This window comes from Brucella pseudogrignonensis (assembly GCF_032190615.1).
In the GTDB taxonomy this organism is placed as follows: Bacteria; Pseudomonadota; Alphaproteobacteria; order Rhizobiales; family Rhizobiaceae; genus Brucella; species Brucella pseudogrignonensis_B.
The window spans coordinates 1071372-1302057 of the sequence record NZ_JAVLAT010000002.1 but is presented as its reverse complement, the minus strand read 5'-3'; the positions used below and the strand labels follow the sequence as shown (position 1 = coordinate 1302057).

Sequence of the window (230686 nt, the reverse complement as noted above, 5' to 3'; positions counted from 1 at the left end):
CCAAGCGGCTTTGAGCATGAGTGGCAAACTGTCAGCAAGTTCCTTGAACAGCAGCAAAATGGTGTTGAGCCTGATTATGGTCAGTCATGCGCTGCATATCTTAGGAAGCTGATTGATGAGCTGTCAGCCTAAGCAACAACGCACATGGCTTCGTCTCTATAAGACTGCCCGATGGCAGCGAATGCGCGAGCGACAACTGACCGAGCAACCGCTTTGCATGTTTTGCTTGCAGGTTGGCGACGTAGAACCTGCGACCGTGTGTGATCATGTCATCGCTCATAAGGGCGACGAGTTCCTTTTCTGGGATGCAGGCAACCTCCAGTCACTTTGCAAGACGTGCCATGACCGAACCAAGCAGCGTTTGGAGCGAGGTCAGGACATCGTGACCTTTGGGGCCGACGGGTGGCCGGTTTGACCCCCGGGGCATCAAAAAAGTCGACGAAGGTCGAAAGCGCCGGAACGGCGAGGGACTGTCGAACGCGATCCCGCAAGTTTTCAAAGTTTTTTTACAGGTGAATAATGGGCGCAAGAGGGCCAAGGCCTGAAACGCCTGAAATTCAGGCGCTGAAGGGCAATCCGGGCAAGCGAAAGAAGCGTGCCCCGTCGATACGTCCGAACGGCGATGTTTATAATCCAAACTATTTAGATGACGATGCCCGCGAGTGCTTCGAGATGATCGTATCGGCTATGCCGCCAAGCACTTACGCGGCGACAGACGCGGGCGGTATTGCCGTTTACGCAGCCGCATGGGCTGACCACAAACGCGCGACAGAAGCGTTAAAGACATTGCCGGCATTGGTGCCGGGGTCGACTGGAAATCTGTCAGTAAATCCATGGTTCAAGATCAAGAATGAAACCGCACGCATTATGATGGCAATGGGCGACCGTTTAGGGCTGGACCCAAAATCGCGTGCTGGTCTTGTTGCCCCAGAGGAGAAGCCAAAATCGAAGTTCGCAGGCCTGATTGGGCAAAGCGCGGTGAAGGCGTAACCCAACTGGGGCTGAACCGTGCAGAACGTGTAATCCAGTTCATTGAGCTGCTGCGCGTACCGAGCGGTGAAGGACAAGGTGGTCAACTACTGCTTAGACCTTGGCAAAAGCAGTTCATATCCGACTTGTATGCGCCGCATGATGCGAAAGGCCTTCGAAGAGTGAGGCGGGCTTTGCTGTCAGTTGCGCGTAAAAACGGCAAGACGGCGATTATTGCTGCCATTGCACTGGCCCATCTTATCGGGCCCGAGGCGATACAGAACGGCGAAATCTATTCGGCTGCTAATGATCGAGAGCAGGCGGCACAGGTTTTCAAATTCATTCGCCAGTTGGTGGACGCCGACGAAGAATTAAGCCAAGCGCTTGACGTGATACCGTCGACGAAAACTGTCGTGTGTAAGAGCAACGGCTCCTTTTACAGGGCGTTGAGCGCTGAAGCAGGCACAAAGCATGGCTTGAACCCGTCAGTTTGGATTTACGATGAACTGGCTCAGTCTAAAAACCAAGAACTCTATGAGGTAATGAACACCTCGCAGGGCGCACGGCAAGAGCCGCTTGGAATTGTTATTTCTACTCAGTCGCCCGATCCTGAGCACCCGCTCTCAAAGTTGATTGATGATGGCTTGGTAGCCGACGATCAGACGGTACTGGTTCACCTGTATTGCGCGGATGATGACGCCGATATCATGGACGTCGATGCGTGGGCCGCGGCAAATCCAGCATTAGGAGACTTTCGATCTATTGAAGATCTTAAGGCGCTTGCTGTGCAGGCGTCTCGCATGAAGACAATGGAATCGAGTTTTCGGAACCTGTATCTCAACCAGCGTGTAGATCAGACGTCCCCGCTCATTCCTCGTTCCGAATGGAAGGCATGCCAGACAGGCGGAACACTTATAGCTGGAGAACGAGCCTTTTTTGCCCTCGATCTTTCGGGCGTGCATGATCTGACCTCTCTTGTCGGTGTGAGCGCCGACGCGAGTGAGGATAGGTTAAAGGCGTGGAACTGGAAGCCTCAGGAGTTTCTGATTGACCACGCAAAGCGTGATCGTGCACCTTACGATGTTTGGGCAGCGGAAGGATGGCTAGATACGCCTCCTGGCCGCGCTATCGATTATGCGTATGTTGCTCAGCGAATCGCTGAAATTCGCGAAGAGTATGATGTCGTCGGGCTGGCTTACGATCGCTGGCGCATTGAACAGCTACTGGTCGAATTTCAGCGCATTGGTGTCGATGTCTATATCGACGGCAAGGACAAGCCATTTGATGGCGCGTTGCGCCTTGTTCCGTGGGGGCAGGGATATCGCGATATGTCGCCAGCGGTTGAAGCACTTGAAGCTTCAGTCATTCATCGCCGATTAAAGCACGATGGCAATCCCGTGCTGACTTTCTGCTTTGCGAACGCGATCGTGGCAACTGACGCATCCGGTAATCGCAAACTTGATAAGAGCAAAACTAGATTTCGTATCGACGGCGCCGTCGCATCAGCGATGGCAATCGGCCTGAAGGCTCGCGAAGTTACGCCAGACGAGCCAGAAAACCTCGATGACTTTATCAATAACATGGTCGTCATCGCCTAACTCACGACGGAGCGAATATGGGCTTCATTGATAGATGGGTCGGAAAGCCCATCAAGCTCACCGACGGCGAGTTCTGGCGCGGCTTCTTCAGCCTTGGAACGACGTCAGGTGAAACAGTCACTTATGAGAAGGCTCTTGAGCTTGATGCTGTTTGGGCCTGCGTAAATCTCGTAGCTAACTCTGTGAAAACGCTGCCATGCAACGTTTTTAAAGACGACGGCGTCACAATCGATCGTGAAAACGTCCTTTATGAACTGCTTCACGATATGCCCAATCTTGACGACACTGCGTCTGATTTTTGGGCCATGGTTGCGATGTGTCTTTGTCTTGACGGCAATTTTTTTGCCGAAAAGAAGATGAACGGCGGTCGCCTTACTGCTTTGAATCCACTTCATCCGCTCGCCGTGAAGGTTTGCCGCGACGATCGGAACAATCGCTATTACGAAGTGACTGAAACGTCTAAGGGCAAGTCAGGCACGACCAGACGTATCAGCGAAGACAAGATGTTTCACGTTCGCGGGATGGTAATTCCCGGCTGTGATCGTGGTCTTTCGCCAATTGGCGTTGTCAGGAATACTGTCGGCAATGCGCTTGCGGGTGAAAAGACGGCTGGCAAGATGTTTGCCAACGGCATGCAGGTTGCGGGCGTTCTTTCATCTGACCAGATCCTAAAATCAGAGCAGCGTAAACAGCTCGGTGAAGTGCTTGGCCAGTTCGCCGGGTCTGAGAAGGCCGGCAAGATTGCTGTTCTTGAAGCTGGGCTTAAATACCAGCAGCTCACGATCAATCCTCAAGACGCACAGATGCTGGAAACGCGCCAATTTAGCGTTGAGCAGATCTGCCGTATCTTTGGTGTTCCGCCTGTCATGATCGGTCATGCCTCAAACGGTACGACGACGTGGGGAAGCGGGATCGAACAACTGATCCTGCAGTTCACCAAGACCTGCTTAACTCCGTTGCTGCGCAGCATTGAATCGGCAGTCTATCGCGATTTGTTGGACGCAAAGACGCGCAAAACGACTGTTGTAAAGTTCAACATGGAAGGCCTGTTGAGAGGCGATAGCCAGGCGCGCGCTGACTTCCTGCAGAAGATGGTCAACACCGGCATTTATACGCCAGATGAGGCCCGCAGTTACGAAAACAAGGCCTCCAAACCGGGCGGCGATCAGCTCATCGTCAACGGAACAATGCAACCTTTGCACGGCATCGGCGACAACGGCGGACCATCGCTTGACGACACGCCCGAAACGCGCGCTGCTTAAGGGATTTCAATGAAATATCAGAATATCCTCTCGGCATTCGCTGCCGAGCCTTGGGCAATTGCGCCTGAAAAACTCGAAGCGATGACCGCCTTCCTGCTGTTTAAGGCAGAAGGCGGCAGCTTTTCGCCTGATGAGGTCGCGGTCCGCATCAGCAACAAGCGTGCGAATGAACTCGCAAAAACGGAGGGCGCAACTGCTGTCATCCCTGTTTATGGCGTACTTGCGCAGCGCATGGACCTCATGTCTGAGATCAGCGGCGGTGTTTCATACCAGTCGCTGAAGCGAAGCATCCACGAGGCGCTAGCCAATGATGACGTGAAGGCCGTTGTTCTGGACATTGATAGTCCGGGTGGGGCTGTTCCGGGCACTGATGAGCTTGCTTCTGAAATCCGCGCCCTTCGTGGCGGTGACAAGCCAATTATTGCACAGGTCAACAGTTTGGCGGCAAGTGCAGCGTACTGGATTGCATCTGCGGCCGACGAGATTGTTGTCACGCCATCCGGCCGGGCTGGTTCTATTGGCGTTTACACATCACACGATGATGTTTCTGCGTATCTCGAAAAGAATGGCGTGAAGCGCACGTATATTTCAGCGGGCAAATACAAGGTCGAAGGCAACGAAGTTGAGCCTTTGGGTGAAGATGCCCGACAATTTATTCAGGATCGTGTTGATTATTCTTATCGCCGTTTTGTTGAGGCAGTGGCGGAAGGCCGCGGCGTCACGAAATCCAAAGTAGAGGACGGGTTTGGTCAAGGTCGCGTGTTCTTCGCGCAGGAACTGATTGATCGTGGAATGGCTGATCGGATTGCCACGCTGGATGAAACGCTGGCGCGTTACGGTTCCGATTCAACACCTCAGCCAATTCGTCGCATCAAGGCTGCAAACACCGCGCGTGCTCAGGATGCTGACACGCTTATCGCGAAGATCCGCGCTGGTGACGAAGTTTCAAAACGTGAATTCGAGAACGGCCTCAAGGGTCTTGTTGGCTGTTCGAATTCAGAGGCAGAGCGGGCCGCTCGGCTCTACCTCAAGTCTGATCAGGGGGAACCTGATGTCGATGCGGATGCTGCTGTTTCGGCGGCGCTAGATCAGCTCATCGCTGAAACAAAATCGTTCAAAATTTAACATCAGGAGGGCTTTATGCCTGAATTGAATATTGCTGAAAAGATTGGCGAACTTGGCCAGTCGATTGCCGCCATCAAAGAACAGGTTGGCAATCTGGGTTCCGAATACACTGCAAAGCTAGAACAGGCTGGGACTGTCTCGGCCGAACTAAAAGACAAAACCGATAAGGCGCTGTCGCAGCTTGGTGATGTAGCAACTCGGCTGGGTGGTTTGGAAAAGCGCGCAGCTCGCGAAAGAGAAGTCGAAACTGCTGGCTTTAAGGGCCTTGGCGACTATCTGGTCGAATCCGAAAAGTTCCTCGCCATGGACAAGGGCGGTCGTGGTTCCGTTCGCGTAAAGGCCGAGCGCGCAGATATCACTTCTGCCAACACAACTGTCGGTGCCGGTCGCTCGGATACAACGTCGCTTGTGTCGGGTCATCGCGTGCCAGGCATTATTGCTCCGCCTAACCGCACCTTTACAATCCGTGATCTGCTTGCACAGGGTGAAACCTCGAGCAACAGCATCGAATATGTGAAGGAAACTGGCTTCACGAACAACGCCGCTCCGGTTGCCGAAGCGCCGACTACGCCGAAGCCGAAGTCGGACATTACGTTCGATCTTGAAACGACGCCTGTTCGCACGATCGCTCATATCTTCAAGGCGTCTCGCCAGATCATGGACGACGCGCCAGCACTGGCTTCGTACATCAATGCGCGCGGCACGTACGGGCTTAAGTTCGTTGAAGAAAACCAGCTGCTCAACGGTGACGGCACCGGTCAGAACCTGAACGGCCTTCTGCCGCAGGCTACTGCCTTTGCTCCAGCGTTTACGCCAGCATCCGCAAACGGTATCGATCGTCTGCGCCTCGCTGTACTGCAGGTCATTCTTGCCGAATACCCAGCAACTGGCTTCGTCCTCAATCCAACTGATTGGGCCAAGCTGGAACTGACGAAGGACGGCGAAGGTCGTTACATCATCGGTAACGCTCAGGGCTCGACCGCTCCGACCCTCTGGAATCTTCCAGTTGTTCAGACACAGGCCATGGCAGTCAATGAGTTCCTAACCGGTGCGTTCAATCTTGCCGCTCAGATCTTTGACCGTCAGGATGTTGAAGTTCTGCTTTCGAGCGAGAACGAAGACGACTTCGTCAAGAACATGCTGACGATCCGCGTGGAAGAGCGTCTTGCTCTCGCCGTGTACCGTCCAGAAGCATTCGTTAAGGGTGACGTCGAGGAATAATAGTGGCTGGGAGGCTTCGGCCTCCCTCCCTTTTGGGAGGGTCTAATGGCGCTATTAGAGCTTGAAACAGTCAAACGTCACTTACGCGTCTTTCATGATGACGAAGACAGCCAGATTGAAATCTACGCGGCTGCTGCGGAATCTATCGTTACAGAATATCTCGACCGAGAAGTAGTTGGGACTGGCGAAACACCAGCCTTGCCTGATGGCATTGCTGTTGGTCCCGCTATTGTCGCTGCGATTTTGTTGGTTACAGCTGATCTGTACGAGAACAGAGAGCCTGACATGAGTGCGCAGGGAGAGGTTGTATTGCCTCGACACGTGCGCGCTCTATTGGCTTCTTGGCGCGTTTGGCGTTCAATCCCTGATGAGGATTAAAGAATGCAACCAAAGAATTACAAAACCGACGGCGGTGATACGCTCGTCATCGGCGGCACACTGAAGGTTGAAGCCGGTGCAACGGTTGAAGGTCTTGAAGGTGGTGGCGTAGGATCAACCGCATGGGCCGACATTACCGGCAAACCGGCCACCTTTGCGCCGACGATTGGTGCAACGGCAGCTACTGCCGCTGCTGGCAACCACAACCACGCAGTGACAGCCGACGCTGGAAATGGACTTGCGGCAGCTGCGAATATTCAGGCAGCTTTCGTTGCCCTGTCGGCACGCATTAAGGCGCTCGAAGACGCTGCTGGCTAATGCCCCACGTCCGTTTCACCGTAGACTTCGACTGGAAGCCACTCCCGCAAGTCACGATTGCTTATAAGGCTGGCTGGTCTGGCCTTGTGACTTCGCCTTGCGCAACTGCTGCAATCGAACGAAACAAGGCTGTTCGCCTGAAAACTCCGAGAAAAGGTGAGAAGGATGGCGACACGTAAAGGCGCAGGCGCGCTCAACAACATCGTCGTCTTTCAGCAGCGTGAAGCGGTGAGGGACGAGGGCGGTGGCACTAGCCAAGATTGGGTCGACAAGTTCGAAACCGCCGCTCGTTTGCAGCCCCGCCTCGGTTCCGAAACGGACATCGCCGCTCGTACGCAAGGTATCCAGCCTTATACGCTTGTTGTTCGCAGTGAACCGCGAACACGAGGCGTCACGCCGTCATGGCGGGCTAGAAACAAGCGAACTGGCGTTCTTTACGAGATCCAGTCTTGTGCAAACCCCGACGAGGTCAATCAGTACATCGAAATGCGCGCTGTCGTGCAGGGAGGTGGTTGATGGCTATCGGTGCTCGAATTCTGGGGCTTGCTAAACTCGAACAGAAGTTCAAACGCTTGCCGAAAGTCGCTCGCGACATGGTTCGTAGTGCGATGGAGCAGGGCGCTGACGATATCGTCGATATGATGAAACGTCGGGTTGCTGAAGACGACGGCGCCCTACGGGAAAGCATCGGCTGGACGTGGGGTAAAGCTCCAAAGGGCAGCATGGTTATCGCGACAGTCGAAGCCAGCCTTGCAGCTGATTGGACGATCACGATCTATGCAGGCAATAAGGAAGCTTATTACGCGCGATGGGTTGAATTCGGTACGGTAGGCTTTGCCAACAAAGGCATGTTCCCCGGCACGAAGAATCCCGGTCAGGGAAAACAACCATTCTTCTACGTGACGTGGCGGGCCAAGGATAAAGAAACAAAACGCCGTATTCGTCGAGCCATCACCAAAGCAGCGAAAACAGTAGCCGCAGGAGGCTGATGGATGGACCCCGTATGGGAACTTCAAACCGCGATCTATGCGCGGTTATCGCAGAATGCTGCGCTGACAACGCTAATCGGCGCTGACAAAGTCTATGACAATCCTCCCGCCGATCCTAATGGCAATATACCGGCCGCGACCTATCCATATGTTTCATTCGGCAGCTCTTCGTCTTCTGATGACAGTGCCGATTGTATTGATGCGGTTGACGTTACTTTCCAGATTAATTGCTGGTCGTCTCTGCCAAGTCAGAAACAGGTTAGGCAAATCGCCGACGCTGTCACCAAAGCGCTTAAACGATGGGAACCGCCGCTCGCGGTGAACGCTCTCGTCACCTTCGATTACTGGCGGACTGACTACATCCGCGCTCCCGGCATCAACCAGGCTTCTATCCAGTACACGGCCGTCATCGAGACGCCGTAGCCGCACCGCCGGATTTCACCACACCAAAACACGAGGATCAATATGGCCCAAGCTACAACAATCAAATCGGGTAAAATCCGCGTATTGCTCGGCAATGACGCCACCCCGACAGTTTATGAAAATCCCTGCGGATTTACACAGCGCTCAATCACAATCACTAAGGGCCTCGAAGAGGTAAATATTCCGGATTGTAACAATCCAGACCTTGTTGATTGGGTTGGGCGCGATGCAACCAGCCTGTCGATGAGCGTGAGTGGCGAAGGCGTACTGGCTGCCGAAAGCGTAGATGCATGGCTAGAAGCAGTGGACAGCATTGATTCAGTGCCGGTGAAGATCGAGTGGGAATTCCCACTGAAGACGATCACCTGGACTGGCTTCATGCATGTTGAAAGCATGGAAGTTGGCGCAACTAACGGACAGCGCGCGACGAACAACGTCAGTCTTCAGTCCGATGGCGTTATGGTTCGTACGTCTACCCCGGCTGGTGGCTAATGCGGGACGCATCGATTGAGCTAACTTGGGCGGATGATGATTACAAATTCCGCCTTGGATGGAGCGAACTTGAAGCACTTCAAGAGGCCTGCGACGCGGGCCCCTGGGTTATTCTTGAACGTTTGATTTCGAAGCAGTGTTTCGTCGGTGATATCGCAAATGTCATTCGGCAAGGCCTTATTGGTGGCGATATGAAGCCGACTGATGCAACAAAGCTCGTGCAGCGTTATGTCGAAAAGCGGCCTCCCGCTGAAAACCTTTTGTTTGCTATCGCGATATTACAGGCCGGTATTCAAGGCGTACCGGAGGAGCCTGTGGGGGAGCAAACAGCGGCAAGTCAGAACCAATCGACAGCCTCCCCAATGGAAAGATCAGATTTGCCGCCATCTACGGAAACGGTGCAGTTCTAGGATTTACGCCGCAAGAAGTGAGACAAATGTCCATGTGGCAATACATGGCTGCGCTTGATGGTTACATCAAAGCGAATACGCCAGATGAGCCGGGCAAACTGTCAGAGACCGAAAAAGACGATCTTTGGGATTGGATTAAGGCTGGGTGATGCTGGCCTTACCAATACTTTACGCCAATGTTCTTTTCATGCCATGGCCGACCGACTGTATAGTTTAGACACCGCTCAACTTCGCCTCGAGCTTTCACAAAGCTATCAGCGTGACCGTCAGGCCTGCCGTTCTTCCATGAATTCAGCGCTTTTACCCAAACATCGCAATCTGCTTCGTAATCCCGGAGGGCTTGCTCAGCGTTCGCTGAACGCGCCGCAGCAACATACTGCGCCGAACGGTAATCATTCCAAAAATAGTACCCGACGAACGCGATAACCGCGATGCAGGCCGCGCCGACCAATACTTTCATCTACATCCCCAAGCTCGCGTAACTGCGAGTTTTTTTCTTATCAGGACATCGTTGAGTATGGCAAGAACCGACCTCGAGAGTCTGGTTGTTCAGCTTTCTGCTGACTTCAAGTCATTTGAAAAAAGCCTGGCCCGCGCCAACGATGTTTCTAATCGCCAATTTAATGCGATTGAACGACGCGCCCGCCAGATGAACAAGAATCTGGATAGTATTTTCACACGCTCGTTTAGCGGCCTTACGGCACCGCTCGCCGGAATAGGCGCCGCGCTCGGTGTCGATCAGCTTCGCAAGATGACTGATACGTGGACGGATATGACGTCCCGCGTCAATCTCGCCGCAGGGTCGATCGATAAAGGTACTGAGGTCATGGGCCGTCTCGGCGATATGGCTCGCCGTACGTATTCGGATCTAACCCAAACAGCCGAAAGCTATCTATCAAACGCTACCGCTGTCCGCGAGCTTGGATATAACACCGATGAATCTCTGAACTACACCGAGGCTTTAAATAACGCTCTCGTTGTGTCAGGCGCCAAGGGCGATCGAGCTGCACGAGTTATTGATGCGCTCGCCAAAGCTATGGCTACGGGCAAGTTGCAGGGCGACAACCTCAACACAGTGATTGAATCAGGCGGCCGCGTTGCTGAAGCATTGGCAGCTGGTCTTGATACAACTGTCGGCGGGCTGCGCAAGCTTGGCTCGCAGGGCAAGATCACTGGCAACGACATTGTTCGTGGCCTATCGAGCCAGATGGAAACGCTTCGCCAAGAAGCAGCCGACATGCCTGCCACGATCGGCGATGGCTTTACACTTCTGAATAATGCGCTGCTTCAGTACGTCGGCAATGCAGACAGCGCTGCTGGTGTGTCTGCGAAGATTTCCGAAGCACTGGTCATGATTGCCGACAACTTCGACAAGGTCGCAGATAGCGCTTTGCAGGTTGCTGCGGTGATTGCGGGCGCTTTGGTTGGTCGATCGCTCCTCGGCATGATCCGTACGCTCGGAACGGCTGGCGTGGCTCTTGGCCAATTCAGGCAAGCTCTGGCTGCTGCAAGCACAATGGGCGGTTTGGCTACAGCCTTCGGTGGCCTTGGAGCAGCTGCTGGGCCTGTAGGCATGGTCATTGGTGGCGCAGTTGTTTCATCGCTCATTCTTTACAATTCAACCGTCGGTGAATCGAGCCAAGGGGCAACCCTCTTTGCCGAGCGCCTCAAGAATGTTGAGGAGGCTGCGAAGTCATCAGGCAACGCTGTTGAACAGGCCGGCCGACAAAATGACGCCTACACCCAGAACTCGCTAAGCAAAGAAGTTGAGGCTTCGGTCGTCGCACTTGATGACGCTCGCGAGGCGGCAGTAAACATGCTGGCCTCTTTTGCTCAAGTGTCATCTATGAGCCTCATAACTCCGCAGCAATATGATGAGCTTGCTCGTCTGCGTGATGGGGTCAATGAAGGCACGGTATCTGCAGAAGACGCTAGGCTCAGGACTCATTCCTTTCCAAGCCAGAATATAACGGCTGCTGCGAGATCTATTGCTGCTTGGAACACAATCGGGCAGCGATCATAACGGGTAGCAATTCTTCGCCAGTCTTTCAGTCTGCCAAACATGATTTCGATACGATTGCGCCGTTTATATCGGCGTTTGTCATACTTGATAGCCTTCTTGCGGTTTTTGCGCCCCGGTATGCACGGCTTTATCTCTTTGTCTTTTAACCGTTTTCTGAACCAGTCAGCATCATAGCCTCTGTCTGCAAGAAGCCAGTCAACCTTCGGCAGTTTATCGATTAGAACTGCTGCTCCTTTATAGTCGCTGATTTGCCCTGCCGTGACATGGAAACAAATGGGACGCCCCTGCGTATCGGTGACGGCATGCAACTTGGTATTTATGCCACCCTTCGTCCGACCGATCAGGCGTCCAGCGCCCCCTTTTTTAACCGTAGGCTTGAAGCCGTACGGTGTGCTTTCAAATAGGTCGCATCCATCATCACAGTCTTGCCGACTGATGATTGTGAAGACAGGCCTTCAAATATCTGCGCAAATATCCCCTTGTGACACCAACGGTTCCAACGATTATAGAGCGTTTTACAAGGCCCGTATTCCCGAGGGGCATCACACCACCGTAACCCATTGCGAAGAATGAAGATAATTCCACTCAAGACACGCCTGTCATCAACGCGTGGACGTCCATGGCTCTTGGGAAAAAACGGGCGAAGGCGTGACATTTGTCCTTCGCTCAGCCAGTAAAGATTACTCATTGATCAGCCTCCTCAAACGAAACTGAATCACCTCTCCTTTCTGAAATCAATGGGTCCTGAGCCTAGAACGGTCAGCCAGCCGATATGCTTTTTCAGTCCGCGGACTAGGGAGTTTCTGGCACTATTTTGGCGCAAATCTATTGACGCCCCTTTCACTTCCACCACAATGACAAATTGTGGGTCACCAACCCGCAAACCAACCAACACGAGGAGACTGTATGTCCAATGACAGACAGCGGGCCAATACGCGCCTTTCAAAACAAGAACTAGCCCGCCGTGTTGCTGCGTATCAGCAGCACGGCACGATAACGAAGGCGGCGCACGCATGCGGCGTCAAGAAGTCTGCATTTCACGACAGCATCAAGCGCGCTGCTGAACTTGGGCTGATGGGCCCGAAGGAAACACTACCCGGCTATGCAATCAAAAGCCTGACCGAGACGCCCAACGGCACATACATGCGCCAGACAAAAGAGGCTGGCCCTGTTTATGAGGCGACTGCCGGTCTGGCGGTAAAAGGCAAGACGACGCTCGTTAACAGCGAAGGGCGCATCGTCACGCAACACATCATGGAACGTGAGGACGCCAACCAACAGCGAGCTGCAATCACAGCCATGGTTGAAGCGCTTAAAGAAGACCTGCCCCGCGTATCTATCATGCCGGCGCCACAGGGCTGTCGCGCGGATTTGCTTAATCAGTTCACGATCACTGACAACCATTTCGGCATGATGTCGTGGCGCGAAGAGACTGGCAGCGATTACGATCTGCGGATTGCCGAGCAGCTATTGCTCGATTGGTTCTCTGCTGCCGTGGCGCAGGCCCCCGACGCTCACACGGCCATTCTGGCGCAGCTCGGCGACCTGATGCACCACGATGCGCTTGAAAGCGTCACGCCTGCCCACAAGCATGTTCTGGACGCGGATAGCAGACTGCAGAAAGTTATTCGCATTGTGATCCGTACGATCCGCCGCATCATAGATATGCTGTTGCAGAAGCATGAGCGGGTTCATGTCGTGATGGCTTCGGGGAATCACGACCCGGCCTCATCCGCATGGCTGCGTGAAATGCTCGCCGTCATGTACGAAAACGAGCCGCGCATCACCGTCGATAATTCACCGTCACTCTATTACGCGTTCGAGTGGGGCAGCACGATGCTTGCCTATCACCACGGTCATAAACGCGGTGTCGCAAATATTGAGGGCACGATTGCTGGCATGTTCCGTGGAATGTTTGGCCGCTCGCTACAAGCCTATGTCCATATCGGACACAGACACAGCGACGATGCCAGAAAAGGCACGCTAATGTATGTCGAGCAGCATGAAACGCTTGCGGCACCAGATGCTTATGCAGCTGGCGGCGGTTGGCTGTCAGGTCGATCAGCAAAGCGCATTACGTACAGCAAGCAATTCGGTGAAGTCGGTCGCGATATTCTTAGGCCTGAAATGGTCGCTGGGAAGTATGCGGCGGCTAATGATAATGCGGAAAGTCAAAGGGTTGCAGCTTAACCGTCATCCCTTTTGGGACGCTAGATAGTCTGCAACGGCCGCTCGAATTTCAGTCTCAAGTTGATTGGTTTGTGCCAAAATTTCTTTGATGGCCAGATCTACATTATCGATGAATGGGGAATTCATGCGACCGCCGCCCAACGGCGGTGCTATCGGACCATACTCCACGACCACCTTCTCTCCGGAGAACTGCACAGTGATGGATGCTGAGTTCCCAACGTACTTGGCATCTAATATTTGCATATAGGCCTCCCTGTTTGTTTCTCAGTGTAGGCCGGCGAACAGCATTCACACAAGATCATCTGCCGCCCACCAAGCGGCGTTTCACCACAACATGAGGAGAGAATATGCTTGAAGAAGCAGAAGACAAAGCCGCACGCGCCGCGGTTGAAGGTCGGCAGTTAAGAAAAGGGGTTATAAGGTGCCTGCCAAAACCTTATAACGATAATGTGCCTATTACCTCGCAACCGGCGCGAAAAGGCGACTGGCTGCAAACCTTCACAGGGCACCAGTTCTGGCCGATGGACCCGCGCGCCGATGAAATCTTTATTGAGGACATTGCTCATTCGCTATCAATGCAGTGCCGCTTTGCTGGCCACTGCAAGCGGTTCTATAGCGTTGCTGAGCATAGCATTCTGCTTTCCCGCCAAATGCCAGAGAAGTTCAAATTGTGGGCATTACTGCACGATGCAAGTGAAGCCTATCTTGTCGACGTTCCTCGACCTGTTAAGCCATTTTTGCCCGGTTACAAGCAGGCCGAGAACGCTGTTATGGCGGCAATTTGCGAGAGGTTTGGCCTCGTTCATGAGATGCCTACTGAAGTGAAAGCTGCCGACCGAGCGATTATTGGCGATGAGCGTTCTAATATGGCGCCTTGCGTTGCTGAATGGTATTCGACTGGACCTGGCATTGGAGCGCGATTGCAATATTGGTCACCAGAGAAAGCGGAGTCCACTTTTCTACATGAGTTTAGGAAATTAGTAGCCGGGAGCCCAGCAGGAGAAGCACATGAGCAACATTGAAACAGCGATCGCCGTGGCATCTGCGGCTCACATGGGCCAAGTTGATAAAAACGGCGAGCCTTACATTTTTCATCCGATCCGCGTGATGCTGGCTCAGACCACGGCGGAAACGCAGATTGTCGGCATTATGCACGACATGATTGAAGACACCGATACGTCGCTGAACGACGTTTACTCATTTGGTTTCGACGACGACATCGTGCTGGCCTTGAACGCAATTACACGTCGCGATGACGAGGATTACTTCGTCTATGTGAAGCGTGCTTGTTCAAACCCTATCGCACGGCCGGTAAAAATTGCGGATCTACGAGACAATCTTCGCGCATCAAACGACGATGCCGACAGGCGCGCTCGATATACAAAAGCGCTCGAAATGCTCGGGGAGGCCCCATGAACCAATTCCACGTTGGCCAGAAAGTGGTCTGTATCGATTCAGTCGTTGGCTTCGAGCAATATCTTGAGGTGAAGGAAGGCGAGATTTACGAGATCGAGTGGATCGGACCTTTCGAGCATTATATTCACGGCTCGTACATCGGCGTTCGTCTCAAAGGCGTTGATCGTGGGACATGCCCGCAGTTTGGTTATGAAAACCCGCCTTTTGCAGCAAGGCGCTTCCGGCCGCTCGTGGAAGATAAGCTGTGAGCGCTGCGCGGCTTGCTGGCTGGCGGGCCTTTGACTGAGAAGTTCGAAGAGCCAAAGCGTAAGGTGAGGGAGGATGTATGAGTATGACTCTTGATCATCTTGACGCAAAGCTTGTTGCAGTCACGCCCATCAAATCAGACGGTGGCTCAACCAGTTATTACGAGCTGCCCGCAGGGGCTAGCGAGCTGAACGATCTTATTGAGCACAAAAGCATGTCCTTTGCGCTCGGCAATATCTTTAAGGCTTGCTATCGGTTCGGTGAGAAGGACGCGGCCAGTCGCCTTTACGATCTGAATAAGATCATTTTCTTTGCTGAGAGACTGAAGGCACAGGAACAACGCGCCGTCTAAAAAGACAACCGTCCTACAGAAAAGATAAACAATCAAAGCATATATAAAGAGGGCTTCGAATTTCTCCGAAGACCTTATGATATGGCACTAAGGCTGGTGGATTTTTATTTGCGGTAAGCTAAACCACCCCAAATTCGACCTTCGTCGCGATGACGACCACCGTGCACGGCTCCAATGTAAGCGGCCACCGCAGCAACAAGGGCAGACGCCGCGAGCAGGAAGGCGGTAAGAATGCCAGTTATTCTAGCTTTTTCTGCTGCGTCAGCTGCCTTTGCTTTCACTTCTTCGGCAGTTTTTTCAGCCTGTGCCTGTATATCAGCAAGTGTCTTTTTAGCTTCATCAACCTTCGTTTGAGCTTCAGTACGCAGAGCCTGAACGCGTTCAACTGTCTGGTTTACACGAGTTTGAGCATCGGTTTGGCTAAGGCCGGTCCGAGCCGCGATCTGATTAGTGAGCCACGAACGATCAGCGTCTGAGATTTCACCACTAGTAAGCAGGTTTCCCAAAATTCCGCTAACTTGACGTTGGAAATCCGCGATGTTTTGAGCTTCCTGTCCAGCAATAGAGTTGCCTTGACTATCCGTGCGTAACAGAGTGTCCGTGAGATAGTCCAATGGATTGGTTTTCAACCCTTGCGGCAGCATCTGTTCGACTGACGGAGCAGCCGCTTGTCCTGCACCTTGAGCCAGTCCCGACACTGCTTGCCCGGCGCCTGAAATGACACCTCCAGCCAATTGACCAGCTCCCTGAGCTGTGCCGCCGACAACGGTTCCAGCGGTTTGAACCGCTGTTTCAGCCGCGCTTCCAACTGCTTTCGCTCCACCTGAAATAACGCTTACAAGCAAAATAGCGGATACGATTGTACCAAGTCCCCAAACGACGAGGCCATTCAGACCGTCTCGAACGGTTGCTTCATCACGGGTTGCTGTTCCTGATGGTCGACGCATTCTGCCGGTGATATACCCGCCGAGCATATAAGAAGCGACCATTGATATGATAATAAATAGGGCGGTAATGACGAGCCAAACTGCACTAATGTCTCCTCCATCATCAACTGAGAACGAACTTAGACCAAGTCCACCAGCAAATGTTGTGAGGACAACCATCACACCTGACGCGACCGTGGCGCCGGCAAAAATAGCAGCCCAATCGACATAGCTGCGATCAGTAGCGTTTTCTACAACTGTTGGATCCACCATCAACGTAATCCCAGAAAAGAGAGAATGAACAACACGATAACGACTAGGCCCACTAAATAGATGATAGAGTTCATGTTGGCTATCTCCTTCAAATAGTAAAAATGACGACACAGTCGGCTAATAAGCTGTCCGCCTTATGCTCTCTTCCGGAAAACTCGTGAGCCAGTAAAAGGTTTCAGTGAAAGCCAAATTTATTTATTTTATCGATACTTAAAATGGTCTGGATACGACGATTTAGGTACTTGTTTCTCCCATTTTGATTCTTGGAATCAGCTGGGAAAAGATCAGCCGATTGATCTCCACGAACCAAACCAGGGTCTGACCACGATTTTCTTTCCATCCATTTTAAGACGCCACAAATAGATAACCCCGCCAAAGCGGGGCTCTTAATTATTGATCCGTTATTTCCTCGGAGGGCCGACCCGTTCGAGCAGCTTGTAAACGATCTCTGCGCATTCGACTGTTGACTGATCTTCAGCGCACTTCACATCGATCTTATATCCCTTGTCCTCAACACGAATATGAGCCGACTTATCAGGGGCAGGGCGAGGGCCGCCACGTGGCGGCGGAGGAGGTGGTGTTCCCGGCGCGCCAGCTTCAGGAGGTGTGGGCGGCTTAGGTGGCTCCTGTGCAAGGGCCGAGCCGGAGATCAGTGCGAATGCAGCGGAAGCAATAAGAACGTTTTTCATTGCATTACTCCTAAGGGTGTGTGCGCTGTAAAAACATTCTATTGATTATAAGGTTCCAGTTTGTACTGATGAATTTGTTCCACAACTTTTGATTGTTGGTCAGATACGAAGCGTAAAAAAAATGCCTCACGATTTTTACGTGAGGCACTATTCGACTTAACTGTATGGCGAGTTGCAGATTGCACGGCGTCCCGCACTTGGAACGTAAGTATTGTCAGAAGCGCGGTAGGTGCGATAACGCGAAGAGCACCACTGATAATGACGATTGCTATAGCCACGAGCCGCAGGGCGTTGATTGTTTAACGCACCACCAACTACTGCACCCGCGCCGAACGCTGCTAAAGGATACCACCAGCCATCGGAGTGTCGCTTATAACCTCTGCGATGTTCACGATAGCCACGATGTCCATTATGCCAACCGTCCCGATGAGAACGTTTCCAGTTTCCACGTCTGTCGTCTCTGTATCGTCTATGCTGAACTTGCTGGATTTGAGATTCACTCAAACTCAAATCAGAGGTCTGTCTGACCGGGGAGGCAACTGCTGGCGTAAATGAAGTCGCAGCGACAGCAAAACTTAAAGCGAGTATCCAAGATTTTTTGAACATCAGTTTTCCTTACATTGGCTCTGAGACTAACTTAAAAGGCCTTGTAAGGTTCCAATGCGTCTCAAATTGGCTTCAGTTATCTGGGTTCGCGATAAACAACAAATTCGCTTTGACCCTTCATGGTGCAATCTTCACAGCGCAGCTTCCATTGATGATTTTTCAACGGGTCGCGCGCAGCAATTTTGCGTCCGAGTGATCTTTTATTAATGTCGCTAACATGATCGCACCTCGTACATAGTCCGCAAAGCATAGCCCACGGCTCCAAATCGGCTAGACATGTGAAAGCAGTGATCTTTTCATAGGTAGGGGGTCTTGCCATACGTTTTACCGAACGACGGTTCTTTCCCAAACGGCATCACCGAAAGGTTTGCCGCCATGCCGACTCATGAAAACGCTCATGCGCCTTTCGGATGGAAAACTGAATACGCAAAAGTCGATTCCAGATTTACGTGCCATGCGATGAGGGAGGCGAGCACCTAGGCGGCCGGCATCTCGATGAACTTCACGTCGAGCGCATTTTAGTGCGTACGCTTCAGGAAGGGCGACCTGGAATGTTTTCATCACGCAGCCCTCTTAAAAGAGTTGGTACGCTGATTGTGGGTGAGTGCAATCTGAGACAGCTCAATTTCACGCGCAAGGAAGTCTCGGTCTTTCAAAAGCGCTTCGATGGAAGCTCGCACATCGCCTTTGTGATAAGCCAAAACCAGGTCAATTTCGGCGTCGTAGTTGTTTAAAACTGCATTCATGGCGTTCTCCATAGTTTGATTACCGCCCGCCAATGTTCTTATTATGTTCTATATTTTGTGAGATGTCAATAATCCTGGTTAGATTGCAGCCGCGTGTGCCATGCGGTATCATGTGACGCGATTATCAGGAGATCATTTTGGCTAAAATTAAGAAGCGTTCGTGGGAAAACGCGAGCGGAAAACACGAAGCTTGGCAGTTGGATTTCACTGACAGGCATGGGAAGCGTCATCGAGAACAGTATGCAAAGAAACGCGAAGCCGAATCTCGTCTTTCTGACCTTATGACTGAGACAGGTGCTGCGACATACAAAGAAGCAGCTCAAAAGACGACCGTAGCTGACGTATGCGTTGATTATTATGAAGAGATGGAGAAGCGCAACAAACGTGGTGAAAGCGTTGTTCAGTCGTATCTCCGCACCACAAAACAGCACATTGATAATTGGATTGATCCAAAAGAGGAAAGCGCTGTTGGCTTCACCAAAGGAATCGGAACCAAAACACTGTCGGAGCTGACGACGGCGGACGTGATAAAGCTTAGGAATGAAATGCGCGATGCTTCAGCCGGCGTTGTCACGACACGGCGTGTCCTCGGAACGCTGAGTCGTATTCTGAAACATGGCGTTGAAACGGATAAGGTGGGCGTCAATGTCGCCAAAGGTGTTCGAGTTATTGGCAAGCGCGATGAGGCCGGAGATAAGGTAACGCCACCTTCAAAGGCAGCTCTCACTAAGATCCTTAAGAAAGCTGATGACAAATTAGCGCTGCGAATCAGGTTCGCTGCTTCATCAGGCCTGCGAGCTTCTGAGCAATGGGCGCTACGTTGGATGCATCTCGATCTGAAAAAAGGCTTCGTCTTAGTCGAAACGCGCGTGGATGCGTACGGTGAATTCGACACGACGAAATCATCTGCTGGTCGTCGCACCGTCCCCATCGGGAAGGCGATGCTTGAGCAGTTAAAATTTTGGAAAGGGGCAACGAAACACAGCGCGCCTGACGACTTCGTTTTCACTGACAGCAAGGGCGGCTTTGTACGCCACACCAACTTTATGAAGCGCGATTGGAAGCCGACGATCGAGCTGGCAAAGGTTGAAGATATCGGTTGGCACGCTCTTCGTCACTTCGCCATATCGACTTGGATTGAGGCTGGCCTTTCGCCAAAAGCGGTTCAGACCCTAGCAGGGCATGCGAGCTATGCCATTACGATGAATCGATATGGCCATCTGTTCCCTTCGGACGATCATAAAGCTGCGTTCGATAGGATTGCGGAAACACTCGCATGATGGTAGATTGGCACATGAATGACACATGGCTGCTATAAGATATTGAAAAACATACATTTATACACTGACTTTTAATCAGTAGGTCCAGGGTTCGAATCCCTGCGCGCTCACCAAATTCAATCACTTAGCACATATTTCAAAACACCCATTTTACACCTTTGCTGTGATTTTACATTTTGGTGTAGGGGGGGATACCTTTGTCACACCAACCACAGATGTCGTAAATCGTCCAAGCGATTGTTTGATAAAGATAAATCTCGGTTTAAGAGCGCTTTCTTCTGTGAGCGGCAAAGCAAAAAGCACATTGAAGCTCAGATAAATCACGCAGTAAGTTTCCGTCGCACTCAAGAATAAGGCAAGCTAGGTAAAAGTAGCGCTCGTCACAGTAGAGCAAATGACGCGTATTATAACGCGTGCGAGAATTCAGGAACATCAAACGACGATGACGAATATATATCACCCTTGCCGTTTCATTTGGGTCACTCGTAAAGTGCTGCTGCTAATTTTTTGATGGCTTCGGCCGTGCGTGGTCCAAATCCCAGCATATACGGGCTTTCCAGCACAACAAGTGACTGACTGCGCGCAGCGGGTGTCTCTTGCAAGGCTTTATGTGAGAAAACATCTTTGAGTGTCGGCCCGCCAGCACCATCTGATAGCATGAGAACCACATCTGGCTCAGCCTTAACAAGCCACTCTTCGGATACAGGCTTATAACCGGAATAAATCGATAGAGGATTGATCCCGCCAGCATAGCGAATGAAAGCATCCGCTGCGGTGTCGTTACCTGCGCCGCTCAGCCGTGCAAGACCGTGGAAAAACACAACCTTCTTTTGCTTGCCCGCCGAAACCTTTGTGGCATAGGCGGTAGCTGCATCAAAGTCATCGATGACATTCTTTGTGAGAACTTCACCTTGTTTCTCAACTCCAAGCCGCTTTGCAATTAGTCCAATTTTTTTAATCAGTCCTTCACGGCTGTTATCAACGGGTACATAGAAAACCTCGACGGCGGATTGGTTGAGTAAGTCTGTGTTTTCGGGTGGACCAATATCTTCGGAAGCAATGATGAGATCGGTATTAAGCGCCAGAATGCCTTCGGGTGACAGGCTGCGACGATAGCCGACATTAGCTTTATTGGCCGTTTCAGCGGGATATTTGCTGCTGCGATCAACTGCGATAACCTTATCGCCAGCACCAAGCGCGAATATGATTTCTGTCACGTCGGGGCCGAGGGAGACAATGCGCTGCGCCTCTGATTTCGTTGCAAAAGCTCCCTGCAGAAAGCCGAAGAATAAAAGCGTAAAAAAGACGGCGATTTTAGCGCTACGCGTAATGCCAGTTTGGAAGGTGTTTGGAAGTTGCAACTTGGCTGTCCTCGAATAAGGAAATTTCAGCCAGATACTTATTTAATATGACTAAATTTATCAAGTTAATTTACCTGTTTGAAACGGCATCAAAATTGCTGGTTCTAAACAGCTTAGTTGGCTTTAATCTTCGATTTCCGAGGACTATATTTTTTAACAAGTTGAATGTTTTGTTTCGTCGGGCGGCGTTCGGAAGCATCGACCAGGGCCGAAAGTGCACGCGCATAATCCAGAACCAGTCCAGGGGTCCAAGCCATGGATTCTGCACGTTTGCGCATCAATCCAGCTGCCCACAATTCTGGAAAGGCGAGGGCCTTTAGCGCTTTGAAGACGGGCCATTGATGGTCTCTATAAACACCTTCAACCGCAGCATCCAGCGCATCGGCCACAGCACTGGAACAGTTTCTATTGGTTAGATTGTATGTATCATTTGCGCGGTAGTGCTTCCAAAAGGTTCGCAAACGTCTGGAATCAATATTCTTGATGACAACCTGAACGGTTGAAGGGCACCAATCATTGGATTCAAATTCATAGCTCGGAAGGAAGCGTCCCGGGACATTATTGTCTGCTGTGGCTCTTAATGTTCGGCTAAACTCATCAGGATTGCGATCAATTTCAGAGGCTGGATAATGGCTAATATAAAGATCAGGCTCCATTTCCAATGCCGCGTGCCCAGTTGATATCGCGCCTTTGCTATCCACCGCTGCAATGTATCGATTGATTGCGCGCTGGCGTAGAGTTGTCATCGCAGTGCCGGTTGGCGTCCAAACATGAACGGTCAAATGCTTACGATTTTTCGAGACTCGCTTTCGATAAAGTTCTGCCGCGCGATGACTAAATGGATTTCTGCTCAGAATATTTGTCAGCGAGGCACCATTTTCGAGGCGTTTTATTCGAAATGCGATGTTTAATAGGCCGATGCCGGTTAAAACCAGAACTGCCCCGACATTGGTTCCAACTGTTCCCTCGTACCATGTTGGCCACGGTTGCAGTGTGAAGATGGCGATTAAAACTTCGACCGCGCCGCCGACGAGTCCAATCTTCCAGCGCGGATATCGCACAACCCAAGCGCTGCCTATGCGGACCACGCCATCCACGAAAAAGCAAAGTCCAAATAACACTGCGAGCGCGAAGTTGCTTGCTGGCGTAGAGCTTAAGATTAATATGCTTACACCGAGAAGTGCTACGCCTTGCACGATACGCATTCTACGCGCTGTGCCATAACTCGCAACGGCTGCAACAAGGCATAGGGCAGCCTCTGGCAATAGAAAATAACCGAAAAGACGGGCTGATATTACTGTCTTTCCATCCAGCGCGTCGATTATTATAAGCGAACCGCCGATGATCCAGATAATGGATATAGCGAGTAGGGTTCTCCAATGCCGCTGGATAATCTCCCGACCAAGCAGAAGAAATAATATGCGTATCACTCCAGCCCCCCGAAAAAACAGTCTACAAGACTTTATTAGACGGATTGCATATTCAGTTTCAATGCAAATAAAGTTATATAAGCCTTATAATTAATTAAAACCTTTTCTTAGTTTTTCGGCTTATTTTTTGAAAAATCCCAAAAATAAACCCCGCAACGCGCGGGGTATTTATAGTCCACTTTGTGGCTTTAAGTGATTGCCCTTCCAAGCCATATAAGTATGCAAGCTCCTATGAAACCTGACACCAGATATCCAAGCCAACCGCCAAATGAAACACCGACAAATCCAAATATAAAGCTCGCGATTGCGGCACCGATAATTCCAAGAACGATGTTCATGAATATGCCAGTATCACTATTCATGAAGTTCGAAGCTATCCAGCCTGCTAGCCCTCCAATGATGATTGCGGCGATCCAACCCACACCTGCATCACTCATTTCGTAAACTCCCTTGAGCATGAGTATATAGACAACGATATGGTTCAACGGCTCATTTTGGCAAGGGTAGGCAGCATGTTATATTTCTTGAATTTGCTTGCATGTATTAAAAAAAATAATATGAAATAAATCGCTTTATAATCTTCCCTTGAGTTGCGTTAATTTTGAAAACTCTTGTAAAAATTAATATAGGAATAATGATAATGCGCTTCTCTTGATGGATTTGATTTATTTATCAAGTGAAGCGCATTTACATATATATGGTCTATTTATTTTATCGCTTGATCGCGAATTTCTAACGTTCGGCGTCGCAGCATTTCGCGCATTGATGTGGTACGAAGGCTAGCTTGCTCATCGAGGATGTCGCTTTTCTGCCAAATTCCATATTTCTCTCGAAAGTAATCGATTACCTTCAAATCGGCGTCGACGCGGTCATGTCCTTCTTGAACGAGATTGAGGAGGGCATTAACTTTGCTCCCCCCGCCTTCAGATAGCTTTTTACGGCGGCCTGTGTTCCAAATAGGGATACCTACACGTTCGAGGTGGCCTGAGATCCAAGGGTCGTCAACTGTCCACATCACGTCTGGAATATCGTAGAATAGTTCATCGAACCATTCAGGACGCACCAAGACGCCGGCAAATCCCGAAATCTGATCAATATATCCGCTACTGGACAGGTTGGGTTTCACTGTGAATAAGCTCAATATGCGCTTCGCACGATACAGAAAATCTTTTTTCTTCCAACGGCTGCGTGGAAGCCTGTCTTTCGGCCGGGCGCTATCGGCGATGTCAGGGAAAGTTTCTCCTACTTCGACAATGCATGTATTCGGCTTTTGCTGGGATTCTGTTTTAAAACGCTTATGCCATCCACGATCATAAATTTTATCATCATCACAGAAAAGCAGATCGACCGTATGCCCTTTTAGGTCGCGAGCGGCAGGTAGAATTTTCGTTGCCGGTCCATAATCTTTGTCGCACCGGTGGATTTCGATCCCCGCTGGTACCGATGGTAATTGTCCGTCCCACTCAGGAAAGCGACGGTATTGATGCGGGATATAAATCCTGATTTCTGCCGCTTTTAGATTTTGTTGCAGAAGTGACTGGAGTGTGGGCCCCAGCAGTCCAAAGCGGGATGGTATAGTAGACAACGTGATTATGGTTGGTCTGTTCAATTTTTCCTCGGTGAAGTCAATCGCCAATGTTCCTGTTAATATTCACGTTTAAATGTGCAACTTTGGCTGGGCAAGGGCGCGTTCGTCAAAAACTAGCACTGACACTCAAGTTGCGTCGGCCAAACGGCCCAGTTGGTGCGAGGCTTTCCGCTGTTGCGCTGGTTTAAATCGGCCGATCATTTCAATGTTTTTCATTTGTTTATTCGCGGATACAGCAATGTATGGGCAGAACTTGGTGTTTCAAGTACCCCATTTGGTGTGCTGGAAACTGCACGCGACCGCCAAAACTGAAACGATAAAGACACCGACTTGTCTCCGTGCCTTTATATATTCTAGCTCGCTGGACGTGGTGGCAAGCCAGCGTGTGAGCGCATTTTCTCATAGAGAGCAGCTGCAATTGGCTCATAGTTTTCATCGAAGTGATGACCGCCAGCGAGCTTCATCAGATCAGCGCCTTTGAGTTCTGGCGCGGTACAAGCAGTATCGTCTTCTTCCTCGCCGTAAACACAGACCACGCGATCAAGCGGGATGGTTGAGATGGCTGGCACGACATCTTTGTCCCCATCCATTCCAAGCCAGCCTTCAATGGAAACCTGAAAAGTCGTCGTTGTTTCTACGCCCAAGAGGCCAATCATCTTCGTGCGATCTTGCATGGCCGGGTCCAGATATTTCCACGCGAAGGGAAAGGTATCTGCGCCAAACGAATAGCCCAAAACCGTGACTGGAAGTTTGTTTGTCGGATCAGCTTTCTGGATCATGGCTGTTGTATCACGCGCAATTTCTTCAGGCGTCCGCTCTGACCAGAAATAGCGGAGTGAGTCGACGCCGATAACGTGAACGCCATTTGCTTGCAGCCATTCGCCAATGGATTTGTCGAGATCGCGCCAGCCGCCGTCGCCTGAGTAAAACACCGCAACCATTTCAGCCTTTCCACCTTTGGCTGGAAGGTCAACGATAGGCAGTGCTTCGTTTTTGGCGTCCTGATCCGCCATGGCAACCACATTGTCGACCGCTATCTTCATACGAGAGGCGAAATCCGGTCCGGATTGCAAGACGGCTACTTTTTTCTGTCGTGCTTCCAATGGATTGTTGACTTGCGAGCCTGCCGGGCCAATCACAAGCGTTGGTGCAGGCATTTTCGCATCATATTCATAAGTGAAACCACCGCCCGGGGCTTTGACGGCGTCCGCTTCCTCCGTGCAAGAGGGCAGCCGGGTTTTTGCCGGCGTTGGGTCGAGAGCGATTGCACCGGCAATCGTGGCATCCGGAGAGTCGGAGGCAGCAGCATAAGCAATTGTGGCGCCCTGTCCAATGCCGGTAACAACCGGATGGAAGTAGACATCCAGATCCAGTCCGCGCAGCGCTTCCTTAGCAATGGCTTCAAAGTCAGAGTCGAGATAATTGCACTCACCGTCTTCCTTATCGAGTGCTGCCCGCCACGGGCCGAGTTCGACCGGAAGCACGATGATGTTTCGGGCAAGCATCGCATCCATATAGCTGCGCTCATTATCGCCGATGCCGTTTTCGTCGCTCAGCAATATGGAGAGCCCGACCGGATCTCCTTTCGGCATATAGACCGGAATGTTTGAAAGTCGCTCTGCACTGGCATGGATGACGGGCTCGTCAGCATTGAAGAACTGTGCCCAATGACGAGCGATCTTGCCCGAATGCATTGCAGCATAAGCACCTGCTGCACCAAGCAGCGCCAGTCCGAAGACTGTCAAAAGAATGCGTCGCTTCTTCATTTGCGGATAAACTCCAGAGGGCTGCCATTAATCAGGGTTGTTGCATCGATAAGCGCACGCGGTGTTTCGAGACCACCAGGACAGACCATATAATGCGGTGTCCAGACGGGATCGAATTTTTCCTTGAAGGCTTTCAGGCCATCAAAGTGATAAAGATCAGCGCCGCGCCTGTAGATGAATGAGCCGAAGCGATTCCAACGTGACGCCAGTCTGCTTCGGTTTAGGCCAGAGAGCGGTGCGGCGCCCAGATTAAACCATTTGTAGCCCTGATCTTTGCTATACATGAGCAGTTTGGCAAAAAGTGCGTCCATCAGCAACTTATGCACGTTCGGCATGTAACGCATGAGATCGACGGTGATTTCGTATTTGTCGGCTCCCCGCCAAAGATTGGCAAAGGCGACAATCTCACCGTCTTTTTTGAGAACGGCAGCATCGAAGCGCTTCATATAATCATCGTCGAAATAGCCAAGCGAAAAGCCTTTTTCGCTGCCAGACTTATGGTCCAGCCATGCGTCAGAGATTTCGCGCAGGCGTGGCACGAGTGGCGGCACGTCTTTCACGTCAATGACTTCAAAACTTAGTCCGTCTTTATCAACTTTACGATCCGCATAACGGAAGGGTTGCCTGCGCGGACCTTCCAAAGAAAAGTCTGCAAGGTTTACGCGCGCAACTTCGCCCAGCTTGAGGGCAACAAGCCCCATATCAAGAAATAGCGGCAGGCTTTGTGGACCAACTCCGTAGAATACTGTTCGAAGCGCCATTTTGTCAGCAAGAGTGTGGAATGCCCATGCGAGGTCTTTGCCGCTTTGCGCCGCGCCGATCGGCTCACCCAACGCAATTAAACTACCGCCTGATTGGGCATACATGATGAAGGCGCTGTCGTCGGGTGCCAGCAAGAATTGCTTGTCACCCAGCATAGCGAGTGCCGCATCGGTATGCGGACATTCCGCGACGAGTGTTGGAACTGCATCGGGGATTGAATAGTCGCGTTTGCGTTTACGCTGGCTATGACGGTTGATGATTGAATGCAGACCAAATGCTGCGACAACTGCAAAGACCAGAACTGTTGCGCGCAGGAAGCGCGGCGCATTATCGTTCCACGCGAAATCCCACCATAAATTGTTGGAGTATTCGACATGGCGATAGACGAAGAAACCGAGCCATGTCGAGACAATCACCGTCGTGCCGACTGAAGCAATCCAGCTCCAGCTCAATTCAAAGGGGCCAGAAATAGGACGCCTATAAAAAGAGTCCCGAAACCCCCAAAGAGCCAGCGCAAAGACGCAGAGAATGCTTGCTTCTTCCCAGTCCAGGCCCTTCGAAATCGAGAAAACAGCACCAAACAGAAGAAGAACGATAGCCGCAATCCATGCGCGCTCAAGGCGTTTGAACAAGCCACGTGCGACAATGAGCAGAGCAACGCCAACAAGACTTGCGGCAAGATGCGATGTCTCTACAAAAAACTCTGGAACAAGGCCCGAAAGGATTTTAACACGATAGCGCATATCGGGTGTTGCGCCCGACACCAGCAGGATAATGCCGCCAAGGAAGATAATGCTGGCGGAAAGCCCTGGTATCAGCGGCTCGACAAGGCGTTTTGCAAATTTCGCTTGTCGCCCAAGCATTTGCCTGCGGCGCATCGCTTCCCAGATGAGCAGGCCAATCGTCGAAACTACGAGCGGCATCACTGTATAAATGACGCGGTAGGCCAGCAGACCGGCAATCGCCTGCGGATTATCGCCAATCCCCAGACCCGCGATGATGGTCGCTTCAAAGGCACCAAGACCGCCCGGCGCATGACTTGCGATACCAAGAACAATCGCAATTACGTAAACGAGTGAGAAAACTGCGAAGCTTGGAACAGCATCCTGAGGCATCAGAACGTAAAGCGTTGCTGCCGCAGCACCAACATCGACGAGGCCAGCGAAAATTTGGGTGATAGCGCCCTTTGAGTTTGGCAATCGCAGATTTATTGAGCCGATGCGCAGCGTACGTTGTCCATGGGAAAGCCAGTAGATGAGCCAGGCGATCCCACCCAGAATAATAATACCCGCGAAGATATCAATTCGGGGATCAATAGTCGAAATCCACGGTACATCCTGCGGATCGATCAGAAGGGCGGCCCCTACCATGATGATGAGCGCAAACCAGATTGCAAACCATGAGGTGCCAACGATCTTGCCAATGTCGGCGAGACTGATACCTTCCGCTGCATAAATACGGTAGCGAAGTGCCCCGCCTGTCAGCAGCGAAAAGCCAATGGCGTTTGAGATCGCATACCCGGCGGCACCCGCAACCGCAGCGATACGGCGGGGAATCTGATTGGGTGCGATGGTGTCGACTGCAACGACGTCGTAAAGTGCAACTGCTGCATAGCTGAGCATCGTAAACAGGACCGCAAGGCCGATGATGGTCCATGGCATTTCATGGAATGCATCAAGCGTCTCTTTGCGCGAGGTGTTTTGAAGTAGATTACCGAGAACATAAATCGCCAGCAGCGCGATTGCGATGCCCGCGATTGGAAACAAAAAGTGCTGGTACCGTTTCAGCCAGCCGAAAGATGACCTCTTTGGGGGCTGAGCTGAAGAAGGTTCTTTATCGTCAATTAAGCTCATCGGAGCGCTGTCCAGTCTGGAGCAATCTAAAATCTGGCAAATGATCCCGCTTTGGGGCGAACTTGTGTTCGAATGATATGCGGTATTAAAAATATTTAAATTAATGTCGCAGCAGCGTTATAAGGCCAGTAAACTGCGGTCACCGCAAGTGCTCTGGACAAAACAAATATTTTTCAGGTTTGTTCAAAAACAAATGAATAGAGTAATTTATCTGTATCAGATAAGAACCGATTTATGTGAAGAATGAGGTTTTAGTGCTTAGTGTTTCTTATTTAACAGCAGCCGGGGCAGGGGCATTGTCATTTCTTTCGCCCTGTGTATTGCCGTTGGTCCCGCCATATCTTTGTTACATGGCAGGTGTAAGCGTTGAAGATTTTCGCGCGGAAAAAGAAGCGCGAGTCGCTGCGGCACCAAACCATCGCCGCTCACTTGCTTTTGCAGCTATTTGCTTTGTTCTTGGCTTTACCACTGTTTTTGTAGCCCTTGGTGCCGGTGCATCATCGATTGGCGCATTCCTGCGTATGTGGCAGCAGGAAATCGCAATGGTTGCAGGCATTGTCATTATACTGATGGGCCTCAACTTCCTCGGCGTTCTTCGCTTTTCATTTCTTTCGCGCGAAGCGCGTTTTCAGGCGCGTAGTGCACCTGCAACGCCATTGGGCGCTTATGTCATGGGGCTGGCTTTTGCCTTGGGCTGGACACCGTGCATCGGTCCGGTGCTGGGGCCAATTCTCACTTTAGCAGGCGGTAGCAGCACTGTCGGTGAAGGCGCTGCACTGCTGGCAGTCTATTCGCTTGGCCTTGGTATTCCGTTTTTGATTGCTGCACTTTTCTCTGGTGCATTCATGCGATTTTTGTCGCGCTTCCGTGTGCATCTCGGCAAGGTTGAGAAGGTGATGGGTGTGCTTCTAATCCTTGCCGGTATTTTGTTTCTGACGGGCGGGATGCAGTCTTTCTCATTCTGGCTTCTTGAAACGTTCCCGGCATTGGGCAGACTTGGATAACGAGCCGTAAGCTTCCATATACGCTTTGATGCTATTGAGCAGAGAAGCCTTCAATCATTCTGGACGATAAAATGACCGACCGTACCTGCCTTTCCATCGTGCTTGCCGCTGGCGAAGGCACACGTATGAAATCGAACCTGCCAAAAGTTCTGCATCAGGTGGCTGGCCTGCCGCTGGTCTCTCACGTGGTCAAAGCTGTGCAAGGTACCGGCAAAAGCGACGTAGCGCTGGTCGTTGGACGTGGTGCTGATGAAGTACGCGGCGCTGTTGAAAAAGTTGCTGATGCTGTTTCTGCTTTCGAGCAGAAAGAGCGGCTTGGTACTGCGCACGCAGTTTTGGCCGCACGCGAAGCGATTGAACGCGGATATGATGATCTGCTGATCGTATTTGGCGATACGCCGCTGATCGAAGCGCATTCATTGCAGGCCGCACGCAATAAGCTTGCGGGAGGCGCAGATGTTGTCGTTATCGGTTTCCGTCCTGAAAGCCCGCACGGTTATGGTCGTTTGATTGAAGAGGGCGGCAAACTTGTCGCCATTATCGAAGAAAAAGAAGCAACCGACGAGCAGAAGGAAATCGGCTTCTGCAATGGCGGCTTGATGGCAGTTCGGGGTGCGCACGCACTTTCATTGCTCGATGCGGTTGATAACAAAAACGCCAAGGGTGAATATTATCTCACTGACATCGTCGCTCTCGCCCATGGCAAGGGCCTGAATGTTGTAGCGATTGAAGTGCCGGTCGATAATGTGATTGGCATCAACAATCGCGCAGAGCTTTCTGTTGCGGAAAACATCTGGCAGAATCGTAAGCGTCAGGAAATGATGCTGGCCGGTGTGACGTTGATCGCTCCTGAAACCGTGTTCTTCTCGCACGATACGCTGGTCGAAGCTGATGTAATTATTGAGCCGAATGTATTCTTCGGACCAAACGTGCATGTCGCATCGGGCGCGTTGATCCATGCTTTTTCGCATATTGAAGGCGCAAAGATTGGTGTCAACGCAGAGATTGGACCGTTTGCGCGCTTGCGTCCCGGTGCAAATCTTGGCGAAAAATCAAAAGTTGGCAATTTCTGCGAAGTGAAAAATGCAGAAGTCGGCAAGGGCGCAAAGATCAACCATCTCACCTATATCGGCGATGCGGTGGTTGGAGCATCCAGCAATATCGGCGCAGGTACGATCACCTGCAATTACGACGGCTATAACAAGTATAAAACCGTGATCGGCGAAAACGCATTTGTTGGATCCAACAGCTCGCTTGTTGCGCCGGTATCAATTGGCAACAATGCCTATATTGCGTCTGGTAGCACGATCACGGATGATGTGCCTGCCGACGCTTTGGCTTTTGGTCGCGCACGACAGGAAACGAAAGAAGGTCGTGGAAAGCTGCTGCGTGAGAAGTACGCTGCCATCAAAGCGGCTAAAACGGCAAAGAAATAAAAGACCATTGGATGACAATAGCGGCAATCCTCCGGGTTGCCGTTCTGCTTTATAAGTTTTAAATCGCAGCTATATGCGTGAATCTTGGATTTGGAGCACTCTATGTGTGGAATTATCGGCATCATCGGCAATGACGAAGTTGCACCGCGTCTGGTTGATGCGCTGAAGCGGCTTGAATATCGCGGCTATGATTCCGCTGGTATTGCTACGCTGCTGGGTGGAAAGCTTGACCGCCGTCGCGCGGAAGGCAAGCTGGTCAATCTGGAAAAGCGTCTGGCAGGCGAGCCACTTCCGGGCGTGATTGGCATTGGCCATACCCGCTGGGCCACACATGGCAAGCCTGTTGAGCGCAATGCGCATCCGCATATCACGCCACGGTTGGCTGTGGTCCATAACGGCATTATCGAAAATTTTGCCGAACTGCGGGCTATGCTTTCAGCTGAAGGCTACAAGTTTGAGACCGAAACCGATACCGAAGCTGTTGCACATCTCGTGACCCGCGAACTGAATAAGGGCAAATCGCCAGTTGAAGCCGTACGCGATTGTCTGCCATTGTTGCAGGGTGCTTTTGCTCTCGCTTTCCTATTTGAAGGCGATGAAGAAACGCTGATTGGTGCCCGTCAGGGACCACCACTGGCCGTTGGCTATGGTGACGGCGAAATGTTCCTCGGCTCTGACGCTATTGCGCTCTCGCCGTTCACCGATACGATTGCTTATCTTGAAGATGGCGACTGGGCCGTGCTGACCCGCAAGGGCGTGACCGTCTATGACGAGAACAATGTAGAGGTTGAGCGCGCAATTCAGAAGTCGCAGTCAGCCAATATGTTGGTCTCGAAGGGCAATCACCGTCACTTCATGCAGAAAGAGATGTTTGAGCAGCCGGAAGTGATTTCGCACACGCTTGCCAATTATCTCGACTTCACCACCGGTAAGGTGCGTCCGGAAGCAGTCAGCATAGATTTCAGCAAGATTGATCGCTTGACGATTTCTGCCTGCGGCACAGCTTTTTATGCAGCTTCTGTTGGCAAATACTGGTTTGAGCAGATCGCACGTCTGCCAGTCGATAGCGATATTGCTTCGGAATTCCGCTATCGCGAAATGCCGCTTTCAAAAGATTCGCTCGCGATGTTTGTTTCTCAGTCTGGTGAAACGGCTGATACACTTGCATCGCTGCGTTACTGTAAGTCACAGGGTCTGAAGATCGCTTCTGTGGTGAATGTCACAGGCTCGACTATTGCCCGTGAATCGGATGCCGTGTTCCCGACGCTTGCCGGTCCTGAAATCGGTGTTGCATCGACCAAGGCTTTCACTTGCCAGCTTTCAACAATGGCGTCGCTTGTCATTGCTGCTGCAAAAGCCCGCGGTACCATTGATGATAAGCGTGAGCAGGAGTTGGTGCGGCAGCTCTCGGAAGCGCCGCGTTTCATCAATCAGGTTCTGAAGCTTGAAGACCAGATTGCAGCAGTTTGCCACGAGCTGGCCAAGGTCAATCATGTGCTTTATCTCGGTCGCGGAACATCCTTCCCGCTGGCTATGGAAGGCGCGCTGAAGCTCAAGGAAATTTCTTATATCCATGCTGAAGGCTATGCGGCTGGCGAATTGAAGCACGGCCCGATTGCGCTGATCGATGAAACCATGCCGGTTATTGTCATTGCGCCGTCGGATCGTCTTTATGAGAAGACCGTTTCCAATATGCAGGAAGTGGCTGCACGCGGCGGTCGTATCATTCTTATCACCGATAAGAAGGGCGCTGCTTCCGCGAGTATTGATACGATGGCGACCATTGTTTTGCCTGACGTGCCGGAGTTCATTACACCGCTGGTTTATGCTCTGCCAATTCAGATGCTCGCCTATCACACAGCATTGCTAATGGGGACTGATGTCGATCAGCCACGCAATCTGGCGAAGTCGGTGACGGTAGAATAAAAACAGAAATGGCCGCAGCGATGCGGCCATTTTGTTATCCAGCGCGTAGCAACCGGATCGCCTCATCGCGTCCAAAGAGATAGAGCAGTACACGCAAAGCCTGACCGCGTTCACTTTCAAGATCGGGATCGCTCGCCAGAATGTAACGCGCATCTTTGCGGGCGATCTCCAGCAGGTCACCGTGTGCTTCAATCGAAGCAAGGCGGAAACCCGGCGTGCCTGATTGACGGGTGCCGAGCAATTCGCCTTCGCCGCGCAGTTTCAGGTCTTCTTCAGCAATGCGGAAACCATCTTCCGTTTCGCGCATTACTTTGAGCCGCGCCTGTCCAATTTCACCAAGCGGACCTTTATAAAGCAGAAGACAGGTGGACGGTTTGTCGCCACGACCAACGCGTCCGCGCAGCTGGTGCAATTGAGATAGGCCGAAACGTTCCGCATGTTCGATGACGATGATCGTTGCATCCGGCACATCGACGCCAACTTCAATGACGGTCGTTGCAACAAGAAGCCGCGTTTGTCCTTGCTTGAAAGCGCGCATGGCGTCGTCTTTTTCTCCACCACTCATGCGGCCATGAATGAGGCCGATCTTGTTACCAAACACCGGCTTCAGCGATTCAAAACGTTCTTCGGCAGAAGTCAGTTCAACAAGTTCGGATTCTTCCACCAATGGACAAATCCAGTAGATTTTCTGCCCTTCTTGAATCGCTTTCCGAATGCGCTCAACGAGTTCGTTCATTCGCTCCATTGGTAGAATCGCCGTGGTGATTGGCTGTCGTCCAGCTGGCTTTTCGGTAAGCTTGGATACATCCATATCGCCAAAGGCAGTCAGCACGAGTGTGCGCGGGATCGGCGTTGCCGTCATAACCAGCATATCAGGTGCGGTGCCTTTGGCTGTCAGCATCAAACGCTGATGCACACCAAAGCGATGCTGCTCATCTATAATAACAAAGACGAGATCGTGATATTCGACTTTTTCCTGAAAAAGCGCATGTGTGCCGATGATAATATCGACTTCGCCACTTTTCAGGCCTTCAAGTGTCGCAATGCGGTCTTTGCCCTTATCGCGGCCAGTGAGCAGAGCCACTTTCAAGCCTACTTTTTCAGCCAGCGGAGCAATCGTCGCAAAATGTTGTCGCGCCAGCACTTCTGTGGGCGCCATCAATGCAGACTGCCCACCGGATTCAGCTGCATGTGCCATTGATAAAAGGCCAACGATTGTCTTGCCCGAACCCACATCCCCTTGCAGCAGTCGTAGCATGCGTTCTGGTGATTTCAGATCAGTGATGATCTCACGAACTGCCTGATCCTGACCTTTGGTAAGCTTATAGGGCAGATGGCGCATGATTTCAGTCACAATGCGGCCAGTGCCGTCAAGCGGACGCCCTGAAAGTCGGCGCGTTTTGGCTCGCACCAGTGCCAAAGCAAGTTGTCCGGCCAAAAATTCGTCATAGGCCAACCTGCGCCGTGTGATGCCTTCAAGCGCTATATCGCTCGGGTCTTCCGGCAGATGCATCGTATTGAGTGCATCTTTGAAAGCGGTAAAGCGCTCCCGCGAAATCAGCGGCCCATCGATCCATTCGGGCAGAACAGGCACGCGGGTGAGTGCTTCTTTCATCGCGCGACCAAGCGTTTTCGATGAAAGTCCGGCAGTTAGCGGGTAAACCGGCTCAACCATCGGCAGATTGGCCGCATCCTCTAAGCTGGCGATATAATCGGGATGCACCATTGAAGCGCGTCCGTTAAACCATTCAACCTTGCCTGAAACGATGACAGTTTCGCCTTCGGGCAACGTTTTTTCAAGCCATGGCAGTTGCGCATGGAAAAAGGTGAGGACGATTTCGCCAGTATCATCATGTGCGATCACACGATGCGGGACATTGCCTTTTCCGCGTGGTGGAGGCTGGTGCTGATCGATTTTCACTTCCAGCGTAACAATTGCGCCTTCCTGCGCAAAAGCGATGCCGGGGCGATTGCGCCGGTCGATAACGCTGTTCGGCGGCAGAAACAGAAGCTGGCCGACTTTGGGTTCAGCTCCCGGCACGTCTGTGCCCAAAAGTTTGCCAAGCAAAGCTGCCACTTTCGGGCCAATACCAGAAAGCGAGCGGACGGAAGCGAAAAATGGATCAAGCACAGACGGACGCATAGCAGGAGCATTAACTGCTTTGCTTTTCTGCGCAAGCCTTTGAAATAGTTTTGTACTATTTTTGTTCTTATTGCGGAAACGGGTTCCCACTTTCGTTCGAGATGCTATATACCGGCGACATATTTGTTAATGGAGCGCTCAAACAATGACTGGCAGCACACTTGCGGCAGGAAAACTTGATGTAAGGCGTCGCAAGCTTCTGTTTCGCGCATGGCATCGTGGTATGCGCGAGATGGATTTGATCCTTGGGCAATATGCCGATGAATATCTTCCAACCTTCACCGATGCACAGCTGGATGAGTTTGAGCAGATTCTTGAGGTGCTCGACCGAGATCTTCTGAAGTGGGTGACAGGCGAAAGCGAAACACCAAAGGAATATGATACGCCGCTGTTCCGAGACATCATCGCATTCCGTGACCGCATAGAATTCTGAGAATAAGTCCCATGCCCGTATTCAGCAAATTTGGTCTTAAAACCGGCCCGAGCGTTAAAAATGGCAAGCATATCGTTATCGACGGCGTTGCCGACGGTTTCGAGGCTTTTTGTCTTGCGCGTTTGGTCGAAGAGATCGGAGAACGCGGGCCTGTCTTGTATATTGTGCGCGATGGCCAGCGCATTGCTGATCTGGAACAGGTGCTGAACTTTGTTTCGCCCGATCTTCCTGTGCTGCATCTACCAGCATGGGACTGTCTGCCATATGATCGTGTGTCGCCGGGGGCTGATGCATCGGCGCGCAGGCTCGCAGCACTGGCTGCTTTGGCATCGCTCAAGAAAACGCCGCATCCAGCTGTCATTATCACAACTGCCAACGCTATTCTGCAAAAGCTGCCACCACAGGCGGCAATCGCCGAACAGGTGATTTCCGCCCGCCCTGGTAATCAGCTCAATATGAATGATCTGAGCGCACGGTTGGAGCGCAATGGTTTTGAACGTGTTTCGACTGTGCGTGACATTGGCGAATATGCAGTTCGCGGTGGCATTCTCGATCTTTATGCGCCGGGTTCAGAAGAGCCGCTGCGGCTGGATTTCTTTGGCGACACACTCGAAACAATTCGCGCGTTCGACCCCGCATCGCAGCGCACCACAGGTTCACGTAAGGAATTCGTGCTTCAGCCTATGAGCGAAATTTCGCTCTCGCCGGATATGATCAGCCGTTTCCGCAAGAATTACGTTGCGATGTTCGGCGCGCCGCAGCGCGATGATGCGCTTTATCAGGCGATTAGCGAAGGCCGCCGCTTTGCAGGCATGGAACATTGGTTGCCACTGTTCTATGACAATCTCGAAACCATTTTCGATCATGCGGGCGACATGCCGGTGGTGTTCGATCATCTGGTGCACGAAGCGCTGACTGAACGTCATACGATGGTCGTCGATCATTTTGAGTCGCGTCTGCGACAGTCCGAAGGCAAAGAGCCGGGCAGCGATGCCGTCCCGTATAAGCCGGTTAAGCCGGAAGCGCTTTATCTGACGCCCCGCGAAGTTGAAGCAATTGCAGAAACGAATGGTTTGCGGATTGATCTGACACCGTTCGGCACGCCGGAAGTCTCAGGCTGCACGGTTGTTCATGCTGATGTGCACAAGGGGCGCAGCTTCGCGGAAGAGCGCGCTGCGACCGATGTGAACCTGTTTGAAGCGGCGGTTAAATACATCGCTGATCTGCGCGTGGCTGGCAAAAAAGTGTTGATTGCCGCATGGTCGGAAGGTTCGCTGGATCGTCTTTTGCAGGTGCTGGACGAGCATGGTCTTGAAAAGATCGAGACGGTGGATCGACTTTCAACGGTCAAAGCACTGTCGCGTGACAAGATCACGGCCGCGGTTCTGGCTGTTGAAAGCGGCTTTGATGCAGGCGATCTCGTTGTCGTTGCCGAACAGGATATTCTGGGCGATCGCCTTGTACGCCGTTCCAAACGCCGCAAGCGCGATCAGGATTTCATCTCGGAAGCGGCTTCGCTTTCGGCTGGCGATATCGTGGTTCACGTCGATCACGGTATTGGTCGCTTCATCGGTCTTAAGACAATTACGGCTGCCGGTGCGCCACATGATTGTCTTGAAATTCATTATGCGGGCGATGATCGGCTGTTCCTGCCAGTTGAAAATATCGAGCTGCTCTCTCGCTTCGGATCGGAAGGATCGGAAGCAGTTCTTGATAAGCTTGGCGGCGGCGCATGGCAGATGCGCAAAGCCAAGCTTAAGAAGCGCCTGCTAGAGATTGCCGGTCATCTGATCCAGATTGCAGCCGAACGACAGATGCGTGGCGCGCCGGTTATGCAGCCACCGGAAGGGCTGTATGCGGAGTTTGCTGCGCGTTTCCCTTATGACGAAACCGAAGATCAGCTGCGCGCCATCGATGCCATCACCGACGATCTGGGTGCAGGCAAGCCAATGGATCGTCTCATTTGCGGTGACGTTGGCTTCGGCAAGACGGAAGTTGCATTGCGTGCTGCTTTCGTTGCGGCCTTGAGCGGCTTTCAAGTGGCAGTCGTCGTGCCGACCACGCTTCTGTCGCGCCAGCATTTCAAGACTTTCTCGACGCGTTTCCATGGTCTGCCGGTCAATGTCGCACATGCATCGCGTCTTGTTGGCACCAAAGAGCTGGCTGCTACGAAGAAGGGCCTTGAAGATGGGACAGTTGATATTGTGGTTGGCACCCATGCACTGTTGGGCAACTCCATCAAGATCAGAAACCTCGGTTTGCTTATTATTGACGAAGAGCAGCATTTTGGTGTGAAGCACAAAGAACGGCTCAAGGAACTGAAGTCGGACATTCATGTCCTGACACTTTCGGCTACGCCTATACCGCGCACATTGCAGCTGGCTTTGACAGGCGTGCGCGAGCTTTCACTGATTACCACGCCGCCTGTTGATCGTATGGCTGTGCGAACCTTTGTGTCGCCGTTTGATCCGCTGGTGATCCGCGAAACTTTGCTTCGCGAGCGCTATCGTGGCGGTCAAAGCTTCTATGTCTGCCCGCGCATTGCCGATCTCACAGAGATCGAAGAGTTCCTGAAGGACCATGTGCCAGAACTGAAAGTGGCCGTGGCGCATGGCCAGATGGCGCCGGGTATGCTCGACGACATCATGAATGCCTTCTATGACGGGCAATATGATGTGCTGCTGTCGACGACCATCGTGGAATCGGGCCTTGATATTCCGACGGCCAATACGATGATCGTGCATCGCGCCGATATGTTCGGTTTGGCGCAACTTTACCAGTTGCGGGGACGTGTTGGCCGCTCCAAGCAGCGCGCCTTTGCGCTGTTTACCTTACCTGCTGGTCGCACACTGACAACGACTGCCGAGCGCCGCCTCAAGGTTCTGCAGTCGCTCGATACACTTGGCGCGGGCTTCCAGCTCGCAAGCCATGACATGGATATTCGAGGGGCAGGCAATCTGCTTGGTGAAGAACAATCCGGTCATATCAAGGAAGTGGGCTTCGAGCTTTATCAGCAAATGCTGGAAGAAGCTGTTGCCACGCTTAAGGGTACGATCGAAGTTGAAGACAGCCAGTGGTCACCACAGATTGCGATCGGTACGGCTGTGATGATTCCAGAAGCCTATGTGCCGGATCTGCAATTACGTCTTGGGCTTTATCGTCGCCTGGCCGATCTCGCTGAGCCGCAGGAAATTGATGCATTTGGTGCAGAGTTGATCGACCGTTTCGGCCCGATGCCGGAAGAAGTGCAGCATCTGCTGAAAATCGTATATATCAAAGCACTCTGTCGCCGCGCCAACGTCGAGAAGCTCGATGCAGGTCCAAAGGGTGTAGTGATCCAGTTCCGCAATGCGACGTTTAACAATCCGGTCGGGCTGGTGAAGATGATCGGTGAACACGGTTCTATGGCCAAAATCCGGCCCGATCAGAGCATTGTTTTCATTCGGGATTGGTCCACGCCTGAAAAGCGACTGAATGGCTCGGCAGTTATTATGACTCAACTTGCGAAGATTGCGGCGGGTTAACCCGCCGTTGATCCGTTTTACCGATCTTCTGAAATACCCGGTTCAAATCCTTCTGCGGTCTGCTGAATGGCATCGGCAAGGGCTGAAGCTGACTGTGCACCCATGACGGCATATTTCTGATCGATGATGAAACATGGGACGCCGCGCACACCAATGCGATTGGCGGTGTCGATTTCTTCGCGGATAGCATCCTTGTCGGCGTCGCTTTGCAAAAGTCTTGCGACGATGGGCGCTTCCATGCCGACACTTGCAGCAGCATCAACAAGCACATCGTGATCGCCAATATCCTGCCCTTGCTCAAAATAGAGCGAGAACAGTCTGCCGACCAGCTTGTCTTGCAATCCCGGACCAGCCTGTGCAGCCCAATGGATTATGCGATGCGCATCGAGAGTATTGGGCGCACGGGTGATTGCGTCAAAATCAAAAACGATGTCGTTTTCTTCACCAAGCTCCACAAGCTGTTTGTGAATGTCGTCAATCTTAGAACCCGTACCGAATTTTTCGCGCATATAGGCTTGGCGATCCTTGCCTTGTGCAGGAATTGCCGGATCGAGCTGGTAAGGACGCCAGCGCACTTCAGCATCAACCTCAGGCGCTAATTCAAGTGCCTGTTCAAGCCTTTTTTTTCCCACGAAACACCAGGGGCAAACGACATCAGACACAACGTCGATGGTGATTTTTCTTCCGGTCATGAGGTGCTCCGTTCGACAAGCAGGAGAACCCTCCTCCCGCTTGCATAGCTTTTACTTTGGAAATGTAGGTTGAATTAGAAAGAGTTCAACCTGTGTTAGGGGGTGACTTTCCACCATGTTGGTAACTGATAACCGTAAAGCGAAGCCTTGCCCGGATGACCGATCTGGTCCCAACGCGCAACCCACTGATAAGGTAGATAATACAGGGGGATGTAGTAATTGCCTGATATGAGAATGCGGTCGAGTGCGCGCACGGCACTAACGAAATCCTCACGCTCACGCGCTGCGAGCATCGCTTCGATCATGGCATCCACCGCTGGATCTGCGACGCCCGGGTAGTTGAAGCTCCCCTGTGCATCACGCGATGCAGAACCCCAGCGCTGCCATTGCTCATTGCCGGGGGATAGAGATCCAGTCAAAGCTCCAAGGATCATGTCATAATCGAAGGTTTGCAGCCGCTGCTGGTATTGTGCATCGTCGGCGCTTCTGATTGCCACATCAATGCCAAGACGTGCAAGATTGCGCTTATAGGCCAGCGCTACTTTTTCCTCATCTGGCGAACGCGTCATGATTTCAAACTGCAAAGGCTTGCCGGACGGGTCGATTGCTTTGCCGTGTTCAAAAGAAAAGCCAGCTTCAGTTAAAAGTTCATAAGCCTGTTTGGCCGGTCCGCGATCATGGCCTGTGCCATCAGTGGTAGACGGATGCCAAGTGCCTTCCATGACATCGTTGCGCACCGCTTTGGGAAAAGGAGCAAGCAATTCACGTTCACGCGCATCAGCGGGCTTGCCAATGGATGACAGTTCCGAGCCTTCCCAGAAGCTCTGCAATCGCTTGTATTGATCGGCAAAGAGATTTCGGTTAGCCCATTCGAAATCAAACAGAAGGCCGAGTGCTTGCCTGACACGTGGATCTTCAAACACCGGGCGTCGCGTGTTGAAGACAAATCCCAGCATGTTGGCTGGTGTGCCTTTTTCAAAATTTTCCTTAACGACTTTGCCCTGTTCCACGGCGGGGAAATTATAAGATTTTTCCCAGCGGGTTGGGTTTGCGTCAATGAAAACGTCAAGAAGCCCCTTCTTGAAAGACTCAAACAACGCGGTCTCATTGCGATAATACTCGATGCTGAATATATCGAAATTATCGAAGCCGCGACGGACGGCCAGGTCTTTGCCCCAATAATCGGGATTATGTTTGTAAATGATCCGCTGGCCGGGTTGGACGCTCGACACAATATAAGGCCCACTGCCAACAGGTGGTTTAAGCGTGGAATTACCAAAGGTAGCCGGATCAATGGCGTGCTTTGGCAGAACGGGCATCGTTCCGGCAATCAGCATTGGAAATTCACGATCAGATTGCTCATTAAAATTAAATCGCACCGAGCGTTCGCCGGTCTTTTCGATCTTGTCGATGCGGCTCATGCGATTGTTGAAGGGCGGGCGGCCCTTTTCAGTGAGAATCTCATAGGTGAAGAGCACGTCATCCACAGTGACAGGCTCGCCATCAGACCATTTGGCTTTTGGATTAAGGGTGAATTCGACCCATTTGCGTTCAGGGTCAACGGCGACTTTCTCTGCTAACAATCCATAAAGCGTGAAAGGTTCATCGCGGGAGCGCTGCATCAGCGTTTCGTAGACAAGATTGCCAAAGTCTTGATCACCAAACAACCCGCGTGCTGTTGTGCGCATGCTTTTCAGCACAAATGGATTGAGGCTATCGAAAGTGCCAACAACGCCCATTCTGAGCGTTCCACCTTTCGGCGCATCGGGGTTGGCGTATGGGAAATGCGTAAAGTCAGCGGGCAGGGCCACATCACCGTGCATTGAAAGTGCGTAATCTGGCGTGGCAGCGGTTTCTGCATACGTGGGAGCCGTCGCTGTAAAAATGCCGATCAGGCTCGCCAAAGCTGTGGTGCGGAAAAGAGCAAACAATTCAGTCAACTTTCTCGCGTCCTCGTTCAACTTAATTGGTTCATTGTAAATAAGTGTGAGAACTTACATTTGATTCGTATGGCGAAATTAGCATGAACCTTGAACTTGTGCGGATTAAGAGCGTGTCTGGCGCGTGACAGTGCAGATTAAAACAAAAAATATGTCGTATTTTGCTCTTTGATTGCATACGACCATCTGGATTCATGTGAGAAGTCGTTGTAACACGGCCATCGGATTGGGATGATAAATTCCAGAGGTCACGCTGTTGCCGCATTTTCAAATCAGTGACGGTCTATCGCTGACTCAAACCAGAGACCGGAAGATCAAAGCCTTGGAAGGAAACTGTTGATCATGACCAGCACGAAGACAATCGCTGCCGCATCCGCATTTGCTGGCGCGTTCGCCCTGCTTGCTTCTGCGACGATGCCTGCAGCCGCACAGCAGCAGCCGCCACAGGGCTGGTTCAAAGTTTGCTCGAAGCAGGAAGACAATGACATCTGCAACACGCAGAACATTATCACTGCTGACTCCGGCCAGTTGCTGACCGCTGTCAACCTCATCGAGATCAAGGGTAAGATCAACCGTAAGATTTTTCAGGTTACTGTGCCAATCGGCCGACTGATTCCTGCTGGCGTTGGTCTGCAGATCGACAACAACAAGCCCACCAAGCTCGAATATGGCATCTGCTTCCCAGATCGCTGCATTGCCGAAGCTCCGCTTTCGGATGAACTGATCAACGCGCTCAAGAAGGGCAGCAAGGTCACGCTGACATCTGTCAACTATCAGAATAAGCAGAACCCAATTCCAGTGGCTCTGACAGGCTTCTCAGCGGCTCTTACCGGCCCAGGCCTTAAGCAGTCTGAACTTGAAGAACGCCAGAAGGAACTTCAGGACGCTGTTGCAAAGCGCCAGAAGGAATTCGAAGAAAAGATGAAGGCTGAACAGGCCAAGGCAAAAGGCGCAGCAAATTAAGCAGCGCTATCTGCGAGAACTAAAAAGGGCGCTTTGAGCGCCCTTTTTGTTGCCGGTTTTTCATGTGTCTCAGTTTGCGTGCAGCTTCACACGATAGGAGCCGTTTTCGAGTCTTTCGAACATTTCGCTAATTTGCGAGTGCCGCAGAGGTTCATCACTGAAGTCCGGAACAAGATTTTGCTCAGAAACATAGGCTGTATATTCGGCCTCAGAATTTTCAGCCAGCAAGTGATAGAAAGGCTGGTCGCGGTGCGGACGCGTTTCCTCCGGAATGGATTCGTACCATTCCTCCGTGTTCGCAAATTCCGGGTCCACATCGAAAATAATGCCGCGGAAGGGAAACAGACGATGTTTGACAACCTGCCCGATCTGAAACTTAGCGTGTTTAATCTGTGCCATACTCATAAGACATATGTAGTTCACCGCTGGCGAAAATAAAGCTGCGGGAGATTTCAGGATCGAATTTTAACGTGATCCGCTAATTTTTTGCCTGGCTTCCGCGATCCGATAGTTTCGGAAATTTTGGTAGAAATTTAGAAAATCCACTGCCGGGTCGTAGGCCTTCGCGCATGAAGAACGCACGCAGGGGTGCAAATGAACGCAGCATCTCCAAGCCTACACCGCGCACAATTTGAGCGGGTAGCATGGCAGATAACAGCGAACGATTCAGTGCGTCCACTGAACCAGTGCGTGCCAGAATATCAGGGCGACGGCCGCGATCATAAGTGCGGATTACGCGATCTGAACCGGGATCAGAAGGGTCACTTGCAATGGCCTTAACGAGCATCTCGACATCGCGCGTTCCAAGATTAAGTCCTTGCGCGCCGATAGGTGGAAAGACATGGGCCGCTTCACCGATCAGAATGGTACGCTTTGCCGCAAATGATAAAGGCACCATACCGGATAGTGACCACGCTTGAGGCTGAATATCAATTGTGATCTTGCCAAGCATGAATTGCATCATGTCTTCAATACGTTGAGCAAGGGTGCTCTCATCCAGCGCGAGCAGTGCTTCTGCCCGCTCAGGGTTGACGACCCAGACGAGGCTAGAGCGTTTCTCCTTGAGCGGAACCTGCGTGAATGGACCCTCTTCAGTATGAAACTCGGTCGAGATATTTTCGTGTTCGATTTCATGTGCAAAAGAAAGCACGACCGCTGTCTGCGGGTAGCTCCAGCGGCGAGTACGGATAGCTGCAGCTTCGCGTGCCGCAGAATTTCGCCCGTCAGCGGCGACGACTAATCGCGTATGCAGTGTATTTCCACCTGCAAGCGTGATGGTGATATGATCGTCGTTGTTGCGATATTCAATCGCCGTGTTCGTTATCCGCGTGATATTCGCATTTCTCGCAACAGCGTCAGAGAGCTTCTGGTTCAAGGCAGCGTTGGGAATGTTATAGCCGAAGGCAACTTCATCAATTTCGCCCGCGCGAAATGTGACCGTAGGGCTGCGAATAAGCCGCTTTGTGGCATCGACGATACGCATCGATGCGAGCGGAGCAGCGACCGGAGCGATATCTTCCCACACGCCGATCTCTTCAAGAAAGCGGATAGCCGGCATCATGAGTGCCGTTGTACGGCGGTCATTTATGTCTGTTTCAGGGCCAAGCAATGCCGTGCGATAGCCTTTGGCGCTCAGTGCAAGTGCCGCCATCATTCCGGCAGGGCCGCCACCGGTGACCGTGATTTCAGTGAGGGGCTTATCGACAATTAGATCATTCATAATGCTCTATCCCTGACCGAAAAGCTTCGGTCCAAAGCGATTCTTATCGCGTCGTATTTATCTTCATTTAATCCCAAGTGAGCGTCGAACGCCATCGCCGCGACCACTAAAACCCAATCTTTGGTGGAATGAGGGCGGTTTTGTCTCATGACTTACTTGCGCTTTTGGCCTTATTCGGGGAAAGCTTTTTTAACGGAGTATGGCTTTCGATTGCTTTGTGCTTGAAAGTCTTATGTGCCCCCTCATGTTGTTTTAGCGCGTGGGATGGCGATCAAGAGAAATGGCGAACAGCGTGAAAAGCAAATTGACCGGAAAATTAAAAGCCAAGAAAGTGACGGCGCCGCAGGCTAAGGCATTTTCCGTGCATCTGCTGACTGCATCAGGATCATTTCTGGCCTTTTTGTCTATCGTCGCTGCGAGCGATGGTCGTTACACTGCCATGTGGTGGTGGTTGGGATTGGCGCTGTTCGTGGATGGCATTGATGGGCCGATCGCCCGTAAGCTTGAAGTCAAGTATGTGCTGCCGAACTGGTCAGGCGAACTGCTTGATAACATCATCGATTATGTCACTTACGTCCTAATACCTGCCTTTGCACTTTATCAAAGCGGGTTCATGGGGACCAACCTGTCATTCATATCCGGCGCGATCATCGTTATCACCAGCGCAATTTATTATGCTGATACGGGCATGAAGACGAAGGAAAACTTCTTCAAGGGGTTTCCTGTTGTATGGAATATGGTGGTGTTTACGCTTTTCATCGTCCGTCCGGGCGAATGGGAGGCTTTTGCTATCGTTGTTCTGTCGGCAATTCTTTCGTTCTTGCCAATCAGTTTCTTGCACCCGGTGCGCGTGGTACGTCTGCGCCCGCTTAATCTGACGATCTTTTTAGTGTGGTGTGCCTTTGGTGCTTTAGGCCTCTATTACACGCTTGATGCACCGCTTTGGGTGCGCGTCGGCATCACAGTGACGGGACTTTACATCTACTTCATCGGAGCAATCATGCAGTTCTTCCCTAATCTGGGTCGTACTGCTGCTGTTATTGCGGCTGAACAAGCTGCTGAAGCGAAGAAGAGAGGCTAGATCATGATCAATGCTATTCGGGTTCATCAAACCGGCGGGCCAGAAGTTCTGCAATACGAACAGATTGAGATTGGTGAACCGGGCGCTGGCGAAGTTAAGGTACGCCATGAGGCGGTTGGGCTTAATTTCATTGATGTATATTTCCGCACAGGACTTTATAAGGCGGCTCAGATGCCGTTCACGCCCGGCAACGAAGGCGCAGGCACTGTTGTTGCCGTCGGCTCCGGCGTTGAAAATCTGAAATTGGGTGATCGCGTTGCCTATGCGGCCACGCCGGGCTCTTATGCAGATGAGCGCATTCTTTCTGCTGACAGGCTCGTCAAAGTGCCGGATGGCATTGACTTAAAAACTGCTGCCGCAATGATGCTGAAAGGCATGACGGCGCAGTATCTTCTGCGCCAGACTTTCGTTGTGAAGCCGGGGAATACAATTCTCTTCCATGCCGCAGCGGGTGGCGTGGGGCTGATTGCGGGGCAATGGGCAAAGCATCTAGGTGCGACAGTTATTGGGACTGCCGGTTCCGAGGAGAAAGTCACGCTGGCTAAAGCGCATGGCTATGACCATGTGATTAATTACCGTACGGAAAACTTTGTTGAGCGCGTTCGAGAACTGACCGGCGGCGAGGGCGTGGATGTCGTCTATGACTCAGTTGGCCGCGATACCTATATGGGATCGCTTGATGTGCTGAAACCGCTTGGCATGTTTGCCTGTTTCGGTCAGTCATCCGGGGTCATTCCTGCTTTTGATCTTAACCTATTGGCGCAAAAAGGTTCACTCTTCGCGACTCGTCCGACGCTGTTCAATTATGTGGCAAAGCGCGCTGATCTTGAAAAGGCAGCCAAGGATTTGTTTGACGTGGTTGCCAGTGGTGCCGTCAAGATCGAAATCAACCAGTCTTATGCGCTGAAAGATGTGCGTAAGGCCCATGAAGACCTCGAAGCTCGTAAGACAACGGGTGCGAGTATATTGCTTCCATAGTCATTGTAAGTTCAGAAACCTAACGGCGGTGTGCATATGTCCTCCGCCGTTTTCTTTTTAGCTTTTCAAGTGTGATCTTGCTGGATAAGGTTATCCAAAAATAAGCTCGGGGAACAATGTCAACGCCTTCAACCGACCGACCTCTTTTGGATGTCCGCCGGCTAACCAAAGTATTTGGTCAGCTTCGGGCCTGCGACGCCGTCGATCTCGTTATCGCGGAAGGCGAAATTCACGCGCTTTTGGGTGAAAATGGTGCAGGCAAATCGACCTTTGTAAAAATGCTGTTTGGTGCGCTACAGCCACTTGAAGGCGAAATCGTCTGGAAGGGTGAGCGCGTTACGATTACTGAACCCGCAATGGCAAGGAAACTTGGCATTGGTATGGTTTTCCAGCACTTTTCACTATTTGACTCGCTGACGGCTGCTGAGAATATTGCGCTTTCTTTGGACGGCTCTTTGTCGCTTTCTGAAGTGGCAAAACGAGCGCGCGATGTGGGGCAAGCTTATGGTCTTCCCATTGATCCGCAAGCCCATGTCGGCGATCTTTCTGTCGGTGAACGTCAACGCATTGAGATTGTCCGCTGTTTGTTGCAGGAGCCGGACCTCATTATCCTTGATGAACCCACATCGGTTCTGACACCACAGGAAGCTGATCGCCTGTTTGAAACGCTAGAGCGTCTGAAGGCGGAAGGCAAGTCGATCCTTTATATCAGTCATCGCCTCGAAGAGGTGAAGCGGCTTTGTGATCGCGCCACAGTGCTGCGTCATGGCAAAGTCGTTGCGCATTGTGATCCGCGACGGGAAACAGCGGCGTCACTGGCCCGCATGATGGTTGGCAATGACATTAAAGTCGTGGCGCGCAGTCCGATTGAAGCTGTTGAACAACAAGCATCACCGCTTTTTGAGATAAGAAATCTGTCGCAAGCGCCGCGCGGCCCGTTCTCAACTGCACTCAACGACATTTCGCTTGGCATCAAAGCTGGAGAAGTCGTCGGTGTTGCAGGCGTTGCCGGTAATGGTCAAGGCGAGTTCTTTGAAGCTATTTCCGGCGAGGTTTTGCAATCATCTGCATCTGCTGTGCGCATTCGTGGTACTGATGCAGGCAAGCTCGGCATCAGCGAACGCCGAATGATGGGCGCTGCCTTTGTGCCGGAAGAACGTTTGGGACATGGTGCTGTTCCGGCTCTCTCATTGACCGATAATCTTTTCCTTTCGCGTTATAAAACTGATGCCAAAGCCTTCATGCGCGGAGGCAAGCTGAAGCTCATTGCTGAAAGCGCGCTGCGCTCCGCTGCACAGCGCATCGTCAAGACGATGGATGTGCGCAAGAGTGCGGAAAACCCGCCTGCTTCTGCCTTGTCTGGTGGCAACTTGCAGAAGTTCATTATCGGACGCGAGCTGGATCGCTCTCCAACGGTGATGATTGTGAACCAGCCGACATGGGGTGTGGATGCGGGTGCTGCGGCGCATATTCGCCAAGCGCTCGTTGATCTTGCACGCTCTGGTTCAGCGGTTCTTGTCATTAGTCAGGATTTAGATGAACTGCTTGAAATCAGTGACCGTATTGCAGTCATGAACCATGGTGCGCTTTCCGATCCAATGCCTATCGCAGACGTAACGCTGGAAAAGATTGGACTGCTGATGGGCGGCGTTTCCGGCTCGGATCAGGTGGGGGCAGCGTGATGCGTATTGAACTGGTAAAGCGCCCGCAGCCATCGAAGATTTTTAGTGCTATCTCACCGTTACTGGCCTTAGCGCTGACCTTAGTTTTTGGTGGTGTTGCCTTCGCGTTGATGGGCAAATATCCGTTTCATGCACTTTATGTGTTTTTCGTCGAACCGTTATTCGACGTTTGGTCGTGGCATGAGTTGCTGGTGAAGGCGACACCGCTCATTCTGATTGCTGTTGGGCTTTGCGTCTGTTTCCAGTCTAACAACTGGAATATTGGAGCCGAAGGCCAGTTCATCATTGGTGCAGTCACGGGCTCAATTTTGCCAGTGATGTTTCCTGATTTGCAGATGTGGATCGTTCTGCCTTTAATGATGTTAATGGGCATGGCTGGTGGCGCCGCATATGCGTCGATCCCGGCTTTGCTGAAAGTCCGCTTTAATACCAATGAAATCCTGACCAGTCTGATGCTCGTGTATGTGGCGCAGCTTTTTCTCGACTGGTTGGTGCGCGGACCTTGGCGCAACCCGGAAGGCTATAACTTCCCGGAAACACGTCAGTTTAATGCAAGCGCCGTACTGCCAGAAATCTGGAGCGCATCGGGCCGAGCACATTGGGGCTTCATCTTTGCCATCGTTGCCGCAATCGTCGTTTGGTTTTTGCTTGCTAAAACGCTGAAAGGCTTTGAAATCAAAGTCATCGGCCAAAGCCCTCGGGCAGGACGTTTTGCTGGCTTTAGTCGTGGCAAGCTTGTGTTTTTCGTTTTCGCAGTTTCAGGCGCGTTAGCTGGTCTCGCGGGTATTGCTGAAACATCGGGCGCTATTGGCCAACTTCGCCCTGTGATCTCACCGGGATATGGATTTACGGCCATTATTGTTGCCTTCCTCGGCAGGCTCAATCCGATTGGCGCGATTGCAGCAGGCTTCGTGCTGGCACTTTCGTATCTGGGTGGCGAAGCTGCACAGGTTTCCATCGGTATATCTGAAAAGTCTGCGCGGGTGTTTCAGGGCATGATCCTGTTCTTCGTGCTCGCTTGCGACACACTCATTCACTATCGCATCCGCTTTGTGGCGGGTCGCTCAGCAGGAAAGGCCTGATCAATGGATTTGACACAGGCAATCCTTCTCACCATCGCGACAGCTGCAACACCTTTGCTGATTGCAGCGATTGGTGAGCTCGTTGTTGAACGCTCCGGTGTCCTAAACCTTGGTGTTGAGGGCATGATGCTGATGGGAGCAGTGTCTGGCTTTGCTGCGGCTCAGTTTACTGGTTCGGCGTGGCTCGGCATGATTGCCGCTATTTTTGTCGGAATGGCATTTTCCGGCATATTCGCATTTCTCACGCTCACGCTTGTTACCAATCAGGTTGCAACGGGTCTGGCACTCACCATTCTTGGTATAGGTGCATCAGCCATGCTTGGCGAAAGCTTCGTCGGCATGCCCGGTGTTCGGCTTGAAGCAATCAGTATTCCGTATCTTACCGATATTCCCTATTTCGGACGTTTCCTGTTCGGTCAGGATCCTATTTTTTATATATCCATATTGCTGGTGATTGGCGTGACATGGTTCCTGTTCCGCACGCGGGCCGGCCTGCAATTGCGCGCTATCGGTGACAATCACGGCTCAGCCCATGCGCTTGGGGTGCATGTGGTGCGTACGCGCTATCTCGCAGTGCTGTTTGGCGGCGCTTGTGCTGGTCTAGCGGGCGCGCAGCTTTCACTGGTTTATGTGCCGCAATGGGTTGAAAACATGTCCGCAGGGCGTGGCTGGATTGCACTTGCGCTTGTGGTTTTCGCTTCATGGCGTCCTTGGCGCGTGTTGATTGGTGCGTATTTGTTTGGTGCCGTGACCATTGGTCAGCTTCACGCGCAAGCGCTTGGTTTTGGTCTGCCGTCGCAGTTCCTGTCGGCGTTGCCCTATATCGCGACCATTGTGGTTTTGGTCATCATCTCGCGCAACAGACGTTTGACGATGATGAACACACCCGCATCGCTTGGCAGACCTTTTGTGCCGGATAGATAAATATGAGTTCTGAATGGCAGTCCGGCTCCCACGGTCTGCTATTTTCTTTTGAGGGTGATAACAAGGAGTGCAGGGAACATGAAAAAGACGCTGTTGGCGATTGCCACCGCAGCCAGCTTTATGCTTGGCGGAGCGGCACATGCAGAAGACAAGCTGAAGGTTGGCTTTATCTATATCGGACCTCCGGGCGACTTCGGCTGGACTTATCAGCATGACGTTGCGCGTAAGGAAATGATCGAAGCTCTCGGCGATAAGGTCGAAACGACGTTCCTCGAAAACGTGCCGGAAGGTGCTGATGCCGAGCGTTCGATCGAGCGTCTTGCGCGTGCAGGCAACAAGCTGATCTTCACGACGTCTTTCGGTTACATGGATCCAACCATTAAGGTTGCGGCCAAATATCCAGACGTAAAGTTTGAACACGCCACCGGTTACAAAACCGCTGACAATGTTTCAGCTTACAATGCGCGTTTTTATGAAGGCCGTTATATTCAGGGCCAGATCGCAGCGAAGCTGTCGGAAAAGGGCGTTGCAGGTTATATTGCCTCTGTGCCTGTTCCAGAAGTCGTGCAGGGCATCAATTCCTTTGTCCTCGGCGCACAGTCGGTTAATCCTGATTTCAAGGTCAAGGTTATCTGGGTAAACTCTTGGTTTGATCCGGGTAAAGAAGCTGATGCTGCCAAGGCTCTCGTTGATCAGGGCGTTGACATTCTGACTCAGCACACTGACTCGACTGCTCCTATCCAGGTTGCACATGAGCGTGGTATCAAAGCATTTGGTCAGGCTTCGGACATGATCAAGTTTGGTCCAGAAACCCAGCTCACAGCAATCGTTGATGATTGGGGTCCATACTACATCGACCGCGCGAAAGCTGTGCTTGATGGTAAATGGGAAAGCCAGAACATCTGGTGGGGCATGAAGGAAGGCCTCGTTAAGATGGCGCCTTACACCAACATGCCAGACGACGTGAAGAAAATGGCTGAGGAAACAGAAGCCAAGATCAAGTCTGGTGAATTCAAGCCATTCACTGGCCCTATCAAGAAGCAGGACGGCTCTGTCTGGCTTAAAGAAGGCGAGCAGGCTGACGATAAGACGTTGCTTGGCCTGAACTTCTACGTCGAAGGCGTAGACGATAAGCTGCCGCAGTAAGCTGTAATCAAAGCATAAAAAAAGGGCGCTTCGGGCGCCCTTTTCTTTGCCATTTTATTCGGCTTATTCTGCTGCGTCAGCAGGTGCTGCATTGAGCAAGCCGTAGCGTTCTTCGCCAATCTTGCCGAGCAGTTCCAGCTGCGTTTCAAGGAAGTCGATGTGACCTTCTTCATCGGCAAGAAGCTGATCAAAAAGCTGCTTGGAAACATAATCGCCCAGTTCGTCACAGATTTCGCGTGACTTCTTATAGGAAGCGCGCGCGTCATACTCACCAGCAAGGTCAGCTTCGAGAACTTCCTTTACATTCTGGCCCATACGCAACGGAGCAACTGTCTGAAGGTTTGGGTGGCCTTCAAGGAAAATGATGCGGTCAATAATCTTGTCCGCATGCTGCATTTCTTCGATAGATTCTTCGCGTTCTTTCTTAGCAAGACGCGTGAAACCCCAATCGTTAAGCAGACGATAGTGCAACCAATACTGGTTTACAGCGCCCAGTTCGAGAAACAATGCCTCGTTAAGCCGCTCGATGACCTTTGGTTCGCCTTTCATTCCAAGAACTCCCGAATTTGTCTCGTAGAGAACGTACACGATCCATAAACTGGATCACGTTTTCGTCCATTTGGTTGTGACGAAGATGATATTCTTCGGTCACCCTTATGATCGTTTCTACGACATTTGGGAAGCAGCCACAGCAACGACCACTCTTGGATATGGCATTGAAGACGGTGCCAGGCACAATTAAACGCCAGCAATCCTCATCAAGAAGTTGTGTGACAACGGCTTCAATATCTTTTTGCGTAATAACATTGCAGCTGCAGACTAGCATTCAAAAGTAACTCCAGCATCTGCCATGCTCTGTGATTGTAAAAAATTCACAAGACGGAGTGAGGTTCTCTGTTCGTTGTTGTGATCAACATTGAAATCTGCGGAATTCTGGCGCAAATTTACTTCACCATTGGCTATATGCCATTCTGAACCGAACAAAGGTTCCTCCAATCGCAGGGGTTAAAGGCCCGAACATCAAAGGTAGTCTTAGGTAAGTCTTCAAAAACCCACCAGTTTCAGTCAGGTTATGGCTGGAAATGAGCCATTCTGTCAAATTTTATGTTTTTGAAACGTTCTAAAAATCAATAACTTAGAATTATTCTAAATATGAGTTAACCGCCCATCTTTAAACACGAATTAGACTTTTATAGAAAGAAAAACAGGGCAATTTTAGCCCTGTTTTAAATTTATGCGCTATTTCGCCGCATCGTGTGGAAAACTGCCTTCTAAGGCTGTCTAAATGCCTTCAACAGCTTCGAATCCCTCGAACTGAGGTGGGCCAGCATAAAGCGGTTTTGTGTTACCGGCATTGCGGTGCGCGTTGCGGAACTGTTCAGATTTCGTCCAAAATACGAAATCCTCGCGCGTTTTCCAAACGGTGTGCGAGGAATAAAGCGTATAGCCTTCTTCTTCATTTGTTGCGCCGCGCAAAAGATGAAAGCTTTCGAATCCCGGCAACTCTGACAATTGCGAGTCACGGCTGCGCCAAACGGTTTCAAATTCGACTTCATTGCCGATGATTACCTTGAAGCGGTTCATTGCGATGAACATTGCTGATCCTTTCTTGCTAAGAGGGATTGGCTACAAACTGGTCGCAGTACAATTGCACGTTATTGTGCTCCGTCCTTATAAAGTTCCGGCGAATGCAGTGGTAGGGACTGCACTCGCCGCGTCGTATCTCGGGATATGAAAACCACCACAGCGGTCAGATATGAGTGGACTTCGTAGACACGACGATTGACGTTCGGGAGGCTTAGCCTCCCGATTTTTTTTAGAACTGGAGCTGTGTTGCGACGAGGAATGTACGACCACGCCCACTGCCATAAATACTCAATGCTGGAGTGTAAGCTTTATCGGCCACATTCAAAACCTGAACTGATACGTCCAACGTATCGGTAAACTTATATTTCGCAAACAGATCAACGAGCGTGTAAGCTTCGCTTTCTCCGCCACCAAGCATTTTGCCGCTGGATACATATTGAACGCGAGTTCCTGCTTCCAGTTTACGATCAAAGAACCGTGCACCGCCTGTAGCGGTTACAATATCCTCAGGAAGGAATTGGTTGCCACCGAGATAATTCTGTTCCGGCAATTCTGATTTGGTATGCGTGTAAGCAATACCCGCAAAGGCAAATCCAGCATCGTAACGGGCGTCGAGTTCAAAACCTTTTACCGTCGATGTGCCCGCAACGTTGGCAAACATACTATAATCAGCTGCCAGTGTTATGTAGTCTTCTACGCGCAACGTGTAATGATTTGCTTTGATGCGTAGGCCGTCTTCAGCTGTGAAAATACCGTCTTGAGCGACGTTAACACCAAATTCCCATCCGTGCTGCTTTTCTGGACGTAGATTTGGATTGCCCTTCATCGAGCCAACGCCAGCATGTGCAACGCCGCCCAAGAATGTCTCTTGTAGAGTTGGGGTGCGCATTGAATGGGAATAGGTCACGTATGGCTGAAGCCAGTCGGTAACATTATAAGCAACTGTTACTTTCGGACTGAGCTCGCCATCGCTGTTGGAAATACCATCATCTTCACTCTTTAGCTTGAAGTGATCATAACGTAGCCCGGTGATGACCTGAAGCGCGTTATAAGTCCAAGTGGCTTCGGTGAAAACCGCAACCTTATCTGAGTTTGCATCAGCAGGGTTCACACCAACGCTGTTACCAGCCGCGTTGTCGTGGTTAAGCTCAAGGCCATTTTTCCAGCTAACTGCAACATCGCCAAATGAAAATTGCGATGTATTTGAAGCAGTCATCCCTGTCGTTTTGACTGCGACCTGACGACCCGTGAAGCTACCAGTACCTTCGCCCCAGTTCTGGAGAGTTGTGTTGTGATAAAGATTTACATTTAGGTTTAAGAGGTCATTATCACTAGGATTATAATTATACTGAGCGAAGAAAGTCCTGTTCTGGACAAACATGTCATAGATGGTTGCTCTACCACCGAAGCCAGCCTGAGATGTACCGTAGTGGTTGTTGTAAAGAATGCCACCCAGTGTCAGCTTTTGATCTTCGCCGAAGCCAAACTCGGCTTTGAAGAGTCCGGAGGTCAGTTCCTGGCCAGATTTATCGACGGTATCACCATTGCCATTCTTATAATCCTTAGAATCGCGGCGACTAATCGCTGCCGCAAGGCCAACCGAATTTACTCGTGCAGCCCCAGCAAGCATTTCGGAAAAACCGGTACCATTGCTGCCCCAAGAGGCGCGACCTAATACGCCTTTGTCTTTTCCGTCGAGAATAATATCGTCTACACCGAGCGTGCGGAAATTAACGCTACCTGCTAGTGCGCCGCCCTGTTCAGTCGTAATTGCGCCGCGTTGAATGTCAATATCTGCCAACAAATTTGAATCAATATATGAATAGCCGGCAGAGCTATGATCTGAGTTGCGATAATTCTGCGGAACACCATCAATCAACATATTGACGCGTCCCGAGCCTTCAAAGCCGCGGATATTTACAGCAACGCCCGGGTTGGAGGCGTTGATCGATGTAAATACACCAGGTGTGGTTCCGCGCAGAACGTCATCAATTTTTGTGCTGCCAAAACGTTCAATGGTGTCACGATTGATGGTTTCTTTATTTGCCGAGGCAGCAGAATTTTGTGCGCCCGTAGCTTTTTGAATGGTAATTGTTTTCAGCTTAACGCTGTCGGCATCCGTCGTTGCAGACTGCTGCTGCGCGTATGCACCTGACGTCATAGCTGCAATAACAACAGCAATAGCTGTGCTTGCCAAAAATGACCGCTTTTGTTCCCCGTTTATTGCCCGCATTGCCCGAATTCTCCTGAAGGCCACAGAAAATTCTCGCAGCCGATTAGGCGCGAGAAAACGAATTATCTCGATAGGTTACTTTCTTCCCATCGCGAGGGAAGTTGTGGCGCTGGCTGGAAGGAGAACCTTCGGGCTTGCTCTGGAAAAAAGAGAATTAAACTTGACTCGATTAATCCAGTAAGGCAGTGATTATTAAACATGACTTACGATGTCAACTAATGTTTTGTTGGCGCCAAGTCAGTGAACAAAAACGGCTCCATAACTGGTGCAGAGGCAGCAAAATGAACAGGCGAATCCATATCGACATGCAGGTGCGGTTGCCGCGTGAGCGCGTCTCCAGCCGCATGCCCGAACTCCAGTCGCGTCTTGATACGACAGGACAGGTTAAATCGCACATTTCTGAACAGTCTTATGAACCGCAGCTTAAAACTTATGGCAGCCGTGAGTTGTTCAACGGCTCACGTGAAGTGGCGATAGAGCATGGCGGCTCTCTCTATCGTTTAAAAATCACCCGTCAAGGCAAGCTCATCCTTAACAAGTAGGCAACAAAAGATGACGACCCAGACCAAGCCCTCCCCGGAGCAAATTCTCAAGGCACGGGCAGATAACCCGAAAATGCGCGAACGCGATTTTGCTCAAAGCCTCGGGATATCGGAAGCCGATTTTATTGCGGCATATACAGGTGCAGATGCTGAAAGTTCAATTTCTGCCCGCCGCATCCGTGCCGATGTGGAAACTCTGCTTAAACACGCGCCTTTGCTTGGCGAAGTCATGGCGCTAACGCGCAATGAAAGCGCTGTGCATGAAAAGATTGGCCCATTCGAGAAAACGATATGGGGTCCACATGCATCGCTGACACTCGGCAAAGAAATTGATCTTCGCATTTTCCCAAAGCATTGGGTGCATGGTTTTGCTGTAGCAAAGCCGGATGGCGAACATATTCGTCGTAGCCTTCAGTTTTTTGATGCTTCGGGCGAAGCGGTTCATAAGATACATCTGCGCCCTACATCTAATCTGGAAGCCTATGAGCAGCTTGTCGCTGAGTTGCTTCTTGATGATCAGACACCTGCGATTGAAACAAAACCAATTGCTGCCAAAGCTGAGAAAGCGGATGTTTCAACTGTTGATGGCGATGCGTTTCGTGAACGCTGGGGTGCGCTGACTGATGTTCACCAGTTTATTGGTCTTTTGAAAGATTTTGGCGTCGACCGACATCAGGCCGTGCATCTTGCCGGTCAGGATTTCGCATGGCGCGTTGATCTCTCAGCAGTTGAAGCCATGATGAACCATGTGGTGCAGGAACAGATTCCGATCATGTGCTTTGTTGGAAGCCGTGGTTGCATTCAGATACACACGGGTAAGATTGCGGAAATTAAGACCATGGGCCCATGGCTCAATGTTCTTGATCCAACTTTCCATCTTCATCTGCGTGCGGATCACATTGCTGATGCATGGGTTGTTCGTAAGCCTACGAAGGATGGTCACGTCACCTCGCTTGAAGCTTACGATGCCAATGGTGAAATGATTATTCAGTTCTTTGGCGAGCGTCACGAAGGCGAGGCTGAACTCGCCGATTGGCGAACGGTCGCAGAAAATCTTCCTCGTTTGCCACAATCGTCGGCTGCTTAATTCCAGCAGGATTTAAGTCGCTTTTTTAGTGCGCGTTCCGGAGATGGTTTCCATTTCCGGAATATGCATGTGAAGGGTACAAGCATGTCAGTGATTGGTTTACGCGTGGCTCGCTATACGGTTTTGGCTGTTCTCGCTACGATCGTTGCTTTTAGCGGGTTTGCAAAAGCGGATACAGTTGAGAAATTTGCGGATACATCACGGATCGTCTCCGTCGGTGGTGCTGTGACTGAAATCGTCTATGCTTTAGGCGCTGGCGATAAGCTTGTCGCCCGTGACCAAACCAGCACCTATCCAGAGCAAGCGCGTAAACTGGTTGATGTTGGCTATATGCGCCGTCTTTCACCGGAAGGTGTTCTTTCGGTCAATCCGACCGGCATTTTGATGTCGGAAGGCAGTGGCCCGCCGGAAACTCTAGAAGTCCTCAAGAAAGCATCTGTTCCTATTGTTATGGTTCCGGAAGCCTTTACGGGCGAGGGGGTTATTGCCAAGATTGATGCTGTCGGTAAAGCGCTTGGTCTTGAAGATAAAGCCAAAGAACTCGCAGCAAATGTCTCGCGCGATCTGGAAGCCGCTGAGAAAATTTCGGCCGATCAGAACCCGCGCAAGCGTGTGCTTTTCATCATGTCTGCACAGGAAGGACGCATTATGGCGTCTGGAACGGGCACTGGTGCCAATGGCATAATTACGCTTGCGGGCGGTGTAAATGCTATTGATTCATATCAAGGTTATAAGCAGTTGACAGACGAGGCCGTTGAAAAGGCGGCGCCTGATCTGATCCTGACGATGAACATCGGTAAAGACAGCGTTCAAAAAGAAGACCTTCTGAAAAATCCTGCTTTGGCCAATTCCCCTGCGGGACGCAGCGGTAACATTGTTCAGATGGATTCACTCTATTTGCTTGGCTTCGGTCCACGCACTGGTGCTGCCAGCCGTGAATTGTCTGAAAAGCTCTATGGCAAGCAGGCTGCAAACTAAGAACTTGTGCCTGCTTCGTTTAAATACGGGCAGGCATATCGCGGAAACGCGTAATAAGGACATATAGAAATGACCAGCCATGACCGCACGGCAAAACCTGGGGGCTTTGTTGTGCGTGATCAAGCCGCCGATAATCATGTCGGTGATCGTTCAGCCCGTGCATGCCTTGCTATCGTTGTTCTTGCGATAGCCCTTTGCGTGACTGCGCTTTTCAGTCTTACTGCTGGTGCTTCAGATGCATCAGTTTTGACTGTTCTGCGCGAATATATTTTCGGCACGCAGGAAAGTGCTGACGCCTTCAGGCGCGATCATCTGATCATCATGGAAATACGTTTGCCGCGCATCATCATAGGCATATTGGTGGGCGCGTCGCTTGCTGTCTCTGGTGCCGTGATGCAGGGATTGTTTCGCAACCCACTCGCTGATCCAGGCCTTGTGGGTGTTTCGGCTGGTGCCAGCTTGGGTGCCGTTTCGATGATCGTTCTTGGCGGAACAGCGCTTGCGCCACTTTACATGCTGCTTGGTCTTTATGCTTTGCCACTGGCTGCGTTTGTGGGCGGTTTGATAACGACTCTTGTTCTCTATCGCGTTGCGACGCGGCGCGGTCGCACGTCTGTCGCTACAATGCTACTGGCCGGTATTGCGCTTGGCGCGCTGACCGGCGCTGCGACTGGTGCTCTTGTCTATATTTCCGATGATCGCCAGTTGCGTGATTTGACCTTCTGGGGGCTTGGCTCGCTTGCGGGTGCTACGTGGGGCAAGATCGGAACAGCTGGCCCGATTATCATGGTTGTCCTGTTTGCTACACCGTTTCTTGCACGTGGTTTAAATGCGCTCGCGCTGGGAGAGGCGGCTGCAGGTCATCTTGGTATTCCCGTTCAGCGCATTAAAAATGTGGCTATAGTGACCGTGGCGGCTGCAACTGGCGCAACGGTCGCAATATCGGGTGGCATCGGCTTCATTGGTATTGTTGTGCCGCACATGCTGCGTTTGAGCATTGGCCCTGATCATCGCTATTTGTTGCCAGCGGCAGCGTTGCTCGGCGCGATTATGCTTTTGCTGGCCGATGCGGTCAGCCGCACCATCGTTGCGCCCGCTGAATTGCCAATCGGCATTATTACAGCCGTGTGTGGTGCTCCCTTCTTCCTCTGGATCTTGCTGCGTCAGCGCGGCGTTCTCGACCTGTGAGGCACGAGATGATTGAAACCAAAAACTTAAGCGTTTCGATTGGCAAAAAGTCGATCATTGAGAATGTCAATTTTGTTGCGCGTCCCGGCAAGGTGACAGCTATCGTTGGTCCGAATGGTTCGGGCAAGACAACATTGCTGCGCGCACTGTCGGGCGATATCGCTTATACTGGATCTGCCTATCTCGATGGCGAGGATTTCAGCAGCATTAAGCCATGGCGCATGGCTGCACGTCGTGCCGTGCTTCCGCAAGCCAGTGCCTTGTCATTTCCGTTTACAGTTCGTGAAATCGTACATATCGGTCTGACAGGCGGATTTAGCGGCGTGACCGGTCCTGAACAGGAAAAACTGCCTGATCGTGCATTGGAAAAGGTCGATCTCGCTGGCTTCAGTGGTCGGCTTTATCAGGAATTATCCGGTGGTGAACAGCAACGCGTTCAGCTGGCCCGCGTTTTGTGTCAGGTGTGGAAGCCTGTGGTGGATGGAAGTCCCCGCTATTTGTTTTTAGATGAACCGATTTCCAGCCTCGACATAAAACATCAGATCACGGTGATGGAAATTGCACGCGATTTTGCGGCGGAAGGGGGTGGGGTGATTGCCATTCTGCATGATCTCAATCTTACCGCCATGTTCGCCGACAGTATTGCCGTCATGCATAAGGGGAGGCTCGATACAATCGGAACGCCGCAAGATGCTCTGACTGACGATCGGCTTGAACGGGTCTATGAATGCACGTTGCGGGTCTGTGTTCCGCCTGCAGAGGGCGTTCCGTTTGTGTTACCGCAATCGGCCTACACTGTGTCGCTGTGAACGAATGCGCAAAAATAAAAGGCTGAGAACCAAGTTGGTTGTCAGCCTTTTTCAATTCTGCTCATTGTTGAAAATCAACTGGCGACGCGCTCAACTTCAAGATCGTCATCAAGGCCAAGCAAAGCACGAACATTCGGACGAGCCTTTACGAGGTCGTCGATACTGTACTTCATCAAAACGCCAAAGAATGCATTTAGTGCCTCACGCAGAGCTGAGTTTAAACCGCAGCTATCGACGAGCGGGCATTCCGTGGCGTCGTTTTCAAAACACTCAGCCATGGCGAAGTTTTCTTCTGTCACGCGTACGACGTCGAACAGGGAGATATCTTTTGCCACGCGTCCAAGGCGGACACCACCGTTTCGGCCTCGCACGGTCTCAACCAGCTTGTGTTCAACAAGCGGCTGCAAAATCTTAAAAAGAAAAAGTTCGGATACGCCATAAGCACGGGCGATTTCCGGAACACGACTCAATTTGCCGTCATTGGCGGCACAATACATAAGCATGCGAATGGCATAATTCGTCTGACGAGTAAGACGCATTTATTATTCCTTTCAGCACATCCTCAAACTTTCTCATGGGGCTTTCCCATTCAAGAGCTTTGCTTTTGTTACGTCACATACCCCGCGGGTTAACCGTAGACGGTTAGCTTTTGAACGTATGTGCCAAGCGCGTGCGTTTATTTCGATTCCACTTTAGAACTATTCTTAAAATATATGAAGTGATTTATCACCTTTAAAGGGTAAAAAAATACTTCTTTTCACCACGTGATCGCGATCATGTATCCGGGTCGATGTTGGTTGACTGACAAACATCAATCCACTGAGCAGAAACGAGCTCGGCCATTTTTTGCGGCGAGATTCTCACAGCACTGTTCGTTGCTCCTGCTGCGGGTACAACCTCCTCAAAGGTTTTGAGCGACAAGTCGCAATAAACGGGCAGGGCGTTTGGTAAACCAAACGGACACACTCCACCGACTGGATGGCTTGTTTTGGCTAAGACGCTTTCCGCGTCCAGCATCCGCGGCTTACTACCGAAGTGATCTTTAAACTTGCGGTTATCAATGCGCGCATCGCCACGCGTAACGATGAGAATGGTCTGGTCTTTAGCTGCAAACGATAATGTCTTCGCGATTTGCCCTGGCTGCACGCCATGCGCCTCAGCAGCAAGTGCCACTGTCGCTGTACTGGTCGGCAATTCAATAATATCGATTTCCGGTGCGTTCTCCGAAAAGAATGCTTTGACCGATTCCAAGCTCATAAGTTCCCATTTCTTTATGACTGTTGCGGTCAAGTTTATGCATCATTGATTTAGAGAGCAAGTCTATCAACGATTTAATGCTATTTAGCTGTAAGTGGCAGATTGACGCTGCCGTTTGATGACGATAAAGAGGCTCTCATATCTGCTTCGTGCAGACGCGGAGGGGTGGCCGAGCGGTTTAAGGCACCGGTCTTGAAAACCGGCGTGCAGGAGACTGTACCGTGGGTTCGAATCCCACCCCCTCCGCCATTTCTCTTTCCTTGAAATTCCATCTCCATCAAAAAAACCTTGCAATTACGGGCTTTTATGCCGAATATCTCTCCGCGTCCTTCCATGTACGTATCCGGCAAGCCAGTCAAAATGCGTATATAATGTGTATACGCGATCGGAAAAAAGCGTATATCGCGGCGCCTTAATGTGTGTAACTCAAGAGGGCCGAAAATGTTGACAGATGCTGCAATCAAAAGAGCTAAACCTAAAGACAAGTCCTATCACCAAACAGATTCGAACGGACTTTCGATCCTCATTATGCCGACGGGTTCAAAAGTTTGGCGTTATCGATATCGTTTCGATACCAAGGCAAAGATGATATCTTTCGGCCCGTATCCTGAGGTCTCGCTTGCGGAGGCTCGGCAACATCGAGAAGAGGCCAGAAAGCTGTTGCGATCAGGCATTGATCCGTCTGCTGCCAAGAAGAAACAAAAGCTATTGAGGCCTAACGAAGCGTCTACCTTTGAAGCGATTGCCCGGGAATGGTTTAATCTCCAGAAGAGTTCGTGGAGTGAGCGTCATGCAGATGAAGTCATCCATACATTGACGCGCGACGTATTTCCCGATCTCGGTGATATGCAAATTAATGAGATTACACCGCCGGAGGTATTAAGCGTTCTGCGAAAAATTGAAAAACGCCCCGCGATTGAGACAGCACATCGTGTGCGTCAGCGTATGTCAGCTGTTTTTGTTTTTGCTATTGCGATTGGAAAAGGTAGTTCTGATCCTGCGGCGATCGTTCAGAAGGCGCTAGCGCCGATTACGAAAGGCCGTCATCCGGCTGCTGCCACCCTCGAAGAGGCACGTGCAATCATTCAAGCAATAGATGGTGAAACAGCGCATCCTGTCACGCGACTTGCAATGCGTATGCTAGCTCTTACCGCCGTTCGGCCTGGGTCATTGGCAGCAACGCCATGGAGTGAGTTTGCAGATGTTGATGAGGACAATCCAGTCTGGACCATTCCTGCTGAACGTATGAAGATGACGAAGGCGATGAAGAACGATGATCGCAACGACCATCGGGTGCCTTTGTCACGGCAGGCTCTCGAAACGCTTAAGGCCGTTCGCCTGTTGACAGGTAAGGGGCCATACGTATTTCCCAATGCGCGAAATGCACATAAGCCCATGAGTGAAAATGCGCTGGGTTACCTTCTCAATCGGGCCGGATATCATCACCGACATGTTCCTCACGGATGGCGCGCAACATTCTCTACAATTATGAACGATAATTTTCCAGCTGATCGTTTTATTATCGACGCGATGCTTGCACACAAACAAGACGATAAGGTTGAAGCAGCATACAATCGCGCAAGCCATATGGCGCGTCGACAGGAGCTTGCACAATTATGGGCTGACATGCTGCTTGATGGCATGCTGCCGGCATCAGATCTGCTTGTTGGTCGCCGTCGATCAGCTCAAAGAATATTCGGCAAAATCAATTAAAGTGTTTTTTTAAAGGTGCGTGGCGGTTCTAAGGCGACGACATGCTGAAATATGAAGAGATAAAGCGCGTCGCTTGAATAGACTGAATTGCGACGCGCTTTCGTTTTGGCCTAAGACATTGCTTCAATGCCGAGGTAGTGTGGAGATCCAATATTCCATTTCATCAGATCTCCACCTGACAGAGCTGCCTCCGAGTTTCAGGGATTGTGGAAATCTTCCCTCTGACATCCATTTATAAATGGTGGCACGCCCAAGGCCTGTCAGCCGCATGACCTCCGGCAGTGCCAGCAAACGGAAATTTATTGGACTTCCGGTGATGTCGCTAAATAGATTTTCTTTATCGGTATGCATGGATAAACTCCTGCTGTTAATATCAGTCGATCCATACATAGCCAGCAGACCAGATCGTACGCACGACCTTGCGACTTGTTGCCTGTTGCCTTTATCGCAACATGTTATATCGTGCACAATGCATATGTTGTTCGCCCTGGCCTTTTAGCTATGGATGGATGAACCATCTTGAGGCGGCGGACTATCTTGGTTCGTCGCCTCCTTTATAGTGTGTTTTGCAAGTTGTTTAAAAGCAAGGGTCAGTAACGGGATCTTTGTTTCCCGTTCTCTTGATATTTTTATTTCGAATTAAGATGCTGATTTTATTTATTAAAATGTCACTTCAACATCTGAAAGGCTGCTGACCGTGGCTTTTTTGACTTATTTTCGCCACGAAAATACAGTTGCGAAAATGCGCTCAATTATTCGTAGAAACATTTGATGTTTTCTCGTGTGAAATACGTTTTGTCCCCATAATTTTAATTTTTATTTACATGAATACCATGACGGAACTTGAAATTTTGCAAAAAAATAAAATAGTTATTTTACCGAGCTGCAACATTTTCCATTTATTGTCAATATTAAAATAAGATTGCTGTCAAGTCCTTGAATCGCTTAGTTAAGTTCATTAAATAATTTTTAAAATGTTTCCTTATTGCGATTATTTAAGAATTTTTAATCGGTATTGCAGATTTAGCAGAAAAATTTAAGAACATATTAAATTTTAAACGGTGATCGCCAGTTGGTTATAATCACGGTGAAAGCGATTTATAAAAACTTAAAAAATTTCAAAAATAAATTCAACAACGAGATTTAATCGTATTTTTGCGGCGGCTTTGGATATTGCAATTTCAATTTAGTTTAATGCGAGTTTCAATTTTAGGACCTATTGCACCCCATTCACAATAAAGTGATCGTACGCTTTATTCGATATTATTAATAAAGATGGCGATTATTGATCATCTAATTTACCGAATCGTCTCGCCATCGTCATAAAATTACCCAGCAATTTTATTTTTCAGTGGCGAGCTGAACTTATATACTTGGCTTTACGCAACAGGCCGAGCGGACTAGGCCTGTTGCAAACATTATTTCGACCAACAGCTTTAATGTGAAGCGTTCGATCCATTTCGAATTGCAGCTGGGTTAGCTGTATATGGATCTCGCACGGTTAGATCAAACCCATATGCTCGAGAATGACATTCTCGATGATGGCGATAAGCCGCTTGCAGTCGTCTGGATTTTCATTGCGAATGCAGTAGAGCTCGGTCGCTTGTGTTATATCCACTCCACCACCGACGCCATAATCCGTATAGCGGTCGATGATATCCTGATTAATGTTCTTGCGTTCAAAGTGATCAATGGCATCATCTGTTTTGCGCCAATTAAGCCAGCTGCACGACGCTAGCCGCTTTTGAAAGCCGCGACTGAATTGCTGGCGGCTCATGTCGTGGGGGAGGGTGACGGATAAACCCCGTGTTAAAGAGCGAACCGGACTCTTCTCATGCAGCGTTTCCGGCAGATAAATCTGAAGGGCAGAATAATCATCATAGCCTTCATCTTGCACCGGCCAATCACCATCGAGCTTGTAATAGGACCCGTACCGGTCTTTGCTCTGCTGCTTGATCCGGTCTGCAATACGACCTTCGCCACATTCTCCAACCTTGAAGATCGGAATGCTGAGCTGTCTTTTAAGGTCTCTGAGACCATCGCAGCCGGCGATATAGATGTGTCGTTTGATGCCAGGCACAAATTTGTCAGAGAATACTTTCGAATTAAAAACGTCTGCGGTCTCAAGCAGGAGATCATCCCCGCCAATCACCGGCCATTGGGTTTGATAGTGGGATGGCGCTTTTGATGAACGGGGAGACGGCAATAGCAGTTGCTTTTTATCTGTTTTGTTCTGCGCGGCCGTTGACGTGATGGTTTCGTGCGAGGTTTCGGTGTCTGGTGAACAGTTTGCATGAGGAGCTTCTTTATTAAGAATGAAATTGTTGGGAAAAGACAGGCTGATGCTCAGGGGATTTTCACCCTCAAAGCGAAGACCGTCGGGGAGGGGCATGGAAATCTGGGCTTGCCCTAGTTCAATGCGCAAGGTCGCGGATTTTGGTTCATTGTCCGCATCAAATGAGATGGTGAGTTGGATATTGGTATTTCCGGTTTTCATAAAATTCAGTCTTTCTGATTGTCAGTTGATTTGATGGTTTTGATGAAAGCTGGCGAACCGCGCGCAAAGGCATGCCGGAAGCGGTAGTGCTTCAGACAAAGTTCGATAAATTGCGCGATCTATCTTTTTGGAAGGGGAGGCGAGGAGGGCAGCACGCTGAAGGATCAGACGGCAGCTTTGGCTTGTTGCCTCAAAATGGTCGAGCAGCTGAAAGCTGTCGACGAGTTGTCAGACGCAAAGAATATGAATGAGATTGGCGGTCAGGAATATCTCGAAAAGGTTAAACGGATTTGGCACGTGGGCGTTGCCAGACGAGGGCATATTTGACGTCTGTATCCTTATCGAGAAGCCGCGCGTAAATCGGTGCGACCCAGCTCGGATCGTCGAATTTAACGGAGAGATAATTCTTTTCCGTATCTAAGGTTTTCCTACACCAGGCAGAACCCACGACAAAGCTCTTTTTATAAATATCGTAATCTGGACTGAATTCTCCTTTCTTTTCACGCGGCCAGAAAACCAAATCAATTGTCTGTCCGATCAATTCCATCTGACCAACAAAGCTGCTGCCGCGCTGATCAAACATTCCAATTATTCGCATTTCAAAACTCCTTATAATTTCAAACGAGCGAAAGCCTGGCCCAGCAAAACTGAAACCTAAAAACTTCCAATCTCATCATGAATGACTGCGCGCTTCTCAGATCTCGTACGCGCTAATCAAACTTTTTTCGGGAAATAAAAACTAAAAGAGATCACAGATCGATCCTTTAAAATAAAAATTAGCCCGCTTTTCGTATGAGTAAAATTCCTGGTTTGGTTGGCTATAAAAAATTCCTTTTCCGCATTTTCGAAAGCGCTTACCCCTCTCGTTGAAATTTCAAAAACGGAACAAATTAAAAATAGAATACGGATTAAGATAAATGGAAGCTGAGAATTTTCATACAAATCGGTTTTTCCCATGTTCGAAATTTTGCTGAAACTGAAAATCAATCCGCTGTTCAAATGTGCAAAATTCTAAATTAGGTTGGCTATGAAAACTTCCTTTTCCGCATTTTCGAAAACAAATACTCCGCTCGTTGCAACTTCAAAAATGGAACAAATCAGAAATAAGGATAACGCTTCAGATAAAGGGAAGCTGGGCTTTTTTTGTAGACTTACTCTTTTCACGCTCAAAATCTTCGCTGAAACTTGCCAGAATTCCCGGAATCTATCCTCTAAGATCAGGCATAGTATTTCTTTACTTTTCTAAGTATTCGCCGCCACTATTTTAGATCCCGCCACACGCAAGTGTGCTGCCGATGGCAGCGCGGGATTTCGATGAAAAAAACGCAATCGCGTTTCTTTTCGAGGCGTAAAAAGGCACGAAAAACAGATCAAAGGTGACGCTTGGCGGCACTTTTGAGGTATTGAGCCCTCCGAATTGAGAAAATCCCCTAGAAATATGGGTTTTCTTAGAAAATGAGCCCTTTAAAAACTTAAAATTGCGACCTCGCGTCCGTTTTAAAGCCCCAGAAGGACGCTTGGAGCCGGTTCACGCTCCTGTGATACCGATTTCACATACGGTTATGATAATAAAGTAACTCACGGTAATCTTAATCTTATGATTGATGAAGCGTAAGAAGTGGATATTATACGACTTATACACTAACATCTATGGAATTGCTATCATCTTTGTGATCGAAATTATGCGTGTTTGTAATATATGTTCTAATTATTCGCCATTTTATTGCATATAATTGAACAAATGAAACAATGCTGTATATTGTTTGACAGAATTCTACCAGCGAAGAGCTTCCGCTGAAACTTGCCTTTTCTGATGAATTTAATTTGATTTATAAGTAATTTATACAGATTTGATGAAACATTAAATCGCGTAGATCAAAAATTCTCTTTAACTATTTATACTTTTCATAACGGCTTTATGATGGCATAATGTAGCTGTTAGCATTCTGGATTGATCAAAAGAGGCACACCTTTTGCCACGCTGCGCCGCATTTGTAGCGCATGTTGGAAATGGCTTGGCAAAAATTTTTGGTCCGAATGACGTGAATTATTTTCCGATATCGGCGGGCCATTTTTTTACTGCGGCATTCGATATTGTAGCAAGGGAGTGCAAATGTCTGATCTCGTCGACGATCGCTCAAAGCGAAATGCTCCCGATAATTTTCATAAAACTTTGTCGAAGGCTGAATATCAGCGCCGTATTGAAGCTCGCCATAAGCGTCTCGCACAAACGGTAATTATTAAAGAGAAGGCATATTCGAAAGCGCGGGAGGAATGGCCTGAAAAGATCGCGGCAATTGAAGCGGAGGAAAAATTAATTGTCCAATGGCACGAAAGTCACCGAAATAAAAAGCGGTTTTCTAAACGGCAAAATGAAGAAATTTATCCGTGGGGACAGAGAATAAGTCCGACCCGATACAGCGCAATTTTGCAAAAGCGAAGAGAAAATTTAAAGCTACGTTTGGAACGGGCACGTCAGAAATATGAGGAAGCAGTTTTAAAATTGCAAAGCGAGATCGGTTCTATTCGCGAGGGTTTTGCATGGCTGGAAAAAAATCCGGCGAAAATAAAAGCCAAGAGAAATATTTTGAACGGGCATGAATATGCGCGCCTCATGTGTAAAGATGGCAGAGAACATATTGTCATAAAAGGCGTTCATGTCGAACGAGCATCGGGTTCCTCAAGCGAAGATATTGTATGCGATGATCAAGATGAGTTCGTCGTTTTTGCTCCCTGTGAGTGTCGCGCTATTCGTGAATTGGCTGGTGTTAGACAGTCAGTATTCAGTAGGACGGAAGCATTGCTTGGGGATGGAGTGAGCCAAGCAAACTGTTTCAGGTTGGTTGGCAAGACTGGCGATTTTCAGTATCTTAACGGTTCAATCGATTATCATTTTTTGGGTTCCTTAAGGGCGCCTAAATCAGGCGAAGTTGCTCCGCGTTTTAACGAAGGCGACTATCGTCATAATCGACGCGAGATTACTGATCTCTATCTTGAAAACGCGTTGAAGTCAGGTGCCGTTATGGCGAGACTAGAACCTAGTGCGAACGCTTTTCTTGACCGAACTGGTGAGCCACAGTTAACAGAAAGCGGTGAAAGCCTCCTCAAGCCATTACATGATGGTCGTGCTCACACACTGCCCCATCTGGCAGGGTTTTACCTTGTCGGTGATATTGTTAGCGAGGGTGAACTTAAGGTGCAGCCCGATTTGATTGAATCTGATCGACAGTCTCATTCCACTCGCTCTCAGGATATTGATCCTGGTTTATTGGCGCTCATATCAAACGTTATGCACAGGCGTTGCAATCCTTCGTCTTGGAAATTTTATAACGACGAGCTTCGACAAGCATTGTTGACGATTGATGCTGGACGCTCGTTTATAATTGACGGCCCGACTGGAAGTGGCAAAACCGAGATGATTCCGCGGATCGTCAATTATTGCCTGTCCAACGGAAAAAGAGTGAAAGTTATGGCTGGCACCGACACGCTTGATGTCATTGAGAAGCGATGTCACGCCTTCATGAGCGAACAAGTCAGAAATACATTTCCAATAGGCTGGGCACGGGAAGAGCAATATCTCATTTTTGGCCCAAAACTAAAATCCGACAATCGATCTGACGCACCAGATTTTCTTTCCTCTCCGAATAGGCCTGTCGTTGAGGCTGATTTTATAAGACCGCCCGGGGATATTACGGATGTGTTGATTATCGATGATGCGTCACGGCTCAACTTTGAGATCAGTTTATATAATTCTCCGTTCCAACTGGTCATTCTTGGAGATCCCGCGCAAATCACCTGCCGTAACTCCGTATTCGACGTTGCGCGCGCATCTGGTTTTTCCACGTTGCATTTGCGAAAAAACTATCGTGCAATAAATCGCGATCTCATGACCTGGTCCAATATATTCAGCTACGACAACGGCCTGGAAATGCAACTCAAGGGTAATCGTCTAAGTAAACTGCATTATATGGCTGTGGGCCACAAACGCGACGGAGTTAATAGGGCTGAGGTTCGCGCATTAGTGAACGCAGCTCGGAGGTTATGGTCAGAGCGATCAACTTTGGGTGTCGTCGCCTTTAGCCAAAAGCAGCTCAACGCAATAAAGGCCGCGCTACAAAAAGCAGGAATGAGCGAGTTGGCTTTCGTTGGATTACCGGAGGATGTCCAAGGCAGGCAAGCAGATTGCGTTCTGGTTTCGTTAAATGTCGCATTGACGCCAACAGGTCGGCTCCCACTTGAAATTGATGGTCTTGAAGATGAGCAATGCATCGCAAAAATGAATGTAGCTCTTTCACGGGCAAGGCAGACAACAAACATTTTTTGCGGCCTTTTAGCGACAGACATTGATCTTCGCAAAGCTACAGACGCTCAAGCGCTAATAGCCTCTGTTCTTCAAACGTTCAAACAATTACCCACGCAGGAAATGCTGAAACGGGACCTTTTTTATGTGTTGGAGTAGAAAAATGTTGGCCGTCCCAGCGAAAAGTGAATTTCACGTTCGCGATGCAGTCGATAGCTACTCCGGCCTGATGGCAAGGTATTCTTAATTGCGATGACTGCATCAGGCATATAGCTTTGAAAAAGCTCTTCGATTGTGTTTTTCCAAAATGGTGCAATGATATTTACGAGCGGATGAAGTCCCCGCTTCAAAACCGCTTGGCCCTGCTGGTCCATTGCGCGAAGGGCTTTTTTTATACGTGTACGTAGTCGTAATTTTGTCGTTGGACGAGATGTATAGCTAGTAATTCTGGAATGCTCGCAGTTGAGGCCAAAAATGTTTGAAATTCGCCCGGAATCTTGCTCGAGTTCGTTATCGGTGTGATTTGTTGAGATTTAGAGACTTAACAATAGTAAGAATTAAAATGATAATCGGCACGTGAGTTCTGCCAGAAGGTTATATACGTCAGACTCTTAATTGGGTCATTCCAAGCGGGAAAGCGTTTGTTAATAGTATTTGAACTCATGGTTCGAATCCAGGCGCCCCAGCCATAAATCATGCGTAAAATCAATGACTTATTGATTTTACTTAATGTTTCCCGGCTGGGAATCCTCAAGCTTTTCTCTATTTCGCCGACTGTGCACAAAACTGTGACACAGAGCTATGACACATGCTGATTCGCCTTGGTCGGCTTGTCTCGTGGCTCCAAACGGCGAGCTTCCTATGGCAGTCAGACATCAGGTCCAAAATCTTCAGCGGCGCGCAAATATTTTTTACTGGCGTCCGCGTCTTCCAGCACGGATGAGCGAGCATATCGGCGCGCGTCATCTTGCATTCAGCCTTAAACAATCAGATCATCGGCAGGCTGGTCGTATGGCCCGCAAGCTTAATCTGATGCTGTTTGAAATAGCAGAAAATCCGCGAAGTGCATTGATGTCGAAAGAAGCCCTCGAACGATTGTTTCAGTCCGAAATCGCGCGGATGAATGATCATATGGAGAACCTGCAATTTGCAGGCCAGCGCACCCCGACAGGTTTCCATCAGATCGATAATCTGGCTGCGGATTTGGAAGTAGGCTGGACTTACAGGCTTCTGGAAAAATTTGGCACCCGTCGTGTCTTGTTTGAAGAGGAAAGCTGCCAGGGTTGGCGCTTTCTGGAGCAATCGAAGGTACCGCAGAGCCTCCATCACGGCATCGCGATATCTTATCGTGCTGAACGCCAGGATGCAGAATCTTCGCGCTTTGTCGACGAAATGCGTGCTCTCATGCAAGAGCATGGTCTGTCTTATTCGATTCTTAATTTCGAGAAGGCCAAGGCTGAATATTTCAAAGCGCGTGCAGACGTTCTGCTCGATACCGATGATCGCTATCTCATCGATTATCCTGACGAGCAGGCTGAACCAGACCCTGCCCGGCCAGCACCAATTGTTTCGGTTGTAAACGTGGAACCTGTGCCGGATATCATTCCACAGCCACAGCCACAGCCACAGCCACAGCCACAGCCACAGCCACAGCCACAGCCACAGCCACAGCCACAGCCACAGCCACAGCCACAGCCACAGCCACAGCCAGTTGTGGAAAATCCTGTTCCTGTATCAGCATCTGACATGATGGGGCTTGCTGGGGAGGACCTGCCAGTGAAGCAATTCATGAAGCAGTGCGAGCTTCTGATCGCCAACAACCGTGAAAACTGGAACGAAGGCACGGCAAAGGACGTCAAGACAGTCGTTCGCATTTTCTGCGGTATTCTGGACGAGCATAATGTTCTCACGAGCAGCGGCATTAATCAGACCCACTTGGCGGCGTTGCGCCAGCATTTCAATAACATCCTTGCCAGATGGGGAAGCAGTTCGCGTTACGTGGCAATGACGACCGCGCAATTACGTGAGGCGACGCAACGGGAAATAATCCGCGCGCAAAAGCTCAATCTGCCAGCACCCAAGGTTGGTTTGTCTAGCGGGACCATCAGACGCCACCTCGGCAATCTCGAACAGTTCCTGAACCATCTTGTCGCCTCAGGTTTCATGTTACGGGCGTTCACGTTTAAAGGGATCAAGCCGAAGAAACGCAGCCTTGCATCCGTTCGGGCGCTGACCGCTAAACCCGGCCCTGAGCAGGTTGAACCGATCTTCCAGATTCCGGTGTTCACCGGTTGTGCCGGGCCCATGTCGCAGGAAATGCGGGAGTTCGGGCAGGCCGTATATCATTCGTCCCTTTATTATGTGCCAATGCTTTACGCATATCTGGGCGCAAGACGCGCCGAATTTACGGGCCTGATGGTCGATGATGTGGTTTACGCAAAGGATGAAGGTATCTGGTTCATCAAAATTCGGGAAAATGAGCTCCGAGGACTGAAGAACCTCCAATCGGTCCGCGATCTCCCCGTACCAGATGAGCCTATCCGACTGGGTTTTATCGACTACGCAAAGCGTTTGAAGGAAGTCGGACACAGATGTTTATTTCCGGAATTGGTCGCTCCAAGACGCAAAAACGATACCGGTGATCGTTTCTACAAGAGCTTTGTCCCCTTACTGAAAGCGGAAACGGGGCTTGGTGATCAGCTTTGGGGGAGCGCAATCCATGCGTTGCGGCATGGTTTCAGCAACACGCTGAAACAGAAGGGGATAGAAATGTCGATCATGGAAGACATTACCGGGCATCTGGGCCGAACGGAGGGAGAGACACGTTATACGAATATTGCCAGCTTGCAGGTGATGAAAAAAGCAATCTCCGTGTATCCGGTCATTACGGGCCATCTGCAACCACAGCCTTTACGCTTGCTGCCGTACGTCGAGACAAAAGAACCTGCGCCTTGGTTTAAAAAAGAAAAAGAGAAGCCGAGACGGCGGGTGCGATCTTAAAGGGGACTCACTCATATCCGTTCGGATTCTTTGATTGCCAGTTCCATATATCCTGACACATCTCGCGCAGGTTCTTTTCAGCTGACCAGCCCAAGAAACTGCGTGCGAAACTTGGGTCCGCATAGCATGCAGCTACGTCACCGGGACGGCGAGGGGCTATTTCATATTTGATTTCACGATTTGAGGCATGTTCGAATGCCTTAATGACTTCCAGAACACTATGGCCTTGCCCGGTACCCAGATTGACCGAAAAACATTGTGGTTCATCAAGTTTTTCAAGCGCCTTGAGATGGCCCGCCGCCAGATCGACCACATGAATATAGTCGCGAATCCCGGTACCATCAGGGGTAGGATAATCGTTGCCCCATATGCTGAGCTTTTCGCGATGTCCGGTCGCGACCTGCGCGATGATGGGCATAAGATTGTTGGGAAACCCTTTGGGGTCTTCCCCAATCAGGCCACTTTCATGTGCACCGACGGGGTTGAAATAGCGCAGAATGCCAATCTTCCAGCTATTGTCACTGTTATAAAGGTCGCGCAGGATGTCTTCAATGACCCGCTTAGTACGGCCATAAGGATTGGTCGCATTGAGAGGCTCGTTTTCGACAATCGGCAATTTTTGCGGCTCGCCATATACGGTTGCCGAGGAGCTGAACACCAATGTCTTGATGCCAGTGGCTTCCATAGCCTGCAACAGGCGCAAGGTGCCCACGACATTGCAGTCGTAGTAAAATAACGGCGTCTCGGTCGATTCACCAACCGCCTTGAGGCCCGCAAAGTGAATAACTGCGGTGCATTTGTTCTGCCGTATAACCTGTTCCAGAAAAGTGCGATCACGAATATCGCCCGTCTCACGGCGTGGTGTGCGTCCGGTGATTTTTTCTATGCGATGCAAGGCTTCCGGATGGCTATTGGCAAAATTATCAACGATCACGACGTCATAGCCAGCTTCAATCAGCTGAACGCAAGTATGCGAGCCGATATAGCCAGCTCCGCCTGTCACGAGAATTGTCATTCTTCCGGTATCCACGAATTCAACATTCCACACTAAACCGTATTTGCACTAAGCAAAATCACAGGAAGACTGCAAGTTAATCTGGATCGTGTAATGCAAACGGCGTTTGCCTCGGTGGACCCAGTAAGTTATATGGATTGCAATAATTTGTTGGCACTTCATTTGACGTTGCGGACAGGGCATTGCAAGGTGTCGACAACGCGCTTTGAACTTTCCACAACGCATTTCAAATTGAGATGATTTGCAGTAATTCGATTCAAAACTTGTGACGAGCGTTGCAAAGTTCAGGGCGAGTGTTACTGGATTCGAGATTTCCGTTTCAGTGGCAAACGCCGTTTACGGGCAGGCGAGGATGAAGGGAAATTGCTTTGCGCCGACAGGTTTTGAGCTCATGCTTTGATTATTGGTGGAAAATTGGGAGGGGGGAATGACATCGAACAGGCAGCAGGCAGAACGCTTGCGCAAGCAGCGCGAGCGGCAGAAAGAATATCGGGATCGTTTGAGAGCAGAGCGCAAACCGACACGAGACGACGTTGCTCGGGTGTTCCTGCATTTCATGATTGCCAAAGCGATGAGGTCTGGCAATCAGGGTGGGATGGAGAAGCTGATTGATATGCTGCTTGATGGGCTGGCAGATCAGGGCTTCGATAAGGATGCTTCATTGGATGTCATTGATGATCTGGTTGACAGATACACCAAAAGGGGGTGGGATTTCCGACGCAAAGTGCATTTGATGCCTCACGGAGATGCTGGCGAACCGGAAAAATGAATATGGCTTCCAAAACTGCTGCCACCTGATTTCAACCGGTTCGTTTCATAAACGGCGTTTGTTTTTTGTGTCTGTTCTCCCCCCATTACTTCGTAAAACGCCGTTTGCAGATGAATCGGAAATCTTGCGTTTGAAATGGCGGGCCGGTCGGGGGACGCAATGTGCAGGCAGGTCATTTCGATTTGTCGGCAACGCGTTTCAAATCGAAATAATTTGCAGTCATCCGATTCAAAATTCGAAAACAGCGTTACCCAAGGCAATTTTTCGGATTCATCCGCAAACGCCGTTTGAAGTAAGGCATGGAATGTGCTCGACTGTGGAACTTTTCAAATCCATGCTTTGTTTCAGGTCGGATTTCCTGAGACGGGGGCTTCGCTCAATGAGCCCTATTGCCTGCTGTTAAAATGGTGTCTGAGACCCTGCCTGTGGATAACTTTTGCCTTGTTTTAATCGTGCTATTCTGTCGATGACAGATACAAAAGCCTTACGGCCACTGGCTTTTGAAGCCGTAGGCACAAAATCGAAAAAGCCGGTGATATCCGGGACTTAGATAAAAATGCTGTCTTAGGATCTTTTTTTGTTTTGGATCCTTGCAGCGCGTTTGAGATCCTGCAATAGTCACTTTGTCTGATTGATCAGACGCCTCCATTCCGGTGCTGGAACACCAGAATGGAGACTAACTTAGCCTGCCAACACAGGAGCCAAGCTATGCTGGTTATTAGCGACATTCGTCCCGGATTAAAAGATCTGCGCCTTGAATTCCTCGTCAGCATGGCGGCTCGACAGCGGAAATAGTTTCCGCTCCTAACGCGTTCGGCGCTCCTTAAAGCCCGAACTCCCAATTTTCATTCTGGCGCTCTGGTCGTGTGCGTTCGCGCGCAACGTCACGGTCTTTGTTGCCTTCAAAATCTAACGCTGCTTGCAGGGCAAGCACGGTCGATCTTTCACTCCTATTTGGCTCCGGCGATAGCATCGCTCCGAGGAAGGAGAACTTATGTTTGCAGAAACCGTTATTGGCTATATCGACCTGATTGAGCACAAGATTCCCGTGCGGAGTTTCAAGCAGGAACTCAATGCCGCTCTCCATTTGTCCTGGCTTTTTCACCGGATTGACCAGGCCCATGACCGGCAAAGAAAGAAGCTTGCGGCTCGCGATACACTGTTACGCTGGGCGATCTGGAATGAGGGCGAAAAGATTTTTGGGCATATCGAAGAAGCATCAGCACGGGGAAAAGGTTTCTGGTGATACGACACTGGCACGGTCTATGCCGATTACGCGTGATACGCTTAATCATGTGACCGAGTCTGTTGCGTCAAAATCAGCTCCGGCTAAAACCGACATCGAGATTGCCGCTTCAGCGCTTCCGACAAAACCCTATGCTTTTGATTTGCTGGATTATGATGCGGAACAGAAACAACTCCGCCTATTGAGCATGGTTTACGGCGTCAGTGTGCACAAAGACACCTTGTGTCAGTGGCGCAATGAAGTATCGGCCATGCCATCGGCTTTGACGCGTCTGGCGTCACAATATTATGGCATCGACATCGAACAATATGAATTCGCGCTGATCGATCCGTTGCTCAATGAAAGCCAAACCGAGGAGGGATCTGGGCGCTGGCTGATCTTGATTGTCTGCTCGGCGTACCGGGGATCGCGAAGAAAGCCCTTACTGTACAGGAGGCGCTTAGGGAAGAGCTTATCATCTGGATTGGCGACACATTTGCAAAAATGGAAGCAGAGCAAGCACGGCTGATTGATAAAGAGATTGCGAGAATTGCAATTGAAGCCATCGGCAGTAGGTCAGCACCGCAAGCTCAAATCCTTAAACCCGGTAACGCATCGCGTTGACGAGATGCCGCTGGGGCGGTTCTGGTTAAAACGGAGTCGCTGGAGCCGCGCTGTCTCCTTGCTGTACGCATGTCTCGATCCCAAAGCCGGTTGCCGCTTTTCGGGATATGCTTAGGAATTCCTCTTTCTATCCATGAGGTCACTACATGACCACTTCACCACCCGGCGCAAGCCGGCTTGGGCGGCATCTGCTTGCCCGCCTGAAACATGCTTTGTATCGCGACGTGCGACAGGTTTTCTGCGAACTCGATCTATTGTCTCACACCGAAGTCGACGTTGATGGATTTTTCATGATGCGCTTCGATATGCCGGACCCGGCGTCCGACCCCGGTGACGAATATAGACCGGCCATGCTTCTGACCGGTCATCCGGTTCATGACCTGCGTGTCTTGAACGCTTATCTCGGTGCCAGCTTCAATCTGGATGCTTGCAGCGTGCAAAATCAGTTTGCCCTCTCGCTGCCATTTCCAATGTTCCTGAGCGATATCCCCCACGCTCCCGTCGAGCGAACATATCTTTTGAAACTCCTGCGCTGCTTTCGTGTCGAGCCGGATATTGGCGATATCGCAGTGTGTCATCTGCTGGCACGGGCCCTGGAGGAGGGGAGTTTCGGGCAAAACCACTTGATGGAGCTTTCACGCAGACGGTCCGGGCTTGTCATTATACGCACCGATATCGAAGGCTTTGAAGATATCCTGCTCCGGATGTTGAATGAACAGCGGCTTTATCGCGGGCACGTTGTGGTGCGACCCCTCGAGCACTGGGGAACGACAACGATCCGGCAGTTAAAGCGGACAAGAGGCCGCCTCCGTCCGGCAGATGTCATTATCAACACTATCGACGCTGATGGATTTGAGAAACTGGTGCTGATCGACGAAGACAGCATTGGAGATGCACTGTCACGCGGCGAATGGCTTCTCGGTATCGTTGATATGCAATACGAGATTCCGGCCGGGCTGAAAGTGGCGGCAGATATTGTCCTCGATACCGGCATACTTGACGGCGCTCTTCTCAACCGGCTGCTCAATGCGGTGACGGCACACGATGCCGACACTGTTTTTCCCGAAGAGTTCACGCTCGGTTCATTACGAGAGTTGAGACATTCGTTCCGAGAGGCAGACACACGCCAGGAAACCTTCGCCTATCTGTTGGCCCAATGGGAACTGGAGGGGAGAAAGCAGGCACATCCGGTGCAGGAGCAGAAGCAAAAGCAGAAAGAGGCAGATAAAAAGAGAGATAAGGCCGATGACAAAAAATCGTTCTCGACTGATGAACGCGGTCGGCATGGCAGAAAGATTGTTTCCGACAGCCGATTGATTGAACCTGAACCGTTCGACGCTGGCTTCAGTGACGTCGGTTCCGCAGAGAGCGTCATGCGTCGAACACCAACTCTATGCGTAGAAAACCTGTCAGGCTATGGCGAGGTGGTGGATTGGGCGCTGGCGCTCAAGGAAGACCTTGCATTGTGGACGTCAGGATCACTCGTCTGGTCTGACATGAGCACACGGCTGCTTCTGTCTGGCCCGCCCGGTACCGGCAAGACCACTTTTGCACGGGCACTTTGTAACAGCCTGTGCATTCCTGTCCTCGCGACCTCTATCGCAACATGGCTACGAATGGGCCATCTTGGTGATGTGCTGCTGCGCATGAAAAGTGCTTTTGAAGAAGCGGCGTCTCATGCCCCGGTCATTCTGTTTATTGATGAGATCGACAGCATCGGGCAACGTCAGGATCCATCCCGCGATTATGCGGATTACTGGAACGCTGTCGTCAATCAACTGCTGGAATTGATGGATGGCGCAGTTAGACAGGAAGGCATCGTCATTGTGGGTGCGACCAACCGGCCTGACGATATTGATGAAGCATTGTTACGGTCCGGACGGCTGGAAACCCATGTCCGGATACCAAAACCCGACACGGATGCACTGGTCGGCATTCTCGCACATCATCTTGGTGCTGATCTTGAAGCGGTGCTGGAAACACGACAAGCGGAGCAACAGCGATGACAGGTTGTAAATCAGATGAAGGTATCAGGCGTTTGCGCGACCTGCGTTCTCTGGCGTTAAAGGCACAGGGTATGACCGGCGCCGATATCGAGCGGATCGTGCGTCAGGCCCGCCAGCAAGCACGCCGCAAGAAGCGTCAGCTTTCCTGGAAGGATATTGAAAAGGGCATTGTTGGCAATCGCCGGGCGATCCTGCCGGAAGAACGCTGGCGCATGGCGGTGCATGAGGCAGGCCATGCTCTCATCCGTCATGTGCTACAAGTCGGCCATCCGCTGACGCTCAGCATTGAAGAACAGGTGGGGTTCGGCTTTGCAATGGAACGTCGCAAGCTTATTCCGCTGGAAAAGGATTGCGAAGACAACCTTGCCGTGATGCTGGCGGGACGAGCGGCGGAAGAGCTTGTTCTTGGTGATGTCTCTGTCGGCTCCGGGATGCGACCGGGAAGCGATCTCGCCAATGCAACCGGTCTGGCGCTGGCAATGGAAACGACATACGGCTTTGCCAGAAAACGCCCATTGCTGTTTTGCGACGGCGTGGCACGAGGGGAACTGGTCCATGCAAACCATCCTGTAACCAACCGTGTCGATGAGCGGATGCAAAAAGCCTATGACACCGCCTGTCACGGACTTGTCCGTTACGCAAAAGCGCACAGGATGCTTGCCGAGGCGTTGATCGAACATGGCGTTCTGGAGGGTGAAACCGTCACTGCCATTCTCAACGATGCCGTCCGGCGACAGGATCAGCAAGGCAGTCATGCTTCGGTGAGCATAGCGGATAGCTGGTCTCAGGAGACGAGATCACCCGGTCCGGCCTGAGCGGTTGCCCCGGACTGACGTCAGATCCAACGAACAAATCAAACCTAAGCATAACGCGCTCGCCAACACGGACGCGAACGATCCCCCATATCCGATGAAAGGAATATCTCATGGCAATTACCGCAAACGATGGTGCATTCAACCGGGAAAGACTTGCAGCAGAAATCAAGGCCCTCAAAGCGCTTGTTCATGATCTCGAACGCCTGTTCAATGGTGAGCATCCAGATCCTAAGGAACTGGCGGATGCGCCATTGATCAGCAACTGGGATTTTGATCTTCGGGACACCGTATGCCTTGTCGGCACATTCCTGGGTCATCCGCGTCTGGGGCGTATCGTGCCCAATGGCATTACCTCCGAACTTTGGTACATAAACCCGGACGAAGGATATGCGCGTACATTCAGCCGCTTCTACAGGCTCGGTAAACCGGCCCGGTTTCGAGGCGACAGACGTTAACTTGCTCACGTCAGCCAGTGCTTTGCAATGAACGCGAACTTCATATCAGGTCCTTAGTATGGTAGGTGACAGAGGCGGCCCGAGAAATTTGAACGTTTGAATAAATAGAATTTCTGCGTGATTCCGACTGAGATGACTTGAACAGGAGATATGATGACAAGACGACCGCGACGGAAATATAACTCTGGAGTTGCTTTGCAAAAGTAGAGCATCCGTTTTAATCAAGCGGCTTCAGCGGACTACATGCGTCCCTGTTTAAGCAGTGCACTGGCCATCATGATGAGTTTGCCCATTTTGGCTGTGATCGATACTTTTGCGGGTTTGCTGATTGTTTGAAGTGCATTGTAGTTTCTTTTAAGCAGTGCCGAAGCGTAATATGATTAGAGCGGAAGCCCACTTAACAACACGCTCAAAATTGTTCTGACAAACCGAAAAGTCACTTCTCCGGGCCAGGAAGATAGCTAGCTGCTTTCGTTTTCTCTTCGGTCGACATGCCCCTGAGATTTTAATGCCATACTTGGTTTCGTGCGACGTAGCAGAAGTTCAGATTGATTGACTGGCTGAACGGTTATGCTAAGACGACTACAATTCCGCATATTGCTTAAATTTAGGACGCTTTGAGGCTTCTCATGTTAAGAAAAATCAGAAGAAACCTTTTCAGAATAAAAGATGTAAAATCGTTATATAAAGATTGGCGCTGTATATCTCTCATTCGGAAGAGTGAATTCTATGATGCAGCTTGGTATGTTGAAAACTATCCCGATGTTAAAAGCGCGAACCTTGATCCCGCAATCCATTATTATATGAATGGAGCATTGGAAGGACGAGACCCGTCTCCGATCTTCAGCACCATGACATATTTGCACTTGAACCCAGATGTTAAGTCGTCTGATATCAATCCGCTTGTACATTATCTCCTTTATGGCGCGGCAGAAAATCGCAAGATCAAGGCGCAAGTCGCGACGACATCTCCAGCGGCCATTGAAACACATTTCTTTGATGCTGCCTGGTATCGAGAAAAGTATGCTGCCTCGCTGGAAAGTGGGGAAGAACCATTAGAGCATTATAATTCGAAGGGCTGGAAGCTTGGCTTCGATCCGTCAGAACGATTTTCAACGCTCGGTTATTTGGATTTTTATCGTGACATTAAGTCTGCCAAGATCAATCCGTTGGCACATTACCTTAAAGCGGGGCGGGCTGAAGGACGTATGCCAAAGCCACCAAAGCGTATCCATAATTCTACATTAACGCGTCTTACGCCTGACGAAGGTGGCACTCCAGATATCCTGCTAGACTATGATGCCCCGATCAAACCAGTAGCCGGTATTGAACGCGAACGCATCGCTGTTCATCTTCACTTGTATCACACAGATATGTGTGACGAATTCACCCGTTATCTGTCAAACATTCGCCAGCCATTTACGCTTCTGGTATCGGTGGTTCACGCCGATGCTGAGAACGTGCGCAAGGTATTCTCAGATGCACTTCCTAATGCAAAGCAGGTAATTGTTAGGGTTATCGAAAATCGTGGGAGGGATGTTGCTCCGTGGGTAGTATGGTTCCGTGATGAGATTCTGTGCAGCACGATTTTTTTGCATGTCCATACAAAAAAATCGCTACACAATAGATCTCACCACGGATGGTGTCGCTATCTGAACCATGTCACTTTAGGCTCCCCATCCACTGTAAATCAGATTCTGCAGTCGTTTGTTTCTGATTCAAAGATAGGCATCATCGCGCCTTGCTATCATTGGTCATTGGCTAACCAGCCAAATTACGGCAAAAACAAACCAGTTTGTGAAGAATTCTTCAGCCGACTTTCGGAAGATGACTTGCCGGGTGTATGCCACGACTATCCCGCCGGTTCATTCTTCTGGGCGCGAACAGTGGCATTAAAGCCTCTTTTCGACCTCGATATCAATATTGCCGAGTTTCCTGAAGAGAAAGGACAAGTAGACGGAACGCTTGCTCATGCTATTGAGCGGGTTCTTGGCTTGCTTCCTTCTTTGTCGGGAATGACCTACAAAAAGGCGACCGTAAATGTTGCTTATGATCTTATTCGTTACTTCGGAAGCAACAGAACAGGTGCTCCAGAGCCCGTATGGAAGAGCAGATATCCGACTACTAAGAAAACGTATGGGACAAAATCCGATAAGATCGCTGTTTATAGTTGCCTTTCAGGAGGTTATGAACAGGCTATCCCGCTCATTGATGATGATGATGATAGTATCGATAAGTTTCTTATCGTTGACGACTATAATGCCATAGTGCCAAATGGTTACACAAAAATCATATCGAATTACGTAAATCCAGAACCCGTGAGGACAGCGCGCTTTGCTAAGACGCATCCTCATATCTGGTTTGGTGACTATGACTACGTCTTCTGGATTGATTCAAATATTCATTTCTTAGGGGATCTTCGGCACTACGTCGAAATACTGAAGTCATCCAAGGCCGATTGCGGGTTTATTATTCATCCGGTGCGCGACAATTTTGTAGAGGAGTCTGCTGTTCTATCAGCCAACAGAGTGATTGATTACGAGATGGCAACTCGACAGGTAACTCGCTATCTCTCCAAGCCCGGCCTCTTAAATGAGCCTCTGTTCGAAACAAACTTTATGGTTTCTCGGCCAGCGTCCAAGACCGTACAGAAATTCATGGGTACGTGGTGGTCAGAGATAAATAAATTCACACATCGTGACCAGTTAAGCGTTAATTATGCAAGTATATCCGCCAAATTAAATTGGATTTCTCTTCTTGAGGCTCGTCGATCTGCGCGAGACCATCAAGACTTTATCCTTTTCTCCCATGATAACACCCATCGCGAAAATATCATTTCCACGATCAAAAATTCTCTTTAATGGGATAATATACAATGTCAGATAGATTCACTCACGATGTGGTCGTTTGCGTCCATAACGGACTAGAGGATGTCAAACAATGCTTGAATAGCCTGGTTTTGCACTGGGATCGGGATGGGTTGGACAGATTGATCGTTGTTGATGATTGTTCGGGTGACGAGACGAGATATTACCTTGATACATTTTCGTCTCAGCACGATTTCGTTGACGTCCTTCATCTTCAAAGTCAACATTATTATACCAAAGCAGCCAATGTTGGGCTTAAGGCAAGCAATGCTTGCCTTCGGACACTGCTCAATAGTGATACTATTGTTACCAAAAGCTGGTGGTGGAAAGTCCAAAAGACTTTCAGCATGAGCCCTGCAATCGGAATTGTTGGTCCACTGTCAAATGCGGCAAGTACGCAATCGGTTCCTTTCGTTAAAAGCTCTAAGAATCAGACGGCTATCAATGACTTGCCGCTTGGTGTATCGATTGATATTTTTGGAGAGTATATTGAGGAAGTTGGATCTAGTGTTGTTATGCCGTTTGTTCCCTTGGTCCATGGTTTCTGCCTGACAATTCGCGATGTTGTTTTGGAGGCAATTGGTTTTTTTGACGAAGAAACTTTTCCTCGTGGCTATGGAGAGGAAAACGACTTTTGTTTTCGCGCTGACGACGCGGGGTTTGTTCTGGCTATAGCTGTTGACACTTTTGTTTTCCATACCAAGTCGAAAAGCTACAGCTCGTCGGATCGTGTAAAATTTATGCACGACGGTATGTTGAACTTCAGCAAAAAGCATGGAGCGGATAGGATCAAGAAAGCGGTTGCTTTCATGGAGCAGAACATCCACTTGCAATGTATGCGAGATGCTGTTCTGACCAAGTGGTCGAAGTATTACGGTGCCTAGCTGTTAGGCTGTGAGCGCAATGAATAGCCCACGTCTTTCGTGATTGACGAATGGGTTTCCGGCTGTCGGTCAAAATTTTGCTTTGCCCGCTTCGGCATAAAATAGGTTCGGATATTGGCGAGTGCTTCAGCGACGTCAGCGGCATCCTGGCGGGTGGCTTTGAGTTTTGTCTCGCCGAGTTTGCGAATTGGCGCAATGATATCGCCAGTGACGGCATGAGCGCGAAGAACCGGCTGCCAAAGTCTCGGCGCGTATCGTGTTGCCAGCAAAAAGCAGAGGTCCCAATCGAACGGATCAAAGGTTTGCTCATCGATCCTGGTGAACCTGGGTCGGTGGTCTTTCGGGGTTTCGGAAAGGCTCACCTGTGTTTCGGCGTGGAATATTGACCCCACTAGCGGGTGAATACTTATTCAATTTTGACCCCTGCTAGATTTCATCCGAGTATCTGACTTTTAGTCAGCGGATGGAGTAGGGAGTTGAAAAGAGTGGATACGATTGCTCGTGTCCGGCGCGCCTTCCATGTTCAAGGCTGGTCGGGAAAGAAGATCACCAGAGAGCTTCATGTTTCTCGTAATACGGTTCGCAAAATACTGCGATCTGATGCGACGGAGTTTTCTTACAAACGGGAACATCAACCTTTTCCTAAGATGGAGCCTTGGAAGGGGGACGTTGAACGTTTTCTTATTTCCAACGAAGGTAAGGCATCTCGTGAGCGATTGACGCTTATCCGCATTTATGAAGAAGTTCGGTCGCTGGGCTATGAAGGGAGCTATGACACGGTCCGCCGCTATGCCAAGTCATGGTCTAAGAAACGCGGATTAGTGACAAGTGACGCTTACGTTCCGCTCTATTACGCGCCGGGCGAAGCTTACCAGTTTGATTGGAGCCATGAGATTATTCGTCTCAATGGCGTGACGACGACCATCAAGGTTGCGCACGTTCGATTGTGTCATAGCCGGATGATGTTTACGCGGGCTTACATGCGCGAAAGCCAGGAAATGGTATTCGATGCACATGACAAGGCTTTTGTGTTTTTCCGTGGCGCTTGTACGCGCGGCATATACGATAATATGAAAGCGGCTGTTGATGCCATTTTTGTCGGGAAAGAGCGGCAGTATAATCGTCGGTTCCAGCAAATGTGCTCTCATTACCTTGTTCAGCCTGTTGCCTGTACTCCGGCATCAGGTTGGGAGAAGGGACAAGTCGAGAACCAGGTGGGCTTGGTTCGAGAGCGCTTTTTTACACCGCGTTTACGGGTCAAAAGTTTGGAGGAGCTTAATGTCTGGCTCCTCGATAAATGTATCGCTTATGCAAAAGCACATCGTCATCCTGAACAAACGCAGCGCATGATCTGGCAGGTATTTGAGGAAGAACGCAAAAGTCTGGTACCCTATATTGGCCCATTCGATGGCTTTCACTGTGTTCCAGCGTCCATATCAAAAACCTGCACCGTCCGTTTTGACAACAATAAATACTCGGTTGTTTCAACGGCAGTTGGTCGCCCTGTAGAGGTTCATGCCTATGCAGATCGGATTATCATCCGGCAGGATGGTGTGAAGGTCGCAGAGCATACGCGTAGCTTTAATCGAGGAGAAACGGTCTATAACCCATGGCATTATGTGCCTGTTCTTGCTCGAAAACCTGGCGCTCTACGCAATGGCGCACCTTTCCGCGATTGGGTTTTGCCAGCTGCAATGGAGAAAATCCGCAAACGTTTGCAGAGCGCTCACGATGGTGATCGGCAGATGGTCACCATCCTCGCATGCGTGCCGTCCGACGGATTGGCAAATGTCGATGCTGCATGTCAGGAAGCGCTTGATCATAACGTTTGTTCCGCGGCGGTTATCATCAATATTCTCGCACGTGGTCGAGATCCCGCTCCTGCTCCAACACTCCAAATCCCAGATGCACTTCGATTGATGCATGAACCAATCGCCGACTGTTCACGCTATGACAGCCTTAGGAGGGCAAGCTGATGGAGCGCACGCAGGTACTTGAACTGATGGGAACGCTGAAGCTCTATGGTATGCGCAGCGCTTATGACGAGGTGATGGGGAATGGCATAAAACGGCAGCACGAACCGCCCCGTATTGTGGGTGAATTGTTGCAGTCGGAAATTGCAGAGAAACAAGCACGTTCCATTCGATACCAGCTCAGCATTGCCAAACTACCTCTTGCTAAAGACATTGAGGACTTCGACTTTACCGGCACCCCAATCAACGAAGGTTTGGTTCGCGAGTTGGCCACAGGCATTTTTGTAAGCGATCAAAGAAATGTTGTTCTTGTTGGTGGCACGGGAACAGGAAAAAGCCATCTGGCCATTGCCATTGCGCGCTCGCTCATTCGCAATGGCACACGTGGCCGTTTCTTCAATGTTGTTGATCTCGTCAATCGCCTTGAAACAGAAACACGCAACGGGAAACAAGGCAGAACCGCGGAATATCTCAACCGTCTCGACTTTGTTATTCTCGACGAGCTGGGTTACTTGCCATTCGCTCAGGCAGGCGGGCAGTTGCTGTTCCACCTTATAAGCAAGCTCTACGAGCGAACCTCGATCATCGTTACGACCAATCTGGCGTTCGGCGAGTGGCCCACTGTCTTTGGTGATGCCAAAATGACAACCGCACTTCTGGATCGCCTGACGCACCATTGCGAAATCGTAGAGACAGGCAACGATTCATGGCGCTTTAAAAACCGCTCTCAAAGCTAAAGCCGAAAGAGCTAATCACCCGCACTTGGCCTACCCTCTGCAACCCCGGCCAGCGTCGGGCAGGCCAAGTGCTAATCCGTAATCAGGGGGTCAATATTGGATAAGTAAAGGGGGTGAATATTCCGTTCCGATTGACAGGCTCACCGAGATACCGTTATATTCCGCAACGATCGTCTGCACGGCCCGATGTTCGGTTGTTTCCATCGGCAGGTTCAGGGCGTGCGGGCCGGTCAGTTCCGGGATCCATTTGCGTGGGTCGATGAACTTTGGGCCAATGATCAGAGCCGTAAGATAACCATCGAGACCGCTCATTGACCAGATTGGCGACGCCGGACGGCGCCCCTTGATAAAGGCTTCGAACGCCTCGTCATCAAGCTTCGGTCGAGCCGTCGTCCCCTAGCTGTTGTGCGTCATGCCGCCGGTCGCTCCTGCTACGCCATCGCCTCATGCTCAGCCTTCCAGGTCCACGGCAGGAGGCTTTCCATTTCGCTGGCTTTCACTTTGCCGGAGAGGATGCGCTCCAGCACATCGGCAAGCCAGACCTCCGGGTCCACGCTGTTAAGTTTTGCCGTGTTGACGAGCGATGCGAGGACAGCGAAAGTCTTTCCACCCCGCTCGTTGCCCACGAACAATGAATTCTTCCTCGTCAGGGCCACGGATTTCATTGAACGTTCGACCATATTGGAGTCGACCTCGATCCGGCCATCATCAAGGCAGGCTGTCCCCCGGTTGAAGGCTGCTGAAGCTGAGATTGCCCGGCTGGAGGCAGTGGAGAAGAGAGCCAACGAACGGATTACCAATCTGACATACTGAAATTAAACGAATTACCATGCTCCGATTAGTCGAACGCATTGCTTGACACACCATTACTGAAGGAATCACGCCCCTCTGATGCCCCATGAATAAGAAAGTGCAAAACCGGATCGTACTTGACCTCGGCCACATCTGGGTTATTCTTGAGATACTTCTCCGGATCGACTAGGCCTCTCTTTGTCACTTCCCTGAGCACCGCTTTGGATGGCTTCACCATTTGGATTACCTTACAGAGAATCTCCGCGTTCGCAACGAGACGCATATTCTTTCTACGTTCCGCTTCCGTTTTGCTCTTCTCAGCATCCAGCAAAGATTTGCTGAGCTTAGCCTCGTGAAGAGACGCTGAAAGTCGTGCGCTCAGAGCGCCGAGTTCACTTATGAATCTCTGACGTTCCGCTTCCGCCTTGACGGCTCTGACTTTTGCTCGTTCGGCAACCTTCTCGCTTTTTAGCAACAATCTAGTTAACGTCGATATTTCGTTGAAACGCGCCGATAGCTGGGTAGCTAAAACAGTGATATCGCGCTCGAAATTGCCGCGCTCGGCATCAATGGATTCCAAGTGATCAGTCTGACCCGTGGCTTCTGTAACACTTGCGTCCATAGCAGTTTCTACGATTAGAGCTTCCTTCCCAGATAGAAGTTCGCACTGGGGTAATACCTGCTCTGCTAACAAACAGTTCAACTCTGTCATATCAATTCCTCCTTTTTAACAATCCTTGGCGATTATGTGATTGCTAAAATCAGATACCAGCCTACGATCTAGTGGACGATGTATTCCCACTATTATCAACTATATCTTGAATACGACTAATCGATAATTCATCGAGTGCGCGGATAACTGCCTGTTTTTTAGAGTTTTGAACACTGACAGAATCGGCTCTACGACGCTTGAAGATCACCGTATCGATGGCTACTTTGTGCATCCAACCGGCAGCCATTGTCTGTACGTTCCACTGCCAATCCTGATAGCCGAACCCGTGGTCGATGTCTCGGCTCTGATAAGGAATAGACCGGGCCGCCTCAACCGGATAGAGACTCATCATGTCATAATAGTTAGCATTGTAGAAATAATAAGGGTTGAACAACTCGTCCATCTGATCGGGTTTAACAAAGATAGCGTTCGCTCCCTCAAATATCCAGTTCAGTTCTGGATGAATGATTACCTTCTCATTCCTCGCCTCATGATACTGTAATAGGGCAATCGCTTCTTCGAACCAGTTCTCACTGACTAGATCATCAGCGTCAATGAATGCAATCCAACGACCTGTGGCTTTGTCAACCATCGCGTTTCGCGTCAAGAAAGGATCCTTAAACGTGAAACGATGAAGATTCCATTTTGACAGCGCGTCTTGGGTGAAGAATTCCTCGCATTCGGGTGTGGCGTTATCGAGGCCGATCAGCCGTTCGACTGATAGGCCATTGGCTACGACGCGCGCGATGGCTGCCTCAACACTTACAATCATTGGACCAGCGACGATACTTTCGTTATGCGCAGTTATTGCTATGGTAAGGTCAGCCATCCACGGACTCCATCGCGTTACGGATCGATACGGTATAGGCCTCAACCGTACGTTCCTTCCTAATCTGAGCGCGCAAGACAGCAGCCTTCTCCCGAGCCGCAATGGGATCGGCGAAAATCGCTTGCAATGCTTTTATGTAATCGTCAACGTCCTCGATCCGCTCAACCGGCCACGAAACATTTTCGCGCAACACCTCCGAGGTCCCGCCCGCAAGCGATCCCACCAGGGGAAGTCCCGCTGCTGCAACATCCAACAAGATGTTGGGTACACCATCCCACTCGGACGTATACAACCATGCATCGCATTGATCGAGTGGCAAATCCGAAAAGACCTGATAGAGGCCTTCGTGCCGGACGTTTTCTGGCACCGTCAGGGCCAAGATGGATCGGTCGAGCACAGATTTGCCCCACATGCGGAAGGTCACATCGGGCATCCGACGTGCGATCTTATAAACAATGTCGACGCGCTTCTGCCTATCGAACCGCCCCGCCCAAAACACTTCGTGCCGTCGACCCAAGATAACAGGAGGGACAGGTATTCTTGTTATTTCATCTGAAAGGGGAGTCGCCAACTTCACAATCTTGGTGCGGCTGCGTGGGGGTAGATGGAAGCGTTCCGACAATTGGTCTCGCAGAAAGTCACTGTCTGTGAAAAATTTCTTGTGAACAGCAAAGGTAGGCTGGAAGTTTCGGACCGGATATCCGGCTACATTGCCAAAAATATCCATCTCTGAACAGAAAAGGTAAGAGTAGATTCTCGCGCAACAACTGAGTGGCACCCCGTAGGCGCTAAGCACCTGCCAAAACGTTGCACTGTTCACATTAAATATGTCAGTCGGTTGGAGCGAGCGTAGGAAAGAAACAAGCAGTCGGTGGCGATTGTCACCCTTCAACGCTTGAGCATGTTCGGCAAAATCGACATGGCGCGCACCGGTAGGAAACCATTCGGGAAAATCCATCTCACTGGTTTCTGTGCGGATAATAACAATATCCCGGGGATCGTAAATCCGGGCAAGGGCATCGGCCAAATAACCGGCGACTCGAGCGGCACCACTGAGATGGCACCACGGTATGAGCACTACAACTTTGGCAGGTCGAAATTCGGCTTCGATATGCATCCGCCTCATAGCAGTCATAAAACGAAGAATCGCTTCGGAACGAAGTGGGGAAACGCCTGCTGACAAGGAAGCCAGCCAGCCTTGGGAGATCAATGGCTCGATCTGTTCGGCTTTGGCTATCATCTCGCCGAGCTTGCCCCGTTCCATTCTGCTGCGCAGCGAGATCAGCTTCTCTTGGCGCGCTCGCTCTAGGGCTTCAGATTCCAGACCGAAGGCGGAGCAGTACTGCTCAAAAGCCTCAGATCCCACCGAGTACTCGCTGGTCGGCAGATGTTGTTTGCGCCCTTCTTCAAGGTAATGGAGGTGAACATCCCTATCCTCCTTGCCAACCTGAGGATTGTTGGCTTTATATAGAGATGGGGAGAAATCTGGCCAAAGCTGACGTCCCTCCCGTCGTCCATGAGATAGATAGTGCAGGATTGGATTCACGTTAGCTCGGATTAGGTCAGGATATTTCTGCACGAAGAAAGGAAGGTCAATCAATCCCTCGATTTCTTCATAAGCTGGACCATTACGCTCCTCAGCGATACGCGCGCGTACAGAATTGACCAGCCGTTGAAGGTGTGGCCGATAGGGATATTGCTCGTCAGGCGTAAAAAACGACAACCTGTGTTTCTGCATTAAAAGCGGATCTGCTGACATCAGACCACTGTTCTTAAGAAAATGTAGAAGCGGATTGAAACCTTCCGCGACTGCTTTAGGATGCGCTTTAATATAAGCCTGCGAATCGAAATTTGCGCTTGGAGAGCGCCCCAGAGCTCCTCCGATCCACATAAAATGTTCAAGCGGAGAAAGGCTAATATTGTCTACATCCGGGTATTTCGCCCTATACCATTCAGCGTCAAATAACCCAGATGCTTCAACGAGCTCTAGATCAAATTTATTACCCCACATCCGCGTGCCCTTAAATATATTATTTACTTTTAGCGTGAAGCATATGCAGTGTCAGTAGTCAAGGCGCTTCTGAAATATCCCCCTAATTCACCAAGCAGGCTCTCTCACTCACATGGGAACCGTAGGTCAACTAGTCTTATTTTCTCATCGCAAAAATCCTTACACTTGTTTTACTATCTAACGCCTGAGCCAAATTGAATGACACGGGTAGCTTCCGCTGCCGGTTTAAACTCATTTACGGCCGTCATACTTTATGGTTGCACCATGTATCCCGCTTTCGTGAGGTAAAGTCTCAGGAGAACGAGACCATTCTCAAATGCGGTATTTGAAGCGAGCCCTAACCATGCAGCAAAATCACGACCTCGGCGGAAGTTTGCCATTTCTAGAGCGAAAGCTTCGATAGCAAATGCTGTAATCGGTCCGATGCTGGGCATCGTTTGCAGCCGGCGGGCTTTGTTTGTTTCTTCTGACAGACGTTTCGCCGTCTTCGTGTGGATGTCGATACGTGACGATATATCGGAGATCTGCGTCAGCAGATATTGGCATTCCTTGCGAGACAAGGCAGACAGATCGCTGTTCGGTTCATCAAGAATGGTCTCGCCCCGCTTGAGATGGCTGCTCCCCTGCGAAATACTGTGCCCAAATCTCAAATGGCATCAGACTAAGTGACATATTTCTTGCGCCAGTTATAAAAAGTGGTGTCCGAAATACCTACCTTGCAACAGAGCTCGCCAATCGGCGTTCCAGCCTCGGCTTGCTTCAAAACAGATGCACTCTGCGCTTCCGAAAACTTCGATGCTTTCACGGAAATCTCCTTCTCCCAGATAAGGGATTATAAGTGGAAAACCCCAATTCTGAATGACCTAATTTAACGGGAGCATGTCAAGGCTTTGAGATGACCGGCTGGCGGCGGAGGCATCTCGGGATCCGGTCGGTAGTTGGGCAATTCGATGTTACCGCGCCACGCCACAGCCATGACTTGTGACGTGTTCAGAATGTTTACCGACCAGCCGTTCGCTTCGGCATAAGTCACCGCCTCGTATACGTCGGGGCAGATCAAATCGTGAAAGAATATAAGCGCGTTTTCCGCCATGAACGGCAAGATAGCACGGGTGTCCTTAAGCGGTGCGCCGAGGTCGTGAAAGCCATCGATAAAAGCAACAGACCAAGGCTCTGGCTGGCGCTCACGGGCAAAACCCACCAATCCCGGAGAATAGCCCGGATAGAGTGCCGCTCGTGCTAATCCCTCGTCTCCGGTTGCTGCGACGATACTGGCACGTACATCAGCAAGATGTTGCTCCTCGCCCAGAGCAGGATCAATAACATCAAGGCACAGACCTGCGGCTAGCAAGTGTACGGTTGACCAAGCGAGGTGACAACCGATCTCTAAACCTCGATGCCCCGAGAACTGGCGCGAGAAATTGTAAAGGATGCAGGCTTCCTCATAAGAGAGCACACCGATGTTGGTCCTTTGTGAACGAACGTCCGTGCGCCAAGTATGGGGAGAGTTGCGTCGTAGCCATGGCCACTTAACCTGTGAGGGATCACTAGCCTGTAGCGAAGGAAACACATTCAGGAGTTGTGGATCAGTAAAGCCTTCGGGAACGAAATCATGGCGCTTTTGATCTGTATTTAACGGCTTAACGGCGATTCGACCAGCATAGTCAACAGGGATGAGGAATGGACGCGAGCCGGGGGCTATCTGCCCCAGATAGTCATCCACTGCCTTTTTTGACCCGCCCCAGTGCCCATAATCGTCGATAAGGAGAATACCGTTTCGGCACAGCTTCGGATAGAGAATCTTCATCTCGATAGCCGTGCTCTCGTAAAAATCAGTATCGAGGCGCAAGAGGGCAATAACTCCCGTCTTGATGTTCTCTAGTGTGTTTTCAACGGGTCCTTTAATGAATTGGACCTTCACCCCATCGCCAGCCACTCGAAGGACATTTGCCTTAACCTCATCTAAGTCAGCATAGGCCCAGACTGGTGCGTCCTCTCGCCTATCAGCGGTCTCCTCCATTAGCGCGCGTGCGTCGTTACCCATATAGTCGATGTCATATTGGCTCGGCTCGGTCATTCCGGTAAACGTATCGAACAGCATAACCGTGCCGTTCCAGCCGAAATGGCGGGCGGCGAGGAGCATCAACATCGCCGATCCCCCTTTCCAAGTGCCGCATTCAATCATGCACCCGGGGACCTGCTCACGAGTAATATGCTCGATTGCCTGCCACAATGCATAGCCTCGTGCTGAACTGGTCATAGTGTAGGGGGCGCATTGCTCCCAAGCTTTGACAAAGTCGAGATCGTTCAGTACCCACTCGGTCATACTTAGATAACTTTCAATACGATTAACACGCTAAAAACACTAATAGTGGTGTTTCCATTCTGATCTGGTATAGATCACTGATTCTGATCAGATTACCAAAATATAACAAAAACTACATCGTCGAAAGGTAATCCCCCCGTTTTAACGGGGCTCGTCAGTAGAGTTCACGCGGCCATTTTCAGTTTCTGTGCGGGCATTACGCCGCCGATGCCCATAGTTGTAGGTCTATAGCCATTGTGTAGCGAATTCCTGAGCCTCTTCGATGCTTTCAATGATGTGCTGGTCTAGCCATTCGTGTCGAACGGTGCGATTGTAGCGCTCGACATACGCATTCTGTTGTGGTTTGCCGGGTTGGATATGGCTCAAGGCGATGCCTTGGTTGGCAGCCCATTCCATCAGTTTGCCACTGACGTATTTCGGCCCATAGCATGTTGGGAATGATACGCCGTTGAAGGTTATGGCCGCCTGCGCAGCTTCTAAAAATTGCGCAGCAGACGGCCATAACCGGGTCTCAGGTCTCTATAGTGGTTTTGCGAACCACACCACAGAGGAGACCGGCTATGGCCAAGATTGAGCATACTTCGGATGCCCGTGTTCTGGTAGGCATCGACATTTCCAAACACCGGCACGAGGTACTGATCGCGGTCCCGGCCAAGACGCGCCGGCGGCGCCTTACGATCACAAATAGCACCGATGACTTCCAGCGACTGATTGGGATCTTGCGGGAATACAACATGCCTGTCCGCGTCGGTTTTGAGGCCACCGGCAATTATCATCGCGTGCTGATGTATCACCTCGGCATTGCCGGCTTCGACCTGAAGCTCGTGTCCTCGATCGCCCTTGCCCGCACTCGTGAGGCCCTGCACAACAGCTAGGACAAGAACGATCCGAAGGATGCCCAGGTCATCTTGCACATGTTGCAGATCGGCGCGGTGCAGATATTCCAGGACCCGATGGTGGCTGGCACAAACGACATACAGGAATTATCCAAGACCCATGATGCGGTGTCGCGCGCCAAGACGGAGCTCTGGCATCGCATCCTGACCCACTACCTACCACTCTATTTTCCGGAAGCCGACCGGTTCCATCGCAGCTCGCGCACGGATTGGTTCCTGGCGTTTCTCGAGATGTTCCCCTCTCCGCACATGATCAGCGCCATGACCAAGGAGCAATTCATCGAGGCCGCTTGGGCGGTAGTTGGACGCAAGGTGGAGAAGTCACTCATGTTATCAGATATTTACGAGACAGCGAAGGCGTCTGCCGGGTTGCCTGTCTCGCCGGGTTCAGATGCGATCCGTATGTTCCGCATGATGCTGGCCGAGGGGAGAAGTCTGATCCGTCAGCGCAACGCCATCGAAGATCGTGCTGTCGAACTACTCGGTGGTCAGCCCGATTATCAGTTATTGCGCACCATTCCCGGCATCGGACCTATCAATGCTCTGACCGTGCTGGCTGAGACGGGTGATTTGCGGCGCTTCCGCCATCACCGCCAATTTCTGAAGTTCTGCGGCATGGATCTGGCCACGGTTCAATCCGGAATGTTCCGGGGTCGAAGCAAGATCTCCAAATATGGAAATGCCCGATTGCGCCGCACTTTGTGGCTGGCAGGGCAGACTGCGGTCCTGAAGAGGACCAACAGTTTTCGAGACAAATTCGAGCGCTATATCGCGCAGGATCGCTACAACCTAGATTTGCGCCGCAAAGCTTATACTGCCATCGCCGCAAAAATGGCCCGCACCATTCACGCTGTGATTAAAACCGGCGAACCCTATCGCCCCTTCTTCGAAGGGACGAGCCCAGGCGGAAGGACCCCTCTCTGTAGAGCCGTGGAGGCAGGTTCCTGACCTCGTAGATAATGTTCGGGCCTTCCGCTTGGGATTTAGGATCTCGTCTTAAGGACGGTGAGGGCGGCAGCAAGACCGACCCTGTATTTGCTATGGAAGAGACCACATCTTGACAGCGGAGCCCGCTTGGGCAACTATTTTAAGGGTACCCAGTCGCTCGGATGCCCCGTGATCTGACGCCCTCAATCGCGTTTTGCTCCTAAGCTAGGACGTTGTCAACACGAATTGCGAATGGTTTGCCGCACCATTCGATGATCTGGTTGAGGCTGCGGATGACGCGTTCGGCAGGCAGCAAGAAGTCTACCTCAATGCCCAAACCTTCGCGGTTGAAGTCGTCTAGGACGTTCAGCAGCCGGAATTGCCTTCCATCCTTCAGCCGGTCGGCCATGAAATCGCTGCCTTCCGCTTAACGAAGGATGGCAAGGATTTGCAGTTCGCTGAATCTGCTCGTCTTCATCAAAATCTCCTCGATCATATAGCCCGAGAAAATTCTACTTTTGAAGCCCGTTAATTGCCGGGGGGACTGCCCGCTGGGCGGAGTTGCTCCCCTGGATTGAACTTTCCTTGACTCGTTTTCTTAGACCCCATAACCTTTGACTTTAGCGGATGCCACCCAAGTATTGCAGCTTATCATGCCTTAGTTGGAGGATACCTCTACTGTCGCAGGGCCGTCCAAAATGAGGTGAAAAACGCTTTTGTCAGAATGAGATGGATGAGAAGGCAGATGCTAGATGCAGTTTGATTATTACTTTTCAATAGGGGTTAATTGTGAGGGGGCCTTTCAGATTCGTCGTGTACTTGGCCGAGATAGTTCGTGTTTTTTTAGTTGGAATGTGACCAAGTTTGACGCTCTCATTTCTCTTCTGAGCGACAGCTTCGAAGGTACCCTTCAACTTAAGAATCTCACACCTCGCCCTGGGACTGGGCTGATCTTCGATAGTTCGCACAATTATCTGCTTCACTCTCCCTTTAAAGATAGTGATCCGTGGGAAGGTGAGGCTTTCGAAAATACCTTTGCATCGCTTCAAAGCAAGTTTCGCTATTTGATCGACAAGTTTTACCGTATCGCACTGAGTGGCGACTCAGTGGTATATTTCTACCGTACAGAGGAAGATGGAGCTCAAGAAAAATCGAAGGCCGTGGTCCAACTGCTGAGTAAAATTCATAAAGCAGATAATTTTCGATTCGTCGTTCTACAGAAGGAGGCTTTCAAGGAGCCCGATTGGGGTATACCTCTTATCCATAATCGTTATTTGAAGCGTTTCGCGCCGTGGAACGACGCTACAGATGGGCATGTTGCGTCATGGGATCGCGTCTTGGCATCTTTTCCACTTGCCCGCGACGCGCTACGCTTGTCCGGATTTGACAAGGTTTCTGATTCGATGAACGAAGACGAATGAAAGCATTCCTGACTGCTTGGGCTAAGGATAAGAAATGATTGGAGTTTATGGGGCGGGTGGCTTCATCGGCAAGCACCTAACCGAGCGTCTTGCTCGAGAAGGTCGCAATGTGCGTGCTGTTCTACGTCATACGGATAACGATCTTCTTGATCTAGGGAAGGGCAACGTTGATATTATTAACGCCGATCTGATGGACCCTTTAGCTATGGCGTCGTCGCTCGATGGTATCAATACTGTGGTTCAACTGATCAGTTCGTCGAGTCCGGGACTTGGCAACCACTACATGATCGCTGATGTGACCTCCAACATCATTCCCCACATTGAGTTCATGAATAGCTGTATCGCAGCGGGTGTGAAGCGCTATATTTTTGTATCTTCGGGTGGGACAGTGTATGGACCTACCCGAATTTGCCCCATACCAGAAGACCATCCGACCAATCCTATTAGTTCACACGGACTCACTAAACTCACTACCGAGAAGTATTTGCAAATGCAGGGGTATGTGAGCGGTCTGGACTATGTGATCTTAAGGGTTGCGAATGCCTATGGACCTGGTCAGACCTACCGCAAAGGACAAGGGCTGATCCCCTCCGTTCTTGAACATCATGGCCGTGATGAAGCTATTCAGATTATTGGTGATGGGCTAGCACGACGCGACTACGTTTTTGTCGACGATGTCGTTGATGCCTGCGTTGCGGCTATTGATGTCTCCGGTCCACAGCAACAGGTATTTAATATCGGCAGTGGAGAATCCCGATCAGTTCTGGAAGTCCTAGATTCGATGGAGACAGTTCTAGGAGTGGGGTTTAGACGCGAATTCGTGGAGAAACGTCGTACCGATGTTGATATCAACCAACTCGATATCGCTAAGGCAAGGCGCATGCTTGATTGGCATCCGCAGACGACGTTTATTGAGGGGTTAACACAGATGTTGTCAGGCATTCATTTTTAACTGCCCTGCTTCCAATTTCGAGTGCCACCTATCTTTGGGCAGACACTTCGTATCTTATTGTACTTTCTGGAGTTGCCCCTTAAAAACCTAAAAAGTCCGGCTTTTACTGGGTAACTCCATGGAGGGGCAATCAGCCGACTATGGCATCAATGATAAAGATAACTAAATGTCCGGTTGATTAAATAGACAAAAATCAAAAGACTGGTGGAGTGCTCCCCATTTCACCGGAAAAGTCGGCTAGCTTGATTTAGAGCCTTTCTGCTTATGCCGACTTTTCCGGTCGAAATGGGGTGCAGTTCAATATCAAACCGTGTTCAATAAGTGTCTCGAACAAATCCAAATTAACACATGGTCGATGGGTAAGCTGGTTGAGGCTAGGAAAAGCCTGAATACTGGGCCTACCTAGTTCCCACAAGTCACAACTTCACTCTTGGTGGCCATGCGAGAGAAAAATCTTCAGCGTTCAGTGTCAGATTGGGATTATAGGCAGGATCAGCGAATGTATCAGTGTTCCAGCGCTTCCTCATGTAATCAATCTCGCTTTGAAAGCGTTGTATCTTTTCCATGTTATCCTCCAGTCCCCGAGAAGCGGATTCATGATGATATAGTTCGGCATATGGGGTCCAGATATTGCGATAGCCCGCTTCGCGTAGTTTCAAACACAAATCAACATCATTGAAAGCTACAGCCAGATCGTTTTCGTTCAAGCCTCCGACTGCCTCGAAGCTACTTTTTCGGATAACCAAACATGCTGCTGTAACGGCCGTCATTGTCTGAATGAGTTCTGCGCGAGCGAAGTAGCCCGGCTGCCCCTGCGGTAGGCATCGATGGGCATGACAGGCGACTCCACCAAGACCAACGATGACCCCTCCATGCTGAAGCGTATCGTTTGGATACCAAAGACGTGCGCCAACTGCACCAACTCCGGGCAAGGCTGCGAGAGAGAGCATTTCTTCAAGCCAGCCGGGCGTGATTACTTCGATATCGTTATTAACCAAGCCGATGAATTCTCCCTCGGCAAGTTTAACTGCCGCATTGTTCAATGCGGAATAATTGAACGGTCGCTCATCGCGTACGATTTTGATCTGTTTCTCTTTCGCCAGTTTTTTCAGATAAGATAGCGTATCCGGGTCATCAGTATTGTTGTCGATGATGATTATTTCATAATTTTGGTAAGTAGTCCGCTCAAGAATGCTTGAAATGCATTGGTGTAAAAGTTGAAACGAATTGCGGGTAGGGATAATGAGGCTGATCATAGGTGCTGGGTTTGGCAGGGCATAGCTGACCCGAAAGCCATGCGCAGTATGCTGCACATCTGCCGTTATATTCTGGCGCTTAAGATGGTCCTCCAGCGCACGTCGTCCTGCTTTGATGATATTATCCTTGTTATCATACGACCATGCCGTGCTTTGGCCGCTAGCACGCCAATGATAAAGTACGTGTGGAATATGTAAAATCTGCTCTGAACGCAGCAACTCAATGAAGCGCAGTGCTAAATCGTAATCTTGAGATCCATTATAGTCCGAACGGAAGCCGCCAAGTAGATTGAAAATGTCTTTGCGATAGACACCGAGATGACTGACCATGTTGCAAGATAGAAATAAATCAGGGTTCCAATCGCTCTTGAAATGTGGATCGAAGTGCGCCCCTGAGGCGTCGAACTTGTCCTCGTCGGAATAGATTAGCGCAGCATCAGGATACATATCGATGACGCGGGCAATATGAAACAAGGCGTCTTCGGACAACAGATCATCCTGACCCATCAAGGCCAAAAACGTGCCATCAGCCAAAGAAACTGCGCTGTTTGACGCTTCTGCTATGTGGCCGCTTGTTTCCCGCAATACGACATTGATACGCGAATCATTGTTTTGCATATTTTGAAGGGCAGACCGCACTTTAGGGTCGCTTGAACAATCATCCGCAATACACAACTGCCAGTGAGGATACAATTGCTGCTTGACCGATTCAACCGCTTCTTTGAGCCAATCAAGATCGGGATTATAGACCGGCATAATGATTGAGATCATCGGGGGCTGGTCCATTTCACCGATCATAGTTCTGATCCGAGCACGCAAATCTGGAGTTATAGTGCTATAACGCAGGAGCCACTCCGGGTAGCCTTTCGTCTCGGATGCGATTTGGAACAGCCGCTCCCGTGTACCTCGCCAGCCCTTTCGCTTAAATGCGGAAAAAGCCAGTTGGCTGGAAGCCGCGAGTCCGCCTCTTTTATGCACGGCCTCTCGGAAATCATTGCAGAGTTGCTTGATCTGTTTTAAAAAATGACCAATCCGACGATAAGGTGATGTCATTCGCCAACTCGTCGACATTTGTATAGCTTCAAGGTGTTCTAAATTTCTATTAAATTTATTTTTTGATTCATTCAACTTATTCTTAAGTATAAACTTAGTATGTTCTGATTTGGACAGTTTCTTTTGTATTTCGTCGCGGACATCTTCCGTGGTTGTAATTTTCCTCTGAAGATCTTTAATGCAGTCCTCTGCCTCAACGGCACGCATTTTCGCACTTTCTAGCTCACTGCGTACTTTCCGAACTTCAACATGTACGCTCCTGACTTCCGCGAGTTTCTCAGCGAGTTCTTCATGTATTGGTGATGCTCGCGCGGTCCATTCATTGTCACTCTGGTCGGTTTTGAGCTGAATCTCACCATGTCTTTCTAGAATGTTAGGAGCTACAGTTGCAGTTTTTCCAAGGATAATACGCTTACCTAAAGTGTTATTTTCGGCAGATTTTTTGTATATGACGCACATAGAGTTGACGAACTCTATCGAATGAATTGAAGCTAGCGCTTCCTCATCTAGATTTAATTCATATTTGTTTATGAATCCATCAAACAGTGACTTGCGCGACTTTGCGACGCCCCAATGTTCATGATTGATAATATCAACTAGATTTTTGAAGAAAGATATTGAGGAGTGGGGATGGAATAAACCACCTTCGAAATCCTTCCAATAGCTACAATGAAGATCTTCAACGATATAGATACCACCGTTCACTATATTCTTAAAATAAAGCGAAAAAGATTTTATTATGTCAGAGGATTTATGCGACCCATCGTCTATAATAATATCAAAACTCTTCGACAGTGCGGTTACGGATTGATAGGTTTTCTCCGAATTGGCGTCACCGACGACCACATGAATGCGATCATCTATATAGTTGAGATTGCGGCAGCATTCATTAATATCGCAACCAACGAAAATCTCGCCCTTTGCGAAATAGCGACTCCATATTTCCAGTGAGCCGCCGTTCTGGATTCCAATTTCTAATAATCTTACGTTTTCTCTTCTAGAATTTGTAAAAATATGATCATATTTTTTGAGATATATTGTCCATTTGTCAGAAACCTTTCCTGAGTGTTCATTATACATTTGGCTCAAATTTTTCTTTTTCATTTTTTAGACCATTACTATTTATACCATAATTATACTTATAAAATCTTTATTAGGTAGTAAAATACAAATTAATTCTCTTATGTACAAGAAAAACAGGGATTGCATATGTGATAATTTTAATTATCCAATTAATTTTTCTCCTTAATTTTAGCCTAGATGGTAGCTTTCGTCTATTGAATTTACAACGGAGAATATGGCAAATTGATGCTCGAATAAACAGTACAAATGTCTTATAAAGCGAGTTTACGAGCTAACGCTATTGGCTGGTGTGACGAAGTTAGGTAGGGGTATCTGCACTTTTTAAAATGAGGGGCCGGTGCATAAATGCGTAAATAATGTTTTGACGTTAGATTAATGTATTGGATGGTATACCTCAAAAACTGAAAACGCTTCGATAACTTAGAGAGATGGCAATTGAAAATCGTGGTCACAGGTATTGGTTACGTCGGGCTTTCCAATGCTATTTTATTAGCTCAGCATCATGAGGTCGTTGCCTTGGATATTTCCGAGGACAAGGTCAAGATGATCAACGCGCGACAGGCACCGATCATTGACACCGAAGCGCAGGATTATCTTCAAAACAAGTTGCTGAATCTGCGCGCAACGACCAATAAGCGCGAGGCCTATGAAGGGGCTAGTTTCGTCATTGTCGCCACGCCGACAGATTATGATTCGCAAGCTAATTTCTTCAACACAAGTTCGGTTGAAGCTGTAATTCGTGACGTTATCAACATTAACCCTGATGCCACCATCATTGTGAAATCAACAGTGCCTGTGGGGTTCACCGAGAGTATTTCCCAGCGCCTAAACAAACGAATTATCTTTTCGCCTGAATTTCTGCGTGAGGGCAGTGCCTTGTATGACAATCTTTATCCATCACGTATTGTAGTTGGTGAAAAGTCGGCGCGTGCGGAGAAATTTGCGGCCCTACTGGTAGAGGGCGCCAAGAAAAAAGACGTGCCTGTTCTTTTGACCGGTCCGACAGAAGCGGAAGCAATTAAGCTTTTCGCGAATACTTATCTCGCCATGCGTGTCGCCTATTTTAACGAACTGGATACCTATGCGGTCACGCATAATCTCGATTCACGTCAGATCATTGAGGGAGTTGGCCTTGACCCACGTATTGGCCAGCACTACAATAATCCATCTTTCGGATATGGTGGCTATTGTTTACCCAAAGATACGAAGCAGCTTCTCGCCAATTATAGCGATGTCCCACAAAATCTTATTCAGGCTATCGTTGCGACCAATTCTACTCGCAAAGATTTTATTGCTGGTGATATCCTAAGGCGAATGCCAAAGACTGTTGGTATTTATCGGTTGATCATGAAAGCTGGTTCAGACAACTTCCGCTTTTCTAGCATTCAAGGCATTATGAAACGCATAAAAGCAAAAGGCATAGAGGTTGTTGTCTATGAACCGGTGTTAAAGGACGATCAATTTTTCGGGTCAAGAGTGATCACCGAATTAGATAGCTTCAAGAAAATATCCGACGTGATCGTCGCTAATAGATTGACGGTAGATTTGCAGGATGTACTGCCGAAAGTATATACGCGTGATCTTTATGGCGAGGATTGAGCACTGTGGGTGTTCCGTTGCCCTGTTGTACAATAGCCGATGCCCACATTCAGAGGTGGCTCGGGAAATCTGCACAGCTAGGATAAGTGGAATTTCTGCCTGACTTCGGCTTAGATGCCAGGAACAGGAGATACCATGACGAGACGACCGCGCCGGAACCACAGCCCGGCTTTCAAGGCAAAAGTGGCGCTTGCTGCGATCCGAGGTGAGCAGACACTGGTGGAATTATCCCAGCAGTTCGACGTGCATGCCAATCAGATCAAGCAGTGGAAAGACCAGCTTCTTGAGGGTGCGACAGGCGTTTTCGGTGATGAAGCGAAGGCGGAACCGGCCGGACCGAGCATCGATGTGAAAACGCTTCACGCCAAGATCGGCGAACTGACCTTGGAGAACGATTTTTTGTCCGGTGCGCTCGGCAAGGCGGGATTGCTGGGCGGAAAGAAATGATCGACCGCAAGCACAAGCTGTCGGTCGTGAGGCAGGCCAGGCTCCTCGGCTTCAGCCGTGGCAGCGTCTACTATTCGCCGCGTCCAGTATCTGATGGCGATCTTGCCCTGATGCGCCGGATCGACGAGCTGCATCTCGAATATCCGTTCGCGGGAAGTCGGATGTTGCAAGGGCTTTTGAAGGGGGAAGGCCTGGAAACTGGGCGGCTGCACGTCGCCACGCTGATGAAGAAGATGGGTATCGAGGCGATCTATCGTCGCCCGAACACGTCAAAACCAGCGCCAGGTCACAAAATCTATCCCTACCTCCTGCGCAAGCTGGCGGTTACCCAGCCCAATCAGGTATGGGCGATGGACCTGACCTATATCCCCATGGCGCGTGGTTTTGTCTATCTCTGCGCCGTCGTGGACTGGTTCAGCCGTCGGGTTCTGTCGTGGCGATTATCGATCACGATGAAGGCGGACTTCTGTATCGAAGCGGTCGAGGAAGCGCTGGCTCGCTATGGAAAGCCGGACATATTCAACACCGATCAGGGATCGCAGTTCACATCCATCGACTTCACGGCGGTGCTGAAGAAAGCTGAGATTGCGATCTCGATGGACGGCAAGGGCGCGTGGCGGGACAATGTCTTCGTCGAACGGCTTTGGCGGTCGATCAAATACGAAGAGGTCTACCTCCACGCCTACAAGACCGTGTCCGAGGCCCGCGCGGGGATCGGTCGTTATCTGAACTTTTACAATACTCGACGTCCACATTCATCTCTTGACCGGCAGACGCCGGATCAGGCTTACTTCAACGCGCTGGCACCGATGATGGTGGCGGCATAATCGAGGCGGAAATCCACTTAGCAAAACGCCCGAAACTGTTCAGACAAACCGAACCACTTCTGAAGTTGTTGGCGCATTCGCTAAGTCTGATGATTGCGACGAGGTGGTGCTATCCAAAATAGGCAGGAAGAATCTCCTGTGGGCTTCCATCCATCTTGACCTTCCCATGTTCCAGCCAAATAATTCTATTGCAGTTTTTCGCTAATAGAGCCTTGGAATGGCTCGCAAGGACAAGAATATGTGTTGAATCAACTAATTCCTTCATACGGTGGTTGGCGCGCTCTTTAAAATCTTCGTCGCCCGTGGAGAGCCATTCATCCATAATCAGAATTTCAGGGCGTACTGCCGTTGATGTGGCAAAGGCCAATCGCATCTTCATACCGGACGAGTAAGTGCGAAAAGGAACATCGAGAAAATCACCTAATCCGGAAAATTCCTCAATTTCTTTAATGTTCTGTGCGAGTTGCTTGGGGTGAATGCCCATCATTGCAGAACGTAGGCGAATGTTTTCACGACCTGTAGCTTCCGGGTCAATCCCCAAGTTGATATTGATGAGAGAGACACATTTGCCTTGAATGATGGCGTGCCCTTGGGTTGGGGTATAAATTCCTGAAAGAACGCGAAGCAAAGTTGTTTTCCCGGAACCATTATGGCCTATGAGACCAACCCTGTCGCTGTCACGTAAGGTGATAGAGATATTTTCCAGTCCCCGGACGATGACTAATCCATCGCCACGGCGCTCGACGCTGCCACCCGTGGCGATGTTGAGTACTCTGTTCTTTAAGGATCGGTTCGAAGCGTTGTAAATCGGAAACTCAACGCTAACATTTTCAAGTTTTATCAAACTCATCTTATAGCCAATATGGAATACGCCAGCGATATTTACCGAAAAACACAAGCGCGAGCAACCAACCTATGATCGCGAGGCCGATTGCAAACAGCCAACTAGCAATGGCCGGGGGGGCACCAAATAAAGGCGCGCGAATGAGCTGCAGCAAGTGGTAGAAGGGGTTTAGTTCAAAAATTAACCTGGACGCGCTTTCCGGTAGAATTTTAACTGTCCAGATAATGGGGGTTAGATAAAAGCAAATTTGGAGAATGTTGGTTACAATCTGTGTCATGTCGCGAAAACGGCAACAAAGTGTTGCCAAAATTAGCATGACCCAAGCTAGGTTCAAACATACGAGAAACAGACCTGGCGCTATTAAGAGAACATAAAAATTAAAACTCTGTCCTAGAATGAGGTAAAGTACAGGAAAAATCAGTATATTATGGAAAAATACGATTATATTCTTCCATAATGTGCGCAAAATATGTGTAAAAAAAGGTAGTTTTACTTGGAGTATTATACCTGACGCCCCACTGAATGTGGTGCATCCTTCAGATAGCGATGAGGAAATCAGACCCCAAACAATAACCCCTGAACAGATATGAGGCAGATATTCGGGTATATTTGATCGAAAAAGTGTCCCGAAAATCATTCCCAGCGCACCAATATACACTGCCATATTGATGGTGAGCCAGAAAGCCCCGAGTCGGGAGCGTCGATAACGTTGAGCGACATCCTGCCACCCAAAAATCATCGCAATACGATACGCGACCAGCGCATCCGAAATATCCCCGATTGCAGTTCTAATTCCGGCTAAAGGTCTAGTAATCATTACGTCTTCTTCTTGAACGCTGGTGCTCTCTTTAAGAGCCTGGCTTGCCATTTGTCACCTTTGCGGAAATGGTATGCTGTCACGATTGACCGCTTCTCTGCTAATTTCCAGTCTGCATTTTAAATGGGTAATGACGAATGCGCTTTGCAAAGTCAATGCGCCATTAAACGACTGAATATATTTAAATTAAGGCTTTGGAAATCTGAGTGGCTATTTGTAATGGAATCAGCAATTTAAAATAGTTTAATTTTATGGGAGGTAAAGAATATGATAGCTGATCGTAGAAACTGATGAATATGCCACAGTCCCTTTTTGGCGGCGTTGCCTCCCCTGTGAATAATTTTCACTGAAGGAACATAGGCTATGCGGCCTAAGCATGCTGCCCTCAGCGATATATCAAAATCTTCAAAATATAGCATGTAGCGTTGATCGAAACCTTTCAGTCTGCAAAAAATATCCCCTCGGAAAAACATGAAACATCCGCTAACGATGGGCGGATCCCAAAATACTATCTGTTTAATTTGACGACGCATCTCATATTGCTCAAGACGTCCCCGAAATATTTCTTGGATTGGGCGCGGCGCGAAGCCTCGGATGAGCAGGTCGAAAAGGTTTGGATACTGTTTGCATAAAAATTGCGTGCTCCCATCTGGATAAGTTGCAGCGGGAGTGAGCAAAATGCAGTCGACGTGCTGTTCCATAAACGCGAAGCATTCCCATAAAGTAGATGCGGATAATTCAACGTCAGGATTAAGTACCAGGTGGTATCTTCCAATGCCTCTGTCCAACGCTAAATTGTTAGCGCGACCGAAGCCAATGTTGCCTTGACCATATATGATTTCGGTGGGAATGGCTTGGAAAGCTATATGGTTGCTTACCGAGATAGCAGGCGTGGGTGAATTATCCACTATATAAAGTTTAAAACGCTTCTCACCTGAAAATATCCTGACTGCTGTCGCTAGGGTATCTAACGTTTTCATCAAGATATCCCGATCAGGCTCATATAGGACGATACAAATCGAAATGTCTGGCGCCATTCTATGATTCCCTCAGCGAGAGTGATTTTTACCTGTCTAGTTTTTCCATTTGTCCTGTCAATCCATGCCAAATCCCAAGTGACATCATCTTCGAATGTTGCAATCGCGGCGAGGTCATCAGACTGTAAAAGGCGAATTTCCGCAAAAGGCGAAACCCATCGACGATTTTCCAGTTATGGCGCAACCAACCCTGACGATAGAGCCACACCGCGTTTCGGAAGTGGTAGTAGTGCCGGAGTGGGCTATGAACGGGGATATAGCGGCCTTGAAAATAGACTGGTTCGTCACCTAGTTGATGTTGCATTAAGGCACCGCAGACGCCGAAGGATTGAAACCCCTGTTTTTGCGCGCGTAGTCCCCATTCAATATCGACATAATCGATGAAAAGCTCCTCTTTCATAGCGCCGACGATCTTGATCGTGTCGAGAGGGATGAGGCAACCTGACGCGATCAGATAATCGACTTCAACAACGCAATCCTTCGTCTCGCAGGTTTGACGAATAATGCGGTAGCCTTTGATCTGGATGAAAGGGACGGGGATTTTCTGTCGTGGGTCGTCGTAGCGCGGGCCGACGCAGGCGAGTTTTATGCCTTTCTTGCGTTTCATTTTGGCGACTTCTACAAGTATGTCGACCATATTGAGAGATGGAATACTGTCTTGATCAAGTAGAAGCACATAGTCCGCACCAAGGGTACTTGCCCGTGCGATACCAATATTCTGCGCTTTTGCAATTCCGAAATTCTCACTAAGTGGAATCAGTTCAATCTCTGCCCGCTCGGCAAATAGGGCCCCGAAATCTATTCGAGAGCCATTGTCCACGATTAGCAGGTGTTGCACTTGAGGGGCGACGGCATCAATCAATTTATTTAACTGCTCAATATCTGGATTGAAAGTGACAACAATGCCAGTCACAATACCTGCGGTATTATCATTTTGTTCGTTGGTGCTAATCATTAAGTATTTCTACTATCACTCGTTGTTCAGGGCATCGTAGTGGATGGATATTGCGAAAAAAGCTTGTATGCAACGTCGCTTTATAATTTGGGTCGCCAAACCGCGGTCAAAATGTTAGGGCAGTGACAAATTCTAGTGTTGTTAAAGGGAAGCATATGAAGGGCATAATCTTGGCTGGAGGGAGCGGTACACGACTCTATCCTCTCACAATAGCCGTTTCCAAACAAATTCTCCCGATTTACGACAAACCAATGATCTATTACCCGCTAAGCGTTCTTATGCTCGCGGGGATTCAGGATATCCTAATCATTTCGACCCCGCATGACTTACCTCTATTTCAGAAGTTGCTCGGTGATGGCCACGAGTTCGGAGTGAATTTCTCTTATGCAGAACAGGCGCATCCGAACGGTCTGGCTGAAGCTTTCATCATCGGCAGAGAATTCATTGGCAATGACAGCGTAGCCATGATTCTTGGCGACAACATTTATTTTGGTGACGGTCTTTCGAAACTGTCTCAGCTCTCCTCTCGGCCAATGAAGGGGGGGACTGTTTTTGCTTATCGTGTCGATGATCCGGAACGCTATGGCGTGGTGGAATTTGATAGCAAGACAGGTTTGGCAGTCTCGATTGAGGAGAAGCCGGAAAAGCCGAAATCCCATTGGGCTGTTACTGGGCTTTATTTCTATGACAATCAAGTGGTCGATATCGCACGCTCGATCAAACCATCGGCTCGAGGCGAGCTTGAGATCACCACGGTGAATAACGTTTATCTCGAGCGTGGTGAATTGAACGTTCAGCGTTTCGGACGCGGATATGCTTGGCTGGATACCGGGACGCATGACAGCTTACATGAAGCGTCATCGTTTGTTCAGACCATTGAAAAGCGTCAGGGCATTAAGATCGCTTGCCCAGAAGAAATCGGCCTGGATAAGGGTTGGCTAAACAGTGAAGCAGTGCTTGAGCGCGCAGCTAAACTCGGCAAAACTGAATATGCAGCTTACCTGCGCCGACGTGTTGATGAGTTAGGAAAAGATTGATGGAAGCCCGTTCGTTAGATTTAGACGGTGTTTTTGAGATCAGCCCACGTAAATTCGGTGATGATCGTGGCTTTTTCTCCGAGACCTATAATGCGAATTCATTCAGTGAAGCCGGTATCGAACTGACTTTCGTTCAAGACAATCATTCTTTTTCGGCTGCCAAGGGTGTTGTTCGTGGACTCCATTATCAGTTGCCACCGTTTGCGCAGGACAAGCTGGTTCATGTCACGCGCGGGGCAATTCTGGATGTTGCGGTCGATATCCGAAAAAGCTCTCCTACGTTCGGTAAGTGGGTTGCGCTGGAAATCTCGGCTGAGAAGTGGAACCAGATTCTGGTGCCGAAGGGCTTCGCACATGGCTTCATGACGCTCGTGGAGAACACTGAAGTTATCTACAAGGTAACGAATTATTATTCTCCCGAGCATGACCGCTCGATCCGGTTTGACGATCCGGCAATTGGTATCGATTGGCCAATCGCATCTTCAGACGTCCAGCTTTCTGAGAAGGATCAGAAGGCCCCGCTTTTTGCGGACGCAGAAGTTTTTGCTTGAGGAAATGATATGAATATTCTTGTTACCGGTGGTGCAGGGTTCATTGGTTCGGCCGTCTGCCGTCATCTGGCTACTGATCCCAAGGTCAATGTAATCAATCTCGACAAACTGACCTATGCGGGGAATCTGGCCTCACTGCGCCAGATTGAAAACCATCCGAATTACGGCTTTCTCCAAGCTGATATTTGTGATGACACTCGCGTTCTGGATGCTTTACGTGCCCACGAAATCGATGTGATTATGCATCTGGCGGCGGAAAGTCATGTCGACCGTTCAATTGATGGTCCGGGTGCATTCATCGAGACGAATATTGTCGGAACGTTCCGACTGCTCAATGCGGCTCTTGCTTACTGGCGGGAACTGCCGGAGCCGCGCAAATCGAGCTTCCGTTTCCACCATATTTCAACCGATGAAGTGTTTGGCGATTTGCCGTTTGATAGCGGTATTTTCACGGAAGAAACATCTTATAAGCCGTCGTCGCCATATTCGGCTTCGAAAGCAGCGTCCGATCACCTGGTGCGTGCCTGGCATGAGACCTATGGCCTACCGGTTGTGCTGTCCAATTGCTCGAACAATTATGGTCCCTTCCACTTCCCAGAGAAGTTGATCCCGCTCGTTATTCTCAATGCGCTCGATGAAAAGCCGCTGCCGGTTTATGGGGCAGGGGCGAATGTGCGAGACTGGCTCTATGTTGAGGATCATGCGCGTGCTCTGACACTGGTTGCGACCACGGGCAAGCTCGGCGCAAGCTACAATATCGGTGGGCGTGCAGAGCGCACTAATCTGAATGTCGTAGAAACGATCTGCTCCATTCTCGACAAGAAGCGACGTCGCGCAAACGGCAAGAGCTATGCCGATCTGATAACTTTCGTGACAGATCGTCCCGGCCACGACCGCCGCTATGCGATTGACGCATCGAAGATTGAACGCGAATTGGGCTGGAAGCCGCAGGAAACCTTCGAGACGGGATTGGAAAAAACCATTCAATGGTATCTCGATAATGCATGGTGGTGGGAGCCTATCCGCAGCGGAACCTATGCTGGTGAGCGACTGGGCAGTGCGCCAGAAAAAGAGGTTAAGGCATGAAAATCCTCGTTACCGGGCGGGAAGGGCAGGTTGTCCAGAGCCTTCTTGAGAAGGCAGATCAACGATCCGATCTGGAGGTGATTGCGCTGGGCCGCCCGGAACTGGATCTGACAAAGCCTGATACCGTGCGCAGTGCCATTGCGGCAATCAAGCCCGACCTCGTCATATCCGCCGCCGCCTACACGGCGGTGGATTTGGCCGAGGATGAGCGGGAACTTGCCTTTGCGGTGAATGCCACTGGCGCGCAAGCAGTTGCCGAAGCGGCAAAGGCCTGTGGTGCTCCTATCATCCACATATCGACGGATTATGTTTTTGCGGGTGATGCCAGGAAACCATATGCCGAAACGGATAGCACTGGACCTCGCAGTGTTTATGGTAATTCCAAGCTTGAAGGCGAGCGTCTGGTTGCGCAAGTCAATCCACGCCACATCATTTTGCGGACGGCGTGGGTCTATAGCCCCTTTGGCAAGAATTTCGTCAAGACGATGTTGAAGCTTGCGGAGACGCGCGATGAGCTCTCTGTCGTTTCTGACCAATGGGGAAACCCGACCAGCGCGCTCGACATCGCTGATGCAGTTATCCAGGTGGCGGATCATTTAGCGGCAACGCCAGACTTCTCCGCTTATGGTGTTTATCATCTGGTCGGTACGGGCGATACGAACTGGAGCGGCTTTGCACGCGCCATATTCGGTGAAAGTGCCAAGCTTGGTGGACCAACTGCGACTGTCACGGATATTGCGACAGCCGACTATCCGACCAAGGCAGCACGTCCCGCGAATTCGCGCCTGTTGACTGCGAAATTACAGCAGGTATTCGACTGGTCTGCACCGCATTGGCAGTCGTCATTGCGCGATGTGGTGGCAAGGCTGGTTTAGCGTTTTAACGTGAGAATTTTTAATGTGGCATCGCTCAACGGGCGGTGCCACGTTTTTGTGTCGAGCGGAAATAATTTTCGCCTCTGCCTGCCCCTTGACGCCGTGCACCAACTGTAGCACAAACCTATGACACATTTGGCGAATATGAAAAAATGATTTATTGAAATCATTGAGGAATTTGGCTTGGCGGGAATCCAGGCTTTTAAGAGAAAGCTGCGGGATGTATTTAACTATGTGAGAGGAGCACTGTTCGTTTCACATTTTGTATCGACTGCTCTAAAGTCAATTTACTTCATATACGCGTAGGTTTTTCAAATGACTTGGCGGGGGAGAATGAAGGCTCTGTAAAGAGAGAATCGTTAGCTCCGTTGGACGCGTGCGATTTCACGCAAATCCTCGACGTTTATTGTCTTGAGAATCTCGGCCCCGGTGTAAGCAATGTTTCATCGAAGAACGCCGCTCCGGGTCGAGCAGATCTGCAAACTGCTTCAGATTTCTATGACAAGTTATAATGACGGGACTGCCAAGCACAACGACGTGGATCGCCTATCTGCTCGTGAACGAATTGATATTGCTTTTGAAAAATGAGGTTCGCCAGATTGCTTAGTGAGGCTTTCCAGATCTATTTCGTAAGGAATGTCTGGCAACAGTTGCAGCGAGAAGGCTTAAATTTGTCGCTGCCTCGTGCAAAGACTCGTGAGAGTGATAAATATTCAGGGCAACATTCTGGCCAATCCTTTTAAAACCACCGCGTCGTATAGATCTGCGCAATGTCCAATCCACTGTATAAGTCGACACCTCAAGGCACCGGACATTGGTGCTGGGGCGTTTCTATTTCATAGCGGGTCAACTGTGAGCGTCCGGTGAGTGGATTTTGCTAATGGCGCCATTTGGGCGATGTTCTGGCATTAGAACCAGCATTGGTGCTGACATTAATACCAGAACTTAGAGGTTGGCATGGCTCGCATGGAAATTATTTCGGGCGTTGAGCGAAGACGGCGATGGTCTAAAGCAGCCAAGCTGGAGATATTGGCTGAAGCGGATCAGCCAGGCGTGCGTATTGGGGATGTTGCCCGCCGCCATGATATTTACCCTGCCCAGATCCGTTTATGGCGCAGAGTACTCAGTCCATTCGATGCACCCTCATCATTCATCCGTGTGCAACTGCTTGATGAGGAAGCACTGGAGCGGTCGCTTCCGACCGAGCCGAGACGCGTATCTATCGAGATTGTGCTGCGCAACGGTCGAGGTTTGAAAGTTCCTTCTGATATTGAGCGGAAGACACTGGCATCGTTGATCGCCTGTGTGGAAGCATCATGATCGGGCCTTCAGGAAATGTACGGGTCTATCTGGCTTGCGGGGTGACTGTCATTAAGCATGGAATAAGGACCCCATTTGAGGGGTTATCGGCATCCAAACGGGGGTCTGACTCATTCTCGATGATGTTTTGGGTTCTATTAGCTTGGTTTCTGAAGGAGAATCAGTGCCATGCGAGCCCAGTTTCGACTTTCCGATCTGATCCCTGCCGAGTTGACCGTGGAGGCTGTACATCAAAGATCCGATGCAATCGTCGTTTCGGCATATGGTCAGTCGCGCGATTGCCGATGCCCCGAATGCGGTACGACCTCCCGTCGTGTTCATAGTCGCTATCTTCGGATAATTTGCGATCTGCCGTGTGCAGGCCGGAGGATCGAACTGCATCTGACCGTCCGACGCTTCGTCTGTAGTGCCAACCAATGCCGCCGAAAGATTTTCGCGGAACGTTTCGGTGACAACATAGTCCGACCTCTGGCGCGCCGGACAGCACGCCTGGACAACTTGGTGCACCATCTGGCTTTGGCATTGGGTGGTCGCCCAGCGGCACGGTTCGCAAATCGTCTCGGGTTTCCGGTTAGCAACGACACGCTGCTTCGAACCGTTCGCCGGTATGATCGGCCGCCTCCACCACCGCCGAGTGTTATCGGCATCGATGACTGGGCGTGGCGTCGCAATCACCAATATGGCACAATCATTTGCGACCTTGAGCGGCGAAAAACAATCGCCTTGCTCCCCGACCGGGAAGCGGCGACTGCCAAGGCCTGGCTAATCCAGCAGCCGCAGATCGAGATCGTCGCACGCGATCGCGGTGGCGGCTATGCGCAGGCTACTTCACAAGCCCTGCCACATGCGGATCAAGTCGCCGACCGCTGGCATCTGATGGAAAATGCCAGCCACGCCTTTCTCGACGCCGTGCGCAAGTCGATGCGACAGGTCCGCATGGCAGTCGGCACAGCAACCGTAAATCCCAAGCTTCTGACTGCTGCCGAGCGGCTACAATACGAGGGATATCTGCGACGCGAAGAGGCAAACTCTGTCATTCGTGGGCTCGTCGACGAAGGCGTGCCTATCAAGGAAATTGTACGCAGAACCGGACACAGCCGAAAGCTGGTTCGCAGCGTTGTTCGTGGTCAACGAACCGACATCTTCCGGGTCCGGCACACTTCGCTCGAACCACACCTGCCGTGGCTTGAAGCGCAAAGGGATGCCGGATCACGAAACGGCGCTGAACTCTGGCGGCAGCTTCGCTTGGCCGGGTTTGGTGGCGGTCTTCGTGTCGTTACAGAATGGGCGACACGACGAAGGCGAGCCGAAAAAGCCGAAAACGGGCTCGGCCACGCGCCGGCAGCACGCACCATCGTCCGCCTGATGACACTTGAACGCAACAAATTGACCAAGGCTCAAGCGATGACGGTTGCTGCAATCGAGGAGCGATTACCGGACCTTGTCGAGGCTAGAGATATCATCGAGAGCTTTCACAACATGCTGCGCAGCAAGTCCAGGGGTGATCTGGAAGCATGGCTCGACCGCGCGGCAAGAAGTCTAGTCGCATCATTCGCCAATGGCATTATCCGCGACAGAGCAGCGGTTCAAAACGCAATAATTTCAATATGGTCGAACGGCCAGACAGAGGGCCAGATCACGAAACTGAAACTCATCAAGCGTCAGATGTACGGCCGCGGGAAACTCGATTTGCTTGAGGCACGTATTGTAGGAGCGCCCTGATGTCATCGAGATTGCGTCAGAGCCCCGTTTAAACGCCGATTGACATACCACGCTTAAATAGTTTGCTTCGTTCAACAACCGTAGCCATCTGAAGCACAGCGTAATTATTCCGACGACGATAGCTGAAAATGGATGCCGGTAGACTAATGAAAAGCCTTTTTATTGATTAGATAGCAATAATGAAGAGAACTGGTAATTTTGTTTTTCTAAAAAGAAAATCATAATAAAATCCGATCAAAAAAGTGTTTTGTTATGGCCATAACGGAGTAAATATATTATATTTAAGACTTAGATGCATGTTTGATTTTTTGTTCGAGATTGGAATTCAAACCATAATCAATTTTTTATTTGAAGATAAAGACAATTATTTTGCGTATATATTTGTGTGTAATAAAAATAATTATTTTCTTTATTAGTAATTTATTTCAAAGTGATGGTCGAATCCATTCGACAGACACCCCCTCCGCCATAAGTCGCTCTTAAGCGCTTGTTTTCCTTAAAATTAATGACTTAGCATGTAGTTTTGATACATAAGCCGGTTGTAGCGTGTCGCTCGTTCCTGACATTTTGACGCTGGTTATTAGACTAATCAAGATTTTTAAGCGGCCTTTAAAGGCAGTCTAAAAGCGGCTTTAAGGCCCTCTTACGGCCTTTTGAGAATCATCCGCCATAGTAGGCAGCTTTGAAAGTTTGCCATGCATAGGCCGCAGCCAGACTGACGACTCCTTTACCGGCTCAATAGCGAGCGAAACGCTTGGCTTTGTTTAAACATATTTTGACGTTTACGGAAACGTCAAAGTCGGTTAAGGTGATCGCGGAATTGAAGCGCTTTCTTTGATCTTTGAACAATTAGTGCTTTAAATTGAGCAAAAATGGCTATTTTTTCGAGTTTTAGGCCCCATTTTTGTGAAGAGGATATGCTGTCACGCATTTGAGCGTTCCGTGTGACACAGTGCACATAGGTAACGTTTTACATGCGGGTGGGAGCCTGTGCCGCTTGATGCGGAGCTGATTTGGTAAATGCTTTGGAGGATTTCGATGCCGAGTTATCGCGCGCCAGTTGAGGATACAAATTTCGTTCTCAATGACGTTCTGAATTATCAGCGTTACAATAATTTGCCGGGTTTTGCCGATGCATCACCCGATGTCGTCGAAGCGATCCTGTCCGAAGGCGCGAAGCTTGCGGAGGGTACGCTGTTTCCGGTCAATCATACCGGCGATCAGGAAGGTTGTGCCCGCGCATCCGATGGTTCGGTGAAGACGCCAAAGGGTTTCAAAGCAGCCTATGATCAGTATCGCGAGGGTGGCTGGCTTGGTCTTGCGGTTCCAGAGCAATATGGCGGGCAGGGGCTTCCATATCTGCTGCATACAGCCGTTGGCGAATATATGTCATCTGCCAATATGGCGCTCACCATGTATCCGGGGCTGACACAGGGCGCTATTGCTGCGATCCTTACCCATGGTACGGATGAGCAGAAAGAAACATATCTGCCAAAGATGGTCGAAGGCACATGGACCGGCACCATGAACCTGACCGAGCCGCATTGCGGCACGGATCTGGGTCTTTTGCGCACGAGCGCAACGCCGCAGGACGATGGTTCCTACAAGATTTCCGGCCAGAAGATTTTCATCTCTGCTGGCGAACATGACATGTCGGAAAATATCATCCATCTGGTGTTGGCTCGTATTGACGGTGCACCTGAAGGCGTGAAAGGTATTTCGCTGTTCATCGTACCGAAGTTCGTCCTGGATGCCGATGGGAATCCTGGCGAACGCAATGGCGTGTCCTGTGGCTCCATCGAAGAAAAGATGGGTATCCATGGCAATGCAACCTGTGTGATGAACTATGACGATGCGACCGGCTTCCTGATCGGCGAGGCCCATAAGGGTCTACGCGCCATGTTCACCATGATGAATGAAGCGCGTCTTGGCGTGGCTTTGCAGGGTCTTTCGATTGCGGAAACCGCTTATCAGAACGCTGCGATCTATGCGCGTGAGCGTATTCAGGGCCGTGCCCTTTCAGGTGCAGCAGCACCTGACAAGAAGGCAGACCCGATCATCGTACACCCCGATATCCGCCGTAACCTTATGAATATCCGCGCCTTCAATGAAGCCGGTCGCGCGCTTATCCTCTGGACTGCGTTGAACTCCGATATTGCCCATCGTTCCGGCGATGAAGCAGAGCGTCAGGCTGCAGACGATCTCGTTGGCCTGCTTACACCTGTGCTGAAAGGCGTTCTGACCGACAAGGGTTTTGAACATGCTGTCATGGCGCAGCAGGTGTTTGGCGGTCACGGCTATATCGAAGAACATGGCATGAGCCAATACGTGCGCGATGCGCGTATTGCTATGATCTATGAAGGTGCTAACGGCATTCAGGCACTTGATCTGGTTGGCCGCAAGCTGGCGCTGAATGGTGGTCGTGCGATCACGGCTTTCTTCAAGGAAGTGGGTGAGTTCTGCGAAACCAATCGCGAAAATGAAAAGCTCTCATTTTTCACAAAGCATCTGAAGAAGGGCGTCAACGATCTTCAGGCCGCAACCATGTGGCTGATGCAGAACGCGATGGCAAAGCCAGACAATGCGGGTGCAGCATCGAATGATTACATGCATCTGTTTGGTCTGGTGGCGCTTGGTTACATGTGGGCGCGGATGGCAAAGGTTGCCGAAGAAAAGCTGGCTGCGGGCGAGGGCAACAAGGCTTATCTTGAAGCAAAGCTTGTCACGGCTCGCTACTATTTCGAGCGGATCATGCCGGAAAGTGTGGCTCATCTCGCGCGCATACAGTCGGGTGCAGAGAGCATGATGGCGCTTAACGCAGACGCATTTTGAGTTAGAGATCAGGCTACGTTTTCGAACTTAGCGGGAAGGAGAAAAAATGGCTGAGGCTTATATTTACGATCACGTGCGCACACCACGCGGACGTGGCAAGAAAGACGGTAGTCTGCATGAAGTGCCTGCCGTTCGTCTGGGCGCGAAGGTTCTGGAATCCTTGCGCGACCGCAACGGCATCGACACGGCAAAGGTCGATGACATCATTTTCGGCTGCGTCGATCCTGTCGGCGAAGCGGGGGCTGTCATTCCAAAATCTGCTGCCTTCGAGGCCGGTTATGATTTCAAGGCTCCCGGCATTCAGATTTCGCGCTTCTGCGCATCTGGTCTCGATGCCATCAATCTGGCTGCAGCCAAGGTTGCGTTCGGTGCCGACGATCTGGTGATTGCCGGTGGCGTTGAAAGCATGTCCCGCGTCGGCATGGGCATGTCGGGCGGTGCCTGGTACATGGATCCATCCGTTGGCTTTCCGGGCTTTTTTATGCCGCAGGGCGTGTCGGCTGATCTGATTGCCACGAAATACGGCTTTTCGCGTGATGATGTTGATGCCTATGCTGTCGAAAGCCAGAAGCGCGCTGCAAAATCGTGGGAAAAAGGTTATTTCAAAAATTCGGTCATTCCGATCAAGGATCAGAACGGCCTCACCATTCTTGACCATGATGAGCATATGCGTCCCGGCACTGATATGCAGGCGCTTGGCCAGCTCAACCCATCCTTTGTGATGCCGGGCGAAATGGGCGGCTTCAATGCTGTTGGCATTCAGGCACACCCGGAAGTAGAAACCATCAATCACGTTCACCATGCCGGTAATTCGTCTGGTATCGTTGATGGCGCAGCTGGTGTTCTTGTTGGCTCGAAAAAGGCCGGAAAAGCCTTTGACATCAAGCCGCGTGCGCGTATCCGTGCTTTTGCCAATATCGGCTCTGAACCAGCCCTTATGCTGACTGGCCCGGTTGATGTAACGGAAAAGCTTCTGAAGCAGGCCAAGATGAAGCTCTCGGACATCGATCTGTTCGAGTTGAACGAAGCCTTCGCTGCCGTGGTTCTGCGTTACATGCAGGCCTTTGACATTCCGCACGACAAGATCAACGTCAATGGCGGCGCGATTGCGCTTGGCCACCCGCTGGGTGCAACCGGCGCGATGATCCTTGGCACGGTGCTGGATGAATTGGAACGCCGCGACCTAAACACCGCGCTGGTCACTTTGTGCATCGGTGCTGGTATGGGTACGGCCACGATCATCGAGCGCGTGTAAAGGGAGGTTTAAACAATGGCTTACGTAAATTTCAAAGTTGAAACCGACACCGATGGCATCGCTCTCGTCACATGGGACATGCCCGAAAAGTCGATGAATGTTTTCACCGTCGAGGCGATGCAGGAACTGAACGCCATCATCGACGCGACGACTGCCGACGAAAAGGTCAAGGGCGTGGTCATCACGTCGGGCAAAGACACGTTCTCCGGCGGAGCAGACCTGACCATGCTCGAAGGCATGTTCAAGGAATTCCAGAAGCAAAAGGCAAAGGACAAGCAGGCTGCTGTCCAGTCACTGTTCGACAATGTAGGTCGTATGGGCGGACTGTTCCGCAAGCTGGAAACCTCGGGCAAGCCATGGGTTTCAGCCATCAATGGCACCTGCATGGGCGGCGCATTTGAAATGTCGCTCGCTTGTCATGCCCGTGTTGCATCCGACGCGCCGGGCGTGAAAATGGGTCTGCCGGAAGTGAAAGTCGGCCTGTTTCCGGGCGCTGGCGGTACGCAGCGTGTGCCACGCCTTGCCAACCAGCAGGACGCTTTGCAGATGATGACGACTGGCTCAAGCCTGACAGCGCAGCGCGCCAAGGCAATGGGTCTTGTTACTGAAGTCGCACCTGCCAAGAAGCTCGTTGAAACCGCCAAGAAGCTTATTAAGGGTGGTCTCAAGCCGGTTCAGCCATGGGATGAAAAAGGCTTCAAGCTGCCGGGCGGAGCTATTTATTCGGCTGCTGGTGCAAATCTCTGGCCTGCTGCAACCGCCATTCTGCGCCGTGAAACGTCGGGCAATTATCCGGCGGCACTCGCTATCCTGAAATCGGTATATGAAGGCCTTCTGGTTCCATTCGATACCGGCCTTAAGATCGAACAGCGCTACTTCACCGAAATTCTCCAGACGACCGAAGCGGGCATGATGATCCGTTCGCTGTTCGTATCGTTGCAGGAATTGAACAAGGGCGCGCGTCGTCCAGCCGATGAAAAGCCAACCAAGTTCAAGAAGATCGGCGTCATTGGTGCGGGCTTCATGGGCGCAGGTATCGCTTATGTGACGGCCAAAGCTGGCATTCCGGTGGTGCTGATCGATCGGGATCAGGAATCTGCCGATAAGGGCAAGGCCCATACGGCTGATCTTATCACCAAGGAAATGCAGAAGGGCCGCGCGACGGAAGCCGACAAGGAAAAGCTCCTGTCGCTCATCACTGCAACGCCTGACTATGCGCTGCTCGAAGGTACTGATCTGGTGATTGAAGCCGTGTTCGAGGACCGCGAAGTCAAGCGCGTGGCGACCGAAAAAGCTGAGGAAGTGCTGAAAACTTCTGCAGTCTTTGCGTCCAATACCTCGACCTTGCCAATCACTGGCCTTGCGAAAGTCTCCAAGCGTCCGAAGAATTTCATCGGCATCCACTTCTTCTCGCCAGTCGATAAGATGATGCTGGTGGAAGTGATTCTGGGCAAGAAGACGTCCGACAAGGCATTGGCCGTAGCCCTTGATTATGTTCGTGCGATCAAAAAGACGCCAATTGTCGTCAACGACACGCGCGGTTTCTACGTCAATCGCTGCGTGCTGCGTTATATGTCGGAAGCCTACAACATGCTCGTTGAAGGTGTTCCTGCTGCGATGATCGAAAATGCCGCCCGTATGGCCGGTATGCCGGTTGGCCCGCTTGCGCTCAACGACGAAACGGCAATTGATCTCTCGCAGAAAATCCTCAAGGCAACCCTTGCCGATCTTGGTGAAAAGGCCGTTGATCCGCGCCATGTCGAATTGGTTGACAGGCTCGTCAATGAGTTTGACCGTAAGGGCCGCAAGAACGGCAAGGGCTTCTACGAATACCCAGCCAAGCCTGCCAAGAAGCATCTCTGGGCCGGTTTGAAAGACCTCTATCCGCAGCAGAACCCGGATAAAATTGACGTGAAGGAACTGAAAGAGCGCTTCCTCGTGACGATTGCTCTGGAAGCTGCGCGCGTTATGGAAGAGGGCATTGTCACTGATCCGCGTGAAGCCGATGTCGGCTCCATTCTGGCCTTTGGTTTTGCACCTTATACTGGCGGCACACTGTCATATATCGACGGCATGGGAGCTAAGAAGTTCGTCAAGCTTGCCAAGGAGTTGCAGCGCAAATACGGCCAGCAGTTCAAGGCACCAAAGCTGCTTGCCGATATGGCAGAGAATGGCGAAAGCTTTTACCAGCGCTTCAATCCGTATAAAAGTGAAGCGAAGAAAGCCGCTTAACGTATAAATTTTGTCTGAAACGAGAAACGCGCGACATTCCAATGTTGCGCGTTTCGTCTATGTATAAGAAAATTTACCTGCAAAATCGCACATCTTGCGTCGTTTTAGGAATTCTGTTAAGTTTGCCACAATATATGTTAGGTAATTAGGTTTAAAATCCTCTTTCGTAGGTTTTGGCAATGTTTTCTCACGATAGCGTATGGGCTGCGATTGATGCCTTGGCAGAGCGCAGTTCTTTAAGTGCGTCCGGTCTTGCGCGTCGTGCAGGGCTTGATCCAACGACCTTTAACAAATCCAAGCGATATGCATCAGATGGTCGTGCGCGTTGGCCTTCAACAGAGTCACTTGCCAAGGTGATGGAAGCCACCGGGGCAACATTTGATGAATTTACCCGGCTCATTCGTGGTGAAAATTCGACGCCGAATTATGGTGAGTATTTGCAGGAACCAAGCGCAATTCCGCTGCTTGGCATGGCAGAAGCAGGTGGTGGCGGATATTTTGATGATGCCGGTTTCCCTGCAGGCCAGGGCTGGGATGTCGTGCAGTTTCCAGCGGCACCCAACGATCATGTCTATGCTCTGGAAGTTTCTGGTGACTCGATGTTGCCGCTCTATCGCGACGGCGATACGCTGGTGGTAGCACCCAATGCAGCGGTTCGCCGTGGTGACCGCGTCGTCGTTCGCACGAAAGAAGGAGAGGTAATGGCTAAAATATTGCATCGCCAGACACCACGTACGATCGAATTGCATTCGTTCAATCCTGAATTTCCGAACCGCGCTTTTGAAATGAAAGATGTTGAGTGGGTCGCACGCATTCTGTGGGCCAGCCAGTAATGACCAAGCCGCCTCGTAAGAGTAATGCACGGATTGTTTTCGGTAGTTTAGCCAGTCTTACTGGAGCCATCCTCGCCGCTGCATTCGTTGCACCGTTTTATGGCGCGCTGGATCGCCCGGTGACTGTTGTCGAAAGCGGCGACGGTGAAAGCAAAGTGGAAGCGGGTTCGGGCAATGGAATTGTCGTAGAGCAGTTTGACTATAACGAACCCGACAAAGATGCAGATAATCCTTTAGCGCCAGATGCTCCGGCTCCTGAAGCTGCACCAAACACTAATGAACAGAACTCTGCCAGTCAGAGTGGTCAAAGCGAACCAGGGCAGAGCGGGTTTGAGCGTGAGCCTGCGCGGCCACCTTTGAGTGATCTTGGCTTAGCCTCCGCGCCAAAGCCACCGGAGCCACCTGCTCCTGCCATCTCGGTGGACGAGGGTGAGCAAATGCAGCTTTTGCAGCGTCCTGTTGCAATTGCAGCAGGTCGGCTTGAAAGTCAGGGGCGTATTGTCGATTTGCAAGGCATAGAAGTTATGCCGGTTGAGCAATCCTGCCAGTCGTCATCGGGTGAAAATTGGCCATGCGGTATGCAGGCGCGCACAGCCTTTCGCCAATGGTTACGCGCACGGGCAATTATGTGCCGCCTGCCGAAGGATGACAGTGGTGCTGCTATTGCGACGCAATGCACTGTCGGCAATGACGATGCAGCGCAGTGGCTCGTTGCTAATGGTTGGGCGGAAGCTGTTGCGGGTGGTGCCTATCAGGAGGCTGGTGAAAAAGCAGAAGCCGGCAAACTTGGAATCTATGGAAATAAGCCTGAAACCGCGTTGCCGGAGTTTGGTAATGGGGTTGATCAGCCAATAATACAAGCGCCAGCGACGCCTGATCAACCGATACGACCACAGCAGCTTGATGGAGAATTCCCACCGGCGCCGCAAAACTAGATCGCGCCCTAAAACTGTGAAATGGTTTTCGGAAGGCGCGTGTTGGACATTGGAGGTCTTCTCCTTTGCTTAGCTTCAATTAGAATGGAAGATGATATAAATAAAAATGCCCTGCGCTGATTGGTCAACGCAGGGCATTTTTCGAATTCTTGGCCGGTTATGACAATGTGCCAGCAAGCGCCTTCTGAACAAGTGCGCGGGTTTCATCAATGCCATAGAGGGCAACAAAGGAACCAAAGCGTGGACCGCGTTCCTGACCGATCAGCACTTCATAAAGCATCTGGAAGAAGGAGACTGATACGCCGGGGCCGCCTTCAGGGCTCTTCTTAGTGTGGTCCTGATAGCGCTCGATTGCGCGGGCAACGTCCAGAATTGAGTTCTGAATGTCAGTGCCATCAGTACCTGCAGGCAGCGTCGCAAGCTTGGCATCAAGGCCTTCAAGTGCTGCGCGCTCCACATCGTCTGGGGCGCGGAACTGCTTGGTCGGTTTGACAAAATCATTGAAGTAGCGGATCGCATAGCCAACGAGCGCGTCAAGTTCCGGATTGTTTTCCGGCGTAACACCTGGCACATGGCGCGAGATAAAGCCCCAGAGAACGCTTGGGTTTTCTGCATTGGACGCGCTCACCAGATTGAGCATCAGCGCGAATGTAACCGGCAGTTCAACCTTTGGCGGGTTGCCGTAATGGATATGCCAGACCGGATTGTTCAGACGGTCTTTCCACTCCTGACGGTTATAAGCCGAAAGATAGGTGAAATATTCGTCCACCGCCTTCGGGATCACGTCGAAATAGAGCTTCTTCGCGGTCTTGGGCTTCTGGAAATTGTAAAGTGCAAGGCTTTCAGTTGGCGCATAGGCCAGCCATTCGTCAATCGCGATGCCATTGCCCTTTGATTTTGAAATCTTCTGGCCAAGCTGATCAAGGAAGAGTTCATAGACGAAATGCTCTGGCGCACGGCCACCAAGAATTTCACAGATGCGGTCGTAAATGCCCGCATTGGTCTGGTGATCCTTGCCGAACATTTCGAAATCAACGCCCAGCGCTGCCCAGCGCATGCCGAAATCCGGCTTCCATTGCAGCTTCACATTGCCGCCGGTGACGGGCAGCGTGGTTTCAACGCCGTCCTCATCGTCAAAAGTAATAGTGCCAGCCTTGGCATCCACACTCTTCATCGGCACGTAGAGCACGCGGCCAGACTTCGGTGAGATTGGCAGGAACGGGCTATAGGTCGCCTGACGCTCTTCACCGAGTGTAGGAAGCATCACTTTCATGATGTCGTCATAACGCTCGACAGCTTTTAGCAACACAGCATCGAACTTGCCCGACTTGTAATAGTCGGTCGCACTTGCGAATTCGTAATCGAACCCAAAGGTATCGAGGAAACGGCAGAGCATTGCGTTATTATGCTCGGCAAAGCTCTTGTATTCGCCGCCAAATGGGTTTGGTACGGCTGAAAGTGGCAATTGCAGATATGGCTCAAGGGCTGCCTTGTCCGGCACATTGTCGGGGATTTTGCGCATCCCGTCGAGATCGTCGGAGAAGCAGATCAGGCGCGTCTTGACCTTGTCTTCTGTCAGGATGCGGAACGCGTGGCGGACCATCGAGGTGCGCGCAACTTCGCCGAACGTGCCGATATGCGGCAGGCCCGATGGTCCATAGCCGGTTTCAAAGATCACCGTTTCAGGGAGACCGGTCTTCTCGTACCGCTTAAGGATTTTCCGCGCCTCTTCAAAGGGCCACGATTTCGCTTCCGCAGCCGCCGCGGTCAGTTCCGGGGTCAGCGTAATTTCGGGAAGACGGTGCGAAGTCATGATTTTATCCTGATGTCCTGTGAAGGGCTTTGTTTGATGAAATTTTTTGCACGGTTATGTACCATTGCTCTATGGCGCGGCGGAGCTTGGACGTCAATCTTTGCCACGATGATTACGTCCGAATTTCCTTGCGTAAACCTTACATGCTCCCTAATTTTCTTCAAAATTAGCCGAAACTATGATTCCGGTTGAACGATGCAGGAGCATTCGATGAAAAACATTTCACCTCAAGACGCACTCGTTTACATCATGGTGACGACTTCCGCCGCAGATACGTCGATGACCGATGCAGAGCTGGCCTCGATCAGCAATGTGGTGTCGCGCTTGCCGGTTTTTCAGGGCTTTGATGCCGCGCGATTGCCTAAGCTCGCCAGTGATTGTCTGGAAATGCTTTCTTATGACGATGGCCTGGAACGTATTCTTGACCTCGCACATGATGCCTTGCCGGAAAAGCTCTACGACACGGCTTACGCGCTCGCTGTTGAAGTGGCGGCGGCTGACCTTCATGTCGAGCAGGAAGAACTCGAATTTTTGCAGATGTTGCGTGATCGCTGGACGCTGGATGAGTTGACTGTGGCAGCAATTGAACGCAGCGCGCGTGTGCGTTTCCGCAAGCTTTGAATTAAAGAGTAGATTGGAAACGGGCGGGTTCAATCCCGCCCGCGGCATCAGTTATTTTGTCTTAGTAGACGGCAGGGACCCGTCGTGCCTTGCGCCATTCAAGTGCTGTCCGCATAAGATGGGCAGCTTCGGCAAATGTAGCGCTGTCTTTCCAGCGTTCGGCATGAATAAGGTTTGACGGAACGATATCCCTCAACGCTTCGAGCGTATGACGCGGGACAATATCAGTACAATTCCATAGTCGCCGGAAAACCACGCTGATGCGCGTGATCTTTCCATTGATTGCGACGACCGGCTCCGCTGTTTCCAAATTCCAGTCTTCGTAGGCATCAATTGCGTTCTGAAATGCGTGATGCAAATAGATCGGTGCATGACCGTTATGAAGTGGGGGCAGCAAACTAGACATTTCTGTTTCCTCTCTTCCAATATGATTAGCTTCAGGCACTTACGGAAACTGCAATACAAGACTCCGCAAATGCGGTTAAAAGAGCCGTAAAAGCTCGCCATGTACGTGCCGTATCGAATATCTCCTCACGAAATACGACAACACATAATTAACCATGATCTATGCAAGGGAAGTGTTTGGCAAGAAGGAAATTTCTTTAATAAGGCCGGAAGGAGAAAATCAGTTCCGCTGCATTGGGTTCAGAAATCATCCGCATGCATTTTGTGCAATATGCGGTGAATGATCGGCGCAAACATAATGCTGAAGCCCGCCAGGAAAAAAATATTGGCGTAAAGGCCATATATTCCAGCGAACATTTTGCCTGCCGTGCTTGCAGGAACACTGATCAACCCAAAACCACTGAGAATGAAGGTTGAATGCAGTATTGCATCTTCAAGTCCCAGACCTTCAAAAATAATAAAGCCAATCGCACCGAACGCCACTGAGATAAGCATGACCACTATCACATAAAAAACATGTTTCATCATTCGTTCAACGAAACGGCTATGGCTTATTGGCGGAGTGGTACGCTTCTCGTACATTATATAACATCTTTCATGTCAAAAGCTGTGAATGTTTTTTTATTTCAAGATGTAAGCAAGTTCTCTTAATCAGTCTAATACTGTTCCGCCTAAATCTTTTATATTCTGCAAGACGTCGCTCGTCATCGGCTCATGCTCTTCGCATGCATTTGGAGTGGCAAGCTTCATCATTGCCGGCTGAACGTAGTTGCTAATGTAAACGTCCATAGTCAGATTCATGTGGCTTGCCACGGCTTGTGCCGTTCCGCCGATCAGTGCCGCATCACCTTTTGTGACATCGTTGATTTCACAGTTTGAACCAACGAGATTGGCCAAAGCGAGCTCATGCAAAGATTTTTCACTCGAGAGTGCAGCAACAGCCGAAGCTGGCGGTGTCTGAATTGTTGATGTAACCTGCGAATAGACTGGCGAAGTGTTCAAGAGCATTGCACCGAAAGCGAAGCTGATTTTCTGTTGTATGTGTTTGTCTATAACAATCATGAAAAATCACTTTCTTTGAGCAGCGCTGGGCTATGTATTGCATGGCGGAAATTGCCCGTGCGGATGTTTAAGCCTTTTTGCAAAGTCTATGTATTAAGGCAATCTCTGTTCTCCGTTTTCACAGCGCGTGACCTTGATGGCGTTAGGAAAAGGGATGCTTTTCAAGCGAAATTGTTTCATGTTTCATTTTGGTTGAGACGCGCATCATTTTAAGCAGTTTCAAATTTTACTGAAATGAAGAGATCGTCATTGGTGGTGGACAAAGACACAGTTTTGGGTGGCGTTGTTTCGGTCGGACTGCATGGTGCCGTGCTCGCGCTTCTATTGATCACCTTTCCGGTGTCAACGCATTCTGTCCAGCCGGAAGATGTAAAGGTCGAACTCGTTCCGCCACCACCCTTGGCACCGGCTGAGAAACAGCCGGATAAGTCGGATGATGCTGCCAGAGCCGCATCTGAACAGAAGGCTTTTGAAACTGCTGCAAACGAAGAGAAAGAAAACACCAAGATTGAGCCTGCCAAGCCATCCGACCAAGAGGGCAAAGAAGCACCTCAACCGACGCAAGGTGAAACCGAGCCTAATCAGAATAAATCATCTGCCACTGATCCAATTCTCAGCACTGAAAAATCGTCTGTGAGTGTAGCCAATTTGGCGAAGCAAGAAGTGCAGATGACCAAAGCCAGGAAAATTTATTCGAAGGACGCGCTTTCAAACCCACATGTCAAACAGGCTTTGGGAAAGCTTTCTCCTAAGGATCGGGTCATTCAAGTTTGCGGAATAGAGGCATTGGAGCAAATCCGGCATAATCGGCCTGATATTATTCCCGATATGATGGCACGCACAGGTGGGACGCTGACAGAGACGCGTTTGAAGATGTCGGATGGTGCCTTCAGAAGTCATGCAAAGTGGTACGACCTTGATTTCAATTGCGAAGTTAATCCAAAAGACATGGCGGTTTCGTCGTTTCAATATGCGATTGGTGACCCTATCCCTAAGAAGGATTGGTCGCGCAGAGAGCTACCGGTAGATTAGCCTTACGGAAAGAGAAACAAGTTTCGATATTTATTGCCACTGTGACAGGATTTACCCTGCAATTCCGTTAGCGCCGTTGTAGACAAAGGAAACGGAATTTCGGAGGCAGGGATATGGCTCGGTTTGTTGCTTCACGCAGGGCATTTCTGATTGGTTCGACATCGCTTGCGGCTTTGCCGCTGTTGCCCCACTGGGCGCGGGCTGAAGATGTGCCGCAAAAAGGTGGGCGACTGATCGTGGCCGCAGATTCCGAGCCACGCAATCTCAATCCGGCCATTGTCGCTTCCAACGGCGTTTTCTTCGTGGCGAGCAAGGTAATCGAGCCTTTGGCTGAAGCTTCCTTCGACGGTGAATACGGCCTGGAGCCGCGCCTTGCAACCAGCTGGGAAGGCTCTGATGACGGTCTGACTGCAACCTTCCGCCTGCGTGATGGCGTCAAATGGCATGACGGTAAGCCCTTTACATCCGCAGACGTTGCGTTTTCGGCGGTGCAGGTCTGGAAACCGCTGCAAAATCTTGGCCGCGTGGTGTTCAAGGCGCTCGAGAAGGTCGAAACGCCGGATGAGCATACGGCAGTTTTCCACTTCAGCGAACCAACACCGTTTCAGCTTATTCGCAATGAGTTGCCAGCGCTGACCGCAGTGCTGCCGAAGCATGTGTTTGAGGGCACGGATATTGCCGCCAACCCTGCCAATGAGAAGCTGATTGGCACTGGCCCATTCAAATATGCCGAGCACAAAACCGGGGAATATTATCGCCTTGTGAAAAATGATGATTATTGGGGCGAGGGCGAGCCTTATCTCGATGAAGTCATCTATCGGGTGCTGCCGGATCGGGCTGCGGCTGCGGGTGCGCTTGAGGCTGAGGAAATTGACCTTGCTGCGTTTTCCGCCGTGCCTCTGGCAGATCTCGACCGCATTTCGAAAGTGCCGGGGATCAATGTCATTTCCAAGGGCTATGAGGCGCTGACCTATCAGCTGGTCGTTGAAATCAATCATCGCCGCAAGGAATTGTCTGACCTCAAAGTTCGTCAGGCAATCGCTCATGCGATTGATCGCGATTTCGTCGTAAAGACCATTTTCCTGGGCTTTGCCAAGCCTTCGACTGGGCCGGTTCCCCAATATGATAGCCAGTTTTATACGGGCGATGTCGCCGCTTATCCTTTCGATGTGGCGAAGGCCAATGCGCTCTTGGATGAGGCGGGTTATAAGCGCGGCAAGGACGGCACGCGCTTTGCACTAAAGCTGCTGCCAGCCCCATATTTCAACGAAACCAGGCAGTTTGGTGATTATCTGCGGCAGGCGCTGGCGGAAATCGGCATTGATGCGCGTATCGTCAATAATGATTCAGCGGCACATCAAAAGGCAGTCTACACGGATCATGATTTTGATCTCGCTATCGCACCGGCCGTCTATCGTGGCGACCCGGCTATTTCGACGACCATTCTGGTGGAAAGCGGGATTGCAGCAGGCGTTCCGTTCTCCAATCAGGGCGGTTATGCCAATGAGGAACTGGACGCGCTCATTGACAAGGCTGCACATGAAATTGACGAGGAAAAGCGTATCGCGCTTTATCATCAATTCCAGCAACTGGTCGAAGCTGATCTGCCGCTCATCAATGTAGCGGAATGGGGCTTTATCACGGTTGCCAATGAGCGCGTAAAAAATGTTTCCAACAATCCACGTTGGGCAGTTTCCAACTGGGCAGACGTGTTTGTTGCACAGTGACGAAATATTGTGACGAAGCGTTGCTTTGATTGTACGTTCACGACGTGGCGCAGATTCTGACCCTTTTCAGGAAACGACTGATCAGCAGCATGATTGTGCTGCTAATTGTTATTGTTGGCTGTTTTTTGATGTTGGAATTGGCCCCCGGTGATGCGGTCGATGCCTATGCGGTAAGCTTTGGCGGTGATGCGAGTGCCATTGCTGAGATGCGTGCTCGCTGGGGGCTGGACCAATCCGTTTGGCACAGGTTGACTGCCTATCTTGCCGCACTTTTGCAGGGCAATCTTGGTTGGTCGGTCAGTTTCAACCGCCCCATTCTCGATGTTATTCTTGAGCGCCTTCCCAATACGCTTTTGCTGATGGGTGCTGCGACGGCACTGTCATTCGCGGTTGGGTCGGCGCTGGGGATTGTTGCAGGCGCAAGACCGGGAAGCTTTCGCGATCGTTTCCTGTCGGTTGCCTCACTTATTCTCTATGCCATTCCCGGTTTCTGGTTGGCGCTTGTGCTTGTCATCCTGTTCTCAATCCGGCTGCGCTGGTTGCCTTCAAGCGGTATTGAGACCATTGCTTCGGGCAAAGAGGGGCTTGCGCGCGGACTGGATATAGCTCGCCACCTCGTGCTGCCAGTTGTATCGCTAGGGCTGATTTATCTGGCCCTTTATCTGCGTGTGATGCGTGCTTCCATGGCTGATATCTGGCGGATGGATTTTGTCCGTGCATTAAAAGCGAGAGGCATATCAGGTCCGCGTATCGTACTTCGCCATGTGGCGCGTAACGCGCTCTCACCACTTGTCACCATGCTTGGGTTGCAAGCCGCCTCTATGCTGGGCGGCAGTGTGGTGATTGAAAGCGTCTTTGCAGTTCCCGGCCTTGGAAGGCTCGCACAGGAGGCGGTTGCAAGCCGCGATACGCCTTTGCTGCTGGGTGTTATTTTAACCAGCGCCATTATGGTGATCGTGGTCAATTTCGTCGTCGATCTTCTTTATCTCTGGCTTGATCCGCGCATAACTGCGGGAAAGGCCCTGCGATGAGTGGGATGAGACGTTACTTCGGATCGGGCGAGGGCATTGCAGGTGCGATTATTCTGCTCGCGCTGATGGCATCAGCTCTTCTCGCAACGCTACTGTTTCCCGGCGATCAGCTGCGTATTGTTGCAACGCCGATGCTTGCGCCGTTCGACAATGCATCCTTTCCGCTCGGAACAGACCGGCTCGGTCGTGATGTGCTGGCCGAACTTTTCCATGCAAGCCGCACATCGCTGGTCGTGGGGCTGGCGGCAGCCGCTGCATCTATTTTGATTGGCAGCATTGTCGGTACACTGTCAGGTTTCGCCGGTGGTCTGGTCGATGAACTGCTGATGCGCATCACAGAAGCTTTTCAGACTGTGCCGGGCTTTTTGCTGGCGCTGGCGCTGGTTAGTATCGCGGGGCCTTCGTTGTCGGTGCTGGTGGCTGCAATTGCGCTTTCAAGCTGGACGCAGGCTGCACGTCTGACGCGCGGGCAAATGCTGTCAATCCGTGAGCGCGATTACGTGGCGTCAGCCCACGTTATCGGTATGCACCCGCTTGAAATTGCGTTCCGGCAAATCCTGCCCAATGCCTTGCCGCCGGTTTTGGCTCTTGTGCCGGTAATTGTTGCCTCCGCAATTCTGATTGAAGCAGCACTGTCATTTCTGGGACTAGGTGATCCCAATCGCGTGACATGGGGCGGCATGATTGCTGAAGGGCGCACGGTTTTACGCTCTGCACCGTGGTTGTCAATTCTGCCCGGGCTTGCGCTGGCTTTGACTGTCGTCGGCGTCTATCTCGCAGGCGAAGGCATCACACAGGCTGCATCGCGGCGCGAGGTGCAGGCATGAGCGTGGTCGCCCATATTGAAAATCTTAGCGTGCGCTATGGCAGCGATACAGCGCTCAAAAATCTTGACCTCGATATAGAGGCCGGTGAAACGCTTGCCATTATCGGTGAAAGCGGTTCCGGAAAAAGTACATTGGCGTTGGCTCTTGCTGGCCTGCTGCCAGCCAATGCCCGCGTTTCAGGCGCGATTGAGTGGCCGAATGGAAAACCAAAGCTGGGCTACGATGTGGGCTTTGTGTTTCAGGATCCGGCTTCAAGTTTTGACCCCTTGATGCGTGTTGGTGCGCAACTCGTCGAGACAATCCGTGCCCACGAAAACATTGATCGTCATGCGGCAAAAGATAAGGCGCTCAAGCTCTTAGCGCGTGTTCAGATAGCCGAGCCGGAACAGAGTTTTTCGCGCTATCCGCATCAGTTTTCCGGTGGGCAGAAACAGCGTATCGCCATTGCACTTGCCATCGCAGCAAACCCCGTTCTGTTGATTGCTGACGAGCCAACCAGTGCGCTAGATACCATTGTGCAACGCGAAATCGTGGCACTCCTGCGCGCCTTGGTTCAGGCTGATGGCATGACGCTAATCTTCATCACACATGATATTGCGCTGGCTTCCAATCTGGCGGATCGTATTGCCGTGTTCCGTCATGGCGAACTGGTGGAGAGCGGTCCGGCGCGTGCGATCATCGCAAACCCAAAAAGTGACTATACAAAAGCGCTGATTGCAGCCGTTCCCGTGCTGGAACCTCAACATGGATAGAGTTTTGTTGCAGGCAACTGATCTGACCGTGCGTTATGGCGAGAAGCTTGCGCTGGATCATGTAAATCTTGAGATTGCAGCAGGTGAAACGCTGGCGCTGGTCGGGCCTTCCGGCAGCGGTAAATCTACACTGGCACGCGCACTTCTAAGGCTGCATGTACTTCAATCGGGTTCGATTCAGTTCGAGAATGAGAACTGGCTTGCGCTCAAAGGCAGCGCGTTGAGAAAGCGCCGCGCTCGGATGCAGATGGTGTTTCAAGACCCGCTTTCGGCATTCAATCCACGCGCAACGGTGCATGATCTGCTCAGCGAACCCCTGCGCATTCATGGTATAAAGCGCGATATTTCTGAGCTTCTGCAAAAGGTTGGCCTTGATCCCGCGTTTTGCAAACGCGGGGTGCATGAGATTTCCGGTGGCCAGCGTCAGCGGGTGGCAATTGCACGGGCCTTTGCAACAAGCCCATCGCTCATCGTTCTGGATGAAGCGGTGTCGGCGCTCGATGTGACGGTGCGTGGCTCAATTCTAAAACTGTTGCAGGAAATACAGAAGGCCGAAGGCACGGCCTATCTCTTCATCACGCATGATCTGGCGGTTGCTGCACAAATGGCCGATCGGATTGCTGTGATGGAGCGCGGGCGAATTGTTGAATGTCGCCCCGCGGGAGAGTTGATTGCGGCACCGCAAGCACCTGTTACAAAGGCGCTGATTGAAGCGGTGCCGAAAATATTGACTTAGGCTTTACCCAGCTCAACCGAACGCTTGCGTGCCGCATCGACAGCTTCGGCCACCAAATTCTTGAGACGATCTTCGCCCATCAGAACTTCGAGTGCTGCTGCAGTTGTGCCGTTCGGGCTTGTAACCTGTTCCCGCAGCTTGGTTGGGCTGTCACTGCTGGCCGCTGCCAGCGCTCCTGCGCCCATGACAGTCTGCATAGCAAGGAGCGCTGCCGTTTCACGCGGCAGTCCAGCGGTTACGCCAGCATCGGTGAGCGCTTCGATAAAGTGGAACACATAAGCAGGACCAGAACCGGAAATCGCCGTCACAGCATCCATCTGCGCTTCGTCAGTAATGCTTGCGACTTTGCCGGATGTCTTGAGCAAGCTTTTTACGAAAGCGGCATCGTCGTCACTCACATTGGCATTTTTGTAGGTAACAAGCATTCCCTTGCCAATGGCAGCAGGCGTGTTTGGCATGCAGCGCATAATCTTTGCATCGCTACCCAAATTCTGCTCAAAAAACGAAACTGGAATACCTGCAGCGACGCTGACAAAGGTCGCATTCGGTGCAAAGCGCTTATAGACAGGCAACACATCGCCCATAACCTGTGGTTTGACGGCAATCAACACCATGCGTGGGTTAAGGTCATCGGGCAGTGAATCCGCACTTGAACAGGCATTGACGCCAGCAAGCGCTGCCCGTGTTTGCAGCGCTTCAGATGGCTCAACCACATGCACATTCTCGGCTTGTAATATGCCGCTGTCGAGCCAACCCTTGAGCATGGCGAAGCCCATATTGCCGCAACCGACGAGAATGACTGTATCTTGCATGAGAATGTTCCGCCTTTATTGGATTAGTGCGTGTACCGAAAACTTTAAAACGCCTTTCGGAGAAGATACGCTTTGAAACAATTATTTAGAGCGCTGATCTGAATCAATCAGCTCGAAACACGCTCTAATGCCATTTCGGTATAGCCGCCATAGGCTCTGTTTCGCAAGTTTGATTAGCAAAATCTATTGGATCGCAATCAACCAGATTTTATAATTTGCGTAGTTTATTGATTACTTACATTTATGCGCCAAGATGCTTTTAATAAAGTATCAGGAGGGAAACAATGGACCCGTCGCTAACAACCGGCGTGCCGCCCGCGGAAGCTTTCACGCATGTCCGCATCATCATCGGGATCATACTTGGCCTTAGCGTTTCACGCCTTTTGACTGGGCTCGCGCGCTTTATTCAGCATCCCGGAAAACAGAATATCTATCCGGTGCATATTGCATGGGTGGCTTTTATTCTATTGTCGGTTATCCATTTCTGGTGGTTTGAATTTAACCTCCGCACGATCCATCTTTGGACCTTTGAAATCTACTTCTTCGTACTTTTCTATGCAGGGCTTTATTTCCTTCTCTGCACTTTGCTGTTTCCTGACAGCATGGGAGAATATACCGGCTATCGTGACTATTTCATCTCGCGGCGAAAATGGTTCTTCGGTATCTTGGCTCTACTCTATATAGCTGATGTTGTTGATACTTTGCTTAAGGGTATGGACCATTATTATCTCTACGGCTTCGAATATCCCGTTCGTATCGCATTGTTGATTGCGGCCAGCCTTGTGGCAATATTCACGGAAAACCGGCGTTATCACGCGGTGTTCGTTTCAGTCGCGCTGCTCTATGAAATAGGCTTCACACTCCGACATTTTGCGACTTTATCCTGAAACTTGCCGCTTAGAGATTGTCATCTTCAGTGATGACGCTTATTGGCATGTTTTTAGAACAAAGACGGTGTATCCCAAGGCATCGTCTGTTTAGATCGGAGCATTCAATATGGCCCAATTGATCGATGGCAAGAAGCTCGCCGAGGACGTGGTTTCCACGGTGAAGCGTGAGACAGAAAAGCTCGTGGCTGCGACCGGCGTTGTCCCCGGCATCGCGGTGGTTATTGTCGGTGAAGACCCAGCCAGTCAGGTCTATGTTGCCTCTAAAGGAAAGAAAGCCAAAGAATGCGGTTTCGTTTCTGTTCAGCACGATTTGGCAGAAGATGCATCCGAGCAGGAACTTCTCGTTTTGATCGATTGCCTCAACAACGATCCGGCTATTCACGGTATTCTGGTGCAGCTGCCACTACCAAAGCACATCGATTCAGGTCGTGTGATCCAGACGATCTCGCCGGAAAAAGACGTCGACGGCTTTCATTTCATTAATGTTGGTAAGCTTGGCACTGGTGAAGTCGATACGGCTTTCGTTCCCTGTACGCCAGCTGGTGCGATGATTATGATTGAGCGTGTTCATGGCCGTGATCTGTCCGGCCTTAATGCTGTTGTGATTGGTCGTTCCAATATCGTTGGTAAGCCGATGTTCAATCTTCTGCTCGCGGCCAATGCAACAGTCACTGTCGCGCATAGTCGTACGAAAGACTTGCCAGCAATTGCCCGCACAGCTGATATTCTGGTTGCGGCTGTTGGTCGTCCGCAGATGGTCAAGGCTGATTGGATCAAGCCGGGTGCGACAGTGATCGACGTCGGTATCAATCGCATTCCTGCGCCTGAAAAGGGCGAAGGCAAGACGCGTCTGGTTGGCGATGTCGACTTTGCGGACGCGGAAAAAATGGCTGGAGCCATTACGCCGGTTCCGGGTGGTGTGGGCCCGATGACCATTGCAATGCTGATGGCGAACACTTTAACGGCTGCTTGTCGCAGTGCTGACTTCGAAAAGCCGGTATTTTGACACAATTTAAAGGCGTTTTTCGCGCCTTTTTGTGCATTTTTTGATAGTTTGAGAGGCAAAACGGTACAAAACCGCTTTGCCTTATTTTTAACACATCGTATTTCAGAAGACTGAAGCACCTTCATCAGCGCGTCCCGCGATGTTGCGGAAAGCGCGGAAAAGCTCGCGGCCCATGCCGTGTTCATTGGCTGAAAGATCGGGGCGCTGCTCGATGCGTTCATCAAGAAGCGCATCGCTGATCAGCACGTCGAGAGTTCCGTTCACGGCATCAAGACGTACAATATCGCCAGTGTGAATTTTCCCAATTGCGCCACCGTCGAGTGCTTCCGGCGTCACATGGATGGCAGACGGAACTTTGCCAGATGCGCCGGAAAGCCGACCATCGGTGACAAGTGCCACACGCTGTCCACGATCCTGCAAAATACCAAGCACTGTCATGAGCTTATGCAGTTCAGGCATGCCATTGGCTTTCGGCCCCTGATAACGAACCACTGCGATAAAATCGCCGTTCAAATCGCCAGCCTTGAAGGCTGCCTGCAATTCGGCCTGATCGTTAAAGACTTTGGCGGGAGCTTCAATGACATGACGATCCGGCTTCACGGCAGAAACCTTGATGATTGCATTGCCTATATTGCCGGTCAAAACCTTGATGCCGCCGCTTGGCTGGAAGGGCGAGCCGATCTTCGCCAGAACCTTATCGTCTCCGCTCTTTTCAGGAACCGGCTCGCGAATAACCGAGCCATTTTGCCCGAGCTTTGGCTCAATCGCATAAGGGCGCAGGCCTTCACCCCAAACGGTGCGAACATCTTCGTGCAAAATGCCACCATCGAGCAATTCGCGGATCAAAAAGCCCATGCCGCCCGCAGCATGGAAATGGTTCACATCGGCAAGACCGTTTGGATAAACGCGCGCCAGCAAAGGCACAACGTCTGATATCTCCGAAATGTCTTGCCACGTCAGTTTGATACCGGCGGCGGCTGCCATTGCAATCAGATGGATCGTGTGGTTGGTCGAGCCGCCGGTGGCGTTTAAGCCAATGATTCCATTGACGAAAGACCGCTCGTCGAGCATCTCGCCAACTGGTGTATATTCATTGCCGCAAGCGGTAATCGCCAGCGCGCGTTTGGCCGCTTCACGGGTGAGGGCATCACGCAAAGGTGTGCCGGGATTAATGAAGGATGAGCCCGGAATGTGCAGACCCATGATCTCCATCAGCATCTGATTGGAGTTGGCCGTGCCATAGAAAGTGCAGGTGCCGGGGCCGTGATAGGATTTTGACTCCGATTCCAGCAATTCGGCACGACCAACCTTGCCTTCTGCATAAAGCTGACGGGTCTTTGCCTTCTCGTCATTCGGTAGACCGCTCGTCATTGGCCCTGCCGGAATGAAGACCGCTGGCAAGTGTCCGAAGGTGAGGGCGCCGACGATCAGCCCCGGTACGATTTTGTCACAAACGCCAAGATAAACCGCTGCATCGAACATATCATGCGACAGGCCGACAGCGGTTGCCATGGCAATGACTTCGCGCGAGAACAGGGAGAGTTCCATCCCCGCAAAACCTTGAGTGACGCCATCGCACATTGCAGGCACACCGCCCGCAACCTGTGCCACGCCACCCGCTTCGCGCGCAGCTGCGCGGATTATTTCGGGATAGGTTTCAAATGGCTGATGGGCCGAAAGCATATCGTTGTAAGCAGTGATAATGCCAAGATTTGGCACGACGTCGGCGGTGAGGGCCGACTTGTCATTGGGGCCGCAGGCTGCAAAACCATGTGCGAGATTGGCGCATCCAAGGATCGAGCGATGCGGCTTACGGGAAGCCGCTTCTCGCACGCGTCCGATGTAGGCTTCGCGGGTCGGCTTCGAGCGCTCAACGATACGTTCGGTGATGGCCTTTATTCGGGTATGCGCAGTTTGCGTCGTCATGGGTATCACCTGTGAGATAATGTCAGGCTTGCCTGTGGCTAATTATAAAACCCACAGTCCCAAACGCAAACTGCTGCGTTGGATGGGACTGTTAGCTCGTCCAGTAGAGTTGTATCGGCTTACGCGCGTGACGGAACACGGCGCGAACCGGCATTTCTTTTTCGTCGTCGCTGGAGAGTGCTTTCTCAAGCGTTGCCTGCTTGGCAGCGCCCTCAATATGCAGAACCAGCATGTCTGCTTCCACCAGCAAGGGCAGAGTCAGTGTCAGACGCTTTTCGCCTGCGCCTTCTGCATGAATGGGCAGAACGACAGCTTTGGTCTTGGGGTCGATTGCCTGATCAAGACGATCAGCATTTGGGAAGAACGAAGCCGTATGGCCATCATTGCCCATACCAAGAACAACAACGTCGAACGGGCGATGCAGGGCATCGATCCGGCTTGCAGCAGCGAGAGCTGCCGTTTCTACAGTTGCAGCCGGATTATAAAGGCCCACAAATTTTGCAACGCCTGCATGGTCGCGCAAAAGATGATCGCGCACCAGCTTCTCATTGGAACGCTCATTGGTAGGCGCCACAAAGCGTTCATCGACAAGCGTGATGGTCACGAGCGTCCAGTCGATCATTTTGCGCGACAGGATATCGAACAGCTTGAGCGGCGTAGTCCCACCGGAAACAGCAATCGTTGCGTGTCCCCGCTCAGCAATAGCGCTCGAGAGCTTGTCCGCAATTGCTTCAGAAAGCGACTGCGCCAGTTCTGTTCCGCTTGTAAAATCATGCCGTTCGATGCTCATGCCGTACCTTTCAACTCAGTCCAGAGCGAGCACTTTATAGAGTTATGCGTGCTCGCTCTTATTTTGTGGCACAAAGACTGATCCGGGAAAGTCTGTCAACGTTCCCGGCATGTGCTTTATCAGCTTTCGTGCCAGGTCCGACCGTCACGCTCGATCAGAGCGATTGAGGACGACGGACCCCATGTGCCCGAGGTGTAGCCCTGAACCTGCTGGTTGTTGACATCCCACCCCTTGAGGATTGGATCAACCCAGCGCCATGCTGCTTCTACTTCGTCGCGACGCATGAACAGCGTCTGATTGCCGCGCACGACGTCCATGATCAGACGTTCATAAGCATCCGGGTTACGTTCGTTAAACGACTCGGCGAAGCTCATGTCGAGTGGGACGTGACGCAGACGCATACCGCCCGGACCCGGATCCTTGATCATTAGCCACTGCTTCACACCTTCGTCAGGCTGCAAGCGGATGACGAGCTGGTTGGCGACGACCTTGCCAGCATTTTCGCCGAAGATCGAATGCGGGATCGGCTTGAAGGTGACGACGATTTCGGAAACGCGCGATGCAAGGCGCTTGCCTGTACGCATATAGAATGGAACACCAGCCCAGCGCCAGTTGTCGATTTCGGCCTTTAGGGCAACGAAAGTTTCCGTATTGCTGTCGTCGCTGCCGAGATCTTCAAGGTAGCCCTTAACCGGGCCACCTGCAGATGCACCCGCGCGATACTGACCGCGAACCGTGACGTCTTCCACATTGGCCGTGGTGATAGGCTTCAATGAACGCAGCACCTTGACCTTTTCATCATGTACGGCGTCGGCTTCGAGCGACGAAGGCGGCTCCATGGCAACGAGGCAGAGAAGCTGCAGAATATGGTTCTGCACCATATCGCGCAGTGCGCCAGCGGTGTTGTAATAGCCCGCACGACCTTCAAGGCCGACCGATTCCGCGACCGTAATCTGCACATGGTCGATATGTGCAGAGTTCCACAGTGGCTCATAAAGCGCATTGGCAAAGCGCAAGGCCATCAGATTCTGAACCGTTTCCTTGCCGAGATAATGGTCGATACGGAAAATCTGGTCTTCGCGGAAAACACTACCGATGGTGTCGTTCAGCGCGTTGGCAGATTCAAGATCACGGCCAATTGGCTTTTCTACAATGATACGCGTGTCGCGCGTGATAAGACCGTGCGACTTGAGGCGGTTTGCGATATCACCAAACAGCGTCGGGCTTACGGCGAGATAGAATGCGCGAATCTTTTCAGGCTTCTTGCCGATGGCATCTTTCAAAGCTGCCCAGCCGTCTTCTGACTTGGCATCGACTGCAACATAGGTGAGGCGAGCAATGAAAGTCTCGACTTCCTTCGCGTCAATTTCGGCAGGCTTTACGTGTTCGTTTATCGCATCACGCGCAAACTTGCGATATTCTTCATCGGTCATCGCACTGCGCGATGCGCCGATAATGCGCGTTGGCTCACTGAGCTGACCCGCACGCTGACGCTGATACAGCGCAGGAATCAGTTTGCGTTCGGCAAGATCGCCGGAGCCACCAAAGACGATGCAATCGAAGGGCTCTACCGGTATTATCTGGCTGGTCATATATCGCTCTCTTCCAATTCTGGCGCAAATCACTCTGCTCATAGCAGATTGCGATTTTCGCGCATCCTCTGTCTATAATCTAATCGATTTAAATTCAACTCTCCAATGTTAAATTCCCATAAATGTTATCAATTGCGGATGGCATAGCATTTCAAATAACTGCAAATGCACAGATGACATGCTCAACATAGAGCCTTATTTAGGCATGAACACAGCTAAGCTGAACGAAGTTTTACTGATTTGACGCGGATTATATCTCTCATCCGCAAAAGGAGAATGACATGAAGAGGCTGCAAGACAAGGTTGCGATTATCACAGGCGCTGGATCAGGTTTCGGCTCCGCTATAGCGCGCCGCTTTGCAGCAGAGGGTGCGAAAGTCGTGTTGGCTGATGTGAATGTGAAGCGTCTTGAAGACGAGTTGGCTGATATTGGCGAAAATGCTTTGTCCGTGCAGGCTGATGTGTCACGCAAGGACGATATGGAGCGGCTGGCACGCGCTGCTTTCGACAAGTTCGGTCGTATCGACATCATGGTCAACAATGCCGGTTTCACGCATCGCAACATGCCTTTGACGGACGTGGATGAGCATAATTTCGATCTCATCAATGCGGTCAACATGAAGGCTATTTATTATTCAACTCTGCTGGTTGCGCCGATCATGGAGCATCAGGGCAGTGGCGTGATCATCAATACGGCATCAGCCATGGCGAACCGTCCGCGCAAGGGACTCACATGGTTTGCAGCCTCTAAGGGCTGGGTTGTCAGTGCCACCAAGGCCATGGCGCTGGAGCTGGCTGACAAAAATATCCGCGTCAATTGTATCTGCCCCGCTGAAAGCGACAGCGAGGCATTGGGATTGTTCTTGGCAGAAGATACCCCAAAGGCGCGTGAAGGTCTGAAAGCCACCATTCCGCTTGGCCGTTTCTCCAAACCGGAAGATGTGGCGGAAGCCGCAGTTTTCCTTGCTTCCGACGCGTCTTCGATGGTGACTGGAACCGCGCTCGGTGTTGATGGCGGGTATTCGATTTAGTGCTGGCTTTGGGTGGCGCGTTTCAGCGTCACCCAATTATACAAAGCACCAGCTGCAATGAGTATACTGGTTCCTATAAAGACTGATGGCATACCCATACGTCCACCGACAAAGCCACCTGCAACCGGACCAGCAACCTGACCGACATATTGCGCAGAAACAGAAAGCCCAAGCACGCTGCCCGCAACGCGGTCAGGCACATTGTGCCGGATGACGCTGCTGATGCAGGGCAGCAAGCCGCCGAGTGCCAGTCCCATCAGGAAGCGCAGACCGATGAGTTGCCAGGCTTCGGTGACGAAAGCCTGCGGGATTAGCAGGATTGCGGCAATCGCCAAAGCGCCAGTGATAACGCGGGTATGGCCGATGCGATCTGCCAATCTTCCGAGACGCGAGGCCGACAGGATGCTGCCCAGTGCGGCCGCAGCCATAACTACTCCCGAAATTATCGTCACCTTGGCCTGATCGTCGACCAATTGCATCACATAAACGGTGATGATCGGCTCTATCGACATATTGGCGAACATCAGCAACATGCCGGTCGCAAGCATCGCAATGACGGGTCTGCGGTCGGGAACTGCTGCCCAAATAGACTGCTCCTTTTGTTCTTTGTTTCGCTTTGGTCGTTTGCGATCTTCGCGGATCAGAAATGTTGTTGCAAGGAAGGTCAGGAAGATCACGCTGCCCGCCAGCCAGAAGGTCGCGCGGATACCAATGAGCGGTGGAAGCGCGCCACCCAGTAGAGGGCCAGCCAGATTGCCTGCCATGATGCCGGCAGAAAGTGCGCCGAGCGCCCAGCCCGTCTTGTTCTTTGGCGTCTGGGTTGCAACCAGAATCATTGAACCCGATGAGTAGCCACCAGCAATGCCGACGAACAGACGGAGTGCCACCAGCTGCCAGATATCTGTCACCATGCCCATCAGCGACATCGCAATCGCCATGCCAAGGCTGGCGCGGATCAGCATCAGCTTACGGCCATAAAGGTCGCCGAGCTTGCCCCAGAAAGGAGCGACAATTGCGGCTGCGAGAAAGGTTGTGCCATAAGCGATACCGGACCATTGCACGATAGCAGCCTCGCTGGCGACGCCGAGCTGGGCCACATAAAGTGGAAGGAATGGCAGCAGCAGCGACATGGCAACAAGCGTGGTGAACGAACCGATCAGGCAGATGAAAAGATTCTGCTTCCAGCAGCGCTCGTGGGTTTCGTCTGCTTCGGTCGTGGCCTTGCCGCCGCTTGTGGCGTGCTGGGTGCTCATGCTGTGTTCCGTGTTTATATGCGTGATTGCATTGTATTCCATTTTGGGATACCAAAACGGAATACACACATGCGCCTGTCCCGAGCGCTTGTCAATCAGTCACGCGCGAGAATTATTGAGGGTCCTATGTCACAGATGCGTCAAGTCGAAGAGCAGCTTCGCGATATGATCCTTGGGCTTGAGCTGGGGCCGGGCGAGCGGCTGACCGAACGAGCGATTGAAGCGCAGTTTAATGCTTCGCGTACGCCGATCCGGGCAGCGCTTTTGCGTCTTGAGGCGGAAGGGCTTGTCGGGCGGGAAGGGCGCGGCTGGACCGTGTCACCGATCAATCTCGCGGAGATTGAACAGATTGGTGTCTATCGCGAGGCGTTGGAAATTGCCGCTTTGAAAGTCACCTGCGCACTTGAAGATCGCATTGGTGTCGAGACAATCGCTGAAATGCTCGACAGTTGCGATGCCACAAGCACGCGCGAGGAATGGCATCGTGTGGGCATGGATTTTCACATCGAACTCGCACGACTTTCCGGCAATGAATTTTTGAGCCGTGGTGTTCGCGATGCTATGCAGCGACTATCGCGGGCGCGTTGGCTTGAAGTGCGTGATACGGACGCGCTTGCGCGGGCATGGCAACAGCATCACGCAATTCTGGATGCAGTGCGGGACGGCGATGCGCCGCAAGCGATAGCTCTGATGACAGCGCATCTTGGAGGAAGCCGGTCGCGCCTGATCGATAATTTGCGCGAGGACCGGCGCGGTTTGAAAGCGCGTGGTTTTGCGGTGGTTAGCGGTTAAAGCATTTCCAGCAAAAGTGCGCAGCGGTTTTGCTTAAGATAAGGCGTAAAAACAAACCACTTTCACCATTCGGGCAGCTTGTGTCCGGCACGGTCAAACCGGGATGGTCGACCCTCTTTCATACCCACATCACGTAGCAAATATTCTGGCGAATGTTCGCTGATGACGTAAGGATTTTGCTTCCGCTTGAACAAACCTGCAATCCATGCACGCAGGCCGGAAGACGCTTTTTTTGCAGGGCAAGCGGCAGCAATCGCTGACGAGTTGATCTCAACATCACGCATGGTCGGTCTCGATTTTTCTAAGTTTAAGGCCGAGTGGGAAACTCGGCTCTCGATTAAATTCTGCCTATGCTTATGTCGGAAAAACGCGTTGTTTTCCAATTGAACGTCAATTATAATGCATAAGGAGAACTTATGTATTATGTCAAAAGCCCTGCCGCCGCTCTCAGCAATTCGTGTTTTTGAATCTGCTTCCCGCCATGCGAGTTTTACGCGTGCGGCAGAAGAGCTTGGCATGACGCAGGCGGCCGTTAGCTATCAGATAAAATTGCTGGAAGAACGCGTTGGCGCACCGCTGTTTTTGCGCAAGCCGCGTCAGGTGGAATTGACCGAGTTGGGCAAGCGTCTTGCCCCTGCTATCAATGATGCTTTTGAAGCTATGCGGGCTGCTTTTGCATCTGCACGCGAAGATACGCAAGGCGTGTTGACGATCAGCGCTGTGGTGACGTTTGCAGCCAACTGGCTTGTGCAGCGGTTGGGATCATTTCAGATGCAGCATCCGGCGCTGGCCGTGCGACTGGATACATCAAATGACATAATCGATTTCGCGACGTCAAATGTCGATCTAGCCATACGCAGCGGGCGAGGTGAGTGGCCCGGTATGATCTCGCATGAACTCATCAAAGCGCAGTTCTCACCGATGCTCAGCCCCAAGCTTATTGAAACGGTCGGAGGCATCAAAGAACCTGCTGACCTGTTGCGTCTTCGCGCTGTGGATCCCACCGATCCTTGGTGGAAAATCTGGTACAAGGCCGCTGGAATTGAAGACCCCAAAATACAAGGCAATGCATTTAGCCGTTATGGCGCGCAGCATCTTGAAGGACGCGCAGCCGCTGCTGGGCAGGGCGTTGGCATCCTGACACCTGCCTTTCATGCGGCTGAATTGGCATCAGGACAATTGATCCAACCCTTTGACCTTCTTTGTGATGATGGACAGGCCTATTGGCTGGTCTATCCTAAAGCACGCAAGAATATGCCCAAAATCCGTGCGTTTCGCGAATGGATTTTGGACGAGCTGACGTCGTCAAATTAGCCCATCAGATAGCGGAAAAAGCCAGCCGAGCAGATACCGATGATGACCGTTGGCAGCATTGAAAAGCGAGTTGCCGCCAGAATGGTGACCGCGAGCGCTGCGAGATCAGCCGGTTTGTCGGATACGAAATCGGGCGCAATAACCGAAATCAGCACGCAGCCGGGTGCTGCCTCCATAACGGCTGTGGCGCGCTTGCTGAGCGTACGGTTGCGCAACAGAATATAGCCACCGATGCGCGTGAGATAGGTAACGCTGGCCATTGCAAGAATGGCAAGAACGGCTATTGGATCAATCATTATCGTCACCTGCGAGAACATAAGCTGCAATCAGGCCGGATACTGCACCAGCTGCGACATACCACGCGCCGGGAATAGTCAGATAGGTTGTTGCTGCCGCAACAAGGCTGACCAGCCATGGGCGGGCTGCGGCAACACCTTTCCACATGCCTGCAAGCAGCACGAGGAAGACAGCCGGAAATGCCATATCAAAGCCATAGGGACGCAGATCACCCATCATCGGGCCAAAGGCAGCGCCCAGCGTGGTGAAAAATACCCATGCGATGTAAAACGGGACCGCAACACCAGCATAAAATTTCAGGCTGAGAGCTGGATTGATACCTTTAGCCTTGCGGCGTCTGGCGTCAGCAATCCCAATGGCCCAGCTTTCATCACACATGAGAAACAGCGTTGCGAAAGCCTTGCGCTTAGGCAGATGGCGGATGAAAGGAGCAAGCGCTGCGCCCATCAGCAGATGGCGACTGTTGACCAGAAAGGTAATCGCAGCAATCAGCAGAATATGCGGTGGAGACGTCCAAAGCTGGATCGCTGCGAATTCCGAACCGCCCGCAAAGTTGAGGCCGGTCATCATTGGAACTTCAGCGACACTCAAACCTTTCTGTGTAGCAAGCGCACCGAGAACCACCGCATAAGGAATGATGCCGAGCAGAACTGGAAATCCAGCCACTGCACCCCGGCGAAATTCGGAGTTGCGAGCAGTCTTGCTTTTCTGCGGTGCGTAGTCTTGCGAAATATCCATATAAATTCCGTTGGCGGGCCTCTAGGCTGCCCCTCATGCATTGCGTGATCTGCCTGATCGATGGGCAATGTAGCCAATCTTTCACGCAATCGGGTTGCAAAGATCGCTCTTTTGCATCAATATTTGGCACAAAATGCCAATAATATTTGCAGAAATGGAACTGAGAGCCAATGAAGCTGGATGATATCGATAGACGGATTCTTCGCGTGCTTCAGCGCAATGGCCGTATTGCGAACAATGATTTAGCGCGCGAGGTGGGGCTGTCGCCTTCGCCCTGTTTGCGTCGCGTGCGACTTTTAGAAGAGGCGGGGGTGATTGATCGGTATGTTGCGGTGCTTAATCCAGCCAAGATCGGCAAAGGGCTGACCTTCTTTGTGCGCATTCGTCTCGATCAGCAGGATGAGGAAACGCTGCAAACCTTCGCCAAGGCAATTCTTAAACTGCCACAGGTGGTTGAATGCTATTTTATGCTTGGCGATTTCGATGCGATGATCCGCGTCGTGGCGGCAGACATTGAAGATTATCGCCGGTTCCAGTCCGAGCATTTGAGCCGCATCAAAGGCGTTCAAAGCTTGAAAACCGACGTTCCGAGCCAGACTGTGAAGCAGGTTTCTGAAATACCCGTATGAATCAAACGGCCCGGAATAACCGGGCCGTTTTCAGTTCATTATGCTGCGAGCGTCGCACTGTCGATGACGAAGCGGTACTTCACATCGCTCTTCAGCATACGTTCATAGGCATTTTCGATGTCCTGAATAGCAATCATTTCGATGTCGGAAACGATGCCTTTTTCAGCGCAGAAATCGAGCATTTCCTGCGTTTCGGCAATGCCGCCGATCAGCGAACCGGCAATCGAACGGCGCTTGAAGATAAGCGCAGCCACGTTTGGCGACGGATGCGCATGTTCAGGCACGCCAACCAGTGTAAGGGTGCCATCACGCTTCAGAAGCTGTGTGAAGGCATCGAGATTATGGCTGGCTGCAACGGTGTTGAGGATGAAGTCGAAGCTGTTTTCATGCGCTTTCATCTCTTCTTCGTTGCGCGATACGATCACTTCGTCCGCACCGAGTGCTTTGGCATCTTCACGCTTGCTCTCGGATGTTGTGAAAGCCACCGTATGAGCACCAAGCGCATGGGCAAGCTTGATACCCATATGGCCAAGGCCACCAATGCCGACGATGCCGACCTTCATGCCCGGACCAACGCGCCAGTGACGCAGTGGTGACCATGTGGTGATGCCTGCGCATAGCAGCGGTGCAACCGCTGCAAGCTGTTTCTTCGGGTGGCTGATCTTCAGAACGAATTTGTCTTTCACAACGATCTGCTGCGAATAGCCACCGAGTGTATGGCCCGGTGCGTCGGATGTGGGCGAATTGTAGGTGCCGGTGAAGCCGTGTTCGCAGTATTGTTCCAGCCCGTCATCGCATGCATAGCAATGCTGGCAGCTATCGACCATGCATCCGACGCCGACGGTATCGCCAACCTTGAACTTACTGACATTCGCGCCTACGGCGGTCACGTGGCCGACGATTTCGTGGCCAGGAACGCAAGGATAGACTGTTCCTGCCCATTCCGAACGGACCTGATGCAGGTCAGAATGGCAGACGCCGCAATAAGCGATTGCGATCTGCACATCGTCTGCACCCGGCGCGCGGCGGGTAATGTCGATCGCTTCAAGTGGCTTGTCACCGGCATAAGCACCATAGGCTTTTACGACCATGAGGTTGCTCCTTGTTGTGTTTGGGTGTGAGTGCACATTGGTAGGTGTTACTCAATCTGAAATCTTGTTTATGACCGCTCGATATTCGGACGAAGACTATGATCAAAGCTTTTAAGAAGCTTCATGAAGAGCAGCGCTCTTTGTCCTGCGAAAAGTGTCGAGTCGGCAGGAGAGCTAAGATGGAGCGAAAACCAGAAAAGGAAAGAGGGAGTTTGAAGCTACCAGTCACAAATGCGTGTGCCGGATGCTTCAATCGCGTCGCAGCGCACGCGTGTGTTCGCGTTTACTTATGGATGTGGATTAGGGAAATCATGTCGCTCAGAAAGAGCTGCGATGATCGCATCTTTGTTGGAAATGAATGTTCTGCCTGCATACCCACCCGTCTGGTGGAGCGAACGCTGGCCCTTCGCCAAGACCAACAAAGGCAAGGATTGGTTTTCTTCCCCGACAAGCGCGATCACATCAGGTCGTGGTCTTGTCCAGTCGATGCGCTTGATGTCGAGGTTTTTGCCGAGTTGCGGAAAGGAAGCCAGCACGCCTTCCATCAACGCACAATGCTCGCAGTAAAATTTCTGGTTAGGATATGCCGGATCTTCAAAGCCGGGTGTTAGAAGGAAAAGCGTATCGCGATTCATTTACTTATCCTCGCATTCTTGGGTTAAATTACTTGTGTGACCATGCCTTTTAGGGTCGCAATAAACATTTCATATGTCTAAGTTGCAATGTGACTTATTAGGTTGAAAGTTCAAGCAAGACCAAGCGAGTTTAGATGCAAAACACCGTCGCCAATCACGCCAACAGAGATTGGTTGAAGCAGCTTCTGGCGTTCAAACCTGCAAAATGGGTGTGGGGGCGTTCAATACGTGCTGGAATTGGCGTTGGTTTACCGCTGGCAATAGGCATCGCGACGGGGCATGTCGCTGAATCGCTCTTTGTTTCTATGGGATCTTTGACACAGGCACCCGGTGAACGCGATGAGGCTTATCAGTTTACATTTCTTAAAATTGCTATGTCGGCACTTTGCGGTGCCATTGGGTTGCTGCTTGGATATCTGGGCTTTCTGCCGTGGATTGCCATTATTGGCATTATGATGGTGCTCGCATTTTTCTCGACCATCATCAGTTTTCATAGCAGCGTATTGGCGTCAGGTTGCATGATGATTTTGATGTTCGGTACAATTGCTTTGTGCAATCCGGATATCAAGTCGTTCATTCCACTTGCTGGTTTCTTCATTCTTGGATCAGCTTTTTATGCGCTTTTGCTTGGCATTGAGGCGCTTTGCAGCGGAAGTTCTCCACGTCGTAAATTGCTGACAAAATTGCTTGCGGCATTGCAAAATCTGGCGCAATCGCGCGCAAATGGCACAATGGTCGAGGCTGATCGCGAACAGGTTACGACATTGCTTGATGCACTCTATCAGATGATGATGCACACGCGTTTCAATGCATGGGGAACTAGTCCGCAGAGTGAGCAAACGGCTGCAATCGTCCAGAAAGCTGATGCGCTTTTTACTCTCATTTTGGGCACAGATAAGAGTGAAGTCCTGAGTAAAGCAGCCAGTAATCTTGCTCTCATGCACGAGATGTTGTCAGTCAAAGGCAGTATTGATCGACAGAAAATTGTCAATGATGCTGGACGAGTGGGGAGTGCCGTTGGTCAGCTTGCTGAAAGTATCACGAATAAACGTGCTTTTGTCCTTAACAACATGAATGTGCAGACGCCGCAAAGCGCGACGATTTTCGAACGCTTACGGATGACAGTTGATATTATGAGTGTCGGCAAAGACACGATCGTGTCGGCCTTGGCGCTTGCAATCTGTTTGGGGATTGGGCTTTCATTTCATTTTGTTGACCGTGTAACGCATTGGTACTGGATACCGATGACTATTGTGATCGTCATGCGGCCTGATCTTGGCTCTGTTTTCGGTCGAACGGTGTTGCGTTGTGTCGGGACGAGTGCAGGCGTGCTGATCGGTGCTGCGATCTTGATTTTCGTGCCGCTTGGCGTGACATTCGTTGTTATCCTGACGGGTATTGCATGTTTGATACCGTGGGCAATCCAGAAGTCTTATGCTTTTTTCGCGATGGTTTTGACGCCGCTTGTTCTTGTATTGATAGACTATATCAGCCCCGAAACAAAGGAAGCCAATTATGCTATCTGGCGTTTCGTTGATACGCTGACAGGCGGCTTGATTGTAATCGTTTTTGGATATTTGATTTGGCCAAAGCGAAAATATGACACCTTTGAACGCTGTTTTACCACCGCGCGAATGGCAATCGTCCACTACCTCGGGCAGGTACTGAACAGCTCAAAAAAGACAGGTGTGAAAGACGAAACCGTCAATCTCATTGCAGCACGCAGGCTAGCTTATGGCAAGCTTGCAGACATGCGAGCAACCTTACAAAAGACGCTTGGTGATCCGCCGCCGGCCGGTTTGCAGGCCATTGTCTGGTATCCGGTTATTACGTCGATGGAGCGCTTGTGTGATGCCATCACTTCTTATTCTATTACCGATGTAAAAACGGAATATGCGGCGCATGGCGAGGCGCTTGATCAACTTGTCTGCGAATTGAAAGCCGTTGGTAAAACTGTGCACGTGGATGAAAACGCATCATCGACAGATGGCGACGCAGATGACATTGCCGTGAGATTTATCACGAATATGCAATCTGAAATCGCGCATCTGAACGATTGGCATCATAAGGCTTTGGCTGGTAAAACCTTATAAGTGCGCTTCATTGAGTGTTTGTTCAAGCGTGGTTGCCAGCTCAAAAAAACGCTGGCGCACCATCGGTGCAAAGTCATTTGCGCGTTCGATGGCATGGAAAACCTCCGGCGCATCATGGCGCACCATGCCAACCGCCTGCATGATGAGATCGAAGCTCTTTGTCGTCATGCGCGTTGGCAATGGCTCCATCTGCACCAGCACTTTTGCAATCAGATGGGTCAATCCCTGAACCATAGCCGCGTCGCGGTCATGATCCTCCGGCGTTGTCATGATCACATCAAGCTCCAGATACTTTCGCAAAAACGCACCGATGCGAAGTGCTTGCGTGCCGCGAACCGGACAAATGGCAATCTTCAGACCAGCAATCCCATTGCGTGCGCTCTGTGGGCCAAACAAAGGATGCGTGGCAACAATATCGACATGATCCGGCAGCCCTTTGAGCATGATATTGGCGGGGCCAACCTTCACCGATCCGACATCCATAACCAGCGTACCGGGCCGCAGATGCGGCGCGATAGCTCTAACAACGCCTTCAAGGGTTGATACGGGTGTTGCCAGAATAACGATGTCGCAACCGGCTGTGTCTTCGATTGTCCCAAGTGTTACGGAGAGAGCGCCTGCAACATTATCCAGTCTGGCGACAGGGTCATAAGCATATAGCCGGTAATATGGGCTGAGGTAACGGGCGATAAGCTGCCCGAATGCACCAAAGCCGATAATGCCGATTGTTTTATGCTGATGATTTTCGTCGAAAGACATAGATTGACCTCTGAATGGCTGGATCGCCAGAGGCACCGTCTTCAAACTAAACCGCTGGCAATGCAGCGGTTGAACTATGACAAAGCAAAACCACCGCTATATGAGCGGGGCGTAATAAGACTGAGTATGGATGGACGCTTTAATCATGGTGCTTTGCTATTCCTGCCGGGACGCATTGTCAATGCCGCTCGACGTCGGATTTTGACACTTTCTGAATGCTTATGGATTTTTCGATTAATTTCAATTTGTATCAGCAACTGTCGAAACCGCTAAAAGTCCACGTCAAAATTGCACTTTAGCAGTAGAGCCTAAGTCTATTCGCGGAGGCTTTAGCCCGGATTGCGAGAATATTTTCGATTGGCTATCGCGTATCATCAGCTTCGTAATTTGGGGCAAAATAAATAGAAGCAGACTGTCCAAACAATACGGATGGAAGCTTTTAAGTTTTGATCTAACGCATCGGAATTTGCAAAAAATGTAAGCTGATTTTGCCCGATGTCTGGCACTCGAAGAGCGGAGGGATATATGTCACCGGATAATAACTCACACTTACCTCGTAACCGCGCACGGCGACATTTTTTAGGTGCTGCAGCAGGATTGGCTGCAAAAGCTGCAGCACTCGGCGCTTTGGCATCGTCCTTGTCATCACTGCCAGCGCGTGCCATGGGCACGAAGTGGTGGGAGACGGGTGGAAGTTCCGGCACTAATTGCCTTGTCAAAGGCACCATCATCGATACAGCGAATGGACCTGCTCCAATTGAAAAAATCGTAATAGGGGACTTGGTCAAAACCATTAGTGGTGAAGCGGTCCCGGTCAAATGGATTGGGTGGCAATGCCTGTTGAGCTCTGGCGCGGAGTGGAATGAAAGCATTTTGCCAATTCGCATCAAGCAACATGCTCTGGGAGGTGGGGTTCCTCGGCGTGATCTTTACCTTTCACCAAACCACGGGCTTTTTATCGATGGAGTTCTTATCCGTGTAAAAGATTTGGTCAACGGGGGTTCGATCGCGCGTATGTCAGAGAATGACGCTATCGATTATTACAACATCGTGCTTGATCGCCATGACGTGATATTTGCGGAAGGGGTCGCGGTTGAAACCTATCTCATGCGTGGAGAAAGCTATCTCAGCTTCACGAATTTTGCCGAATATCAGCGGTTGTATGTTGGTGAACCGGGTGCCGACATGAAGCCTTTTGCGCCAATTAAAGGCTATGAAGGCACCCGCGAAAACCTGCATGCCCTGTTGTGCATGAGCGGTATGCTTCCAATGCGCGATGTCGTGGAAGAAACCTATCAGAGGTTGGTATTCAGTGCCAGATAGGACGCCTTCTAAATCCGATCCATGAGCGCGTACCATGACAGTGCGACAAACAGGAGCGGTGCGCGCAGTGTGCGTCCGCCGGGGAAGGCGGGAATACGAAGCTCTTCAAAAAGCTTAAGCTTGTCGCGCTTGCCAGAGATGGCTTCCGCATAAAGCCTGCCCATATAATTGGCGAGCATTACGCCATGGCCGGAGTAGCCGCCTGCCGAGATGACGCCCGGCATCACTTCGCGCACGAAAGGCTGACGCGGCATGGTGATACCAACCGAGCCACCCCATGCTTGCGTGATTTCGACTTTGTCGAGTGCGGGGTAGATTTCGGCGATCTGTCGGCGGATATGCTCGCTGATGTCACGCGGATTGTCTGCCGTATAGGCTTCACGACCGCCAAACAACAAACGACCATCTTTGGATTTGCGGAAATAGCGGACCACAAAGCGCGAGTCATCGACTGACTCACCACCCGGAATGATCGGGCTATTGTCTCCCAAAGGGGCAGTTGCGCCAATGAATGAGCGGATCGGCATGACATGGGACGCACTTATGGGTTCCAGATCACCGCCATGCGCATTGACCGCGAGAAATGCGTGCTTTGCTGAGATCGTTCCGCGTGGTGTTTCGACCTGCACACGACCGCTTGCTGTGGTTATTTGGGTGGCTTTAGTGTTCTCGAAAATATGCGCTCCAGCCTCGGCAGCAACTCTTGCCAAACCGATCAGCAATTTAAGCGGATGAATATGACCCGTGCCGGCATCATAGATCCCGCCGTAGTATCGACTTGAGCCGAGAAGTGCAGCCATTTCATCACGTTCAACATAGCGAATATGCGGATAGTTGAAGCGCGTTGCCATCTGCTCCGCATGGTCGCGGTAGTGCTTCAAATATCGTGGCTTATGCGCCGCAGAAATCTGACCGGGCATATATTCCATGTCGATATTGTGTTCGTGGGCAAAGCCAAGCAGATGCGCCTTGGCTTCTTCCGCAACGTCGAACAGTGCCTTTGCCCGTTCAAAGCCATATTGCTTTTCAAGGTCTTCAGCCCATGTGCGCTGACCTGTGCCGAACTGCCCACCATTGCGCCCCGATGCACCATCGCCAAAACGCGCGGCTTCAATCAAAACGACATCTGCGCCTTGCTTGGCGAGATGATACGCTGCAGAAAGCCCTGTATATCCGCCGCCGATGATCACGACATCCGCCTGTCGTGCACCATCCAATTCCGGATATTGCGGGCGTTCCGCTACGCTCGCTTCGTACCAGGAGATGCCGGGCGAGATGGGGCTTTGATAGGGCCGATGATGTGGCATGTGGAACCGGTCAGACGTTGAGCAGCAGGAACTCGCGCTCCCACGGGCTGATAACTTCCATGAAGGTTTCAAACTCGGCACGCTTGATTGCCGCGTAAGTCGTGACGAATGAACTGCCAAACAGGTTGCGCAATTCTTGATCGTTTTCAAACAGCTCCACCGCATCAATCAGGCCGCGAGGCAGGTCAATTTCCTTGGTGTTGACGCTGGTTGATGCGGGCTGATCCGCCTCGATTTTGTTGACCAGACCAATCAGACCGCAAGCAAGCGACGCTGCCAATGCCAGATAAGGGTTTGCATCCGACGATGGAATACGGTTTTCAACGCGGCGACCGCCCGGTTCGGAACGCGGCACGCGGAATGCGGTCGTGCGGTTGTCATAACCCCATTTCACATTGACCGGAGCCGAAGCCGATGGCGTCAGACGACGATAGGAGTTCACATAAGGCGCAAACATCACAAGCGCATTGGGGACGTGGCGCTGCATGCCGCCGATGAAGTGGCGGAAGGCTTCGCTTTCCGAACCGTCTTCATTGGAGAAGATGTTGCGACCAGTTTTCTTATCGACAATCGACTGGTGTATATGCATGGCCGATCCCGGCTGGCCCTGAATAGGCTTAGCCATGAAGGTAGCATACATATCGTGCTTGAGAGCTGCTTCGCGAATGGTGCGTTTGAACAGGAAGACCTGATCGGCCAGTTCAACCGGATCACCGTGGCGCAGGTTGATTTCAAGCTGGGCTGCACCTTCTTCGTGGATCAGTGTATCGATCTCAAGGCCTTGGCCTTCCGAGAAGTGGTAAATGTCGTCGATCAATTCGTCGAATTCATTGACGCCTGCAATCGAATAGCCCTGTCCGCCGCCAATTGCGCGGCCAGAACGGCCAACGGGTGGGGTGAGCGGATAATCCGGGTCCGGGTTTTTACGTACCAGATAGAATTCGATTTCCGGGGCTACGACGGGCTTGAGGCCGCGTTTGCTATAAGCAGCCACGACCGAGCGCAGCACGTTTCGCGGAGTGAATTCAACCGCACGTCCATCCTGATAGACCAGATCGCAGATAACCTGCGCCGTCGCATCAGTTTCCCACGGTACAGCGGAAAGGGTTGACAGATCAGGGAGGAGCCGCAGATCGCCATCATCTTCCGGATACTGGAAGCCATGGCCATCTTCCGGGTAATCGCCCGAAATTGTGGTCATAAACACAGCCGAAGGTAGCGCCAGCGACGTGTTCGACGTAAATTTTTTCGATGGCATCATCTTGCCACGGGCAACGCCCGCCTGATCTGGTGTGATGCATTCAATGTCTTCGATGTCGCGCCATGCCAGCCATTCGGTGGCTTGCTTCCAGTTCTTCACGCCACGAAGCGATTTGACATGAGGCGGGGTACGGCGACGCGGCGCACGCGTTACCTTCTTTTCCGTCGTATCAGCAGACATCCAACACCAAAAAAATGATTTCTTGTATGTGCATGATAGCGGGGACATGCGGCAATGACAAATAACCTTTGAGCAATAACCGCATTAAATATCGAGAAAAAATTTGCTCAGTGGCGACATTCGTCGGATGTTCGACGCCCTTCCGCAACATTCATTGTATGCTTATTGCATAAATGTGTGAATTGCCATTTTCCTGTAATCTTGGCGCCATGTTTCGGTAAATAATTACCAAATTGATTTTTCAGGAGATTTCATTAATGCAAAGATCGTTTCGAGTTGCGCTTGGAATTGCAGGCGGTCTTTCGTTTGCAACTCTTGCTATGCAAGACCAAGCAATGGCTGCTGATCAAAAACTCACTTGCATGATTATTCTTAACGCAAAGAGCGGAGAGGTCATCGCCAAAGAAGGCGCGATTTGTGACAAGCGCAACAGTCCGGCTTCAACTTTTAAAGTTCCGTTGGCGCTGATGGGGTTTGAAAGCGGCATATTAAAAGATAGCCACAATCCGTCCTGGCCTTACAAGGAGGGTTATCCTGCATGGCGTGAATCCTGGAAACAATCTGTCGATCCGACCTACTGGGAAGATCAATCCGTCGTCTGGTTCTCACAGGAGCTTACGCGGAAACTCGGGAAAGAAAAGTTTCAGGAATACACAGACCAGCTCAACTACGGCAATCGTGATCTGAGTGGCGATCCGGGCAAAAATAATGGCATGTTACGCTCATGGATTTCCTCGTCCCTGACGATATCGCCCAATGAGCAGGCGGACTTTCTCATGAAAATGCTCAATAACAAGCTACCGTTCTCGGAAGCTTCAATAAATAAAACCATGGCTATTCTGCCGATCCATAAGCTTTCAAACGGCTGGACAGCTCATGGCAAAACCGGCTCGGCCTTTGAAATTGGTCCAAAAGGCAAGCCCGACCGGCGTCGGCAGTTCGGCTGGTATGTTGGATGGGCAGAAAAAGGCGATGAGAGGGTCGTATTCGTACGCCTAAACCGCAACATACCAGCGAAAGGCAGCGGTATGGGGCCTGTTACACGTGACGAACAATTTTCGATCCTGGAAAAGACGCTCAAATAGTCTGCAGTGCGCGCCGTCTGTTTTTTGATGGCGCGCTGTCGGTTTAAAGTCCGAAATGCTCTTTAATAGATGGCGCCGAGATAATCAGCTGGTCCACCAGAGCTGGATCACGGTCACGAATATAGAGAAACACCTGATTTCCTGCATTGGTGATCTGCTCGCTCGAGAGACCACTTGTACGCAGGCTGGCAGCGGCTTTGAGCAATGCACTCATCTTTTCCCCGGCAATCGTGTCCATCAGCCCGGAGAAGACGCTCAGAACACCGCTATTCCCAGTCGCGAGCACGTCATGGTTTTCGGCCAAAGGTTTCGCATCGGGCAAAAGCTTGAAAACTTTTTCACCGATTTCCGGCGTGCTGTGTTGCAGCACGGAAAAAACTGAACCGGTCAATTTTTCTGCAAGCGGCTGATCGATATTGACCCGGTGTGCGACCGTGTCGACAAGCGATTGAATAGACATAAGAACTCCTTATTGCGTTTTCCAACGATATAATATGCCGAGCTTATTGACCGCGATTGTTAAGAAAGCATCAAGATTTGATCAAGGGTTTACGTGTAGTGGTCGACGAAGAGGGGCAAAGACTATAAAGCAAAGCCGATAACATTCTGGGATATGCATTGAAACGATTGTCCGTTCGCGTCCGCCGTTGTGGAAATTATTCTTTATCCTCAAAGGCTCCATTGTAACGCGGATATTGCCACAAATCATTGCGGTCTTCTTGCTGTCGCTCGTCGTAGTCTGGGCGCATCGCACATTTCCCGGCTGGGTTCCAGCATTCAACAATAGCACAGCTTTCGCGTTGCTTGGCATCGCGCTTCCATCTTCCTGGGCTTTCGCAACAATGCCTGTTATGACCGCTGGGGGGAGGCGCGCAAAGTCTGGGTTAAACTTGTCCATGTGGCACGTAGCTTTGCGCGCGAGACAATGGTATTGGACCAAATGCCGGGTAAGCAAGGCGTGCGCGCGAAGCTTCTTGATTGTGTGAATGGCGTTCGTGCAGTCGATGGTGCCGCATCTTCGGCCAGAGGATGGTCAGGCACAATCGCACAAGTGGCTGAGTGTTGATGAACAAAAGGCCTTTGCAGTCAGCCGCAATGGACCGGATTACATTTTACGCAAGATTGGCGTGTTGCTTGCGGAGCTGCGCGGTCAAGGGCACATTGGTGCGATTGATTTTCAGACGCTGAATGCGTCGGTTAACAGCCTTTCCGAGGTGCAAGCAGCTTCTGAGCGGTTGCGCTTTACACCGGTACCATTTGGCTACACGCTTCTTTTGCATCGTACAGCTTATTTGTTTTGCTTTTTCATTCCGTTTGGATTTGCAGATATGCTCGGCTGGGGAGCGCCTTTTGCGACCACGCTGGTCGCCTATACTTTCTTTGGCCTTGATGCGCTTGGCGATGAGCTTGAAGAACCCTTTGGCACGCTGCCCAATGATCTGCCGATCGGCGCGATTGCGGATACCGTTGAGATCAATCTGCGTGAAGCGCTGGGCAAAATAGATTTGCCAGATCTACCGCAGCCGAGAGGTTATCTGCTCATGTAAAAAAGAACCCGACTGGCAGAGCCAGCCGGGGAGGTCAGTTGGGTTAGTCCAACATGGATGAAGTGGTATATCAAGTGCTAATATATGTTCTTTGGATGAAATGACCGAAATGCGGCTTGTATCCTTAATTTTTTCCGCCGCTGCAGCCTTGTCGAAGTGAAAAGCAAGGTGGCGACCAAGCTTGCGATGGTAAGCGTCACGGGTTGCGGGTAACGATTACTGGTATTAGCAGATCACCCCAATTGCCTTCGCCACCATGATGACGCGCAGAGCGGACCAGCTCAACGGAAACACCGGCCTCGACTGCTTTCATAACCGACTGGTTGAGGCGGTGCAGGTCATTGGCAAGCATACGGATCGCGCTTTGCTGATCAGTGCTCATCGAGGTTGATTGCTCTTCTGCTCTTTCCTTAACACGTGCAATCGAAGCCATTATCGTAACTCCTTTTTTACTCCGCAGCCGGGCGGAACTGTGCTGTTTCAGTGGATTCCTTCATAGCGGTTGTCGAGGACTGGCCGCCGGTGATTGCGAGTGATACGGCATCGAAATAGCCAGTGCCGACTTCGCGCTGGTGTTTGGTTGCGGTGTAGCCATGGGCTTCGGCTGCAAATTCTGCCTGTTGCAGCTCGGAATAGGCTGCCATCTGACGATCCTTGTAGCCGCGTGCCAGTTCGAACATTCCGAAGTTGAGCTGGTGGAAACCGGCCAGCGTGATGAACTGAAACTTATAGCCCATTGCACCCAGCTCGCGCTGGAACTTGGCAATCGTTGCGTCGTCGAGGTTCTTTTTCCAGTTGAACGACGGTGAGCAGTTATAAGCGAGCTTCTTGCCCGGATGCGCCTTATGCACGGCCTCCGCAAAGCGACGAGCCTGTTCCAGATCGGGCTTGGACGTTTCCATCCAGATCAGATCGCAATAGGGCGCATAGGCAATCGCACGGGCAATGCATGGCTCGATGCCGTTCTTCACCTGATAGAAGCCTTCCGCTGTGCGGCCAGCATCGTAATCAACGAAAGGCTGGTCGCGTTCGTCGATATCCGAGGTTAGAAGCTTGGCGGCTTCCGCATCTGTACGGGCGATAACCAGTGTGGCCGTTCCCATGACGTCAGCAGCCAGGCGTGCTGCATTGAGGTTACGGATATGGGCCGCAGTCGGTATCAAAACCTTCCCACCCAAATGACCACACTTCTTTTCAGATGCCAGCTGGTCTTCATAATGCACACCGGCAGCGCCCGCTTCGATGAAGGCCTTCATGATCTCGAAAGCATTCAGCGGTCCACCGAAGCCTGCTTCCGCATCGGCAACAATTGGCGCAAACCACGTATCGACCGAGAGTCCTTTGCCTTCCGCCGTTTCAATTTGGTCGGCACGCTGCAACGTCTTGTTGATGCGCTTGGCGAGTTCAGGGGCTGCATTAGCCGGATAAAGCGACTGGTCGGGATACATGGCTGAAGCCGTGTTCGCATCCGCCGCAACCTGCCAACCGGAAAGGTAGATCGCCTTTAATCCAGCCCGAACCATTTGCATCGCCTGATTGCCGGAGAGCGCACCAAGCGCGTTGACGAAGTCTTCTTCATGGATGAGCTTCCACAGACGATTTGCACCCATCTCGGCCAGCGAATACTTAATGTCCACCGAACCGCGCAGCCTCTTCACATCTTCGGCTGTATGCGCACGCTCAATGCCGTCAAAGCGGCCTTTGGGTGCCGAAGGGATAAGGCTGTAAAAATCTGTCATTTCGGTGTCTCCTCACGCTTTAATTAGTTTTTCAAGAGCAAATTATTGTCACTCTTTCTGTGACTAGATTTACAACTGTGGAGCTTGAACGGCCAGTAAAACCAGTAAAACGAGCCGTTAATTGAAGTCACGCTGTCTGGAAATTGACTGCGGCAATCTGTAAATTTGTAAATATTGTCATAGAAGGGCTTTGCAGCTATTTTGTCACGAGTTGTAAAACTCAACACTGTTGGTTTGGAGGACCTGATGAGCGAACGCAAGATTTTTGCTGGTCCACGCATCAGGCGTATCCGCAACGAGCGCGGTCTGACGCAGACGTCCATGGCCGAAGCACTTGGCATTTCGCCTTCTTATCTCAATCTCATTGAGCGCAATCAGCGTCCGCTGACGGTGCAGCTTTTGTTAAAGCTTGCCAGCGTCTACAAGCTTGATTTGGACGGTCTTCAGGCAGAAAGCGGCACAACAGTTGCGGGCCTGAAGGAAGTGTTTTCTGATCCGCTTTTGACAGGAGAATTGCCGGGCGATCAGGAATTGGTGGAAATTGGCGAGGCTGCACCGAATGCCGCCGCTGGGATCGTCAAGCTTTACCGCGCCTATCGCGAACAACAACAGCGCCTTTCCGATCTCTCGCAACTGCTTTCGCACGAAGGCAGCGATGCGCAGCTTTCCGCGACGCGGTTGCCGCTTGATGAAGTGCGCGATGTTATGGCACGGCGACCCAATCATTATCCGCGTATCGAAGAAGAGGCGGAAAGTTTTTACGCGCTGCTGAAGCCCGAGGGCGACCTGTCGAGTGCGCTGAAAGAATGGCTCCGGCGCGAACATGGTATCACTGTGCGGACGCTGCCCGTCGCGACCATGCCCAACTGGCGCAGGCGTTATGACCGGCATTCGCAGCGGCTGTTTATATCGGAGCGATTGTCGCTCTTTGATCAGTTGCAGGAAATTGCCATGGAGGCGGCGCTTATCCGTATGCAGGTGATGATCGGCGCTGAAATAGAAGGGCTGAAGCTCTCGTCCAGTGAAGCAAAGCGCATCGCGCGCTTTGAACTGGCCCGTTATGCGGCACAGGCCCTGATGATGCCGTATCGGCAATTTCGCGATACCGCCGTGCGGATGCGTTATGATGTCGACGTATTGCGTTCGCGCTTTGGGGTATCATTTCAGCAGGCAGCGAACCGCCTTACGACGCTTCAACGACAAGGTAATTCTGCATTACCATTCTTTCTGATGGAAATTGACCATGCTGGAAATCGTCTTCATATGGTGGGAGCGGAAGGGTTTCCAACGCGATTTGGCGGACAGTGCCCCAAACTGCCAGTCTATGCGGCATTCACGCAAACGGGGCAGGTGCTGGTGGAGCCAGCAGAACTGCCCGATGGCTCCGGCTATTTGACGATTGCGCGAACGCTTGAAGGGCCGCAGGGGGCTTTCAATGAACGCCCGCGACGTACTGCCATTCTTCTCGGCTGTTCGCTCGATGCAGGAGCAGAGACAATTTATGGTGGAAACTGTACCACGCGCACGGAAATCGGTCCGGTCTGTCGGCTTTGTGAACGACAAGGGTGCATCACAAGGGCGGAGCCACCGTTGACGCGTCCATTAGGACTTGATGAAATGGTGGCTGGATTGTCAGCTTTCGACTTTCAGTGAAGCCACAATATTTGGCATGCGAGAGTTCACAACACAACTTTTTATGTTCGTCTTTAAATCACCCGGTTGACGAAAGCTGCACAATCTAAAAAGGTAGTGAGTGAAACAGTTTACCCACCCTTAAGCTGTACCGGAAATTACGGTACAGAATGGAGCACGCGATGAGGATGAAATCCTTTCTTCTGGCGACAACAATGGTATCGGGCCTTGTGAGCGCCGCCATATATCCCGCAAGCGCGCAAGAGCGGGTGGTCAATATTTATAACTGGTCGGATTATATCGACGATTCGATCCTCAAGGACTTCACCAAAGAAACCGGCATCAAGGTCGTTTACGACGTTTATGATTCCAACGAAATTCTGGAAACCAAGCTTCTTGCTGGTGGCAGCGGTTATGATCTCGTGGTGCCATCGGGCGAGTTCCTTGGCCGCCAGATCCCGGCCGGTGTGTTCCTGAAACTCGACAAAGACAAACTGCCAAACCTGAAGAATATGTGGGACGAAATTTCGACCCGTGCCGCGACCTACGATCCGGGCAACGAATATTCCATCAATTACATGTGGGGCACCACCGGCATTGGCTATAACAAGGCCAAGATCAAAGAAATCCTCGGCACGGATACAATTGATTCATGGGACGTTCTCTACAACCCGGAAATTTCGGCCAAGCTAAAGGATTGCGGTATCTACCTGCTGGATACATCCAGCGAAATGCTGCGTCCGGCTCTGAACTATCTCGGGCTTGATCCGAATTCTCCATCACCGGAAGATATGGAAAAGGCGCAGGAACTTTATCTCAAGATTCGGCCGAATATCCGTAAGTTCCATTCGTCAGAATATATCAACGCACTCGCGAATGGTGACATCTGCATGGCAGTGGGCTATTCAGGCGATATTTTTCAGGCGCGCGATCGTGCGGAGAAAGCCAATCAGGGCGTAGAGATCGGTTATTCGATCCCGAAGGAAGGCGCGCTGATGTGGTTTGACCAGATGGCAATCCCTGCTGATTCAAAGCATGTGCCAGAAGCGCTTGAATTCATGAATTATATCATGCGTCCGGAAGTTGCTGCCAAGGCATCGAACTTTGTTTTCTATGCTAACGGCAACAAGGCTTCGCAGGAATTTATCGATAAGGAAATTCTGGACGATCCAGAAATCTATCCAAGCGAGGATGTGCTGAAAAAGCTTTTTGTTCCAACGCCTTATGACCAGAAGACACAGCGCTATGTTACTCGCGCCTGGACCAAGATTGTCACAGGCCAGTAATAGTTAAATCGTAAGACAGCTTACTAGCTGAGGCGCGTTAAGCGTTGAAATTGAGAGCGGCTCACTGTTCATACAGGAGGGCCGCTCTACGTCTTAAAATATACCTTAATGGCAGGCTCTGCCTGTGAATGTCAGGTTCCTGATAGAGCGATAGGGGAACGGAATGGAATCTTTTGGCAGCTTTCGCCGCAAATTCGCACCTTGGAATGATCCTGCTGCGAAGCCTTTTATTTCTTTCGAGAATGTAACAAAGATTTTCGGCGATTTTACTGCTGTTGATGATCTTTCGCTCAATGTTTTTAATCGCGAGTTTTTCTCGCTTCTGGGTGCTTCCGGCTGCGGCAAGACCACATTGATGCGCATGCTGGCTGGCTTTGAAGAGCCGACCTCTGGCCGCATCACGCTCGATGGTCAGGATATGCGCGGCATTCCTCCCTATAAGCGTCCGGTCAATATGATGTTCCAGTCCTATGCGCTGTTCCCGCATATGACGGTTGAAAACAATATTGCGTTCGGTCTCAAGCAGGACGGTATGGCAAAATCGGAAATCGATGCGCGCGTTGCGGAAATGCTAAAGCTCGTCAAATTGGAAAAATTTGGCAAGCGCAAGCCGCATCAGCTTTCTGGCGGTCAGCGACAGCGTGTGGCGTTGGCACGAGCTGTTGCCAAGCGCCCGAAAGTGTTGCTTCTTGATGAGCCGCTTGGTGCTCTTGATAAGAAGCTTCGCGAAGAAACCCAGTTCGAGCTGATGGATTTGCAGGTCAAGCTGGGCCTGACTTTCATGGTCGTCACCCACGATCAGGAAGAAGCGATGACCATGTCCGATCGTATTGCCGTCATGGACAAGGGTCGTATCATGCAGGTAGCGACACCTGCTGAAGTCTATGAAGCGCCGGGCTCCAAGTTCGTTGCCGACTTCATCGGCAATGTGAACATCATTGAAGGCGAAGTGGTGAAGGCCGGGAATGGCGAGGCAGAAATCGCCACCGAAAAATTCGGCTTTCACATTCAGACCGAAACCCGCGAGCAACTGAGCGCTGGCCAGAAAGTCTGGTATGCGGTGCGTCCTGAAAAGACACGCATCACCCGTGAAAAGCCGGAAGAAACCTCCGTCAACGCAGTTGAGGGTGAGCTTTGGGATATTGCTTATTTTGGTGATATGACGGTTTTTCACGTTCGTCTCGACAATGGTCGCACCATCAAGGCTGCAAGCCTGAATGCTGTGCGCAAGACGGAAAACCCGCTGACCTATGATGAGCGCGTATGGGTTTCATTTGATACCGATGCCGGTCTGGTGCTGACAGCTTAAGGAGGGGAGGCACATGCAAAAGCTGATTGCTTCCATAACCAGCCGTCTCGTGATCGCAGTTCCCTATCTGTGGCTGCTGATCTTCTTTTTGATTCCGTTTTTCATCGTCTTCAAGATTTCGCTCTCCGAAGTCACGATGGCGATCCCACCTTATCAACCGGTCATTGATCTCACACAGGGCTTTGGTCTTGCATGGGAACGCGTAAAACAGCTCTCTATCGACAATTATCTGTGGCTTATGGACGATCCGCTTTATTATATGGCGTATCTTTCCAGCGTACGGATTGCGGCAATCTCAACGTTTTTAACGCTGCTGGTTGCTTATCCAATGGCGTACGGCATGGCGCGTGCGCCGCAGAGCCTCCGCCCGACATTGTTGATGCTGGTTATTCTGCCGTTCTGGACGTCCTTCCTGATCCGCGTTTATGCGTGGATCGGTATTTTGAAGCCAGAAGGTCTGCTCAACCAGTTCCTGATGTGGCTAAATGTCATTGATACACCGCTGAATATTCTGAACACAGATACGGCAATTTTCATTGGTATCGTCTATTCCTATCTGCCGTTTATGGTATTGCCGATTTATTCATCACTCGAAAAAATGGATTATTCGCTGATTGAGGCGGCGCAGGATCTCGGCTGCACGGCGTTCTCAGCGTTCTGGAAAATCACTTTTCCCCTGTCGCTTGCAGGTGTGGTGGCGGGGTGCTTCCTCGTTTTCATTCCAGCGGTTGGTGAGTTCGTGATCCCTGATCTTCTAGGCGGGTCGCAGACATTGATGATCGGTAAAACAATTTGGAGTGAGTTCTTTTCCAATCGCGACTGGCCGGTTTCTTCGGCGGTGGCAGTGGTTCTGCTGCTCTTGTTGATTGTGCCGATTGTGATTTTCCAGCAGGTGCAGGCGCGCCAGCAGGAGAAGGGGAAATAAGATGCAGAACAACTGGTCCCGTTTTAACATCGCCTCAGTCGCGCTCGGTTTCGCTTTCCTCTATCTGCCGATTGTTCTGCTGGTCATTTATTCATTCAACGAATCCCGTCTCGTGACCGTTTGGGCCGGTTTCTCAACCAAGTGGTATGGCGAACTCTTCCGCAATCAGGCGCTGATGGATGCCGCGTGGGTGACAATCCGCGTTGGGCTTTTGTCGGCTACCATTGCAACACTGCTTGGCACGCTGGCAGCATTGGCACTGACACGTTATACGCGGTTTCGCGGACGTATCCTGTTTTCCGGCATGGTCTATGCACCACTGGTTATGCCGGATGTGATCACTGGCCTTTCGCTATTGCTATTGTTCGTGGCGATGAACTTTGATCGTGGTTTCTGGACTGTAACGCTTGCACACATCACTTTCTCAATGTGTTTTGTGGCCGTGGTTGTGCAATCACGTCTGGTAAGCTTCGACCGTTCGTTGGAAGAAGCGGCGATGGATCTTGGTGCGCCGCCCGTCACCACTTTCATGAAGATTACGCTTCCGGTCATCCTGCCTGCCGTTGTTTCCGGCTGGATGCTGGCCTTCACCCTTTCGCTGGATGATTTGGTGATTGCAAGCTTCACCTCGGGTCCGGGCGCAACCACACTGCCGATGAAAATCTACTCGCAGGTTCGGCTCGGGGTGACGCCGGAAATCAATGCGGTTTGCACCATCTTGATCGCAATCGTAACGGCGGGTGTAATCATCGCGTCGGTTGTTAACAAGCGCCGTGAAGTGCAGCGCCGTCGCGACGAGCAAGCAGCATTTCGTATGGGTTAAACGAATAAGGAACAGCGCAGATTACTGCGCTGTTCCGCTTCCCATGGTCGATGGCGAAATAAAGGGACGATCCCATGAACCGCCCACGAAGAAATGCAGTGGCGGCTTCACGGGCGAAGGTTGTGCCTGCTGACCGTCTGTATTTTCCTGTTGCTGAGGTTGACTATCGGGGAAGATAACTTCGCCACTCAGCGCCAGACTTCGATCCACAAATGGTACAATACCAGCAAGATTAAGTGTGCCTTGTGATGTGACGAGCGTTGCATTTTCTAACGACGCTACACCGTCGGAAAGATTTGCTTTCACATCGAGGCGATTGAAAGCCAGCGATACATTTTCCTGTCGCTCAAGCGCGAAAAAGCCCTGACTTTCGGCTTTCGTCAAAAAATCCTGAACTGAGAAGCCTTGCATTTGTCCGTTGTTCAACTGCACTGAGACATTGCCTTGCGCATTATTAAGTAAGCCTGACCAACGATTTGCAGGAGCCTTCATAAATAGCGAGACATTGCCTTTGCCATTGACGAACGGCTTCTCGAAACCGAGCGCTGCGAAAAGCTGTGAGCTATCAATATCAGACGCGTTGAAGCGCAATTCTCCGGTTGCTGTTTTGAGATCACGCACAATTTGAAGATTGGCCTGTAAAATGCCATTAAAGGCTTTGGCATCTCCAATGTCAAACATTGCCCGACCGCCTCTAATCTGCACGGCCGCTGCCACGCCAGTCATGGTGACCGGCCCGGCTGTGGCGGTTTGCGCGGAGAGACGAAGGTCGAGTTCTGATCGATCGATGAAACTCGTATTGATGATGTCGCGCTCGTTTAGATCCCGATCGCTCGGCGAACGTGGCTGGTTTTCAGGCAGTGGCACAAAAATCGAAAAAAGACGTCGCAGATTGAGCTTTTCAAAAGCCAGTGTTCCGGTGATTGCTGGCGTATCCTGCTCAAAACCAACGTCAATTACACCTTTTGCCGGACTTTCGTCCGTTGTCATTTCGACATTGTCGAATTTCAGACGGCGAGGAGTCGAGGTGATCGTCGAAGCAAGTGAAAAGGCACCAATTTCCGTACTTCCCGCCACAGGCGGTAGCGCCAGCCAGCGCAGCGAATTGCTCAAAGAAGGCGTCTTGGCGCTCAACGCGCCTTCAAAGAAACGATCTTTGGAAATATTGGCCTTGCCTTCAAATGTGATGTTGAGAGGCGTTGATGTGAAACTCGCTGTAACATTGGAGGTCCCGCCTGCAAGAAGCGGCAAGGCTTGAGCTGCGGTCAGGCTGAATTGCGTATTTTCACCGCGCCAGAGTGCACTGCCGCGAAGCGTTGCAGCGCTTGAGGTGCGAGGCCATTCAAGTGTGGCGTTCAGCTTGGTGATTTGCTGGTCGTCTTTCGGTTCTTCCTGCGAATCTGGATCGCTGAACGAGACCGTTCCGTCGCGAAGAACAACACGACCGAACGGCTGGGACGCTTGTTGTGCTGCAAGTGTTTTGTCATTCGCACCGTTCTGCTGCAAGGCGCGCTGCGCGCGGATGGCGGTGCCAAGCCGGCCGTTTGAACTTGCAATCGCATCGAGAAGTTCAGCAAAATTATCAACTGGCCCACCGATGTTAAAATGTGGCCTGACAACTTGCGTTTCAGAGAATGATAGTCGTCCCATGATGGCATCAAGCGGAGAAAGCTCGATTTCAATACGATTGGCACTCATAAAGGGCTTTGCACCCGGGTCGGACAGTTTGCTTAGTGTCACGCCATCAAGCGACGCACGCAAAACTGGAAACACCCGCAAACGCGGTGCTTCACGCAGTTCGACGCTATAGCCGGTCCATGCGCTGATCTCCTGTGCGACACGGATACGGATCGCATCGGTCGAGACAATAAACGGTATGACCGCGAGCAGGGTGGCTACTGCTGCCGCACCAAGAATGATGACCGCAATAATAAGGCGCATAAATCGGGGCCAGCGCATCAACCATCCTATCAGTGAGACACATTTCGTAATCTAACCCAGCACTGTGGCAAAGCAAAGCCGCCTATGCTGATTCCTGCCTATGGTTAAACAATTGTTTCTAAGAAATTAACCCTGATTTTACGCGAGTTTCTAATGTCTGAATCCGAGCACCCATATTTAACGCCCTATTAACTGGTTTGGCCCGATAAAGAGTTTAACACTGAGCGATGATCGAGCTGCCTCAGCTTCGTCTATGTTTGCTTCTGTGTCTCTTTGTCTCTGAGATTCTCAAACGCTGGTTTTTACCGGCGTTTTTTTTTTGATCAATAGAAAAAGCCCTCTAAAGAGAGGGCTTTATATTTTGTAGCATCAGTCCGCCAGAACGCGTGTCGGAGGGAAAACGATTTCTACGACAGTTCCCTGTCCGGGCGTAGAGTCGATTGTAAATTGGGCGCGATTGGCTTCAACCATAGCCTTGGTCAGTGGAAGTCCAAGCCCCGTACCTTCATTGCGCCAGTCTTTTGCGCTCTCACTCTGACGGCGTTGCATGGTGTTAACCTGACGGAAGGGCTTAAGCGCTTGTTCAATTTCAGGCTTGGTCATGCCAACGCCTGTATCACGAACACGCATCACGACATCGCCGTTCAGTTCGTAATTGGTTGAAACGATCACTTGTCCGCCTGTTGCAGTGAAGCGCACGGCATTGGAAAGCAGGTTGAGCGCGACCTGCTTAATCGAACGTGCATCGGCAACGATATCAGGCAGGTTCGACTGGAAGCTGGAACGGATGATCACGCGTTCACGATTGGCTTGCGGCTGCATCAACGCAATTGCTTCGCCAATTGCATCGTTGAGTGAAACCGCTTCGAATTGCATGTCGACGCCGCCTGCTTCGATCTTCGAGATATCGAGCAGATCATTGACCAAGGCCAGAACGTGATTGCCAGAACGGTTAATGTCGCGCAGATAATCACGATAGCGTTCGTTCCCAATCGGGCCAAATTTTTCGTCAGACATCAACTCGGAAAACCCGATGATCGCATTCAGCGGAGTGCGGATTTCATGGCTGATACGGGCAAGAAACTCAGTTTTTTGGCGGGAAGCACGCTCCGCTTCCTTGCGGGCATTTGTCAGTTCTTCTTCGGTGCGTTTCCACTGCGTTATGTCGCGCAGAACAGCGCAGAAGCCGCTTGTATGAGGGAGCTTTCCCATCGTCATGAACAGCGGAATGAAGCCACCTTGTGCTTCGCGGCCAATGACTTCGCGTCCATCATTGAGAACGCTGAGAACACCATTGTCGGATAAGCTATGCAGATAATCCATCGCTGCGCGCTGGCTTTCGATGGCAAAGAGCATGGAGAAGAATTTGCCTTCGGTATCAGCCTGATCATAGCCGAACAAAGCGGCTGCGGAATGGTTCATGGACCGCATGCGCCCGTCAGTGTCGATGAGTACGACGCCATCCGTGGCCGTATCAAGAATGGTTTTGAGTTCTTCGATGTGTCCTTGAAGTGCTCGCTGATCCGCACTCTCTGTCAGACTAACATTTGTAGCGCTCGTCATCGGCATAAGGCTTAGCATCAAAGCGCGGCCATCTTGCCAGTTAATGGCGTTCAGATGTGCTTCTACAGGCGCTTCACTGCCATCAGCACGGCGCAGCACCATGCCGTCGGCTTTCTCGTCGTCACTTCGGTCACTGTTGAACAGGATCGTAATGCCACCAGCTTGTTGGATTTCAGTGAGCGCTGCATAGCCAGTCAGGTCTAAGAGAGACTGATTGACGTAATGAATTGTATCGCCTGAATGAATGATAACGGGGATAGGAAGATTGGCGAGTAGTGCGGTTTCGTCAGCAAGCTGCTGTTTCGCAGGTATTGCAGGCGTCGACGTCTCATCCGCAACGGATGTGTTTTCCGATACAAGCGCTATAGGCGCAACGCGGTCTGCGGCTGGTGGCGTATGTGCAACGTCGTCTGGCAAAGCATCTGTGTCCTGACGAGAATTCGCCAGTCCCTGCTTGCGCAGCCGATCCGCAATTTCGCGAAATGCATTGCGTTCTGTCGTGGTCAAGCCACCTTCCGGCCGCTGTTCTTTGCCTTTCCGCTGCTTTGTCTGATCTGCTTCTACTTTTCCGCGGGCTGCCGCATTAAGCAACTCAATGACCTTGTCAGATTCCCGGCGGCCGGGATTGGGCGTCAGTTCAAACGGAAGCGTTGGGGCTTCTGATTGTTTATGCTTTGCTTCAGGCCGATCATCATTGGCGATTTCTTCTGAAAGAGCCAGAATATCGTCTTCATCATCGGCACTAAGCATTTCCTGAATAGTCGGTGCCGAGTCTCGCTTTGTCGGCGTTCCGCCTGCGAGGACTGTCCCAATTGTTTCGGGGTCTTGCTCTGCGTCTTCAGGGCGAACAAGGCCAAAGCCGCGGAACCCGATGAATTCGCGATCACGCGAATAGACGGGCAGTGCTGCAAGTTCTACTGGCACGCGCAAGCTTGTGCCTTCAACCGGCCATAAGAGCTTCTTGCCTGACCATGTATCACGCTGCTGTAAGAGTGCGTTAATGCTGCCATCGGTGTCAAAACCAAAAACATTCGCCACTTCGGCAAAGCGTCGACCAACCACATCTGCTGCGTTTGGCCCGATAATATTGCCCAGTTCCGGCGAAACTTCGGTAAACGTGCCTTCCGCATCAACTTTCCAGATGAAGCGAGCAGGCGATCCCTCTGAATCAAAAACGAAGTTTTTCGGAGCGGTTGGCTTTTCAGCCTCTTTCTCATCTTCAACGATCGCAGCTATTGCGGGCGTATCCGTTTTGATTGCGGTTGTCGCTTCACCTACGATACAGATGAGATGCATCACAGGATTGTCGGTGAGCTTGACAATTGCGCCGGGCACCGAGTTTTTTCCAGCACGAATGCGGCGCTTCACGATCCGCTCGGCTGCATCGCGCGTTTCGATGATTAGGTCTTCCAGTGTTGAAACGGAAATATCGAGCGCTGCAAAGCGCTCGCTTGTAGCAATCAAGTGAGCCTTATCGTCCATGAGTGCCACATGTGTCGTCTCATCGCTGAGACCGGCAATAATGGCATCTGGCGTACGGCCTTCTTGTTCTGACGTAAGCAATAACGCTTCAATGCCGTCCGGCATTGTGAGATGCGAAACGTGTAGACGTATAATTTCTGAACGAAGTCCAGAATTAAGGCGTACAGAGACGATGCGTGGTTCACTCGCCGTTTCACTGCTGGCACCCGCGATTTGGCGGCGCGTTGCAATGGGCAGCTCGAGTTGGCCGCCAATAATGTCTTGGATGCGTTCAAAGCCGAAAAGTTTGGCGCCGGAACCATTGATCCAAAGGACAGTCGATAAGTCGCGCGTCAGCACAAGCTGAGCATCGCCTCTGGCAAAGCCTTCGCTGATATTGTCTAGCGCGACTACATCAATGAATGGGTATGATCCTGACATACCGGTCCTTCAACTGTTCTCGTTACCACTCAGAGTGCCAATTAATAATTCTTTAATAAGCCTCTTCCGAAGTGGGGTCTATATTCGCCTTCGATATGGGCCTGATTTTCTATTTCATTAGTTAATGTGGGTAAGCCAATTTTATGTCTCGGTGAATAATCCTTGTTTATGCACAACCATGCATAAAACTTGGTAACCGGATTGCGTAGAATTTTAGTGATTACGGGTTTCGAGCTAACAAACGGGGAAATCTTCAAAAAAGATCGTTATAATCACTTGCAATGTTGTTCGATTCTCCGTATGTGACCCCCTGTCAGCGAACATCGAAAGAAGGTTCGTTGAGATTTAGGTACGCGGTCGTAGCTCAGTTGGTTAGAGCGCAGGATTGTGGCTCCTGAGGTCGGTGGTTCGAATCCACCCGTCCGTACCATCTAATCCCTTAAGGCATTGATTTTATTGTATAAATTTGATTTATAAATGCAGCATATTTCCTAAACGCCTGATTTCGTGCCACATAAAGCGCACATAAGGATTTGGGGGATGGTCTGATTGTCACGTAAGCGTGCAGAAAAAGGCCCAGATCGACACCTCCAAATTCGAAACGGAAACTATTTCTACAAGCGTCGTCGCGTGCCCCGCGAAGTTACTGCTTTCGATGTGCGCGGTGAGCATATTCGGCTATTCCTTCTTCTCGAATTGCTTAACATGTGCCGCGCCTCAGCTGAGCTCGCTGGCAGCTTTCGATTAGTGCCTCGTTATGAATGTTAAGGCTATCGTCGTCAGATGCACGGTAATTCCCTTATTTTCTATCGAATAGATAATGATCGTGTATCTATTGTTCGCATTCTGCATCGGGCTATGGATTACGCTGCGTTATTGTTTGAGGAATAGATCAATGACTGCCCATCCTGCTCAGTAATCTTTAGCAGCGTGTCAATGGACGTGAGGGTGACCTTTGCGTTTTTGATATTGCAAGCTGTTCAGCTGATTCTTCTATTGGATGGTATGTTGGCAGGCTGGCCAAGCCAGGGCTGCTTAGATCAAATCACAAACTGATCCTGAAACACCAAACTTTTAATGCTTTAAAAGTGTCAAATCATTCGATGACGGGCATGCAAGTTTTATAGCTTTAAGTGGGTGATGCCTGAAAGGAGTTCATCGATAAACTGACGAGCATGAATCCCAAGATCAGATGATTGTCGCGTTATGACCTCATAAGGCTCGCTTTTGGATCGAAGATGCATGGGTAATATACAAGCCATTCCGAAATTGACAAAAAACGCTGCGACATCGCTTGAAAGCAATGCGACAGTATTCATATCAGACTGCATGAGTGACATCGTCGTAAGAGCAGAGCGAGTTTCCAATAGAGCCGTGGGAATAACTAATCCTGCTTGTTTGAATTCTTGCTCTAGCGAGAGGCGCATGGGCATCGATGCGGTATAAACAATCCACCGAGAATCAACGAGGTCTTTTAATCTAACGCGTTTTCTTCCGACGAGTGGGTGGTATGGATTAGCCACTACAGCCAAAAGTTCGTCATGAAAAGCGGTAATATTATAGAGCTGCGGAGTAGTGCTAACTGAACTACGGCCAATCACAAGATCGAGTAATCCGCGATCGAGCTGACGTAATAACTCAACACTGGTATCTTCAAGAATCTCTATTGAAGTACGAGGATAGCGGCGCAAGTAATTGCTGATTGTTTCAGTAACATAGGGTACCGCACCCATAATTGTCCCAATTCTTAGTTTTCCCCACTCTATATCAGAAGCACTATGAACTTCCTGTTCCATTATTGTGAGCTGGGAAAGCATCGTTTTTGCATGTCTAACCATGCAATCACCTGCAGCGGTTGGTGTCAGTCCGCGATTCGTACGATTGAAAAGCTTATGGCCTATGAGATCTTCGGCTTCCTGCAGGGCCTTTGTGGCGCGGGGTTGGCTCATGCCGATCAACTCCGCAGCGCGTTTCAACGACCCATTGTCATCAATAGCCGAAATCAACAGCATCTGTCGCAAAGAAAGACGAAGCAAAGGGTTGGCATGGGAATGCGCCATCGATACAGAATTTCCTTTTCGTTATACCTGTATCAAGAAATAGCGGATTTACACGGTAATTGTCACCGGTATTTTGCCCCGCAGTAAAAGACATCCATCGCGTTTACGTTCTAATTCGTGTTCGGATTGCCATTTTGGAATACAAAGGGAGAGGCACATGAGCCTGATTAATTACGTAACCCGTGTTCAATTCGGATTCGGCGAGATCGCTACACTGAAAACGGAACTTGCGCTTTCAGGCATTACCCGCCCTGTTATTGTTACGGACAAAGGTGTGCGTGCACTTGGTATGCTGGATCGAATTGAAGCTGCAACGGGTGTTATTCCTGTAGCCGTTTATGATGAAACTCCCGGTAATCCAAACGAAGCCGCAGCTGTTAAGGCTACAGAGCTTTTCCTTGAAGCAAAGGGGGATGGCATCATTGCTATCGGCGGCGGATCTGCACTGGATCTGGCAAAAGCTGTCGCTGTGCTCGCCGCACATGGTGGACCGCTGAAAACCTATGCTGTCATGGAAGGCGGCATGGAAAAAATAACCAATAAGACATTCCCGATGATTGCAGTGCCGACAACTGCTGGAACGGGTAGTGAAGTTGGCCGCGCCGCAATCATCATTTTAGATGACGGACGCAAGGTTGGGCTGCTTTCTCCTTATCTCATCCCTAAAACAGCAATTGTAGATCCTGAGCTAACGCTTAGCCTACCTCCGATGCTGACCGCAGCGACAGGTATGGATGCCTTGTCACATTGCATCGAAACTTTTCTCGCACCCTCTTTCAATCCACCTGCTGATGGTATTGCTCTTGAGGGGCTGCGCAGGGGCTGGGCCAACATTCGTCTGGCAGTCGAAGAGCCGGATAATCGTGATGCGCGTGCAAATATGGCTATCGTCGCCACGATGGGCGCGATGGCTTTCCAAAAAGGTCTGGGTTGTGTCCACAGCCTCAGCCATTCACTCGGTGGTATTAATCCAAAACTTCATCACGGTACGCTAAACGCAATCTTCATGCCTGCTGTTCTGAACTTTAATCGCGGTGCACAAACGGCGATAGAAGGGGACAAATATGCACGTCTTGCTGATGCCATGGGCCTTGAGACTGACGCAAATATTGGCACCGCAATTGAAGCGATGACCCGCGCTATTGGTTTGCCATCCCGCTTGTCAGAACTTGGTGTCACTGAAGATCTGTTTGATCGGATAGTGACTGGAGCGCTCGCGGACCACAGCCATCGCACGAACCCGCGAGATGCATCGGCAGACGACTACCGCGCGATGCTTCAAGAAGCACTTTGATAGTCAATCTGTAGGGAAGAATCATGACTTTCAAACCGCATGGAAAGCATCTTATCGCTGGCGAATGGATTGCTACAGATGAAACTTTTAAGAACGAGCCGGTTTCTGGTGATGCATCTGAATTCTCGCTGGGAACAGTGGAACTTGTAAATCGTGCTGTTGAAGCAGCGGAAAATGCTTTCTGGTCCTATGGCTATTCCTCGTCTACAGAGCGTGCAGGCTTTTTGCGTGCCAGTGCGGATGAGATTGAAGCGCGCGGCGATGCCATCACTGAAATTGGTACTCGGGAGACAGGACTGCCCGTTGGCCGTCTTCAGGGCGAGCGTGGTCGGACGTGCGGCCAGCTCCGTCTCTTTGCCGATCATATTGAAAAGGGCGATTATCTTGACAAGCGTCATGATCCAGCTATGCCGGATCGTCTGCCTTCGCCACGTCCTGATATCCGATTGATGCAACGTCCTATTGGACCGGTCGCAGTCTTTGGAGCCTCCAATTTCCCGCTCGCCTTTTCGACAGCAGGAGGTGATACGGCAGCTGCCCTTGCAGCGGGTTGTCCTGTTGTTGTGAAAGGCCATTCCGCTCATCCAGGTACGGGCGAAATCATCGCTGAGGCTATCCATGCAGCTATTCAAAAAGTGGGGATCAATCCGGGCGTATTCAGCCTTGTGCAGGGAGGCAATCGCCATGTTGGCAGTGCGCTCGTCACGCATCCGCTGATCAAAGCTGTCGGTTTTACCGGCTCACTGAATGGTGGACGTGCATTATTCGATCTGTGCGCACAACGTGCAGAACCTATTCCGTTCTTTGGAGAGCTGGGCAGCGTCAATCCAATGTTTATCCTGCCTGAAGCTCTGAAGGCACGCGCAGAGTCAATTGGTGACGGCTGGGCAAGTTCGTTGCTGATGGGTGCAGGTCAGTTCTGCACAAATCCGGGTATTGCCATTGTGCTGGATAATTCTGATGCAGATGGATTTGTTGCCGCGACAAAAGAGGGGCTATCAAGCGTCGGATCACAGCTAATGCTCACTGGCGGGATCGCTCAAGCCTATCGCGCTGGACAAGAACGCTTCCAAACGAGTGATGCCGTTGACGTCGTCTACGAGACTGTGTCGAAGGGACGTGAAGCGAACCCCAATTTGTACGAGACGACTATAGAGCGCTTTTTTGAGAATCCCACTTTATCTGAAGAGGTGTTTGGACCACTCGGTCTTGTCGTTCGTGTAAAATCGCTTGAGGACATGCAAAAACTGGCACGAAACCTCGAAGGTCAGCTGACAGCAACAATCCACATGGATGACGCCGATATAAATGCAACCAAAGCGCTTCTGCCTGTACTAGAGCGCAAGGCCGGACGTGTTCTTGTCAACGGCTTTCCAACGGGAGTTGAAGTGGTTGATTCAATGGTACATGGGGGGCCATATCCAGCATCAACTAATTTTGGGGCAACAAGCGTTGGTACGATGTCGATCCGACGTTTTCTCAGGCCGGTCAGCTATCAGAACTTTCCCGCGGCTTTATTGCCTGAAGAAGCGCTATAGCAGCACTATCTGAAAGCCTTGCCCATACCGCATTCTACAAGGAGGAGGAATACTCATGAAAACTAAAAATTCAGTGAAAACAGCACTTCTGGCCAGCTTGCTGCTGGCTGGTACCACGTTCACCGCGTCGGCTCAGACCGTACTGACGATAACCCACTCGTCACCGCTCGACAGTCACTTTGGCGAGGGAGCACTTGCGTTCAAAAAAGTCGCTGAAGAACGCTCGAATGGTACATTAAATGTTGTAATCCAGCGCCTGGACAATGAACGTGAGGCCATTGAGAGCGTGCAGCTGGGCTCACAGGAATGCGCTATCGGCTCCGCAGGCCCTCTCGGTAATTTCGTTGCTGAAACACGGGTTATCGACATTCCTTTCTTATTTAATGATTATGCACATGCCCGTGGCGTGTTGGATTCCGAAGTTGGAAAGGAATTACTTGCGCTCTTTCCTGCCCGTGGCCTTTACGGTCTTGCGTGGACTGAGAATGGTTTCCGCAATCTGACAACTGGTGCGAAAAGCATTTCTTCGCCAGAAGATCTGCGAGGCATGAAAATTCGCACGATGGAAAACCAGATACATATGCAGGCTTGGCAGGCTGCGGGTGTTTTGCCGACGCCGATGGCGTTCTCTGAACTTCCGTCTGCATTGCAGCAAGGCACGATTGATGGGCAAGAAAACCCGGTTCCTGTTATTCTGTCAAACAATCTCGATATGATGCAGAAACATCTCTACCTCACGCGGCATGTTTATTCACCAGGTATTCTTGTCTGCAATCCCGACTTCATTGCAAGCCTGACCGATGAGCAGAAAAAAGCCGTTGATGAGGCTGGTGTTGCTGCAACCGCCGCAAACCGTGCACGGGTCGAAAAAGATGACACCGTCGGTATTGAGACGCTACGTAAGCGCGGAATTGAAGTCATCGAGATCGAAAACCGAGACGCTTATCGTGATGCAATGGCTGGCGCGAATAAGGGGTTCGAAGATCAGTTCGGTATTGAGCTTTTACAGCGCATCCGTGACTGGAAAGCTCAATGAACTCAATGTCCAGATTCGTCCGTCAAATGGACGCGGCTTTAGCGATGGGGGTGGCTGCGGCCGCCTCTCTAGCGCTCGCTCTTGCGGTGGCATCAAGCTTCTGGCAGGTGATGGGGCGCTTCGTTTTTCACTCACCGTCTACATGGTCTGAGGCACTAACGCGGCTTTGTCTGGTTTGGATGGTACTTCTGGGAATCTCTACGGCACTTCGTAGAGGTGCCTTCATTGCTATTGATCTGGCGCGAGAAAGCACATCGGGCCGGATTCGTCGTTCCATTGAGGCAACAACACTTATCTCATGCCTGATCATGTTCGGGACCCTTTTCTGGTTTGGTCTCGCCATGACCCAGCGCGTTCGCTTTCAGGAAATGGCTGGGCTCGATATCTCAATTGCATGGGGCTATGCCGCAATTCCGGTTGGATCGGTTTTCGCCGCGCTCGGAGCAATCGTTCACTTCATTGATTTGGGCAGGGAGAACGCAGGATGACCGCTGCAATGATTACTGCCATGATGGTTTTGTTTGCCATCTCGGTGCCCGTCGCTATTTCCGTAGGTCTTGCCTCAATGATCGGGCTTATTGGCTTCACCAGCTTGCCATCGATCATCATTCCCCAGCAGATATTCATAGCGCTCGACAAGTTTCCACTTGCCGCCATCCCTTTTTTCATCCTTGCGGGTAACCTCATGGAAGTCGGGGGGCTTTCGCGTCGGCTGGTCGAATTCGCACGTTCTTTTGTCGGGCAGGTTCAGGGTGGACTTGCAGCGACGTGCGTATTGACATGTATGCTGTTCTCCGCGATTTCGGGTTCAAGCGTTGCCACAACATTTGCAGTTGGCGCTGTTCTTATTCCCGCTATGCGCAATTATGGCTATCCGGTAGGCTTTGCAGCAGCCCTTATGGCTGCGTCCGCAGAACTTGGCGTGATCTTCCCGCCATCCATCCCGATGATCCTATATGGCGTTGCTACCCAGACTTCGATACCGGAGTTGTTCCTTGCTGGTGTATTGCCTGGTTTCATGATCGCAGGCGCACTGTTGTTAACAGCAATTATCTGGTGCCGCATCAAGGGGTGGGGTAAACGCGATGGAGAAGGTCGCCAGCCACGTCTCATTGCAACGCGTCGTGCCATATGGGCATTGCTTATGCCAATCTTCATCATGGGAGGCATTTATGGCGGCATCACAACCCCAACCGAAGCCAGTGTTATAGCGGTTATTTACGCCTTGTTGGTGGGGCTATTTTTGCATCGTGAAATGAACTTGACAGATGTTGCGAATGCCTTTCGCAAGACGGTTATCACCTCTGCCGTAATTATGTTCATTATCGGCGTTGCAACGTTGATGGGCTATCTTCTGAACAGACAGGGTGTTCCTGATGCAGCAGCAGTTTGGCTTACCAGCACCTTCGACGGTCCCGTATCATTGATGCTGGCAATCAACGCGATGCTCTTTACCGTCGGCATGTTTATTGAGACTGGTGCAAGTATTATTGTTCTGGCTCCAATTCTGCAAGAAGCTGCGGTTCGTGTGGGCATTGAGCCAGTGCATTTTGGAACCGTAATGGTGATAAACTTGGCACTCGGAATGATAACGCCGCCGCTCGGAGTCAACCTGTTTGCTGCTGCACAAATCGCAGGATGCTCGGTCACTGCAATGCTCAGACCGCTGATCGTATTTGTGTTGGTCATCATTGTTTGCCTGATGATTGTGTCCTTTGTGCCAGCAATCAGCATGACATTGCCTGGCCTGATGGGTCGCTAGCGCGCCAAGCTTTCAACGAAACTTGCCTGCCCCAAGTCAGGGGTGGGCATGATGCAATTATTTGACGAGGTTTGAGCGGCTATGACCCAAACGCTTATTAAGAATCTGCGCGAAATCGTTGGCCGTCGTTATCTTCATATCAGCGACAGCTCTACCCGTCGTTTTCGTAAAGGCTACCGTTATGGCGACGGCACGGTTCTGGCTGCCGTCGAGCCAGGGACGCTTGTTGAACAGTGGCGTGTGCTTGAAGCATGTGTGGCAGCAGATGTGGCGATCATCTTCCAGGCAGCCAATACTGGTCTAACCGGCGGCTCCACGCCGTTTGGTGACGGCTATGATCGCCCCATCGTCATAGTCTCCACCCTTCGTAATAGGAGAATTGACCTTATAGACCACGGCAGACAAATTCTGAGCATGCCGGGTGCAACACTTGACCAGCTCGAAAGACGCCTCAAACCGCTTGGCCGCGAGCCGCACTCGGTTATCGGTTCAAGCTGCATTGGCGCTTCTGTAACTGGAGGCATCTGCAACAATTCTGGTGGGTCTCTCGTTCAGCGCGGTCCAGCTTACACTCAGCTGGCTCTCTTTGCGCAGGTCGATGCGAATGGCAAACTGCATCTTGTTAATCATTTAGGAATTCGTCTCGGTAGTAATCCTAAAGAGATACTTTCCCGTCTGGATGCCGGGCAATATTCCGACGACGATATTGATTTTCCGCAAGGTGCACAGGCCTCAGATATCGAGTACAAGGAACATGTTCGGGATATTGCGGCAACAACACCAGCCCGCTTCAACGCGGATCCTCGTCGACATTACGAAGCCTCAGGTTCCGCTGGCAAGATTGGCATATTTGCACTTCGGCTGGACACATTCCCGACTGCAAAAGAGGAAAAGGTATTTTACATTGGATCTCACGATCCTGCTGAACTCCAAACCATTCGCCGTCATATTTTGGCGAATTTTAAAAACTTGCCGATCGCCGGTGAGTATATGCATACCGATGCTTTCCGCGCTGCACAGATATGGGGCAAAGATCTTTATCTTTTCATCCGTACCTTTGGCACTCTGAACGTTCCACGTGCCTTTAAGGCAAAAAGCTGGTTCGACGGCGTGACAGAAAAGCTGGGGTTAGGCAAATCAGTTTCAGATAAGCTCCTTCAATTCGTCAGCCGCCTTTTGCCTGAGCATATGCCGGCACGGCTGGTGGATTATAGAAATCGTTATCCTCATCACCTGATGATCCGCACTGGTGACGCATGCATCACTGAGATGCGCGATTATCTCGCCACTATTTTTCCGAGTGCGAGCGGTAGCTTCATTGAGTGCAGCAATGAAGAAGGCAGTGCAGCGTTTCTCAACCGCTTTACCGTTGGGAGTGCTGTTGTGCGTTATCGCGCTGTTCATTCGCGTACCGTTGAAGATATCGTTGCACTTGACGTTGCGCTGCCTCGCGACACGATTGACTGGTTCGAAACTCTTCCAGATTCTCTAGATAATCAAATTGCCCTGAAAATCTATGTAGGACATTTCTTTTGCCATGTAATGCATCAGGAATATCTCGTTAAAAAGGGAACTCACTGCGAAGCATTCGAACACGATATATGTGCTCTTCTGGATGCACGCGGCGCAGAATATCCAGCCGAGCATAATGTCGGGCATCTTTACGATGCTAAACCCGCGTTAAAGAATTTTTATCGCTCACTTGATCCGACTAACAGCTTCAATCCTGGCATCGGCAAAACATCAAAATGTCGCCATTGGCAGTAGACCGAGTAACGCGGCCTTCTCCTCATTGCGATACCACTGTTGTCGGCGCTCACGCCTCGGTGGCTGCCGCAAAACGCGGAGGGCAATGGTAGACCGATGGGTCGCCCGCGCGGTGGATTCAAGTCCAAACTTTATCCCATAGCGAGCAATTTCGAGTGATATTGTCGTTTTCCATCTAACCGTGGCCAGGTTGCGGATACAACGCGCTTCGGAGCCTTGCTCGACATAGGGCCGGCATCAACCCACGGGCCACCGCGCGAATTCGCGCCCCGAACACGATGGTCACCTATCAGCCACGCCGATCTTCCACAAGCCGCCTGGTCGTATCGAGCAAGCGGCTTCTGGCGGCTCAAATACCCACCTAGATACTTGCTTAAATTCGTCGAAACGACCCAAATTAGCGGGTCCCTGCAATTGGTTTGTGATCTATTACCCTATCATTCCCTGTTCATGAGCGTTTCATTCAAGAAGTCGAAATTTAGCTTTCGAGCACACTTCTGGTAACCGACCAACCTTTGAGGTGATGAGAGCGCAAGACCTCGCGCAGTAGCGGTCCTTCGCGTTGCTTAAGTGCATCCAATATTTGTTCGTGTTCAAATACAGCGCGCTCCCAGCGCTCTGGCCTTCTATTGCCCGCATAACGATAACGTCGAATTCTTGCACTTTCAGCTGCGTAGACACGCGATAGCGTCGCGTTTTGCGCGCAATCGACGATTTCTTGATGAATGGTCTGATTGATATGGAAATATTCCATCAGTTCCTGAGCGCGAAAGCTCGCGACCATTTTCTGGTGCAACTCTTCGATATGCTTGATCATTGCGCGGCTGGCTTTTTCGCAGGCCCGCTCAGCAGCAACACTCTCGAGTCCTATCAATACATCTATCGCCGCCTCTACATCTGAAGTTGAAAGGCTGACAACTGTTGCGCCGCGATTTGGAGAAATCGCAATTAATCCTTCGCCTTCAAGGATTTTGAAAGCTTCTCGCAAGGGTGTGCGCGATACGCCAAGACGCTCAGTGAGAATTCGTTCGTTAATTCTCTCGCCCCCTGGTAGCTCGCCTGAAACAATCATATCCCGGATATGTTGCGTTACGAAGGTCGAACGCTGTCCGCGTGGCCATAACTCATCATTCTCTAAAGAATCCATCACAACCTCTTTTGCATGCAATCCATCTTAAATGCTACGAAATGCGCCTGCAACAGTATTGACACATATTATTTTGCATGCAATTAATCCGGAAATGGTGAGGAGATCGATTTTTTTGGCAGTTTTATCTGTCTGATCTGGTCAAATTGCATACAGAATGATGATGTCTCGTGTGACGTGTCGCAGTTAGACTGTTGTTTGCAGTTATTGCATACAAAGTTGATGGCGACGCGATTGAGAATGATTGCGAAAGATGTAGTCCGGATGAATTATCACGCCTATTTCGATGCCAGCCACCGCCCCATCGAGACCTGCATAATCGGTACGGGAGGATTTGGCCGCAGCTTTCTGGCGCAAGGGTTGCGAGTGCCTCTGATGCGTGCGCGTGTAGCCGTTGATATTTCTGCTGCGGCTGCTGCGAAAGCAATTATTGAAACTGGTGTGGCTGCTGATAGTGTTTGCGTTTGTGATACCGTTGAGGCGGCGCGCTCCGCATGGGATGCTGGCAAGTACATCGCTGTTGCTGATTTTGCGCTTGTTGCAGATCTTCCGTTCGACGTTGTTGTTGAAGCGACTGGCCATCCAGAGGCCGGTGCACGTCATGCGCGTTTGGCTATTGAGGCCGGTCATCACGTAGCACTTGTCTCGAAAGAGGTTGATAGCGTCATAGGACCGGGCCTCGCTGCCATGGCGCGAGAAAAGCGGTTGATAGTGACGCCAGTTGACGGCGATCAGCCGAGCTTGCTCATTGGACTGATTACTTGGGCGCAGTTGCTAGGATTTGAGATTATTGCAGCTGGAAAATCCAGCGAGTATGACTTCGTTTTTGACGCTGAGACGGGTAAGCTCACAAGCAATGGCGTAACTGTTGATGCGCCAGACTTTGGGCAATTTTCGCAGTCTGCTGATCGTAGCATGCAGGATGTTATGGCTGGTCGTGCATTGGCTGCTTCTGATTTGCCGCAACGCGCTGTCCCTGATCTGTGCGAATTGAGTGTCGTTGCAAATGCGCTTGGACTGAGTGTTGATGCGCCCGCGCTTCATGCCCCCATTGCACGTATTGGCGAAGTCCCTTCGGTGTTCTGCTCAAAATCGGAGGGCGGAATTCTCGAAGAAACTGGCACTCTTGATGTCTTTCATTGCCTGCGAAATCCGGGTGAGGTCAGTTTCGCGGGCGGCGTTTTTGTGATTATTCGTTGTGACGATATTGCAACGTGGAAAATGCTTGAAGAAAAAGGTCATGTCGTCAGCCGTGACCTGAAATGCGCGATGGTTTACATCCCGCGTCATCTGCTTGGTTTGGAAGCTGCAACTTCTGTTCTTGAAGCAGGCATGAAAGGCCTTTCGTCAGGCGCAATTATCCCAGCGCATCATGTCGATTTGGTTGCAATTGCTGATATTGATCTGGAAGCTGGGCATGTCCTCGAAATGGGTGGTCATCACCATTCGGTAACTGGGGTGTCCTCGGCTATTTTGCCAGCACGTCCTTTGACTGGCGAAGCGCCTGCGCCTTTTTATCTGGCTGCGAACAAGACGCTTAAGCGTTCGGTCAAGGCCGGGAAGGCCATTACGATCGCTGACCTCGAAATTCCTGAGACAAGTGCTCTTTGGCAACTTCGTCTTTGGCAAGACGCATTCTTTTTCGGGGCTGACAAGCCGCGCACATAACAAAGATCATCTGGGAGGAAAACATGATCATGAACATTAATCGTCGCCGTTTCATGGGCGTCATGGCTTCGGGTGCAGCTCTTTTGGCCGCACCGGCAATTGGTCGAGCGCAGTCAACACAGGTGTTAAAGCTGGCGCATCCACACCCGGATACCGATAGCTGGCAAGATGCTGGCTTGTGGATGAATGAAGCGCTTCGTGAGCGCACAGATGGCGCGCTTGGTGTTCAGGTCTTTGCCAACGGAATCCTTGGTAATGATTCCACCATGATCAATGCGGTGCGCGGTGGCACGATTGATATTATGGTGACAGGGAATCCATTTTTTACCGGGCTTGCGCCAAAGCTCAATGTGCTTGATCTGCCATTCCTGTTCAAAGATCGTAACCATGTTGCAGCGGTTTTAGACGGAGAAATTGGTGATGAGTTGCGTGCAGAGCTTGAGCCGTCAGGCATTGTTGCGCTGGCAACATGGGAGACTGGCTGGCGCAATGTCACCAACAGCCGTCGTCCTGTTCATGGTGTTGACGACCTGAAAGGCCTTAAAATTCGGACCACGCCGAACCCGGCACATATCAGAGCATTTGAACTGCTTGGAGCCGTTCCAACACCTATGGCTTTCACTGAGTTGTTCACAGCGCTTGAAATGCGCTCGATTGATGGTCAGGAAAACCCCACCACACTGATCCTCAATTCGAAGTTCAACGAAGTGCAGCGTTACCTTTCACTCACCCAGCACGCGTTTACCACATCGCCATTGGTTACGAACAAGACGAAGCTTGATGCAATGGACCCGGCATTGCGGGAGGCCTTGGTAGCGGTTGCGCGTGAAGCAGCTGTCAAGCAACGCCAGATGAACGCTGAGCGTGAGATTTCCAGCTTGGAGACACTTAAATCCGAAGGGATGGAAGTTGTCGAAACGCCGGATCGTGAAGCGCTGCGCGCTGTTGTGGCCGACAAAGTACGAGAAGCCTTTGCTACCCAGTTTGGCGCAGAATTGCCAGATCGCATCGCAGCACTCGGCTGATATAAACTCATCCCATCACTGCGGCGCAGATCATAAAAATCTGCGCCCGTCATGCCTCATTTTAGTTCGTCGCAGTGTCATGCCATTCAGATTTGACGCATCTGAATGTGAAATACTTGAGCAGGAAAGCCAGATGCGCATCGTTGATCTCAGCATGCCTATATCCGATCATTTTCGATGGAACCCACAGGTGCACGTAAAGGGTGACAAGTCGGGCGGGGATCAGTTCCGCGTGACGTCGCTGGCAACCACGTGCCACGGTTTCACGCATGTCGATGCTCAGGCGCACTTTATTGCCGGTGCGCCTACGATTGAGGCGACACAGCTTGAAAATGTCGTCGGTGCGTGTCGCCTGTTCGATTTGTCTCACGTGCCAGAGAATAGTGCGATCACCGCAGAACAACTGGCTTCTACAAATCCGGGTGGTAAGGAAGGCGATATATTGCTGCTTTCAACGCAGTGGGATCAGCGCCGTGATTATCAAACCCGCGAATTCTGGACCGATGCGCCGTGGCTGACGCGTGAGGCATCAGAGTATCTTCTGAAGTTAAAACCCCGCGCACTTGCAGTCGACTTCCCGCAAGACTACCCAATCCGACTTCTTCTCGACGGTATTCGTGTTCCTGACGAAGAGCATGTCACGCATGATGTTTTGCTGCGTGCAGGCGTTACGCTGATTGAATATGTCGTCAATACAGCAGCCCTGACAAGCAAACGGTTTTTGCTTTCCGCTGCTCCGCTCAAGGTTGTTAATGCCGATGGCGCGCCGTCGCGTGTCTTCGCAATTGAGGGGGAGATCAATCTGTGAGTGTCTTGCAACAGATTTCAGATTGGGGATTTAAGGCGCTTGAAGCCTTTCTTGCTATGATCCTGGCCACAATGGTGGCACTGGTTTTTGCGAACGTCGTCATGCGTTATGGGTTTGATACCGGCATTACGATCACGGATGAAGTGTCCCGCATGATGTTTGTGTGGATTTCATTCGTTGGTGCGGTCGTCGTCGCACGCCGCCATGAACATCTCGGTGTGGATATCCTGACAGCGCGTTTAACCGGCACCTCCGCTATCATTTGCCGCGCGCTCACAAATATAATTATCATCGCCTGCTGCTGCTTTCTGGTTGCTGGCGCATATGATCAGACGATCACCAATATGGCCAACAAAGCGCCTATTTCAGGTATTCCGATGGGTGTGGTCTACGCGGCCCCGCTGATAGCAGGTGTAATGATCGCGGTTGTCGCATTCATTGATCTGATTTGTGCGCTTTTCACATTTGCTAAAAATCAGCACAGTGAGGATCGCTCAAAATGACCACGCTTGTTGTTTTTATCGTTGTGCTTATTGCAGCACTTCTTATCGGAACCCCCATCGCCTTTGGCCTGATCCTCAGCGGCATTGCCATGATGTGGTGGCTTGGAATGCTCGATTGGCAGCTGATTGCGCTGCAAATGACCAATGGCGCGGATAGTTTTCCGCTACTGGCTATTCCTTTCTTCCTGCTCGCTGGCGAGGCGATGAATGTTGGCGGTTTGTCGCGCCGTTTGGTCAATTTCGGATTGACGCTCGTTGGGCATCTCAAAGGTGGTTTGGGCTATGTTGCTATTGTGACGGCACTTCTGCTTGCAAGTCTTTCTGGATCGGCGATTGCGGATACTGCAGTGCTGGCAGGCATGCTGATCCCAATCATGCGCGATGCTGGCTATAACCTAGGCCGTTCCGCTGGTCTTATCAGCGCAGGCGGTATCATCGCGCCCGTCTTGCCGCCTTCAATCGGATATATCGTGTTTGGCGTTGCCGGTGGCGTCTCGATAACACGATTGTTTATGGCTGGTATTGTGCCAGGGCTGTTAATGGCGCTCTCGCTTGCTGTGGCCTGGTGGTTGCTAAGCCGTAAGGAAAATACCGCTGTTCTGCCTCGTTCGAGCTGGAAAGATGTTGGTAAAGCAGCAATGGATGCAGGCTTTGCGTTCATGCTACCCGTTATCATTATTGGCGGACTGAAGGCCGGAATATTCACTCCCACAGAAGCTGGCGTTGTCGCTTGCGTCTATGCTCTGTTCATCGGGTGCTTTGTCTATCGCGAAATTTCACTAGCCAAGCTTTATCATTGCTTTGTGAGTGCAGTGCTGACGACATCAGCCGTAATGCTTCTGGTCGCAGCCGCTTCCATCACAGCCTATATGATCGCGATTGCAAACATTCCAGCCGAAATTGTTGGCTGGCTTGGTCCACTGCGTGAAAGTCCGTTGCTTCTGATGGCTGTTATGCTGCTGCTGTTGATCGTGATCGGTACAGCGCTGGATTTCATTCCGACTATCCTGATCATGACACCAGTGCTTCTGCCAATCGCCAAACAGGCGGGCATTGACCCTGTTTATTTTGGTGTGATGTTCATCATGACGGCTGCAATAAGCCTGATTACACCGCCGGTGGGCGCCGTTCTGAATGTGGCCTGCGCGGTCGCAAAAGTTCGATACATGGATGTGGAGCGCGGTGCTGTCCCTTTCATTCTCGCACAGTTTGCGGTTCTGGTTCTGTTATGGCTGTTCCCGCAAATTGTTATCGTTCCTGCGCGCTGGCTCTATTGAGCCGCGCCTCCGATAATGCAGTAGGAGATGACTATGCTTCTTGGTGCTATTGCCGATGATCTGACCGGTGCGACTGATCTTGCCCTTATTCTATCACGTGAAGGAATGAATGTTGTGCAGGTCAATGGTCTGCCCAACGATACATCGCAGTTTGGTGATGCTGATGCAGTGATCATTGCACTTAAGTCCCGTACAATCGAGCCAGAGGCGGCGATTAAACAATCGATTGGTGCAGCAAAACTGCTGCTTGAAGCAGGTGCAAAACAGCTCTTCTTCAAATACTGTTCGACCTTTGATTCAACCGATAAGGGCAATATCGGCCCTGTTACGGATGCACTGCTGAAACTTGTTGGCGAGAGCCGAACGATCGCTTGTCCCGCCTTTCCGGCCAATGGGCGCACAGTTTTTCAGGGCCACTTGTTTGTTGGTAACCAACTGCTGTCGGAAAGTCCGCTGCGCGACCATCCGCTTACGCCGATGTGCGATCCTAACCTCGTCCGTGTTCTGCAACGACAATCTGCAAATGAGGTTAGTCTGGTTGCCCATCAGGTGGTGGCGTCAGGAGCAGATACTATTGCGGATGTGCTGGCCGAGTTGAATGGGATCGCAATCGTGGATGCGATTGATGATATGAATTTGCGCGCTATCGGGCGTGCGGTGCGTGATTTGAAGCTGGTTACAGGCGGTTCTGCGGTCGCTCAGGGCTTGCCCGAAAATTTTCGTATGTCAGGGCTGCTACGTGAGACTGGTGGTCGCTCAGAAACACCGATTGCTATTGGCGGCGGCGTCATATTGGCTGGCTCGTGTTCAGCTGCAACCCGGCGACAGATTGAGACGGCGAAGGTTCATGGTGTCCCATCAATGCAGTTGAATGCATTGGATATTGCCGGCGGAAAAACCACACCCGGCGACGTGATTGCTTTCGTCAGATCACATCGTGATAGCCTATTGCCTCCACTCGTTTACTCGTCTGCCGAGCCTGATATCGTTGCACTGGCACAAGAAGAACTTGGCCGGGAAACTGCAGGTCTCGTCGTTGAGAAACTTCTTGGCGAGGTTGCAGCTGGTCTTTCTAAGCAGGGATATAATCGCTTTATCATTGCTGGCGGTGAGACGTCCGGTGCCGTGGTTCAAGCGCTGGGGGCTGAGGCTTTCTGGATTGGCCGGGAGATTGATCCCGGTGTGCCGCTTGTGACATCCGCAGGCGAAGGGCCGGTGAGGCTTGCTCTTAAATCGGGTAATTTTGGCTCGGATGAATTTTTCATCAAAGCCTGGGAGATGATGGCGTGATCGCAATAATGTCGGAAGAAACCCGTTTGCGAGATGAAATCTGCGCCGTCGGAAAGTCGATCTTTGATCGCGGTCTGACATTTGGCTCTACAGGCAATATCAGTGCACGGCTGAGCGATGGCACGATGCTGATGACACCGACTGATTGCTCGCTCGGCACTCTCGATCCTGCAAGGCTTTCGCGGTGCACTGCTGACGGCACTTTGATAAGCGGTGACCGACCGACCAAGGAAGCATTTTTGCATTCTTGTATGTATTGCGAGCGTCAGTCTGCAGGAGCTGTTGTGCACTTGCATTCGACTTATGCAGTTGCAGCCAGCATTATGGCTGATGTTGATCCAGAAAATGTGCTGCCACCTTTGACCGCTTATTATGTGATGCGGGTAGGGCGCTTGCCACTGGTTCCCTATTTTGCTCCGGGCGATGAGAAACTAGCTTATGCAGTCAAAGACATGGCCAAGAATCATCATGCCGTGCTTCTGGCGAATCACGGTCCTGTGGTTTCTGGTCGTAATTTACATGAGGCGCAATATGCGACGGAAGAACTCGAAGAAACAGCACGACTGTTTTATCTGCTGAATGATAGAGCAATTAGACCACTCAATATGGAACAGATGCGCTCACTTGAATCGCGATTTAAGTGTACGAAAACATGAAGTTACATTAATCTTATTTTAGCTGCGTGTTCTCAGGTTGGCGTAAAGACACTTTAGTTTTGTCTTACGATTGAACTGTGGCAATGCGTTCCCAGTCAATCTGAAAGGCAGTACAGCTTCCGTTGAGCCATAAAAGAATACTAACACTACTTTGGCAGAATACATTTTGGCGGTCTGAAGCGAATTCAGCAGTGCGGACATCGTCTGGGGCTGACGTTGATGGGAGGGTGTTCATGACTGCGTGTCGTATGGCTGGCAGTGTCGGTTTAGGCGGGCCGTGCCTCTTGGTTTTTTTCCCGCTTGACTTGGTGTAGGCGCTGATGTTGAAGGAAGGCATAAGCGATCATTGTCATCAGCGCGTGTCGATGCAGACCTTGCCATGATCGGCCTTCGAAGTGATCAAGGCCGAGTTCTTCTTTCATTTGTTGATGCGCCTGCTCGCAGACCCATCGGGCTTTGATGGCAGTTGCCAGCTGCTTTAACGCTGCTTCGCCCGGCATATGTTGCTGTCCCTTGTCGAAGATACGGTGCGGACTACCATCAGCGATCCGAATGCGGAGCACAGCAAAGTGCGCTGTCAGGCGACCTTTCGTTCCGCGACGCCAACTGACCTCCTTCCAGGATCGCTTCGGCCGCCCTCGACAGGGTGTCAGGGATCGAATGCTTGCGCGGCCTGCCGTGACCGGAAACCGGAAAAATCGGGGCGACACCATGGGGATAAGCACATCTCCTCGGGGACGCCAGCCTTCACCATCCGATCCTGGTTACTGGTCCAGCTTTCCGGCAAGAACAGTCGCAAACCAACCGGAACTGGAACCGCCTCGCGTGCTAACGTCAGCGATACCAACGTCTGGCAATTGGCGCGTTTGCCCAGCATCGAAGCATATTGTGGCGCCCCCCACCGAATGATCACCCTTCTTCGGTAGACCCGTATCGTCGATCACCCGAAAGGCGTCTGAGGCTCCGACTATTCTGTCAGCCTGTACAGCCAGCTCCGTCTCAAACGGACTGACGTCCCAAATCCCATCCGAGATGAAATGATGCAGACGATCGTAGTGATCAGGCGCAATGCGTTCCGCCATCGGCTCGATACTCTTGCGATCACCCAGTCCGATCAGGCCCAAAACATATACCGGCATATCTGCCGCCGTTTTTGTGACCTAGCTTCTCAACAAACGGCTTCAACCAATCCGCCAGTGCAATATTCCGCTCCACCATCCATCACACCCCTTTTAAGGGGCCAAAGATGGCCGATCATCGTTAATCGTTGGTTAATCTGCCAAAGTGGTGCTAGGCAGTGTTGAGAAAGTGGAATCCCATATCGATAACGCGATGGTGGAAACATTCTTCAAAATGTTAAAATCAGAGCTGATTTGGAGAACGATATTTCATAGAAGGCAAGATGCAGAAATAGCTATTGCCCGATATATCGAGGGCTTCTACAATTCCGTCAGCCGTCATTCTTCACTTGACTATTTGAGCCCGGCTCACTTCCAATGAACGGCCGCATAGTCGAAAAATGACTCTCCACTTTTCCGAAGCAAGTCCAAACCGCGCTTTCCCACTTTTTCGGTGGTTGTAATTTTACAAGGCTATATCCTTGGGTAAGGTTCCTTTCGCGGTGACGTCTTTCTTAAGCTGCTCCTTGAGGGTATCGCCTGCAAGATGGGTGTCTGCCCAGCCATTATCTTTGAGTGCTTTCTTCCAGGATTTAGACTTCACCATCTTATCAACCTTGGCTTTGATTCCCGCTTATTATTCCGCAGTAATATCGGTTGCTGCACCCACCATGAGCCAGTTTTGGATAGGAAGATCAACGCCACCTTCCTTGAAGGTCGGTGAATCTATACCTTTAATACGCTCATCGCTGGAAATGTCGACAGTCACCTGAGTTTCGAAGATTGCGGCAAGCGCTTCACGGCCGCCGCAAAATGCGATGTAGTTCACTTTTGTAGGATCAACACCAACAGCTTTTGCAAAACGCCCCGCCGTAATGTGGTCGGTACCGCGCGCTGATGAGCAGCCGCCCCGTGAAACTGAATCAGGATCGGCTGTCAGCTTTGTAACCAGATCACCAAGGTTCTGAATGTCGGAAGATGATGTAGTCACGATGGATTCATATTCACCGCTCAGGAGCGCAATCGGCATAATAGCGTCAAGATTAACAGGGGGATTGTTGGTCGAGGTCGCTCCGACCATAACTAAGCCGCCGACAATGAGCTGGCTTGGATCATCCTTGTTTTGATTGACGAACTGCGCCAGCTCAATTGTTCCGCCAGCACCGGGAGCATTGAGAACCTGAACGCTGCCGGAACTCTTTTCGGCCTGTAACTTGCTGCGCATGGTGAGCGCGGTCTTATCCCAGCCGTCACCCGGTTCCGCAGGTGCCAAACTTTTTAGTCTTCTGCCGACGCTGCACTTGCGATTGCTGCTATCTTTTTTGATAGCTCTCCCCAAAAACCTACACCTCTCCCAAGGTAAAGGCTCCTAACCTGGCGGTTATAAAAGGGATTTAAAATTCGCTAGCGTGTGACTGTGTAAGCGCTCGTTCATTAGCATAAAGCCTAAGCAATTTTTTATAGATGATTTAATGGTTCCAGTTGCTTGACCTGGCGGATATCAGAACGTAATAGAGTTACGACGGTTCCCCGACCGAGAGCGAAGGGGATTAATAGGGAACACGGTGAGGGCGACCCAAAAGGGACCGAGACCGTGGCTGCCCCCGCAACTGTAAGCGGATTGCCGTTCATCCTCGTGACGCTGCAAGCGTCATGCCACTGAGTTTAGCTCGGGAAGGCAGATGAACAGCGAATATTCGTGAGCCAGGAGACCTGCCGTCTAACGTAGTCCATTGTCACGGGCGGGGATGCCCGGTGCAGGAGTTGGTTATGACAGCTATAAACGTCGCAAGACGTCGCTTCCCTTTGTCATTCATATCCCCGGATATGTCCGTTCTCTATACGCGCCGGATCACATCCGCCGTTTGATACGGCTTTTCTCACATCATTTCGGGGATTCAAATGAAACTCATCGGCAAGTTGCCGTTTGGCGCAATGGTTGGCGCTGCAAGTCTTTTCGTAACTGGTTTTGCAGCTGAAGCAGCCGAAACGCGGTATCCGTTGACGTTGAAAAATTGCGCGCGCGACGTGACGTTTAAACATGCACCAGAACGGGCGGTTGCCGTTGGTCAGAGCAGCGCAGAAATAATGTATCTTCTGGGTCTCGGCGATAAAATGGTTGGTACGGCCTTGTGGGTCGGACCTGTTCTCAAGGGCTACGAAGAAGCCAATGCCAAGGTAAAGCGTCTCGCGGATAATGATCCGAGCTTTGAGAGCATTCTGGCCGAAAAACCTGACCTCGTTGCCAATCAGTTCCAATGGCAGATTGGACCAGAGGGCGTTGTTGCGAAGGCTGAGCAGTTCGAAGAATTGGGCGTTCCTGTCTATACGTCTCCGGCCGATTGCATCGGAAAAGACAATTCGGATGGTGGTGATGGCGTGCGTCATGACGCTTTCACCATGGATCAGGTCTATCAGGAAATTGATGAGCTCGCGCAGATTTTCAACGTGCAGGACCGTGGCGCGAAAGTTGTTGCTGATTTGAAAGCACGTGAAGACGCAGCACGTAAAAAGATCGCATCTGCCGATGGCAAGCTTTCGGCTGTTGTCTGGTTCTCCAGTGCAGAACTCGACATTGATCCTTATGTTGCGGGAAAGAACGGTGCTCCAGCTTATATTCTGAAAACACTTGGCATCAATAATATTATTGATAGTGAAGAAGAGTGGCCGACCGTTGGTTGGGAAACCATTGCCAAGGCCAATCCAACTATAATTGTCGCTGGAACTATGGATCGTCGCCGTTTCCCTGCTGATGATGTTGCCGTGAAACGGGAGTTCCTGAAGACTGATCCGGTTGCAAGCCTCATGCCTGCGGTGAAGGATGGCCATGTATTCGATATGGATGCACAGGCGATGAACCCGACTATTCGTACCATCGAAGGCATTGAAACACTGGCTGATGCCATTGCAGATTCAGGCCTGAACAAGTGACAACACGCTCAGCCACAGCCGGAATTCTAAATGCGAGAAGCTCAAGCAGCAGGGTGCTTTTTGGCATTCTCGCGCTTGTCTTGTTGCTCGGCGCGCTGTGGCTGGGCGCTGCCATTGGCGAAACGTCTATACCTCTCGACGTGGTGGCAAAGACTATTGCTAACCGCGTCTGGAATGCGGGTTATCCGCTCGAACCGATTGATGAAGGCATTGTCTGGAGCTATCGCTTAAGCCGTGCAATGGTCGCGGCTTGTTGCGGTGCGGCTCTTGCAATATCTGGCGTGGTTCTGCAATCACTGCTGCGAAATTCTCTGGCTGATCCTTATATTCTAGGTATCTCAGCCGGGGCGTCGACAGGTGCCGTCGCGGTTGCAATCCTCGGTGTAGGCGCTGGTATGCTTTCGCTTTCGGTGGGAGCTTTCATCGGCGCGATTATTGCGTTCTCGCTTGTTTCTTTGCTGGCACTTCGAGCAGGGCGGGGCAACAGCGCAATCATCCTTGCTGGCATTGCAGGCTCGCAACTTTTTAACGCGCTTACTTCATTCATCGTGACCAAGGCTGCCAATGCGGAACAGGCACGCGGCATTATGTTCTGGCTGCTGGGCAATCTTTCAGGTGTGCGCTGGCCTGATGTGACGCTTGCGCTACCAGCCTGTATTGTGGGGCTTGCAATCTGTCTTTGGCATGCGCGTGCGCTTGACGCATTCACGTTTGGCTCGGAATCGGCTGCATCGCTTGGCATTCCTGTGCGTCGCGTCTATGCCGTATTGATCGGTGTTAGTGCCATGATGACGGCAGTTATGGTCTCCATTGTGGGATCGATTGGCTTTATCGGGCTCGTCATTCCTCATGCGGCACGTATGGTGGTTGGCGTCCGTCACGGGCGATTGTTGCCAGCTTCAGCACTCATAGGCGCAACTTTTATGATTGTTGCCGATATTCTCTCTCGCATCATCATTCCGGGGCAGGTTTTGCCAATTGGTGTCATAACAGCTCTGTTCGGTGCTCCGGCTTTTGCATTCCTTCTTGGGCAGAGGAGGGCGCAATCATGATGCTTTCAACGCATAATGTTAGCTGGTCGGCAGGCGGTGTCGAGATCCTGCGAGACGTATCGCTCGACGTAAAAGAAGGCGAATTTCTCGGCATTATTGGACCAAATGGCTCCGGTAAAACCAGTTTCTTGTCGCTACTTTCTGGAGTTCGCCGCAGCCGTTCTGGCGAGGTAAGGCTGGGCGGAATGCCTATTTATAGGCTCAATCGCCGGGAGATTGCACGCCAACTGGCATTGGTTGAACAGCAGGCAGGTACGACTGACCGTATAACTGCACGACAAGCAGTCGAGCTTGGACGTACTCCTTATCTCGGCGCACTTTCTCCATGGTCCTCCGAAGACGATATGATCGTTGATCGTGCGCTTGCCAATGTTGATATGGCGCATCTCGCAGAACGTTACTGGCATACGCTTTCAGGTGGCGAGCGGCAGCGTGTGCATATTGCACGTGCGCTGGCACAAGAGCCGCAAATCCTGTTGCTGGACGAGCCGACGAACCACCTCGATATTGGTCACCAGATTGGACTCCTTGACCTTGTGAGCCGCCAGAAGTTGACGGTGGTTGCGGCACTCCATGATTTGAATCATGCGGCGATGTTTTGCGATCGCATTGCGGTCATGGATAAAGGGCAGCTCGTTGCTTTAGGAACGCCGCGTGATGTCCTTCGGGTTGAGTGTATCCGCAAGGTATTCGGCGTTGAGGTTGAAGTAAAATATGAATATGAAGGTATGGATGGCTGTCATATTCGTTATCGTAAACCGAGCTATCTTAATCTTGAACTGAAACAATCCGCATAAACATGATTGGCAAGACAATGAGCAAACGATTTTTCCTGGCCGCCACGTTATTGGTTGCTTCTGCATTTCCAGCTTTGGCTGAAACGTTTGAAGTCAAGATGATGAACCGCGGTGAAAAAGGCTCAATGGTTTTCGAGCCCGACTTCTTGAAGTTAGCGCCGGGCGACAAGGTGAAATTCATTGCGACCCATAAGAGCCATAACGCAGCGACAGTCGATGGGATGGTTCCAGAGGGCAATCCGGGCTTTAAGGGTAAGATCAATGAAGAGATCGAAGTGACTTTCGATCAAGCGGGTTTCTACGGTATCAAATGCTCGCCGCATTACGGCATGGGCATGGTGATGTTGATTAAGGTTGGCGAAGCCGAGCTTCCGCAAAGCTATCGTGATGTGAAGTTTCCGGTGCGCGCAAAGACGCGGTTTGAAGAGTTGTTCACCGTTGCAGAGAATTAAAACTATAAATAAAAGCTAAATTATAATTATATAATTTAGCTTTTAAACTTTTTGATTCTATTTAACTTATTCACGTGAATGTGAGGGTAATATTGTTGACACTCCGTTTACATATTATTTACGATGCTGCTATAGGCGAAACGTCATATTATCAAACTGCTCATTTTTAATTGTTGTTTTCTTGACTTTTAAAAAATGTGCATGTCGATTATTTTAGTAAATACTAATTCTATGCTTCAATATTCGCTGTTTTTGATATGATAGATGCAGCTATTTTCGCAGCATCTTTTTTAGAGCCAGCATTTTATGATAAGCTCATTCTGAAGGGGACGGAACCAAATTTAAGAGCTGTCATTATTATTTTTAACTACATTTATATTTATAAAGAGCGGCGGCATCTTTTTTGGATGTCGTCGTTATTTTATGCGAAGCAGTTCCGTCACAACGGGCATGGTCGTGACGATAAAGCGATTTTAGAGTTTTATTTTTGCTTATTTCATCGCTGAATTAAGACGAGATTGGCTTAGTTTCAGACCGAGTTCATTTGCGCGAGCGATGATCGGTGCAAACCGGCGCTGCTTCTTTTCTGCGTGGTTTGAAGCAATGTCCGCAATGCGGTGCTTTAGGAACGGGTTAAGGAAGCGCTCGCGAACGGTAATAACATAGGCTTCAGCCTGTTCGCCGAGGCCATCAGCGGCAAAGACCGGTATGACTTCTTCGCGCCAAAGCGCTTCAAGTTCATTGCGGATTGTGTCGTCGTTCATGGCTTCCAGCACGATTTGGTCCTTTGGACGGTTGCCGTTCAGCCATTGCTCGGCAATGAAAGTGTGGCCGAGATTAAGCAGATAGAGCTTTAGGCGCTCATAAAGCGCAAGATTGTCCGTCACGACGATGTCGGGATGCGTGCAGGGAAGCGTGAGCCCGTCTGTCTGTTCAATGGCCCATATCGCATAGGGTTCGGCAATGGCGCCAACCGGATCAATTGGTTCCGATACAATCCGGTCAACGAGGCTGTTGGCAAAAAAACATTTACTTTCAATCCATTGCGTGAAAGCTTTCGGCAGGCTCCAGTTTTCCGCAAGATCAAGAATAATCGAGCGCAGCTTGTCGCCATTGCGCGAGATCAACTCGCATGGAAAAATCGACATCGGCGCATTTGGATTGATCTGCCAGCGATGATGCAACAGCACAAGCAGTTTCGCGGGAAAGCTTTTCGGTAAGCGGTCAGTTTCGCTCAGCAGGGAAACATCGTCAGCAGCATCCAACTCAAAACCTTTGTCGCCCGTATTGGACAAGATGACCTGCACTGTAGTGGCAAGGGAGCGTATGGCTTGCCAGTCGCAGTGAGCGGAATAGGCGGCGCTTACACTTTTTGCCTGATGTTTTTCATCAACGGGCTTGCCGTCGCGCAATCCGCGAATGATGACCGGATAGCCCTCGCCACTGTTCAGCGCGCTAATGCGGCGTGCGCTTTCAGGGTTGGATGTGGTCTGAACAATGGCAATTGTGCCGATGGCCTTGCCTTTTGCCAGGGCTTCGGAAATGAAAAAATCCACATGCCCGAGCAGAAAACGGCTGGTTCCAAACTGTAGAATCGATGGCTGATCGGTCATGTAATCCTCCCTTAGATTGTCGTGAAATAGCTACGCCAGTGTGTAAAATTGGTCAAGCCACTCTTTTAAAGCCAACTAAAGCATGGTGCGACAAAACTGACATAAACGACAATATACAATAGTTACAATAAGATAGATAATATTGCACTTTTTGCATCTTCAAAATATGGTAAGGCCAATTTGGGAGAGAGCATGAACGAGCATATTGGCTCCGTTGAACCACGGAGGCTTTACCAGCAAATTGCCGACCGGGTCCGATTGCTGATCCGCGAGGGACATTTTCCGGCCGGAAGCAGGCTTCCCGCTGAGCGTGAACTTGCGCATCAGCTGGGCGTGTCGCGCCCTTCCTTACGTGAAGCACTGATTGCGCTAGAAATTGCAGGCAATGTCGAAATCCGCATGGGTTCTGGCATCTATGTTGCGGCTGAAGAAACGCGGCTTCCAGCGCAAGGCGGTTCGATTGGCGAAAGCCCGCTTGAAATCATGCAGGCACGCTCGCTGATCGAAGGCAGTGCGGTGATTATGGCTTGCAGCCAAATTACAGATGAGGCGCTGGAGCGTCTGCGCGGTAATCTTGATGCGATGCGGCTACAGATTGAAGCTGAACGTAAGCCGATTGAATTGGATCGCCAATTTCATTTGATCATTGCTGAGCAATCAGCCAATTCGGTTGTTGAACGCATTGTGCGTGATTTGTTTGACGAGCGACATAGTCCGCTGACCGCGCAAATGCGCACCCGCTATGAGAATGCGGAAACATGGGCATTTGCTCTGGCGGAACATGAGAAGATTTATGCTGCATTGGAGGCGAGGGATCCGCTTCTGGCGCAGGCAGCGATGCGCACGCATCTGGATACATCAAAGCAGCGATGGATGGAGAATGAGCCCCGATAGGTGGGCTCGTGTTTCGCGCTGTTGCGATCTTGGGAGTGAGGTCAGAAAAATGAAAGACAAGGCTGTTTCAGCTGTGACGCCGGTAATCCTCTTGCATCCGTCTGATGATGTGGCGGTGGCGCGTATTTCGGTTCGTGCCGGCGATCCGATTGGACTTGGCGATGTGATTGCAAAAGATCTGATCGGGCGCGGCCACAAGGTTGCTTTGCGCGCTATCGCAGCCGGTAAGGAAGTGCACAAATATGGGCAGGTGATTGGTGTCGCCACGCAGGATATTGCGGTGGGTGAGCATGTGCATCTGCATAATCTCGCAATGCTACCATCTGAGCATGAACATCAGTTCTCGGTCGATATTGAAGAACGCGGTATGCTGCCGGAAGCGGAGCGCCGCCAGTTCATGGGCTATGATCGCGGTTTCGGTGGCGTTGGTACGCGCAACTATATCGGTGTCATTTCATCGGTGAATTGCTCTGCGACCGTTTCTCGCTACATTGCGGATTACTTCAACCGCATGGGTGGTCTGGATGGATTTGAAAACGTCGATGGCGTGGTGGCACTCACGCATGGCAGCGGCTGTGCGCTCAACACCAAGTCAGAAGGTTATCGTCTGCTGACGCGCACCATTCAGGGTTATGCAAAACATCCAAATTTCGGCGGTGTTCTGTTGATCGGGCTTGGCTGTGAAACCAACCAGATTGCGCCGATCATGGAGCATTATCGCATGGAAGAGGGCGCCCGCCTGCGCACCATGACGATCCAGCAGCATGGCGGTACGCGCAAGACAATCGATCATGCGATTGCCGAGATCAAGGATATGCTGCCGCTGGTGAATGCTGCAAAGCGCACGCCCCAGCCTTTGTCGAAGCTCAAGGTGGCACTCGAATGCGGTGGTTCTGATGGCTATTCCGGTATTTCAGCAAACCCCGCTCTGGGCTATGCATCTGATCTGATCGTGCGCAATGGCGGCACGACCGTACTTTCAGAAACACCGGAAATTTATGGCGCGGAGCATCTTCTCACACGTCGCGCTGTTACGCCTGCGGTTGCGGAAAAGCTGCTTGAGCGCATAGACTGGTGGCGCGATTATACGGCCCGCAACGGTGACGAGCTGAACAACAATCCATCGCATGGAAACAAGCTCGGTGGCCTGACCACCATTCTTGAAAAGTCGCTGGGTGCTGTTGCCAAGGGCGGCTCTATGCCTCTCAAGGCTGTCTATGAATTTGCTGAAACCGTAACCGAACAGGGTTTCACTTTCATGGATACGCCGGGCTACGATCCTGTTGCCGTGACCGGGCAGGTGGCGGGCGGTTGTAACGTGATTTGCTTTACCACAGGACGAGGGTCGGTTTCGGGCTTCAAGCCAGCGCCCTGCATCAAGATCGCGACCAATTCCGAAATGTACGAGCACATGAAGGAAGATATGGACTTCAATTGCGGTGGCATCGTCACTGGCGATGAAACCATTGAAGAGTCCGGGACGCGCATTTTCGAGCACATTATCGCGGTGGCTTCCGGTAAGAAGACACTGAGCGAAATCTACGACTATGGCGATAACGAATTCGTGCCTTGGCAGGTCGGCGCCGTAACCTGATCTGCCTCATGTAATTAAAATGACAGGAATATTCTGATGGTCAAAGCTCTGCGTATCGAGAGCGAAAATGTAACCCGTTTCGCCGAAATTCCCGAAGCACCGCTTTTGCCCGGTCATGTCCGGGTGGACGTGAAGCATGTGGGGCTTTGCGGCAGCGATCTGAATACGTTCAAGGGGCTTAACCCGCTGGTGGAACTGCCACGCATTCCCGGTCACGAAATCGGCGGCGAAATCGTCGAGGCGGCTGAGGGCGTCAGCCCGGCATATGCCAAGGGTAAACGCGTTATCGTGCTGCCTTACACCAATTGCGGTCAGTGTTCGTCTTGCCGCAAAGGCCGTCTAAACGCTTGTCGTTACAACAAGACTCTCGGTGTGCAACAGAATGGCGGACTGGCTGAACAGATCGTGCTGCCGGCTGAAAAGCTCATTCTGAATGACAGCCTGGCGCCACGTCATCTGGCTCTGGTTGAGCCGCTTTCTGTAGGTTTTCATGCGGTCGAACGTGGACGCGTTCAGGCTGGTGATACGGTTGCGGTGCTGGGCTGTGGCATGATCGGCATGGGTGTGCTGATTGGTGCGCTTGCGCGTGGTGCCAAAGTCATCGCCATCGATCCGAGTGCCGAAAAGCGCGAACTGGCGCTGAAATTTGGTGCAACGCATGCTCTGCCGGGTGGCGAAGATGTTGTCGCAAAGGTTCAGGAACTCACCAAGGACGATGGTGTTGATATCGCCTTTGAAGCGGTCGGTCTGCCGATTACTTTCACGCAGGCGGTTGACCTAGCAGGCTTTGCTGGTCGTGTGGTTTATGTCGGCTATTCCAAGTCGCCAGTGACCTATCAGACCCAGTTCTTCAATCTCAAAGAACTCGACATCATGGGTTCGCGCAATGCGACGCTCACCGATTTTGAGGCTGTCATCGCGCATCTCGAAAAGCTTGGAGATGAAGCGGACCTGCTTATCTCGAAGGTGTTTCCTTTTGAGGAAGCAGAACAGGCGCTGCCTTATTGGGATGGCGACCGCAACGTTCTGAAAATCATCATTGAACGCAACTGAATCGAAGCAAATGCGCTGCGTCAGGAAGGATGAAGTAGTGCGCTAGTGGAGGAAGCCGGCCTCGTGGCCATTGTTTGAAGACCCCAAAAGGGAGGAATATCATGAAAAAACTCGTTACCGGCATGATCGCCGCTGGCATGTTGCTGGCAGGAAGCATGGCAGCCTATGCTGCCAATGTGTCGATCAAGGTTGCCTATGAAAACAATCCGGGCGAGCCTTTTGATGAGGTAATGCATTACTGGAAGGACGATCTCGCCAAGCGCAGCAATGGCGAAATCACGCTCGAGCTTTATCCAAGCTCACAGCTGGGCTCGAAAAAGGATGTGACCGAGCAGGCCATGATGGGTCTCAATGTCGTGACCATTTCCGACGTTGGCTTTCTGGCCGAGTATGACCCGGACCTCGGTGTACTTTATGGCCCTTTCCTGACCGACGATCCGGCACAGCTTTTCAAAGTTTATGACGGCGATTGGTTCAAAGGAAAGAGCGAAGAGCTGAAGAAGAAGGGCATTCACATCGTAATGCCAAACTACCTCTACGGTATTCGCCAGATCATTTCCAAGAAGCCAATCCGCACGCCGGACGACCTTAAGGGCATGAAGATCCGCGTGCCGAACAACGTTATGCAGATCAAGACCTTTGAAGCCATGGGCGCAACACCGACGCCAATGCCACTAGGTGAAACCTTCCCGGCGCTTGCGCAGGGTGTGATTGATGGCGTTGAAAATCCGATTTCGGTTCTCTATGGCCAGAAATTTCAGGAAGAAGCCAAGTATCTGAGCAAGGTCGGCTATCTGACCAACGTGGCTCTGATCGTCGGTGGCGAAGCCTTCTTCTCGACGCTGCCTGAAGAGCAGCTCAAGATGATCCATGAATCCGCATATGATGCCGGTCTTTACAGCCAGAAGCTGACGATCGAAAAAGACAACGAAATGATCGAGAAGATGAAAGAAGCTGGCGTCGAAGTCATCGAAGTCGACCGTGCTCCTTTCAAGGCTTTGGCTGAAACGGTCTACACGCAGTTCCCTGAATGGTCACCGGGTCTTTACGAAAAGATCCAGGCTGAGTTGAAAAACTAATCCCTCCTATTCGGATATTGCCATGTCGCGGCTCTTGCTGCGGCGTGGCATGGCTATGGAATTAATCCGATGAAATACTTTGATAAACTGATCGAATGGTTGGCCGCTGCGCCGCTCTTTGTTCTTTTGGCTATGTTCAATGCCGCTGTTGTCATGCGCTACTGGATGCATCAGCCACTGCAATGGACAGAGGAAATGGCTGGTCTTCTTATGATCTGGATTGTGATGCTTGGCGCTGTCGCAGCTGAACGCAGCAACCAGCATCTTGCAATCCCGATGTTGGTGGACCTTTTTTCGGAAAAGGTCCGTGACGTCATCAATGCGATCATCTCAATTCTGTCAGGACTGTTTCTGCTCTACGTATCTTACGCCGGTTATAAGCTCTCGGTTGCAGCGCAGTTCAAAGTCACTGACGTGCTTCGTGTGTCCTATTTCTGGATCGACATTGCAGTTCCCGTCGGCTTCGTGATTATCTCTGTTTATATGTTTGCAGGTGCATTCAAGTCCTTGCGCGCAGTTTTTGCGGGAGGCAAGGCATGAACCTGACCACCATCGTTCTTATCATGCTGGCACTGATTGCGCTGAATATGCGCCTTTATGTTGCCATTCTGATCGCAGTCTTTACCTATTTTATCTTCTTCAACCAGATGCCGATTGCTATTGCTGTGCAACGCTTCATCAGCCCCGCGCAGAATACATCGCTTCTCGCTATCCCGTTCTTCATCATGCTTGGGACCGTGATGTCGCATACCGGTATTGCCGAGCGTCTGATCAAGGTTGCGGATATTCTTGTGGGCCGCATGCGTGGTGGCATGGCGCTGACCAACATCATGGTTTCGACCCTGATGGGTGGCGTGAGCGCTTCTAACCTCGCCGATAGTGCCATGCTGACCCGCATGATGGTGCCGGAAATGGTTAAGCGTGGCTATGATAAGGCATTTTCCTGCGCAGTTACGGCTGCTGGTTCGCTGATTACGCCAATCATTCCTCCGGGTATTGCGCTGATCATTTACGGTCTGATTGCAGATGTATCCATAGGCAAGATGTTTATGGCAGGTGTTGTTCCAGGAATTCTTGGTGCTGCCATTTTGATGATTGCAGCCTACATTACTTCGGTAAAGCGCGGTTACAAGCCAAGCCGTGAAAAGCGTATGAGCGGCGCTGAAGTTGCATCGACGCTTGCATCTGCATGGCCTGCCGTTCTGCTGCTGTTCGCGATTATCGGCGGCATCCGCATGAACATCTTCACACCGACTGAAGCTGGTGCTGTTGCTGTCACGCTGGTTCTGATCATCGGCTTTGTGATCTATCGGGAGATGCGCGTGTCGCATGTGGTGGATTCACTGATCGAAACTGCGAAGTCCACAGCCTCTGTCATGCTGGTTATCATGGCATCATCGGCGCTTGCATGGGTGTTTTCGCTGGAGCAGGCTGGTCAATCGCTGATGCAGTTGATCTCGTCTTTTACCAGCAATCCTTATGCATTCCTGTTAGCGGTCAATGTAATCCTGCTGATCCTTGGTGCGCTGATCGAAGGTACGGCCCTAATGATCGTTCTGGTGCCATTGCTGATGCCGACTGTTAAGGCTCTTGGCATTGATCCAGTGCATTTTGGTATCGTTGTTATCGTCAATCTCTCGATTGGAACGCTGACACCGCCAGTCGGCACGGTGATGCTGATGGTCTGTAACATCGCCAAGGTACGCGTTGCAGATTTCACGCGTCAGGCATTCAGCATGTATCTCGCGCTGTTTATTCTGCTGGCGCTTGTCACTTACGTGCCGTTTATCTCAACATTTCTGGCACATTAATTGAAAGAAAGGCGCGGATTAGTCCGCGCCTTTTTGTTTACCATGGGTTTTCGACTCTCGGCCAAATTGGCCGCGTCATTTTTTGGTAGTCGGTCACACGCGGATTGACCGGGTAGGAACTCGGCGCGTCGATATAGATAATTTCTGCGGCTATCGGCGCGAAGCCCGCATAAAAATGATTGGTCGATTTCACAACCAGAATGTCTTTCTGCATTGGGTCTATGCTACAGTTTGAAAAGATATCCGGCTCAAATGTCTGCGTGCGATTGGTGTTGAGAATGATGTCGATCTCAGTTCCCACGATGCGGACGACTGCAGAAGGCCCGAGCGTGACGCGACTGAGTCCAAAACTCTGCCACCCTTCCTGCAACACTTTCATCACAGTGACGCGCGCATCAATGGGTTCGCCCGCCTGCGGACCGGATTTGCCACCAATGCGCAAATTGATAATGGCGCCTTCGCCAGCAGCATGGCAGAACGTGACAGCCAGCGTATCCCAGATTGTTGCAACGGCGGCCTTCTGAATGCCACGTTCGATCAAGCGTCGAAGAATGTAAGTGCCATCTCCCGCTACCCCGCCGCCGGGATTATCCCACACATCGGCGATGACAGCAGGCTTCGACGGTTGCGCGGCGTGCGCCGAGGTCGCTCGATCTATCCCTTCATCAACATCATACATTGTCATAGGCGTTTGCTCACGCATGGCGATGAGCTCACGGCCAAGTTTCTCAGCCAAGGCATAACCCTTAGCTGCATCATTGTCGGTGACGACGAGTATTTGCGTACCCATTTCGGGGACGTCGGCTGCCATAAATCCATGAATAACTGAGACGGATAGAATGCCGTCTTTGCCATGCAATGCTTTAATACGATCAATAAAGCTCCGCATGGGTTCCTTACTGGTTGGAAAAACGCCGATCATCCGGCAATCAAATGTCGAAATGACAGGTTTGATTTTACCTTTAAGGGCATCAAGGGCGAGTGATACCACATGTTCACCGCGCTCATAAAAATCCGTGTGCGGAAATTCGAGGAATGCAGCGTAAATATTGAGATTTTTGACCCGCTTTTGCGTCAGGTGGCTGTGCGGATCAAACTCGCTGGCAACAAGAATATCTGGTCCGACGATTGCCCGGATGCGTTCAAGCAGATCACCTTCGCAGTCATCGTAACCTTGCGCAACCATTGCGCCATGGAGACCAAGTACAACCGCATCCACAGGCATTGCGGCTTTGAGCTGATCCAGAATTTCATCGCGCAGTTCTTCAAAAGCTTGCCTCTGAAGCAAACCGCCCGGTTCGGCCCATGTGGCGGTGCCTTCAATGACGGTCAAGTCTTCAGCCGCTGCCTGCTTGCGCAGAGCGACGATAGGCGAGGAACACAGCGTCGGTGTGTCCGGATGTTTTCCGGGCGCAGCATAAAAAGCCATTTCAAACGACGCGCGGTCGGTTGGTACGGGTGAAAATGTGTTGGTTTCAGTTGCAAGCGACGCTGTGAAAATGCGCATATGGTTTGCCTGGGCTATTTTTGCGGTGCGTAGGCGATAGCTTCAATCTCAATCTTGATGTCGAGCATCAGACGGGATTCAACCGTGGTGCGTGCCGGTGGGTCTTTCGGAAAGTAAGTCGCGTAAACTGCATTCATACGCCCGAAATCACGCGCATCTTCAAGCCAGATCGTCGTTTTCACAACGTCTTCCATGCTTGCGCCTGCCAGCGCCAAAGCTGCCTTGATGTTTTCAAGAACCTGTTTGGTCTGAGCTTCAATATTGCCTTCTACGATCTTGCCGTCAGCGCCCATTGGCACCTGACCGGAGATATAAACAGTGTCGCCAGCGCGCACTGCGGGTGAAAGCGGCACATGAGATGCACCAAAGACTTGTTTCTTTGACATGATGAACCTTGCTTATTTTACAGCACCGAGCGCCAAGCCTTTGATGAGGTAGCGTTGCAGCCATATGAAGAGTATTGCGACCGGCAGAGTGGCTACGAGCGTTGCTGCCATGACGTAGTGCCATTCAACTGTGTATCGACCTGCGACCAGTGAGAAGACCTGAATAGGCAATGTGTAGCTTGCTTGACTGCGCAGCATTGTGAGTGCGACGACGAACTCGTTCCAGGCATTGATGAAGGTGAATATTCCCGTCACTGCGATTGCCGGAAGACAGAGTGGCAGGAACACTTTGACCAGAGTTTTGAAGCGGCCAGCGCCTTCCATCCATGAAGCTTCTTCAAGGTCTTTCGGGATCGTGTCGAAATAGCTTTGCAACATCCACACTGTGAAAGCGATGTTAAAGGCCATGTAGATTGCGCCCACCGCCTTCACACTTTCAATCAATCCGTAAGCAGCAAGCAAGCGGAAAAGCCCCAACACCAATACAATTGGCGAGATCATTTGCGAGACAAGCAGGAACTGGCGGAATGCGCCATGACCTGCAAAATGAAAGCGCGACATGGCATAAGCAGCAGGAATGGACACGATGATCGCACCGACTGACGCGATTATCGAGACATAGAAAGAGTTGAGAAGTGCCGTGCCGAAACCCGTCCTCACCCACATTTCAGAAAAGTTCTGCCAGCGGAATTCACTTGGCCACCATGTCGGCGAGAGAACCTCATGCGGTGGTTTCACTGCTGTCAAAAACATGACGGCGAAAGGAAACAGTGTCAGCACGATCAACGGTGCGAGGATGATCCAGGCGATGATTGTGCGTTTGGTTTTTGATGCGGTCATGCGCGTTCGCTCCGCATTGAAATTCGAATATAAATCGCGGTGAATACAAGCAGGATCGCGAGCATGATCAGCGACACTGCTGATGCCTCACCAAGTTTTCCGAGCCTGAACGCCAGCTTGTAAAGATGCGTTACGAGGATGTCGGTTGAGTTTGCTGGCCCACCTTGTGTCATCACCCAGATGATTGGGAAGGAATTAAATACGTAGATCGTATTCAGGACGATTGCGATATTGATGAATGGTTTGAGCAGCGGCAGCGTGATTTCGCGGAATTGTTGCCAGATATTCGCACCTTCAAGTGATGAAGCTTCATAAAGATCGTCGGGGATTGAGGACAAACCGCCAAGGAAGATTGTGGTTGTAAAAGGTACAGTCACGAGAATGCCGACCAATATTTGCATTGGAAAGGCAGTCGTTGCACTGGCAAGCCATTGAATATTGCTGTCGATTAACCCTAAGTTTCGCAGCGCGGAATTCAACATTCCGCTTTCGCCGTTTAACGCCCAGCGCCAGACGATGGCTGTCATGGTTAGCGATACAGCCCATGGCAGCATGACAATCACACGCGCAACAGATCGGCCATAAAAATCCATATTGAGGACGATTGCTACCGGAACCGACACGACAAGCGCGCCGACAACGACAGCAACTGTCCAGATAGCGGTTCGCCATAAAGCATTGAGAAATTCGCTTGATGCGAAAAGTGCGGTAAAGTTTGCACCGTCGTTTAATTCGCGCAATTGTCCGAAACGGTTAACATCATGGGTGGCGATCTCAAAGAGATTTACAACCGGCCAGAAGATCACCACCGCAGCAAGCATTAAGCTTGGCAGGATCAGAAAATAGGGCAGGGTGCGATTGTGCATCGGCCAAAAAATCCAAACAAGAAAGGGAACCCGGCAGCAGATTGATGAAGACTGACTTGAGCCGTCTGATGCCGGGTTGATGAAATTATTTCTTCAGGATCGCATCTGCCTTGCCTGCGGCTTCTTTGAGTACGGCGTCTGGCTCACCTTTGCCAAGATAGATGGTTTGCATGGCGTTGGATGTGATATCGGCGATTTCTTCCCAGCCCGGAATGATCGGTGCAAAACGTGCATCAGGAAGCAGGGCGGTGAAAGCAGCAAGATCAGCATTATTGACGTAATAATCCATCTTGGCTTCTTCCTTGTTTACAGGAAGGAAGCCCTCGCCTTGCGTAAACTTGGCGCGCCAATCTTTCTGGAACAGGAAGTCGAGAACTTTCCAGGCCTCTTCCTTGTTCTTGGAATTCTGGAACATAATGACGGAGTCGGTCACGCCATAGGTGCCGCGTGCGCCGGTTGGACCAGCGGGAATTGCGGTAACACCATATTTCAGGTTCGGCGCCTCTTCCTTGATCTGGTTCGACAAGAATGGCGCTGTGATCATCATGCCAACTTTGCCCTGCTTGAACAGGTTCTGCACATCTTCGCGTGCATAGGATGTAACGCCCGGCTGAGTGAGGCCATCATCAATCATCGATTTGTAAAGCTTGGCTGCTTCCAGTGCACCTGGCGAGCTCAGGCCCGATGTGCCATCCTTGTTGAGGATTTCAGCACCTTGTGACCACATGGCGTAGTAATAATATACGTCGGTCTCGATTTCCTTGCCTTGCAAGCCGAAACCATAGTTTTCGCCGCCGAGCGCCTTAATTTTTTCTGCGGCGGCTTTGACTTCATCCCAGTTTGCTGGAGGATTAGCTACACCTGCTTTTTCAAGCAGATCTTTGTTGTAATACATCGCGCGGGCAGATGCGGCGATGGGCAGGCCATATGTTTTGCCTTCCAATACCGAAGGTGACAGGAAGGTTTCGATGAAACGATCCTTGAAAGCATCGTCCATATAGCCGTCCATCGGCTCGGCAATGCCCTGCTGCACGAAATCGATCAGCCAGCGCGTTCCGATGATAGAAAGATCAGCATTGGTTCCGGCTGAAATATCGGTTGTAAGCTTCTGGAGAAGCACGTCCCATGGCACGACTTCGAAAGTCAGCGTGATGCCGGGGTTCTCAGCTTCAAAAGCCTTTTTCACTTCTTCAAAATATGGACCCGTCTTGGAGCTGTACTCCGCGACTGTCATACGCACTTCGCCAGCAAGCGCCGTCGAACCGAGTGCCAGAATGCTTAATCCAGCCAAAAGGCCAGTCTTCCATTTTCCTATCGTCATGTTTCCGTTCCCCTTTTTGCCTCTGCTCTATGCAGGAAGTGCTAATTTTTGTTATTTTCCTACATTATCGGCAAATTTTGCGCTTTCAAGTAAAATGTTTTGTTGTAAACTTACATTTTCACTTCTAGGCTAATCAAAATAATCAGGCACGCAAAGTGCTGTACAAAGGGGAACAGAGTGGATCATTCAGGCGAATTTGCCGGAAAATCCGTGTTAATCACTGGTGCTGGTGGCGGCCTTGGCGCAGCTTTGGTTGAGATGTTTTCGACGCGCGGCGCGCGTGTAATTGGCTGTGACCAAAGCTTGGAAGCGTTGCAAGCTCCCCAAATAGCCAGTCGTTATGTTTTCGATTTGCTCAATCGCGATTCATTGGCTGCCGTCGCGGATGACATCATGGCGCGTGAGGGTGTGCCGGATATCGTCATCAACAACGCTGGCTGGACCCGGGCCGAGACTTTTGAAGAACTTGATCAGACAATGATCAATCGGGAAATTGATCTCAATCTGACAGGGGTAAGCGCGGTTTCTACTGCCATCGCCCAAAAAATGGCTATACGCGGTTCTGGCACATTTGTTTTTGTTTCGTCGGTCAATGCGCTCTCGCATTTTGGTAATCCCGCTTATGCAGCGGCAAAAGCCGGAATCAATGCTTTTGCACGGGCGCTCGCAGTTGAATATGGCCAGTATGGTTTGCGCGCGAATGTGGTCTGTCCCGGCTCTATTCATACATCTGCTTGGGATCATCGCATCGCCAAAGATCCAACCGTGTTTGAAAAGCTCAAACGTCTTTATCCGCTTGGTCGCATTGTCAAGGTGAATGAGGTGGCAGAGACGATTGCTTTTCTTGCATCAGATCGTGCGTCTGGCATCACCGGCACGATATTACCGGTTGATGCAGGGCTTATGGCGGGCTGTCGTCCTTTTATCGATGATATTTTAAATGGGAACTGAGTGATGAAAAATGTTTCCCTGCGTGGCATTACCAAATCTTTCGGGCAAATGACCATTCTTGATCGGGTTGATCTCGACATCGAGGATGGTGAGTTTCTTGTGCTGGTTGGGCCGTCTGGCTGTGGTAAGTCTACGCTTTTACGCATGGTTGCGGGGCTTGAGCCAATTTCCGGTGGTGATTTGACGATCGGTGGCGAACGCGCCAATGACCTCCCGCCGCAAAAGCGTAATATCGCGATGGTGTTTCAGTCCTACGCGCTCTTTCCACATATGACGGCGCGCGAAAATATCGGTTTTGGCCCACGCATTCGCGGTGAAGATAAAGCAGCAACTGCTGCCAAAGTTGATAAAGCCGCAGGCATTCTCAATCTGCATTCTTATCTTGATCGCTATCCGCGCCAACTGTCTGGTGGGCAGCGTCAGCGCGTCGCCATGGGGCGCGCCATTGTGCGCGAGCCATCGGTGTTTCTCTTCGATGAACCATTGTCGAACCTTGATGCGCAGCTTCGTGTGCAGATGCGTACTGAAATCAAGGCGCTGCACCATCGTCTCAAATCGACTGTCATCTACGTGACGCATGACCAGATCGAAGCCATGACGATGGCCGACCGTATTGTCGTTATGAATCAGGGCAAAATCCAGCAGATCGGTGCGCCGCTCGATCTTTATGATCGTCCGGCAAACAAGTTTGTCGCTGGGTTCATAGGCTCGCCGTCGATGAGCTTCATTCCCGGTGAATTGCTGGAAGGTGGCAGGTTCCGTACCACAGAAGGCGAAGAGATTGCCGTTCCGGGAAAATCTGTGTCTGGCCGGAAGGCTGAATTGGGTGTGCGTCCTGAGAATTTCGTCATTGCGAAAGACGGCGAGGGGTTAACGCTTGTTATCGAAGTGGTCGAACCAACCGGACCAGAAACTCATGTTTATGGAAAAATTGCTGGCGAAGCTGTGCGTGCCGTATTCCGCGAGCGTATTCACCTTGCACCCGGAGAGCGAGTCCCTGTAACGGCAAAGCCCGAACATATTCATCTCTTTGATAAGGAAAGCGGTTTGCCGCTTTAATACTGCATGAGCAAGGTCGCAGACATCATTACACGGCTTCATGCCGCAGCACAGGACGGGTCGAAATCCGACCGCCGGTTGGCTGCTTTGGTGTTGTCTGACCCCGCCTATGCATCCAAGGCCGCTATTTCGGAAATAGCGTCGCGTGCAGAGGTGAGTGAGCCGACTGTGACCCGGTTTTGTCGCGGGCTGGGCTGCGATGGGGTTCGTGATTTCAAGTTTTTTCTGGCGCAAGCACTTGCGATTGGCGGTCAATATCTGACGGCAGAAATTCCAGCTCGTGATATTCGTGAGGCGCGTATCGCCTCCGCTGTGACTGACGCTGCCGTCGCTGCTATTCATCGCGCAAGTGATATGCTCGATATGTCCGTTGTGATGTCAATCGCTGAGCGGATTGTAAATTCAGGCTCAGTGCTTTGCCTTGGTTCGGGTGGCATTTCATCAATGATGGCTACAGAATTGCAAAACCGGCTTTTCAGGCTCGGTATTCCGGTTCTGGCGCAAGTGGATGGTCAATTGCAGCGCATGTATGCAGCGGTTGCAACGCGCGAAACGACGGTCATTGCATTCTCGGTGTCAGGTTATGCCCGTTCGGTTGTCGAGGCTGTGCTGGTTGCCCGTCAATATGGTGCAGAAACGATTGCGATAACCGCGCCGGATTCTGATCTTGCCAAAGCCACACATGTGGTTATTCCGTTCCAGTCTAATGAGGATGGAAATCTCTATAAGCCGACATCTTCGCGGTTTGCATTGATGGCAATTCTCGACATGATCGCCACCGCCACTGCTGAAATTCACGGGCCACAAGTGCTTGAGAGCTTACGGCGTATCAAGCACAGTTTAAACACACTCAAGATTGATGATCCGCGTTTGCCGCTGGGAGACTGATGAATGACGAGGCCTAAAAATATCCATGAGATTGATACGCCTGCAATTCTGATTGATGTAAATCGCGTTCAGGCCAATATTGTTAAGGCGCAGGCGCATGCCGATGCGATCGGTGTGAAGCTGCGTCCGCATATTAAAACACATAAGCTCCCATATTTTGCGCGACGCCAGCTCGAAGCCGGAGCTGTTGGCATTACCTGTCAAAAGCTTGGTGAAGCGGAAGTCATGGCGGACGCAGGCATCATCGATATTTTCTTGCCCTATAATATTCTGGGTAAGGCGAAGCTTGATCGGCTTTATGCTCTGCATCAGCGTATCACAATATCTGTAACGGTTGATAACGCGACGGCCCTTGAGGGACTGGAAAAGCGTTTCACCAATGCAGGGCGACCGCTTAAAGTTTTGGTGGAATGCGACACCGGCATGGGGCGCTGTGGTGTGCAAACAGCCGAAGAGGCACTCGAACTCGCTCGGCAGATCAGCCAGAGCAAAGGTCTGCGCTTCGGTGGCCTGATGACCTATCCTGCGACTGGCAAGGCAGAACAGGCCGAAAACTGGTTGCGTAAAGCGCGCGATCTTTTGGCTGCCAATGGAATTCAATGCGAAACCATTTCAAGCGGCGGCACGCCCGATATGTGGCTTTCGCCCAACGAGAGTGTTGTTACGGAATACCGCCCCGGTACGTATATTTACTTTGATCGTTTTCAGGTGGCTAAAGGCGCGGCAACGCTCAACGATTGTGCTTTGACGGTACTCGCGACAATTGTCAGTCATCCGACAGCAGACCGAGCGATAATCGATGCGGGTTCAAAATCGCTTTCCAGCGATACGCTAGGGCTGCATGATTTTGGCGAATTGGCTGAGAGGACAGACGCACGTGTGACGGGTCTGAGCGAAGAGCACGGCACGCTTAAGGGTGATATTGCTGGCTTGAAAGTCGGTGATAAGGTGCGGGTTATTCCCGATCATGTCTGTGTTGTTTCCAATCTTTTCGACGAAGTGCATCTGATTTCCGGCGACGATATCATCGATATTTTGCCTGTCGCTGCACGCGGAAAGCTTAAATGATGATAGATAATCCTTTTGCCGGCGATAAAGACCGCGAGCAGATTTGGGACATGCTGGTTCGTCGCGATATTGAGGCCTTTGTTACACAGAACTGGTCATTGGTTGCTGATGACTTTGATGAGGCGCGTTTTCTCGGCATTCATGCGCATGGTGAAGCAAACCCCGACAAATGGGACGCTGCTTTCCCAACACTCGCTTCCTATCGCGATGAATGGTTGCGGCAGGCAGCCGCGAGTGCGGCAACTGATTATGCCGAATCTCTTGCTGATGGCGTACACCGTGCAACACGACTCAATGTGATTGATATCAATGGTGATGTCGCAGTTGCGCGTAAAAAGTTCGACGGAACTATCGCTAAAGCAGATGGAACGCAGGATATTTTGAACTGGCAGACGCTCTATTTCTGTCGTCGCGATGGCGGTCGTTGGCGCATTACGGGCTTTGTCGGATATATGGTTAACGACTGATTGAAACGCGTTAAATAATCTTGCAAATTTGGGCACGGATCGGTTGGGCCGCGCCCATTTTTCTGGTAGATGATGCCATATATTGCACAAGTATAATCATACAATTTCACTGTAATTAAGCTCAATTATATTCTGCGAATACTAAATTGTCTCATGTCGCAGCCGATTGCATATTTGTCGCAGCTCGCTCCTGTGCGGCCCTTCCAGCGGATTACTATTATAGTCAGGTTGACCGATGAGATCCGAGAACCGGACAAGTTGATCAACCCTTATATTTCGTCGCGCAGCCCATCAAAAACTATCAAGGGGACGGGCCGTGCAAAGATGAATCCGTGACTGTGGGTGGACATGTCGGGAAATGGCCTATATAAATAGATCACACCAATCGATAATCATTCCATGTGGGCATGTCGTTGCTCGCAAGTTGCGCATGTCCAATTCGCGCGTGAATGAAGAAATAAAAATGATAAAAAGGAGATTAAACCCACAAGCGCAGTGGGGTTAAACATAATGCATGGTATTTTATACAAGGATGAAAGTATGAAGTCGCCAGCTAAGACAAAAATAAGCTTGAATAGCGTGTTTAAAGTCTTCGGCGACGATCCGAAGCTTGCGATGCAGGAATTGCTTGCAGGGAAATCAAAGGCCCAGATTCACAGCGATCATGGCGCCACAATCGGTGTAGACAACGCGACCTTCGATATTAAAGAAGGTGAAGTATTCGTGATCATGGGTCTCTCTGGCTCAGGTAAGTCAACGTTGTTACGCCTTCTCAATCGTCTTATTGAGCCGACCGACGGTTCCATTGAAGTTGATGGTCGCGATATCGTGAAAATGTCGAAGCGCGAGCTTATCGATCTTCGTCGCCGCGATATGAGCATGGTGTTCCAGTCATTTGCCCTTCTTCCAAATAGGAACGTGATTGATAATGCCGCGTTTGGTCTTGAAGTGGCCGGATTGGGCGAGGCTGAACGTCACGAAAAAGCGCTGAAAGCGCTGGCAGCAGTGGGTCTTGAACCCTATGCGCATTCGATGCCTGATCAGCTTTCCGGCGGGATGAAGCAACGCGTTGGTCTTGCAAGAGCACTGGCGAGTGAACCCACCATTCTGTTGATGGACGAAGCATTTTCGGCGCTTGATCCGTTGATCCGCACGGAAATGCAGGACGAATTGAAGCGCCTTCAGGCGGAACACAGCCGCACAATCATTTTCGTAAGCCACGATCTCGACGAAGCCATGCGTATTGGTGATCGTATTTGCATCATGCAGCACGGCAAAGTGGTCCAAGTCGGTACGCCAAACGAAATCGTCTCAGCACCTGCTAATGATTATGTTCGGTCATTCTTCCGCAATGTTGATGTTTCGCGTGTGTTTAAGGCCGCTGATGTCGTGCGCGAAGATGAGCTGATCACCTTCGATCAGGCACAATTGTCTTCCGCACTCGAACGTCTCGATGCAAGTGGCAAGCCTTATGGCGTATTGCTGGATGCCGACCGTATTTATCGCGGCGTTGTCACACGGGAAGCGCTTGCGAGCGGAAACTTCAAGATAGAGAACGATCAGTTGGATGGAGCGATTGCGATACAAGCTGATGCTCCGTTATCGGGGCTTCTGGTGCGTGTGGCGGAAAGTCCTTGGCCTGTTCCAGTAACGGATCGGAATAATCGCTACCTCGGTGCTATCAGTAAATCGGCATTGCTTGAAACGCTTGGCCGCGCAGGCTGATCTGCGCGCCTTATTTCTCTCAGGCTTTCGGGGTCAATCCCGTTTGGACGCCCCGCAAGGGACAGAAGTCCAGCCATAGGTAACTCGATCTGAAATGGACGGTAAACCATGGATTTTAATTTTAGTATCGGTGGAGGAGCAGATGTAGTGGTCAACTACATTCTCGATCATTTCACGCCTGCACTTGATATTATTGCAGCCACTATCGGGTTTGTAACCGATGGTATTCAAAATGCTCTTCTCGCAATTCCACCATATGGCGGCGTGGCAATTCTCACGCTGCTGGCTCTCTGGAGGGTCGGCTGGAAATTCGCGATTTTTGCGGTACTGGCCCTTGCTCTCATTATTCATATGGGGCTGTGGAGCGGCACAATGGAAAGCCTCTCACTGGTGCTGGCTTCTACAATTATCGCGGTGGTGATCGGTATCCCACTCGGCATCGCGATGGCGCGCAGCGATGCGGTTGCATCGGTTGTTCGTCCGGTGCTTGATCTGATGCAGACAATGCCAGCGTTTGTCTATCTCATTCCGGCAGCTATGTTTTTTGGCCTTGGTGCCGTACCGGGTACGATTGCAACCGTTATCTTCGCAATGCCGCCCGTGGTGCGTTTGACCAATCTTGGTATTCGTCAGGTGCATGCAGAATTTGTTGAGGCAGGCCTCGCATTTGGTTGCACATCAAGACAGCTACTTTTCAAAGTACAGCTCCCCAATGCCATGCCATCCATAATGGCGGGTATGAACCAGACAATCATGCTGTCGCTCTCCATGGTGGTTATTGCATCGATGATCGGTGCCGGTGGTCTTGGTAACACGGTACTGACAGGCATTCAGCGTCTGGACGTCGGCAAGGGCTTTGAAGGTGGTCTGGCTGTGGTCATTCTGGCCGTTATTCTCGACCGCATTACGCAGAGCTTTGGCAAGGGAAATTCTGGCGGCGTGCTGGGCTTTTTCAAAAGGTTGTCCTTCATGAAAAAGAATGAGGGCGAGCAGTCCTCATCCTCACTACGCAATCAACAAGCATAAATAAAAAAACGGGAACTCTTTCAATTCAAAGGAGAAGTTATGTTAGGCAAACTGACAAAATTCGGTCTTGCGGCAGTTGTTGCAGGCAGCATGTGCGCCGGAGCAGCCTTCGCGCAGGATAACAAGACGGTAAAAATCGGCTGGGCTCCATGGTCTGATGCGGAGTTCGTAACAAAACTCGCTGCAAAACTGATCGAAGATAATCTCGGCCAGAAGGTCGAGCTGGTTCAGACCGATGTTGCGCCGCTGTATCAGGGCGTGAGCCGCGGTGATGTCGATGCGATGATGATGGCATGGCTGCCGGAAACACACGCGGATTATTACAAGCGCGTTGAAGATAAGGTCGAAAACCTCGGTCCGCTTTACGAAGGTGCCAAGCTTGGCTGGATTGTACCAGACTACATTCCGGAAAGTGAAATTAGCTCGATTGAAGATCTGAAGAAGCCGGAAGTTCGTGAGAAACTGAAGGGCGAAATTCAGGGTATTGATCCGGGTGCAGGTCTGACCCGTCTTTCCGAAGAAGCAATCAAAAAATATGGCTTAGACTACAAGCTGAATGTATCGAGTGAAGCAGCAATGCTGACAACGGTTGATCGTGCGACGCGTTCAGATGGTTGGTTTGTAGCAACCTCTTGGAGCCCGCATTGGATGTTCGGCAAATATAAGCTTCGTTATATTGCCGATCCAGAAGGTGCATTGGGCGGCGCAGAACATGTCGATGCGATTGCGCGCAAAGGTTTCAAGGAAGATAACCCGAAAGCTGCAGCGCTTCTGACTAAAATGAGCATTCCTATCAATGAGCTTGAAACTGCGATGTTCAATGCGCAGGAAACTTCTTACGAGAAGGCCGTTGATAAATACATCGCCGATCATCCGGATCGGATTAAAGAATGGCTTGCTGAATAATCATAGCGCTTTCGAGAAAACAGAACCCCGGCATGCGCCGGGGTTTTTCTTTGGAGTAACGCGCTTAAACCACATAGCCGGGTCACGAATTTGATTGGAATACTCTCAATTGAAAAGGAGCAGGCTCCTCCCCAAGAACCTGCTCCTTAATGCATCGCCCCGCCTGCGGATGGTCGATGCTGTATCTGTAAGCTATTGATTAGTAATAACTAATTAAAAGCCCTTAATCTTATGATCAACTTTAACGCACAATTGTTTTCAAGTGCAACTTGATTCTGATGTTCACTAAAGGAATTCTTACATTTTCTACTTGAATTGAAAAAGCTGCCAGATTTTGCAGGCAGTTACTCTAGTCCGCACGCGCGCAGAAACAGTGTAGAGACTTCTTTCTCGATGCGGTCGAGGTCTAACGGTTCATCTTTACTGAGCGACATCATGCTGCGGACCTGTGTTTCAAAGTCTGCATAGTGCTGGGTGACGGCCCATATGTGCATCTGGAATAGCAATGGATCGACCGGCTTGATACGACCATCATCAACCCATGACTGAATGAGTTTCACTGCATTATGAGTTGCCGAAACGTGCTTCTTCCAGTGGCGGCTGAGAAAAGGCGCTCCATTGGCAATCTCGGTCGTGAATAGCCGTGAGGCTTTCGGGTTTTTCTGACTGAATTCAAGCTTGGCCCGAATATATTGCCGGATAAGTGTGGCCGGGTCTTCCTCGTTGCTGACGCCGAGGAATATGTCTTCCCACTCATCAAGGATATAAATGAGAATATCCTCGTAGAGTTCTTCTTTGCTGGAAATATAATAATGCAGCTGAGGCTTGGTTAGTCCAGCGCGCTGCGCAATCCCTTGCGTGGATGCGCCCGCTAGTCCTTTTTCGGCAAATTCATCGATGGCTGCGGTACGAATGGCACCCTGAATGCGACGCCTGCGGCCAAGAACCTTGTCTCGTCCGGTCAGCTCACTATCGTCATTCTGGTTGTCTGTGGTCATTCGTACCAGCCGTTATTAGAATTGCGGGAGGGTTATTGGCCCAATTGTTTCTTGATGTCGAGACCCGCACCCTTGTTAACAAAAGCGTCAGTTGCAACCTTGGTCATGTCCAGCTCGTCGCCGCTGACGATGCCCGACTTACGAGCCAATTCGTAGAATTCCTTGACGCGGTTCATGTCGATTGCGCCAATGCCCTTTTCGAGCGTGTCACCGCTATCGATCAGCTTAAGTTCCTTAAGACGCGCGAGCTCCGCATCAAGTGTTTCTTTGCTCATATCCGCATTGTCTTTGAGGATCAGCTCATAGGCTTTGCTGTTGTCGCCATAAAGGAAGTTGTTCCAGCCTTCGATGGAGGCCGTTACAAATCGCTGTACGAGCTCAGGATTTTCATCGACGAGCTGCTGGCGTGTTTCGATGGTATTGGCATAGGTGTTGAAGCCCTGATCGGCCAGCAGGAAGGTCGTGACCTTCGCGCCTTCTTTTTCAGCATAGATCGGCTCGGCAGTGGCATAGGCCTGCTGTACGGTCTTCTTGTCGCTCAGAAATTGCGCAAGGCTATAGCCATAAGGACGGAGCTGTTCGTCCTTGAAGCCGAAATCTTTCACCAGCCATGGCCAGAACGAGAACTGACCATCCTTGGAAATTAGGATGGTTTCTGCATTGGCAAGGTCTTTGAAGTCCTTGTATTCGCCTTCATGTGCCATTAGTGCCTGTGGGTCTTTCTGATAGAAAGCAGCCACAACTGTGGTCGGCACACCATTGGCGACATTGTTGAACGACAGAAGCAGATTGCCGGTCAGCAAAAAGTCGAGGCGTCCAGCAGTCAGCATTGGGCGATTGTTGACCTGCGGTCCACCCATTTCGATTTTCACGTCGAGGCCGTATTTTTCGTAGGTGCCATCGGCAACAGCCTGATAGAAGCCGCCATGACCGGCCTGAGCCAGCCAGTTGGTGCCGAGTGTTACTTTATCAAGCGCATAGGCCATCTGGGCGGAAAGGCCGAGCGAGAAAGCGGCGACTGCCGCAAAGAGTGCTTTTTTCATTTTGGTTCCCCTTGATTAGTCTTTTGCTACCATGTCGGCTGTCCAGCCGCGGGTTTTGCCTGGGTTAAGCAGGCCATATGGATCAGCCTGCTTTTTGAATTCGATCTGTACGCTGTCGATTTCTTTCATGCCGCCATCTTCGATGGTGTAAGCGTGCGGATCATATATGTCGCAGCCATCAACTTGTTCCAGCTCTTCGATCAGGCGGTACATTTCATCGCGACCTTCAAAGCGCACGAGCGGCAGTGCAAAAATCTGTACTTCGCCTTCCAGACGCGCCATTTCGTGATGCATATATTGCGTTTCGCCATAGCGTTCGATCTGGCGTGTAACCACATCAATGTCGAACGGGCGAGGATAGGCAACCTGCAAATAAGTCCAACCCGGTTCAGCCTTCAGCGCCTGAAGCGTGGTGTGGTTCCATCCACATTCATAAGCAGGCTGAAGCCCGGCCTTGTGCAACTCGTCAAGCGTCATCGAGAAGGAAACTTTGCCGCTGAACTCTGTGGCCAGCTGCTCGAAACGCGCCAGTTCTTGTGGTGCGATCATCGCGAAAACCGCATCCTTATCAGATGGGAAAAGATCGCCAAATTTTGTGTAGAAACGCGCAAAACGGCGATCCACCGTCGTCAGCAGGTAGCAATCGAGGTTTTCTTCGAGTGCTTTGAGACAGAATTTTAGTGTTGCCTCGTAGCTGTCGAAGAGGGCTGCGGTATGCACCCACTCGGTTGCTTTGGTGAGACCGATTTCGAGTTCAAGAATAATGCCATTGGTGCCGTAGGCGTGTTGCACTTTGTGAATGTCACGGCCCGTCAGTTCGATGGTTTTTGGCTCGGCCTCAACGGTCAGAACCTTGACCGAATAGACATTACCATCATCCCGCAACATGCCGTGGCGCAGAGAACCGATGCCACCCGAACCGCCCGAGAAAAAGCCGCCGATGGTGGCAATGCGACGTGTGGACGGATACATCAGTAGTTCCTGACCCGTTTCGCGCACCGCATCGTCGAGGCGGGAAATACGAGCGCCGCCTTCCACGCGAACCTTGCCCGGTTCGATTGCGATGATGCGGTCGATTTTGGTCATATCAAGAATGACGCCGCCTTCAAGCGGAACGCACTGACCGTAATTGCCGGTGCCGCCACCGCGAACGGTGATCGGAATGCGGAGCTTCGCGGCAGCGGCTGCCACGCGGCGCACTTCATCCTGATCTTTTGGGATGACGACGAGATCGCCCAAATAATGGCCGATGTCTTCCGTCAGGATCGGGCTGTACCAGAAATAATCTCGGGACCGCAGTTCGACCTGTTTTGGGTCATCATAAATGCGGATACCATCGATTTCGGCGCGAAACGCGGCCCAGTCATAGATGCGCTGTGGTGCGGCAGAATTCATGGGTGTCTCCGATTAAATTGGTTTACCATCGCGCCAGACGACGCGATGCGCCTGCGGACGGCTGATGAGGTCGTTAATGTCTGTAGCGTCATGCCAGATAAAATTCGCAGATCCGCCTTCGATCATCGCCAATACGCGGTCACTTCCGATGAAGCGCGCGGGCAGGGTGGTGATGCTATCGAGCCATTCATCCGGCTCAAGGTGGCAAACCGGGGCTGCGAGGCGCAGAACCGAAAGCGGATCGTAATCGCCATAGGGATAGAAAGCGTCGCGCACATTGTCGGAGCCGAGCATGGCGTCCATGCCCGCCCGGCGCGCTTCGTTGAGCGGAGCTACACCGCGAAGACGCGGCGATTGTCCGCCAAGCCTGTCTTGCAGATAGAGATTGGATGTTGGAAGCGACACAAGCGCTGTTCCAGCATCCGCAGCAGCGGAGAGAATGCGGCTTAGTTCCTGAGGCTCGCGCAGTGAAAGCGAACAGGCGTGACCGCAAAGGACACGGCCCGCCATATTGTGGCGCTTCGTTGCGGCAACAATCAGCGGAAAGCCATCGGCCTCTAATTCAAGCCCTTCATCGACATGAAAGTCGAGCTTGAGATCATGCTGCACCGTGAGACGAAACATCTCTTCAATTTTGGCTTCAAGATCAGCATTGCGATAGAAGAAAGCGCCAAGGACGCCACCATCGTTTGCTACACGTTCAGCAATTGCTGCGCCTGCGCCAAGCACGATGTCGCCATGGATAAGAGCAGCAAGCTCAAGGTCGATGCGATCTTTCCACTCCTGACGCAGCTCGTTCAACACCGGCCAAGCGATCGGCACATCAGGTGTGGTCCAATCGACATGAGTTCGCATGGCGCCAACGCCCTGCGCATAAGCTGCTTCAAGAGCCTTGGTGGCGCGTGCGCGGATATCGTCGGCACTCCAGCTCTCACGGTCGATATTCATCAGGTCAATAGCATCGAACAGGCAATCAACTTTGGCGCTGCCACGCTCCGCAATGCGGCCAATGGTGAAGGTCTTGTCGAGATGCACATGCACGTCAGCGAAAAGCGGTGTGATAAAGCCACCATTTTTAGACTGTGAGGGCGTCAGCGATGCAATGCGCCCGCAATCGATGCTGATGTCGTAATGACCATCAAGATCAGCAATGGCGATACCTCTCAGCATATCAACGTTCACGGCGGATCTCGCTTTCATGCCAGCGTCCAAGCACAAGACGTGACAACCAGCTTGTGATCAGGAAAATCACGATGCCAAGCAGTGAAACGAGGAAAAGTGCAGCAAACATGCGCGGAATTTCGTTGCGAAAGCTCGATTCCAGAATACGTGAGGCCAGGCCGGTGCTTTGGCCAGCACTGCCAGCAACGAATTCTGCCACCACAGCACCGATAAGCGAAAGACCGCCAGCGATCTTGAGCGCCGCCATAAAATAAGGCAGAGCGCTTGGAGCAAGCAGATAGCGCAGACGCTGCCAAGGAGTGGCGCGATAGAGCTTGAAAAGATCACGCAGATTATGATCAGCGCTGCGCAGGCCGATAACTGTGTTAGACAGGATCGGGAAGAAGGCCACGATCCATGCGCAGATCAGCAGGGCTGAAAACGTATCGCGTACGTAGATCAGGATCAGAGGTGCAATGGCAATGACCGGTGTCACCTGCAGAATGACAGCAAATGGAAAGAAAGCCATCTCGATCGGCCGCGACAGCGCGAAGATCATGCCGAGAACAACACCCCCAACAATCGCGCAGAGCAGGGAAATGAGCGTGAGTTTGACTGTGAACCACATCGACGTCATCAGCGATGGTCCATCTTTTATCAGTGTCTCACCAATAAGCGATGGGGCAGGGATCAGGTAATGGGGCACGTTATAGTAGCGCACCAGCCCCTCCCAGATGCCAAGTGCAATGAGGATCGCGAAGGTCGGCATAAAGATGCGCAGATTGCGCTCACGACGGGCGAGGCGATGTTGTTCTGAATTGAGAACGGGTAGTTCCTTTTGCATGATCCCTGTCCTCAGTGGTCAATATCTTGGGATGAAAGCGTCGCGGTGAGCGCATCGGAAACCGTCGCGCAATCCTTTGCGTAAGCTTCCGTCGTGCGAAAGTTTTCAGCGCGTGGATAGCTGCCTTCAATAGCGATATCGGCAACGACCCGTCCCGGACGTGCGGCCATAACGATGACGCGGTTTGAGAGATAGACGGATTCATAAACGCTGTGCGTGACGAAGACCACAGTGAGGCCGTGTTCCTGCCACAGCCGCAAAACATCATTGTTGAGCTTGAACCGCGTCATTTCATCGAGCGCCGCAAAAGGCTCATCCATCAACAAAAGGCGCGGACGCGTGACCAGTGCACGGGCAATCGAAACGCGCATTTTCATGCCACCCGAGAGTTCACGGGGATAGGCGTTGGCAAAGCGGGACAGACCAACCTGCGTCAGCACTTCTTCGACGCGCGGTGAGGCTTCCTTGCGGGATATGCCGGAAAGGCGCAGCGGCAAATAAACATTGTCGAACACGCTGGCCCATGGCATCAGCGTCGGCTCCTGAAACACAAAGCCGATGTCCTGCGCACCAATTGGGCCTTTGCCCGGTGCATGGCCATTGACGCGAATGTCGCCAGCGGAGATGGATTCAAGTCCTGCGATCATGCGCAGCGCTGTACTTTTGCCACAACCCGATGGGCCAAGGAAGCTTACGAACTGACCTTGTTCGATCTTGAGCGACATATCGCTGACCGCAATGACGCCCGTACCATATTGCTTGTAGACGCTTTTGATATCGATCAGGGAAGGTGAGGTTTGCGAGTTGGGGGCCACGCTCATCGTCCTTACCAGGCAGGTTGGTTATCGAGCCAAGAGAGCGGCGCTCGCTCAATCTCAGCCAGCACTTCAACCAACCGTTCGGCGGCGAAATCGATGGTCTTGCGGCCTTTTTCAGCACTGGCAAGCGATGCTTCGCCTGCGGCACCATGTGCATTGATGTCCTGAATCTGCCATGCGGGCTTTGCGCCACCACTCAGCGAAAGGTGCTTGTAGTCCAAAGCCAATGTTTCGGTCAGTGTGTTGAAGTTCTGCGCTTTTGACATGTCCACCAGATCGGGGTGGAACTCGAGCATGACAGAGGTTTCCATGTCGCCAGCGTGAATGCCGTGCTTAAGCTCATGCTCGCTATAAACGCCGTCCGGCATACCGAGGCCGAACCAGTTGACGCTGAACACCATCATATTGTGCTTAATGCGCAATTCGCGAGCTACGGTATCCATGATCGTGATCTGGCCGCCATGGCTGTTTAACAGCGCCATTTTGCGCACGCCACTTGCTGCAACGCAGGCTCCGATTTCGCACCACATGCGAATGAGCGTTTCTGCGGAGAATGTCAGTGTGCCGGGATAGAGGCTATGTTCATTGCTTTTGCCGATGGCTTGCGTTGGTAGAAAAAGCGCATGGCTTTCATCAGGCAGACGAGCGATGGTTTCTTTGACCATGCCCTCCACGATTGCGGCATCAACTGCCAGAGGGAGGTGCGGTCCGTGCTGTTCAATTGCGCCAACAGGCAGAACCGCCACAATCTTCTCGCGCTCGAGGCGTGAAAACGCTTCGCTCGTGTAATCAGACCAATATCTTTTCAATGTGGTGGCTCCTGCATTCTTGGGAGGCGGTAAAGCTTTTTACTAAACAATCTGACCGATCGGTCAAACTAAATGTTTAAAAAAATGCGGATGCATGTAAATAAGGTGTGAATCCGTGACGAATTCGCCACGCGACAGCCTGCCTCATGTTTATGATGCGCGGAAATTTCCGGAGGTCCTATGGACAACAGATGTATTATTATTGGCGCGGGGCATGCCGGGTCACAGGCTGCGATCAGTCTGAGACAGGAAGGTTATGCTGGCGAAATCGTTCTTATTAATGATGAGACGGATATTCCCTATCATAAGCCGCCGCTCTCAAAATCTTATCTGAAAGCCCCAGAAGCAGGCATTCTCGTTCTGCGCCCGGAAAGTACCTATCGCGAGAATAATATTGAGATGCTGTTTGGGCACAGCGTTGAGCATGTGTCTCTGACGGACAAGACAGTCACACTTGATGACGGCAAGGTGTTGAACTGGTCGGAGCTGGTTTTTGCGACCGGTGCTCGTGCGCGAATCCCCGATATGCCGGGTGTTGAGCTTGATGGCGTTGTCACGTTGCGCCGTTTGGGTGATGCGCGCCGCATTGCCGATATGATGCCACGTGTTGAGAACGTGGTGATTATCGGTGGCGGCTTTATCGGTCTTGAAATGGCCCATAGCGCAGTTGCGCTTGGCAAGAAGACCGTTCTGATTGAGGCTGCTCCGCGTGTCTTGGGTCGTTCTGTTGCCACACATATTTCTGCCTATGTCGAAACACGTAGCCGTGCGGCGGATATTACGCTTCTCACAGGCGTTGGCGTTGAAGCAATTCTTGGTGAAAAGGGTCACGTCACCGGCGTAAAGGCGGCCAACGGAACTGTTTACTCTGCTGATATGGTTGTGCTTGGTACAGGCGCCGTTCCGAATATCGAGCTTGCGGCCGAAGCCGGACTCGTTGTCGATAATGGGATTGTGGTTGACGAGCATATGCGTGCATCGAGCGCGCATGTTTATGCGATTGGCGACTGCGTGAGCTATGATCATTTCCATGCAGGTCGTCGCGTACGGTTGGAATCGGTGCAGAATGCGACCGATCAGGCCAAGCATGTTGCGCGCGCGATTGTTGGTCGCGGTACGCCCTTCCGCGATATTGCATGGTTCTGGTCGGATCAGGGCGACATGAAGTTGCAAACGGCTGGTCTTTCATTTGACGCCGACCGCCATATCCTGTCGGGCAGTCTCGAAGACAATGCCTTTTCTGTATTTCACTTTGCAGGTGACAAATTGGTGGCGGTTGATTCCATCAATCGCCCGACAGATCACATGATCGCGCGCCGGTTGCTCGCGGCTGGTATTAGTCCGAATGAAGACGATATTGCAGCGGGTGCCGCGCGTTTCAAAGAATTGCTCGCAGCCGCGCCGAAAGCCTGAGGATATAGAATGACTGTTTTAAAACATCTGCTCCCTGCCGATATGGCAGCTCCCTTTGCTGCTTATAGTCATGGCGTGAAGGTAGCCGCTGGCGCTGAATTGGTTTTCTGTTCAGGTCAATTGGGTATTGGGCCAGATGGCTCTGTACCTGAAGATGCAGGCGCGCAGGCCGAGCTATGCTTTGAGAATATTCGCCGCATCCTGCGTGATGGTGGCATGGAACTGTCTAATGTTGTGCGCATCAATGCCTATGTCACGGATCGTGCACATATGCGTCCTTACATGGATGTGCGTGATCGCCTGTTTCCGCAGCCTGCACCAGCGTCGACACTCATGATCGTTTCCGGTTTCACACGGGAAGAGTTTAAGGTTGAGATAGAGGTTGTCGCTGCGAAATAGCTTTCCATCATTGTGAATTGATCACAATAAAGCATATCGCCTTCGCTTGAGAGGGATGGTAGGGTTTTCCGACATCCTCCATTCCCTTTAGGCTTATTCATGTCAAATAATCAGACTTCGGCTTTGTCGCCGGAAACTTTGCCGCGCTCGTCTGTGCGACTGGCAGAGCTGGCACTTGCTCTTGGCGGCTTCGGTATTGGCACCGGAGAATTCGCAATCATGGCGCTTTTGCCCGATATCGCACGCGATCTGCATGTGACAATTCCAAGTGCAGGTCATTTGATCAGTTCTTATGCACTGGGCGTGCTGATTGGCGCGCCCGTTCTGGCCGTGTTTGGTGCACGGCTTGATCGTCGCAAACTGGTATTTTTGTTTATGGCGCTGTTTGCATTTGGCAATCTCGCCAGTGCATTTATGCAAAACTATGATGGCCTGATCCTGATGCGCTTTGTTGCAGGCTTTCCGCATGGCGCATATTTTGGCGTTGCGTCGCTCGTGGCCGCATCAATGGCCGAGCAGGGAAAGCGTGCTCAAGCCGTTGGGCGTGTTATGACTGGCCTAACTGTCGCAACACTGGTTGGGACGCCTTTGGCAACATGGCTGGGGCAAATTGCCGGTTGGCGCGCAATGTTTGCGGCGGTTGGTTTCATTGCCATTCTGACGATGGTGTTGATTAGTGTTTTTGTCCCAAAACAACCCGCAGAAGAGGGCGCTTCGCCGCTGCGCGAACTGGGTGCGCTGCGTCGCAAACAAGTTTTGCTGACCCTTGCGATTGGCGCTGTGGGAACGGGCGGGCTGTTTTCGGTCTTTTCTTATGTTGCGGCAACGATCACAGAAGTTTCGCATGTCGATATGAAGTGGATGCCGATTGTCTTTGCCATGTTCGGGCTTGGCATGGTCTTGGGCAACATCGTTGGATCTAACCTGACGGATCGCTCCGTTATGGGTACGGTTGGCGGCGTTCTTCTGTATGACCTCGCCGTGATGCTGGCATTCCCATTTTTGATGCAGCATCCGGCAACGGCATTTCTGAGTGTTCTGCTCGTCGGTGGTGGTTTTGCTCTAGTGCCTGCATTGCAGACACGCCTCATGGATGTGGCCGCTGATGCGCAAACGCTTGCGGCAGCACTCAATCACTCGGCACTCAATCTTGCCAACGCGTTAGGCGCGTGGCTTGGCGGATTAGCTATCGCATGGGGATATGGCTGGACTGCAACCGGAACAGTTGGTGCTTTCCTGGCGGTTGCGGGGCTGGCGGTGTTTGCCGTCTCATTGCTGACGGATCGCATAACGCGCCCAAAAGCAGCGCTGGCCGCAGAGTAGTGCACAAAAAAATAACACCCGCCGCGGGAGGAGCGGCAGGTGTCATTTAGGGTAAGACCGGAATGGGAGGAGGAGGTCCGGTCTTTATGTCACCGAGGAAAATGGGAGGAGGGAACACCCCGGTGAAAACCTTAGAAACTGTAGAAACGCGTTAATAAAGCGTCGCGGTTCAAATCAAAGGCATTAGCCTTCAGATGGCGCGTTCTTAGCGAGCAGCTGCCTTACGTGCAACGAATGGAATTTCCGAAGGCATAATGCCGAGGTCGTTGAGTTCGCGTGGGCTCAGGCGGCTCAGTTCGTTGACAGTGTTACGGTAACGGCGCCAGTTGTTGTACGAGCGGATCAGGTTCATTTCTCTCACCTAGTGAAAATCAAATCTCTTTGTTGCCACCAGCATATAGGCCCTATGTTTTTGGAAGTGGAGAGACAGATTTGCATAGCTGCTGTGCAATATAGCCTGTCGATTGCATGGCTTTTGCGCAACTTGGTCATTTTATAATCACAATCATCATGCCGACTGCCCAAATCACCAATTTGAGCGCCCTTTATGGCCTCAATCCTTAATGGATTGTAAATTTCTAGCCATATTCACTAATGTAAGGGGCTTTGTTAGAGGGTTCTTTTGCGCTTTCAGGGAAGATCGATTTTTGTCGCAAAAACCCCTGGAATTGTCGTCTCGTGACAATAATTATACATGACTCCCGAAACGGATTCAGTTAAGTGAGTTATGTCGTGTGATGGAACTTTGCTTCTTGTAAGTATGTTTTATCACTGTTTGTCTGCGGGAGAGAGCTGGCGCAAGCTGGCCACCGAAGGGGAAATCGCCCGAAATCTCTCAGGTACCATGAACCGCAGATGGGTAAGGCAACTCTGGAAAGTCGGGGGAAACTCCGCGCCGAAGGTGTAAGTATAGCTTGATAGCTATGCGAGTCTCTCAGGCTTGAGACAGAGGGGCACGAAGCAACCGCATTTCGCGGGGGCATACGTGCGACTCTGGAGTTGTTATGGGCGATACCGCACATTTGAATACCCTGCCTTTGCAGGATTTACATGAACAGGCTGGCGCACGCTTTGGCGGTTTTGCTGGCTGGAACATGCCGATTAATTATCCGCTTGGCGTTATGAAGGAACATCTTCACACGCGTGAGCATGTCGGCCTTTTCGATATTTCTCATATGAAGCTGATTGAAGTTTCGGGCGCAGATGCAATCGCTCTTTTGAGCGAAACCTGTCCGCTTGATCCATCCGTTCTGAAAACCGGCCAGTCTAAGTACACATTCTTTCTCAATGATAACGGCGGCGTTCTTGATGATCTTATCGTCACGCGCCTTGGCGAAGACCGTTTCATGGTCGTTGCCAATGCGGGCAACGCTAGAGCCGATATTGAGCATCTCAATGAAGCAGCATCTGGCAAGGACGTAACGGTCAATCCGCTGGATCGCGTTTTCCTGGCTATTCAGGGTCCGGAAGCCGAAAGCGTCATTACCGATGCTGGTCTTAAAGGTGCAGAACTCAGCTTTATGAGCGGCTTTGAGCCTAATCCCAACTGGTTTATGACCCGTTCGGGCTATACCGGCGAAGATGGTTTTGAAATTGGCTTGCCTGCCGATGAGGCACGCGCGCTTGCAACCAAGCTTTTGGCCGACGAACGCGTTGAATGGATCGGTCTTGCCGCGCGCGATAGCCTGCGGCTTGAAGCGGGTCTTTGCCTGCACGGTCAGGATATTACGCCGGAAACCGATCCGGTTTCGGCTGGCCTCACATGGGCAATTTCCAAGCCAGTGCGTGAAAAGGCTGCCTTCAATGGAGCCAAAGCCGTTCTGGATGCAATTGATAAAGGTGCAACCGCCAAGCGCGTCGGCCTTAAGCCGGAAGGCCGCCAGCCAGTGCGTGGCGGCGCAGAACTTTTCGACGAAACCGGTTTTCAGATCGGTACTGTTACATCGGGTGGCTTCGGCCCCTCCGCAGGTTTCCCCGTTGCCATGGGTTACGTCGAGGCAAGCCTCGCAGTCCCCGGCACCCGCATTTTCGCAGACGTCCGCGGTAACAAGGTTCCCGTTGATGTTCATGCACTTCCCTTCACACCGCATCGCTATCGCAAAGGATGATTTCCATGGCCAATATCCTGTTCACCGAAGATCATGAGTGGATCAGCGTCGAAGGTGGCGTTGCCACTGTCGGCATTACGACCCACGCACAGGAACAGCTGGGCGACCTCGTATTCGTAGATCTGCCGGAAGTCGGTCGTACCGTTTCCAAGGGCGAAGGCATCGTCGTTGTTGAATCGGTCAAGGCCGCTTCGGACGTTTATGCTCCGGTCGATGGCGAAGTCGTTGAAGTTAACGAAGCCGTTTCGAGCGATCCGGCAATCGTTAACCAAGCTGCAGAGGGCGATGGCTGGCTGTTCAAACTTAAGCTTTCCGATGAAGGCCAGCTTTCGGGGCTTCTCGACAAGGCCGGTTATGACAAACTCGTAGGATAAAAAGATGACGCAACAGGTTCTCCCCTTTGTTGCCCGTCATATCGGGCCACGCGTGGAAGATGAGCGCGCAATGCTTGCAGCGCTCGGTCTTCCTTCCATGGAAACACTGATCACGCAAGCTGTTCCCGCATCCATCCGCTTGAACCGCGCACTTGATCTGCCAGCGGCTTTGAGCGAACACGCAGCCCTTGCCGAGCTCAATGAAATCATGGGCCGCAATGTGGTGAAGAAGAGCTTCATCGGTGCGGGCTATCATGGTGTGCAGACGCCACCCGTCATTCAGCGCAACCTGTTCGAAAACCCAGCCTGGTACACCGCTTATACGCCTTACCAGTCGGAAATCAGTCAGGGCCGCCTTGAACTGCTATTTCACTTCCAGACACTTGTTGCAGAGCTGACAGGCCTGCCGGTTGCCTGTGCATCGCTACTGGATGAAGCAACTGCTGTTGCTGAAGCCGTGGGCGTTGCTGTTCGTCATCACCGCGACAAGCGCTCGCGCATTCTGCTTGCAGGCGATCTGCATCCGCAGAGCGTGGATGTGATCAACACCCGTGCAGAGCCGCTTGGCTGGCAGGTTGAAGCCGGAAGTACTGTTGACGACAACACCGCTGCCGTCATCGTGCCATGGCCGGATACGCGCGGCGTTTATGGCGACTTCACCGCTGTCATCGCCGATGCAAAGGCGAAGGGCGCTTTGGTCATCGCTGTTGCCGATCCGCTGGCGCTGACTATTCTGGAGGCGCCTGCCAAGTGGGGCGCTGATATGGCTGTAGGCTCTATGCAGCGCTATGGTGTTCCAATGGGCTTTGGTGGTCCACATGCTGCATATCTCGCAGTATCTGAACCGCTGACGCGTATCATTCCGGGCCGTATCGTTGGTCAGTCGGTCGATGCGCATGGCCGTGCGGCCTACCGTCTGGCTCTTCAGACGCGTGAGCAGCATATCCGCCGCGACAAAGCGACTTCCAACATCTGCACCGCGCAGGCACTCCTCGCCAATATGGCTGCATCTTTTGCCATCTGGCATGGTCCTTCGGGTCTTCAGGCTATTGCAACGCGTGTTGCCGGTCTTGCGTCTCGCTTCGCAACGGGCCTCAAGGCTGCTGGCGTCGAAATCGCGGGCGATAGCCTGTTCGACACCGTAAGCGTTAAGGTTTCCGGCAAGGCGCAGGCCATTGCTGACGAAGCAGACAAGGGCGGTCGTCTCATCCGCATCATTGATGCGGATACGGTTGGCGTCACCTTTGACGAAACCTCGACGGAAGACGATCTTGCAGCACTCGCAGTTCTGTTTGGCGCAAAGCCAGTCGGTAACGACGATCTGCTGGTTCCCGGCAAAGGCCGCGGCGAAGGCTTCCTGACACAGGACGTGTTCCATTCGCACCGTTCGGAAACCGAGATGATGCGCTTCCTGCGTCGTCTGGCGGACAAGGATCTGGCGCTTGATCGTGCGATGATCCCGCTTGGCTCCTGCACGATGAAGCTCAATGCGGCAGCAGAAATGATGCCTGTGAGCTGGAACACGGTTGCCAATCTGCATCCATTCGCACCTGCGGCACAAACGACCGGTTATGCCAAGATGACCTCGGATGTCGAAGCGTGGCTTTGCGAAGTCACCGGTTTTGCAGGCGTATCGCTGCAGCCCAATGCGGGTAGTCAGGGCGAATATGCGGGGCTTCTCGCGATCCGTCACTATCACCAGTCACGCGGCGAAGGTCATCGCAATATATGCCTGATCCCATCCTCTGCACATGGCACCAATCCTGCCAGCGCATCGATGGCCGGCATGAGCGTTGTTGTCGTTAATTGCCTTCCGGATGGCGATATCGACATTGATGATCTGAAAGCCAAGGCTGAAAAGCATCGCGACAATCTTGCGGCGTTTATGATTACCTATCCGTCGACCTATGGTGTGTTCGAAGAGGGCATCAAGGCTTTCTGCGAGATCGTCCATGACAATGGCGGTCAGGTCTATTTTGACGGTGCAAACCTCAACGCACTCGTTGGTCTTGCGCGTCCCTGCGATATTGGTGCTGACGTTTGCCATATGAATCTGCACAAGACCTTCTGCATTCCGCATGGCGGCGGTGGTCCGGGTGTTGGTCCGATTGGCGTGGCCAAGCATCTGGTGCCTTACCTGCCAGGTCATGTTGATCTTGGTTCCAAGCACGCTGTTTCCGCAGCACCGTTTGGCAGTGCATCCATTCTGGTCATTACGTGGATGTATATCCGCATGATGGGCGGCGCGGGTCTCAAGAAGGCAACCGAGGCTGCAATCCTCAACGCCAACTACATCGCGCATCGTTTGAAGGACGCTTATCCGATCCTTTACACCGGTGCACATGATCGTGTGGCGCATGAGTGCATCGTGGATACACGTGTTCTCAAGGATAGTGCAGGCATTACCGTAGAAGACGTAGCCAAACGCCTCATCGACTATGGCTTCCATGCGCCGACCATGTCGTGGCCGGTTGCTGGAACGCTGATGATTGAGCCAACTGAGTCTGAGCCTAAAGCGGAAATCGACCGCCTTTGCGATGCGATGATTGCCATTGCAGGCGAAGCAAAGAAGGTTGCCGATGGTGTCTGGCCTGCGGATGACAATCCGCTTGCCAATGCACCGCACACGGCAGGCGACACGCTGGCAACGGAATGGACACATCCTTACACCCGTGAGGAAGCAGTATTTCCGGGAAGCGCATTGAACGGCGATTTTGACACGACGGCGAAATATTGGCCGCCAGTCAGCCGCGTCGATAACGTGGGTGGTGACAGAAATCTTATCTGTTCATGTCCGCCGGTTGCGTCTTACGGTTGATACAGTACATCAGTGGCGTTTTAATGTTTTATAAAGGGACGGGTCGGAGCGGTACTCTATCGCTCCGGCAGAAATAAAAATTACCGCGTTCTAACGCAGATTTTATTTGTCCGCGAAAGAGCTTGGAATGCATTTTTATTGTCTGAACGCTGATGAGAACTATGTTCTTTGACAGTCATTTCCGGCAAGGAAAGAGACATGTTTTTGAAAGCGCTGCGGTAACGCGGCGCTTTTTGTTTTAGTTCTAACTTACTGAAATTCAGGCAAAAAAAGAGCCGGACTAAAAAGTCCGGCTAAGTTATGAAGGTGCCATAAAGGCAAACCTCCAGAGGGGAACACTTACCGCGCGCAATGGGAGGAGGCGCAAGCGGTAAGCACCTGTCATATGGACCTGTTGCAACTATTCTTCAACCCCTAAAACGCGAAATTTTTGACCATTTCGGAAAATTCTGAAACTTTTCACAATGAAGTGAAATTTCCCCAACATCCTGTCCGCCGACGTGTTGTGATTTTTCGATCTGTCAGACAGATCAAAACTGATTATATTTCCGTAAGATAGCTATGAAAATCGCTGTTTACACGGCGACGTCTTTCATTAGCTATCCTATTAAATGCTACATAAATCTATGAAATCATTAGAATAATTCTAAAACATTACCGTGGAGCTCATGTTCATTTCTGTTGCAGGGCGACATGCAGAGTTATAAAAGAGTAGTGATTAACGGTAGCCTGACAAGTAGTGTCGGGGGCTTCATTGCACTCCTGGCTAAAGAGTTTGGCGTTTCGTAAAAATCGAATGCAGCAGGATAAGGATTCAGAACGATTCCCTTCAAGAGATGAAGTCGGGCAATGTTCTGCTCACTGCATGAGAGTGTTTCTCAGGCGGTTTCAAGTGTACTGGATTGTTTGTTAATGCTCGTGCCATTTCTCATTATGTTCCGTGAAGGCGTGGAAGCTGCGCTGATTGTTGGTATTATCGCGAGCTATCTCCATCAGACTGGGCGCGGCGCCTGGATGCCGGTTGTCTGGATTGGCGTTCTGCTGGCCTTAGCGATGTCATTGGCAGTTGGTGCAATTCTCCA

Annotated in this window: 203 protein-coding genes, 2 tRNA genes, 13 pseudogenes and 2 riboswitches (2 of these 220 only partly in view); of the genes and pseudogenes, 133 read left to right on the top strand and 85 right to left on the bottom strand. The window is 51.0% G+C overall.

Features of this window, described 5'->3' with window-relative positions; genetic code table 11:
* From RI570_RS17350 to RI570_RS17275, 16 genes are all read left to right on the top strand, one after another.
* Window positions 1–132, top strand: the 3' portion of a protein-coding gene (locus tag RI570_RS17350) for a hypothetical protein (protein ID WP_313829895.1). It extends 66 nt beyond the left edge of the window; 132 of the gene's 198 nt are visible here — the last part of the coding sequence; its start codon lies off the left edge, out of view; it ends in the stop codon at window positions 130–132.
* Window positions 116–415, top strand: coding sequence for an HNH endonuclease signature motif containing protein (locus tag RI570_RS17345; protein ID WP_313829893.1), 300 nt, complete (start codon window positions 116–118; stop codon window positions 413–415). Before RI570_RS17350 ends, RI570_RS17345 begins: the two co-directional genes overlap by 17 nt.
* Before the next feature lie 104 nt (window positions 416–519).
* The gene (locus RI570_RS17340; RefSeq protein ID WP_313829892.1) at window positions 520–990 is read left to right on the top strand and encodes a P27 family phage terminase small subunit; all 471 of its coding nucleotides are present in this window, start codon (window positions 520–522) and stop codon (window positions 988–990) included.
* On the top strand, window positions 945–2567 hold the full coding sequence (locus RI570_RS17335) for a terminase TerL endonuclease subunit (RefSeq protein ID WP_313830083.1): 1623 nt from the start codon (window positions 945–947) through the stop codon (window positions 2565–2567). The genes RI570_RS17340 and RI570_RS17335 overlap by 46 nt, the downstream gene beginning before the upstream one ends.
* Before the next feature lie 17 nt (window positions 2568–2584).
* A complete protein-coding gene (locus RI570_RS17330) occupies window positions 2585–3829 on the top strand; it encodes a phage portal protein (protein ID WP_313829891.1) in 1245 nt (414 codons plus the stop codon).
* A gap of 9 nt (window positions 3830–3838) precedes the next feature.
* Window positions 3839–4954 carry a signal peptide peptidase SppA gene (gene sppA / locus RI570_RS17325; protein WP_313829890.1) on the top strand — a complete coding sequence of 372 codons (1116 nt, stop codon included), beginning with the start codon at window positions 3839–3841 and terminating at the stop codon, window positions 4952–4954.
* Window positions 4955–4969: 15 nt separating this feature from the next.
* The gene (locus tag RI570_RS17320; RefSeq protein ID WP_313829889.1) at window positions 4970–6175 is read left to right on the top strand and encodes a phage major capsid protein; all 1206 of its coding nucleotides are present in this window, start codon (window positions 4970–4972) and stop codon (window positions 6173–6175) included.
* Window positions 6176–6220: 45 nt separating this feature from the next.
* A complete protein-coding gene (locus RI570_RS17315; RefSeq protein ID WP_313829888.1) occupies window positions 6221–6553 on the top strand; it encodes a head-tail connector protein in 333 nt (110 codons plus the stop codon).
* 3 nt (window positions 6554–6556) lie between these two features.
* Window positions 6557–6871, top strand: a complete 315-nt coding sequence (locus RI570_RS17310; RefSeq protein ID WP_313829887.1) for a hypothetical protein — start codon at window positions 6557–6559, stop codon at window positions 6869–6871.
* Window positions 6871–7050: a hypothetical protein gene (locus RI570_RS17305; RefSeq protein ID WP_113158319.1), complete on the top strand. Its 180-nt coding sequence runs from the start codon at window positions 6871–6873 to the stop codon at window positions 7048–7050. The genes RI570_RS17310 and RI570_RS17305 overlap by 1 nt, the downstream gene beginning before the upstream one ends.
* Window positions 7037–7387, top strand: coding sequence for a head-tail adaptor protein (locus RI570_RS17300; RefSeq protein WP_187548309.1), 351 nt, complete (start codon window positions 7037–7039; stop codon window positions 7385–7387). Before RI570_RS17305 ends, RI570_RS17300 begins: the two co-directional genes overlap by 14 nt.
* Entirely contained in the window at window positions 7387–7860 is a 474-nt protein-coding gene (locus RI570_RS17295) for an HK97-gp10 family putative phage morphogenesis protein (RefSeq protein ID WP_313829885.1), read from the top strand. The genes RI570_RS17300 and RI570_RS17295 overlap by 1 nt, the downstream gene beginning before the upstream one ends.
* Window positions 7861–7863: 3 nt before the next feature.
* On the top strand, window positions 7864–8283 hold the full coding sequence (locus RI570_RS17290; RefSeq protein ID WP_313829883.1) for a DUF3168 domain-containing protein: 420 nt from the start codon (window positions 7864–7866) through the stop codon (window positions 8281–8283).
* Between the two features lie 42 nt (window positions 8284–8325).
* Entirely contained in the window at window positions 8326–8775 is a 450-nt protein-coding gene (locus tag RI570_RS17285; RefSeq protein ID WP_313829882.1) for a phage tail tube protein, read from the top strand.
* Complete coding sequence (locus RI570_RS17280) at window positions 8775–9185, top strand: gene transfer agent family protein (RefSeq protein ID WP_313829880.1); 411 nt, start codon at window positions 8775–8777, stop codon at window positions 9183–9185. The genes RI570_RS17285 and RI570_RS17280 overlap by 1 nt, the downstream gene beginning before the upstream one ends.
* 26 nt (window positions 9186–9211) lie before the next feature.
* Window positions 9212–9334 carry a hypothetical protein gene (locus RI570_RS17275; RefSeq protein WP_313027886.1) on the top strand — a complete coding sequence of 41 codons (123 nt, stop codon included), beginning with the start codon at window positions 9212–9214 and terminating at the stop codon, window positions 9332–9334.
* Window positions 9335–9342: 8 nt separating this feature from the next.
* On the opposite strand, the gene RI570_RS17270 is transcribed toward RI570_RS17275, so the two are convergent.
* Window positions 9343–9645, bottom strand: a complete 303-nt coding sequence (locus tag RI570_RS17270; protein WP_313829878.1) for a hypothetical protein — start codon at window positions 9643–9645, stop codon at window positions 9343–9345.
* A 57-nt stretch (window positions 9646–9702) separates the two neighbouring features.
* Here RI570_RS17270 and RI570_RS17265 point away from each other — a divergent pair, with 57 nt between their 5' ends.
* Window positions 9703–11208 carry a tape measure protein gene (locus RI570_RS17265; RefSeq protein ID WP_313829877.1) on the top strand — a complete coding sequence of 502 codons (1506 nt, stop codon included), beginning with the start codon at window positions 9703–9705 and terminating at the stop codon, window positions 11206–11208.
* Here RI570_RS17265 and RI570_RS17260 read toward each other — a convergent pair.
* A protein-coding gene (locus RI570_RS17260; protein WP_313829875.1) for an IS5 family transposase occupies window positions 11130–11896 on the bottom strand; the annotation gives its coding sequence in 2 pieces (ribosomal slippage) (window positions 11130–11573 and window positions 11576–11896; 765 coding nt in all). The genes RI570_RS17265 and RI570_RS17260 overlap by 79 nt on opposite strands.
* Before the next feature lie 218 nt (window positions 11897–12114).
* On the opposite strand from RI570_RS17260, the gene RI570_RS17255 reads away from it, so the two are divergent.
* Window positions 12115–13398: an oxidoreductase gene (locus tag RI570_RS17255; protein WP_313829873.1), complete on the top strand. Its 1284-nt coding sequence runs from the start codon at window positions 12115–12117 to the stop codon at window positions 13396–13398.
* A 3-nt stretch (window positions 13399–13401) separates the two neighbouring features.
* Here RI570_RS17255 and RI570_RS17250 read toward each other — a convergent pair whose 3' ends face one another.
* Complete coding sequence (locus RI570_RS17250) at window positions 13402–13641, bottom strand: hypothetical protein (protein WP_313829871.1); 240 nt, start codon at window positions 13639–13641, stop codon at window positions 13402–13404.
* Between the two features lie 104 nt (window positions 13642–13745).
* Between RI570_RS17250 and RI570_RS17245 the strand changes: the two genes are divergently transcribed.
* The 4 genes from RI570_RS17245 to RI570_RS17230 all read left to right on the top strand — a co-directional run bounded on the left by RI570_RS17245 (window position 13746) and on the right by RI570_RS17230 (window position 15412).
* Window positions 13746–14420, top strand: a complete 675-nt coding sequence (locus tag RI570_RS17245; protein ID WP_313829870.1) for a hypothetical protein — start codon at window positions 13746–13748, stop codon at window positions 14418–14420.
* Window positions 14407–14814 (top strand): GTP pyrophosphokinase, encoded by a 408-nt coding sequence (locus tag RI570_RS17240; RefSeq protein WP_313829868.1) that lies wholly within the window; start codon window positions 14407–14409, stop codon window positions 14812–14814. Before RI570_RS17245 ends, RI570_RS17240 begins: the two co-directional genes overlap by 14 nt.
* Window positions 14811–15062 (top strand): hypothetical protein, encoded by a 252-nt coding sequence (locus tag RI570_RS17235; protein ID WP_409558689.1) that lies wholly within the window; start codon window positions 14811–14813, stop codon window positions 15060–15062. The genes RI570_RS17240 and RI570_RS17235 overlap by 4 nt, the downstream gene beginning before the upstream one ends.
* Window positions 15063–15139: 77 nt before the next feature.
* A complete protein-coding gene (locus RI570_RS17230) occupies window positions 15140–15412 on the top strand; it encodes a hypothetical protein (RefSeq protein ID WP_313829867.1) in 273 nt (90 codons plus the stop codon).
* Window positions 15413–15516: 104 nt separating this feature from the next.
* Here RI570_RS17230 and RI570_RS17225 read toward each other — a convergent pair whose 3' ends face one another.
* The 4 genes from RI570_RS17225 to RI570_RS17210 form a co-directional block, all read right to left on the bottom strand.
* Window positions 15517–16611, bottom strand: coding sequence for a hypothetical protein (locus RI570_RS17225; protein WP_313829865.1), 1095 nt, complete (start codon window positions 16609–16611; stop codon window positions 15517–15519).
* Window positions 16612–17012: 401 nt separating this feature from the next.
* Window positions 17013–17300, bottom strand: a complete 288-nt coding sequence (locus RI570_RS17220; protein WP_313829863.1) for a hypothetical protein — start codon at window positions 17298–17300, stop codon at window positions 17013–17015.
* A 156-nt stretch (window positions 17301–17456) separates the two neighbouring features.
* Window positions 17457–17906, bottom strand: a complete 450-nt coding sequence (locus tag RI570_RS17215; protein WP_313829862.1) for a BA14K family protein — start codon at window positions 17904–17906, stop codon at window positions 17457–17459.
* A 560-nt stretch (window positions 17907–18466) separates the two neighbouring features.
* Complete coding sequence (locus RI570_RS17210; protein WP_313829861.1) at window positions 18467–18652, bottom strand: hypothetical protein; 186 nt, start codon at window positions 18650–18652, stop codon at window positions 18467–18469.
* 137 nt (window positions 18653–18789) lie between these two features.
* Between RI570_RS17210 and RI570_RS17205 the strand changes: the two genes are divergently transcribed.
* Entirely contained in the window at window positions 18790–19932 is a 1143-nt protein-coding gene (locus tag RI570_RS17205; RefSeq protein ID WP_313829860.1) for a tyrosine-type recombinase/integrase, read from the top strand.
* A gap of 479 nt (window positions 19933–20411) precedes the next feature.
* On the opposite strand, the gene RI570_RS17200 is transcribed toward RI570_RS17205, so the two are convergent.
* The 6 genes from RI570_RS17200 to mprF form a co-directional block, all read right to left on the bottom strand.
* Window positions 20412–21293: an ABC transporter substrate-binding protein gene (locus RI570_RS17200; RefSeq protein ID WP_313829859.1), complete on the bottom strand. Its 882-nt coding sequence runs from the start codon at window positions 21291–21293 to the stop codon at window positions 20412–20414.
* 113 nt (window positions 21294–21406) lie between these two features.
* Window positions 21407–22723: a protease gene (locus tag RI570_RS17195; protein ID WP_313829858.1), complete on the bottom strand. Its 1317-nt coding sequence runs from the start codon at window positions 22721–22723 to the stop codon at window positions 21407–21409.
* A gap of 188 nt (window positions 22724–22911) precedes the next feature.
* Entirely contained in the window at window positions 22912–23160 is a 249-nt protein-coding gene (locus RI570_RS17190; RefSeq protein ID WP_313829856.1) for a GlsB/YeaQ/YmgE family stress response membrane protein, read from the bottom strand.
* Between the two features lie 269 nt (window positions 23161–23429).
* Window positions 23430–24332, bottom strand: a complete 903-nt coding sequence (locus RI570_RS17185; protein ID WP_313830082.1) for a glycosyltransferase family 2 protein — start codon at window positions 24330–24332, stop codon at window positions 23430–23432.
* 332 nt (window positions 24333–24664) lie between these two features.
* Window positions 24665–26077, bottom strand: a complete 1413-nt coding sequence (locus RI570_RS17180; protein ID WP_313829854.1) for a virulence factor family protein — start codon at window positions 26075–26077, stop codon at window positions 24665–24667.
* Complete coding sequence (gene mprF / locus RI570_RS17175) at window positions 26074–28692, bottom strand: bifunctional lysylphosphatidylglycerol flippase/synthetase MprF (protein ID WP_313829853.1); 2619 nt, start codon at window positions 28690–28692, stop codon at window positions 26074–26076. The genes RI570_RS17180 and mprF overlap by 4 nt, the downstream gene beginning before the upstream one ends.
* Window positions 28693–28946: 254 nt before the next feature.
* Between mprF and RI570_RS17170 the strand changes: the two genes are divergently transcribed.
* From RI570_RS17170 to glmS, 3 genes are all read left to right on the top strand, one after another.
* Window positions 28947–29696: a cytochrome c biogenesis CcdA family protein gene (locus tag RI570_RS17170; RefSeq protein ID WP_313829852.1), complete on the top strand. Its 750-nt coding sequence runs from the start codon at window positions 28947–28949 to the stop codon at window positions 29694–29696.
* 71 nt (window positions 29697–29767) lie between these two features.
* A complete protein-coding gene (glmU, locus tag RI570_RS17165) occupies window positions 29768–31132 on the top strand; it encodes a bifunctional UDP-N-acetylglucosamine diphosphorylase/glucosamine-1-phosphate N-acetyltransferase GlmU (protein ID WP_313829851.1) in 1365 nt (454 codons plus the stop codon).
* A 102-nt stretch (window positions 31133–31234) separates the two neighbouring features.
* Complete coding sequence (gene glmS, locus RI570_RS17160) at window positions 31235–33058, top strand: glutamine--fructose-6-phosphate transaminase (isomerizing) (RefSeq protein WP_313829850.1); 1824 nt, start codon at window positions 31235–31237, stop codon at window positions 33056–33058.
* Between the two features lie 34 nt (window positions 33059–33092).
* Here glmS and recG read toward each other — a convergent pair whose 3' ends face one another.
* A complete protein-coding gene (recG, locus tag RI570_RS17155; protein ID WP_313829849.1) occupies window positions 33093–35201 on the bottom strand; it encodes an ATP-dependent DNA helicase RecG in 2109 nt (702 codons plus the stop codon).
* A 145-nt stretch (window positions 35202–35346) separates the two neighbouring features.
* On the opposite strand from recG, the gene RI570_RS17150 reads away from it, so the two are divergent.
* Both RI570_RS17150 and mfd read left to right on the top strand, forming a co-directional pair.
* On the top strand, window positions 35347–35634 hold the full coding sequence (locus tag RI570_RS17150; RefSeq protein WP_313829848.1) for a succinate dehydrogenase assembly factor 2: 288 nt from the start codon (window positions 35347–35349) through the stop codon (window positions 35632–35634).
* 11 nt (window positions 35635–35645) lie between these two features.
* Entirely contained in the window at window positions 35646–39158 is a 3513-nt protein-coding gene (mfd, locus tag RI570_RS17145) for a transcription-repair coupling factor (RefSeq protein ID WP_313829847.1), read from the top strand.
* A gap of 17 nt (window positions 39159–39175) precedes the next feature.
* Here mfd and RI570_RS17140 read toward each other — a convergent pair whose 3' ends face one another.
* Entirely contained in the window at window positions 39176–39850 is a 675-nt protein-coding gene (locus RI570_RS17140) for a DsbA family protein (RefSeq protein ID WP_313829846.1), read from the bottom strand.
* Between the two features lie 95 nt (window positions 39851–39945).
* Window positions 39946–41673, bottom strand: coding sequence for an extracellular solute-binding protein (locus RI570_RS17135; protein WP_313830081.1), 1728 nt, complete (start codon window positions 41671–41673; stop codon window positions 39946–39948).
* Window positions 41674–42132: 459 nt separating this feature from the next.
* Here RI570_RS17135 and RI570_RS17130 point away from each other — a divergent pair, with 459 nt between their 5' ends.
* The gene (locus RI570_RS17130; RefSeq protein ID WP_187546953.1) at window positions 42133–42753 is read left to right on the top strand and encodes an invasion associated locus B family protein; all 621 of its coding nucleotides are present in this window, start codon (window positions 42133–42135) and stop codon (window positions 42751–42753) included.
* 69 nt (window positions 42754–42822) lie between these two features.
* Here the strand turns inward: RI570_RS17130 and hspQ are convergent, their stop codons facing one another.
* Entirely contained in the window at window positions 42823–43158 is a 336-nt protein-coding gene (gene hspQ, locus RI570_RS17125) for a heat shock protein HspQ (protein WP_313829845.1), read from the bottom strand.
* Between the two features lie 73 nt (window positions 43159–43231).
* The gene (locus RI570_RS17120; RefSeq protein ID WP_313829844.1) at window positions 43232–44473 is read right to left on the bottom strand and encodes a UbiH/UbiF family hydroxylase; all 1242 of its coding nucleotides are present in this window, start codon (window positions 44471–44473) and stop codon (window positions 43232–43234) included.
* Window positions 44474–44753: 280 nt separating this feature from the next.
* Between RI570_RS17120 and pcsA the strand changes: the two genes are divergently transcribed.
* The 6 genes from pcsA (at window position 44754) to RI570_RS17090 (ending at window position 51366) form a co-directional block, all read left to right on the top strand.
* Complete coding sequence (gene pcsA, locus RI570_RS17115) at window positions 44754–45554, top strand: phosphatidylcholine synthase (RefSeq protein ID WP_313829842.1); 801 nt, start codon at window positions 44754–44756, stop codon at window positions 45552–45554.
* Window positions 45555–45557: 3 nt separating this feature from the next.
* A complete protein-coding gene (locus RI570_RS17110; RefSeq protein WP_313829840.1) occupies window positions 45558–46532 on the top strand; it encodes a quinone oxidoreductase in 975 nt (324 codons plus the stop codon).
* 116 nt (window positions 46533–46648) lie between these two features.
* Entirely contained in the window at window positions 46649–48214 is a 1566-nt protein-coding gene (locus tag RI570_RS17105) for an ABC transporter ATP-binding protein (RefSeq protein WP_313829839.1), read from the top strand.
* On the top strand, window positions 48214–49296 hold the full coding sequence (locus RI570_RS17100; RefSeq protein ID WP_313829838.1) for an ABC transporter permease: 1083 nt from the start codon (window positions 48214–48216) through the stop codon (window positions 49294–49296). Before RI570_RS17105 ends, RI570_RS17100 begins: the two co-directional genes overlap by 1 nt.
* A gap of 3 nt (window positions 49297–49299) precedes the next feature.
* Complete coding sequence (locus RI570_RS17095) at window positions 49300–50220, top strand: ABC transporter permease (protein ID WP_313829836.1); 921 nt, start codon at window positions 49300–49302, stop codon at window positions 50218–50220.
* A gap of 78 nt (window positions 50221–50298) precedes the next feature.
* Complete coding sequence (locus RI570_RS17090) at window positions 50299–51366, top strand: BMP family ABC transporter substrate-binding protein (protein WP_313829835.1); 1068 nt, start codon at window positions 50299–50301, stop codon at window positions 51364–51366.
* Between the two features lie 63 nt (window positions 51367–51429).
* On the opposite strand, the gene bfr is transcribed toward RI570_RS17090, so the two are convergent.
* From bfr to RI570_RS17070, 4 genes are all read right to left on the bottom strand, one after another.
* Entirely contained in the window at window positions 51430–51915 is a 486-nt protein-coding gene (bfr, locus tag RI570_RS17085) for a bacterioferritin (RefSeq protein WP_313829834.1), read from the bottom strand.
* On the bottom strand, window positions 51881–52192 hold the full coding sequence (locus tag RI570_RS17080; protein WP_313829832.1) for a (2Fe-2S)-binding protein: 312 nt from the start codon (window positions 52190–52192) through the stop codon (window positions 51881–51883). Before RI570_RS17080 ends, bfr begins: the two co-directional genes overlap by 35 nt.
* Window positions 52193–52647: 455 nt before the next feature.
* Window positions 52648–52962 carry an antibiotic biosynthesis monooxygenase gene (locus RI570_RS17075; protein WP_313829830.1) on the bottom strand — a complete coding sequence of 105 codons (315 nt, stop codon included), beginning with the start codon at window positions 52960–52962 and terminating at the stop codon, window positions 52648–52650.
* A 220-nt stretch (window positions 52963–53182) separates the two neighbouring features.
* On the bottom strand, window positions 53183–55186 hold the full coding sequence (locus RI570_RS17070) for a TonB-dependent receptor domain-containing protein (RefSeq protein ID WP_313829828.1): 2004 nt from the start codon (window positions 55184–55186) through the stop codon (window positions 53183–53185).
* A 281-nt stretch (window positions 55187–55467) separates the two neighbouring features.
* On the opposite strand from RI570_RS17070, the gene hemP reads away from it, so the two are divergent.
* The 5 genes from hemP to RI570_RS17045 all read left to right on the top strand — a co-directional run bounded on the left by hemP (window position 55468) and on the right by RI570_RS17045 (window position 59790).
* Window positions 55468–55728 (top strand): hemin uptake protein HemP, encoded by a 261-nt coding sequence (gene hemP, locus RI570_RS17065; protein ID WP_313829827.1) that lies wholly within the window; start codon window positions 55468–55470, stop codon window positions 55726–55728.
* 10 nt (window positions 55729–55738) lie between these two features.
* Window positions 55739–56815 (top strand): hemin-degrading factor, encoded by a 1077-nt coding sequence (locus RI570_RS17060; protein WP_313829826.1) that lies wholly within the window; start codon window positions 55739–55741, stop codon window positions 56813–56815.
* Window positions 56816–56899: 84 nt separating this feature from the next.
* Window positions 56900–57793: an ABC transporter substrate-binding protein gene (locus RI570_RS17055; RefSeq protein WP_313829824.1), complete on the top strand. Its 894-nt coding sequence runs from the start codon at window positions 56900–56902 to the stop codon at window positions 57791–57793.
* Window positions 57794–57862: 69 nt separating this feature from the next.
* On the top strand, window positions 57863–58981 hold the full coding sequence (locus RI570_RS17050) for an iron ABC transporter permease (RefSeq protein ID WP_313829823.1): 1119 nt from the start codon (window positions 57863–57865) through the stop codon (window positions 58979–58981).
* Between the two features lie 8 nt (window positions 58982–58989).
* Window positions 58990–59790 (top strand): heme ABC transporter ATP-binding protein, encoded by an 801-nt coding sequence (locus RI570_RS17045; RefSeq protein ID WP_313829822.1) that lies wholly within the window; start codon window positions 58990–58992, stop codon window positions 59788–59790.
* Between the two features lie 74 nt (window positions 59791–59864).
* On the opposite strand, the gene rirA is transcribed toward RI570_RS17045, so the two are convergent.
* Together rirA and RI570_RS17035 are read right to left on the bottom strand one after the other, a co-directional pair.
* Window positions 59865–60329, bottom strand: a complete 465-nt coding sequence (gene rirA, locus RI570_RS17040; RefSeq protein WP_313829821.1) for an iron-responsive transcriptional regulator RirA — start codon at window positions 60327–60329, stop codon at window positions 59865–59867.
* 235 nt (window positions 60330–60564) lie between these two features.
* The gene (locus tag RI570_RS17035) at window positions 60565–61047 is read right to left on the bottom strand and encodes a YbaK/EbsC family protein (RefSeq protein ID WP_313830080.1); all 483 of its coding nucleotides are present in this window, start codon (window positions 61045–61047) and stop codon (window positions 60565–60567) included.
* Between the two features lie 159 nt (window positions 61048–61206).
* Here RI570_RS17035 and RI570_RS17030 point away from each other — a divergent pair.
* Window positions 61207–61296: transfer RNA gene (locus RI570_RS17030), tRNA-Ser, on the top strand.
* 192 nt (window positions 61297–61488) lie between these two features.
* Window positions 61489–62760: a tyrosine-type recombinase/integrase gene (locus RI570_RS17025; protein WP_313829819.1), complete on the top strand. Its 1272-nt coding sequence runs from the start codon at window positions 61489–61491 to the stop codon at window positions 62758–62760.
* Between the two features lie 123 nt (window positions 62761–62883).
* Here the strand turns inward: RI570_RS17025 and RI570_RS17020 are convergent, their stop codons facing one another.
* From RI570_RS17020 to RI570_RS17010, 3 genes are all read right to left on the bottom strand, one after another.
* On the bottom strand, window positions 62884–63111 hold the full coding sequence (locus RI570_RS17020; RefSeq protein ID WP_313829817.1) for an AlpA family transcriptional regulator: 228 nt from the start codon (window positions 63109–63111) through the stop codon (window positions 62884–62886).
* 1150 nt (window positions 63112–64261) lie between these two features.
* Window positions 64262–65257: a hypothetical protein gene (locus tag RI570_RS17015; RefSeq protein ID WP_313829816.1), complete on the bottom strand. Its 996-nt coding sequence runs from the start codon at window positions 65255–65257 to the stop codon at window positions 64262–64264.
* Between the two features lie 280 nt (window positions 65258–65537).
* Window positions 65538–65855, bottom strand: a complete 318-nt coding sequence (locus RI570_RS17010) for a DUF736 domain-containing protein (RefSeq protein WP_313829815.1) — start codon at window positions 65853–65855, stop codon at window positions 65538–65540.
* Window positions 65856–67370: 1515 nt separating this feature from the next.
* On the opposite strand from RI570_RS17010, the gene RI570_RS17005 reads away from it, so the two are divergent.
* Window positions 67371–69716: an AAA domain-containing protein gene (locus RI570_RS17005; protein ID WP_313829814.1), complete on the top strand. Its 2346-nt coding sequence runs from the start codon at window positions 67371–67373 to the stop codon at window positions 69714–69716.
* A 642-nt stretch (window positions 69717–70358) separates the two neighbouring features.
* Entirely contained in the window at window positions 70359–72557 is a 2199-nt protein-coding gene (locus RI570_RS17000) for a DUF6538 domain-containing protein (RefSeq protein WP_313829813.1), read from the top strand.
* A 7-nt stretch (window positions 72558–72564) separates the two neighbouring features.
* Here the strand turns inward: RI570_RS17000 and galE are convergent, their stop codons facing one another.
* On the bottom strand, window positions 72565–73572 hold the full coding sequence (galE, locus tag RI570_RS16995) for a UDP-glucose 4-epimerase GalE (RefSeq protein ID WP_313829811.1): 1008 nt from the start codon (window positions 73570–73572) through the stop codon (window positions 72565–72567).
* Between the two features lie 427 nt (window positions 73573–73999).
* Here galE and RI570_RS16990 point away from each other — a divergent pair, with 427 nt between their 5' ends.
* The 8 genes from RI570_RS16990 (at window position 74000) to RI570_RS16955 (ending at window position 83217) form a co-directional block, all read left to right on the top strand.
* Window positions 74000–74341, top strand: a complete 342-nt coding sequence (locus tag RI570_RS16990; protein WP_313829810.1) for a hypothetical protein — start codon at window positions 74000–74002, stop codon at window positions 74339–74341.
* 994 nt (window positions 74342–75335) lie between these two features.
* Entirely contained in the window at window positions 75336–75587 is a 252-nt protein-coding gene (locus RI570_RS16985) for a hypothetical protein (RefSeq protein ID WP_313829809.1), read from the top strand.
* Window positions 75588–75606: 19 nt separating this feature from the next.
* Window positions 75607–76095 carry a hypothetical protein gene (locus RI570_RS16980; RefSeq protein ID WP_313829807.1) on the top strand — a complete coding sequence of 163 codons (489 nt, stop codon included), beginning with the start codon at window positions 75607–75609 and terminating at the stop codon, window positions 76093–76095.
* A 241-nt stretch (window positions 76096–76336) separates the two neighbouring features.
* A complete protein-coding gene (locus RI570_RS16975) occupies window positions 76337–78196 on the top strand; it encodes an ATP-binding protein (RefSeq protein WP_313829805.1) in 1860 nt (619 codons plus the stop codon).
* Window positions 78193–79011 carry an ATP-dependent Zn protease gene (locus RI570_RS16970; RefSeq protein ID WP_313829803.1) on the top strand — a complete coding sequence of 273 codons (819 nt, stop codon included), beginning with the start codon at window positions 78193–78195 and terminating at the stop codon, window positions 79009–79011. Before RI570_RS16975 ends, RI570_RS16970 begins: the two co-directional genes overlap by 4 nt.
* Window positions 79012–79121: 110 nt before the next feature.
* Entirely contained in the window at window positions 79122–79466 is a 345-nt protein-coding gene (locus RI570_RS16965; RefSeq protein WP_313829801.1) for a DUF6634 family protein, read from the top strand.
* 629 nt (window positions 79467–80095) lie between these two features.
* Entirely contained in the window at window positions 80096–82327 is a 2232-nt protein-coding gene (locus tag RI570_RS16960) for a rhamnan synthesis F family protein (RefSeq protein WP_313829799.1), read from the top strand.
* 14 nt (window positions 82328–82341) lie between these two features.
* Complete coding sequence (locus tag RI570_RS16955) at window positions 82342–83217, top strand: glycosyltransferase (protein ID WP_313829798.1); 876 nt, start codon at window positions 82342–82344, stop codon at window positions 83215–83217.
* A 71-nt stretch (window positions 83218–83288) separates the two neighbouring features.
* Here the strand turns inward: RI570_RS16955 and RI570_RS16950 are convergent.
* Window positions 83289–83576, bottom strand: a pseudogene (locus tag RI570_RS16950) (YecA family protein); the annotation flags it as partial.
* A gap of 117 nt (window positions 83577–83693) precedes the next feature.
* Here RI570_RS16950 and istA point away from each other — a divergent pair.
* Both istA and istB read left to right on the top strand, forming a co-directional pair.
* Window positions 83694–85193: an IS21 family transposase gene (istA, locus tag RI570_RS16945; RefSeq protein WP_313829797.1), complete on the top strand. Its 1500-nt coding sequence runs from the start codon at window positions 83694–83696 to the stop codon at window positions 85191–85193.
* Window positions 85193–85927: an IS21-like element helper ATPase IstB gene (istB, locus tag RI570_RS16940; RefSeq protein ID WP_313829795.1), complete on the top strand. Its 735-nt coding sequence runs from the start codon at window positions 85193–85195 to the stop codon at window positions 85925–85927. The genes istA and istB overlap by 1 nt, the downstream gene beginning before the upstream one ends.
* A 90-nt stretch (window positions 85928–86017) precedes the next feature.
* Here the strand turns inward: istB and RI570_RS16935 are convergent.
* From RI570_RS16935 to RI570_RS16895, 9 genes and pseudogenes are all read right to left on the bottom strand, one after another.
* Window positions 86018–86341 (bottom strand): annotated as a pseudogene (locus RI570_RS16935) (UPF0149 family protein).
* Between the two features lie 17 nt (window positions 86342–86358).
* Window positions 86359–86646 (bottom strand): annotated as a pseudogene (locus tag RI570_RS16930) (transposase domain-containing protein); the annotation flags it as partial.
* Between the two features lie 119 nt (window positions 86647–86765).
* A complete protein-coding gene (locus RI570_RS16925) occupies window positions 86766–87431 on the bottom strand; it encodes a hypothetical protein (RefSeq protein WP_313829794.1) in 666 nt (221 codons plus the stop codon).
* Window positions 87432–87492: 61 nt separating this feature from the next.
* Complete coding sequence (locus RI570_RS16920; RefSeq protein ID WP_313829792.1) at window positions 87493–88260, bottom strand: glycosyltransferase family A protein; 768 nt, start codon at window positions 88258–88260, stop codon at window positions 87493–87495.
* Window positions 88253–90271, bottom strand: coding sequence for a glycosyltransferase family 4 protein (locus RI570_RS16915; protein WP_313829791.1), 2019 nt, complete (start codon window positions 90269–90271; stop codon window positions 88253–88255). Before RI570_RS16915 ends, RI570_RS16920 begins: the two co-directional genes overlap by 8 nt.
* A 251-nt stretch (window positions 90272–90522) precedes the next feature.
* On the bottom strand, window positions 90523–90921 hold the full coding sequence (locus tag RI570_RS21705; RefSeq protein ID WP_409558688.1) for a transposase: 399 nt from the start codon (window positions 90919–90921) through the stop codon (window positions 90523–90525).
* A 20-nt stretch (window positions 90922–90941) separates the two neighbouring features.
* Window positions 90942–91076 (bottom strand): annotated as a pseudogene (locus RI570_RS16905) (transposase); the annotation flags it as partial.
* A gap of 63 nt (window positions 91077–91139) precedes the next feature.
* Window positions 91140–92597 carry a class I SAM-dependent methyltransferase gene (locus tag RI570_RS16900; RefSeq protein ID WP_313829790.1) on the bottom strand — a complete coding sequence of 486 codons (1458 nt, stop codon included), beginning with the start codon at window positions 92595–92597 and terminating at the stop codon, window positions 91140–91142.
* Window positions 92598–92761: 164 nt separating this feature from the next.
* Window positions 92762–93020 (bottom strand): annotated as a pseudogene (locus RI570_RS16895) (integrase core domain-containing protein); the annotation flags it as partial.
* A 137-nt stretch (window positions 93021–93157) separates the two neighbouring features.
* Between RI570_RS16895 and RI570_RS16890 the strand changes: the two are divergent.
* Window positions 93158–94441: pseudogene (locus RI570_RS16890) on the top strand (IS110 family transposase).
* 211 nt (window positions 94442–94652) lie between these two features.
* Here the strand turns inward: RI570_RS16890 and RI570_RS16885 are convergent.
* Window positions 94653–94835: pseudogene (locus tag RI570_RS16885) on the bottom strand (IS3 family transposase); the annotation flags it as partial.
* A 337-nt stretch (window positions 94836–95172) separates the two neighbouring features.
* Here RI570_RS16885 and RI570_RS16880 point away from each other — a divergent pair.
* Both RI570_RS16880 and RI570_RS16875 read left to right on the top strand, forming a co-directional pair.
* Complete coding sequence (locus tag RI570_RS16880) at window positions 95173–95841, top strand: DUF1796 family putative cysteine peptidase (protein ID WP_313829789.1); 669 nt, start codon at window positions 95173–95175, stop codon at window positions 95839–95841.
* 34 nt (window positions 95842–95875) lie between these two features.
* Window positions 95876–96793 carry an NAD-dependent epimerase/dehydratase family protein gene (locus RI570_RS16875; protein ID WP_313829788.1) on the top strand — a complete coding sequence of 306 codons (918 nt, stop codon included), beginning with the start codon at window positions 95876–95878 and terminating at the stop codon, window positions 96791–96793.
* Between the two features lie 416 nt (window positions 96794–97209).
* On the opposite strand, the gene RI570_RS16870 is transcribed toward RI570_RS16875, so the two are convergent.
* Complete coding sequence (locus RI570_RS16870; protein WP_313829787.1) at window positions 97210–100206, bottom strand: glycosyltransferase; 2997 nt, start codon at window positions 100204–100206, stop codon at window positions 97210–97212.
* 423 nt (window positions 100207–100629) lie between these two features.
* Between RI570_RS16870 and RI570_RS16865 the strand changes: the two genes are divergently transcribed.
* Together RI570_RS16865 and RI570_RS16860 are read left to right on the top strand one after the other, a co-directional pair.
* Window positions 100630–101784 (top strand): nucleotide sugar dehydrogenase, encoded by a 1155-nt coding sequence (locus tag RI570_RS16865; RefSeq protein WP_409558701.1) that lies wholly within the window; start codon window positions 100630–100632, stop codon window positions 101782–101784.
* Between the two features lie 135 nt (window positions 101785–101919).
* Window positions 101920–103058, top strand: a protein-coding gene (locus RI570_RS16860; protein ID WP_313829784.1) for an IS3 family transposase whose coding sequence is annotated in 2 segments (ribosomal slippage) — window positions 101920–102178 and window positions 102178–103058 — 1140 coding nt in all. Because the reading frame shifts where the segments join, the coding sequence is not laid out codon by codon here.
* 109 nt (window positions 103059–103167) lie between these two features.
* Here the strand turns inward: RI570_RS16860 and RI570_RS16855 are convergent.
* The 4 genes from RI570_RS16855 to RI570_RS16840 form a co-directional block, all read right to left on the bottom strand.
* A complete protein-coding gene (locus RI570_RS16855) occupies window positions 103168–103908 on the bottom strand; it encodes an ABC transporter ATP-binding protein (protein ID WP_313829783.1) in 741 nt (246 codons plus the stop codon).
* Between the two features lies 1 nt (window position 103909).
* Window positions 103910–104770 (bottom strand): ABC transporter permease, encoded by an 861-nt coding sequence (locus tag RI570_RS16850; protein WP_313829782.1) that lies wholly within the window; start codon window positions 104768–104770, stop codon window positions 103910–103912.
* A gap of 182 nt (window positions 104771–104952) precedes the next feature.
* Window positions 104953–105756 (bottom strand): glycosyltransferase, encoded by an 804-nt coding sequence (locus RI570_RS16845; RefSeq protein WP_313829781.1) that lies wholly within the window; start codon window positions 105754–105756, stop codon window positions 104953–104955.
* Between the two features lie 28 nt (window positions 105757–105784).
* Window positions 105785–106711: a glycosyltransferase family 2 protein gene (locus tag RI570_RS16840; protein WP_313829780.1), complete on the bottom strand. Its 927-nt coding sequence runs from the start codon at window positions 106709–106711 to the stop codon at window positions 105785–105787.
* A 155-nt stretch (window positions 106712–106866) separates the two neighbouring features.
* On the opposite strand from RI570_RS16840, the gene rfbA reads away from it, so the two are divergent.
* The 11 genes from rfbA (at window position 106867) to RI570_RS16785 (ending at window position 121389) form a co-directional block, all read left to right on the top strand.
* Window positions 106867–107748 carry a glucose-1-phosphate thymidylyltransferase RfbA gene (rfbA, locus tag RI570_RS16835; RefSeq protein ID WP_313829779.1) on the top strand — a complete coding sequence of 294 codons (882 nt, stop codon included), beginning with the start codon at window positions 106867–106869 and terminating at the stop codon, window positions 107746–107748.
* On the top strand, window positions 107748–108299 hold the full coding sequence (rfbC, locus tag RI570_RS16830; RefSeq protein ID WP_313829778.1) for a dTDP-4-dehydrorhamnose 3,5-epimerase: 552 nt from the start codon (window positions 107748–107750) through the stop codon (window positions 108297–108299). Before rfbA ends, rfbC begins: the two co-directional genes overlap by 1 nt.
* A gap of 9 nt (window positions 108300–108308) precedes the next feature.
* Window positions 108309–109385 carry a dTDP-glucose 4,6-dehydratase gene (gene rfbB, locus RI570_RS16825; protein WP_313829777.1) on the top strand — a complete coding sequence of 359 codons (1077 nt, stop codon included), beginning with the start codon at window positions 108309–108311 and terminating at the stop codon, window positions 109383–109385.
* Entirely contained in the window at window positions 109382–110260 is an 879-nt protein-coding gene (gene rfbD, locus RI570_RS16820) for a dTDP-4-dehydrorhamnose reductase (protein WP_313829776.1), read from the top strand. The genes rfbB and rfbD overlap by 4 nt, the downstream gene beginning before the upstream one ends.
* A gap of 957 nt (window positions 110261–111217) precedes the next feature.
* A complete protein-coding gene (gene tnpA, locus RI570_RS16815) occupies window positions 111218–111580 on the top strand; it encodes an IS66-like element accessory protein TnpA (RefSeq protein WP_313829775.1) in 363 nt (120 codons plus the stop codon).
* Between the two features lie 168 nt (window positions 111581–111748).
* Window positions 111749–113302 carry an ISL3 family transposase gene (locus RI570_RS16810; RefSeq protein ID WP_313829774.1) on the top strand — a complete coding sequence of 518 codons (1554 nt, stop codon included), beginning with the start codon at window positions 111749–111751 and terminating at the stop codon, window positions 113300–113302.
* Between the two features lie 1038 nt (window positions 113303–114340).
* Window positions 114341–116134 carry an acyl-CoA dehydrogenase C-terminal domain-containing protein gene (locus tag RI570_RS16805; protein ID WP_313829773.1) on the top strand — a complete coding sequence of 598 codons (1794 nt, stop codon included), beginning with the start codon at window positions 114341–114343 and terminating at the stop codon, window positions 116132–116134.
* 46 nt (window positions 116135–116180) lie between these two features.
* A complete protein-coding gene (locus RI570_RS16800) occupies window positions 116181–117389 on the top strand; it encodes an acetyl-CoA C-acetyltransferase (RefSeq protein WP_313829771.1) in 1209 nt (402 codons plus the stop codon).
* A gap of 15 nt (window positions 117390–117404) precedes the next feature.
* The gene (locus RI570_RS16795) at window positions 117405–119621 is read left to right on the top strand and encodes a 3-hydroxyacyl-CoA dehydrogenase NAD-binding domain-containing protein (RefSeq protein ID WP_313829770.1); all 2217 of its coding nucleotides are present in this window, start codon (window positions 117405–117407) and stop codon (window positions 119619–119621) included.
* A gap of 179 nt (window positions 119622–119800) precedes the next feature.
* Window positions 119801–120454 (top strand): helix-turn-helix transcriptional regulator, encoded by a 654-nt coding sequence (locus tag RI570_RS16790; protein WP_313829768.1) that lies wholly within the window; start codon window positions 119801–119803, stop codon window positions 120452–120454.
* Window positions 120454–121389, top strand: coding sequence for a thermonuclease family protein (locus RI570_RS16785; RefSeq protein ID WP_313829767.1), 936 nt, complete (start codon window positions 120454–120456; stop codon window positions 121387–121389). Before RI570_RS16790 ends, RI570_RS16785 begins: the two co-directional genes overlap by 1 nt.
* Window positions 121390–121546: 157 nt before the next feature.
* On the opposite strand, the gene RI570_RS16780 is transcribed toward RI570_RS16785, so the two are convergent.
* Entirely contained in the window at window positions 121547–123202 is a 1656-nt protein-coding gene (locus RI570_RS16780) for a lysine--tRNA ligase (RefSeq protein WP_313829766.1), read from the bottom strand.
* A 210-nt stretch (window positions 123203–123412) separates the two neighbouring features.
* Here RI570_RS16780 and RI570_RS16775 point away from each other — a divergent pair, with 210 nt between their 5' ends.
* Entirely contained in the window at window positions 123413–123823 is a 411-nt protein-coding gene (locus RI570_RS16775; RefSeq protein ID WP_313829765.1) for a tellurite resistance TerB family protein, read from the top strand.
* A gap of 61 nt (window positions 123824–123884) precedes the next feature.
* Here RI570_RS16775 and RI570_RS16770 read toward each other — a convergent pair whose 3' ends face one another.
* From RI570_RS16770 to RI570_RS16760, 3 genes are all read right to left on the bottom strand, one after another.
* The gene (locus tag RI570_RS16770) at window positions 123885–124229 is read right to left on the bottom strand and encodes a hypothetical protein (protein WP_313829764.1); all 345 of its coding nucleotides are present in this window, start codon (window positions 124227–124229) and stop codon (window positions 123885–123887) included.
* Window positions 124230–124468: 239 nt separating this feature from the next.
* Window positions 124469–124810, bottom strand: coding sequence for a hypothetical protein (locus tag RI570_RS16765; protein WP_313829763.1), 342 nt, complete (start codon window positions 124808–124810; stop codon window positions 124469–124471).
* 69 nt (window positions 124811–124879) lie between these two features.
* A complete protein-coding gene (locus tag RI570_RS16760) occupies window positions 124880–125230 on the bottom strand; it encodes a hypothetical protein (protein WP_313829762.1) in 351 nt (116 codons plus the stop codon).
* Window positions 125231–125542: 312 nt separating this feature from the next.
* On the opposite strand from RI570_RS16760, the gene RI570_RS16755 reads away from it, so the two are divergent.
* The 6 genes from RI570_RS16755 to RI570_RS16730 all read left to right on the top strand — a co-directional run bounded on the left by RI570_RS16755 (window position 125543) and on the right by RI570_RS16730 (window position 131395).
* The gene (locus RI570_RS16755; RefSeq protein ID WP_313829760.1) at window positions 125543–126322 is read left to right on the top strand and encodes a DUF930 domain-containing protein; all 780 of its coding nucleotides are present in this window, start codon (window positions 125543–125545) and stop codon (window positions 126320–126322) included.
* 113 nt (window positions 126323–126435) lie between these two features.
* Window positions 126436–128049 (top strand): ABC transporter substrate-binding protein, encoded by a 1614-nt coding sequence (locus RI570_RS16750; protein ID WP_313829758.1) that lies wholly within the window; start codon window positions 126436–126438, stop codon window positions 128047–128049.
* A 29-nt stretch (window positions 128050–128078) separates the two neighbouring features.
* A complete protein-coding gene (locus RI570_RS16745) occupies window positions 128079–129080 on the top strand; it encodes an ABC transporter permease (protein ID WP_313829757.1) in 1002 nt (333 codons plus the stop codon).
* Entirely contained in the window at window positions 129077–129907 is an 831-nt protein-coding gene (locus RI570_RS16740) for an ABC transporter permease (RefSeq protein WP_313829756.1), read from the top strand. Before RI570_RS16745 ends, RI570_RS16740 begins: the two co-directional genes overlap by 4 nt.
* Complete coding sequence (locus RI570_RS16735; protein ID WP_313829754.1) at window positions 129904–130659, top strand: ABC transporter ATP-binding protein; 756 nt, start codon at window positions 129904–129906, stop codon at window positions 130657–130659. Before RI570_RS16740 ends, RI570_RS16735 begins: the two co-directional genes overlap by 4 nt.
* Window positions 130652–131395: an ABC transporter ATP-binding protein gene (locus RI570_RS16730; RefSeq protein WP_313829753.1), complete on the top strand. Its 744-nt coding sequence runs from the start codon at window positions 130652–130654 to the stop codon at window positions 131393–131395. The genes RI570_RS16735 and RI570_RS16730 overlap by 8 nt, the downstream gene beginning before the upstream one ends.
* Here RI570_RS16730 and proC read toward each other — a convergent pair.
* Window positions 131392–132207 (bottom strand): pyrroline-5-carboxylate reductase, encoded by an 816-nt coding sequence (gene proC / locus RI570_RS16725; protein WP_313829751.1) that lies wholly within the window; start codon window positions 132205–132207, stop codon window positions 131392–131394. The genes RI570_RS16730 and proC overlap by 4 nt on opposite strands.
* Before the next feature lie 284 nt (window positions 132208–132491).
* Here proC and RI570_RS16720 point away from each other — a divergent pair, with 284 nt between their 5' ends.
* Both RI570_RS16720 and folD read left to right on the top strand, forming a co-directional pair.
* Window positions 132492–133094: a hypothetical protein gene (locus RI570_RS16720; protein ID WP_313829750.1), complete on the top strand. Its 603-nt coding sequence runs from the start codon at window positions 132492–132494 to the stop codon at window positions 133092–133094.
* A 109-nt stretch (window positions 133095–133203) separates the two neighbouring features.
* Window positions 133204–134103 carry a bifunctional methylenetetrahydrofolate dehydrogenase/methenyltetrahydrofolate cyclohydrolase FolD gene (gene folD, locus RI570_RS16715; RefSeq protein ID WP_313829749.1) on the top strand — a complete coding sequence of 300 codons (900 nt, stop codon included), beginning with the start codon at window positions 133204–133206 and terminating at the stop codon, window positions 134101–134103.
* Between the two features lie 102 nt (window positions 134104–134205).
* Here the strand turns inward: folD and edd are convergent, their stop codons facing one another.
* The 3 genes from edd to zwf form a co-directional block, all read right to left on the bottom strand.
* On the bottom strand, window positions 134206–136029 hold the full coding sequence (edd, locus tag RI570_RS16710; RefSeq protein ID WP_313829748.1) for a phosphogluconate dehydratase: 1824 nt from the start codon (window positions 136027–136029) through the stop codon (window positions 134206–134208).
* A gap of 91 nt (window positions 136030–136120) precedes the next feature.
* Window positions 136121–136819, bottom strand: coding sequence for a 6-phosphogluconolactonase (gene pgl, locus RI570_RS16705; protein WP_313829747.1), 699 nt, complete (start codon window positions 136817–136819; stop codon window positions 136121–136123).
* Between the two features lie 119 nt (window positions 136820–136938).
* On the bottom strand, window positions 136939–138411 hold the full coding sequence (gene zwf, locus RI570_RS16700) for a glucose-6-phosphate dehydrogenase (RefSeq protein WP_313829746.1): 1473 nt from the start codon (window positions 138409–138411) through the stop codon (window positions 136939–136941).
* 281 nt (window positions 138412–138692) lie between these two features.
* Between zwf and RI570_RS16695 the strand changes: the two genes are divergently transcribed.
* On the top strand, window positions 138693–139442 hold the full coding sequence (locus RI570_RS16695; RefSeq protein ID WP_313829745.1) for a glucose 1-dehydrogenase: 750 nt from the start codon (window positions 138693–138695) through the stop codon (window positions 139440–139442).
* Here RI570_RS16695 and RI570_RS16690 read toward each other — a convergent pair.
* Window positions 139439–140695: a multidrug efflux MFS transporter gene (locus tag RI570_RS16690; protein WP_313829744.1), complete on the bottom strand. Its 1257-nt coding sequence runs from the start codon at window positions 140693–140695 to the stop codon at window positions 139439–139441. The two genes, RI570_RS16695 and RI570_RS16690, sit on opposite strands and share 4 nt — an antisense overlap.
* 126 nt (window positions 140696–140821) lie before the next feature.
* Here RI570_RS16690 and RI570_RS16685 point away from each other — a divergent pair, with 126 nt between their 5' ends.
* The gene (locus RI570_RS16685) at window positions 140822–141487 is read left to right on the top strand and encodes a GntR family transcriptional regulator (protein WP_313829743.1); all 666 of its coding nucleotides are present in this window, start codon (window positions 140822–140824) and stop codon (window positions 141485–141487) included.
* A 62-nt stretch (window positions 141488–141549) separates the two neighbouring features.
* Here RI570_RS16685 and RI570_RS16680 read toward each other — a convergent pair whose 3' ends face one another.
* Complete coding sequence (locus tag RI570_RS16680; RefSeq protein WP_313829742.1) at window positions 141550–141771, bottom strand: hypothetical protein; 222 nt, start codon at window positions 141769–141771, stop codon at window positions 141550–141552.
* A 139-nt stretch (window positions 141772–141910) separates the two neighbouring features.
* On the opposite strand from RI570_RS16680, the gene gcvA reads away from it, so the two are divergent.
* Complete coding sequence (gene gcvA, locus RI570_RS16675) at window positions 141911–142801, top strand: transcriptional regulator GcvA (protein ID WP_313829741.1); 891 nt, start codon at window positions 141911–141913, stop codon at window positions 142799–142801.
* On the opposite strand, the gene RI570_RS16670 is transcribed toward gcvA, so the two are convergent.
* Together RI570_RS16670 and RI570_RS16665 are read right to left on the bottom strand one after the other, a co-directional pair.
* A complete protein-coding gene (locus RI570_RS16670; RefSeq protein ID WP_313829740.1) occupies window positions 142798–143097 on the bottom strand; it encodes an AzlD family protein in 300 nt (99 codons plus the stop codon). The genes gcvA and RI570_RS16670 overlap by 4 nt on opposite strands.
* On the bottom strand, window positions 143090–143836 hold the full coding sequence (locus RI570_RS16665; RefSeq protein ID WP_313829739.1) for an AzlC family ABC transporter permease: 747 nt from the start codon (window positions 143834–143836) through the stop codon (window positions 143090–143092). Before RI570_RS16665 ends, RI570_RS16670 begins: the two co-directional genes overlap by 8 nt.
* A gap of 170 nt (window positions 143837–144006) precedes the next feature.
* Here RI570_RS16665 and RI570_RS16660 point away from each other — a divergent pair, with 170 nt between their 5' ends.
* A complete protein-coding gene (locus tag RI570_RS16660) occupies window positions 144007–144465 on the top strand; it encodes an Lrp/AsnC family transcriptional regulator (RefSeq protein ID WP_094508151.1) in 459 nt (152 codons plus the stop codon).
* Between the two features lie 38 nt (window positions 144466–144503).
* On the opposite strand, the gene RI570_RS16655 is transcribed toward RI570_RS16660, so the two are convergent.
* Both RI570_RS16655 and RI570_RS16650 read right to left on the bottom strand, forming a co-directional pair.
* Entirely contained in the window at window positions 144504–145556 is a 1053-nt protein-coding gene (locus tag RI570_RS16655) for an NAD(P)-dependent alcohol dehydrogenase (protein ID WP_313829738.1), read from the bottom strand.
* Window positions 145557–145843: 287 nt separating this feature from the next.
* Window positions 145844–146191: a DUF3088 domain-containing protein gene (locus RI570_RS16650; protein WP_313829737.1), complete on the bottom strand. Its 348-nt coding sequence runs from the start codon at window positions 146189–146191 to the stop codon at window positions 145844–145846.
* Window positions 146192–146325: 134 nt separating this feature from the next.
* Between RI570_RS16650 and RI570_RS16645 the strand changes: the two genes are divergently transcribed.
* Window positions 146326–148284, top strand: a complete 1959-nt coding sequence (locus RI570_RS16645; protein WP_313829736.1) for an FUSC family protein — start codon at window positions 146326–146328, stop codon at window positions 148282–148284.
* On the opposite strand, the gene RI570_RS16640 is transcribed toward RI570_RS16645, so the two are convergent.
* Window positions 148279–149043, bottom strand: a complete 765-nt coding sequence (locus tag RI570_RS16640; protein WP_313829734.1) for a prephenate dehydrogenase — start codon at window positions 149041–149043, stop codon at window positions 148279–148281. The genes RI570_RS16645 and RI570_RS16640 overlap by 6 nt on opposite strands.
* A gap of 525 nt (window positions 149044–149568) precedes the next feature.
* Here RI570_RS16640 and RI570_RS16635 point away from each other — a divergent pair.
* Complete coding sequence (locus tag RI570_RS16635) at window positions 149569–150366, top strand: Hint domain-containing protein (protein WP_313829733.1); 798 nt, start codon at window positions 149569–149571, stop codon at window positions 150364–150366.
* Between the two features lie 8 nt (window positions 150367–150374).
* Here the strand turns inward: RI570_RS16635 and RI570_RS16630 are convergent, their stop codons facing one another.
* Together RI570_RS16630 and RI570_RS16625 are read right to left on the bottom strand one after the other, a co-directional pair.
* On the bottom strand, window positions 150375–151673 hold the full coding sequence (locus RI570_RS16630) for an FAD-binding oxidoreductase (protein ID WP_313829731.1): 1299 nt from the start codon (window positions 151671–151673) through the stop codon (window positions 150375–150377).
* 10 nt (window positions 151674–151683) lie between these two features.
* Window positions 151684–153114, bottom strand: coding sequence for a glutamine synthetase family protein (locus tag RI570_RS16625; RefSeq protein ID WP_313829729.1), 1431 nt, complete (start codon window positions 153112–153114; stop codon window positions 151684–151686).
* 257 nt (window positions 153115–153371) lie between these two features.
* On the opposite strand from RI570_RS16625, the gene blaOXA reads away from it, so the two are divergent.
* Window positions 153372–154199 (top strand): OXA-919 family class D beta-lactamase, encoded by an 828-nt coding sequence (gene blaOXA, locus RI570_RS16620; RefSeq protein ID WP_313829727.1) that lies wholly within the window; start codon window positions 153372–153374, stop codon window positions 154197–154199.
* Window positions 154200–154242: 43 nt separating this feature from the next.
* On the opposite strand, the gene RI570_RS16615 is transcribed toward blaOXA, so the two are convergent.
* Window positions 154243–154659, bottom strand: a complete 417-nt coding sequence (locus RI570_RS16615) for a DUF2267 domain-containing protein (RefSeq protein ID WP_313829726.1) — start codon at window positions 154657–154659, stop codon at window positions 154243–154245.
* Between the two features lie 166 nt (window positions 154660–154825).
* On the opposite strand from RI570_RS16615, the pseudogene RI570_RS21700 reads away from it, so the two are divergent.
* Window positions 154826–155746, top strand: a pseudogene (locus RI570_RS21700) (bestrophin family protein).
* A 196-nt stretch (window positions 155747–155942) separates the two neighbouring features.
* Here the strand turns inward: RI570_RS21700 and RI570_RS16595 are convergent.
* Entirely contained in the window at window positions 155943–156179 is a 237-nt protein-coding gene (locus RI570_RS16595; protein WP_313829722.1) for a hypothetical protein, read from the bottom strand.
* Window positions 156180–156195: 16 nt separating this feature from the next.
* A complete protein-coding gene (aceA, locus tag RI570_RS16590) occupies window positions 156196–157485 on the bottom strand; it encodes an isocitrate lyase (protein WP_313829721.1) in 1290 nt (429 codons plus the stop codon).
* Between the two features lie 246 nt (window positions 157486–157731).
* On the opposite strand from aceA, the gene RI570_RS16585 reads away from it, so the two are divergent.
* The 5 genes from RI570_RS16585 to RI570_RS16565 all read left to right on the top strand — a co-directional run bounded on the left by RI570_RS16585 (window position 157732) and on the right by RI570_RS16565 (window position 163460).
* Window positions 157732–159138 carry a helix-turn-helix domain-containing protein gene (locus RI570_RS16585; protein ID WP_313829720.1) on the top strand — a complete coding sequence of 469 codons (1407 nt, stop codon included), beginning with the start codon at window positions 157732–157734 and terminating at the stop codon, window positions 159136–159138.
* Window positions 159139–159299: 161 nt separating this feature from the next.
* Window positions 159300–160403, top strand: a complete 1104-nt coding sequence (locus RI570_RS16580; protein ID WP_313829718.1) for a polyamine ABC transporter substrate-binding protein — start codon at window positions 159300–159302, stop codon at window positions 160401–160403.
* Window positions 160404–160566: 163 nt separating this feature from the next.
* Window positions 160567–161712: an ABC transporter ATP-binding protein gene (locus RI570_RS16575; RefSeq protein ID WP_313829717.1), complete on the top strand. Its 1146-nt coding sequence runs from the start codon at window positions 160567–160569 to the stop codon at window positions 161710–161712.
* A gap of 13 nt (window positions 161713–161725) precedes the next feature.
* Window positions 161726–162637 (top strand): ABC transporter permease subunit, encoded by a 912-nt coding sequence (locus tag RI570_RS16570; protein ID WP_313829716.1) that lies wholly within the window; start codon window positions 161726–161728, stop codon window positions 162635–162637.
* A gap of 1 nt (window position 162638) precedes the next feature.
* Entirely contained in the window at window positions 162639–163460 is an 822-nt protein-coding gene (locus RI570_RS16565; RefSeq protein WP_313829715.1) for an ABC transporter permease, read from the top strand.
* Window positions 163461–163481: 21 nt separating this feature from the next.
* Here the strand turns inward: RI570_RS16565 and RI570_RS16560 are convergent, their stop codons facing one another.
* From RI570_RS16560 to RI570_RS21690, 3 genes and pseudogenes are all read right to left on the bottom strand, one after another.
* On the bottom strand, window positions 163482–165419 hold the full coding sequence (locus RI570_RS16560; RefSeq protein ID WP_313829714.1) for an AsmA family protein: 1938 nt from the start codon (window positions 165417–165419) through the stop codon (window positions 163482–163484).
* A gap of 351 nt (window positions 165420–165770) precedes the next feature.
* Entirely contained in the window at window positions 165771–166964 is a 1194-nt protein-coding gene (locus RI570_RS21695) for a PAS domain-containing sensor histidine kinase (protein ID WP_409558700.1), read from the bottom strand.
* A 3-nt stretch (window positions 166965–166967) separates the two neighbouring features.
* A pseudogene (locus RI570_RS21690) lies at window positions 166968–168866 on the bottom strand (PAS domain-containing protein); the annotation flags it as partial.
* Between the two features lie 353 nt (window positions 168867–169219).
* Between RI570_RS21690 and RI570_RS16550 the strand changes: the two are divergent.
* Window positions 169220–169296 (top strand) — tRNA-His (locus tag RI570_RS16550).
* Between the two features lie 350 nt (window positions 169297–169646).
* Window positions 169647–169757 (top strand): annotated as a pseudogene (locus tag RI570_RS16545) (type II toxin-antitoxin system RelE/ParE family toxin); the annotation flags it as partial.
* Window positions 169758–169987: 230 nt separating this feature from the next.
* Here the strand turns inward: RI570_RS16545 and RI570_RS16540 are convergent.
* Window positions 169988–170926, bottom strand: coding sequence for a LysR family transcriptional regulator (locus RI570_RS16540; RefSeq protein WP_313829711.1), 939 nt, complete (start codon window positions 170924–170926; stop codon window positions 169988–169990).
* Window positions 170927–171083: 157 nt separating this feature from the next.
* Between RI570_RS16540 and RI570_RS16535 the strand changes: the two genes are divergently transcribed.
* The 6 genes from RI570_RS16535 (at window position 171084) to dld (ending at window position 178323) form a co-directional block, all read left to right on the top strand.
* Window positions 171084–172220, top strand: coding sequence for an iron-containing alcohol dehydrogenase (locus tag RI570_RS16535; RefSeq protein ID WP_313829710.1), 1137 nt, complete (start codon window positions 171084–171086; stop codon window positions 172218–172220).
* Between the two features lie 23 nt (window positions 172221–172243).
* Window positions 172244–173758 carry an aldehyde dehydrogenase (NADP(+)) gene (locus RI570_RS16530; protein WP_313829709.1) on the top strand — a complete coding sequence of 505 codons (1515 nt, stop codon included), beginning with the start codon at window positions 172244–172246 and terminating at the stop codon, window positions 173756–173758.
* 55 nt (window positions 173759–173813) lie between these two features.
* The gene (dctP, locus tag RI570_RS16525) at window positions 173814–174794 is read left to right on the top strand and encodes a TRAP transporter substrate-binding protein DctP (protein WP_313829707.1); all 981 of its coding nucleotides are present in this window, start codon (window positions 173814–173816) and stop codon (window positions 174792–174794) included.
* Window positions 174795–174799: 5 nt separating this feature from the next.
* Window positions 174800–175282 carry a TRAP transporter small permease gene (locus RI570_RS16520; protein ID WP_313829706.1) on the top strand — a complete coding sequence of 161 codons (483 nt, stop codon included), beginning with the start codon at window positions 174800–174802 and terminating at the stop codon, window positions 175280–175282.
* Window positions 175279–176556, top strand: coding sequence for a TRAP transporter large permease (locus tag RI570_RS16515; RefSeq protein ID WP_313829705.1), 1278 nt, complete (start codon window positions 175279–175281; stop codon window positions 176554–176556). The genes RI570_RS16520 and RI570_RS16515 overlap by 4 nt, the downstream gene beginning before the upstream one ends.
* Before the next feature lie 81 nt (window positions 176557–176637).
* Window positions 176638–178323: a D-lactate dehydrogenase gene (dld, locus tag RI570_RS16510; RefSeq protein ID WP_313829703.1), complete on the top strand. Its 1686-nt coding sequence runs from the start codon at window positions 176638–176640 to the stop codon at window positions 178321–178323.
* A 478-nt stretch (window positions 178324–178801) separates the two neighbouring features.
* On the opposite strand, the gene RI570_RS16505 is transcribed toward dld, so the two are convergent.
* Window positions 178802–179470, bottom strand: a complete 669-nt coding sequence (locus RI570_RS16505) for a GntR family transcriptional regulator (protein WP_313829702.1) — start codon at window positions 179468–179470, stop codon at window positions 178802–178804.
* 264 nt (window positions 179471–179734) lie between these two features.
* Here RI570_RS16505 and RI570_RS16500 point away from each other — a divergent pair, with 264 nt between their 5' ends.
* From RI570_RS16500 to otnC, 7 genes are all read left to right on the top strand, one after another.
* Window positions 179735–181138 (top strand): flagellar biosynthesis protein FlgA, encoded by a 1404-nt coding sequence (locus RI570_RS16500; RefSeq protein WP_313830078.1) that lies wholly within the window; start codon window positions 179735–179737, stop codon window positions 181136–181138.
* Between the two features lie 23 nt (window positions 181139–181161).
* Window positions 181162–182163 carry a TRAP transporter substrate-binding protein gene (locus tag RI570_RS16495; RefSeq protein WP_313829701.1) on the top strand — a complete coding sequence of 334 codons (1002 nt, stop codon included), beginning with the start codon at window positions 181162–181164 and terminating at the stop codon, window positions 182161–182163.
* A gap of 133 nt (window positions 182164–182296) precedes the next feature.
* Complete coding sequence (locus RI570_RS16490; protein ID WP_313829700.1) at window positions 182297–182971, top strand: cyclase family protein; 675 nt, start codon at window positions 182297–182299, stop codon at window positions 182969–182971.
* Complete coding sequence (locus tag RI570_RS16485; protein ID WP_313829699.1) at window positions 182968–183474, top strand: TRAP transporter small permease; 507 nt, start codon at window positions 182968–182970, stop codon at window positions 183472–183474. Before RI570_RS16490 ends, RI570_RS16485 begins: the two co-directional genes overlap by 4 nt.
* The gene (locus tag RI570_RS16480; RefSeq protein ID WP_313829698.1) at window positions 183471–184751 is read left to right on the top strand and encodes a TRAP transporter large permease subunit; all 1281 of its coding nucleotides are present in this window, start codon (window positions 183471–183473) and stop codon (window positions 184749–184751) included. The genes RI570_RS16485 and RI570_RS16480 overlap by 4 nt, the downstream gene beginning before the upstream one ends.
* A 33-nt stretch (window positions 184752–184784) precedes the next feature.
* The gene (gene otnK / locus RI570_RS16475) at window positions 184785–186041 is read left to right on the top strand and encodes a 3-oxo-tetronate kinase (protein WP_313829697.1); all 1257 of its coding nucleotides are present in this window, start codon (window positions 184785–184787) and stop codon (window positions 186039–186041) included.
* A gap of 8 nt (window positions 186042–186049) precedes the next feature.
* Entirely contained in the window at window positions 186050–186697 is a 648-nt protein-coding gene (gene otnC / locus RI570_RS16470) for a 3-oxo-tetronate 4-phosphate decarboxylase (protein ID WP_313830077.1), read from the top strand.
* A gap of 266 nt (window positions 186698–186963) precedes the next feature.
* On the opposite strand, the pseudogene RI570_RS16465 reads toward otnC, so the two are convergent.
* A pseudogene (locus RI570_RS16465) lies at window positions 186964–187915 on the bottom strand (IS701 family transposase).
* 105 nt (window positions 187916–188020) lie between these two features.
* On the opposite strand from RI570_RS16465, the pseudogene RI570_RS16460 reads away from it, so the two are divergent.
* Window positions 188021–188197, top strand: a pseudogene (locus RI570_RS16460) (IS3 family transposase); the annotation flags it as partial.
* An 84-nt stretch (window positions 188198–188281) separates the two neighbouring features.
* Here the strand turns inward: RI570_RS16460 and RI570_RS16450 are convergent.
* A pseudogene (locus RI570_RS16450) lies at window positions 188282–189132 on the bottom strand (Bug family tripartite tricarboxylate transporter substrate binding protein).
* Window positions 189133–189321: 189 nt separating this feature from the next.
* A riboswitch (cobalamin riboswitch) is annotated at window positions 189322–189551 on the top strand.
* A gap of 166 nt (window positions 189552–189717) precedes the next feature.
* Between RI570_RS16450 and RI570_RS16445 the strand changes: the two are divergent.
* The 4 genes from RI570_RS16445 to RI570_RS16430 are packed head-to-tail and all read left to right on the top strand — an operon-like array spanning window position 189718 to window position 193047.
* Entirely contained in the window at window positions 189718–190746 is a 1029-nt protein-coding gene (locus RI570_RS16445; RefSeq protein ID WP_313829693.1) for an ABC transporter substrate-binding protein, read from the top strand.
* 23 nt (window positions 190747–190769) lie between these two features.
* Complete coding sequence (locus tag RI570_RS16440; RefSeq protein WP_409558699.1) at window positions 190770–191798, top strand: FecCD family ABC transporter permease; 1029 nt, start codon at window positions 190770–190772, stop codon at window positions 191796–191798.
* Entirely contained in the window at window positions 191795–192595 is an 801-nt protein-coding gene (locus tag RI570_RS16435; RefSeq protein ID WP_313829692.1) for an ABC transporter ATP-binding protein, read from the top strand. The genes RI570_RS16440 and RI570_RS16435 overlap by 4 nt, the downstream gene beginning before the upstream one ends.
* Before the next feature lie 17 nt (window positions 192596–192612).
* Window positions 192613–193047, top strand: coding sequence for a pseudoazurin (locus RI570_RS16430; RefSeq protein WP_313829691.1), 435 nt, complete (start codon window positions 192613–192615; stop codon window positions 193045–193047).
* A gap of 491 nt (window positions 193048–193538) precedes the next feature.
* Here RI570_RS16430 and RI570_RS16425 read toward each other — a convergent pair whose 3' ends face one another.
* Entirely contained in the window at window positions 193539–194660 is a 1122-nt protein-coding gene (locus RI570_RS16425; RefSeq protein WP_313829690.1) for a mannitol dehydrogenase family protein, read from the bottom strand.
* A gap of 192 nt (window positions 194661–194852) precedes the next feature.
* Here RI570_RS16425 and RI570_RS16420 point away from each other — a divergent pair, with 192 nt between their 5' ends.
* The 6 genes from RI570_RS16420 to RI570_RS16395 all read left to right on the top strand — a co-directional run bounded on the left by RI570_RS16420 (window position 194853) and on the right by RI570_RS16395 (window position 201091).
* Window positions 194853–195554, top strand: coding sequence for a FadR/GntR family transcriptional regulator (locus tag RI570_RS16420; RefSeq protein ID WP_313829689.1), 702 nt, complete (start codon window positions 194853–194855; stop codon window positions 195552–195554).
* Between the two features lie 49 nt (window positions 195555–195603).
* Complete coding sequence (locus RI570_RS16415; protein WP_313829688.1) at window positions 195604–197148, top strand: altronate dehydratase family protein; 1545 nt, start codon at window positions 195604–195606, stop codon at window positions 197146–197148.
* Between the two features lie 36 nt (window positions 197149–197184).
* A complete protein-coding gene (locus RI570_RS16410; RefSeq protein ID WP_313829687.1) occupies window positions 197185–198201 on the top strand; it encodes a zinc-binding alcohol dehydrogenase family protein in 1017 nt (338 codons plus the stop codon).
* Between the two features lie 101 nt (window positions 198202–198302).
* Entirely contained in the window at window positions 198303–199280 is a 978-nt protein-coding gene (locus RI570_RS16405) for a C4-dicarboxylate TRAP transporter substrate-binding protein (protein ID WP_313829685.1), read from the top strand.
* Between the two features lie 69 nt (window positions 199281–199349).
* A complete protein-coding gene (locus RI570_RS16400; RefSeq protein WP_313829683.1) occupies window positions 199350–199820 on the top strand; it encodes a TRAP transporter small permease in 471 nt (156 codons plus the stop codon).
* Window positions 199817–201091: a TRAP transporter large permease gene (locus tag RI570_RS16395; RefSeq protein WP_313829682.1), complete on the top strand. Its 1275-nt coding sequence runs from the start codon at window positions 199817–199819 to the stop codon at window positions 201089–201091. Before RI570_RS16400 ends, RI570_RS16395 begins: the two co-directional genes overlap by 4 nt.
* 37 nt (window positions 201092–201128) lie before the next feature.
* Here the strand turns inward: RI570_RS16395 and RI570_RS16390 are convergent, their stop codons facing one another.
* The 5 genes from RI570_RS16390 to RI570_RS16370 form a co-directional block, all read right to left on the bottom strand.
* Window positions 201129–202598 (bottom strand): M81 family metallopeptidase, encoded by a 1470-nt coding sequence (locus RI570_RS16390; protein WP_313829681.1) that lies wholly within the window; start codon window positions 202596–202598, stop codon window positions 201129–201131.
* A 14-nt stretch (window positions 202599–202612) separates the two neighbouring features.
* Window positions 202613–202984, bottom strand: a complete 372-nt coding sequence (locus RI570_RS16385; protein WP_313829680.1) for a RidA family protein — start codon at window positions 202982–202984, stop codon at window positions 202613–202615.
* A gap of 12 nt (window positions 202985–202996) precedes the next feature.
* Entirely contained in the window at window positions 202997–203824 is an 828-nt protein-coding gene (locus RI570_RS16380; protein WP_313829679.1) for a carbohydrate ABC transporter permease, read from the bottom strand.
* A complete protein-coding gene (locus RI570_RS16375; protein WP_313829678.1) occupies window positions 203821–204690 on the bottom strand; it encodes a sugar ABC transporter permease in 870 nt (289 codons plus the stop codon). Before RI570_RS16375 ends, RI570_RS16380 begins: the two co-directional genes overlap by 4 nt.
* Window positions 204691–204775: 85 nt before the next feature.
* Window positions 204776–206011 carry a sugar ABC transporter substrate-binding protein gene (locus RI570_RS16370; protein ID WP_313829677.1) on the bottom strand — a complete coding sequence of 412 codons (1236 nt, stop codon included), beginning with the start codon at window positions 206009–206011 and terminating at the stop codon, window positions 204776–204778.
* Between the two features lie 177 nt (window positions 206012–206188).
* Between RI570_RS16370 and RI570_RS16365 the strand changes: the two genes are divergently transcribed.
* The 8 genes from RI570_RS16365 to RI570_RS16330 all read left to right on the top strand — a co-directional run bounded on the left by RI570_RS16365 (window position 206189) and on the right by RI570_RS16330 (window position 214101).
* A complete protein-coding gene (locus tag RI570_RS16365; RefSeq protein ID WP_313829676.1) occupies window positions 206189–206962 on the top strand; it encodes an SDR family oxidoreductase in 774 nt (257 codons plus the stop codon).
* 3 nt (window positions 206963–206965) lie between these two features.
* A complete protein-coding gene (locus RI570_RS16360) occupies window positions 206966–208021 on the top strand; it encodes a sn-glycerol-3-phosphate ABC transporter ATP-binding protein UgpC (RefSeq protein ID WP_313829675.1) in 1056 nt (351 codons plus the stop codon).
* 6 nt (window positions 208022–208027) lie between these two features.
* Window positions 208028–208909, top strand: coding sequence for a MurR/RpiR family transcriptional regulator (locus RI570_RS16355; protein ID WP_313829674.1), 882 nt, complete (start codon window positions 208028–208030; stop codon window positions 208907–208909).
* A gap of 3 nt (window positions 208910–208912) precedes the next feature.
* Window positions 208913–209977 carry a D-TA family PLP-dependent enzyme gene (locus RI570_RS16350; RefSeq protein ID WP_313829673.1) on the top strand — a complete coding sequence of 355 codons (1065 nt, stop codon included), beginning with the start codon at window positions 208913–208915 and terminating at the stop codon, window positions 209975–209977.
* On the top strand, window positions 209974–210444 hold the full coding sequence (locus tag RI570_RS16345) for a hypothetical protein (protein WP_313829672.1): 471 nt from the start codon (window positions 209974–209976) through the stop codon (window positions 210442–210444). Before RI570_RS16350 ends, RI570_RS16345 begins: the two co-directional genes overlap by 4 nt.
* 540 nt (window positions 210445–210984) lie before the next feature.
* Complete coding sequence (proV, locus tag RI570_RS16340; protein WP_313829670.1) at window positions 210985–212169, top strand: glycine betaine/L-proline ABC transporter ATP-binding protein ProV; 1185 nt, start codon at window positions 210985–210987, stop codon at window positions 212167–212169.
* A gap of 108 nt (window positions 212170–212277) precedes the next feature.
* On the top strand, window positions 212278–213195 hold the full coding sequence (locus tag RI570_RS16335) for a proline/glycine betaine ABC transporter permease (RefSeq protein WP_313829669.1): 918 nt from the start codon (window positions 212278–212280) through the stop codon (window positions 213193–213195).
* Window positions 213196–213234: 39 nt separating this feature from the next.
* A complete protein-coding gene (locus tag RI570_RS16330; protein ID WP_313829668.1) occupies window positions 213235–214101 on the top strand; it encodes a glycine betaine ABC transporter substrate-binding protein in 867 nt (288 codons plus the stop codon).
* A 344-nt stretch (window positions 214102–214445) separates the two neighbouring features.
* On the opposite strand, the gene RI570_RS16325 is transcribed toward RI570_RS16330, so the two are convergent.
* Genes RI570_RS16325 through RI570_RS16295 form a run of 7 tightly spaced genes read right to left on the bottom strand, consistent with a single transcriptional unit; the run spans window position 214446 to window position 221169 of the window.
* The gene (locus RI570_RS16325; protein ID WP_310011697.1) at window positions 214446–215099 is read right to left on the bottom strand and encodes a TetR family transcriptional regulator C-terminal domain-containing protein; all 654 of its coding nucleotides are present in this window, start codon (window positions 215097–215099) and stop codon (window positions 214446–214448) included.
* Between the two features lie 32 nt (window positions 215100–215131).
* The gene (locus RI570_RS16320) at window positions 215132–216142 is read right to left on the bottom strand and encodes an ABC transporter substrate-binding protein (RefSeq protein WP_313829666.1); all 1011 of its coding nucleotides are present in this window, start codon (window positions 216140–216142) and stop codon (window positions 215132–215134) included.
* Window positions 216143–216157: 15 nt separating this feature from the next.
* Window positions 216158–217537, bottom strand: coding sequence for an FAD-binding oxidoreductase (locus tag RI570_RS16315; protein ID WP_313829665.1), 1380 nt, complete (start codon window positions 217535–217537; stop codon window positions 216158–216160).
* A gap of 12 nt (window positions 217538–217549) precedes the next feature.
* Window positions 217550–218737 carry an amidohydrolase family protein gene (locus RI570_RS16310; RefSeq protein WP_313829664.1) on the bottom strand — a complete coding sequence of 396 codons (1188 nt, stop codon included), beginning with the start codon at window positions 218735–218737 and terminating at the stop codon, window positions 217550–217552.
* A complete protein-coding gene (locus RI570_RS16305) occupies window positions 218709–219542 on the bottom strand; it encodes an ABC transporter permease (protein ID WP_313829663.1) in 834 nt (277 codons plus the stop codon). Before RI570_RS16305 ends, RI570_RS16310 begins: the two co-directional genes overlap by 29 nt.
* Before the next feature lie 11 nt (window positions 219543–219553).
* Window positions 219554–220363, bottom strand: a complete 810-nt coding sequence (locus RI570_RS16300) for an ABC transporter ATP-binding protein (RefSeq protein ID WP_313829662.1) — start codon at window positions 220361–220363, stop codon at window positions 219554–219556.
* A gap of 5 nt (window positions 220364–220368) precedes the next feature.
* Window positions 220369–221169 (bottom strand): creatininase family protein, encoded by an 801-nt coding sequence (locus tag RI570_RS16295; protein WP_313829661.1) that lies wholly within the window; start codon window positions 221167–221169, stop codon window positions 220369–220371.
* A 180-nt stretch (window positions 221170–221349) separates the two neighbouring features.
* Here RI570_RS16295 and RI570_RS16290 point away from each other — a divergent pair, with 180 nt between their 5' ends.
* The 3 genes from RI570_RS16290 (at window position 221350) to RI570_RS16280 (ending at window position 224304) form a co-directional block, all read left to right on the top strand.
* On the top strand, window positions 221350–222582 hold the full coding sequence (locus tag RI570_RS16290) for an FAD-dependent oxidoreductase (RefSeq protein ID WP_313829660.1): 1233 nt from the start codon (window positions 221350–221352) through the stop codon (window positions 222580–222582).
* Window positions 222583–222591: 9 nt separating this feature from the next.
* Complete coding sequence (locus RI570_RS16285; protein ID WP_313829659.1) at window positions 222592–222981, top strand: RidA family protein; 390 nt, start codon at window positions 222592–222594, stop codon at window positions 222979–222981.
* Window positions 222982–223080: 99 nt separating this feature from the next.
* The gene (locus RI570_RS16280; protein ID WP_313829658.1) at window positions 223081–224304 is read left to right on the top strand and encodes an MFS transporter; all 1224 of its coding nucleotides are present in this window, start codon (window positions 223081–223083) and stop codon (window positions 224302–224304) included.
* 205 nt (window positions 224305–224509) lie between these two features.
* Here the strand turns inward: RI570_RS16280 and RI570_RS16275 are convergent, their stop codons facing one another.
* Complete coding sequence (locus RI570_RS16275) at window positions 224510–224656, bottom strand: DUF1127 domain-containing protein (protein ID WP_084486680.1); 147 nt, start codon at window positions 224654–224656, stop codon at window positions 224510–224512.
* Window positions 224657–225076: 420 nt separating this feature from the next.
* Window positions 225077–225166, top strand: a riboswitch (glycine riboswitch).
* A gap of 142 nt (window positions 225167–225308) precedes the next feature.
* On the opposite strand from RI570_RS16275, the gene gcvT reads away from it, so the two are divergent.
* The 4 genes from gcvT to efeU all read left to right on the top strand — a co-directional run.
* A complete protein-coding gene (gene gcvT, locus RI570_RS16270) occupies window positions 225309–226412 on the top strand; it encodes a glycine cleavage system aminomethyltransferase GcvT (protein ID WP_313829656.1) in 1104 nt (367 codons plus the stop codon).
* 5 nt (window positions 226413–226417) lie between these two features.
* Window positions 226418–226786, top strand: a complete 369-nt coding sequence (gene gcvH, locus RI570_RS16265; RefSeq protein ID WP_313829655.1) for a glycine cleavage system protein GcvH — start codon at window positions 226418–226420, stop codon at window positions 226784–226786.
* A 4-nt stretch (window positions 226787–226790) separates the two neighbouring features.
* Complete coding sequence (gene gcvP / locus RI570_RS16260) at window positions 226791–229604, top strand: aminomethyl-transferring glycine dehydrogenase (protein WP_313829654.1); 2814 nt, start codon at window positions 226791–226793, stop codon at window positions 229602–229604.
* Between the two features lie 912 nt (window positions 229605–230516).
* Window positions 230517–230686, top strand: partial view of an iron uptake transporter permease EfeU gene (gene efeU, locus RI570_RS16255; protein ID WP_313829653.1) — the 5' end (the start) only. It continues 670 nt past the right edge of the window; the window shows 170 of its 840 coding nt (coding positions 1–170); its start codon is at window positions 230517–230519; its stop codon lies off the right edge, out of view.

Excerpts from the sequence above, each read along its gene's own strand:
- RI570_RS16650 (WP_313829737.1), bottom strand. The coding sequence starts at position 146,191 with ATGAATCGCGATACGCTTTTCCTTCTAACACCCGGCTTTGAAGATCCG.
- RI570_RS17060 (WP_313829826.1), top strand. The coding sequence starts at position 55,739 with ATGACGACCCAGACCAAGCCCTCCCCGGAGCAAATTCTCAAGGCACGG.
- RI570_RS17245 (WP_313829870.1), top strand. The coding sequence starts at position 13,746 with ATGCTTGAAGAAGCAGAAGACAAAGCCGCACGCGCCGCGGTTGAAGGT.
- RI570_RS17285 (WP_313829882.1), top strand. The coding sequence starts at position 8,326 with ATGGCCCAAGCTACAACAATCAAATCGGGTAAAATCCGCGTATTGCTC.
- aceA (WP_313829721.1), bottom strand. The coding sequence starts at position 157,485 with ATGACAGATTTTTACAGCCTTATCCCTTCGGCACCCAAAGGCCGCTTT.
- RI570_RS16290 (WP_313829660.1), top strand. The coding sequence starts at position 221,350 with ATGGACAACAGATGTATTATTATTGGCGCGGGGCATGCCGGGTCACAG.
- RI570_RS17315 (WP_313829888.1), top strand. The coding sequence starts at position 6,221 with ATGGCGCTATTAGAGCTTGAAACAGTCAAACGTCACTTACGCGTCTTT.
- RI570_RS16855 (WP_313829783.1), bottom strand. The coding sequence starts at position 103,908 with ATGAGTTTGATAAAACTTGAAAATGTTAGCGTTGAGTTTCCGATTTAC.
- otnC (WP_313830077.1), top strand. The coding sequence starts at position 186,050 with ATGTCGGAAGAAACCCGTTTGCGAGATGAAATCTGCGCCGTCGGAAAG.
- RI570_RS17130 (WP_187546953.1), top strand. The coding sequence starts at position 42,133 with ATGACCAGCACGAAGACAATCGCTGCCGCATCCGCATTTGCTGGCGCG.
- RI570_RS16810 (WP_313829774.1), top strand. The coding sequence starts at position 111,749 with ATGCGAGCCCAGTTTCGACTTTCCGATCTGATCCCTGCCGAGTTGACC.
- mprF (WP_313829853.1), bottom strand. The coding sequence starts at position 28,692 with ATGAGCTTAATTGACGATAAAGAACCTTCTTCAGCTCAGCCCCCAAAG.
- RI570_RS16645 (WP_313829736.1), top strand. The coding sequence starts at position 146,326 with ATGCAAAACACCGTCGCCAATCACGCCAACAGAGATTGGTTGAAGCAG.
- RI570_RS17265 (WP_313829877.1), top strand. The coding sequence starts at position 9,703 with ATGGCAAGAACCGACCTCGAGAGTCTGGTTGTTCAGCTTTCTGCTGAC.
- RI570_RS17100 (WP_313829838.1), top strand. The coding sequence starts at position 48,214 with ATGCGTATTGAACTGGTAAAGCGCCCGCAGCCATCGAAGATTTTTAGT.
- RI570_RS16670 (WP_313829740.1), bottom strand. The coding sequence starts at position 143,097 with ATGATTGATCCAATAGCCGTTCTTGCCATTCTTGCAATGGCCAGCGTT.
- proV (WP_313829670.1), top strand. The coding sequence starts at position 210,985 with ATGAAGTCGCCAGCTAAGACAAAAATAAGCTTGAATAGCGTGTTTAAA.
- RI570_RS16285 (WP_313829659.1), top strand. The coding sequence starts at position 222,592 with ATGACTGTTTTAAAACATCTGCTCCCTGCCGATATGGCAGCTCCCTTT.
- RI570_RS16775 (WP_313829765.1), top strand. The coding sequence starts at position 123,413 with ATGAAAAACATTTCACCTCAAGACGCACTCGTTTACATCATGGTGACG.
- RI570_RS16840 (WP_313829780.1), bottom strand. The coding sequence starts at position 106,711 with ATGATTAGCACCAACGAACAAAATGATAATACCGCAGGTATTGTGACT.
- gcvT (WP_313829656.1), top strand. The coding sequence starts at position 225,309 with ATGGGCGATACCGCACATTTGAATACCCTGCCTTTGCAGGATTTACAT.
- RI570_RS16405 (WP_313829685.1), top strand. The coding sequence starts at position 198,303 with ATGAAAAAACTCGTTACCGGCATGATCGCCGCTGGCATGTTGCTGGCA.
- RI570_RS16370 (WP_313829677.1), bottom strand. The coding sequence starts at position 206,011 with ATGACGATAGGAAAATGGAAGACTGGCCTTTTGGCTGGATTAAGCATT.
- gcvA (WP_313829741.1), top strand. The coding sequence starts at position 141,911 with ATGTCAAAAGCCCTGCCGCCGCTCTCAGCAATTCGTGTTTTTGAATCT.
- recG (WP_313829849.1), bottom strand. The coding sequence starts at position 35,201 with ATGCGTCCGTCTGTGCTTGATCCATTTTTCGCTTCCGTCCGCTCGCTT.
- RI570_RS17090 (WP_313829835.1), top strand. The coding sequence starts at position 50,299 with ATGAAAAAGACGCTGTTGGCGATTGCCACCGCAGCCAGCTTTATGCTT.
- RI570_RS16380 (WP_313829679.1), bottom strand. The coding sequence starts at position 203,824 with ATGACCGCATCAAAAACCAAACGCACAATCATCGCCTGGATCATCCTC.
- RI570_RS16780 (WP_313829766.1), bottom strand. The coding sequence starts at position 123,202 with ATGACTTCGCACCGTCTTCCCGAAATTACGCTGACCCCGGAACTGACC.
- RI570_RS17240 (WP_313829868.1), top strand. The coding sequence starts at position 14,407 with ATGAGCAACATTGAAACAGCGATCGCCGTGGCATCTGCGGCTCACATG.
- RI570_RS16395 (WP_313829682.1), top strand. The coding sequence starts at position 199,817 with ATGAACCTGACCACCATCGTTCTTATCATGCTGGCACTGATTGCGCTG.
- RI570_RS16355 (WP_313829674.1), top strand. The coding sequence starts at position 208,028 with ATGAGCAAGGTCGCAGACATCATTACACGGCTTCATGCCGCAGCACAG.
- RI570_RS17330 (WP_313829891.1), top strand. The coding sequence starts at position 2,585 with ATGGGCTTCATTGATAGATGGGTCGGAAAGCCCATCAAGCTCACCGAC.
- RI570_RS16430 (WP_313829691.1), top strand. The coding sequence starts at position 192,613 with ATGAGCAAACGATTTTTCCTGGCCGCCACGTTATTGGTTGCTTCTGCA.
- RI570_RS16415 (WP_313829688.1), top strand. The coding sequence starts at position 195,604 with ATGAAAGACAAGGCTGTTTCAGCTGTGACGCCGGTAATCCTCTTGCAT.
- RI570_RS17105 (WP_313829839.1), top strand. The coding sequence starts at position 46,649 with ATGTCAACGCCTTCAACCGACCGACCTCTTTTGGATGTCCGCCGGCTA.
- RI570_RS16920 (WP_313829792.1), bottom strand. The coding sequence starts at position 88,260 with ATGGCTGACCTTACCATAGCAATAACTGCGCATAACGAAAGTATCGTC.
- RI570_RS16360 (WP_313829675.1), top strand. The coding sequence starts at position 206,966 with ATGAAAAATGTTTCCCTGCGTGGCATTACCAAATCTTTCGGGCAAATG.
- folD (WP_313829749.1), top strand. The coding sequence starts at position 133,204 with ATGGCCCAATTGATCGATGGCAAGAAGCTCGCCGAGGACGTGGTTTCC.
- RI570_RS17070 (WP_313829828.1), bottom strand. The coding sequence starts at position 55,186 with ATGCGGGCAATAAACGGGGAACAAAAGCGGTCATTTTTGGCAAGCACA.
- glmU (WP_313829851.1), top strand. The coding sequence starts at position 29,768 with ATGACCGACCGTACCTGCCTTTCCATCGTGCTTGCCGCTGGCGAAGGC.
- RI570_RS17150 (WP_313829848.1), top strand. The coding sequence starts at position 35,347 with ATGACTGGCAGCACACTTGCGGCAGGAAAACTTGATGTAAGGCGTCGC.
- RI570_RS17080 (WP_313829832.1), bottom strand. The coding sequence starts at position 52,192 with ATGCTAGTCTGCAGCTGCAATGTTATTACGCAAAAAGATATTGAAGCC.
- RI570_RS16870 (WP_313829787.1), bottom strand. The coding sequence starts at position 100,206 with ATGAAAAAGAAAAATTTGAGCCAAATGTATAATGAACACTCAGGAAAG.
- RI570_RS17000 (WP_313829813.1), top strand. The coding sequence starts at position 70,359 with ATGACACATGCTGATTCGCCTTGGTCGGCTTGTCTCGTGGCTCCAAAC.
- RI570_RS16275 (WP_084486680.1), bottom strand. The coding sequence starts at position 224,656 with ATGAACCTGATCCGCTCGTACAACAACTGGCGCCGTTACCGTAACACT.
- RI570_RS17110 (WP_313829840.1), top strand. The coding sequence starts at position 45,558 with ATGATCAATGCTATTCGGGTTCATCAAACCGGCGGGCCAGAAGTTCTG.
- RI570_RS16300 (WP_313829662.1), bottom strand. The coding sequence starts at position 220,363 with ATGAGCGTGGCCCCCAACTCGCAAACCTCACCTTCCCTGATCGATATC.
- RI570_RS17095 (WP_313829836.1), top strand. The coding sequence starts at position 49,300 with ATGGATTTGACACAGGCAATCCTTCTCACCATCGCGACAGCTGCAACA.
- RI570_RS16330 (WP_313829668.1), top strand. The coding sequence starts at position 213,235 with ATGTTAGGCAAACTGACAAAATTCGGTCTTGCGGCAGTTGTTGCAGGC.
- rirA (WP_313829821.1), bottom strand. The coding sequence starts at position 60,329 with ATGCGTCTTACTCGTCAGACGAATTATGCCATTCGCATGCTTATGTAT.
- RI570_RS17310 (WP_313829887.1), top strand. The coding sequence starts at position 6,557 with ATGCAACCAAAGAATTACAAAACCGACGGCGGTGATACGCTCGTCATC.
- RI570_RS17010 (WP_313829815.1), bottom strand. The coding sequence starts at position 65,855 with ATGCGAATAATTGGAATGTTTGATCAGCGCGGCAGCAGCTTTGTTGGT.
- RI570_RS16560 (WP_313829714.1), bottom strand. The coding sequence starts at position 165,419 with ATGCGCTGGCCCCGATTTATGCGCCTTATTATTGCGGTCATCATTCTT.
- RI570_RS16640 (WP_313829734.1), bottom strand. The coding sequence starts at position 149,043 with ATGTCTTTCGACGAAAATCATCAGCATAAAACAATCGGCATTATCGGC.
- RI570_RS17300 (WP_187548309.1), top strand. The coding sequence starts at position 7,037 with ATGGCGACACGTAAAGGCGCAGGCGCGCTCAACAACATCGTCGTCTTT.
- RI570_RS16805 (WP_313829773.1), top strand. The coding sequence starts at position 114,341 with ATGCCGAGTTATCGCGCGCCAGTTGAGGATACAAATTTCGTTCTCAAT.
- rfbA (WP_313829779.1), top strand. The coding sequence starts at position 106,867 with ATGAAGGGCATAATCTTGGCTGGAGGGAGCGGTACACGACTCTATCCT.
- RI570_RS16660 (WP_094508151.1), top strand. The coding sequence starts at position 144,007 with ATGAAGCTGGATGATATCGATAGACGGATTCTTCGCGTGCTTCAGCGC.
- RI570_RS16955 (WP_313829798.1), top strand. The coding sequence starts at position 82,342 with ATGTCAGATAGATTCACTCACGATGTGGTCGTTTGCGTCCATAACGGA.
- RI570_RS16345 (WP_313829672.1), top strand. The coding sequence starts at position 209,974 with ATGATGATAGATAATCCTTTTGCCGGCGATAAAGACCGCGAGCAGATT.
- RI570_RS16310 (WP_313829664.1), bottom strand. The coding sequence starts at position 218,737 with ATGAAAGCGAGATCCGCCGTGAACGTTGATATGCTGAGAGGTATCGCC.
- RI570_RS16665 (WP_313829739.1), bottom strand. The coding sequence starts at position 143,836 with ATGGATATTTCGCAAGACTACGCACCGCAGAAAAGCAAGACTGCTCGC.
- RI570_RS16500 (WP_313830078.1), top strand. The coding sequence starts at position 179,735 with ATGAATTATCACGCCTATTTCGATGCCAGCCACCGCCCCATCGAGACC.
- RI570_RS16350 (WP_313829673.1), top strand. The coding sequence starts at position 208,913 with ATGACGAGGCCTAAAAATATCCATGAGATTGATACGCCTGCAATTCTG.
- RI570_RS16615 (WP_313829726.1), bottom strand. The coding sequence starts at position 154,659 with ATGTCTATTCAATCGCTTGTCGACACGGTCGCACACCGGGTCAATATC.
- RI570_RS16790 (WP_313829768.1), top strand. The coding sequence starts at position 119,801 with ATGTTTTCTCACGATAGCGTATGGGCTGCGATTGATGCCTTGGCAGAG.
- RI570_RS16695 (WP_313829745.1), top strand. The coding sequence starts at position 138,693 with ATGAAGAGGCTGCAAGACAAGGTTGCGATTATCACAGGCGCTGGATCA.
- RI570_RS16740 (WP_313829756.1), top strand. The coding sequence starts at position 129,077 with ATGAGTGGGATGAGACGTTACTTCGGATCGGGCGAGGGCATTGCAGGT.
- tnpA (WP_313829775.1), top strand. The coding sequence starts at position 111,218 with ATGGCTCGCATGGAAATTATTTCGGGCGTTGAGCGAAGACGGCGATGG.
- RI570_RS16595 (WP_313829722.1), bottom strand. The coding sequence starts at position 156,179 with ATGGCTTCGATTGCACGTGTTAAGGAAAGAGCAGAAGAGCAATCAACC.
- RI570_RS16570 (WP_313829716.1), top strand. The coding sequence starts at position 161,726 with ATGCAAAAGCTGATTGCTTCCATAACCAGCCGTCTCGTGATCGCAGTT.
- RI570_RS17180 (WP_313829854.1), bottom strand. The coding sequence starts at position 26,077 with ATGAAGAAGCGACGCATTCTTTTGACAGTCTTCGGACTGGCGCTGCTT.
- dctP (WP_313829707.1), top strand. The coding sequence starts at position 173,814 with ATGAAAACTAAAAATTCAGTGAAAACAGCACTTCTGGCCAGCTTGCTG.
- RI570_RS17050 (WP_313829823.1), top strand. The coding sequence starts at position 57,863 with ATGACCAGCCATGACCGCACGGCAAAACCTGGGGGCTTTGTTGTGCGT.
- mfd (WP_313829847.1), top strand. The coding sequence starts at position 35,646 with ATGCCCGTATTCAGCAAATTTGGTCTTAAAACCGGCCCGAGCGTTAAA.
- RI570_RS16505 (WP_313829702.1), bottom strand. The coding sequence starts at position 179,470 with ATGGATTCTTTAGAGAATGATGAGTTATGGCCACGCGGACAGCGTTCG.
- RI570_RS16960 (WP_313829799.1), top strand. The coding sequence starts at position 80,096 with ATGTTAAGAAAAATCAGAAGAAACCTTTTCAGAATAAAAGATGTAAAA.
- RI570_RS16385 (WP_313829680.1), bottom strand. The coding sequence starts at position 202,984 with ATGTCAAAGAAACAAGTCTTTGGTGCATCTCATGTGCCGCTTTCACCC.
- RI570_RS16490 (WP_313829700.1), top strand. The coding sequence starts at position 182,297 with ATGCGCATCGTTGATCTCAGCATGCCTATATCCGATCATTTTCGATGG.
- RI570_RS17220 (WP_313829863.1), bottom strand. The coding sequence starts at position 17,300 with ATGAAAAACGTTCTTATTGCTTCCGCTGCATTCGCACTGATCTCCGGC.
- RI570_RS17230 (WP_313829867.1), top strand. The coding sequence starts at position 15,140 with ATGAGTATGACTCTTGATCATCTTGACGCAAAGCTTGTTGCAGTCACG.
- RI570_RS16445 (WP_313829693.1), top strand. The coding sequence starts at position 189,718 with ATGAAACTCATCGGCAAGTTGCCGTTTGGCGCAATGGTTGGCGCTGCA.
- RI570_RS16315 (WP_313829665.1), bottom strand. The coding sequence starts at position 217,537 with ATGAATTCTGCCGCACCACAGCGCATCTATGACTGGGCCGCGTTTCGC.
- RI570_RS17295 (WP_313829885.1), top strand. The coding sequence starts at position 7,387 with ATGGCTATCGGTGCTCGAATTCTGGGGCTTGCTAAACTCGAACAGAAG.
- pcsA (WP_313829842.1), top strand. The coding sequence starts at position 44,754 with ATGGCGAACAGCGTGAAAAGCAAATTGACCGGAAAATTAAAAGCCAAG.
- RI570_RS17190 (WP_313829856.1), bottom strand. The coding sequence starts at position 23,160 with ATGAGTGATGCAGGTGTGGGTTGGATCGCCGCAATCATCATTGGAGGG.
- proC (WP_313829751.1), bottom strand. The coding sequence starts at position 132,207 with ATGCAAGATACAGTCATTCTCGTCGGTTGCGGCAATATGGGCTTCGCC.
- RI570_RS17250 (WP_313829871.1), bottom strand. The coding sequence starts at position 13,641 with ATGCAAATATTAGATGCCAAGTACGTTGGGAACTCAGCATCCATCACT.
- RI570_RS16630 (WP_313829731.1), bottom strand. The coding sequence starts at position 151,673 with ATGCCACATCATCGGCCCTATCAAAGCCCCATCTCGCCCGGCATCTCC.
- RI570_RS17215 (WP_313829862.1), bottom strand. The coding sequence starts at position 17,906 with ATGTTCAAAAAATCTTGGATACTCGCTTTAAGTTTTGCTGTCGCTGCG.
- RI570_RS16305 (WP_313829663.1), bottom strand. The coding sequence starts at position 219,542 with ATGCAAAAGGAACTACCCGTTCTCAATTCAGAACAACATCGCCTCGCC.
- RI570_RS17270 (WP_313829878.1), bottom strand. The coding sequence starts at position 9,645 with ATGAAAGTATTGGTCGGCGCGGCCTGCATCGCGGTTATCGCGTTCGTC.
- RI570_RS16845 (WP_313829781.1), bottom strand. The coding sequence starts at position 105,756 with ATGGCGCCAGACATTTCGATTTGTATCGTCCTATATGAGCCTGATCGG.
- gcvP (WP_313829654.1), top strand. The coding sequence starts at position 226,791 with ATGACGCAACAGGTTCTCCCCTTTGTTGCCCGTCATATCGGGCCACGC.
- edd (WP_313829748.1), bottom strand. The coding sequence starts at position 136,029 with ATGACGACGCAAACTGCGCATACCCGAATAAAGGCCATCACCGAACGT.
- RI570_RS17225 (WP_313829865.1), bottom strand. The coding sequence starts at position 16,611 with ATGGTGGATCCAACAGTTGTAGAAAACGCTACTGATCGCAGCTATGTC.
- RI570_RS16720 (WP_313829750.1), top strand. The coding sequence starts at position 132,492 with ATGGACCCGTCGCTAACAACCGGCGTGCCGCCCGCGGAAGCTTTCACG.
- RI570_RS17020 (WP_313829817.1), bottom strand. The coding sequence starts at position 63,111 with ATGCATACCGATAAAGAAAATCTATTTAGCGACATCACCGGAAGTCCA.
- RI570_RS16800 (WP_313829771.1), top strand. The coding sequence starts at position 116,181 with ATGGCTGAGGCTTATATTTACGATCACGTGCGCACACCACGCGGACGT.
- glmS (WP_313829850.1), top strand. The coding sequence starts at position 31,235 with ATGTGTGGAATTATCGGCATCATCGGCAATGACGAAGTTGCACCGCGT.
- dld (WP_313829703.1), top strand. The coding sequence starts at position 176,638 with ATGACCCAAACGCTTATTAAGAATCTGCGCGAAATCGTTGGCCGTCGT.
- RI570_RS16635 (WP_313829733.1), top strand. The coding sequence starts at position 149,569 with ATGTCACCGGATAATAACTCACACTTACCTCGTAACCGCGCACGGCGA.
- RI570_RS16390 (WP_313829681.1), bottom strand. The coding sequence starts at position 202,598 with ATGCGCATTTTCACAGCGTCGCTTGCAACTGAAACCAACACATTTTCA.
- RI570_RS17210 (WP_313829861.1), bottom strand. The coding sequence starts at position 18,652 with ATGAATGCAGTTTTAAACAACTACGACGCCGAAATTGACCTGGTTTTG.
- RI570_RS16540 (WP_313829711.1), bottom strand. The coding sequence starts at position 170,926 with ATGGCGCATTCCCATGCCAACCCTTTGCTTCGTCTTTCTTTGCGACAG.
- RI570_RS17320 (WP_313829889.1), top strand. The coding sequence starts at position 4,970 with ATGCCTGAATTGAATATTGCTGAAAAGATTGGCGAACTTGGCCAGTCG.
- RI570_RS17005 (WP_313829814.1), top strand. The coding sequence starts at position 67,371 with ATGTCTGATCTCGTCGACGATCGCTCAAAGCGAAATGCTCCCGATAAT.
- RI570_RS17045 (WP_313829822.1), top strand. The coding sequence starts at position 58,990 with ATGATTGAAACCAAAAACTTAAGCGTTTCGATTGGCAAAAAGTCGATC.
- RI570_RS17025 (WP_313829819.1), top strand. The coding sequence starts at position 61,489 with ATGTTGACAGATGCTGCAATCAAAAGAGCTAAACCTAAAGACAAGTCC.
- RI570_RS16585 (WP_313829720.1), top strand. The coding sequence starts at position 157,732 with ATGAGCGAACGCAAGATTTTTGCTGGTCCACGCATCAGGCGTATCCGC.
- hspQ (WP_313829845.1), bottom strand. The coding sequence starts at position 43,158 with ATGAGTATGGCACAGATTAAACACGCTAAGTTTCAGATCGGGCAGGTT.
- gcvH (WP_313829655.1), top strand. The coding sequence starts at position 226,418 with ATGGCCAATATCCTGTTCACCGAAGATCATGAGTGGATCAGCGTCGAA.
- RI570_RS17345 (WP_313829893.1), top strand. The coding sequence starts at position 116 with ATGAGCTGTCAGCCTAAGCAACAACGCACATGGCTTCGTCTCTATAAG.
- istB (WP_313829795.1), top strand. The coding sequence starts at position 85,193 with ATGGAGCGCACGCAGGTACTTGAACTGATGGGAACGCTGAAGCTCTAT.
- RI570_RS17035 (WP_313830080.1), bottom strand. The coding sequence starts at position 61,047 with ATGAGCTTGGAATCGGTCAAAGCATTCTTTTCGGAGAACGCACCGGAA.
- RI570_RS21695 (WP_409558700.1), bottom strand. The coding sequence starts at position 166,964 with ATGACGAGCGCTACAAATGTTAGTCTGACAGAGAGTGCGGATCAGCGA.
- RI570_RS16410 (WP_313829687.1), top strand. The coding sequence starts at position 197,185 with ATGGTCAAAGCTCTGCGTATCGAGAGCGAAAATGTAACCCGTTTCGCC.
- RI570_RS16320 (WP_313829666.1), bottom strand. The coding sequence starts at position 216,142 with ATGAAAAAAGCACTCTTTGCGGCAGTCGCCGCTTTCTCGCTCGGCCTT.
- RI570_RS16875 (WP_313829788.1), top strand. The coding sequence starts at position 95,876 with ATGATTGGAGTTTATGGGGCGGGTGGCTTCATCGGCAAGCACCTAACC.
- rfbC (WP_313829778.1), top strand. The coding sequence starts at position 107,748 with ATGGAAGCCCGTTCGTTAGATTTAGACGGTGTTTTTGAGATCAGCCCA.
- RI570_RS16750 (WP_313829758.1), top strand. The coding sequence starts at position 126,436 with ATGGCTCGGTTTGTTGCTTCACGCAGGGCATTTCTGATTGGTTCGACA.
- RI570_RS16730 (WP_313829753.1), top strand. The coding sequence starts at position 130,652 with ATGGATAGAGTTTTGTTGCAGGCAACTGATCTGACCGTGCGTTATGGC.
- RI570_RS16575 (WP_313829717.1), top strand. The coding sequence starts at position 160,567 with ATGGAATCTTTTGGCAGCTTTCGCCGCAAATTCGCACCTTGGAATGAT.
- RI570_RS16990 (WP_313829810.1), top strand. The coding sequence starts at position 74,000 with ATGACATCGAACAGGCAGCAGGCAGAACGCTTGCGCAAGCAGCGCGAG.
- RI570_RS16520 (WP_313829706.1), top strand. The coding sequence starts at position 174,800 with ATGTCCAGATTCGTCCGTCAAATGGACGCGGCTTTAGCGATGGGGGTG.
- RI570_RS16280 (WP_313829658.1), top strand. The coding sequence starts at position 223,081 with ATGTCAAATAATCAGACTTCGGCTTTGTCGCCGGAAACTTTGCCGCGC.
- rfbD (WP_313829776.1), top strand. The coding sequence starts at position 109,382 with ATGAAAATCCTCGTTACCGGGCGGGAAGGGCAGGTTGTCCAGAGCCTT.
- RI570_RS16625 (WP_313829729.1), bottom strand. The coding sequence starts at position 153,114 with ATGTCTGCTGATACGACGGAAAAGAAGGTAACGCGTGCGCCGCGTCGC.
- RI570_RS16655 (WP_313829738.1), bottom strand. The coding sequence starts at position 145,556 with ATGGTCGTAAAAGCCTATGGTGCTTATGCCGGTGACAAGCCACTTGAA.
- RI570_RS16565 (WP_313829715.1), top strand. The coding sequence starts at position 162,639 with ATGCAGAACAACTGGTCCCGTTTTAACATCGCCTCAGTCGCGCTCGGT.
- RI570_RS16785 (WP_313829767.1), top strand. The coding sequence starts at position 120,454 with ATGACCAAGCCGCCTCGTAAGAGTAATGCACGGATTGTTTTCGGTAGT.
- zwf (WP_313829746.1), bottom strand. The coding sequence starts at position 138,411 with ATGACCAGCCAGATAATACCGGTAGAGCCCTTCGATTGCATCGTCTTT.
- RI570_RS16770 (WP_313829764.1), bottom strand. The coding sequence starts at position 124,229 with ATGTCTAGTTTGCTGCCCCCACTTCATAACGGTCATGCACCGATCTAT.
- hemP (WP_313829827.1), top strand. The coding sequence starts at position 55,468 with ATGAACAGGCGAATCCATATCGACATGCAGGTGCGGTTGCCGCGTGAG.
- galE (WP_313829811.1), bottom strand. The coding sequence starts at position 73,572 with ATGACAATTCTCGTGACAGGCGGAGCTGGCTATATCGGCTCGCATACT.
- RI570_RS16965 (WP_313829801.1), top strand. The coding sequence starts at position 79,122 with ATGGCAATTACCGCAAACGATGGTGCATTCAACCGGGAAAGACTTGCA.
- RI570_RS16690 (WP_313829744.1), bottom strand. The coding sequence starts at position 140,695 with ATGAGCACCCAGCACGCCACAAGCGGCGGCAAGGCCACGACCGAAGCA.
- RI570_RS16735 (WP_313829754.1), top strand. The coding sequence starts at position 129,904 with ATGAGCGTGGTCGCCCATATTGAAAATCTTAGCGTGCGCTATGGCAGC.
- RI570_RS16900 (WP_313829790.1), bottom strand. The coding sequence starts at position 92,597 with ATGACCGAGTGGGTACTGAACGATCTCGACTTTGTCAAAGCTTGGGAG.
- RI570_RS16495 (WP_313829701.1), top strand. The coding sequence starts at position 181,162 with ATGATCATGAACATTAATCGTCGCCGTTTCATGGGCGTCATGGCTTCG.
- RI570_RS16980 (WP_313829807.1), top strand. The coding sequence starts at position 75,607 with ATGCCGATTACGCGTGATACGCTTAATCATGTGACCGAGTCTGTTGCG.
- RI570_RS17120 (WP_313829844.1), bottom strand. The coding sequence starts at position 44,473 with ATGAATGATCTAATTGTCGATAAGCCCCTCACTGAAATCACGGTCACC.
- RI570_RS17235 (WP_409558689.1), top strand. The coding sequence starts at position 14,811 with ATGAACCAATTCCACGTTGGCCAGAAAGTGGTCTGTATCGATTCAGTC.
- RI570_RS16515 (WP_313829705.1), top strand. The coding sequence starts at position 175,279 with ATGACCGCTGCAATGATTACTGCCATGATGGTTTTGTTTGCCATCTCG.
- RI570_RS16795 (WP_313829770.1), top strand. The coding sequence starts at position 117,405 with ATGGCTTACGTAAATTTCAAAGTTGAAACCGACACCGATGGCATCGCT.
- RI570_RS16420 (WP_313829689.1), top strand. The coding sequence starts at position 194,853 with ATGAACGAGCATATTGGCTCCGTTGAACCACGGAGGCTTTACCAGCAA.
- RI570_RS17290 (WP_313829883.1), top strand. The coding sequence starts at position 7,864 with ATGGACCCCGTATGGGAACTTCAAACCGCGATCTATGCGCGGTTATCG.
- RI570_RS16850 (WP_313829782.1), bottom strand. The coding sequence starts at position 104,770 with ATGGCAAGCCAGGCTCTTAAAGAGAGCACCAGCGTTCAAGAAGAAGAC.
- sppA (WP_313829890.1), top strand. The coding sequence starts at position 3,839 with ATGAAATATCAGAATATCCTCTCGGCATTCGCTGCCGAGCCTTGGGCA.
- RI570_RS17305 (WP_113158319.1), top strand. The coding sequence starts at position 6,871 with ATGCCCCACGTCCGTTTCACCGTAGACTTCGACTGGAAGCCACTCCCG.
- RI570_RS17075 (WP_313829830.1), bottom strand. The coding sequence starts at position 52,962 with ATGTTCATCGCAATGAACCGCTTCAAGGTAATCATCGGCAATGAAGTC.
- RI570_RS17340 (WP_313829892.1), top strand. The coding sequence starts at position 520 with ATGGGCGCAAGAGGGCCAAGGCCTGAAACGCCTGAAATTCAGGCGCTG.
- RI570_RS17280 (WP_313829880.1), top strand. The coding sequence starts at position 8,775 with ATGCGGGACGCATCGATTGAGCTAACTTGGGCGGATGATGATTACAAA.
- RI570_RS17140 (WP_313829846.1), bottom strand. The coding sequence starts at position 39,850 with ATGACCGGAAGAAAAATCACCATCGACGTTGTGTCTGATGTCGTTTGC.
- otnK (WP_313829697.1), top strand. The coding sequence starts at position 184,785 with ATGCTTCTTGGTGCTATTGCCGATGATCTGACCGGTGCGACTGATCTT.
- RI570_RS17015 (WP_313829816.1), bottom strand. The coding sequence starts at position 65,257 with ATGAAAACCGGAAATACCAATATCCAACTCACCATCTCATTTGATGCG.
- RI570_RS16530 (WP_313829709.1), top strand. The coding sequence starts at position 172,244 with ATGACTTTCAAACCGCATGGAAAGCATCTTATCGCTGGCGAATGGATT.
- RI570_RS16335 (WP_313829669.1), top strand. The coding sequence starts at position 212,278 with ATGGATTTTAATTTTAGTATCGGTGGAGGAGCAGATGTAGTGGTCAAC.
- rfbB (WP_313829777.1), top strand. The coding sequence starts at position 108,309 with ATGAATATTCTTGTTACCGGTGGTGCAGGGTTCATTGGTTCGGCCGTC.
- pgl (WP_313829747.1), bottom strand. The coding sequence starts at position 136,819 with ATGAGCATCGAACGGCATGATTTTACAAGCGGAACAGAACTGGCGCAG.
- RI570_RS17275 (WP_313027886.1), top strand. The coding sequence starts at position 9,212 with ATGTCCATGTGGCAATACATGGCTGCGCTTGATGGTTACATCAAAGCG.
- RI570_RS16985 (WP_313829809.1), top strand. The coding sequence starts at position 75,336 with ATGTTTGCAGAAACCGTTATTGGCTATATCGACCTGATTGAGCACAAG.
- RI570_RS16325 (WP_310011697.1), bottom strand. The coding sequence starts at position 215,099 with ATGACCACAGACAACCAGAATGACGATAGTGAGCTGACCGGACGAGAC.
- RI570_RS16535 (WP_313829710.1), top strand. The coding sequence starts at position 171,084 with ATGAGCCTGATTAATTACGTAACCCGTGTTCAATTCGGATTCGGCGAG.
- RI570_RS16685 (WP_313829743.1), top strand. The coding sequence starts at position 140,822 with ATGTCACAGATGCGTCAAGTCGAAGAGCAGCTTCGCGATATGATCCTT.
- blaOXA (WP_313829727.1), top strand. The coding sequence starts at position 153,372 with ATGCAAAGATCGTTTCGAGTTGCGCTTGGAATTGCAGGCGGTCTTTCG.
- RI570_RS16765 (WP_313829763.1), bottom strand. The coding sequence starts at position 124,810 with ATGTACGAGAAGCGTACCACTCCGCCAATAAGCCATAGCCGTTTCGTT.
- RI570_RS16435 (WP_313829692.1), top strand. The coding sequence starts at position 191,795 with ATGATGCTTTCAACGCATAATGTTAGCTGGTCGGCAGGCGGTGTCGAG.
- RI570_RS17255 (WP_313829873.1), top strand. The coding sequence starts at position 12,115 with ATGTCCAATGACAGACAGCGGGCCAATACGCGCCTTTCAAAACAAGAA.
- bfr (WP_313829834.1), bottom strand. The coding sequence starts at position 51,915 with ATGAAAGGCGAACCAAAGGTCATCGAGCGGCTTAACGAGGCATTGTTT.
- RI570_RS17055 (WP_313829824.1), top strand. The coding sequence starts at position 56,900 with ATGTCAGTGATTGGTTTACGCGTGGCTCGCTATACGGTTTTGGCTGTT.
- RI570_RS16375 (WP_313829678.1), bottom strand. The coding sequence starts at position 204,690 with ATGCACAATCGCACCCTGCCCTATTTTCTGATCCTGCCAAGCTTAATG.
- RI570_RS16880 (WP_313829789.1), top strand. The coding sequence starts at position 95,173 with ATGCAGTTTGATTATTACTTTTCAATAGGGGTTAATTGTGAGGGGGCC.
- RI570_RS16975 (WP_313829805.1), top strand. The coding sequence starts at position 76,337 with ATGACCACTTCACCACCCGGCGCAAGCCGGCTTGGGCGGCATCTGCTT.
- RI570_RS16425 (WP_313829690.1), bottom strand. The coding sequence starts at position 194,660 with ATGACCGATCAGCCATCGATTCTACAGTTTGGAACCAGCCGTTTTCTG.
- RI570_RS17135 (WP_313830081.1), bottom strand. The coding sequence starts at position 41,673 with ATGCACGGTGATGTGGCCCTGCCCGCTGACTTTACGCATTTCCCATAC.
- RI570_RS16970 (WP_313829803.1), top strand. The coding sequence starts at position 78,193 with ATGACAGGTTGTAAATCAGATGAAGGTATCAGGCGTTTGCGCGACCTG.
- RI570_RS16580 (WP_313829718.1), top strand. The coding sequence starts at position 159,300 with ATGAGGATGAAATCCTTTCTTCTGGCGACAACAATGGTATCGGGCCTT.
- RI570_RS16400 (WP_313829683.1), top strand. The coding sequence starts at position 199,350 with ATGAAATACTTTGATAAACTGATCGAATGGTTGGCCGCTGCGCCGCTC.
- RI570_RS16680 (WP_313829742.1), bottom strand. The coding sequence starts at position 141,771 with ATGCGTGATGTTGAGATCAACTCGTCAGCGATTGCTGCCGCTTGCCCT.
- RI570_RS16480 (WP_313829698.1), top strand. The coding sequence starts at position 183,471 with ATGACCACGCTTGTTGTTTTTATCGTTGTGCTTATTGCAGCACTTCTT.
- RI570_RS16925 (WP_313829794.1), bottom strand. The coding sequence starts at position 87,431 with ATGACAGAGTTGAACTGTTTGTTAGCAGAGCAGGTATTACCCCAGTGC.
- RI570_RS16915 (WP_313829791.1), bottom strand. The coding sequence starts at position 90,271 with ATGTGGGGTAATAAATTTGATCTAGAGCTCGTTGAAGCATCTGGGTTA.